Genomic DNA, 226870 nt, shown 5'->3' with positions numbered 1-226870 from the left:
CACCACATCGCTCCAGCGGGCCATTTCCTGGGCGAGGTAATAGGGGCAGACCTGATGGGCGAGGGCGATTTCCCGCAGGGCGTCCCGGTCCAGCCAGCGCTGTGCGGCCGCTGCCTGGCGCGCGGCGGGGAGGCGATCGTAGAACCCCCTGGCCAGCGGGCAGGACTCCCCGTGGCAGGCGTTCTCCGGGTGTTCGCAGGCCTTGTCCCGCGCAACCAGCTCCAGCACCCGCAGGGGGGCGGCGTGCAACTGCGCCAGGGCATCCAGGGCCAGTTGCCGGCCGGGGGTCTTGGCGGCCAGGAAGAACACCTTGTCCAGCGCCCGGCGCGGCATGGCCTTGAGCAGCGGGAACAGGGTGCCGAGGGTCTTGCCGATGCCGGTGGGGGCCTGTGCCATCAGGCAGCAGCCGGTGCTGGCGGCCTTGTAGACGGCCTCGGCCAGTTGTCGCTGCCCCTGGCGGAAACCGGCGTGGGGAAAGCCCAGGTTCTCCAGCATCCGATCACGGCTGGTGCCGTGGACCAGTTCCTGCTCGGCCCAGTGTATGAAGCGTCGGCACTGTTCTTCGAAGAATGCCTTCAGTACCTCGGCGTGGGCCCGCTCGGTGATCAGGGTTTCGCGTTGGCTGCCGATGTCCAGGTAGACCAGCGCCAGTTCGATGTCCTCCAGGTTCCGGGCCTGGCAGAGCAGCCAGCCGTAGACCTTCACCTGGGCCCAGTGCAGCTGGCGGTGGTTGTCGGGCATGCGCTGCAGGTCGCCGCGATAGGTTTTCACCTCTTCCAGGCGATTGAGCGCCGGGTCGTAGCCGTCGGCGCGGCCACGGACCTTCAGCGGGCCGAACTCGCCCTCCAGCGCCACTTCCGTCTCGTAGCCCTCGGGGCGCCGGCTGGCGACCAGGGCGTGGCCGGCAATGCCTTCCTGGGCGGTGGGCGCTGGCGTGAAGCGCAGGTCGAGATCGCCGCCCTTGGCGGTGAATTCGCAGAGCGCACGGACGGCGACTCGGTACATGCTCAGGCGTCCGCCCATTGCACGTAACAGACTTCCACGGGAATTCCTTGCTGGGCGCAGAACTCCAGCCAGCGCAGTTGGTTGTCCTGCAGGCGGTCGCCAGGGCCTTTCACTTCGATGAGGCGATAGCGGCCCTGGTCCGGCCAGAACTGGATCAGGTCCGGCAGGCCGGCGCGGTTGGCCTTGATGTCGGCGAGCAGGCGCTGGAAACAGGCTTTCAACTGTGCGGCCGGCAGGCACGCCAGCGCCTGTTCCAGGAGGGTTTCATCCAGGTTGCCCCAGTAGACGAAGGGAGACTGCAGGCCCTGCTTGGCGGCATGGGTGCTGCGGATGCGGGTGCGGTATTCGCCGCTGTCCAGCTGCGCCAGGCAGGCCTCGAAGCGTTCGGCGCGGCGGGCATGGAAGTCCGGGCTGAGGAGGTCCGCAGGGCCGTTGTGGAAGGGGTGGAAGAAGGCACCCGGCAGCGGGGCGAAGATGGCGTCCCAGCAGAGCAGCCCGAACAGGGAGTTGAGCAGGGTGTTCTCCACGTAGTGCACGGGGGCCGCGTCCTGGTGGAAATGCAGCAGCACGGCGTGTTCCACCGAGAGGGGCTCGGGCGGCCTGGGCAGCACCAGGTCGATGCGCTGGACCGGCGCCCGGGGTGTCGGCGGCGCCTTGGGCAGACCCAGCTTTCGTCGCAGTCGCGGCAGGATGCGCGCGAGGTGTTGCGCTTCCTCCTCGTTAACGGGCGCCGCAGTGGCCTCCTGCGCCAGGGCGAAGGCGCCCTCTGGGTCGTCCCGTTTCTCCAGCACCCGGATGCGCCGGACCCGCGCACCGGGGTAGTTGCAGAGCGCATAGAGGTCGAGCGCCGCCTCGGACAGGTCGCAGCGCTCGCAGTGCTGGCCCACCTGGAACAGCAGCTTGCGTCGGCGAGCGTCCAGCCAGGGGTTGGGATGGGCTTCGAGGGGGAGTTCCGGGAGGAGGGCATCGAGGCTGTCGCCCGCCTCGAAGCGCTCGCGCCAGCGGTGCAGGCGCAGGTAGTACTCGAGGTCGGCGCGCTCCCGGAAGCCCCGCGCGGCGGCGTCGATCTCCACGCGTTCGTACTGGTAGATACCCAGGTCCGCCAAGACGAATTCCGACCAGTCCTGGTAGAGATTGCCGAAGAACATCAGCCGCAGCCGATCGCAGGTGTCCATCAGGTTGAGGGCATAGACGCAGTCGGTGCTGGCCGGGTACCAGTCCGCGAAACGTCTCGCCGGATGTTGCTGCTGGAGCAGGGCTTCCAGGCGTTCGGCCTTGCGACCGGGGACCTTGCCGAAACAGGCGTCGATCTCGCCCAGGGTGAGCAGGCCGAAGAGCTGCGTGAGTTCCAGAACGGGCTCGGCGTCGATCCAGCCCAGTTCGACCAGGGGAGCCGCCGCTTGCCGGGTCTCGCCGATCTCCACGTAGTTCAGTTTGCTGGCGCGGAACAGCTCACCCTTGCGCATGACCATTCGCACCAGCAGTGCCTGGGAAGGGCGGGGCAAGGCGCGAAAGCAGGCGATGAAGGTCGATTCATCGGCGTTCAGCAGGTCGCTGTAGCGATCGCTGATCCAGTCCAGCACCGTGTGGAAGTTGTTCAGGTAGTAGAAGGGGTCTTCGAGGGCGGCGGGCATGTCGGCGCGGAGGGGCGGTGGATTACTGTGTATTCATACAGATATCAGGAGAGACGGGCAGCCGACAATGGCCAGGCGATCGGTGGAGGTCGGGCTGGGATGAACCGGGGCTGCGCGCGCCACCCAGGCCGGAGTGGGGCAAGGAGCCATCTTATTTGTCGTGCCAGAGACTAAAAAAACTATGGGGGAGGCCTTGTGCGGCGCGGCCTGTGGGCGTTTCACACCATCCAGCTTTTTCCTAGCCAGCGACTACAAAAATCATAATTTCGCGAACTCCTCGCTCTGAACAGAATGCGGCCAACCCCAACAGACAGCCGCAACTGCAGAACAAGAACGATCAGTATCCGAGGAGGCAAGCGATGACCGATCTGAATCAGACCGCCCTGAATAACCTCACAGGCGTAGCCGTAGAGAAAACCGAGATCGATACGCTTGTGGTGGGCGCCGGTCAGGCCGGCGTGGCCATGAGCGAACACCTGACCAAGCTCGGCGTGCCTCACCTGGTCCTGGAGCGCAACCGTATCGCGGAAGCCTGGCGTACCGGGCGCTGGGATTCCCTGGTGGCCAATGGCCCGGCCTGGCACGACCGCTTCCCCGGCCTGGAATTCGAGGGGCTGGATCCCGATGCCTTCGCTTCCAAGGACCAGGTCGCCGACTACTTCGAGGCCTATGCCCGACTGTTCGACGCGCCCATTCGCACGGGCGTCGAGGTGAAGTCGGTGGTGCGCAATGCCGATCGCCCGGGATTCACCATCCAGACGTCCGAGGGCGTGATCGAGGCCAACCGCGTGGTATCCGCCACCGGCCCCTTCCAACGCCCGGTCATTCCGGCCATCGCGCCCAAGGACGAGCGGATCATGCAGATTCACTCTGCGGCCTACTACAACCCGCAGCAGTTGCCCGAGGGGGCTGTGCTGGTGGTGGGGGCGGGCTCGTCGGGTGTGCAGATCGCCGATGAGCTGAACCGCGCCGGGCGCCAGGTGTACCTGTCGGTCGGCCCCCACGACCGCCCTCCGCGCGCCTACCGCAATCGCGATTTCTGCTGGTGGCTGGGCGTGCTCGGCGAGTGGGACGCTCCGGCGAGCAAACCGGGCAAGGAACACGTGACCATCGCGGTGAGCGGTGCACGCGGCGGCCACACCGTGGACTTCCGCGCGCTGGCCCAGCAGGGCATTACCCTGGTTGGCCTGACCAAGGCCTTCAACGATGGCGTTGTGAGCTTCCAGCAGGATCTGGCGGACAACCTCGCCCGTGGCGATGAGAACTACCTGTCGTTGCTGGACGCTGCGGATGCCTATGTCGCCCGTAACGGCCTGGATCTGCCGGAAGAGCCCGAGGCCCGCGATTTCCTGCCGTTGCCCGAGTGCGTGCGCAATCCGGTGCTGGAACTCGATCTGGCCGGGGCGGGCGTGACGTCCATCATCTGGGCGACCGGGTACTCGGTGGATTTCAGCTGGTTGAAGGTCAATGCCTTCGATGCCAGTGGCAAGCCGCTGCACCAGCGCGGGGTGTCCTGCGAGCCGGGCGTCTATTTCGTCGGGCTGCCTTGGCTGTCGCGCCGGGGCTCCACCTTCATCTGGGGCGTATGGCACGACGCCAAGCATATCGCCGACCACATCGCCACCCAGCGCAAGTACCTCGCCTACCGCGACGCCAAGCAGCGCCAGGCGGCGGAATAACCCCTTGTCCGGAGCCGCCGGCCCAGCTGCCGGCGCTCCCTTGAATCCATAGGAACAGAGGAATACGAACGATGCCGACCCATACCCGCATCCGCATGTTCAACACCAAGGACACCTACCCGAACCAGTCGCTGGACAATGACCTGTGCCAGGCCGTGCGCGCCGGCAATACCGTGTACGTGCGTGGCCAGGTAGGCACTGATTTCGAGGGGCGCCTGGTGGGCTTGGGCGATCCCCGTGCCCAGACCGAGCAGGCGATGAGAAACGTCAAGCAGCTGCTGGAAGAGGCGGGCAGCGACCTGTCGCACATCGTCAAGACCACCACCTACCTGATCGATCCGCGCTACCGCGAGCCGGTCTACCAGGAAGTCGGCAAGTGGCTGAAGGGCGTCTTCCCGATTTCCACCGGGCTGGTGGTTTCCGCGCTGGGCCAGCCCCAGTGGCTGATGGAAATCGACGTGATCGCGGTGATTCCGGATAACTGGCAGCCGGCCAAGGCCTGAGGAGCAGGACATGACGTTCTCCATTATCGGACGCTGCCCTGAAACCGGGCAGCTCGGCATCGCCATCAGCTCCTCCAGCATCGCCGTGGGAGCCCGTTGTCCCTGGGTGCGAGCCGGCGTTGGCGCGGTGGCGACCCAGAACGTCACCCTGCCGGCGCTTGGCCCGCAGATCCTCGATCTGCTGGACGCCCAGCAGTGCGAGCCGGCGGTGGCGCTCGACCGGGCACTCAGCACCAACGGCTGGAGCCAGTACCGTCAGGTGACGGTCATCGATGCCCAGGGTCGGACCGCGTTGTTCAGCGGCAGCGAGGCCCTGGGGGTGCACAACGCGGTGGCAGGGGAGCAGTGCGTCGCCGCCGGGAACCTGCTGGCCGATATCCGGGTGATCGAGGCGATGGTGCAGGCGTTCGAGGCGACGCCGGGCCTTCTGGCGGAGCGGTTGCTGGCGGCCATGCACGGGGCGATGGCCGCCGGGGGTGAGGCCGGGCCGGTCCATTCGGCGGCGCTCAAGGTGGTGGGCGACCTGACCTGGCCCATCGTCGATCTGCGCGTGGACTGGGCTGACGAAGACCCCATCGGTTGCCTGGATGCGCTCTGGCAGGCCTATCGCCCCCAGATGCAGGATTATGTAACCCGGGCGCTGGACCCGACGGCAGCGCCCAGCTACGGGGTGCCGGGCGATGAATGAGCCGTCCAGTCGTGACCTGCTGGAGCGGCTGATCGGATTCGCCACCGTCAGCCGTGACTCCAACCTGGAGCTGATCGCCTTCATCCGTGATTACCTGGCGGGTTTCGGTGTGGACAGCGAGCTCTTCCACAATGCCGAGGGCACCAAGGCCAACCTCTTCGCCACCCTGGGTCCACGCGACCGAGGTGGCGTCGTGCTGTCGGGGCACACGGATGTGGTGCCGGTGGACGGCCAGGCCTGGACCCTGGAGCCCTTTCGCCTGACCGAGCGCGATGGCCGCCTCTATGGCCGGGGTACGGCGGACATGAAGGGGTTCATCGCCTCGGTGCTGGCCGCGGTGCCGGCATTCCTCGAGCGCCCCCTCAAGACACCGGTCCACCTCGCTTTCTCCTATGACGAGGAGGTGGGTTGCCTGGGGGTGCGACCCATGTTGGCGGAGCTGGAGCGGCGGCCACACAAGCCGCTCATCTGTCTGATCGGCGAGCCCACTGAGCTGAAGCCGGTGCTCGGGCACAAGGGCAAGCTGGCCATGCGCTGCCAGGTCAAGGGGGCGGCGTGCCATTCCGCCTATGCGCCCTATGGCGTGAACGCCATCGAGTACGCGGCTCGGCTGATCGGTCGGCTGGGCGAGATTGGCGGCGAACTGGCGCGGCCGGAGCGGCATGACCGGCGATTCGACCCACCGTTCTCCACCGTCCAGACCGGGGTCATCAAGGGGGGCAGGGCGCTGAACATCGTGCCGGCCGAGTGCGAGTTCGATTTCGAGGTGCGTGCCTTGCCGGACTTCGATGCACAGGACGTCGCCGTTCAGTTGCAGTGCTATGCCGAAACGGAGCTGGAGCCACGGATGCGCGCGGTGCAGGCGGATACCGGCATTCGGTTCAGCGCGCTGAGCGCCTATCCCGGGCTGGCTACGCCCGTCGAGAGTGCCGCCGCTCGTCTGCTGGCCATGCTCAGTGGTTCCAGCGAGTTCGGCACCGTGGCCTTTGGTACGGAAGGCGGGCTGTTCGACCAGGCAGGCATTCCCACCGTGGTGTGCGGGCCCGGGAGCATGGATCAGGGGCACAAGCCGGATGAGTTCGTCAGCCTCGAGCAGTTGTCCGGCTGCGACGCCATGCTGCGCCGCCTGGCGCATCATCTGCAGTCGACGGACGAGCTGCTGTAGACTGTCGCACCCCTTGACCGGCCTGGGGTGCGCAATTGACGGCGTCCCTTCCCATTGCTAACATTCCAGACCTTATGTTGGCTCGATTCCTTCGTCCGAAGGTCAAAAGAGTCAATGTCAATCCCGAGTTTTTGCGTCTCATCCGGCTTTGTCGGTTGAGGCGCCGCCGGGGCGGCGTGGAATACCAGCTTCGATTCCCGTTGCCTCTTATTGCTGATCAGACCGCATTGGCTGGAGTGCGGAATAAGGCCTTGAACGGCCTTTGACTACAGGTATTAACATGAGCGAAAGCTTTGCAGAACTTTTTGAAGAAAGCCTGAAATCCCTCGATATGCAGCCCGGTGCGATCATCACCGGTATCGTGGTCGACATCGACGGTGACTGGGTTACCGTTCACGCCGGCCTGAAATCCGAGGGCGTCATCCCGGTCGAGCAGTTCTACAACGAACAGGGCGAGCTGACCATCAAGGTGGGTGACGAGGTCCACGTAGCGCTTGACGCGGTGGAAGATGGCTTCGGTGAAACCAAGCTGTCCCGCGAAAAAGCCAAGCGTGCCGAATCCTGGCTGGTTCTGGAAGCTGCCTTCAACGCCGAAGAAGTGGTCAAGGGCGTTATCAACGGCAAGGTCAAGGGCGGTTTCACCGTCGACGTCAGCGGCATCCGCGCGTTCCTGCCGGGCTCCCTGGTGGATGTGCGCCCTGTGCGCGACACCACTCACCTGGAAGGCAAGGAACTCGAGTTCAAGGTCATCAAGCTGGATCAGAAGCGCAACAACGTTGTCGTTTCCCGTCGCAGCGTCCTGGAAGCCGAGAACAGCGCCGAGCGCGAAGCTCTGCTGGAATCCCTGCAGGAAGGCCAGCAAGTCAAGGGTATCGTCAAGAACCTCACCGACTACGGTGCGTTCGTTGACCTGGGCGGCGTGGATGGTCTGCTGCACATCACCGATATGGCCTGGAAGCGCATCAAGCACCCGTCCGAGATCGTCAACGTTGGCGACGAGATCGACGTGAAGGTCCTGAAGTTCGACCGCGAGCGCAATCGCGTATCCCTCGGTCTGAAGCAGCTGGGCGAAGATCCTTGGGTGGCCATCAAGGCTCGTTACCCGGAAGGCACCCGTGTGGTTGCCCGCGTCACCAACCTCACCGACTACGGCTGCTTCGCCGAGCTGGAAGAGGGTGTGGAAGGCCTGGTGCACGTGTCCGAAATGGACTGGACCAACAAGAACATCCATCCGTCCAAAGTCGTCCAGGTTGGCGACGAAGTGGAAGTTCAGGTTCTGGACATCGACGAAGAGCGTCGTCGTATCTCCCTGGGTATCAAGCAGTGCAAATCCAACCCGTGGGAAGATTTCTCCAGCCGCTTCAACAAGGGCGACAAGATCTCCGGCACCATCAAGTCCATCACTGATTTCGGTATCTTCATCGGTCTGGAAGGTGGTATCGACGGTCTGGTTCACCTGTCCGACATCTCCTGGAACGAAGTTGGCGAGGAAGCCGTACGTCGCTTCAAGAAGGGCGACGAGCTGGAAACCGTCATCCTCTCCGTTGATCCGGAGCGTGAGCGCATCTCCCTGGGCATCAAGCAACTGGAAGACGATCCGTTCTCCAGCTACGCCTCCATGCACGAGAAGGGCAGTATCGTTCGCGGTTTCGTGAAGGAAGTTGACGCCAAGGGCGCTGTAATCAGCCTCGGCGGCGAGATCGAAGGCGTTCTGAAGGCTTCCGAAATCAGCCGTGACCGCGTTGAAGACGCGCGCAATGTGCTCAAGGAAGGCGACGAAGTCGAAGCCAAGATCATCAGCATCGACCGTAAGAGCCGTGTAATCAGCCTCTCCGTCAAGTCCAAGGACGTTGACGATGAGAAGGACGCCATGAAGGAACTGCGCAAGCAGGAAGTCGAGTCCACGGGCCCGACCACCATTGGTGACCTGATCCGTGCTCAGATGGAGAACCAGGGCTAATCACCCTGCACCATCAGCAAGAAGGGCGGCCTAGGCCGCCCTTTTTGTTGCCTGCGTTTTACCTTCCGGCCTTTGGACTGTTCAAAGGTGGCTCGGCGTGCTAAAAACTCATTGAGCTGATCTAGCCGCTTGAATTAGAAGGGAAAACCATGACCAAGTCGGAGTTGATCGAACGAATTGTTACCCATCAGGGCCAGCTATCGTCCAAGGACGTAGAGCTGGCTATCAAGACCATGCTCGAGCAGATGTCTCAGGCCTTGGCCACGGGGGACCGTATCGAGATTCGTGGCTTTGGCAGTTTTTCTCTTCACTTTCGTGCACCCAGGGTTGGGCGGAACCCCAAGACTGGTGAGTCGGTAAGGCTGGACGGGAAGTTCGTTCCACACTTTAAACCGGGGAAGGAGTTGAGAGATAGAGTGAACGAGCCTTGAATATTTGGCTTGAGTTTTTTAATCGCCTTACCGTCTGTTTCTGCCTATCTGGCGCGCGTAATTACTTGTGCTAATCATGAAAGCGCTAATCTTTTGGTTGTTTCAGTTGTATAGCATTTTTGTTTAGATTTTGCAGTTGGTTTTATTGTCTCTTTGGGTGGTATTTCAGGCTTCTATGTTGGGGCGGAAAATCCAATAAGTTGGGTTTGCTGGGGCTGGTTTTTATTTGGTTGATTGCTGTTGAGTTGTAAGACTTTTAATTTTTATTGAAGTGATGTGTATTCTTTAGTGGTTCTGGTGGTCAAAAATATGAGTGGCGAGTGATTTTTGACCTGCTGTGGTTGGAGTGTTGGTCGTGATTGAAGTGATCGGGGGTTAAGTTGCGAAAGCTTATTTTTAGGGTTATGGATTGTTGTTTGCTTGTTTGATGGCGGGTTACGGCAGTGGATGCGATGTTTTTAGTGTTGATGGGGTTTGAGGTGAGAAAGGGATGACCATTGATTTGCGTAAGTGGCTATTGAGTTTGCCGAGACGATATAAAAGGCTGATTCAGGTCCAGGCGGATATCGCTCTTGTTTTGTTGGCCTTGTGGTTGGCTTTTTTGGTTCGCCTCGGTGTTGAAGCGCCGCTAGCCCCGGTCTTTTCCCACGCTTGGCTCTTTGCTGTCGCGCCTGTAGTTGCGGTGCCTATTTTTGTTCGCTTTGGTATGTATAGAGCGGTTATGCGTTATTTTGGCAATGATGCATTGATCGCTATTTTCAAGGCGGTGACATTGTCTGCATTGCTGCTGGCGCTTGTCGTGTACTGGCATCGCGAGCCAATGGTAAACGTGCCTCGTTCAGTCGTTTTCAACTACTGGTGGTTAAGCTTGGTGCTGATCGGCGGTCTACGCCTTGCAATGCGTCAGTACTTCCTAGGCGACTGGTATGTTGCCAGTCATGCGATACCGTTCTCGATGAGGGATGACGGATTACCGCGAGTCGCTATCTATGGTGCTGGGGCTGCAGGGAACCAGTTGGTCGCTGCTCTGCGTATGGGGCGTGCGATGCGTCCGGTCGCATTCATTGATGATGACAGCAGTATCGCCACTCGCACTATCGCTGGTCTGCAGGTCTACAAGCCCAAGCATATTCAGCAGATGATTGATCAGACAGGGGCCCAGGAAGTTCTTTTGGCAATTCCTTCCGCATCCCGAGGGCGTCGGCGAGAAATCCTTTCCACCCTTGAGGGCTATCCGCTTCATGTGCGCAGCATTCCCGGGTTTATGGATCTGGCCAGTGGGCGAGTCAAGGTTGATGATATTCAAGAGGTAGATATCGCTGATCTACTAGGTCGAGATGCTGTGCCTCCTCGAAAGGAGTTGTTTGAACGCTGCATTCGCGACAAGGTTGTGATGGTAACTGGTGCGGGCGGTTCGATTGGGTCTGAGCTATGCAGGCAGATCTTGAGTTGTGGGCCGCGAACCTTGTTATTGTTCGAGCACAGTGAGTTCAATCTTTACAACATTCAGATAGAGTTGGAGCAGCGCGTAAGGAGAGAGTCGTATAACGTCCGGTTGGTGCCCATACTCGGCTCCGTTCGAAATGTAAGCAGGTTGCTTGATGTGATGCGTACTTGGAGCGTTGATACGGTGTATCACGCTGCCGCCTATAAGCATGTGCCAATTGTCGAGCACAATATCGCTGAGGGCGTACTGAATAACGTAATGGGGACGCTTTTCACGGCGCAGGCAGCTATGCAGGCGGGTGTGGAGAATTTTGTACTCATCTCCACGGATAAAGCTGTGCGTCCTACCAATGTGATGGGGAGCACCAAGCGCTTGTCCGAAATGGTCCTGCAAGCGTTGAGTTGCGAGTCCGCTCCGGTGCTCTTCGGCGAAAGCGAAGCTGTGCATCGTGTTAACAAGACCCGCTTCACCATGGTCCGCTTCGGCAACGTGCTGGGCTCCTCCGGCTCTGTCATCCCGTTGTTCCGCGAGCAGATCAAGCGTGGTGGGCCGGTCACGGTCACTCATCCCAACATTACCCGCTACTTCATGACTATTCCTGAGGCTGCGCAACTGGTTATCCAGGCTGGCTCGATGGGGCAGGGTGGCGATGTGTTCGTGCTGGATATGGGGCAGCCCGTGAAGATCGCCGAGCTGGCGGAGAAGATGGTTCATCTCTCTGGTCTGACTGTGCGCTCGGACAAGAACCTCAATGGCGATATCGCCATCGAGTTCACTGGGTTGCGTCCGGGTGAAAAGCTTTACGAGGAGCTGCTGATTGGCGACAACGTCAGTCCGACTGAGCACCCGATGATTATGAGGGCGAGTGAAGAGCATCTTCCTTGGGATGCGTTCAAGCGGGTGCTCGCGGAGCTATTTGCGGCGGTAGAGGCGGATGATTATGTCCGTGTGCGTCAACTCCTACGCGAGACGGTAAATGGATACACCCCTGAAGAGGAAATCGTGGACTGGATCCATCAGCAGCGTCGCATTGAGCCCACAAGCTCCAGGCACTAGTTTGAAGGGGCGGTCGAGGATGTACCGCCCCTTTTCCAGTGATGACAAGGAGTCTTCGTGATGCTTCGTAATCTGTTTTCCCCCCTGTTTTTCGTACTGTGCTCCCTCTGTTTGGGGGTCTCCCAGCCCGTTGTTGCCGCCAAGGCGGAGCCTGTAGCGCCTGCAGCTACGGCACCTGCATCAGATAGGCTGAATATCAACTCAGCCGATGCTGCAGCGTTTCAGCATGGGATGGTAGGTATCGGAGAGGCCAAGGCCAGGGCGATCGTCCAGTACCGTGAGGAGAATGGCCCGTTCTCATCGGTGGACGATCTGCTGGAGGTCAAGGGTATCGGGGTCAAGACCCTGGAGAAGAACCGCGATAGGCTGAGCATCGAGTGATGCGTTAGGAGCCCAATCAAGCCGACCTCGCGAGGTCGGCTTTTTCGTTGCGCTGAATCGTAGAGCGCGCTTCAGTGCGACCCCAAAGGGGGGGATGAAGTCCCGAATAACCTGGGTCGCAGTCTCTGGTGAGAGTCCAGTGCGCAAAGAAAAAGCCCCCGGCATGTGCCGAGGGCTTTCTGTTTGGCTCCGCGACCTGGACTCGAACCAGGGACCCAATGATTAACAGTCATTTGCTCTACCGACTGAGCTATCGCGGATCGGATGTCGCGTATCTTACTGATTAGAAAGGAGAAGTCAAGCATCTGCCTGAGCTTCTCCTTATCTTTTTTCAGAGCACCTGGGCGATGGCGCGGGTCACGCTTTCCAGGTTGCCGCTGTTCAGTGCGGCGACGCAGATACGGCCCGTGCTGACGGCGTAGATACCGAACTCGTTCTTCAGGCGTTCAACCTGCTCAGCGGTGAGGCCGGAGTAGGAGAACATGCCACGCTGGCGGGCTACGAAGCTGAAGTCGCGCTTGGCGCCCTGGGCAGCCAGTTGCTCGACCATGGCCAGGCGCATGGCGTGGATGCGCGTGCGCATTTCGCCCAGTTCGGCTTCCCACATGGCACGCAGTTCCGGGCTGTTGAGCACGCTGGCGACTACCGTTGCGCCGTGGGTCGGCGGGTTGGAGTAGTTGGTGCGGATCACGCGCTTGACCTGGGAGAGGACGCGGCCGGCTTCTTCCTTCGAACTGGTCACCACGGACAGGGCGCCTACGCGCTCGCCGTAGAGGGAGAAGGATTTGGAGAAAGAGCTGGAGACGAAGAACTGCAGGCCGGATTCTGCGAAGAGGCGGACAGCGAAGGCGTCTTCATCGATGCCGGCGCCGAATCCCTGGTAGGCAATATCGAGGAAGGGTACGTGCTCGCGCTCGCGCAGGACTTCCAGGACGGCTTTCCAGTCCTCGAGTTCAAGGTCCACGCCGGTGGGGTTGTGGCAGCACGCATGCAGGACGACGATGGAGCGGGCCGGCAGGGCCTTGAGGTCTTCCAGCAGGCCGGCACGGTTCACGCCATTGGTGGCGGCATCGTAGTAGCGGTAGTTCTGTACCGGGAAACCGGCGGACTCGAACAGGGCGCGGTGGTTCTCCCAGCTCGGGTCGCTGATGGCGACGACGGCATTCGGCAGCAGGCGCTTGAGGAAGTCGGCGCCGGTCTTCAGGGCACCGGTACCGCCGACGGCCTGGGTGGTCACAACGCGACCTTCGGCCAGCAGGGCGGAATCGGCACCGAACAGCAGTTTCTGTACGGCCTGGTCATAGGCGGCAATGCCTTCGATCGGCAGGTAGCCACGGGGTGCATGGGCTTCGATGCGGGCCTTTTCCGCTTCCGCTACAGCGCGCAGGAGCGGGATACGGCCTTGCTCGTTGTAGTAGACGCCCACGCCCAGGTTGACCTTGTTGGCACGGGTGTCGGCGTTGAACGCTTCGTTGAGACCCAGGATAGGATCACGCGGAGCCATTTCGACGGCAGAAAACAGACTCATGATGCGGCAGCTCGGAGAAGGAGGGTGAGGATGGGATGCAACCCCGAACGATGTGCGCTAGGGGTTGCGCAATCGGGCCGGTATTATAGCGGCCCAGGCGGCCTGCGGCGACAACGCGCGCAGGCTTTCCTCCAGGTATGACGCCCGCCCCGCCGAGGTGTCACATCCAAGACGTCGAGGTCAGCATGTCGGAGTTCCAGCTCGTCACCCGCTTCAAGCCCGCCGGCGACCAGCCGGAGGCCATTCGCCAGATGGTGGAGGGGCTGGAGGCGGGTCTTTCGCACCAGACGCTGCTGGGAGTGACCGGCTCCGGCAAGACGTTCAGTATTGCCAATGTCATCGCCCAGGTGCAGCGTCCGACCTTGGTCCTGGCTCCCAACAAGACACTTGCCGCACAGCTTTACGGTGAGTTCCGGGCCTTCTTTCCGAACAATGCGGTCGAGTATTTCGTTTCCTACTACGACTACTACCAGCCGGAAGCCTACGTTCCGTCCTCCGATACCTATATCGAGAAGGACGCGTCTATCAATGACCACATCGAGCAGATGCGCCTGTCCGCGACCAAGGCGCTGATGGAGCGGTCCGACGCCATCATCGTCGCCACGGTCTCCTCGATCTACGGCCTTGGTGATCCGGCGTCCTACCTGAAAATGGTGCTGCACATCGACCGGGGCGACCGCCTGGACCAGCGGACGCTGTTGCGCCGTCTGGCGGAACTGCAATACACCCGCAACGACATGGACTTCGCGCGCGCCACCTTCCGGGTCCGCGGAGACGTGATCGATATCTTTCCGGCGGAATCCGACCTGGAGGCGATCCGCGTCGAACTGTTCGATGATGAAGTGGAAAGCCTTGCTGCATTCGATCCCCTGACGGGAGAGGTCATTCGCAAGCTGCCGCGCTTCACCTTCTATCCCAAGAGCCACTACGTGACCCCCCGCGAGGTGCTGCTGGAGGCGGTCGACCAGATCAAGGAAGAGCTCAAGGAACGCCTGGAGCAACTGCGAGCCGCCAACAAACTGGTAGAGGCCCAGCGCCTGGAGCAACGTACCCGCTTCGACCTGGAGATGATCCTCGAACTGGGTTATTGCAATGGCATCGAGAACTATTCCCGCTACCTCTCCGGCCGTGCGTCTGGTGAGGCGCCGCCGACGCTCTACGATTATCTGCCAGCCAACTCGCTGCTGGTGATCGACGAATCCCATGTCACCGTTCCCCAGGTTGGCGCGATGTTCAAGGGTGACCGCTCACGCAAGGAAACCCTGGTGGAGTACGGCTTCCGTCTGCCTTCGGCGCTGGACAACCGTCCTTTGCGTTTTGACGAGTGGGAGGCAATCAGTCCCCAGACCATCTTCGTCTCGGCCACGCCCGGTCCCTACGAGGGCGAACACGCTGGCCGGGTGGTCGAGCAGGTGGTGCGTCCCACCGGGCTGGTGGACCCGGAAGTGGAAGTGCGTCCAGCGACTACCCAGGTGGACGACCTGCTTTCGGAGATTCGCAAGCGCGTTGCCGTCGAGGAACGGGTGCTGGTGACGACGCTCACCAAGCGCATGGCGGAGGACCTCACCGACTACCTGGCCGACCACGATGTGAAGGTGCGCTACCTGCACTCGGACATCGACACGGTGGAGCGGGTGGAAATCATTCGGGACCTGCGCACCGGCGCCTTCGATGTCCTGGTTGGGATCAACCTGCTGCGCGAAGGCCTTGATATGCCCGAGGTTTCCCTGGTGGCCATCCTCGACGCCGATAAGGAGGGTTTCCTGCGTTCCGAGCGGTCCCTGATCCAGACCATCGGTCGTGCCGCGCGCAACTTGAATGGCAAGGCGATCCTCTACGCGGACAACATGACCGGCTCGATGCAGCGTGCGATCGGCGAGACCGAGCGTCGCCGCGCCAAGCAGGTGGCCTTCAACGAAGCCCATGGAATTGTGCCGAAAGGCGTCAAGAAGGACATTCAGGATATTCTCGAGGGGGCCACGGTGCCGGGCTCCCGGAGCAACAAGCGCAAGGCGATGGCCAAGGTGGCTGAAGAAAGCGCTCGCTACGAGGCGGAGCTCAAGTCGCCGAACGAGATCACCAAGCGTATCCGTCAGATGGAAGAGAAGATGTTCCAGCTGGCCCGCGATCTCGAGTTCGAGGCGGCTGCGCAGATGCGCGACGAGATCCAGAAGTTGCGCGAGCGACTGCTCAAGGTGTGACGGCAGCCCTTTTGCGCGAAGGTTTCAGCGCCGGCCGCGTCGCGCTCCTTCATCCCGGCGTTGGGTTCAGTGGGCGGCGGCAGTGTTGCCGGCAGTGCCGACGGGCAGGGCACGGGTGAGCAGTACGGCGAGCATGCTGACGCCCAAGGCGATGCCGATGAAATGGAACGCGTCGTTGTAGGCCATGATGCTGGCCTGCTGGTGGGCGATCTCGCTGAGCTTGGCGAGGGCCGCCTGTTCGCTACCCAGCTTCTCGGTGAGCAATGCCAGGCGTTCAGCTACCTGGGGATTGCCGGGCACCAGGGATTCACGCAGGTAGTCGAAATACACCTTGGCTCTCGCATCCAGCAGGGTGGCCAGTAAGGCGATACCGATGGCCCCGCCCAGGTTGCGCAGGATGTTGAACAGGCTTGAAGCCGATCCGGCGTCCTGAGGCTGGATGTAGGCGGTGGCGATCAATGACACCGTCACCATTACCAGCGGCTGGCCGAGGGCGCGAATGATCTGGATCTGGTTGAACTGCGGGCCGGCAAAATCGGGGTTGAGCACCCCCGACGCGAAGCTGGCGTAGCCGAACAGGCCAAAGCCCAGGGCGCAGAGGAGCTTGGGTGGGACCACCTTCATCAGCTTGGGTACCAGCGGAATGAGAAACAGCTGGGGAACGCCCATCCACATGATCACCTCGCCGATCTGCAGTGCGTTGTAACCCTGGATCTGGGCCAGGTACAGCGGCAGCACATAGATCGAGCCGTAGAGGCCCATCCCCAGGCCCACGCTGGAAATGCTGGAAAGGCCGAAGTTGCGGTTCTTCAGGATGCCCAGGTTGATCAGCGGGTTTGGGCGCGAAACCTGGAGGATGACGAACAGGATCAGGCTCACCAGCGCCACGCTGCCCAGACCGACGATCAGCTGCGACTCCAGCCAGTCCTTTCGATGGCCTTCCTCCAGGAACACCTGCAGGCAGCCGAGGCCCAGGCCCAGGGTCACTATGCCGGCGTAGTCGGTGCGCTTCAGCAGCTCCCAGTGAGGGGGTTTTTTCTCCAGGCCGTACATCAGGCCGGCGATCATCAGCAGGCCGGGGGGCACGTTGATATAGAAGATGTACTCCCAGCCGAAGTTCTCCGTCAGCCAGCCACCCAGGGTCGGGCCGATGGAGGGGGCGAAAGTGGCAGTGATGGCGAACAGGGCCATGCCCTTGGCGCGATGATGTTCGGGCAGCTTGATCAGTGTCAGGGTGAAGGCCAGCGGGATAAGCGCGCCCCCGGTGAAGCCCTGCATGGCCCGGAACAGGATCATGCTCTCAAGGCTCCAGGCCAGGGAGCAGAGCAGGGAGGAGAGCAGGAAACCAATGGACACCCAGACGGCCAGGCGACGTGCGGACAGCAACTGCACCAGCCAGGCGGTGAGGGGGATCATGATGATCTCCGCCACGAGATAGGAGGTGGAGATCCAGGAGCCTTCCTCCAGGGTGGCGGAAAGCGCGCCCTGGATATCCTTCAGGGAGGAGTTGGTGATCTGGATGTCCAGCACTGCCATGAAGGCGCCCAGCATGGCGCTCATCACCGCGATCCAGTCTCTTCGGGACGGTTCCCCGCTGGGTCGGAGGAGGTCGTCAGCCGCCATGGCTCTCCGCCTTGAGGTGCACCTTGACGAGGACGGACATGCCTGGGCGGATGCGGCCGGCGAGTGGGTTGTCGGCGGAGAACGTCAGCTTCACCGGGATGCGTTGCACGACCTTGGTGAAGTTGCCGGTGGCGTTGTCCGGCGGCAGCAGGCTGAACTGGGCTCCTGAAGCGGCGAACAGGCTATCGATGCGGCCCTGGATCGGGGTGTCGGGAAAACTGTCGAACACCAACTCCGCGGCCTGGCCGGGTTCCATGTGTTCGATCTGGGTTTCCTTGAAGTTGGCCTGGACCCAGATGTCGGCGTCGGGAACCAGCGACAGCAGGTGTGCGCCCACCTGGACATACTGGCCATTCCGGGCGGCGCGCTGCCCCACCCGGCCATCCACCGGTGAGCGTACTTCGGTGCGGCCAAGGTTGATCTCGGCCTGGGCCACGTCGGCCCGGGCGTTGGCGATCAGGGCATCCAGCCGCTTGATCTCGGCATTCAGCGCATCCACCTGTTGGCGCTGGGCCTTCAGGTCGGCTTGGGCCTTGGCGACCTGGGAGCGGGCCACGCGGGAGTCGGCGGACAGGGTGGTGACGCGTTCCTCTGAAACGTACCCCGGTTTGCGCAGTGTCTGCGCGCGGGACAGGTCGATCTGCGCGCGGCCCAGGGTGGCCTGGCTGGCGGCGACTTCCGCCTGGCTGGCGGCGATCAGGCTGGATTGCTGAGTGAGCTTGCTGCGCGCCTGGGACAGTTCCGCCTCGCGAGTCGCCAACTGGGCGCGAGCACGTTCCAGGGCCAGTTTGAAGTCATCGGCCTCCAGTCGCACCAGTAGATCGCCCTTCTTGACGTGCTGGTTGTCGCTGACCAGCACTTCGTCGATGCGTGCGCCCAGTTGGCTGGAGATGCGGGTGATTTCGCCCTGGACGTAGGCGTTGTCTGTGGCCTCGACGAAGCGCCCGATGAGCAACCAGTGAGTGAAGAGGCCGGCAGCCACCAGGGCGACGAGGGCCGTGAAGATGAAGAGGCGGCGTTGCACTTTTACAGGCATGGCTTGGTGGGCTCGAATTTTTTGCAGAATGTTGCGAGCCTATCAGTGTTCCCTGTTCCCAAGTAGTCGCTAGAATTCGGAAACTTTGTTGCTGATGGGGAACAATAATGGGGCTGGATGATGCGCTGATCTTCACCCGGGTGGTGGAGTGCCACAGCTTTACCCAGGCGGCTCAGAGCCTGGGTATGCAGAAGTCCACCGTGAGCCGGCGCATCGCCCTGCTGGAGGAGCGCCTGGGCGTGCGTCTCCTCAATCGCACCACCCGCAAGTTGCGCCTGACCGAAGTGGGCCAGGCCTATTACGAGCGCTGCCGGCAGATCATGCTGGACTTCGCCGAGGCGGAGCAGGCGGTGATGCAGTTGCAGCAGGAGCCTTCAGGGCTGCTGCGGGTGACGGCGCCCATCGAGTTCAGCCAGCTGTTCCTCGGGCGGGTCCTGGGTAGTTTCATGAGTCAGTACCCGCAGATCACCGCTGAAGTGGAGATCACCTCGCGTAACGTGGATCCGTTGGAGGAGGGGGTCGACATCGCCATCCTGGTGGGCCAGCCACAGGATTCCACCCTGATCGCTCGCAAGCTCTTCGAAAACGGTCGCAGGCTCTGTGCCAGCCCGGCTTACCTGGCGGCCCATGGCACCCCGCGGGCGGTGGCTGACCTGGTACGCCACCGGGCGGTGCTGCTACCCCAGGACTCCCCGAGGCACTGGCCGATCCTGGGTGAGAGCGTGCCCTGTCAGTGGGTGCTGCAATGCAACAACATCACTTTCGCCCGCGAGGCGGTGATCGGTGGCGCCGGCATCGCCTCGCTGCCGCTGATGATCACCGAGGATGCCGTCCACTCCGGCGAGCTGGTGGAGCTATTGCCACAAGCGCGATTACCGGTCGGGGAAATCTATGCCGTCTACCCGTCACGACGATTCCAGGCGATGAAGGTCAAGGCTTTCCTGGACTTCCTGATGCGCAGCCTGCCGCTGCAGGACGGCCATCTGCTGGAGCCGGGCGCGGCCACCCTGATAAGATCGCGCCTTTGATCGACCTAGAGTTTCGAGACCACCATGACCACCGTCCGTACCCGTATCGCGCCGTCGCCCACCGGTGACCCGCACGTGGGCACCGCCTACATCGCCCTGTTCAACCTGTGTTTCGCGCGCCAGCACGGCGGTCAGTTCATCCTGCGCATCGAAGATACCGATCAGTTGCGCTCGACCCGTGAGTCCGAACAGCAGATATTCGACGCCCTGCGCTGGCTCGGTATCGAGTGGGACGAAGGCCCGGACGTCGGAGGCCCCCATGGCCCCTATCGCCAGAGCGAACGTGGCGAGATCTACAAGCAGTATTCTCGTGAGCTGGTGGACAAGGGCCATGCCTTCCCCTGCTTCTGCACCGCCGAGCGCCTCGACAAGCTGCGCGCCGAGCAGACCGAGCGCAAGGAAACCCCGCGCTACGACGGTCACTGCATGCACCTCGACCGGGAAGAGGCCGAGAAGCGTATCGCCGCTGGCGAGCCGCACGTGGTGCGCATGAAGGTGCCGAGCGAAGGCGTCTGCGTGGTGCCCGATATGCTCCGTGGCGATGTCGAGATCCCGTGGGATCGCATGGACATGCAGGTCCTGATGAAGACCGACGGTTTGCCCACCTACTTCCTTGCCAACGTGGTGGATGACCACCTGATGGGCATCACCCACGTCCTGCGCGGAGAGGAGTGGCTGCCGTCGGCGCCGAAGCTGATCAAGTTGTACGAGTACTTCGGCTGGGAGCAGCCCAAGCTCTGCTACATGCCGCTGCTGCGCAACCCCGACAAGAGCAAGCTCTCCAAGCGCAAGAATCCCACGTCCATCACCTTCTACGAGCGCATGGGCTTTCTCCCGGAAGCGATGCTCAATTACCTGGGGCGCATGGGCTGGTCCATGCCGGACGAGCGGGAGAAGTTCTCCCTGGCGGAGATGATCGAACACTTCGACCTGTCCCGTGTTTCCCTGGGTGGCCCCATCTTCGACCTGGAGAAGCTGTCCTGGCTGAACGGCCAGTGGATCCGCGAACTGCCGGTGGAGCGCTTCGCCTCCGAGGTGCAGAAATGGGCGCTTAATCCTGAGTACCTGATGCGAATCGCCCCCCACGTGCAGGGACGGGTGGAAACCTTCAGCCAGATCGCCCCGCTGGCCGGCTTCTTCTTCTCCGGCGGCGTGCCGCTGGACGCGAAGCTGTTCGAGCACAAGAAGCTCAGCCCGGATCAGGTCCGCCAGGTCATGCAGCTGGTGCTCTGGAAGCTCGAGTCGCTGCGCCAGTGGGAGAAGGAGCGCATCACCGGGTGCATCCAGGCGGTCGCCGAGCACCTGGGGCTCAAGCTGCGTGACGTCATGCCGCTGATGTTCCCGGCCATCACCGGCCATGCCAGTTCGGTCTCGGTGCTGGATGCCATGGAAATCCTTGGGGCGGACCTCAGTCGTTTCCGCCTGCGCCAGGCTATCGAGTTGCTCGGTGGCGTGTCGAAGAAGGAAACCAAGGAGTGGGAGAAGCTCCTCGGCGCCATCGCCTGATGTCGCCGGCCCGCGCCGCATTCCGGCTGCGCGGGCATGTGGCGGGTAAGTGATTGTTCTTCCAGATAAAAAACTTCGAACCGCAGAAAAAATTGTGTTGACAGCGGGGTGGGGCGCCCCTAATATGCGCCCCGTCCTCGCGACGGGGCTATAGCTCAGCTGGGAGAGCGCTTGCATGGCATGCAAGAGGTCGACGGTTCGATCCCGTCTAGCTCCACCACTCCTTCAAGAGTGGGTCGCGTCAAGGTTTGAAGGTTTCGTCCCCTTCGTCTAGTGGCCTAGGACACCGCCCTTTCACGGCGGTAACAGGGGTTCGAGTCCCCTAGGGGACGCCATATTCCAGCCGCATCGGTTTCTCGGTGCAGCCGAAAGCAGTTTCGGGGCTATAGCTCAGCTGGGAGAGCGCTTGCATGGCATGCAAGAGGTCGACGGTTCGATCCCGTCTAGCTCCACCAAATACGATGCCTCGTGCATCAACCAGGGCCAGCCATGTGCTGGCCCTGCTGTTCGAAGGTTCTGTCCCCTTCGTCTAGTGGCCTAGGACACCGCCCTTTCACGGCGGTAACAGGGGTTCGAGTCCCCTAGGGGACGCCATATTCCAGCCGCATCGGTTTCTCGGTGCAGCCGAAAGCAGTTTCGGGGCTATAGCTCAGCTGGGAGAGCGCTTGCATGGCATGCAAGAGGTCGACGGTTCGATCCCGTCTAGCTCCACCAATCAAGGTGCGCCACGCACCGAGCGGATACGCCGGCGGCGATCAGCTCACAGAAGGTCTTGTCCCCTTCGTCTAGTGGCCTAGGACACCGCCCTTTCACGGCGGTAACAGGGGTTCGAGTCCCCTAGGGGACGCCATATTCCAGCGCATCGGTTACTCGGTGCAGCCGAAAGCGGTTTCGGGGCTATAGCTCAGCTGGGAGAGCGCTTGCATGGCATGCAAGAGGTCGACGGTTCGATCCCGTCTAGCTCCACCAATCAAGGTGCGCCACGCACCGAGCGGGTACGCCAGCGGCGATCAGCTCACAGAAGGTCTTGTCCCCTTCGTCTAGTGGCCTAGGACACCGCCCTTTCACGGCGGTAACAGGGGTTCGAGTCCCCTAGGGGACGCCACATTCAAGTTTCCCGCCATGCGGGTTTTTCAAGGGTCATTCCTCTCTGGAATGGCCCTTTTGTTTTTCCATCTTCCAACCATCCCTTCGGCTGACGAGCGGACTCGAAAAAGTCTTGCGCTTTTGTATTATGCAAATAATATTATGCATGTAATTCAACTGGAGCCAGTCATGAGCGAGAAGAAGGTCCAGACCCGCGAGCGAATCCTGGAAGCTGCGGCGGCGGCGATGCTGCAGCGCGGTCCGCAAGAGCCGGGCCTGGCCGATGTCATGGCGGCGGCGGGTCTGACTGTGGGTGGCTTCTATGCCCACTTCGGCAGCAAGGATGCGCTGATGTTGGAAGTCTTCGAGCAGCTGCTGCGGCAGCGCAGGGACATGATGGCCCTGATCGATCCAGGTCTTCCCGGTCTCGAGCGGCGAGCCCTGGCGGCTGGATTCTACCTGTCACGAAAACATCGCGATGCGACCCGGTCTGGCTGTCCTCTGCCTGCATCCCTGGCGGCCATGCCGCAACTACCGCAGGTTTACCGCGACCTGCTGGCCGAGCATCTGGAAGTGCTGGGTGCTCTCATGTGCGAGCGCCCCGAGGAACTCGATCAGGCATTGGCCGACATCGCCCTGATGGTGGGTGGCCTGGCCCTTTCCCGTGCGCTGGGGAAAGGGGATCTGTCCGATCGTGTACTGCGCGCCGCCAAAGCAGCCGTTATCTGAGGAGTGGGACCATGAACAATCTGAGCCTGATTCGCGGCATCCACGCCACCTTGGGGCGCCTCGCGCCCTACACCGTGGCTCGTCGCATGCGTCGACAGTTCATGACGCCGCGCAACCTGCCTCCCCGTGAGTGGGAGCTCCCTCTGCTGGCAAGCGCCGAGCGCATCACCCTGCGTTTCGGGCTCTCCGCCCTGCGCTGGGGGAGTGGACCCACGGTGCTGCTGATGCATGGTTGGGAAGGGCGTCCAACCCAGTTCGCCCACCTGATCGAATCCCTGGTCAAGGCGGGTTATGGCGTGGTGGCGCTGGAGGGGCCGGCTCATGGCCGATCACCCGGGCATGAGGCCAGTGTGGTGCTGTTTGCCAGGGCCTTGCTGGAGGCGGCCGGGGAGCTGCCCCCCTTGGAGGCGGTCATTGGTCATTCCATGGGCGGCGCCAGTGCGCTGCTGGCCAGCCAGATGGGGTTGCGTGCCCGCGCCCTGGTAAGCATTTCGGCGCCTAGCCGGATTCTCGGGCCGCTTCGCAGTTTCGCGCGCTTCATGGGGCTGCCTCCCAAGGCACAGGCGCATTTCGTCAGGCTGGTGGAGCAGCATGCGGGCATTCCGGCCGCCCATCTCGACGTCAAGCGCTACCAGTTGGACATGCCGGGATTGGTGGTGCATGCCGTCGATGATCCGGTGGTGCCCCCAGACGAGGCGCGGGTGATTCACGAGGCCTGGTTCGACAGCCAGTTGCTTTGCCTGGATCGAGGCGGCCATCAGCGCCTGCTGGCCGACCCCGGGCTTATCGGGGCCGTTCTCGAATTGCTGTCCCAGGTCGGCGAGCCCCGTACCGCCATGGCGACTATCGCTCGCTGATGATCGGCTGTCCCGCCGAGGGGCTGGCAGGTGACTTGTCGACGGTGCTCTACTTCCAAGGTTGATTGGCTGCGCATGCGAATAGAGGCGGGCGTGGCCCGATGGCTTGGTAATGGGGAGAGCTGACATGAGCCTGACAATGGATGTGGTGCTGCAGCGGGCGCGACCGGTTCTGCCTGTGCTGGTGATCGAGGACACCGGTCTGGCGGTGGACCTTGCGGGGGCGCTTCAGGCGGGGGGCGTCGAGGTTCTCGAAGTGACCCTGCGAACGCCCCGTGCCCTGGAGGCGCTGTCGGCGATCCGCAAGGCCTTTCCGGCGTTGCTGGTCGGCGCCGGCACCCTGATTCACACAGAACAGTTCCTGGAGGCGCGTGACGCCGGCGCTCACTTCGCGGTGAGCCCGGGTTGTACCGAGCGCCTCGCCGCAGCGGCGGAGGATTCCGGGCTGCCTTACCTGCCCGGTGTGATGACCCCCTCGGAAGTGCTGCTGGCGCTGGAATACGGTTATCGCTCGCTGAAGCTGTTCCCGGCCAACGGCAACGGCAGCGTGAAAATGCTGAAAAGCCTCAAGGGCCCCTTCACCGGCATCCGGTTCTGCCCGACGGGCGGCGTGACGCCGGACAACCTGCTGAGTTTCCTGCGCCTGCCCAATGTGGCCTGCGTGGGGGGCACCTGGATCGCCCCGTCCAGCCTGATCCGGGCCCGCGCCTGGGACCAGATCACCCAACTGGCCAGCGAGGCCCGTGAGTTGGCCGCAAGCCTGGAGGTGCATCCATGAGCTGGGACCTGCCCGACCCCTTCGTCATCGACATCAGCGTCGCCGCCGAGGATATCGACGGCCTCGGCCATGCCAACAATGCCGTCTACGTCAGCTGGCTGGAGCGCTGCGCCTGGCGCCATTCCCAGAGTCTCGGGCTGGATCTGGTCGAGTACCGCCGCCTCGATCGCGCCATGGCGGTGCTGCGTCACGAGATCGACTACCTGGCGGCCGCCTACGAAGGGCAGGCGCTGCAGATGGCCACCTGGATCGTCGAGTCGGACCAGCGCCTGAAGATGGATCGCCGCTTCCAGTTGGTGCGTCCGGAGGATGGCGCCACGCTCTTGCGGGCGAAGACCACCTTCGTCTGCATCGAACTGTCCAGCGGCCGGCCCAAGCGGATGCCGGTGGAGTTCGTGGAAGGCTACGGCCGTGCGCTTCAGCCGCCGTTTCCGCTGGAGCTCTGAGCGTTACTCCGCGGCTGGCGCCAGGAACACCTCGTGCTCGTTCTGAACGACACGCAGGTGGTGAACCTCGCCGGATGCTCCCCGGGATACACGCCGTCCGTCATGCTGCGTAAACTACGCGCCTTTTTCCTGTGAGCCTGTCCCATGCAAATCGCCCTGGCCCCGATGGAAGGGCTGGTCGACGAAATCCTTCGCGACGTGCTGACCCGGGTGGGCGGCATCGACTGGTGCGTGACCGAATTCATCCGCGTCTGCGATCGGCTGCTGGCCGCCAGTACGTTCGAGAAGCTGGCGCCCGAGCTGGCCGATGGCGCGCGCACGCGCGCCGGAACCCCGATGCGGGTCCAGTTGCTGGGCTCCGATCCGGTGTGCCTGGCGGAGAACGCCGCCTTCGCCTGCGAGCTGGGGGCGCCGGTGATCGACCTCAACTTTGGCTGCCCGGCCAAGACGGTGAACAAGTCCCGAGGCGGCGCGGTGCTGCTCAAGGAGCCGGAGTTGCTCCATGCCATCCTCCGCGAGGTCCGTCGAGCGGTGCCGGCGAGCATTCCGGTGACGGCGAAGATGCGCCTCGGGTTCGACAGCCCCGACGGCGCCCTGGACTGCGCGCGGGCCCTGGCCGAAGGTGGCGCGCAGCAGATCGTGGTGCACGCCAGGACCAAGGCGGAAGGGTACAAGCCGCCGGCCCATTGGGAATGGGTCGCCCGGGTTCAGGATGTGGTCAAGGTCCCGGTGTTCGCCAACGGCGAGGTCTGGACGCTGGATGACTGGCATCGCTGCCGCCAGGTCAGTGGCGTGGAGGACATCATGCTCGGGCGCGGCCTGGTTTCCCGCCCGGACCTGGCCCGGCAGATCGCCGCCGCCCGCCGGGGGGAGACGGTCACGGAAATGACCTGGGATGAACTCCTGCCGCTGCTCCGGGACTTCTGGCTCCAGGCCCGTCGAAAGCTGGCGCCGCGCTATGCGCCCGGGCGGCTCAAGCAATGGCTCGGCATGCTCACGCGCAGCTACCCCGAGTCCGTGGCCTTGTTCGCGGAGATCCGTCGCGAGCAGGATTGCGCCCGTATCGACGCCTGGCTGGGCCTGTCCGAGCGCCAGCGGGATTTCGCCGAGGCGGTCTGATCGCGCCCCCTGAGTGATCGGCAGGGACTTGAAATGCGTTTCGGCGTCCCTATCTGGAATATGGCGGGATGCCGAAGTCGGGTCCCGCATCCAGAACACTTGCTGATTATTCAGGAGATCATCATGAGCAACGCTTTCTCCCTCGCCCCCCTGTTCCGTCATTCCGTGGGTTTCGACCGCTTCAACGATCTGTTCGAGTCGGCCCTGCGCAATGAGACCGGCAGCGGCTACCCGCCCTACAACGTCGAGAAGCACGGTGACGACCAGTACCGTATCGTCATCGCCGCGGCCGGCTTCCAGGAAGAAGACCTGGAACTGCAGGTCGAGCGGGGCGTTCTGACCGTGGCTGGCGGCAAGCGCGAGCGTACCGACGAGTCGGTCACCTACCTGCACCAGGGCATCGCCCAGCGCGCCTTCAAGCTGTCCTTCCGCCTGGCGGACCACATCGAGGTCCGGGCTGCCGGTCTGCAGAACGGATTGCTGAACATCGACCTGGTCCGCGTGGTTCCGGAGGAGGCCAAGGCCAAGCGCATCCCGATCAATGGGCAGCGTCCGGTACTGGAGAGCTGATGGTTCCCGGCTGAGACCAGAGGGCGCCTGCGGGCGCCCTCTTCATTTGGGCCTGATTCAGAGTCACGGGCCCTGTCCGTGACGATCCGGGTGCCCGAGCGGGCTGGATGAGAACGGCTCTGTAAGCCGCGCTGCGCCCTAGGGGCCAGGGGGCAACGCCTGGCCGGGTGAGCTGGCGCATGGGGCTTCCTCGCCCTGGCGACTGAGGGTCAGCAGCGCCCTGAATTCCGCCAGGGGCACCGGCTTGCTGAACAGGTAGCCCTGGTAGAGGTGGCAGCCCTGCTGCTCGAGGAAGGCCAGTTGCTCCGGTCGCTCCACGCCCTCGGCGACCATTTCCAGGTCCAGGCTGCGGGCCATGGCGACGATGGCACGGATGATCTCGGCGTCGTTCGGGTCCAGTGTGGAGTCCCGGACGAAGGACTGGTCGATCTTCAGCGCATCCACCGGCAGGCGCTTGAGGTAGGTCAGCGAGGAGTAGCCGGTACCGAAGTCGTCCATGGCGAAGCTGACACCCAGTCGCTTCAGTCGGCGCATCTTGCCGATGGTGTCGTCCAGGTTCTGGATCACGATGCCTTCGGTGATCTCCAGCGTCAGCGCATGGGCCGGCAGGCCGCTACTGGCCAGGCTCCGCTCCACGCGCTCGACGAAATCGCTCTGGCGGAACTGCCGCGGGCTGATGTTGACGCTCAAGTCGAAGTGGTCGGCGTCGACCAGGCCATCGGCCAGCAGTCGCTGGCCGGTGCGACAGGCTTCATCCAGTACCCAGGCGCCCACGTCGAGGACCAGGCCGCTCTCTTCCAGCACCCGGATGAACGACCCGGGCGATTGCGGGCCGAGGTTGGGGTGTTGCCAGCGCAGCAGGGCCTCGGCGCCGATGATGCGGTTGTCCCGGGCATCCACCTGCGGCTGGTAGTGCAATTCGAACTCGCCTCGCACCAGGGCCTGGCGCAGGTCGTTCTCCAGCCTCAGGCGTTCGCTGGCGGCTTCCTGCATGGTGCTGCGGAACAGCTGGATCGCGTTGCGGCCGGAATCCTTGGCTCGGTACAGGGCGATATCGGCGCGCTTCAGCAGGTCAGCCGGGCTGGTGCCATGGTCCGGGATCAAGGCGATGCCGATACTCGGGGTCACCTGCAGGCGGTGGCCGTCCAGCAGCATGGGTTGGGCCAGCAGCTGCCTGAGCTCATCGGCGATCGAGCGGACCTGGCGAGTGACCTCCGAGCGCTTGCCTTCCAGGCCGGTCAGCAGCACCACGAACTCGTCGCCACCCAGCCGGGCGACGGTGTCCTCCAGCCTCACGCTGGCTTCCAGACGGGCGGTGACCATCTTCAGGACGGCGTCGCCCAGCGGGTGGCCCAGGGAATCGTTGATGTGCTTGAAATGGTCCAGGTCGAGGAAGAGCAGGGCGCCGCGCATGTGGTGGCGCTGCAGCAGCGCCACTTGCTGGGTGAGGCGGTCGGTCAGCAGGGCGCGATTGGGCAGGTTGGTCAGTGGGTCGTGGTAGGCCAGGTGCTGGATCTGCGCCTGGGCATCCTTGAGGGCGCTGATATCCCGGGCGGTGAGTAGCAGGCAGGGCGTGCCGTCCAGTTCGATCTGCTCGACCGACACCTCGACCATCTTGCGGCTGCCGTCGCGGTGCTGGCCGAGCATTTCCAGGTGGTGCACGCGACCGTTGCGCTTGATCAGGTCCACCATCTGGTCCCGTTGCTCGGGATGCGCCCAGATCTGCATCTCGCCGGCGGTGCGTCCCAGCACCTCGTCCGGGTGATAGCCGGTGAGCCGCGTAAATCCCTCGTTGACCTCGATGTAGCGGCCGGTTTCCCGCTCGGTGATGGTGATGGCGTCCGGGCTGGAGTGGAACGCCTTGGCGAACTTCTCCTGGCTGGCCTTCAGCGCCGCTTCGGCTAGCTGGCGATCGGTGATGTCGCGGAATGTGGTGGTAATGCAGAGCTGGCGCTCGACGCGGATGAAGCGGCTGGACACCACGCAGGTGAGCTGTCGGCCGTCGCGGGTGGTGAAGCGTGCCTCCACGTTGTCCAGGCCCTGGTCCCGCAGCAGTTGCTGGAACAGCCGCGTGCGCTGTTCGGTGTCGGCCCAGAACCCTATATCCGGAGCGCTGCGACCGACGATGTCCCCCGCTTGCCATCCAAAGATGTCGCTGAAGCTGGGATTGATCTCGATGAACAGGCCATCGCGGATGCGAGAGACGCAGATGGGGTCGGGGCTGGCCTGGAAGAGCGTGGCGAACTTTTGCTCCGAGGCTGCCAGGCGCTGCTCGCGGCGGACCCGCTCGGTGATGTCCATGAGGATGCCGGTCATGCGCAGGGGCTGGCCGTCGGCGTCGCGGTAGAGCTTGGCGGTGCTCTCCAGGTAACGCACCTTGCCGCTGCCGAGGCGTGTGCGGTAGGTGGACTGGTATTCGTCGCGGTGACCGTCCAGAAGGTTCTGGTAGGTGCGGCGCATGGCCCGGCGATCTTCGGCCGGCACGCAATCGAAGAACCGCCGGATGTCGCCTTCGAAGGGGGCCCGGGGCAGGCCGTGAAGCATGGCGGCGCGGGCCGAGCCGTACAGGGTGCCCTGGGGAATGTGCCAATCCCAGGTGCCGAGGTCGGCGGACTCCAGTGCCAGGTCGAGGCGCTCCTGGCTGTCCTTCAGCGCCTGTTCCTGGGCTCGCTGGACGGTGACGTCGCGGATCACCCCGACCATCCGCCGCCGGCCCTCGCTTCCGGGTTGCAGGCTGCCGTTTATTTCCAGCCAGTGCAGGCTGCCGTCCGGCCAGCGGATGCGGTGGCGCAGGGCGCGCTCCGTCGGGCGACCGGCGAGCACATCGTGAAACAGCCGCAACACCTCCTCGCGATCTTCCTCGGGGATCAGGTCGAGGTAGGTCAGGGGCTGCTCCAGGGGTTGTCGCGGGTCCAGTCCGAACAGCGCCTGGGCGCCGCGTGACCAGCTGACCTGGCCGGAGTCGATGTCCCAGGACCAGGCGCCCAGTCGGGCGCCGTTCAGTGCGGCCAGCAGGCTTGTGGCGTCCTGCCAGGAACGCTCGAACGCGACGGGGTCCAGGGCGGGAATGTGGGGGATCGGGGGATTCGAGTCACTGGGTCTGCGCATGCGCGCCCCTTAAGGTGTCAGGGCAGGGGTCCGGGGAGGGGGTCGCTGGATTCCTCGCGCCGTCCCGACCTCTTGTTCATCTCCTGCGGCTCACGTTAGCTGCTGGAATCACAGGTACGCAAGATCGTCCCGCTGTGCGTCCAGCAGCGCCATGAAGGCCTTGGCGGCGTTGGACAGGGTGCGCTCGGTATGCAGGATGTAGCCCAGCTGGCGAGAGAGCTGGATATCCTGCAGCGGCAGGCGCACCACAGAATCGTCCAGCATCGTGCGTGGCAGCACGCTCCAGGCGATGCCGATGGAGACCATCATCTTGATGGTCTCCATATAGTTGGTGCTCATGGCGATGTTGGGCGTCAGCCCCTCGGCCTCGAACATGCGGCGCACGATGTGATGGGTGAAGGTGTTGCCGCCGGGGAAAACCGCCGGGTGTCGGGCCACGTCAGGCAGGAAGATGGTCTTGTCCCGGGCCAGCGGATGCTCCGGCGCGGCGACGAAGTCCAGCGGGTCGTTCCACACCGGCACGGCCTGCACCGGCAGGGCGGTTTCCGGCGCCAGGGTGATCACCGCCAGCTCCACGCGACCATGAAGGATCTCTTCATAGGCCACTTCCGAATCGAGGAACTGGATGTCCAGGGCTACCTGCGGGTAGGCCTTGGTGAAGGCGCGCAGCAGGGGGGGCAGGCGATGCAGGCCGATGTGGTGGCTGGTGGCCAGGGTCAGGCGGCCGCTGATGTCGCCTGACAGGTTGCTGAGGGCGCGGCGTGTGTCGTCCAGCACGTTGAGGATCTGGTAGGCCCGTGGGAGCAGGGCGCGGCCGGCTTCGGTCAGGCTCACTTCCCGGCCCAGGCGGTCGAACAGGCGAACGCTCAGTTGCTGCTCCAGGGAGGCGATGCGCTTGCTCACCGCCGGCTGCGTCAGGTGCAGGCGCTCGCCGGCTTCGGAGAAGCTGCCGGTCTCTGCGATGGCGATGAAGGCGTTGAGGCTGGCCAGATCCATGTCGATGAACTCCAGGCGACGGGCTGAGGAAGGGAATCGCGAACTCAGGCTTATAGCCAAACGAATTCCTCTTTGGAATCCTTTGGATAAAAAATATGAATTTGAGTTATTCGATGCAACCCCCTAGCATCGACCCCACACGTGAAGGGGGCATTCGATCCCCACGCACCGAAACACCCTGATGAGGACCCGACCATGGCCGGCAAGACGCTCTACGACAAGCTCTGGGATGCACATGAGGTGAAGCGACGCGACGATGGCTCGTCGCTGATCTACATCGATCGTCACATCCTCCACGAAGTGACCTCGCCGCAGGCCTTCGAAGGGCTGCGTCTGGCGGGTCGCAAGCCGTGGCGCATCGACGCCAACATCGCCACCCCGGACCACAACGTACCCACCACCCGGGCCGAGCGTCAGGGTGGCCTCGAAGCCATCGCCGACGAAGTGTCGCGCATCCAGGTCAAGACCCTGGACGAGAACTGCGATGACTTCGGCATCCTCGAGTTCAAGATGAACGACGTCCGCCAGGGCATCGTCCACGTGGTCGGCCCGGAGCAGGGCGCCACCCTGCCGGGTATGACCGTGGTCTGCGGTGATTCCCACACCTCGACCCACGGTGCCTTCGGCGCCCTGGCCCACGGCATCGGCACCTCCGAAGTGGAGCATGTGCTGGCGACCCAGTGCCTGGTGGCGAAGAAGATGAAGAACATGCAGGTGCGCGTCGAGGGCCAGTTGCCCGCCGGTGTCACCGCGAAGGACATCGTGCTGGCGATCATCGGCCGCATCGGCACCGCCGGCGGTAACGGGCACGCCCTGGAGTTCGCCGGCAGCGCCATTCGTGACCTGTCCGTGGAAGGCCGCATGACCCTCTGCAACATGGCAATCGAGGCCGGCGCCCGCGTGGGCCTCGTGGCCGTGGACGAGAAGACCATCGCCTACGTCGAAGGCCGCCCCTTCGCGCCCAAGGGCGCCGATTGGGACAAGGCCGTGGCTGCCTGGCGCGGTCTGGTGTCCGATGCCGACGCCCACTTCGACACCGTGGTGGAGATGCGGGCCGAGGACATCAAGCCGCAAGTGAGCTGGGGCACTTCCCCGGAGATGGTGCTGCCGGTGGACCAGCGTGTGCCGGACCCGGCCGCCGAGGCCGACCCGGTCAAGCGGGGCTCCATCGAACGCGCCCTGAAGTACATGGGCCTCGCTGCCAACCAGGCGATCACCGATATCCAGCTGGATCGCGTATTCATCGGCTCCTGCACCAACTCCCGCATCGAGGACCTGCGTGCAGCCGCTGAAGTGGCCAAGGGTCGCAAGGTCGCCGGAACCATCAAGCAGGCGCTGGTGGTGCCGGGTTCGGGCCTGGTCAAGCGGCAGGCCGAGCAGGAGGGCCTGGACAAGATCTTCATCGAGGCGGGCTTCGAATGGCGTGAGCCGGGCTGCTCCATGTGCCTGGCCATGAACCCGGATCGCCTGGAAAGTGGCGAGCACTGCGCGTCCACCTCCAACCGCAACTTCGAGGGGCGTCAGGGCGCCGGTGGTCGTACTCACCTGGTGAGCCCGGCCATGGCCGCCGCCGCCGCAGTGACCGGCCGTTTCGTCGATGTTCGCGAGTTGCTGAAGTAAGGAAGGAGAGTCGAGATGAAAGCCTTTACCCAACACACCGGTCTCGTCGCTCCGCTGGATCGCGCCAACGTCGATACCGACCAGATCATCCCCAAGCAATTCCTCAAGTCGATCAAGCGCACCGGCTTCGGCCCGAACCTGTTCGACGAGTGGCGCTACCTGGATGTGGGGCAACCCAACCAGGACAACTCCAAGCGTCCGGTGAACCCGGAGTTCGTCCTGAACTTCCCGCGCTACCAGGGTGCCAGCGTGCTCCTGGCCCGTGAGAACTTCGGCTGCGGCTCGTCCCGCGAGCACGCGCCCTGGGCGCTGGAGGAATATGGCTTCCGCGCCATCATCGCGCCGAGCTATGCCGACATCTTCTTCAACAACAGCTTCAAGAACGGCCTGCTGCCGATCATCCTCAAGGATGAAGAAGTGGATGAGCTGTTCCAGCAATGCGAAGCCACCGAAGGCTACCAGTTGACCGTCGACCTCGCGGCCCAGACCGTGACCCGGCCGGATGGCAAGCAGTACGGCTTCGACGTGGATGCCTTCCGCAAGCATTGCCTGCTCAACGGGCTGGACGACATCGGCCTGACCCTGCAGGACGCCGACGCCATCAAGGCGTTCGAAACGAAGCACCGTGCCGACAGCCCCTGGCTGTTCCGCGACGCCTGAGCAGCGGGGAGTCCGATGTGAGCGACAAGGCCCATGAGCAGGTGGTGCAGCGCCAATTCGGTGAGCGGGCGAACGCCTACCTGAGCAGCGCCGTGCATGCCCAGGGCGCGGAATTCGCGCAATTGCAGGCAGCCGTGGACGGTCGGTGTGATGCCCGGGTGCTCGATCTCGGTTGTGGCGCCGGGCATGTCGGCTTCCATGTCGCACCACTGGTCGGCGAAGTGGTGGCGTATGACCTCTCCGGGCAGATGCTCGAAGTGGTCGCCGCTGCGGCCGCCGAGCGGGGCCTGGACAATCTGCGTACCGAGCGCGGGGCGGCCGAACGTCTTCCCTTCGCCGACGGCAGCTTCGATTTCGTCTTCAGCCGCTATTCGGCGCACCACTGGAGCGACCTGGGCCTGGCCCTGCGCGAGGTGCGTCGCGTGCTGAAGCCGGGCGGCACGGCAGCCTTCATCGATGTGGCGTCGCCGGGCAGTCCGCTGTTCGACACCCATTTGCAGGCAGTGGAAGTGCTGCGTGACACCAGTCATGTGCGCGATTATTCCGTCGCCGAATGGCTTCGGCAGGTCAGCGAGGCGGGCCTGTTCGTCGACCGCCATGCCCGTCAGCGCCTGCGCCTGGAGTTCGACTCCTGGATTGCGCGGATGCGGACGCCGGATGTGTTTCGCGATGCGATCCTCGCCCTGCAGAAAGCGGTGGGCGAGGAAGTGCGCGAGTATTTCGAGATCACCGAAGACGGCTCCTTCAGCACCGACGTCCTGGTGCTGTGGGCCACGAGATAACCGGGCCATCAGGTGCGGGCCACAACGCCGGCCGCCTGGGTTCGACGCATGCATATAAGGAAAGACTCATGAGCAAACAGATTCTGATTCTCCCGGGCGATGGCATTGGTCCGGAGATCATGGCCGAGGCGGTCAAGGTGCTGGAGGTCGCGAACGACAAGTTCCAGCTGGGCTTCGAACTGACCGAGGACGTCATCGGTGGCGCCGCCATCGACAAGCACGGCGTGCCGCTGGCCGACGAGACCCTGGAGCGCGCCCGCAAGGCCGACGCGGTACTGCTGGGCGCCGTGGGCGGCCCGAAGTGGGACAAGATCGAGCGTGACATCCGGCCGGAACGCGGCCTGCTGAAGATCCGCTCGCAACTGGGACTCTTCGCCAACCTGCGCCCCGCCATTCTCTACCCGCAACTGGCCGAGGCCTCCAGCCTCAAGCCGGAAGTGGTCTCCGGCCTGGATATCCTCATCGTCCGTGAACTGACCGGCGGCATCTACTTCGGCCAGCCCCGCGAGCAGCGCGTGCTGGAGAACGGCGAGCGCCAGGCCTACGACACCCTGCCGTACAGCGAGAGCGAGATCCGCCGCATCGCCCGCGTCGGTTTCGACATGGCCCGCGTGCGCGGCAAGAAACTCTGTTCGGTGGACAAGGCCAACGTTCTCGCTTCCAGCCAGCTGTGGCGCGAAGTGGTGGAGGAAGTGGCCAAGGACTACCCGGACGTCGAGCTCAGCCATATGTACGTCGACAACGCCGCCATGCAGCTGGTGCGCGCGCCCAAGCAGTTCGACGTGATGGTGACCGACAACATGTTCGGTGACATCCTGTCGGATGAGGCTTCCATGCTCACCGGTTCCATCGGCATGCTGCCTTCTGCTTCGCTGGATTCGAACAACAAGGGCATGTACGAACCCTGCCATGGCTCGGCGCCGGATATCGCCGGCCAGGGTATCGCCAACCCCTTGGCGACCATTCTCTCGGTCTCGATGATGCTGCGTTACAGCTTCAACCAGACAGTGGCCGCCGATGCCATCGAGAAGGCTGTCAGCCTGGTCCTCGACCAGGGGCTGCGCACGGGCGACATCTACTCGCCGGGTGCGACCAGGGTCGGTACTCGCGAGATGGGCGATGCAGTGGTCGCGGCCCTGCGTAATCTGTAATCTGTCGGGCTCGCTGGATTTCCAGCGGCCCACTTTTTCAAGAAAGGTGTAGTTGTCATGAAGCGTGTAGGTCTGATCGGTTGGCGCGGCATGGTGGGTTCCGTTCTCATGCAGCGCATGCTGGAAGAGCGGGATTTCGACCTGATCGAGCCGGTGTTCTTCACCACTTCCAATGTCGGTGGCCAGGGCCCCGCGGTCGGCAAGGACATTGCCCCGCTGAAGGATGCCTACAGCATTGACGAGCTGAAGACCCTCGATGTGATCCTCACCTGCCAGGGCGGCGACTACACCAACGAGGTGTTTCCCAAGCTGCGCGAGGCCGGCTGGAACGGCTACTGGATCGACGCGGCCTCCAGCCTGCGCATGCAGGACGACGCCGTGATCGTGCTGGACCCGGTCAACCGCCGTGTCATCGACCAGCAACTGGACGCCGGCACCAAGAACTACATTGGTGGCAACTGCACCGTCAGCCTGATGTTGATGGCCCTGGGCGGCCTTTTCGAAGCGGGTCTGGTGGAGTGGATGAGCGCCATGACCTATCAGGCCGCCTCCGGCGCCGGTGCGCAGAACATGCGCGAGCTGATCAAGCAGATGGGCGCGACCCATGCGGCGGTCGCCGATGACCTGGCCAACCCGGCCAGCGCCATCCTCGACATCGACCGCAAGGTCGCCGAAGCCATGCGCGGTGAAGACTTCCCCACCGAGAACTTCGGCGTGCCCCTGGCCGGCAGCCTGATCCCCTGGATCGACAAGGAACTGCCCAACGGCCAGAGCCGCGAAGAGTGGAAGGGCCAGGCCGAGACCAACAAGATCCTCGGTCGTTTCAAGAGCCCGATCCCGGTGGACGGCATCTGCGTGCGCATCGGCGCCATGCGCTGCCACAGCCAGGCGCTGACTATCAAGCTGAACAAGGATGTGCCCATCGCGGATATCGAGGGCATGATCAGCCAGCACAATCCCTGGGTGAAGCTGGTGCCGAACCAGCGCGAGATCAGCATGCGCGAGCTGACCCCCACCGCCGTGACCGGCACCCTGACCGTTCCGGTCGGACGTCTGCGCAAGCTCAACATGGGCTCCCAGTACCTCGGTGCCTTCACCGTGGGTGACCAGCTGCTGTGGGGTGCCGCCGAGCCCCTGCGCCGCATGCTGCGCATCCTGCTGGAGCGCTGAGTACGGGTCGGGCGCCGATGAGGCTCGTCGGCGCCCCCTGAACCTCGATTGCCTGGCTGCGGGAACGGCGGTTAAAGTGCCGCTCCTCGCATCGCCAGAAGTCCTTTCCCCATGAGCCAATCCCTCGATATCGCCGTGATCGGCGCCACCGGCACCGTCGGTGAGACCCTTGTCCAGCTCCTCGATGAGCGGGAATTTCCAGTCGGCAATCTCCATCTCCTGGCCAGTGGCGAATCCGCCGGTGCCTCCGTGCCGTTCAAGGGGCGCAACCTGCGTGTCCGGGATGTGGCCGAGTTCGACTTCTCCCAGGTGAAGCTGGCCTTCTTCGCGGCCGGCGAGTCGGTCACCCGCAGTTTCGCGGCGCGCGCCAGCGCGGCAGGCTGTTCGCTGATCGACCTGTCCGGCGCCCTGGACCCGATGCAGGCGCCCAGCCTGGTGCCTGAAGCCAATCCGGAACTTCTCCAAAGGCTGGATGCGCCTTACCAGCTCACCAGTCCCAGCGCGTCCGCCGTTGCCCTGGCCTGCGTGCTGGCGCCCCTGCGCGACCTGGTCAGGCCCCGGCGCGTCAGCGTGCTGGCGAGCCTGGCGGTGTCCAGTCGTGGGCGTGAGGGCGTGAACGAGCTGGCGCGCCAGACGGCCGAACTGCTCAATGCCCGACCGCTGGAACCACGTTTCTTCGATCGCCAGATCGCCTTCAACATCCTGGCGCAGGCGGGTGTGCCGGATGCCGAGGGGCATATCGCCCTGGAGCGTCGCCTGGCGGGCGAACTCCGCCAGTTGCTGGCTGAGCCGGACCTTCGCGTGGCGGCCACCTGCGCCCTGGCACCGGTGTTCTTCGGCGACAGCCTGGCACTGTCCCTGGTGTCCGAGCGCGAGGTGGATATCGATGCGGTACGCCAGCGCCTGGCGCAGGCGCCAGGGGTGGAATTCGTGGAGGAGGAGGGCGACTATCCGACCGCCGTCGGCGACGCGGTGGGCCAGGATGCCGTTTACGTCGGGCGGGTTCGCGGCGGCCTCGATGACCCCTGCGAACTCAATTTGTGGATTGCTTCAGATAATGCAAGAAAAGGCGCGGCGCTCAATGCTGTGCAGTCGGCCGAGTTGTTGATAAAACACTATCTGTCAAAGATACTTACCTGAAAATCGGTAGAAATATTCTAGCTTGATACTACTGGCTCGGCCTTATCGTTGACGGGGAGCCGCCGCACAGGCGCGCATGGCAGCGACTCAAGACCCTCCTCTCGCTCCGCGGGAAAAAAGATAAAACAAGGGAATTACTCTATGGTTCGGCTTCGCAAACTTGTGCTGGCAATCGCGGCCGCGTCCGCGCTGACCTCGGGTATGGCCCACGCCCTCGGGCTGGGGGAAGTTACCCTGCGTTCCTCGCTGAACCAGCCCCTGGATGCGGAGATCGAGTTGCTGGAGGTGCGCGATCTGGCTTCGGCCGAGCTCAAGCCGAGCCTGGCCGCCCCGGAGGACTTCGCCAAGGCCGGCGTGGATCGCCAGTACTTCCTCCAGGACCTCAAGTTCACGCCGGTGATCAAACCCAATGGCCGCAGCGTCATCCGGGTAACGTCCACCAGGCCGGTACGAGAGCCCTACCTCAACTTCCTGGTGGAAGTGCTCTGGCCCAATGGGCGCCTGTTGCGGGAGTACACGCTGCTGCTGGACCCGCCGCTCTATTCCCCCCAGGCCGCAGCCGCTTCCGCTCCGCAGATTCCGGTCTCCGCCCCGGCGCCCGCGCCGCGCCCGGCCGTCGCGCCCGCCGCGGTACGACCCACCGCCCCGGCACCCGTGGCCGCCCCGCGCCCGAGCGCGCCCGCCGCGGCACCGGTGCCCCGGGCCCCGACCGACCAGTACCGCACCACATCCCGCGATACCCTCTGGGAGATCGCTGAGCGAACCCGTGCCAGCGGTTCCGTTCACCAGGCCATGCTGGCCATCCAGGACCTGAACCCCGACGCCTTTATCGATGGCAATATCAATCGCCTGAAAAGCGGCCAGGTGCTGCGCCTGCCTGATGAGAAGCAGATCGCCAGTCGCAGCCAGGCCGAGGCCCTGGCCCAGGTCCAGGCGCAGAACAGCGCCTGGCGCGACGGACGCACCCTGGCCAGCCAGGGGCAGCGCCAGCTCGATGCGACCAAGCGTGCCAGCGCAGGCGCTGCGCCCGAGAGGGTGGAGGCGCAGGACAGTCTGCGCCTGGTGTCGGCTGCCAGCGGCAAGGCCGCGAGTGGCAGCGACAAGGGGGCCAACGGCGAAAGCAAGGCCCTCAGCGACAAGCTGGCGGTGACCCAGGAGAGCCTGGACTCCACCCGTCGCGAGAACGACGAATTGAAGAGCCGCATGAGCGACCTGCAGAGCCAGATGGACAAGCTGCAGCGCCTCATCCAGCTCAAGGACGATCAACTCGCCAAGCTGCAGTCCGAGCTGGGCGCCCAGACCAAGCAGGCACCAGCTGCTGCCGCGTCGGCCGAGCCGGCCCCGGCGCCTGTTGCGCCTGCAGCGCCCGCCCAGCCGGCCGCCCCGGCAACCGCTGCTGAACCCGTCAAGCCCGCCGAGCCCGTTGCAGTGGAGCCTGCCAAGCCGGCCGAGCCGATTGCGGCGGCGCCCGCGCCGGCCAAGCCTGCGGAACCGGTTGCGGCCGCGCCTGTCGCACCCGCCAAGCCAGCCGCGCCCGCCAAACCGACGGAACCGGCCAAGCCTGTGCAGTCCGCTCCAGCGGCGCCCGCAGCCGAGCCTCCGAAGTCCAGCATCATCGATGACGTGCTGGCCAATCCGATGTTGCTGCTGATTGCCGGTGGCAGTGCGCTGGTGGCGCTTCTGGTGCTGCTGATGATCCTGTCCCGTCGCAATGCGATGAAGGAATCCGAGCTGCAGAAGAGCCTGGCCGCCGAGGACGAGACGAGCCCGTTCGACGGCGATCTCGACCTGAAGGACGACAGCTTCTCTTCCCTCGATGACCGCGATCTGGATTTGGGTGATGAATCGCCCGCCGTCGCCTCCACGAAGGCGGACGAGCGCGTCGCTGCGCAGACCAGCGATGTCCTCAGCGAGGCCGACATCTATATCGCCTACGGACGCTTCAATCAGGCCGCCGAGTTGCTGCAGAACGCCATCAACGACGAGCCTCATCGCAGTGACCTGCGCCTGAAGCTGATGGAAGTCCATGCGGAGCAGGGCGATCGTGAAGGGTTCGGACGCCAGGAGCGCGAGCTTCGCGAGATCGGCGGTGCCAACGCCGAGATCGAGCAGTTGAACAATCGCTACCCGGCCATGGCCGTCGCCGCGGTCACCGCTACCGCTGTCGGCCTGGCTGCCGCCGACGACCTGGACAGCTTCAGTCTGGACGATCTCACCCTGGACGATGAACCGGCGGCACCCCTTGCGCCGGGTGCCGACCCGGATGACGCCTTTGACCTGAGCCTGGACGATCTCGGCGATGACCTGGAACTGGATCTCGAACTGGCGGGCGATAAGCCGGCTGCCATCGAGCCTGTCGCCGCGCCGGTCAGCGAACTCAACTTCGACGACCTGGCCCTGGACGTTCCGTCGGAGCCGGCCAAGGCCGGTGATGACCTGGACTTCGATCTTGATATCGGCGCCAGCGACCTGTTGTCGAGCGGTAATGAAAGCCTGGAGCTCAATGACGATCTCGCCGACTTCAGTCTGGATCTCGAGCCCGCGTCCGCACCGGCAGCTGCCGACGAGGACGATTTCCTGCTCAGCCTCGACAGCGAGCCGGATGTCCCGCAGTCCGCTCCGTCCTCGGTTCGAGACGTGGAGGTGGGCGGCTCTGGCCTGCTCGACCTACCGGCGGATTTCGATCTGTCGCTGCCGGATGAGCCGGTTGCCGAATCGCTGCCCGACAACGACAGTTTCGCGGCGCAGCTGGACGAAGTGACCGCCGAGCTCGACCAGCTCTCCGACAGCCTGCAGCAACCCAGCCTTGAGCCCGAGCCGGTCGCCTCCCTGGATGGCGATGACTCGGACCTCGATCTTGGTCTGGGCGGGGAAGACGATTTCGATTTCCTGTCCGGTACCGACGAAACCGCGACCAAACTGGACTTGGCTCGTGCCTACATCGACATGGGTGACACCGAAGGTGCTCGCGACATCCTCGACGAGGTCATGTCCGAGGGGAGCGACACCCAGCAACAGGAAGCGCGCGAGCTCATCGCACGACTCAGCTGATAGATAGATGACACATGTAGTACCCGACGCGGCAGCCCAGGAGGCTGCCGCCGGCATTTACAGAATCGCCCTCGGCGTGGAGTACAAGGGGTCGCGCTACCGCGGCTTCCAGCGCCAGATCAAGGGCGTCCCGTCCATCCAGGAGGCGCTCGAGAAGGCGCTGGGTCGTGTGGCCGGCGGAGCGCCCGTGGTGCTCAGTTGCGCAGGGCGTACCGATGCCATGGTCCATGCGAGTGGCCAGGTGGTGCATTTCGACACGCCGGTGGCGCGCTCCGAGCACACCTGGATCATGGGTGCGAACGCCAATCTCCCCAATGACATCAGCGTGACCTGGGCGAAAGCCATGCCCAGGCATTTCGACGCACGCTTCAGCGCCATGGCGCGTCGCTACCGCTACGTGATCTACAACGACCCGATCCGCCCGGCGCACCTGGCTGAAGAGGTCACCTGGAACCACCGGCCGCTGGACATCCAGCGCATGCGCGAAGCCGCCCGCTGCCTGGTGGGCACCCATGACTTCAGCGCCTTCCGGGCCCGCCAGTGCCAGGCCAAGTCCCCCGTCAAGACGGTCCACCACCTGGAACTGATCGAGCATGGCCGGATGATAGTGTTGGATATCCGCGCCAACGCCTTCCTTCACCACATGGTGCGCAATATCTCCGGCGTGCTGATGACCATCGGCGCCGGCGAGCGGCCCGAGGAATGGGCGCAGCAGGTCCTGGAGGGGCGCATCCGGCGCGAAGGGGGGGTCACCGCGCATCCTTATGGCCTCTATCTGGTGCGCGTGGAATACCCGGAGGAGTTCGAGCTTCCGCAGCGCTACCTCGGGCCACATTTTCTATCAGGATTGCCCGATTCCATGGGCTGACGCTGCGTTGGCCCTTTGCTAACATCCCTGACCTTTCCCCTTAAGGTGCCCGCATCTTGCCAGCCGTTCGCATCAAAATCTGTGGCATTACCCGTCTTGAGGACGCCCTGGCGGCGGTCGCCGCTGGCGCCGATGCCCTGGGTTTCGTGTTCTACGCCCAGAGTCCGCGAGCGGTTACCGCGGCGAAGGCGCGGGCGATCATCGAGGCGCTGCCGCCTTTCGTGACCACCGTCGGCCTGTTCGTCGACATGCCTCGGGAGGCGCTCGAACAGGTCCTGGCTGAAGTGCCCCTGGACCTGTTGCAGTTCCACGGCGATGAGTCCCCCGAAGAATGCGGGCGCTACGGTCGGCCCTATATCAAGGCGTTGCGGGTCAAGCCGGGCGACGATATCGCCGCTGCCATCGCCCGTTACCCGGGCGCACGGGGCGTTCTGCTCGATACCTACGTTCCGGGCACTCCGGGTGGCACCGGAGAGGCCTTTGACTGGGGCCTTGTGCCCCGGAATGCGGCAAAGCCCGTGGTGCTGGCCGGTGGACTGACCCCGGAGAACGTCGGCGAAGCGGTGCGCCAGGTGCAACCCTTCGCCGTCGACGTCAGCGGCGGCGTGGAAGCGGCCAAGGGCATCAAGGATGCCGCCCGGATCGAGGCTTTCATCCGGATGGCACGTGGCTGACATCTCGATGTCGGAAGATTTCAAGGCCACCTTCGCTGGCGCGTGTTCTGCATATGTGACGGACGGCGTTTCGCTGCCGTCCATAACCCAGTTGCCCGGGCAGGCGAAGCCTGTCGCGTCGCGTGGCAAGGCTGCGACGATCGGGCCTGTTTTTTACGAAGGCGATGGCAAGGCCATTTCCAGGGTGGTTCCCGGGTACCTGACCACGGGAATCGGAACCATGAATTCGCTCAAGGACATGCGCGGGGCTGTGAACCGCTAGCGCGTGTTCGGGCTTCAAAGCTGTGGAGAACTAGAGCATGAGCAACTGGCTGGTAGACAAGCTGATCCCTTCGATCATGCGTTCCGAGGTGAAGAAGAGCTCGGTGCCGGAAGGCCTCTGGCACAAGTGCCCGTCCTGCGACGCGGTGCTTTACAAGCCCGAGCTGGAGAAGTCGCTGGGTGTGTGCCCCAAGTGCAACCACCACATGCGCATCGATGCCCGTACCCGACTGGACATCTTCCTCGACGCGGAGGGGCGCGAGGAAATCGGCGCCGACCTCGAGCCGGTGGATCGCCTCAAGTTCCGTGACAGCAAGAAGTACAAGGACCGCCTGGCTGCGGCCCAGAAAGACACCGGCGAGAAGGATGCCCTGATCGCCATGCGCGGTACCCTGCACAAGATGCCGATCGTGGCCTGCGCCTTCGAATTCTCCTTCATGGGCGGCTCCATGGGCGCCATCGTCGGCGAGCGCTTCGTTCGCGCCGCCAACGTCGCCCTGGAACAGCGCTGTCCGCTGGTGTGCTTCTCCGCCTCCGGCGGTGCGCGCATGCAGGAAGCCCTGATCTCGCTGATGCAGATGGCCAAGACCTCCGCCGCCCTGGCGCGCCTGCGCGAAGAAGGCATCCCCTTCATTTCCGTGCTGACCGACCCTGTCTACGGCGGGGTTTCCGCCAGCCTGGCCATGCTCGGCGATGTGATCGTCGGCGAGCCGCGTGCCCTGATCGGCTTCGCCGGCCCCCGCGTCATCGAGCAGACCGTTCGCGAGAAGCTGCCCGAAGGCTTCCAGCGCAGCGAGTTCCTCCTGGAGCACGGCGCCATCGACATGATCATTCCCCGCGAGGAACTGCGTGAGCGCCTTGGTCGGCTGCTGGCGCAGATGCAGCGCCTTCCGTCCCCGGCCATCGCATGACCCAGAGAACCCTTGCCGACTGGCTCTCCTACCTTGAGCAGCTCCATCCCACGGCGATCGACATGGGCCTGGAGCGCAGTCGAGAAGTGGCCCGGCGCCTTGGCCTTGGGCGTCCTGCGCCACGGGTGATCACGGTTACCGGCACCAATGGCAAGGGTTCCACCTGTGCCTTCCTGGCCGCCTTGCTGCGGGCCCAGGGGCTCAAGGTGGGCGTCTACAGCTCGCCGCACCTGCTGCGTTACAACGAGCGTGTGCAAGTCGAGGGTGTCGAGGCCAGCGACCAGGCACTGTGCGAGGCCTTCGCCGCCGTCGAGGCCGCCCGTGGCGAGATTTCCCTGACCTATTTCGAGATGGGTACCCTGGCGGCCTTCTGGTTGTTCCAGCGGTCCGCTCTGGATGCCGTGGTGCTGGAAGTGGGCCTCGGCGGCCGGCTGGATGCGGTCAACCTCGTGGATGCAGACCTGGCGCTGGTCACCAGCATCGGCCTGGATCACGCCGACTGGCTGGGCGACACCCGTGAAAGCGTCGCCTTCGAGAAGGCAGGCATATTCCGCGCCGGAAAGCCCGCCCTCTGCGGTGACCTGGATCCGCCCCGGCCTTTGCTGGAACAGTCGGAAGCCCTGTCGGCACCGCTGTTCCTCCGTGGGCGTGACTTCGACCTGGCGCAAGGGCAGGAAAGCTGGCATTGGCGCGGGACCTGCCGCTCCGGCCAGGTGCTGGAACTGCATGACCTGCCCTTGCTGGACCTGCCCATGGAGAATGCCGCCCTGGCGCTGCAGGGGTACGCGCTTCTGGGCCTGCCGTGGCAGCCGGAAGTCCTGGCGGCGGCCCTGCTGGGCACCCGTGTCACCGGACGCCTGGACCGGCGCCCTGTCGTCTGGCGCGGCAAGTCCCTGTCCCTGCTGCTGGATGTCGGCCACAACCCCCACGCCGCCGAGTACCTGGCGTCCCGACTGGAGTCCCGTCCCGTAGCCGGCCGCCGGCTGGCGGTCTTCGGTTTGCTGGCCGACAAGGATCTTCCCGGCGTGCTGGCGCCTCTCGTGGGTCAGATGGACCGTTGGGCTGTGGCGCCCCTGCCCACGCCCCGAAGCCGTCCCGCAGGCGAGCTGCAGGCGGCATTGACGAACCTTCACGCAGACGTCAGTGTCCACGAAACTATCGCCGCCGCGCTGGAGGCCCAGTGCGAGCAGGCGACACCGGACGACGAGATTCTCGTGTTCGGATCGTTCTACAGCGTCGCTGAAGCGCTGGCTTGGCTGGAAGGCCGCATAAACGGGGAGTAGGGGACATGGCGGTAATGGACAAGGGACTCAAGCAACGTATCGTCGGCGCCCTGGTGCTGGTGGCGCTGGCGGTGATCTTCCTGCCCATGTTGTTCAGTCGTGAGGACGAGCTGCGCCAGGTGGTCGTCGAGGCACCGCCGATGCCCAAGGCGCCGGAGATTCCAGTGACCGAGCTGGAGCAGGTGCAGGTCCCGGAACCCCAGGCACTGCCTCAGGAGCCCGTGCCGTCCCTCGATGACGAAGCTGGTGCCCTGGCCTCAGTGCCCTCGTCCGAACCCGCGCCGGCTGCCCCGGCCCAGGCCGCTCCGGTTCCTCCGCCCGCCGCACCGGCCCAGACTCAGCCCCAGCAGGTGCCGGCCCAGGCGCCAGCCGCTCCGGTGGCAGCGGTCAAGCCCGAAGAGAAGCGGCTGGATGCCAATGGCCTGCCGGTCAGCTGGTCCATCCAGCTGGCCAGCCTGTCCAACCGGGCCAGTGCCGAGAATCTGCAGAAGACCCTGCGCGGCCAGGGCTACAACGCCTATATCCGCAGCGTCGAAGGCATGAACCGGGTGTTCGTCGGGCCGGTGATCGAACGCGCCGAAGCCAATCGCCTGCGTGACCAGCTCAGTCGTCAGCAGAAGCTGAATGGCTTCGTCGTACGATTCCAGCCCGAGAAAGGCTGATAGAGCAGGTTAATTCAGACCTTTCAGCTTCGCGGGTTACCGGAGCTGAAGGGCTCTGCTAAAATGCAGCGCCTTTTCCGTTCGTGGGCTGCATTGTGGCATTCACCTGGGTTGATTGGACGATCATCGCCATCATCGCCGTTTCCAGTCTGGTCAGTCTGAGACGTGGCTTCGTCAAGGAAGCCCTCTCGCTGCTGACCTGGATAGTCGCAGGTGTAGTCGCCTGGACCTTCGGCGGCGCCCTCTCGCTGCACCTCGCGGAATTCATCGAAATGCCTTCGGCGCGCATCATCGCGGCGTGCGCCATTCTCTTCGTCGCCACCCTGCTGGTGGGGGCACTGATCAATTTCCTGATCGGCGAGCTGGTCAGGGTTACCGGTATGGACGGCACCGACCGCGTGCTGGGCATGGCCTTCGGGGCCGCCCGTGGCGCCTTGCTGGTGGTGCTGCTGGTCGGGCTGTTGAGCCTGGCGCCGGTGCAACAGGATCCCTGGTGGCAGCAATCCACGCTGCTACCGCATTTTCTAATGGTCGCTGACTGGTCGAAGAACCTCATTCTGGGCCTCACCAGCCAGTGGCTCGCGAGCGGCATCGCTGCACCCGGTTGATGCGCCGCATCCGGAAGAATGCCCACTCGGCCCATCCGGCCGATGGGGTGCTTGTTTAGCCTGAACTACTAGCAGGGGTTGCGTCACATGTGTGGCATCGTCGGTATCGTCGGTAAGTCGAACGTCAATCAGGCGCTGTATGACGCGCTTACCGTACTTCAGCATCGCGGCCAGGACGCTGCCGGTATTGTGACCAGCCATGATGGCCGGCTCTTCCTGCGCAAGGACAACGGCTTGGTCCGTGACGTCTTCCAGCAGCGCCATATGCAGCGCCTGGTGGGCCACATGGGCATCGGCCACGTGCGCTATCCCACTGCGGGCTCCTCCAGCTCCGCCGAGGCCCAGCCGTTCTACGTCAACTCGCCCTACGGCATCACCCTGGCCCACAACGGCAACCTGACCAACGTCGAGCAGCTGGCCAAGGAAATCTACGAGTCCGACCTGCGGCATGTGAACACCAACTCCGACTCGGAAGTGCTGCTGAACGTGTTCGCCCACGAGCTGGCCCACCGCGGCAAGCTGCAGCCCACGGAGGAGGACGTGTTCGCCGCCGTTTCCGGCGTGCACGAGCGCTGCCGTGGCGGCTACGCCGTGGTGGCCATGATCACCGGATACGGCATCGTCGGCTTCCGCGATCCCCATGCCATCCGCCCGATCGTGTTCGGCCAGCGCCACACCGACGAAGGCGTGGAATACATGATCGCCTCCGAGAGCGTCTCCCTCGACGTGCTCGGCTTCACCCTGATCCGCGACCTGGCGCCGGGCGAAGCGGTCTACATCACCGAAGACGGCAAGCTCTACACCCGCCAGTGCGCCAAGGATCCGCAGCTCTCCCCCTGCATCTTCGAGCACGTCTACCTGGCCCGTCCGGACTCCATCATGGACGGCGTTTCCGTCTACAAGGCGCGCCTGCGCATGGGCGAGAAGCTGGCCGAGAAGATCCAGCGCGAGCGTCCCGATCACGACATCGACGTGGTCATCCCGATTCCGGATACCAGCCGCACCGCCGCCCTGGAACTGGCCAACCACCTGGGCGTGAAATTCCGCGAAGGCTTCGTGAAGAACCGCTACATCGGCCGTACCTTCATCATGCCGGGCCAGGCTGCGCGCAAGAAATCCGTGCGCCAGAAGCTCAACGCCATCGAACTGGAGTTCCGTGGCAAGAACGTGATGCTGGTGGACGACTCCATCGTGCGCGGCACCACCTGCAAGCAGATCATCCAGATGGCCCGCGAGGCCGGCGCCAAGAAGGTCTACTTCTGCTCCGCCGCGCCGGCGGTGCGCTACCCCAACGTCTACGGCATCGACATGCCCAGCGCCCACGAACTGATCGCCCACAACCGCTCCACCGAAGAGGTGGCGGAGCTGATCGGTGCCGACTGGCTGGTGTACCAGGACCTGCCGGACCTGATCGAGGCAGTCGGCGGCGGCAAGGTGAAGATCGACCACTTTGACTGCGCGGTGTTCGATGGCCAGTACATCACCGGTGACGTGGACGAGCATTACCTGAACAAGATCGAGCAGGCCCGTAACGACGCCTCCAAGGCCAAGGCCCACGCGGTCAGCGCCATCATTGATCTGTACAACAACTAGCGCTCGGCCCAGCGCTGCGAGTCGCAGGTTCCGCAGCCCGGACAGCCTCCGGGCTTCGTTCACGAAGAGGTTGGGATATGACACAGGAATGGGAAGCCGGAAGGCTGGACAGTGACCTGGAAGGCGCGTCCTTCGACACCCTGGCCGTACGCGCCGGGCAACGCCGTTCGCCGGAGGGCGAGCACGGCGAAGCCATGTTCCTCACCTCCAGCTATGTGTTCCGCACCGCCGCCGACGCCGCCGCGCGCTTCGCCGGCGAGGTGCCGGGCAACGTCTACTCGCGCTACACCAACCCCACGGTGCGTACCTTCGAGGAGCGCATTGCCGCCCTTGAAGGCGCCGAGCAGGCGGTCGCCACCGCATCCGGCATGTCCGCCATCCTCGCCATCGCCATGAGCCTGTGCAGCGCCGGTGACCACGTGCTGGTGTCGCGCAGCGTGTTCGGCTCCACCATCAGCCTGTTCGAGAAGTACCTGAAGCGCTTCGGCCTGACGGTCGACTATCCGGCGCTGTCCGACCTGGCAGGCTGGGAAGCGGCGATCAAGCCCAACACCCGGCTGCTCTTCGTCGAGTCGCCGTCCAACCCGCTGGCCGAACTGGTGGATATCAAGGCCCTGGCCGAGATCGCCCATGCCAAGGGCGCGCTGCTGGTGGTGGACAACTGCTTCTGCACCCCGGCACTGCAGCAGCCCCTGAAGCTGGGTGCGGATATCGTCATGCATTCGGCGACCAAGTACATCGACGGCCAGGGCCGTGCCATGGGTGGCGTCGTCGCCGGCCGTGCCGAGCACATGAAGGAAGTGGTGGGGTTCCTGCGCACCGCCGGTCCGACCCTCAGCCCCTTCAATGCCTGGTTGATGCTCAAGGGGCTGGAAACCCTGCGTGTGCGCATGCAGGCCCACTGCGCCAGCGCCTTCGAGATCGCCCAGTGGCTGGAGCGGCAGCCGGGCGTCGAGCATGTCTACTACGCCGGGTTGCCGAGTCATCCGCAACATGAGCTGGCCACGCGTCAGCAGAAGGGCTTCGGTGCGGTCGTCAGCTTCGAGGTCAAGGGCGGCAGGGAAGCGGCCTGGCGTTTCATCGACGCCACCCGGATGATCTCCATCACCACCAACCTGGGCGATACCAAGACCACCATCGCGCACCCGGCCACCACCTCCCACGGGCGCCTGTCGCCTCAGGAACGCGCCAATGCCGGAATCGGCGACAACCTGATCCGCCTGGCCATCGGCCTGGAGGATGTCGCCGACCTCAAGGCGGATCTGGAGCGCGGTCTCGCCGCCCTGTGACCGACTGTCCCCCCGCAGACGCGCAGCTCGACCGATGGTAAGGTCGCGCTGATCATCGGCGCGTCGCGGGGATATGAAAGGTGTGTCCGACCAAAGCCTGTCCGGTCGTCCTCAGGTATGCCGACGAAATCGAAATTCTCGTCTTCGAGCATCCCCTTGTAGGTATCCAACTGGTCAAAGGCACCATAGAACCCGGCGAATCACCCGGGCGTGCGGCGTTGCGCGAGCTGGCTGAAGAGTCAGGGCTTGTTGCGACCGACAAGCTTCAGGCGCTCGGGGTCTGGGAGAGCGGATTCAACGGACAGGTCTGGTCGTTCCACCTCTGTGAGGTGGTCGCTCCCCCATCCGATTCCTGGGTTTTCAGGACCGGCGACGACGGTGGGCTGGACTTTCGCTTCTTCTGGCATCCGTTGGCTTCGGAGCCTTCGTCTGACTGACACTGGGTGTACCGCAGCGCCCTGGCGTTCATTCGGCACCGAGTTCAAGGCTAGCGCGTTGACTGGAATCCGCCTCGCAGATTCCCCCATGGTCAGCCCCTATCCCTGTGTGAGCGCATTCATTCGCGAAGGGCCGCCTCGCGCGGCCCCAGGGTGTCACGGCTTGCGCAGATCCACCGCCGGTCCCGGGGCACCGTCGAACAGCTCCACCGGCTGGCGCGGCAGGATGGCCGGACGACCCTCCTCGTTGTGCTCGCCGACGATGCGGATGTCGTTGTACTTCTTGCCGGACAGCGCGGCGATCCCGGCGCGATCGCGGACCACCGTGGGCCGCAGGAACACCATCAGGTTGCGCTTCACATGGGAGTCCCGGGTGGAGCGGAACAGGCGGCCGAGGATGGGGATGTCCCCCAGCAGCGGCACCTTGGAGTCGGTCTGGGTGATGTCGTCCTGGATCAGCCCGCCCAGCACGATGACCTGGCCGTCCTCGGCGAGGATGGTGCTCTTGATGGAGCGCTTGTTGGTGATCAGGTCCACCGCCTGGGCGGTCAGGGTGGCGGAGGGGGCGATGGAGGAGATTTCCTGCTCGACCTCCAGGCGCAGGGTGGCGCCTTCGTTGATGTGCGGGGTCACCTTCAGCGTCACGCCGATGTCCTGGCGCTCGATGGTGGTGAAGGGGTTGTTGGCGCCCGAGGCGTCGGTGGTGAAGGTGCCGGTCTGGAAGGGCACGTTCTGGCCCACCAGGATCTCCGCCTTCTGGTTGTCGAGGGTCAGCAGGCTCGGGGTGGACAGCAGGTTGCTCCTGCTGTTGGCCGAGAGCGCGGTGATCAGCGCGCCGAAGCTGTCGGTACCGATGCCGATGATGGCGCCGTCCGGCAGCGACTCGGGAATCTCGTCGTCGCGGATGGCGTTGAGCACCGTGCCGATCGACAGCCCGGTATTGCCGAAGTTGACCCCGCCCGCGCCGCCGGTGTTGCCGCGCGCGTCCACCGCCCACTGGACCCCGAGCGCCTCGGTGATGTCGCCGGAAATCTCCACGATGGCCGCTTCCACCATCACCTGGGCGCGAGGCACATCCAGTTGGCGGACGATGTCTTCCATGGCGTTGACGACATCGGGCTCGGCCAGCATCACCAGGGCGTTCAGGCTCTCGTCGGCGCGGATCAGGATGTTCTGCGGCTTGCCGCCGGTCGCCGTCTCGCCCCCTTCGCCGTTCTTCAGGCCCTCGGAGATCTCCCCGAGGGTTTCCGCCAGGCTCTTGGCGTCGTTGTGGCGCAGGCGGATGACCCGGGTGTTGGCCGAGCGCGAGGTGGGGGTGTCGAGGGACTGGGCCAGGGCCGCCAGCTTGGCGCGTGCCGAGGGTGGGCCCAGGAGGATCAGGCGGTTGGTGCGGGCGTCGGCGATCACCTGGGTGCCGGAACCGCCCTTGGACTGGCCGCGGTTCAGTGCGGCATTGAGCACTTCGGCGGCGTCCATCACCCAGGCGTGCTTCAGGTTGAGCACGGTGTAGTCGCGGTCGCCCTTCTGGTCGAGCTGGCGCATCAGGTCCTCGATGCGGGCGATGTTGGCGGCGCGGTCGCTGATGATCAGGGCGTTGGCGGACGGGACGGCGGCGAGATGGCCGTACTGCGGGACCAGGGGGCGAATCAGCGGGATGAGTTCCGTCACCGGGGAGTGCTGGACCTGGATCACCCGGGTTTCCAGGCGCTCGGCGCCGCCCCGGGTGCTGCTGGCCTCGGCCTTGGCCTCGGCATTGGGCAGGATGCGCGCCTGCTCGCCCTGGGTCACCACGGTGAAGCCATGGGTGGCCATCACCGAGAGGAACAGCTGGTACACCTCGTTGAGCCCCAGGGGCGCCTTGGAGACCACGCTGACCTGGCCTTTGACCCGGGGGTCGACGATGAAGGTCTCGCCCGTGATGTCGGCGATCTGGTCGATGAACTCGCGGATATCCGCGTCCTTGAGGTTGATGGTCCAGCCATCCTGCTGTTGCTGCTGGGCCGCGCCCGACGGCTGGGCGGCGAGGAGGGGCAGGGGAGCGGCCAGCATCCCGGCGGCGATCAGGGCCAGCGTGAGGCGCGAGAAAGTCATGGTCATCGTGTCATTCGCTTTCCTGGGGCTGTTCGACGGCAGGCTCGGAGGCGGTGTTCTCCGGGTCTTCCATTTGTTGGCGCAATTTTTCCATGCGCTCGCGCAGTTGGTCGGCATTCTCTTCCTGAAGCTCGTTGAGCTGGTCGATCACCTCGGTATCGGGCGCCGCGCCGGTCACGGCTCCCGCCTGGGCGAAACGGGAACGCGGCGCGGGGAAGCTGAGACTCTCCAGGCGGCCGTTGCGTTCGATCTCCACCCGGTCGCGGTAGACACGGTGGACCTTCACGCCTTGGGTGATCTCGTCTCCCGGGCGATAGCGGCTGGGCTTGCCGCCTTCATGCTGGATCAGGGCGATGGAGGCTTCGGGACCGCCGTGGACGAAGCTGCCCAGGAGTGTCAGTCGCAGGTTGGTGCTGGGGGGCGGGCCGCCGGGCTGGACGAGCGGGGCCGGTCCGAAGAGCGGTTCGAGGTTCTGCAGGGGCGCCCTCGCGGCCTGGGGGGCGCCACTGGCCTGGGTAGGCTGCGCCGGCGCCTCTACCAGTCGCAGCCAGTCACGGGTCTGCCAGGCGAAGCTGATCCCCATGGCCAGGACCAATAGCGCACCCACGAATGCAGGCGCATGGCGCCTGGGCCACTGTGCGTTAACCGGAGCTTGCAAGCGCGTCCAACTCCCAAGGCTGTATCGTTCTTCTGATTGTGTGTTCTGGCAGAACTGCTCTGATCATAGCAGCGCCCTCGAGTGCCGTTGTCGGCCATCCGGAGGATGTTCGGGTCAAAGCGCTGTGCTAAAGATAGTTGTGAATTTTTACGGCTTTAGGTGGTTTAGTTCATATCCATCATAAGAAATGGGAAGCCGCCGCGCACAATCGTCAGAAGGCGCTGCAATACTTCTCCTTGACCCACCTGAAACAGGCACGCACGGATGAATCCTCCCCTCGTTGAAGCTCCCCTGCGACGGCTGCCCTTCGGCTTCGCCAAGCGTCATGGCGTCATCCTGCAGGATGGGGTCGAGCCTTGCCTCGCGCACCGTCCGGGTGTCGAGCTGGTGGCCCTGGCCGAGGCGCGACGTTTCGCCGGACGCCGCCTTCCGCTCAAGCCCCTCAGCGTCGAAGCCTTCGACCAGGCCCTGGCGCAGGCCTACCAGCACGACTCCTCGGCCGCCATGCAACTGGCGGAGGACCTGGGTGGCAGCCTCGATCTCGCCGCCCTGGCCGAGCAGATCCCGGAAACCGAGGACCTGCTGGAGCAGGAGGACGACGCGCCGATCATCCGCCTGATCAACGCCATCCTCGGCGAGGCGATCAAGGAGAACGCCTCGGATATCCACCTGGAAACCTTCGAAAAGCGCCTGGTGGTCCGGTTTCGCGTCGACGGCATCCTTCGCGAGGTGCTGGAGCCCAAGCGCGAACTGGCGGCCTTGCTGGTGTCGCGGATCAAGGTGATGGCGCGCCTGGACATCGCCGAGAAGCGCGTTCCCCAGGACGGCCGCATCTCCCTGCGGGTCGCCGGACGCGAAGTCGACATCCGCGTCTCCACGCTGCCGTCGGCCAACGGCGAGCGGGTGGTGATGCGCCTGTTGGACAAGCAGGCCGGCCGCCTCACCCTGCAGCACCTGGGGATGAGCGACCACGACCGCCTGCTGCTGGAGGAAACGGTGCGCCGTCCCCACGGCATCCTGCTGGTCACCGGCCCGACCGGCTCCGGCAAGACCACCACGCTCTACGCCAGCCTGGTGACCCTGAACGATCGCACCCGCAACATCCTCACGGTGGAGGACCCCATCGAGTACCACATCGAGGGCATCGGCCAGACCCAGGTCAATCCCAAGGTGGACATGACCTTCGCCCGGGGGTTGCGGGCCATCCTGCGCCAGGACCCTGACGTGGTGATGGTGGGGGAGATCCGCGACCAGGAAACCGCCGAGATCGCGGTACAGGCCTCGCTGACCGGTCACCTGGTGCTGTCCACCCTGCACACCAACAGCGCCATCGGCGCCATCACCCGGCTGGTGGACATGGGGGTGGAGCCCTTCCTCCTGTCCTCGTCCCTGCTCGGGGTGCTGGCCCAGCGGCTGGTCCGGGTGCTCTGCCCGAGCTGCAAGGAGGCTTATCCGGCGGACGCCGCCGAGTGCCGGCTGCTGGGTGTCGACCCCGACAGCGCACCCACGTTGTTCCGTGCCCGGGGTTGCCCGGAGTGCCACCAGCAGGGTTATCGCGGGCGTACCGGGATCTATGAGCTGGTGGTGTTCGACGACCACATGCGCAGCCTGATCCACAGCGTCGCCTCGGAGCAGGAAATGATCCGCCATGCCCGGCTGACCCGTCCGAGCATCCGTGAAGATGGCCGGCGCAAGGTGCTGGCGGGGATCACCACGGTGGAAGAAGTGCTGCGCGTGACCCAGGAAGAATAAATGGCCGCATTCGAATACCTCGCCCTCGACAGCAAGGGCCGGCAGCGGAAGGGCGTGCTGGAGGCCGACAGCGCCCGCCAGGTCCGCCAGCTGTTGCGGGAGCGCCAGCTGGCGCCGCTGGAAGTGCGGGCAACCCGCGTTCGCGAGCAGGCCGAACGGGGTCGCTTCACCCTGGCCCGGGGCCTGTCCGCACGGGATCTGGCCCTGGTGACCCGGCAACTGGCGACCCTGGTGCAGGCGGCGCTGCCCATCGAGGAAGCGCTGCGGGCGGCGGCGGCCCAGTCCACCCATGGGCGCATCCAGTCCATGCTGCTGGCGGTTCGCGCGCGGGTCCTGGAAGGCCACAGCCTGGCCAGCAGCCTGCGTGAGTTCCCCTCGGCCTTTCCCGAGCTCTACCGCGCCACCGTGGCCGCCGGCGAGCATGCCGGGCACCTGGGGCCGGTGCTGGAGCAACTGGCCGACTACACCGAGCAGCGGCAGCAGTCGCGGCAGAAGATCCAGCTGGCGCTGCTCTATCCGGTGATCCTGATGTGCGCGTCGCTGGCCATAGTCGCCTTCCTGCTGGGCTATGTGGTGCCGGACGTGGTCAAGGTGTTCATCGACTCCGGGCAGACCCTGCCGCTGCTCACCCGCGGGCTGATCGCCCTGAGCGACCTGGTCAAGCACTGGGGCTGGCTGATGCTGCTGGGGCTGCTGGCAGCGGCGCTGGCGGCCCGCTGGGTCCTGCGCAAGCCGGCGGCCCGCCTGCGCTGGCATGGCCTGGTACTGCGCATGCCCCTGGTGGGGCGTCTGGTGCGGGCCACCGACACGGCGCGCTTCGCGTCCACCCTCGCCATCCTCACCCGCAGTGGCGTGCCCCTGGTGGAGGCCCTGGGCATCGGCGCCGAGGTGGTGGCCAACCGGGTCATCCGCGCCCAGGTGGTGGTGGCCGCACAGAAGGTCCGCGAAGGCGGCAGCCTGACCCGCGCCCTGGAAGCCAGCGGCCAGTTCCCGCCGATGATGCTGCACATGATCGCCAGCGGCGAGCGTTCCGGCGAACTGGACCAGATGCTCGCTCGCACGGCGCGCAACCAGGAGAACGACCTGGGCGCGCAGATCGCCCTGCTGGTCGGGCTTTTCGAGCCGCTCATGCTGGTGGTCATGGGCGCGGTGGTGCTGATGATCGTGCTGGCCATCCTGCTGCCTATCCTTTCTCTCAACCAACTCGTGGGGTAATCGCGTGAAACTGCGCCGTAGTCAGTCGGGCTTTACGCTCATCGAAATCATGGTGGTGGTGGTCATCCTGGGCATCCTCGCCGCGCTGGTGGTGCCCCAGGTGATGAACCGTCCCGACCAGGCCAAGGTCACGGTGGCCAAGGGCGACATCAAGGCCATCGGTGCCGCGCTGGACATGTACAAGCTGGACAACTTCGCCTATCCCAGCACCCAGCAGGGCCTGGATGCGCTGGTGAGTCGTCCCTCCGGGAACCCGCCGGCGAAGAACTGGAACAAGGACGGCTACCTGAAGAAGCTGCCGATCGACCCCTGGGGCAACCCCTACCAGTACCTCTCTCCGGGCAGCAAGGGCGGCGCCTACGACCTCTACTCCCTCGGGGCGGACGGCAAGGACGGCGGCAGCGACAACGACGCCGATATCACCAACTGGGAAAACTGATGAGCCACGGGCGGCGGGGCGGCGTCCTCCGGGCTCCCTGTGCCCGGGTGGCGGGCTTCACCCTGATCGAGGTGCTGGTGGTGATGGTGGTCATCGGTTGCCTCGCCGGCCTCGCGGTCATCAGCTCCGGCGTCGCCGGCCCCGCCCGCCAGCTCAACCATGAGGCCGAGCGTCTCGCCGGCCTGATCGGCATGCTGGCCGACGAGGCGGTGCTGGACAACCGCGAATACGGCCTGCGCCTGGAGCGGGATGGCTACCAGGTGTTCTTCCATGACGAAGCCTCCGGGCGCTGGCAGGCCCTCTCCGATGGCACCCGGCAATTGCCGGACTGGGCCGAGCTGACCTTCGAGCTGGACGGCGAGCCGCTGGTGCTTCCGGCACCCGCCAGCGGACAGGAGAAGAAGGCCAGGGACGCGCCGCCGGTGCCTCAGCTGGTCATCCTCTCCAGTGGCGAGCTCAGCCCCTTCCGCCTGCAACTGGGCGAACGCCGCAAGGACGGCCTGCGCCTGCAACTGTCCAGTGACGGCTTCCGCCTGCCCCGGGTGGAGAGGACCGATGGCAAGGGGCGCGCCGGATGAGCCGCCAGCGCGCCTTCACCCTGATCGAGGTGCTGGTGGCCCTGGCCATCTTCGCCGTGGTGGCCGCCAGCGTCCTCACCGCCAGCGCCCGCAGCCTGCAGATCGCCGCTCGCCTGGAAGACAAGACGCTGGCCATGTGGATCGCCGACAACCGGCTGACGGAGCTCCAGCTGCGCGATGCACCGCCGGGGAACGGCCGCGATCAGGGTGAGCTGGAGTACGGCGGGCGCCGCTGGGAATGGCTGAGCCAGGTGGAAGGCACCCGCGATCCGGCCCTGCGCCGCGTCACCCTCTGGGTCGCGGTCAAGCCCTCTCGGGGCGCCGGGACCCGGCTGGAGGAGCGCGCCACGGTCCGCCTGGTGGGCTTCGTGGAGAGCTCGCCATGAAGCGCGCCGCCGGTTTCACCCTGCTGGAGCTGTTGATCGCCATCGCCATTTTCGCGCTCTTGGCGCTCGGCACCTGGCGCATGCTTGGCGCGGTGCTGGACAGCGACGAAGCCACCCGCGAGCAGGAGCGGCAACTGCGGGAGCTGGTGCGTGCGATGTCCGCCTTCGAGCGGGATGTCCGCCAGCTGTCGGCGCGTCCGGTCCGCGATGCCTATGGCGAGGCTCGACCTGCCCTGCTCGGGGAGCGGCTGGGCGACAACGACAGCCTGGAGTTCACCCGCAGCGGCTGGCGCAATCCCACGGGCGCCCAACGGTCGCGCCTGCAGCGGGTGCGCTGGCAGCTCAGCGGGGAACGCCTGGAGCGGCGCTACTGGACGGTGCTGGACCAGGCCCAGGACAGCCAGCCCCGGATTCAGGCCGCCCTGGATGGGGTCACCGGGCTCCGGCTGCGCTACCTGGACGACAGTGGCGAATGGCGGGATGCCTGGCCGCCGGCGGCGCTGGAGGAGAACGAACGACTGGATCGCCTGCCCCGTGCCCTGGAGCTGACGCTGGCGCACCGGCGCTACGGCGATTTGCGCCGCGTCCTGCGGCTGGTGGAAACGCCGCCGCCCGAGCAGGTCGAGGCGGGCAACGGCCAGCAGGACGCGGAACAGGACACCCGTGACGGCGACGAGGAGCCTGTCCGATGAAGCGGCAGGCGGGCGTGGCCCTGCTGACCGTGATGCTGGTGGTGGCGGTGGTCACCCTGGTCAGCGCCGGCCTGATCGCCCGCACCCAGTTGGCGATCCGCTCCAGCGGCAACGAGTTGCAGGCGCGCCAGGCGGCCCAGTACGCCCTCGGTGGCGAAGCACTGGCCAAGGCCATCCTCCTGCGCGACCTGCGCCAGGGCGATCCACGGACGCCGGTGGACCATCTGGGAGAGGCCTGGGCGCGCCCGATCACCACCTTTGCGCTGGACGACGGCGGCTCCCTCAGCGTACGCATCGAAGACCCCAGCGGACGCTTCAACCTCAATGGACTGGTGCGCAACGGCCAGTTCAATGAGCAGGGCATTCGTCAGTTCCGCCGCCTGCTGCTGCGCCTGGGCATCGAAGCGCCCTACGCCGAGCGGCTGGTGGACTGGCTCGACGCCGACCAGGAGCCTTACGGCCCCAACGGCGCCGAGGACAACCAGTACCTGCTGCTGCAGCCGCCCTACCGCGCGGCCAATCACGCCATGAGCGACGTCTCCGAACTGCGCCTGCTGGCCGGCATGACGGAGCTGGACTACCGCAAGCTGTTGCCCTACATCACGGCGCTGCCGGGCGATGCCACCCTCAATGTCAACACCGCGAGCGCCCTGGTCCTGTCCAGCCTGGCCGACAACCTGGATGCCGGGGCGGGCGGTCTGTTGGCGGCGGCCCGGGGCGCCACCGGCTTTGCCAGTCTCGACGCCTTCCTTGGCCAGCCGGCCCTGGCGGGCATGGGGCTGGAAGCCCAGGGACTGGCCGTGGGCAGCCGCTATTTCCAGGTGATCACCGAGGTGCGTCTCGGCGGTCGCCGCCAGGTTCTGGTGAGTACCCTGCAGCGCGGCCGCGACGGCAAGGTACGGGTTCTCTCTCGTGATCTCGGGCAGGGCGGCTTGCCGCCTGCGCCCATCAAGGAGCCACAGTCATGACACAGGCTTGCATCTTCCTGCCGGCATCCGCCGGTGGCGAGCTGGACGCCGAGCTGGAGGTGATGCTCTGGCAGGCGGGCAGCGGGCGACGATTGCCCTTCGCCCGGGCGCTGGATGAGGTGACGCCTCCCTGGCGGCTGATCCTGCCGGTGGAGGCGGTGACCTGCTGCGCGGTTCGCCTGCCCACCCAGAAGGGGCGCTGGCTGCGCCAGGCCTTGCCCTTTGCGGTGGAGGAACTGCTGGCGGAGGAGGTGGAAAGCTACCACCTCGGCCTGGGCGGCGCCCTGCCGGACGGACGTCACCGGGTCTTCGCGGTCCGCCGCAGCTGGCTCGCCGGCTGGCTCGACCTGGCGCGTCAGCTGGGGCCGGCGCCATCGGTCATTCAGGTCGACGCCGATCTGTTGCCGGAGACGGGCACGCAGTTGCTCTGGCTCGATCAGCGTTGGCTGCTGGGCGGCGAGGGCGGTGCCCGCCTGGCCTTCGAGGACGCGGACTGGCCGCACCTGCGGGATGCCTGTCCGATGCCGCGCAACGGCCATGCACCGGTCGAGCGACAGACCCTGGATGGGGTGGAGAACTGGAGCGCGGAAGGCGATCTCCATGGCTGGCTGGCCGCGCAGGCGGGCGCCGACCTCGCCCAGGGCGAGTTCAGCCTGGTGGAAGCGCGGCAGGACTGGTCGCGCTGGAAGCCACTGCTGGGGCTGGTGGGGCTCTGGCTGGTGCTGCAATGGGGCTTCAACCTGGTCCAGGCCTGGCAGCTCGAACGCCAGGGCGACACCTACGCCGACGCCAACGAAGCCCTCTACCGCGAACTCTTCCCCCAGGACAGCCGCCTGGTGAACCTGCGGGCGCAGTTCGACCAGCACCTGGCCGAAGGCGCCGGGGCGGGGCAGGGGCGGCTGCTGGCGCTGCTGGGGCAGGCCGCCCAGGCATTGATTGCGGAAGGTGCCCAGGTGCGGGTGCAGCAACTGGACTTCAGCGAGGTGCGCGGTGACCTGGCGCTGCAGGTGCAGGCGCCGGGCTTCGATGCCCTGGAGCGCCTGCGGGAACGACTGATCGGTACCGGGCTTTCCGTGCAGATGGGGTCCGCCAGCCGCGACGAAAGCGGCGTCAGCGCGCGCCTGGTGATAGGAGGTTGATCATGCTCGACACCCTGAAAGCCCCTTTGCGGGCGCAATGGCAAACCTCCTCACTGGGCCAGCGCTGGCGCGCCTTGCCGGCGCGGGATCGGCTGGCGCTTTCCGGCCTGCTCCTGTTCCTCGGCCTGGTGCTGCTCTACCTGCTGCTCTGGCTCCCCGCCGAGCGCAGGCTGGCCGCCGCGCGGGAGTACTTCGAGATCCAGCGCGGGCTGCACGCCTATCTGCAACTCCACGCGCCGCAGGCCCGTGCAACCCAGGGCCGGCCCCAGGCGCAGGTGGAGCCGGAGCGCCTGCAGGGCCTGGTGACCGCCACGGCCCAGCAGCAGGGGCTGGCGGTCGAACGCATCGACAGCGACGGCCCGGGCGCCGTCCAGGTGAGCCTGCAGCCGACCGCCTTTCCCAACCTGTTGCGCTGGTTCGGCGTACTGGAGGGGCAGGGCGTGAGGATCGAAGAGGCTGGCCTGACCCGCAACGAGGATGGCCGGGTCACGGCTCGCCTGTCCCTCAAGGTGGGCGGCTGAGTGTGCCTGTGATTGGTGCGTGCGCACCGGATGGGGGCGTGGCCCGTACTGGAGAAGGAAAGGGTCGGTCCGGGCCCAAGAAAAATTCCATACGGGGTGTTGACTTAGCGGAGGCCACTGCGTAAATTGCGCGCCTCGCAAGGCCGATGGGTGGTTAGCTCAGCCGGGAGAGCATCTGCCTTACAAGCAGAGGGTCGGCGGTTCGATCCCGTCACCACCCACCAATCTTGCGAGATACGGACGAAAGTCCGGCCGACGCGCAGCGGTAGTTCAGTCGGTTAGAATACCGGCCTGTCACGCCGGGGGTCGCGGGTTCGAGTCCCGTCCGCTGCGCCATTATTTCCCATGCGGGGGTTCGCTCCGGCATGAGGCGGCAGAAGCCATCAGGCTGCTGCGCCAGACATCAGTTCGTTGTACCGGACGCAAGTCCAAGCCGACACGCAGCGGTAGTTCAGTCGGTTAGAATACCGGCCTGTCACGCCGGGGGTCGCGGGTTCGAGTCCCGTCCGCTGCGCCATACAGAGAAGCCCTCAGGTAGCGATACCTGGGGGCTTTTTCTTTTCCACGCCTGCGTTAATTTCCCCGTCACCTGATTTCGCTACCGTTCTGGCACGGTCTTTGTTTCCGTCAATCGGTGTCCCCGCCAGGAGGAATCAGCAATGGACGACTACCAGGAAGAAATTCTCGATTTCCACGCCACCGAGCAGGACCCTGTCGAGCCTGCCGACGACGCCACAGAGATGTGATCAGACCGCCTGGCGCTGGGCGCGGCGGAACTCTCCGGGGGTGCTGCCGCTCCAGCGCTTGAAGGCCCGCTGGAAGGCTTCCGCCGAGGCGAAGCCCAGCAGGTAGGCGATCTCGCCGAAGGCCAGTTCGGTGTCGCGGATGTAGGCCATGGCCAGGTCGCGGCGGGTGTCGTTGAGGATGGCGCGGAACTGGGTGCCTTCCTCCGCCAGCTTGCGCCGCAGCGTCCAGCTGGGCATCTGCAGGCGGGTCGCCACTTCCTCGAGGTCCGGTTCGCGACCGTGGAGCAGCGGGCCCAGCAACTGGGTGATGCGTTCCCGCAGGCTGCGGGTACGGGTCAGCTGTTGCAGTTCCCGTTCGCAGAGGTCCAGCAGTTGTCGCCAGGTGCTCGGGCAATGGTCGCTATTGCGCAGCGCCAGGCTGTCCAGGGACAGGCGCAGCTGGTTGGCGTCGGCTTCGAATTCCACCGGGCAGCCGAAGAAGTCGGCATAGCGTTCCGCATAGTCCGGCGCGGCGAACTCGATCTGCACCTTGTCCACGCTCATGCCGCCCCCCGCCAGGTGGCCGAGGTAGGTGCGCCAGCCCGCCAGCACCGAGTCCACCACGAAGCGGTTGTAGGCGTTGTAGGGGCTGATGGAGTAGAAGCGCAGCCAGGCGCCCTTGCTGTCTTCGTGGAAGCTCGACTGGCCACGGTAGTTGCTGGCGTAGAGCCGCTCGAAGCGGGTCAGGACGCGGGCGGCCTCCCGCAGGTTCGGCGCCTGGGCGGCGCAGACGCCTGCCAGGCCCAGGTGGCCCAGTCGGCTCAGGCGGCCCATCGACAGTCCCAGGGCGGGGTCGCCACAGAGCTGGATGGCGGCATGGCCGAGGCGCATGAAGCGGGGAATCGACAGGCGTCCCTGGGGCTCCGCCAGTCGCGAGGCGTCGAGGCCGAAACGCTCCAGCAGCTCATCGGCGGGATGTCCGCGTTCCTCCAGCGCCGCCGCCAGCCCGTGGATGAAGCCCACCGAGAGATCGCCGAGCTTGACCCGCTGGTTTTTCATGGCGCCTCCAGCCAGGCGTTCAGCAGGTGACTGCCGGGCGCCTCATCCGCACGCAACGGTGGGGTCAGGCCGGCGGCGGGGGCGTTGTACAGGGGCCAGAGGCGTCCCCGGAGAAAGAGCGTTTCCTGGGCGCTGGCGTTGTCGCCGCTCAGGGTTACCTGGTTCAGGGGGTAGCCGGCTTTCCAGCTGCGCAGGATGGAAACCCGGCCGGCCGGGGTATCCAGCTCCTGGCGGGACTCCTCGCGGCTGCCCTCCGGCCAGGGCTGGCTGAAGGGTGCGCCGATCACCGAACCGTCCGGGGCGAAGGCGAGGGAGAGGTTGACCAGGTCGCCGTGGCCGGCGCGGAGCTTGCCGTCCCTGAAGCTGGGTGAGGGCAGCAGGATCGAGCCGGCCAGGATCGTCACCCGGTACTGGCCGGCCAGCCGCTCGAAGAGTTTCTGGTAGTCCCGCGCCATGCGCCGGGCCTTGGCCCGCAGCAGGGCTTCTTCCAGGTCCTGTCCCTGGAGGAAGCGGCGACCCAGCAGGCTCGGGTGGCTGAGGGTGAGCAGGCGATCCACTTCGGTGAAGGCGCGCGCCTGGTAGAGGCTGTGCTTTTCATCCTGGAGCAGCAGCCAGGTGCCGATGTGATCGGGAAGCGCGACCACCGTGCGTGCGTTGAGCAGCCCCCTGGCCTTGGCCAGGTCCAGGGCGGCGGCGATTTTCATGCGCAGCAACTCCGGGTCTCGGTAGTCGCTGGGGTAGAGGAGGGGGCGTATCGCCAGCAGGTTGCCCTGTTCGCCGGCGCTGCCGCTGTCCTGGGTCAGGCTCGCGCGCAGGTCGGAGAGGTAGTGGATGTGGGGGCGCTCGCCGGTCCAGACCCCGTAGGCGGTCAGGCAGCCCACCAGCAAGGTGGCGATCAGGGGCGTGAGCAGTTTGCGCATGGCGAATCCGTGGTCCGGTAATGAGCGTCAGGGTAGGGGAGGTGCTGGCGGATGCCAAGTGGGGCTGTCATTTTCGATCAGTAACTTGTCACTTCCGATCATTGAGCGGTGGGTGCCCGCTCTTTATCGTCTGGCCCATAACCGACCCCGGTCCCCTGAGGAACGGGGCACTTCGTGAATAGCCACGCCCGTTGTGGAGGAACCATGACCGCCGCCCGTTACCCGCACCTGCTCGCGCCCCTCGACCTGGGCTTCACCACCCTGAAGAACCGCACCCTGATGGGCTCGATGCACACCGGCCTGGAGGAGAAGCCCAACGGATTCGAGCGCATGGCGGCCTATTTCGCCGAGCGAGCCCGAGGGGGCGTCGGCCTGATGGTCACCGGGGGCATCGCGCCGAACGCCGAAGGGGGCGTGTATGCCGGCGCCGCCAAGCTGACCACCCCGGAAGAGGCCGACAAGCACCGAATCGTCACCCGCGCGGTACACGAAGCGGACGGCAAGATCTGCATGCAGATCCTCCACGCCGGCCGCTACGCCTACAACCCGAAGCAGGTGGCGCCTTCCGCCATCCAGGCGCCGATCAACCCCTTCAAGCCCAACGAGCTGGACGAAGCGGGCATCGAGAAGCAGATCCAGGACTTCGTCACCTGCGCCAGCCTGGCGCAGCAGGCCGAGTACGACGGCGTCGAGATCATGGGTTCCGAGGGCTACTTCATCAACCAGTTCCTCGCCGCCCACACCAACCACCGCACCGACCGCTGGGGCGGTAGCTACGAGAACCGCATGCGCCTGCCGGTGGAGATCGTGCGCCGCGTCCGCGAGGCGGTGGGGCCGAACTTCATCATCATCTTCCGCCTGTCCATGCTGGACCTGGTGGAAGGTGGCAGCACCTGGGACGAGATCGTCACCCTGGCCAAGGCCATCGAGGCCGCCGGCGCGACCCTGATCAACACCGGCATCGGCTGGCACGAGGCGCGCATCCCCACCATCGCCACCAAGGTGCCCCGCGCGGCCTTCACCAAGGTCACCGCCAAGCTCAAGGGCGAGGTGAAGATCCCGCTGATCACCACCAACCGCATCAATACCCCGGAAGTGGCCGAACAGGTGCTGGCCGAAGGCGACGCCGACATGGTGTCCATGGCCCGTCCCTTCCTCGCCGACCCGGACTTCGTCAACAAGGCCGCCGCAGGCCGTAGCGATGAGATCAACACCTGCATCGGCTGCAACCAGGCCTGCCTGGACCACACCTTCGGCGGCAAGCTGACCAGCTGCCTGGTGAACCCCCGTGCCTGCCACGAGACCGAGCTGAACTACATCCCCACCACCCAGGTGAAGAAGATCGCCGTGGTGGGGGCCGGTCCGGCGGGACTCGCCGCCGCCACCGTCGCGGCCGAGCGTGGTCACCAGGTGACCCTGTTCGACGCAGGCTCTGAGATCGGTGGCCAGTTCAACGTGGCCAAGCGCGTGCCGGGCAAGGAGGAGTTCTTCGAGACCCTGCGCTACTTCAAGCGCAAGCTGGAGATCACCGGCGTCGACCTGCGCCTGAACACCCGCGTCTCGGCGGATGACCTGGCTCGGGGCGGCTTCGACGACATCATCCTCGCCACCGGCATCAGCCCGCGAACCCCGGACATTCCCGGCATCGGGCATCCCAAGGTGATCGGCTACCTGGACGCCATCCTCGAACGCAAGCCGGTGGGCCAGAAGGTCGCGGTCATCGGTGCGGGCGGTATCGGCTTCGACGTCTCCGAGTACATCACCCACCAGGGCCGGGCCACCAGCCTGGACCGCGACGCCTTCTGGAAGGAGTGGGGCATCGACGGCGCCCTGGAGGCCCGTGGCGGCATCGCCGGCATTCAGGCGCAGCCCCACCCGGCGGCGCGCCAGGTGTTCCTGCTGCAGCGCAAGAAATCCAAGGTGGGCGACGGCCTCGGCAAGACCACGGGCTGGATCCACCGCACCGGCCTGAAGAACAAGCAGGTGCAGATGCTCAATGCCGTGGAATACCTGAAGGTGGACGACGAGGGCCTGCACATCCGCGTCGCCGAGGGCGAGCCCCAGGTGCTGCCGGTGGACACCGTGATCCTCTGCGCCGGCCAGGAACCGCTGCGCGAACTGCATGACGGCCTGCTGGCCGCCGGCCAGAGCGTGCACCTGATCGGCGGCGCCGATGTGGCCGCCGAACTGGATGCCAAGCGCGCCATCAACCAGGGATCGCGCCTCGCGGCCGAACTCTGACCCTCCGCGCCGCCCGGATATCGCCGGGCGGCGCCCCGCCGCTCCAACCCCGTCACAGTTTCGCCTTGCCGTTGGTCCGCTGGTCCGTCGCGGCCGGCGTCTGCCAACCCAATCACATTGCGCGGCAACTGATTTCCCCTAGACTTTTCTAAAGTCCGGATCAGTGTGTGTGGAGCGAATCCGCACGATCTCCAGTCCCCACAACGCCCGCCGTGATTGACCGCGCAGAGCCAGAGGTAGAGCGATGAGCATGCTGAAGAAGCCACAACTGGTGGAAGCCGTCGTGTTCTTCAACGACCGTGGCATCTGCAAGCAGATGCTCTATCCGGAGTTCGAAGCCGTGCTCGATGGCGTCGTGGGCCTGCCGGAGTACGCCGATCGCCAGATGCGTTCGGCCTATCTGCTGGTGAACCTGCGCTTGCAGGTGCGCTCCGTGGTCTTCTTCTACCTCGATTTCGACGAGGAAGGACGCGCCGATACCGGCTGGAACCTGCCGCTGCGGCAGCTGGCCGAGCGGGCCGGCCGCGGGCCCGACCTGGGTGCCGGGCCCATTCGCCTGGCCTGTGCCAGCCAGTGTCCGGTGGCCTGGCAGCAGATGCACCTCTGGGACCCGAGCCTGACCCCCGAACGCAATGACCTGGTGCTGCTGCGCGATGCCATCAAGGCCAACAACCTGGGGGTGCTGGTGGAGGAAGAGGCGCCCCAGGCGCTGGACGCCGAACGCCTGCAGGTCGCCCAGGAGGACAGTTGGTACGCCCCCCCGGAGATCACCCGGGAGATGGCCGAGCAACTGGCGGACAAGATGGAGAAGGAGCACCGGCTGAAGACCGCGCAACTTGTGCGCCAGCAGCGCCTGCGACTCACGTCCCTGAGCCAGCAGAACGAGGAAGCCCTGGCGCGCATGCGCCATGCCGCCGACCAGAGCACTGCGGAGCTGCAGCAGCAGATCCGGGCCTTGCAGCATGCCCTGCGCGAGCAGCAGGAAATCAATGCCACCCTGGAGGCGCAACTGGCCGGTGAAGCCGAGCGCTACCAGGCCAGCCGCGAGGAAATGAACCTGCAGCTGCGCGCCCTGGAGCGCCACGGCCGCACCGAGACGGACATCCTGCGGGCCCAGTTCGAGGGGGAATTGCAGGCCCGGGTCGAGGCGGCCATCGCCGAGTACCGCGAGCTGATCGCCGTGCGTGACGTGGAGCTGGCCTACCGCGATCAACTGGACGCCCAGCTGCAGGACGAGGTCAATCGCCTGCGCGAGGTGTGCGAAGCCCTGGAGCGGCAGAGCGGTCAGCGGGTCCTCGAGCAGCTGTCGGACCTGGGTGTGGTCTTCGTCGTCTATCACCCGGGGGCCGGGCACCTGACCATTCCCCTGGCGGACGTGCCGCGCTACCAGGACAACCCCCTGGCCTACGCCGCGGCCAAGTGCTTCGTGTCCGAGGGCCAGTACCGCCAGTGGCTCGCCCATTACCAGCAACCCAGCTGCGAGGCCAGCCTGGCCAATGGCGATCGCTGCGGAATGCCGGTCGATCGCGTCGACGCGCCGAGCCGCTTCGTCGTGGGTGAATCCAACTGCTGCCCCCGTCACCGCGCGGGAGGGCGTTTGCGCACCGCTGGCTGAGCCGCGCCGCCATCCCCCGATGACCTCTTCTTGCGCCCCCCGTACGGACGCCCACGGAACCGACCTTGCCTCTGACCCTGCCTGACTGGGCGCCGCGAGCGCCCCTGGAACCCCTTCGGCTGTCCTGGCTCGACGAGGCCGGCGTGGCGCTGGCGGTGCTGCGCCTGGACCTCGTGGACCCGCTGGTGTCCGGCAACAAATGGTTCAAGCTGGCCCCCTGGCTGTCTCGCGCCGCCGAGGCTGGCGCCGAGGGCGTGATGAGCCTGGGGGGCGCCCATTCCAATCACCTCCATGCGCTGGCCGCCGCCGGGCGTCGCTTCGGTTTCGCCACTCTCGGCCTGCTGCGCGGCGATCCCCAGGACACGCCGACGGTGCGGGACCTGCAAGCGCTGGGCATGGAGCTCCAGTGGCTCGGCTACGGGGGCTATCGTCGGCGACACGAGCCGGATTTCTGGGTGTCCTGGCAGCGCCGCTATCCCCGCTTCCAGCCGGTACCCGAAGGGGGCGGCGGACTGCCCGGCGCCCAGGGTTGCAGGCAATTGGTGGGGTGGGTCCGGGAGCAGTTGCCGGCCCTGGGCTGGGACGATTACCACGGGCTCTGGGTCGCCGCCGGCACCGGCACCACCCTGGCCGGCCTGGTGCTGGGAGAGGGCGGGCGGCACCCGGTGCTGGGCGCCTTGGCGGTGCCCCGCGACCATGGCGTGCAGGAGCAGGTGCGCGCCCTGCTGGCCGAGGCCGGGGTGGCCGATGCCGGTTACTCGCTGCTGGATGCCTGCCGGGGCGGTTTTGCCAGGATCGACGCCGAACTGGCGGGGTTCCTGCTGCAGGCCGAACGCGAAGGCGGAGTGCCCCTGGAGCCGGTGTATACCGCCAAGGCGCTGATGGCCCTGCGCGACGAGGTCCGTGCCGGGCGTATCGCCGCTGGCAGCCGCCTGGTACTGCTGCACACCGGCGGCCTGCAGGGGCGGCGGGCGCTTCAAGCGGAGCTTGAGCGACTGACGAACTACACTGACCGGGCAGTGGATGTACAAGGATGACAACACCATGAGCGCCCCCCTGAACCCCCCGCAACTGCGTGGCCTGGTGCCCCTCAATGCCCTGACCGAGCGGCAGTGGCGCGAACTGCGCCCGCAGCTGGTGCCCCAGCCGCTGCTGGCGGGGCAGATGCTGTTTCGTCGTGGCGACCACGCCCGCCTCGCCTATTACCTGCTGTCCGGAGCGCTGGAACTGCGTGATGCCTCCGGAGGCGCGACCTTGCTGGAGGCTGGCAGCGAAGCCAGCTGCCATCCGTTGTCGCCCAGCCTGCCGCGCCTGCATGACGCCCTGGCGGTGCGGGACTCGTCGCTGCTGGCCATCGACAGTGCCACCCTGGAACGCCAGCTCACCTGGGGCTCGACGCACCAGGACCTGTTGCTCGAACTCGGTCGCGAGGGCGACAGCGACTGGCTCGAAGCCCTGCTGGCCAGTCCGCTGCTGGTGCGGGTCCCGCCAGCCAATGTCCGCTCCATGCTGCAGCGCCTGCATCGGGTGGCGCTGCCCGCCGGCAGCCAGGTGCTGAGGGAGGGGGAGACGGGGGATTGCTGCTATTTCCTCCAGTCCGGTCGCGCCGAGGTGATCCGTGGCGCCGGCAGCCAGCAGCAGTTGCTGGCGGAGCTGGAGGTGGGCGCCTGCTTCGGCGAGGAGGCGTTGCTGGGGGACTGTCCGCGCAACGCCACGGTCACCCTGCTGGAGGACAGCGTCCTCCAGCGGCTGGATCGCGAGGATTTCATCGACCTGCTCAAGGCGCCGGTGGTGGACCAGGTCAGCCTGGGCGAGGCGGCGCGCCTGCTGGGCGGGGGCGGCCAATGGCTGGATGTGCGCCTGCAGGACGAGTACGAGCGGGCCCATGCGCCCCAGGCACTGAACATGCCGCTGCACCTGCTGCGTCTCAAGGCCCGCCTGCTGGATGGCGAAGGGACCTACCTCTGCTACTGCGACAGCGGCAAGCGCAGTGCCAGCGCCGTGTTCATGCTGTCCCAACTGGGCTATCGCGCCTACGCCCTGCGAGATGGCCTGGATGCCTTGCCGGCCCTGCAGCGGGACGCCCTGATCAGTGAAACCGGCGCCGGTTACCTGGCCCGCTCCGGCGGACGCATCGAGCGCAGCCGCTGATCCGCGCGGGGGCCGCCGGCTTCACAGGGGGGCCAGCGGCCAGCGATCCCCCACCACGAAGACCCGTTCGACTTCCTGCCGGCGGCCCGTGCCGTCGTCGTCCAGGCGCACCAGGAGTTGCGCCGGACTGTCCGGCTGCAGTTGTCCTTGCCAGTGCTCGACGGCCTCGGTTGTCCAGCATTCGTCGGGCGCGCAGGCGGCGGGCGCCAGCCAGGCGCGTCGGGGCAGTACCTGCCAGTGGCCGGAGTCGGCGGCCTGGAGGAAGTCCCCGAGGTCCTGCAGGCGTACCCAGCGGCCCTTGAGATGCCGTGGGTTCACGCCACGCGGTGCGGTGCAGTCCCCCGGCCAGGGATAGAAGAGGTAGCCGCCGAGCCAGAGTTCGGCGCTGGCGTTCCCGGCATCCAGCAGGGCCAGGGCCGCGCGACTCTCCGGGCCGGCCGAGAGTGGCAGCTGGTGCTGGCTCAGGTGGTCCAGCTTGAGGTCGAGCCGGTCGTGGCTGCCCGGGCCGATCCAGTCCGCCGGGTCCTGGCCGTCGCCATGGCGGGGGCCCAGGTAGAGCTTGATGGCCAGCTCCAGGTGGTGCACGCCTTCGGCGTCCCGCAGCAGCAGGTCCAGCTCGCCGAGGGTCTGGCCGCCGATGCGGATCGGCAGGTTGGCCGCCAGCAGCTCGACGCCCGGAGACTGGCGCAGGGCGAACTGCCAGAGTCGCTCGTAGTAGAGGCCCAGGCGCCGGTTGGGCGCCTGGGCCAGCCAGGACTCCAGGGGAGCCGGTTGCCGGTCCAGGCGCAGCAGCCAATCCGCCAGGTCGCCCGGACGACGTGCCCAGTCGCTGGCCGTCAGGGGGTGGCGCTGGCGCCAGGGCGACTGGCTCAGCAGGGGCGGGGAGAGCAGGGCCCAGGCCAGGTCGCGCACGACGGGGCGGTGCAACTGGCGGGGCAGGTCGGTGAGGCTGTCGAAAGGGTGCATGCTGCGAGCATAGCTGACGGCGGTTTGCCGCTCTCAGTCGCCTTACTCCATAATTCCGCCATTCACCCACCCCGCACTACCGCCCTGGAGCCCCATGGAGCAATTCCGCAATATCGGCATCATCGGTCGCCTGGGCAGCCCCCACGTACTGGATACCATTCGCCGACTCAAGCGATTCCTGCTGGATCGCCACCTGCACGTGATCCTCGAGGACACCATTGCCGAAGTGCTGCCGGGCCATGGCCTGCAGACCTCGTCGCGGAAGATCCTCGGCGAGGTGTGCGACCTGGTGATCGTGGTGGGCGGCGACGGCAGCATGCTGGGTGCGGCCCGCGCGCTGGCGCGGCACAACGTCCCGGTGCTGGGCGTCAACCGTGGCAGCCTGGGCTTCCTCACCGACATCCGCCCCGACGAGCTGGAAGTGAAGGTGGCCGAGGTGCTGGACGGCCGCTTCAGCGTCGAGAACCGTTTCCTGCTGGAGGCCGAGGTGCGTCGACACGGGGAAGCCATCGGCCAGGGCGATGCCCTGAACGACGTGGTGCTGCACCCCGGCAAATCGACCCGGATGATCGAGTTCGAGCTGCACATCGACGGCCAGTTCGTCTGCAGCCAGAAGGCCGACGGCCTGATCATCGCCACCCCCACCGGGTCCACCGCCTATGCGCTGTCCGCGGGCGGTCCGATCATGCACCCCAAGCTCGACGCCATCGTCGTCGTGCCCATGTACCCGCACACCCTCTCCAGCCGTCCCATCGTGGTGGACAGCACCAGCGAGCTGAAGATCGTGGTCTCGCCGAACCTGCAGATCTATCCGCTGGTGTCCTGCGACGGCCAGAACCACTTCACCTGCGCCCCCGGCGACACCATCACGGTGCGCAAGAAGCCGCAGAAGCTGCGCCTTATCCACCCCCTGGACCATAACTACTACGAGGTCTGCCGGACCAAGCTGGGTTGGGGTAGCCGTCTCGGCGGAGGCGACTGATGAGCCTCGATCCCGGCCGTGGCTATGACCTGATCGGCGATGTCCACGGGTGCGCCAGGACCCTGGAACACCTGCTGGAGCGCCTGGGTTACCGCAAGCATGGCGACGTCTGGCGTCACCCACAGCGGATGGCGCTGTTCCTCGGCGATATCATCGACCGGGGCCCGCGCATCCGCGAGGCGCTGCACCTGGTACACGCCATGGTGGAGGCGGGCGAGGCACGCTGCATCATGGGCAACCACGAGTTCTACGCCCTGGGCTGGAGCACGCCGGCGCCTCCGGGCAGCGGTCGCCAGTTCGTCCGCGAGCACACGCCGCGCCATGCCCGGCTGATCCGCGAGACCCTGGATCAGTTCGAGGGGCACCCGGCGGACTGGCGGGACTTCCTCGGCTGGTTCCGCGAGCTGCCGCTGTTCATCGACGGCGGTCACTTCCGCATGGTCCACGCCTGCTGGGACACCGCGATGATCGCCGCCCTTCGAGAGATGCACGCCGATGGCCGGGTCGACGAGGCCTTCATCAAGGCCGCCGCCGATCCTTCCAGCTTCGCATCGCGGGTCTTCGATCGCCTGCTGCGGGGCACCGACTTGCCGTTGCCGGAGGGCATGACGCTCACCAGCAGCGATGGTTTCACCCGCTCGGCGTTCCGCACCAAGTTCTGGGCGGAGGACCCGAAGACCTACGGCGACGTGGTGTTCCAGCCCGACGCCCTGCCGGAGGAGGTCGCCAGCCGGCCACTGTCCAAGGCCCATCGCGCTCGCCTGCTCAGCTACGGCGCCCACGAACCCATCCTGTTCGTCGGGCACTACTGGCGACGCGGGCGGCCGGCGCCGATCCGCGGCAACCTGGCCTGCCTGGACTACAGCGCGGTGATGTACGGAAAACTGGTGGCCTACCGGCTGGACCAGGAACACCGGCTGGACCCCGACAAGTTCGTCTGGGTCAATGTGGAACGCCCCGAGGAGCCCCATCTGCCATGAGTGCGGTTGAAGTACTACGCCTGCCACTGACCGTGGACCTGTCCGGTTTCATCGCCCTGCTGCAGCGCCTGGACGTCCCCTACCGGGTCAGCGAGGAATCCGGCGAGCAGGTGCTCTGGGTGCCCGGCCCGCAGCTGGCGGACCAGGTGCGCGGGCTTTACCAGCGCTTCCCCGAGGGCGATCCGCATTTCCAGCTGGCCGACGAGACGCCCCGGCCGTCGCCTCGGGGCAGCGTCCTGGACCAGCTCAAGGCCAGCCGCCTGACCGCCCTGGTGCTGCTGCTGACCCTGGCGGTCGCGGCGCTCACCGGCCTGGGTGACAACTTCGCGACCATCCGCTGGCTGAGCTTCCAGGACTTCCAGATCGAGGGCGAATACCTCTATTTCACGCCGCTGGCCGAGTCCCTGGCCGCAGGGCAGTGGTGGCGACTGGTGACGCCGATGCTGATCCACTTCGGCATCCTCCACCTGGCCATGAACGCCTTGTGGTACTGGGAGCTGGGGCGGCGCATCGAGTCCCGCCAGGGCGGCCTGATGCTCCTGGCGCTGACCCTGGGGTTCAGCCTGGTGTCCAACGGCGTGCAGTACTTCAACAGCGGCCCCTCGTTGTTCGGCGGCTTGTCCGGTGTGCTCTACGGACTGCTCGGCCACTGCTGGGTCTTCCAGCGCCTGGCACCGTGCCCGGCCTACCGCCTGCCGCCCGGGGTGATGGCGATGATGCTGATCTGGCTGCTGGTCTGCCTGTCCGGCCTGATCACCGCGCTCGGCTTCGGCGCCATCGCCAACGGCGCCCACATCGGCGGGCTGGTGGCGGGCTGCGCCACCGGGCTGCTTGGCGGTGCAATAGCGAAAATGCGCCGGTAGAATGCCCGGTCTGTCCCAACTTCCGGTGAGTGGCCCATGTCCTCCTTTGCCCAACTGATCAGCAACATCACCCAGGATGTCTACGAGAGCCTCAAGCTCGCCGTGGAGATCGGCAAATGGCCGGACGGCCGAGTGCTCACCCAGGAGCAGAAGGAGCTGTCGCTGCAGGCCATGATCGCCTGGGAGGCGAAGAACCTGCCGGAGGAGGAGCGCACGGGTTACATGGGCCCGCAGGAATGCAGCTCCAAGTCCGAGCCCATCCCGAACATCCTCTTCAAGTCGAATTCGGTCCACTGATGCGGGAACTAGGACGTGGCGCGCTCACCAAGATGGCGGTGCGCCTTGAGGAACCCGTTCAGTACGCCTTCCGTCTCGACGACGCGGAGATCCCCGCCAATCCGCTGATCGGCCAGGCGCTGCGCCTGGAGTACCTGGGCGCCATCCACTGCATCCATTGCGGGCGAAAGACCAAAACGAGCTTCAGCCAGGGCTACTGCTACCCCTGTTTCACCAAGCTGGCCCAGTGCGACAGCTGCATCATCAGTCCCGAGAAGTGCCATTTCGAGGCGGGCACCTGCCGCGAGCCGGAGTGGGGCGAGCGCTTCTGCATGACCGACCATGTGGTCTACCTGGCCAATTCGACCGGCATCAAGGTGGGCATCACCCGCGCCAGCCAGGTGCCGACCCGCTGGATCGACCAGGGCGCCAGCCAGGCGCTGCCCATCATGCGCGTGGCGACCCGCCAGCAGTCGGGTTTCGTCGAAGACCTGCTGCGGACGCGGGTGGCCGATCGCACCAACTGGCGCGCCATGCTCAAGGGCGAGGTGCCGGCGCTGGACCTGCCGGCGATCCGCGACGAGCTGTTCGAGCACTGCGCGGAGGGCCTGCGCGCACTGCAGGACCGCTTCGGCCTGCAGGCCATCCAGCCGGTCACCGATCTTGCGCCCATCGAGATCAAGTACCCCGTGGATGCCTATCCGACCAAGGTCGTCAGCTTCGACCTGGACAAGACGTCCGTGGTGGAAGGTACGCTGCGGGGTATCAAGGGGCAGTACCTGATCCTCGACACCGGCGTGATCAACCTGCGGAAGTACACCGCCTACCAGTTGGCCATCAGCGCCGCCTGAAGGCTGTCATCAGGGCGTCAGGTCGGTGGGGGAATAGTCCATACTCCGATCTTGACCCATCCATTCCAGCGGCCCGGGGTTCCGTGGCCGCTCCGTACGCGAAGAGACGACCATGCGCACCGAGCAACCGAAAGTCATCTACCTCAAGGACTATCAGGTACCCGACTACCTGATCGACGAGACCAACCTGACCTTCGAGCTGTACGAGGACCACACGCTGGTCCACGCCCAGCTGGTGATGCGCCGCAACCCCGAGGCCGGCGCCGGCCTGCCGCCCCTGGTGCTGGATGGCCAGCAACTGGAGCTGCTGTCGCTGTCCATGGATGACCGTGAGCTGGGGGCCGCCGATTACCAGGTGGACGACAGCCACCTCAGCCTGCAGCCGGTCGCGCCGACCTTCACCCTGGACAGCACGGTGCGCATCCACCCGGAGACCAACACCGCGCTGGAGGGCCTGTACAAGTCCGGCAAGATGTTCTGCACCCAGTGCGAGGCCGAAGGCTTCCGCAAGATCACCTATTACCTCGACCGCCCCGACGTGATGAGCGCCTTCACCACCACGGTGAGTGCGGAGCAGCATCGCTACCCGGTGCTGCTGTCCAACGGCAACCCGGTGGCCAGCGGGTCGGAGGAGGGCGGCCGCCACTGGGCCACCTGGGAAGATCCCTTCAAGAAACCGGCCTACCTCTTCGCCCTGGTGGCCGGCGACCTCTGGTGCGTCGAAGACAGCTTCACCACCATGAGCCAGCGCGAGGTGGCCCTGCGCATCTACGTCGAGCCGGAGAACATCGACAAGGTCCAGCACGCCATGGACAGCCTGAAGAAGTCCATGCGCTGGGACGAGGAGGTCTATGGTCGCGAATATGACCTAGACATCTTCATGATCGTCGCCGTGAACGATTTCAACATGGGCGCCATGGAGAACAAGGGCCTCAACATCTTCAACTCCAGCTGCGTGCTGGCGAAGGCCGAAACCGCCACCGACGCCGCCCACCAGCGGGTGGAGGCGGTGGTCGCCCACGAGTACTTCCATAACTGGTCCGGCAATCGCGTGACCTGCCGTGACTGGTTCCAGCTGTCCCTTAAGGAAGGCTTCACGGTGTTCCGCGACGCGGAGTTCTCCGCCGACATGAACTCGCGCACCGTCAAGCGCATCGAGGACGTGGCCTTCCTGCGGACCAACCAGTTCGCCGAGGACGCCGGTCCGATGGCCCACCCGGTGCGCCCGGATTCCTTCATCGAGATCTCCAACTTCTACACCCTGACCGTCTACGAGAAGGGCTCGGAAGTGGTGCGCATGATCCACACCCTGCTGGGCGCCGAGGGCTTCCGCAAGGGCACCGACCTGTACTTCGAGCGCCATGACGGCCAGGCCGTGACCTGCGACGACTTCGTCAAGGCCATGGAAGACGCCAACGGCATCGACCTCAGCCAGTTCAAGCGCTGGTACAGCCAGGCCGGCACCCCGCGCCTGAGCGTCGAGGAAGCCTTCGACGCCGCCGCCCAGACCTACAGCCTGACTTTCCGCCAGAGCTGTCCGGCCACCCCGGGGCAGGCCGAGAAGCAGCCCTTCGTCATCCCGGTCGAGCTGGGCCTGCTGGACGCCGCCGGCCGTGACCTCCCACTGCGCCTGGCTGGCGAGGCCGAGGCCCAGGGCGGTAATCGGGTGCTCTCGGTCACCGAGGCCGAGCAGACCTTCACCTTCGTCGGCATCGCCGAAAAACCGCTGCCGTCGCTGCTGCGCGGCTTCTCCGCGCCGGTGAAGCTGAACTTCCCCTACAGCCGCGACCAGCTGATGTTCCTGATGCAGCACGATTCCGACGGATTCAACCGCTGGGAAGCGGGCCAGCAGCTCTCCGTGCAGGTGCTGCAGGAGCTGGTCGGCCAGTACCAGCGTGGCGAAGCCCTGGTGCTCGACCAGCGCCTGGTGGATGCCTTCCGCACCCTGCTGGAGGACGCCACCCTGGATCAGGCCATGGTGGCGGAAATGCTCTCGCTGCCCAGCGAGGCCTACCTCACCGAGATCAGCGACGTGGCTGATGTGGACGCCATCCACGCCGCTCGCGAATTCGCTCGCCAGTCCATCGGCCAGGCCCTGTTCCAGCCGCTGCTGGCGCGCTACCAGGCCAACCGGGCGATTTCCCGTGACACGGCCTACAAGGCCGAAGCGGACCATATCGCCCGGCGTACCCTGCAGAACATCGCCCTGTCCTACCTGATGCAGAGCGGTCGCGGGGAAGTGCTGGACGCCTGCCTGGAGCAGTTCGACGCGTGCGACAACATGACCGAGCGCCTGTCCGCCCTGGCCGTCCTCGTGAATTCCGGCTTCGAGCGGGAGAAGGCCGATGCCCTGGCGCGCTTCGCCGAGTACTTCAAGGACGATCCCCTGGTCATGGACCAGTGGTTCAGCGTGCAGGCCGGCTGCGGGCTGCCGGGTGGGCTGGAGCGGGTCAAGGCGCTGATGGAGCATCCGGCGTTCACCCTGAAGAATCCCAACAAGGTCCGCGCCCTGATCGGCGCCTTCGCCAACCAGAACCTGGTGAACTTCCACCGGGCCGATGGCGAGGGCTATCGCTTCCTGGCCGACCATGTGATCACCCTCAACGCCTTCAACCCGCAGATCGCCTCCCGCCAGTTGGCGCCGCTCACCCGCTGGCGCAAGTACGACGCGGGTCGCCAGCAACTGATGAAGGCCGAGCTGGAGCGCATCCTCGCCTCGGGCGAGCTGTCCAGTGACGTGTTCGAGGTCGTCAGCAAGAGCCTCGCCTGACCCTGCCGACGGCCCGTCCAGGCGGGTCGTCCACCCCTCCGCACCGCCTTTCCCCGAAGTGTTACCGGTCAGCGCCGGTAACACTTTTTTGTTACTCAAGGAAATAACCCTTGGCGTGCTTATGCGCGGAGGGACTGAAAACACTGCATTTCACTTGACCAGGCAGCTTTCGGTAGGGACGTACATGCCCTGCAAGTGTGATCTTGAGTGACAAATCGAGCCAGATCGTCCGACAAGATCGGACAGAAAATCGGTTATTGGTCAGTGGATGATCAGTCACTTGTTTGACAATTTTTCGTCGCCGGAACCGGGGTTGTTTTTTGACGACTGCGAGTGACTTGGCACCATGGTTGCAACGCCGCTGCCGATCTAGCCCCGTTTCGGTGCATCGGGAACGGGGAGTGCTCTGCGCTGGGGATTTCCTGCCGAAGCAGACCAGGCCGCCCGGAGCGGCTGGACAAACAAGCCCGCCTGACGGGCAGCCAATAACAAAGTGATCAGTCCACGGAGTAAGACTCGATGGAACTCAAGTCCCGTAAGCCCCTATTGCGTTTTGCGCCGGCCAAGGCAGGCTTCGCCTTCGCCGGCATCCTCCCCCTGCTGGTGGCGGCTCAGGCCCAGGCGGTGGAGTTCAGCTTCGCCAACGACGAAATTTCCGGTTCCCTCGATACCACCGTCTCCTACGGCCAGCTGTGGCGCGTCCAGGGCCGGGACAAGTCCAACGACGACATCAATACCAACGACGGCAACCGCAACTTCGACACCGGGCTGGTTTCCGAGGTGTACAAGATCACCTCCGACCTGGAAGCCACCTACAAGAACTACGGCCTGTTCGTGCGCGGTACCGCTTTCTATGACACCCAGATCATGGACAAGCGCAACGACTACTACGACAACAACAACCCGGGCCAGCCGAGCCAGAACTTCCCCAAGGATGACAGCTTCACCTACGAGACCCGCCACAAGGCCGGTCGCGATGCGCAGATCCTCGACGCCTACCTCTATGGCAACTGGGACGTGGCCGACATGCCGGTCACCGGCCGTATCGGCAAGCAGGTGTTCAACTGGGGCGAGGGCGTCTTCTACCGGGGCGGCGTGAACACCACCAACCCGGTGGACGCCGCCAAGTTCCGCCTGCCGGGCTCGGAGCTGAAGGAAGTGCTGGTGCCGGTGGAGGCCCTGAGCTTCAACCTCGGCCTGACCGAGAACCTGTCCATGGAGACCTTCTACCAGTGGAACTGGAAGGAGTCGGCCATCGACCCGGTGGGCACCTACTACTCGGAAACCGACCTGTTCGCCGATGGCGGCAACACCGCTTACTCGACCCAGCCGCGCCTGCAGCCGCTGGCCGGCCTCTACAGCGGCTTCAGCGCCCTGGGCGTGGGCGGCCTGCAAGGCGGCCGCACCGTGGACGCCAATGGCGTGATCAAGGTGGCTTCCGTCGGTCCTGATATCAACGCGAAGAACGATGGCCAGTTCGGCGTCGCCTTCCGCTATATCGCGGAAGAATTGAACTCCACCGAGTTCGGCTTCTATTTCGTGAACTACCACGCCAAGGAGCCGACCATCTCGGCCAACCTGGGTGACTACGCCGGTCTCGACCTGGCCCAGATCGCCGGCCAGGCCGCTACCGTCCTCGCACCCCAGGTGCAGCAGGCCGTCGCTGCCGGGGCAGGAATCAGCGTTCCCCAGCTGCAGGCCGTGCTGGCCAACCCGGCCCTCAACCCGGCGCTGGCCCAGGCGTACTCCAACGCGCTCACCGCCGCCGCCACCACCGCTGCCGGCGGCCTGGCGACCATCGACGTGGCGAATGCCGTCCAGGCCCAGCGCGAGTACGTCGAAGACATCCGCATGTACGGCCTCAGCTTCAACACCACCGTGGGCAACGCCTCGGTGTTCGGCGAACTGGCCTACCGTCCGAACCTGCCCATCGGCGTCGCCACCACCAACGACCTGCTGGGTGACCTGCTGCTCCAGGCGCCGCAACTGTCGGCTGGCGGCGTGGTGAACATCGGCGGGCAGAATGTCCAGCTGGGCGATTCGATCCATAACTACGAGCGCGTGGAGGCCTTCAACACCTCCCTGGGCACCATCTATAACTTCGGCCCGTCCCTGTCCTTCGACTCCCTGTTCGGCGTGGCCGAGCTGGCGTCCGAGCACCTGCGCGGCAGCGACCTGCAGTACACCGCCTTCAACGGGCAGAAGCGCTACTACTCCGGTCGTGGCAACAACTCCTACGTGTCCGGCGGCGATCGTGACGACCAGGTCAACAAGAACGCCTACGGCTACACCCTGCTGCTGTCCGGTACCTGGAACGACGTCTACGCGGGCGTGAACATCTCCCCCTACGTCGTCTACAAGGACGACTTCGAGGGCAACTCCTACCAGACCGGCAACTTCATCGAAGGTCGCAAGGCCTACACCCTGGGCGTCAAGGCCAGCTACCTGAACAGCCTGGAAGCCGAGCTGCAGTACACCGAGTTCTTCGGCGGCGGCCAGAACAACTCGGTTCGTGACCGCGACAACATCGGCTTCAACGTCAAGTACTCCTTCTAAGCACAAGAACAATACGGGCGCCTGAAGGCGCCCGATACAGACTCATCACGGAGACTCCTCATGCTGAAAAAGCTTTCGCTGATTAGCGCCGCAGTAGCCCTGGCGCTTACCGCCAGCAACGCCCTGGCCCTGGTTTCTGCCCAGGACGCGGCCAAGCTGGGCGCCAGCCTGACCCCCTTCGGCGCCGAGAAGGCCGGCAACGCCGCAGGCACCATTCCCGAGTGGAACGGTGGCATCACCCAGGCCCCCGCTGGCTACAAGTCCGGCAAGCACCACGTCGATCCGTTCCCGGAAGACAAGCCGCTGTTCACCATCACCAAGGCCAACCTGGACCAGTACAAGGCCAACCTGACCCCCGGCCAGATCGCCCTGTTCAACGCCTATCCCGACAGCTTCCAGATGCCGGTCTACCAGACCCGCCGCTCCGGTTCCGCGCCGCAGTGGGTCTATGACAACACCGTCAAGAACGCCACCACCGCCAAGCTGCTCGACGGCGGCAACGGTTTCGCCGACGCCTACGGCGGCATCCCGTTCCCGATTCCGCAGAGCGGCGTGGAAGCCCTGTGGAACCACGTCACCCGCTATCGCGGCACCTACATCGTGCGTCGCGCCTCCGAAGTGGCCGTGCAGCGCAACGGTGACTACTCCCTGGTGACCTCGCAGCAGGAAGCCCTGTTCAAGTACTACAACCCGCAGGGTTCGTACGCCGACCTGAACAACATCCTCTTCTACTACCTGTCCTTCACCAAGAGCCCGGCGCGTCTGGCCGGTGGCGCGACCCTGGTTCACGAGACCCTGGACCAGGTGAAGGAACCCCGCCAGGCCTGGGGCTACAACGCCGGCCAGCGCCGCGTGCGCCGTGCGCCGAACCTGGCCTACGACACCCCGATCGCCGCCGCCGACGGCCTGCGTACCGCCGACGACACCGACATGTTCAACGGTGCCCCGGACCGCTACGACTGGAAGCTGGTGGGCAAGAAGGAAATCTACATCCCGTACAACAACTACAAGGTCTCCAGCCCTGAGGTTAAGTACGAGGAACTGCTGCAGCCTGGCCACCTGAATCCGGCTGTCACCCGTAACGAACTGCACCGCGTGTGGGTCGTGGAAGGCACCCTGAAGTCGGGCGCTCGCCACATCTACTCCAAGCGCACCCTGTTCCTCGACGAGGACAGCTGGCAAGCCGCGGTGGTGGACCAGTACGACGGTCGTGGCGAGCTGTGGCGCGTCTCGGTGGCCTACCTGAAGAACTACTACGATCTGCCGACCACCTGGTCCGCGCTGGACGTGTTCCACGACCTGCAGGCCCGTCGCTACCACGTGCAGAACCTGGATAACGAAGAGCCGAGCACCATCGACTTCACCCAGGCCGTGTCGGACGATGGCTACTTCAAGCCGTCCGCCCTGCGTCGCCGCGGCACCCGCTGATCGATACCCCGCCCAAGGAAAAGAAGGCCGCTACCCTGTAGCGGCCTTCTTATTTGGAGCCGGGGCATCTGCGGCCCGACCCCCTTGCATCCGGATCAGGGGTCGGCTGCCGGCTCCGAGGCGCCTTGCCGCTCGCGGAGCCTGTTACAGAGCGCCACCTGCGCTTAACAAAACATAACGTCCCGCTGATTGTGCAGCGTTTTCAAAGCTGGCTAGGATTAGCTCGCTGCCTGCCTGGGCAGCTCCACCTATAACAATAAGGGGAAAGGTGTATGAGTGAGCCCGTCATGCGGCGCACCCGGTCCGGCCTCACCGTGGAGGCTCTCCACACGCCGGCGTTCCGCTTCCACTCGCCGCTGGCCAAAGCGCTCTCGCTGTTCAGTGTGCTCTCCATCCTTGCCGCAGCCGTCGCGCCTGTTTCCGTGTCCGCCGCGTCGCCCGATGCGCCGGTCTTCGCCATCGAATCACCCAAGGCGGTGAGCAGCCTTCTGCTCGACGTCGCCCACGCCGGCAAGCGCCTGGTGGCCGTCGGTGATCGTGGCCACATCCTCTACTCCGATGACGACGGCAAGTCCTGGACCCAGGCCAAGGTGCCCAGTCGCCAGATGCTGACCGCCGTCTTTTTCCTCGATGACAAGAAAGGCTGGGCCGTCGGCCATGACGCGCAGATCCTCGCCAGCGAGGATGGCGGTGCCACCTGGGCCCTGCAGTTCCAGGACCTGGAGCGCGAAGCGCCGCTGCTGGACATCTGGTTCAAGGACGCCGACACCGGCTTTGCCGTCGGTGCCTACGGCGCCCTGCTGAGCACCCGAGACGGCGGCCGGAACTGGGAAGACGTCAGCGACCGCCTGGACAACGAAGATCAGTACCACCTCAATGCCATCGCCACCGTGAAGGATTCCGGCCTGTTCGTGGTCGGCGAGATGGGCAGCATGTTCCGCTCCGCCGACTGGGGCGAAACCTGGGAGCGCCTCGAAGGCCCCTACGAGGGTTCGCTGTTCGGCGTGCTCGGCACCGGCGAGACCGGTGGCGTGATCGCCTATGGCCTGCGTGGCCATCTGTTCCGCTCCGCCGACTTCGGCGCCACCTGGGAGACCATTCCCCTGAGCGCCGGCAACGGCGAGCTGGAGTTCGGACTGTCCGGTGGCACCCTGCTGCCCGACGGCAGCCTGGTGGTGGTCGGCCACGGTGGCAGCGTGCTGAAGAGCACCGATGGCGGCCGGAGCTTCAAGGTGGTGAACCGCAGCGATCGACTGTCGCTGGCCGCTGTCACCGCTGACGACAAGGGCAACCTGATCCTGGTGGGACAGGGCGGTGTACGCGTAGCGTCGCCGACCGGCGCCGAGCTGGGCCAACTATAAGAACAAGGCGGAGAGTTTCGATGAGTACCCATCACCAGGACAAGGCGACCTTCCTGGAACGCCTGATCTTCAACAACCGGCCGACCGTGATCATTCTCTGTCTGCTGACGACCCTCTTCCTGGCCTGGCAGGCGCTGCAGGTCCGGCCGTCCACCAGCTTCGAGAAGATGATCCCGCTCCATCATCCCTACATCCAGAAGATGATCGAGCACCGCAACGACCTGGCCAACCTGGGCAACACCGTGCGCATCTCGGTGGAAGCCAAGGACGGCGACATCTTCAACAAGGACTACATGGAGACCCTGCGTCAGATCCACGACGAGGTCTTCTACATTCCGGGTGTCGATCGCTCCGGCCTGAAGTCCCTGTGGAGCCCCAGCGTGCGCTGGACCGAGGTGACCGAGGAAGGCTTCGCCGGTGGCGAAGTGATCCCGCAGACCTACGACGGTTCCGAGGCGAGCCTGGAAGAGCTGCGCAACAACGTGCTCAAGTCCGGCCAGATCGGTCGCCTGGTGGCCAACAACTTCAAGTCCAGCATCATCGACGTGCCGCTGCTGGAGTCCTACCCGGACCCCAGCGACCAGGGCAAGCTGATGAAGCTGGACTATCGCCAGTTCTCCCATGAGCTGGAAGAGAAGATCCGCGACAAGTACCAGCTTCAGAACGCCAACGTGAAGATCCACATCGTCGGCTTCGCGAAGAAGGTGGGCGACCTGATCGATGGCCTGATGATGGTGGTGGCCTTCTTCGGCATCGCCTTCCTGATCACCCTGGTGCTGCTCTACTGGTTCAGCTGGTGCATCCGCAGCACCATCTCCGTGCTGTCCACCACCCTGATCGCGGTGATCTGGCAACTGGGCCTGATGCATCTGGCGGGGTTCGGCCTGGACCCCTATTCCATGCTGGTGCCCTTCCTGATCTTCGCCATCGGCATCTCCCATGGCGTGCAGAAGATCAACGGTATCGCCCTGCAATCCAGTGATTCCGACAATGCCCTGACGGCGGCGCGACGCACCTTCCGCCAGCTGTTCCTGCCCGGCATGATCGCCATCCTGGTGGACGCCGTGGGCTTCATCACCCTGCTGGTCATCGATATCGGCGTGATCCGCGAGCTGGCCATCGGCGCCTCCATCGGCGTGGGTGTCATCGTCTTCACCAACCTGATCCTGCTGCCGGTTGCCATCTCCTACATCGGCATCAGCAAGAAGGCCATCGAGCGCAGCAAGCGCGACGCCCAGCGCGATCATCGCTTCTGGCGCCTGCTGTCCAATTTCGCCCATCCGGTGGTGGCGCCCATTTCCGTGGTGATCGCCCTGATCGCCTTCGGTGGCGGCCTCTGGTACAGCCAGAACCTGAAGATCGGCGACCTCGACCAGGGGGCTCCGGAACTGCGCCCGGACTCGCGCTACAACCAGGACAACAACTTCATCATCAACAACTACTCCACCAGCTCCGACGTCCTGGTGGTCATGGTCAAGACCGGCCCCGAAGGCTGCTCCACCCATGACACCCTGGCGCCGGTGGACGAGCTGATGTGGAAGATGGAGAACACGCCGGGCGTGCAATCCGCCATCTCCATGGTCACCGTCTCCAAGCAGGTGATCAAAGGGATGAACGAAGGCAACCTGAAGTGGGAAACCCTGTCCCGCAACCAGGACGTGCTGAACAACTCCATCAGCCGCGCCGAAGGCCTGTACAACTCCGACTGCTCCCTGGCGCCGGTGCTGGTGTTCCTCAACGACCACAAGGCCGAGACCCTGAGCCGCGCGGTGGATGCCGTCGAGGCGTTCGCCAAGGAGCACAACAAGGAAGGGCTGGAGTTCATGCTGGCGGCGGGTAACGCCGGTATCGAGGCGGCCACCAACGAGGTGATCGCCCAGGCCGAACTGACCATCCTGATCCTGGTGTACATCTGCGTCGCCGTGATGTGCCTGCTGACCTTCCGCTCCGTGGCGGCCACCCTGTGCATCGTGTTGCCCTTGATCCTCACCTCGGTGCTGGGCAACGCGCTGATGGCCTTCCTCGGCATCGGCGTGAAAGTGGCCACCCTGCCGGTGATCGCGCTCGGCGTGGGCATCGGCGTGGACTACGGCATCTACATCTACAGCCGCCTGGAAAGCTTCCTGCGTGCCGGGCTGCCGCTGCAGGAGGCCTACTACCAGACCCTGAAGTCCACCGGCAAGGCCGTGCTCTTCACCGGCCTGTGCCTGGCCATCGGCGTGGTCACCTGGATCTTCTCCGCCATCAAGTTCCAGGCGGACATGGGCCTGATGCTGACCTTCATGCTCCTCTGGAACATGTTCGGCGCCCTCTGGCTGCTGCCGGCCCTGGCGCGCTTCCTGATCAAGCCCGAGAAGCTGGCGGGCAAGGTCGGCGGTTCGCTGCTGGCCCACTGATCCATCGAGGCAATGAAAGAACCGCGGCCCTGGCCGCGGTTTTTTTATGGGCGGTGAGTCCCGCTGCGTTGCCCTGCGGGTAACGACACCCTGCGGTGGTGCAGATGATTCGCCGGGTGCGCTGCGTGGCGCTTCGAGTTTTCCCGCTGCGCACGGCGCACCCTGGGGCGGCGAAGGCGGTTGTCAGCGTGGATACAAGGGCGGCAGCTGGCTCGGTTCGCCCGCTACCTGTTCGCCGGCCTGGGGGGCGGGCAGGGCGCGGATGGCTTTCCACAGCTCCTCGCCCTGCCAGTGCTGGCCGGCCTCGCTGTAGAGCGCCCCGTTGAGCCCGTCCATGGCGTCGGACAGCGGCACGAAGCGCGCCGCCATGTCCGCCAGGGTCTCCGGCTGCTGCCGGGCCCAGTTGTCCAGCGCCTGGCGGGTGGCGTGGGGGTCGTTGGACTGACAGGCGCGGCGCAGGTCGTCCAGCAGCGTGCGCGGACTCGGACCGGTGGCTGCGGTGGGGAGGATCGCCGGCTGGCGGCGTGCGCGCCACCAGAGGCCGAAACCCAGCAGCGTGGTGCCCGCCAGCAGCGCGCAGGCCAGCTGCCAGGGCCAGAGCAGGCCCCGGTGGCCGGCGCGTTCGACCGTTTCCTGCACCGGCGCGGCGGCGGCGGGCTCCAGTTCGGGATTGATGGCGACCTCCAGGGTGCGGGCGGCAATCACGCTGCGCTCCAGGCGATCGTCACGGGTGTTCCACCAGGTCAGGGTGACGGCGGGCAGCTCCAGCCGGCCGCTGGTGGTGGGCACCAGGGCTTCGCGCTCCTCGCGGCTGGCGATGAGGCCGCGTTCACCGACCCTGTTGCTCAGCTGGGGCTGGTCGGGATAGCGCCGCAGCCCGGTGGCCTCGGTGGCTGGCAGGGGCGGGATCTGCGCGCTGGAAAGCCCCTCCACCTGCAGCTGCAGGCTGCGGGTCAGCGAGTCGCCGGCCCTGACGGCGTTGGGGTCCGGGCTCCAGGATTCGGTCAGGGTCAGGTTGCGGGCCGGCAGCCAGGGAGCGTCGGCCGGGTAGTCGGCAGGCTTGGGCTTCACCGTCAGGGGAATGCGTGGCGAGTTCACCCGGCTCAGCTTGCCGGGGCGCGGCCCGAAGGGCTGGTAGCCATCCTGGGTGCCGGCATCCACGAGGGTCGCGCTGAACACCTGGGGCGGAATCTGCAGCACGCCGCTCTTTTGCGGGAACACGGCGTAGCGCACCTCGATCACGCCGTGGCGAACGCCATTGATCTCCTTCTCGTAGGTGCGCGGCTCACCCAGTTGCTCCACCCGGGCGTCGTCCATCTGCAGCGGGCTGAGGCTGCTGTCGTCATAGAGGGAGACGGAGTGGTAGATGCGCAGGGTGAGGATCGCCTGGGCCTGGACGTAGACGCTGTCGGTATCGAGGCTGGCATCGATGAACACCGGCGCCAGCGCACCCTTGGCCGGCCCTTCGCGCTTCTCCGCCTTCGCCACGTGCAGGGTGATGGGGGCGCTGTGGACGTCGCCGAGTTTCAGGGCGGGGATGGTGACGAAGCCGGTCTGCTTCGGTTGCAGGGTGATGATCCAGCGCGTGGCGCGGTCGTTGCGGCCGTTGAAGGTGCCGAGCTGGTTGATCTGGCGGGTGCCGAGCACCTCGAACTGGCCGTCCAGGGGGGCGAGGTCCGGCTTGCCGAAGAGGGTCGGGTCGGAGGACTCCAGGGTCAGTTCGACGGTCTCGCCTTCGCTGAGGCGCGTGCGGTCCACGCTGGCGGTGAATCCGGCGGCCTGCAGGGTACAGGCCAGCAGGCTGAGAAGGAGGGTGCAGAGCAGGCGCGTCATCACGGGTCTTCCTGGCGCTGTTGCTGTTCGTACCAGAATTTTCGGCGCAGCAATTCGGCGGGATCATCCGGAATCTGCCGCAGCCACTGTTCCAGGGCCTGGCGACGTTCGTCCCCCTGGGGTTCGGTGCGGGCGGACTGGAGCGGCTCGCTGGGCGAGGCCTCCTCCGTGCCGCCCGGGTCGTTGCCGCCGCTGTCGCCCTGGCCGCTCTCGGTCAGGCCCTGCTGCGGGCTGGCGTCATTCGATTCGCGGTCTTCGGCCTGTGGTCCGCCGTCCTGGCGTTGCTCGCCTTGCCCGGCCTGTTGTTGTCGGGCGTCCTGCGTTTCCCGGGCGCTGTTCGCGGCTGCGGCCTCGGCTTCCCGCTGGCGCAGCAAGGCTTCCAGCAGGGCCTTGTTCTTCTGCGCCGCGACCAGGTCAGGCTGGCGCTCCAGGGCCGAATCATAGGCGTCGATCGCAGCCTCCAGCTCGCCGGAGCGGGCCAGGGCGTTGCCCCGGTTGTAATGATCCGCCGCGCCATCGCCCTGGGCGAAGCGCGCGGCGGCCTCGGCGTAGTCGCCGGCCTGGTAGAGGGCCAGCCCCTGCCAGCGCGGGTCGCTGAATCGGGTCGCCGCCTCGGCCGGCCGCTGGGCGTCCAGGAGACGCTGGCCCTGTTGGTCCGGGCGCAACCAGAGGTCGGCGAAGTCGAAGGCGTGGCTGGGGTTGGGCAGGGCCAGGAGCAGCGGCAGGCAGAACAGCCAGCCGCGACGGCCGGCGCAGGCGGCGAGCAGTAAAAGGGGCAGCAGCAGCCAGTGGCCCTGGTCGGCCCAGGCGGCCAGGCGCGCGACCTCGCCGCTGTCCCGCAGGCTGCTGGCCCCTTCCAGCAAGCCGAGTCGGCGCAGGTCGCTGTCGTCCAGCTGGCCGCTGCTGTAGCGGCCGTCCAGGTCGGCGGCGAAGCGGCGCAGCTGCGGGCTGTCCAGCTTGGGCAGGAGGATGGCGCCCTGGTCGTCCTTGAGGAAGCCACCGTCTTCCTGGGCGATGGGGGCGCCGGCGGCGGTGCCGATGCCGAGGATGGCCAGGCGCTCGCCCCGGGAGCCCAGCGCCTGGCGAATCCCCGCCTGCTCCTGCTGGTCCAGGCCGCTGGTGATCAGCAGCAGGCGACCGCGCCCGAGGGCGCCCTGGTCCAGCAGGCGCATGGCCTGTCCCACGGCCAGGTCGGCGCGCCTGCCAGGCAGGGGCATGATCGAGGGTTTGAGGGAGTCGATCAGGTTGAGGCTGGTCATCAGGTCGTCGGACAGGGGAACCAGGCTGTGGGCGCTGCCGGCATAGACGATGATGGCGGTCTGGGCATCGCGCCGCGCATCCAGCAGGTCACGCAGCTTGCGCTTGGCCTGCTCCAGGCGGCTTGGCGCGATATCGGTGGCGAGCATGGCCGGCGTCAGTTCCAGCATCACCACCAGGGGATCCGCGCGCTTCTGGGTGCTCTGTTCCACCTGCTGCCAACTGGGGCCGAGCAGGGCCAGCAGGCAGAGCAGCCAGGCCAGGCCCAGCGCGAGCCAGGGCAGGCGGGTGCCGCGCTGGCGCCCGCCCGCCAGGAGCCAGGGCTGGAAGGCACGGGGCAGCAGCTGTTCCCAGCGGCCGCTGCGCCGCTCACGGTGCCAGAGTTGCCACAGCAGCCAGCCCAGCGGAGGCAGCAGGAGGAGCCAGGCGGGGCGCAGCCAGTGGGGCCAGAGCTCCATCATGTGCGCCTCCGGAGCCAGCCCGGGCGGTGCTGCCAAGGGTGGGGCCAGAGCACGCGAACGACCAGGCCGACGCTCAGCAGCAGGGCCGCGGCCAGCGGCCAGCTGTAGAGGGCGAGGGCGGGTCGCGCCTGGCTGGCGCGCTGGGTCACCGGCTCCAGGTCATCGAGGTTTTCCTCGATCTCCATCAGTTCCTGGCTGTTGCGTGCGCGGAAGTAGCGGCCACCGGTCTGCTCGGCGATGGCGGTGAGGGTGGGCTCGTCCAGGTCCATGCTCGGGTTGAGGCCGAGGATGCCCAGTACGTCGCTTTGCTCCGGGTCGGCGCCGATGCCGATGGTGTAGATCTTCACCTGCTCTTCGGCGGCCAGGCGGGCGGCGGTGAGCGGGTCGATCTCGCCGCCGGTGTTGGCGCCGTCGGTGACCAGCACCAGTACGCGGCTCTCGGCCGGGCGCTGGCGCAGGCGTTTCACGGCGAGGCCGATGGCGTCGCCGATGGCGGTGTTCTTGCCGGCGATGCCGATGCGCGCCTCGTCGAGCCAGGTGTGCACGGTGTCGCGGTCGAAGGTCAGCGGTGACTGCACGTAGGCCTGGCTGCCGAAGAGGATCAGGCCGATGCGATCGCCACGGCGTCCCTCGATGAACTCGCCCATGAGGTGCTTGACCAGGGTGAGGCGGCTGACGTCCTCGTCTTCCCAGCGCATGTCGGCGTAGTCCATGGAACCGGACACATCCACCGCCAGCAGCAGGTCGCGGCCGCTGGTGGCCAGTGGCTGGGGCTCGCCCACCCACTCCGGGCGCGCCGCGGCGCCGAGCAGCAGCAGCCAGAGCGCGACGAAGGGGGCCTGCTGGCGCCAGGCCGGCAGGTTGGCGCGGGCGCGGCGGCCCACCAGGCCTTCGAGGTCGGCGAGGAAGCTCACCTTGAGGGCGGCCTCGCCGCTGTCCGCCGGGGGCAGCAGTTGCCGCAGCACCCAGGGCAGGGGAGCCAGGAGGAAGATCCAGGGCCAGGTGAACTCAAACATGCTTGCGGATCCAGGTCTCGACGGACTGGTTGAGGCCCTGGATCGCCTTGTCGTCCAGTTTGCACTGGGGGCGATAGGCGCCTTCCACCAGGATCATCCAGCGGGTCAGGCCGGCGGCCGGGCAGCGGTTGTCCAGGTAGGCCAGCCAGGCCCGGCCGCTCAGGGTATGGCTCTGGTCGCCGGGGTAGTGGATGCGGCAGAGGCGCTTGAGCAGGCCATTCAGTTCCTGCAGCCAGGGGCCCGCCGGGGCACCGTCGTAGGGCTTGGGCAGGCGCGCCAGCTCTTCCAGGGCGGCCTGGCGAGAGGGATCGAGCGTGGGCTCCTGTTCCTCGGGGCGCTCCGGGGTTCTTCGTTTCCAGGCGTACCACAGCGCGCCGGCCAGCAGGGCCAGCAGCGGTGGCAGGGCCCACCAGCCCGGGGCGGGCGGCCACCAGGGAATGGGTGGCGGCGCGATCAGGGGCTCGAGGCCCTCCAGCGGATTCATCGCGCCCTCCGGTGCTGCAGGTAATCCTGCAGCTGGTCGATCATGCCTTCCTGGGTGGTCAGGGGCAGCAGCAGCACGCCCAGGCGCTGGGCCAGGCGTTCCCAGCGCGCCGTGCGGGCTTCCGCCTGTTCGCGGTAGGCCTGGCGGAGGTCGCTGGCATGGGTGTCCAGTTCCAGCTGGGCGCCCTGTTCGGCGAAACGCAGCAGGCCGGCGGCGGGCAGGGCGTGGTCGAGGGGATCGGACACCGGCAGGAGGATCATGTCGGTGTGGCGGGCCAGCAGGGAGAGTTGCTTCTCGGCGGTATCGGACAGGGTGCGTTCATCGCAGAGGATCACCACGAGGCTGCCGGGGCGCAGCACTTCGCGGGCCCTGCGCAAGGCCAGGCTGAAACTGTCGCGCGGGCTGCTGGCGGGGCTGCCGAGGCTCTGGTTGGCGCGGGCCAGGCGATTGAGCAGTTGCAGCAGGCTCTGCTTGCTGCGGCGCGGCTTGATCTCGTGGTGCTCCTGGTCGTTGAACACCAGCCCGCCGACCCGGTCGTTGTGGGCGAGGGCGGCCCAGCCGATCAGGCTGGCCGCCTGGGCGGCGAGCACGGACTTGAACACCAGGCCGGTGCCGAAGAACAGCCGCTGGGTCTGTTCCACCATGATGAACACGGGGCGCTCGCGCTCTTCGTGGAACAGCTTGGTGTGGGGCTCCTGGGTGCGGGCGGTGACGCGCCAGTCGATGGTGCGCACGTCGTCGCCGGCCTGGTAGATACGCACCTGGTCGAAGTCGACGCCGCGTCCGCGCAGCTTGGAGTGGTGCAGGCCGATCAGCGGGCTGCGCCGCGCCGGGCTGGAGAAGATCTGCACTTCGCGCACCCGGTGGCGCATGTCGATCAGCTCGGCCAGGCCGACGTGGACGCCTTCGGCACTGGTGGCGGGCGGGGCGAAGGCGGGCGTCGCCGGGCGGCGCTTGCGGAGTCGGAAATTCCAGGCCGCCGTCTTCAGGCGCATCAGGCCACCGCTACCACATCCAGGATGCGCTGGATGACCCGGTCCTGGTCGATGCCGGCGGCTTCCGCCTCGAAGGAGAGGATCAGGCGATGGCGCAGGACGTCGAAGAGCACCGCCTGGATGTCCTCCGGACTGACGAAGTCGCGGCCGGCCATCCAGGCGTGGGCGCGGGCGCAGCGGTCCAGGGCGATGGACCCGCGCGGGCTGGCGCCCCAGGCCAGCCACTCGGCCAGTTCGGTGTCGAACTTGGCCGGGGTGCGGGTGGCCATGATCAGGTGGACCAGGTACTCCTCCACGGCGTCGGCCATGTAGAGGCCGAGGATTTCCTTGCGCGCGGCGAAGATGGCCTGCTGGCTCACCTGGTGCTCGGCACGGGTCTCGCCGTGCAGGGCTTCGCCACGGGCCTGCTGGAGGATCTTGCGTTCCACCGAGGCGTCGGGGAATCCGATGCGCACGTGCATGAGGAAACGGTCCAGCTGGGCCTCGGGCAGCGGGTAGGTGCCTTCCTGCTCGATGGGGTTCTGGGTGGCCATGACCAGGAACAGCGGCGGCAGGTCGTAGGTGGAGCGGCCGATGGACACCTGGCGCTCGGCCATGGCCTCCAGCAGCGCCGACTGCACCTTGGCCGGCGCGCGGTTGATCTCGTCCGCCAGGACCAGGTTGTGGAAGATCGGGCCCTGCTGGAAGACGAAGCTGCCGTTCTCCGGGCGGTAGATCTCGGTGCCGGTGATGTCCGCCGGCAGCAGGTCGGGGGTGAACTGGATGCGATGGAACTCGGCTTCCACACCGTCCGCGAGGTCCTTGATGGCCTTGGTCTTGGCCAGGCCGGGCGCCCCTTCCACCAGCAGGTGGCCGTCGGCGAGCAGGGCCACCAGCAGGCGATCGATCAGTTTTTCCTGGCCGAGGATCTGGGTGGAGAGGTAGGTCTTCAGGGCGACTAGCGCTTCACGGTGTTCCATCGATGGACTCGTTCGAGGAGAGGACGTGGACAGCAGGCGCCGGGAATTATGAGGCATCGGGTGAAAGCACGCACGGGGAGACGGCCTAGAGAACCGGGCGTTGGGAAATGGTTCCGCATTTGCCGGGATATTTGTTCGGCAGGGTCTCCTGTAGGCCTTCTTCTCGATGGATGTAGGTAAAGTCCGAAGCGAATGGGCGCTGCATGAACGAATATGTCGCAGCGCCGTAAGTCGCCCCTCGTGCTCCCTCGTTAAGCTTTCGCGGCAATGGTGACCGCCGGGTCGCAGTTGTCTCCCGGCGTTCTCCCGGGGGAGGGTCCCACTGCCCGTTCGACCTGTGGCCCTGCCTCCGCCTGTAGGCGTTCTACGCTTATTCCCACCGAAACGAGCCTAGCGGAGCACAACCATGGCGTTCTTCACGGCGGCCAGCAAAGCCGACTTCCAGCACCAACTGCAAGCGGCCCTGGCGCAGCACGTCAGCGAACAGGCATTGCCACAAGTTGCCCTGTTCGCCGAGCAATTCTTCGGCATCATCGCCCTCGAGGAGCTGACCCAGCGTCGCCTGTCCGACCTGGCGGGCTGCACCCTGTCCTCCTGGCGGCTGCTGGAGCGCTTCGACGCCGCCAGCCCGGAGGTGCGGGTGTTCAACCCCGACTACGAGAAGCACGGCTGGCAGTCCACCCATACCGCGGTGGAAGTGCTGCACCCGGACATCCCCTTCCTGGTGGATTCGGTGCGCATGGAGCTGAACCGTCGCGGCTACAGCATCCATACCCTGCAGAACAACGTCATCAGTGTGCGCCGCAACGCCAAGGGCGACCTGCAGGAGATCCTGCCCAAGGGGACCCAGGGCAAGGGTGTGCAGCAGGAATCCCTGATTTTCATGGAGATCGACCGCTGCGCCAACAACGGTGCGATGAAGACCCTGGAGAAGGCGCTGCTGGAAGTGCTGGGCGAGGTCCGCGTGGCCGTGGCCGACTTCAAGCCGATGAAGGCCAAGGCCGAGGAGCTGCGTGCCTGGCTGGACAAGGCCAAGCTCAAGGTGGACAAGGACGAGCTGGCGGAGGTGAAGGTGTTCATGGAGTGGTTGCTGGACGACCACTTCACCTTCCTCGGCTATGAGGAGTTCACCGTGGCCGATGGCGCGGAAGGTGGCCACCTGGTCTATGACGAGCAGTCGCTCCTCGGGGTTTCCCGTCTCCGCCGCGCAGGCCTGAAGAAGGACGAGCTGCACATCGAGTCCGAGGCCGTCGCCTACCTGCGCGAGCCCATGCTGCTGTCCTTCGCCAAGGCCGCCGAGCCGAGCCGCGTGCATCGCCCGGCCTACCCGGACTTCGTTTCCATCCGCGAGCTGGATGCCAAGGGCAAGGTGATCCGCGAGTGCCGTTTCATGGGCCTCTACACCTCGGCCGTCTATGCCGAGAGCGTGGAGCACATCCCCTACATCCGTCGCAAGGTGGCGGAGATCCGGCGTCGCTCCGGCTTCGACGCCAAGGCGCACCTGGGCAAGGAGCTGTCCCAGGTCCTGGAGGTGCTGCCCCGCGACGACCTGTTCCAGACCCCGGTGGACGATCTCTTCAGCACCGCCATGTCCATCGTGCAGATGCAGGAACGCAACAAGATCCGCCTGTTCCTGCGTCGTGATCCCTATGGCCGCTTCGCCTACGCGCTGGCCTATGTGCCCCGTGACGTCTATTCCACCGAGACCCGGCTGAAGATCCAGCAGATCCTGATGGATCGCCTGCAGGCCAGCGATTGCGAGTTCTGGACCTTCTTCTCCGAGTCCGTGCTGGCCCGCGTGCAGTTCATCCTGCGCCTGAACCCCAGGAACAAGGTCAACGTCGACCTCGTCCTGCTGGAGAAGGAGGTCATCCAGGCCTGCCGTTCCTGGAAGGACGACTACGCCAGCCTGGTCAACGAGAGCTTCGGCGAAGGGCAGGGCACCCGCATCCTGGCCGACTTCCCGAAAGGCTTCCCGGCCGGTTACCGCGAGCGTTTCGCCCCGCACTCGGCGGTGGTGGACATGCAGCACCTGCACAGCCTGTCCGATGAGCGCCCGCTGGTGATGAGCTTCTACCAGCCCCTGGCCCAGGGCGAGCAGCAGCTGCACTGCAAGCTCTACCATGCCGATACGCCGCTGGCGCTGTCGGATGTGCTGCCGATCCTGGAGAACCTCGGCCTGCGCGTACTGGGCGAGTTTCCCTACCGCCTGGTGCGCCAGGACGGCCGCCAGTTCTGGATCCATGACTTCGCCTTCACCGCCGGCACCGGCGTGGAAGTGGACATCCAGGAGCTCAACGACGTGCTCCAGGACGCCTTCGTCCACATCGTCGGCGGCCATGCCGAGAACGATGCGTTCAACCGCCTCGTACTCACCGCGTCCATGCCCTGGCGCGATGTGGCGCTGTTGCGCGCCTACGCCCGCTACCTGAAACAGATCCGCCTGGGCTTCGACCTGTCCTATATCGCCAGCACCCTGCTGAACCACACCAACATCGCCAAGGAGCTGGTGCGGCTGTTCAAGACCCGCTTCTACCTGGCGCGCAAGCTCTCCGCAGAAGACCTGGACGACAAGCAACAGAAGCTGGAGCAGGCCATCCTCGGCGAGCTGGACAATGTCGCGGTGCTCAACGAAGACCGCATCCTGCGTCGCTACCTGGACCTGATCAAGGCGACGCTGCGCACCAACTTCTACCAGCCGGACGCCAGCGGCCAGAACAAGTCGTACTTCAGCTTCAAGCTGAGCCCACGCCTGATTCCCGACATCCCGCGCCCGGTGCCCAAGTTCGAGATCTTCGTCTACTGCCCGCGCGTGGAGGGCGTGCACCTGCGCTTCGGCGACGTGGCGCGGGGCGGCCTGCGCTGGTCGGACCGTGAAGAGGACTTCCGCACCGAGGTGCTGGGCCTGGTGAAGGCGCAGCAGGTGAAGAACGCGGTGATCGTGCCCATGGGCGCCAAGGGCGGCTTCATCCCGCGCCGCCTGCCGGTGGGCGGTACGCGCGATGACATCCAGGCCGAGGCCATCGCCTGCTACCGCATCTTCATCAGCGGCCTGCTGGACGTCACCGACAACCTGAAGGAAGGCCAGGTGGTGCCGCCGGCCAACGTGGTCCGTCATGACCACGACGACCCCTACCTGGTGGTGGCGGCCGACAAGGGCACCGCGACCTTCTCCGACATCGCCAACGGCATTGCCCAGGAATACGGCTTCTGGCTCGGCGACGCCTTCGCCTCCGGCGGCTCCGCCGGCTACGACCACAAGGGCATGGGCATCACCGCCAAGGGCGGCTGGGTGTCGGTGCAGCGTCACTTCCGCGAGCGCGGCATCGATGTGCAGAAGGATCACGTCACCGTGATCGGCATCGGTGACATGGCCGGCGACGTGTTCGGCAACGGCATGCTGCTGTCGGACAAGCTGCAGTTGGTGGCCGCCTTCAACCACATGCACATCTTCATCGATCCGAATCCGGACGCCGCCTCCAGCTTCAAGGAGCGCCAGCGCCTGTTCGACCTGCCCCGGTCCTCCTGGGCGGACTACGACGCCAAGCTGATCTCCGAGGGCGGCGGCATCTTCCTGCGCAGCGCCAAGAGCATCGCCATCAGCCCGCAGATGAAGGCCCGTTTCGAGATCGAGGCGGACAAGCTGACCCCCACCGAACTGCTCAACGCGTTGCTCAAGGCACCGGTGGACCTGATCTGGAACGGCGGCATCGGCACCTACGTCAAGGCCAGCAGCGAGAGCCATGCCGACGTGGGCGACAAGGCCAACGACGCCCTGCGCGTGGATGGCCGCGACCTGCGGGCCAAGGTGGTGGGCGAGGGCGGCAACCTCGGCATGACCCAGCTGGGTCGTGTGGAGTTCGGCCTGAACGGCGGGGCCAGCAACACCGACTTCATCGACAACGCCGGCGGCGTGGACTGCTCGGACCATGAGGTCAACATCAAGATCCTGCTCAACGAGATCGTCGGCAACGGCGACATGACCGGCAAGCAGCGCAACAAGCTGCTGGCGGAAATGACCGATGACGTGGGCAACCTGGTGCTGGGCAACAACTACAAGCAGACCCAGGCGCTGTCCCTGGCGGAGCGTCGCGCACGGGAGAAGATCGGCGAGTACAAGCGCCTGATCGCCGCCCTGGAAGCGGCCGGCAAGCTGGACCGTGGCCTGGAGTTCCTGCCCACCGACGAGGAACTCAACGAGCGTATCGCCAGTGGCCATGGCCTGACCCGTCCGGAGCTGTCGGTGCTGATTTCCTACAGCAAGATCGACCTCAAGGAATCGCTGCTCAAATCCCTGGTCCCGGACGACGATTACCTGGCCCAGGAGATGGAGACCGCCTTCCCGGCGCGGCTGGCGGAAACCTTCGGCGAGGCCATGCGCCGTCACCGCCTGAAGCGCGAGATCATCAGCACCCAGATCGCCAACGACCTGGTGAACCACATGGGCATCACCTTCGTGCAGCGCCTGAAGGAGTCCACCGGCATGAGCGCGGCCAATGTCGCCGGCGCCTACGTGGTGGTGCGCGACGTGTTCCGCCTGCCGCACTGGTGGCAGCAGATCGAGGCGCTCGACTACAAGGTCCCGGCGGAGCTGCAGCTGACCCTGATGGATGAGCTGATGCGTCTCGGTCGCCGCGCTACCCGCTGGTTCCTGCGCAGCCGTCGCGACGACCAGAACGCCGCCCGTGACGTGAACCACTTCGCGCCGCGCGTGGCCGCCCTGGCCGGTCGTCTGGACGAGTTGCTGGAGGGGCCGTCCCGCGAGCAGTGGCTGGCGCGCTACCAGTCCTACGTCGAGGCCGGCGCCCCCGAGGAACTGGCCCGCGTGGTCGCGGGCACCAGCCACCTCTACACCCTGTTGCCGATCATCGAGGCCTCGGACGTCACCGGCAAGGACACGGCCGAAGTGGCTGCCGCCTACTTCGCCGTGGGGGGCGCACTGGACCTGTCCTGGTACCTGCAGCAGATCACCAGCCTGCCGGTGGAGAACAACTGGCAGGCCCTGGCCCGGGAAGCCTTCCGCGACGACCTGGACTGGCAGCAGCGCGCCATCACCATCTCGGTGTTGCAGATGAACGAGGGGCCGGCGGATATCGAGGAGCGAGTCGCCCTCTGGCTGGAACAGCAGCGCCCGCTGGTGGAGCGCTGGAAGGCGATGCTGGCGGAGCTGCGTGCCGCGACCGGTACCGACTACGCCATGTACGCCGTGGCCAACCGCGAACTGATGGACCTGGCCCAGAGCGGCCAGCATGGCGTGTGCATCCCCTGATGCCCGCCTGCGTCCGACACTAGCTTGTGCTCTCAGCCCCGCCTTGTGCGGGGCTCTTTTTTAGTGTCGGGGAAACCGTGCCGTTGGGCGCCGCTTTCGAGACGGCGGGCGGGGGTCAGCCCAGGGCCTGCAGGTACTTCACCACGTCCGGTGCTCCCGCCAGCCGAAGCCCTTCGCCCAGGGCCGTGGCGTCGGCGTGCTTCTTTGGCAGCAGGATGAACTCCGGGGCGCCGGGGTGGCGCAGCAGGGTCAGTCGGGAGTAGGGGATGCGGCTGTCCAGCAGGAGCCCCATGAAGGCCGGGTCGCTCCAGGCCTGGACGGGCAGGGCGAGCGCGTGGAAGCGCTCGTGGAGTCTGTCCAGGCCATCGCTGTCGAGGTGGTAGTCCGTCAGTTCGGCGGGCAGGGTGGCTTCCAGTTCCCGCAAGCGGGCGTAGGCGATGGAGGCGGCGAAGGCCTCCGGGTGCTGGTCGCCGTTCCAGAACACGCGCTTGTGGCGCCAGCTCGCACGGGAAAGGCTGATGGCCGCGCCAGCGAGGAAGCGCGGTAGTGGCAGGCTGATGGCCTTGATGAAGTCCTTGTAGCTGATGATCCGTACCTGCCGGCTGGGAAGCCCGGCCAGGTACTCCTCGAAGTTCGGGAAAGGGGTGGGGGCGAGGTCGTTGCCACAGAGGCCGTCCACCTGGCGCAGGTCGAAACGCTCGAGCGAATGCTCGTGGCGCCGGACCACCCCCACGAGCACTTCATGGGCTTCGGCCTTGTCTTCCTGCACGGGACCGGAGAGTGCGCCACGCGGCAGTTCCACCAGACGCTCCAGGGGTGGGCCCGCCTGCCACCAGATGCTGTCCTGGGGGCAGGGCAGCGGCTGGAAAGGCAAGTGCAACTGGCTGGCACGCTCGAGTATCCGGCGTGGCGACTTGCCAATGCCGAAGCGCTGGGCGATGGCTGCCAGGCGGGCGCTCAAGGGGGGGGACTGCAGCTGGGTCATGGCCTGAATACTCCCGGGTCACGGACGGCAGTGTGGCAGAGGCCCGTCCGCCTCGCACCCCGCGCGGCACAGATTTCCTCCCGGAGGGGGCGGAGTGGGCATGGGCGGTATGGCAGAATTCGAGCTTTCATTGTCGAGGTGATGGTCATGCCCAGCCTGGTGCTGGATGTTTCCCTGACGTCCGAGGAGTTCCTGGCCGTCTACCAGGGGCGGGCCAATCGCGTGCTGCTGCGCAGCCGCGACGGTCGCAGGGTGAGCCTGCCGGCCCATCATCTGCGTCCCTACCTCGGCCATGGTGGCATTCGTGGCACCTTCGAGCTCGAATTCTCCAGCGAAGGGGCACTGCTCAGCCTGCGTCGCCTCGCCTGAGCGGGGCCGCGCGGCTATAATCGCCGGCCCATCCCGCCGATCGATGCCCGACCGACCATGTACAAACTGGCCCGCGAGCTGCTTTTCTCCCTGTCCCCGGAAACGTCCCACGAACTCTCCATCGACCTGATCGGAGCGGGTGGCCGCCTCGGCCTGAACCGAATCCTGACCAAGTCCCCGGCCAGTCTGCCGGTGAAGGTGATGGGCCTGGAGTTCCCCAACCCGGTCGGCCTGGCCGCCGGCCTGGACAAGAACGGCGATGCCATCGATGGCTTCGCCCAGCTGGGATTCGGCTTCATCGAGATCGGCACCGTCACCCCGCGTCCGCAGCCGGGCAATCCCAAGCCGCGCCTGTTCCGCCTGCCGGAAGCCGAGGCCATCATCAATCGCATGGGCTTCAACAATCGCGGCGTCGACCACCTGCTGGAGCGGGTCCGCGCGGCGAAGTATGACGGCGTGCTGGGTATCAATATCGGCAAGAACTTCGATACGCCGGTGGAGCGGGCGGTGGATGACTACCTGATCTGCCTGGAGAAGGTCTACGCCCACGCCAGCTACATCACCGTGAACGTCAGTTCGCCCAACACCCCCGGCCTGCGCAGCCTGCAGTTCGGCGACTCGCTCAAGCAGCTGCTCGAAGCCCTGCGCCAGCGCCAGCAGGCCCTGGCCGCCGAGCAGGGTCGCTATGTGCCCCTGGCCATCAAGATCGCCCCGGACATGAGCGACGAGGAGACCGTGATGGTGGCCCGGGCACTGCTGGAGTCCGGCATGGATGCGGTGATCGCCACCAACACCACCCTGGGGCGCGAAGGCGTCGAGGGCCTGCCCCATGGCGACGAGGCGGGCGGCCTGTCCGGTGCCCCCGTTCGGGACAAGAGCACCCACACCGTCAAGGTGCTGGCTGGCGAGCTCGGCGGTCGGTTGCCGATCATCGCGGTGGGGGGGGTGACCGAGGGGCGCCATGCGGCGGAGAAGATCGAGGCGGGTGCGAGCCTGGTGCAGGTCTATTCCGGCTTCATCTACAGGGGCCCGGCGCTGATTCGCGAAGCGGTGGATGCCATCGCCGCATTGCCGAAGTACTGAGCCCCAATAAAAAGGGCTCCCTTCAAGGGAGCCCCTGGGCTTGCGCCCGCCGCCCGGATGGGGCGTGCATGGTGAAGTCGGTGTGATCCGTGGTCAGCCGACGGCGTGGAGTTCGTTCAGGCGGTGAATACCGGCGGCGCCGGTAAGGCCATCCCAGTTGTCGCCACGGCCCTCGCGCCAACCGTTGATCCAGGCTTGCCGTGTGGTGGGATGGGTGAAAGGACACATGTCGCGGGATTTGCCGTTGATGCCGTGCTGATAGCCGCGCAAGAATGCTCGTTCCATCGGATCACGCTTAAGTCTTCTCATAGGGTGTAGCCCTCATTTGTTGACTGTTATGTCCATTGGCCCCTAGTCGGGACCGGGCAGAAATGCTCTGCCTTGAAAGGCCCGTTGCCGGCGTGACGGGCCTTGATCCGCCACCATTGCGGTGACGGGTTAAGCTGAGTTCTAACCAATGCCCCCGGGCATGTGAATGATCGTTTTGTCATAAGCACGTAACTTGATGGTGGCAATGGCCATAAGCTGTAGGAAACGATTTTTGCCACTTTTCGGTCTAAGCCCCGTGGTTTAAGGGCTGGCCGGAGTCTTGATGTCGCAGTGCTAGTTGTCTTTGTGCATGCGAGCACGATGTTTCAATTCCGACGAAGGGCCGTTTCGCGACCTTACGTCACACATTCTGTTACCGCACAGCCTGTTGTCTGTGCCGCTGATCGCCTCAGAAAGGCCCTGGATCTCCCATGTCGGACCGCTACGAACTTTTTCTCACCTGCCCCAAGAGCCTGGAGGGCCTGCTGGCCGAGGAGGCCACGCAACTTGGCCTGGAGGAGGTCCGCGAGCAGGTGGCTGCGGTGCGCGGCCAGGGTGACCTGGAGACGGCCTACCGGCTCTGCCTCTGGTCGAGGCTGGCCAACCGCGTGCTGCTGGTACTCAAGCGCTTTCCCGTGCGTAACGCCGAGGAGCTCTACCAGGGGGTTCTGGCGGTGGACTGGCACGACCACCTGATGCCCAACGGCAGCCTGGCGGTGGAATTCAGCGGTCACGGTTCGGGCATCGACAATACCCACTTCGGTGCGCTCAAGGTGAAGGACGCCATTGTCGACAAGCTCCGAACCGCCAGCGGCGAGCGTCCGTCGATCGACAAGGTCAATCCGGACCTGCGAATTCACCTGCGCCTGGAGAAGGGGGAGGCGATCCTCTCCCTGGACCTGGCCGGCCACAGCCTGCACCAGCGCGGCTATCGCCTGCAGCAGGGTGCCGCACCGCTGAAGGAGAACCTCGCCGCCGCCATCCTGATCCGCGCCGGCTGGCCGCGCATCGCCGCCGAGGGGGGCGCCCTGGCGGACCCCATGTGTGGCGTCGGGACCTTCCTGGTGGAGGCCGCGATGATGGCTGCCGATATCGCCCCCAACCTCAAGCGCGAACGCTGGGGTTTCTCCAACTGGCTCGGCCACGTGCCGGCGTTGTGGAAGAAACTCCACGAGGAGGCCCGGGCACGCGCGGAAGCCGGCCTGGCCCGTCCGGCGCTTTGGATCCGGGGTTATGAGGCCGACCCGCGCCTCATCCAGCCTGGTCGCAACAACATCGAGCGAGCCGGTCTCGGCGACTGGGTGAAGATCTACCAGGGTGAACTGGCGACCTTCGAGCCGCGACCGGACCAGAACCAGAAAGGCCTGGTGATCAGCAACCCGCCCTACGGCGAGCGCCTGGGCGATGAAGCCAGCCTGCTGTACCTCTACCAGCACCTGGGCGAGCGCTTGCGCCAGTCCTGCCTCGGTTGGGAAGCGGCGGTGTTCACCGGCGCGCCGGAGCTGGGCAAGCGGATGGGCATTCGCAGCCACAAGCAGTACGCCTTCTGGAACGGCGCCCTGGCGTGCAAACTCCTGCTGCTGAAGGTGTTGCCGGAGCAGTTCGTCACCGGCGAGCGTCGTCCGTCCGGCGACGCCGACCCTGCGGCGCCCCGAAGCGAGCCGGCGCGTCTGTCCGAGGGGGGGCAGATGTTCGCCAACCGCCTGCAGAAGAACCTCAAGCAACTGGGCAAGTGGGCGCGCAAGGAAGGCGTGCAGTGCTACCGCCTGTATGACGCCGACATGCCGGAGTACGCCCTGGCGGTGGACCTCTACGGCGACTGGGTGCATGTGCAGGAGTACGCGCCCCCGCGCTCCATCGACCCGGAAAAGGCCCAGGCCCGTCTGCTGGACGCCCTGGCGGCGATTCCCCAGGCGTTGCAGCTCGACCCCTCCCGCGTGGTGGTCAAGCGCCGTGAGCGCCAGAGTGGGACCCGCCAGTACGAGCGCCAGGGCGCCGAAGGCCGCTTCATGGAGGTCAGCGAGGGCGGCGTGAAGCTGCTGGTGAACCTCACCGACTACCTGGACACCGGCCTGTTCCTCGACCATCGCCCCATGCGCCTGCGCATCCAGCGCGAGGCGGCCGGCAAGCGCTTCCTCAACCTGTTCTGCTACACCGCCACCGCCAGCGTGCATGCGGCCAAGGGCGGCGTTCGCAGCACCACCAGCGTCGACCTGTCGAAGACCTACCTGGACTGGGCGCGACGCAACCTGTCGCTGAACGGCTTCTCCGACAAGCACCGGTTGCAGCAGGGCGACGTACTGGCCTGGCTCGAAGAGGATCGCGGCGAGTACGACCTGATCTTCATCGACCCCCCCACCTTCTCCAATTCCAAGCGGATGGAAGGGGTCTTCGACGTGCAGCGTGACCATGGCCGCCTGCTGGACCTGGCCATGGCGCGACTGGCGCCGGGCGGAGTGCTGTACTTCTCCAACAACTTCCGCAAGTTCCAGCTGGATGAGGACCTGGCCGCCCGCTACGCGGTCACCGAGATCAGCGCCGAGACCCTGGACCCGGACTTCGCCCGCAACACGAAGATCCACCGCGCCTGGCGTTTCACCACCCGCTGAGTCTCCCCGGTGAGGTGACTGCTCGCCCCGGCCGTCCGGCATTTGCTCAGGACGGTCGGCGACTTGCGATACCTGCTAGGCAAAGTGCCACTATTCTGGCTATGTTGACGCTCTCAGGGACGGACTTTCCTATCCTCCATTCGAGACGTGAGCATGCAGTCGCTTGCCAACGAAAAATCCGCCCTGTCAGCCTTGCTGTCCGGCCGCCCGCTGGTGTGGCTGGTGTGTGGCCTGGTCCTGTTCGGTGGTGGCGGGCTCACGCTCCTGCTCAGCGAAGCGGTGCGCAGCGCCGAGGAAGAGCAGTTGCGCGAACGCTTCAACCTGGCGGCTGGCGAGCGCATCAGCCGTATCCAGGAGCGCCTGGACGGACAACTTCGAGAGCTGGACGCCGTCCGGCGCTTCTTCAGCAATTCCCGCGTGGTGACGTCAAGCGAGTTCCAGGGCTTCGTCGAGCCTCTGCTGGGCGACACCCTGGTCTACTCCTGGGTGCCGCGTGTCGCCGGGGCCGAGCGTGAAGCCTTCGAGGCACGCGCCCGCAGCGAGGGGCTGAAGGGGTTCGGCATTCGTGATCTCAAGGATGGGGCCCTGGTGCCGAGCCCCCGTCGCGACGAGTATTTTCCCATTTACTACAGCGTCGCCTCGCGCCTCGACCAGGTACCCGTGGGCATGGACATGGCTTCCAGCCCCGAGCGCCGCGCGGCCCTCTCGAAGGCGCAGCGCATCCAGGGTGTCGCCGTGACCGAACGGCTCAGGCTGATCGGCGTGGTGGAGCGCGAAGCCAGCGGCGTGGTACTGGCGGCACCGGTCCATTGGAGCAGCCCGCCGGGCGATACCGACCTGCGGGGATTCGTGGTCTCGGTGATGAGCCTCAATCTCGAAATGGAGGCCGCCATCGCCCCCCGCAGCCTGGAAAGCCTGGTGATGCGGGTCAGCGATGTCAGCGACGAGGGCCATGAGCAGCTCATCTACCAGAGCGGGGAGGCCGTCGACAGCGATCTGCTGCAGCGGCGTGTGGTGCCCTTCGCCGATCGCCAGTACCTGCTGGAGGTGCTGCCCAGTGCCGCCTTCCTGGCCGGCTCGCCGTTCTCCACCGCCGACCTGGTGGGCATCAGCGGGCTGGCCTTCACCCTGTTGCTGGCCGGCTACTTGCTGCTCCTGCTCAACCAGCGCCAGCACGCCCTGACCCTGGTGGCCGAACGGACCCTGGAGCTGCGCCAGCGGGAGCACGAACTGCAGCAGAGCGAGGAACGCTGGAGCTTCGCCCTGGACGGTGCGGGGCATGGCGTCTGGGATTGGGAGCCGCAGTCCGGCCGGATTTTCCTTTCGCGGGGCTGGAAGACCATGCTGGGCTACGCCGAGGAGGACGTGGCGGACAGCACGGAGTCGCGCTACCGCCTGATTCATCCCCAGGACCAACCCCTGGCCCGCGCGGAGCTGGAGCGCCACCTGCGAGGCGCCAGCGCGGTCTACCAGAGCCAGCACCGCATGCTGCACAAGGATGGTCGCTGGATCTGGGTGCTGGATCGGGGGCGGGTGGTGGAGCGCAACAAGGAGGGCCTGCCGCTGCGGATGATCGGCACCCAGACCGACATCAGTTCCAGCAAGGCCGTGGAGCTGCAGCTGGCCATTGCTCATGGCCAACTGCGCGGGCTGCTCAATGCGGCCACCCAGGTGGCGATCATCGGTACCGACCTGAGGGGCGCCATCCTGCAATTCAATGTCGGCGCCGAGCGCATGTTCGGTTACCGCGCCCTGGAAATGATCGGTCGCCACCCGGTGGTGCTGCACCTGGAGAACGAGGTCCGCGAGCGCTGCCGGGAGCTGGGGCAGCGACTGGGCAGGGCGGTGCCCGATTTCCAGGCCTACATGGAGGAGGTGACCGCCGACGGTCACTACGATGAGCGCGAGTGGACCTTCCTACGTCGCGATGGCAGTCGCCTGACCTGCAGCCTGATCCTCACCGGGGTACGGGACGAGCGTGACGTGCCGGTGGGCTACCTCGGCGTGGCCCTCGACGTGACCGAGCGCAAACAGGTGCAGCAGGCCCTGGAGGCCCGCGACCGCCTGCTGGAGAAGCTCAGTGCCCGTGTGCCGGGGATGATCTACCAGTTCCGCATGGGCCCGGATGGCCGCTTCAGCTTCCCCTACACCAGTGCCGGTATCCACCAGGTGTTCGAGGTGGACGCGGAAAGGGTCCGCGAGGACGCCAACGGCTTGCTGGCGCGTGTGCACCCGGAGGATCTCGAACGGGTGCAGTCGTCCATTCGCCGATCCGCCGAGCAGCTTGCCCAGTGGCGGGAGGACTTCCGCGTGCTGCTGCCTCGCCAGGGCCTGCGTTGGCTGCGGGGCGAGTCGGTGCCGGAACGCAGCGAGGATGGCGGGACGCTCTGGCACGGCTACATCTCCGACATCACCGGGCTGAAGCTGGTGGAGCAGGAGCTGCGGGCGCTGTCGGTCACCGATGCCCTCACCGGCGTCTATAACCGGCGTTATTTCCAGGAGCGGCTCGAACTCGAGATCGCCCGGGCGGAGCGGCGGGAAGGGCCCCTGGCGCTGGTGATGCTGGATGTCGACCACTTCAAGCAGATCAACGATTGCCATGGTCACGAGGCCGGGGATCGGGTGCTCAAGAGCCTGTGCGAGCGCGTAGGCGAGCGGTTGCGGCGTATCGACGTGCTCTGCCGGCTGGGCGGGGAGGAGTTCGTGGTGCTTTGCCCGGACACCAATGTCGAGCAGGCCGCCGCCCTGGCCCAGGCGCTCTGGCAGGCGATGGGGCGTGATCCGGTGGCGGGGGTGGGGCAGGTCACCGCCAGCTTCGGTTGTGCCGGCTGGCGCGAGGGGGAAACGGCGGATGACCTGTTGCGGCGGGTGGATGCGGCCGTCTATGCGGCCAAGCAGGGCGGCCGCAACCAGATCCGCATCGCCGACTGACGCAGGGGCCGTGCTGGACGGCCCCCGGATCGGGCTCAGTCGCTGTTGGCCACGCTCTTGGGCTGGCGATACAGATCCACCAGCAACTGGTCGAGGATGGCCGAGGCGCCCCAGGGGCGCGGGTCATTGAGGATGGCCACCACGGCCCAGGTATTGCCGTTCTTGTCGCGGCTGTAGCCGGCGATGGCGCGGACGTTGTTCAGGGTGCCGGTCTTGATATGGGCCTCGCCCTCCAGGGCGGTGCGGCGCAGGCGCTTGCGCATGGTGCCGTCCATCGCCACCAGCGGCATGGAGGCGATGAACTCGGCGGCGTAGGGGCTGTGCCAGGCGGCCTGGAGGATGGTGGCCATTTCCCGTGCGCTGACGCGTTCCGCGCGGGACAGGCCCGAACCGTTCTCCATCACCAGATGGGGCGCGGTGATGCCTTTCTTCGCCAGCCAGTTGCGGATCACCCGCTGCGCGGCCTTGGCGTCGTCGCCGTCGGCCTCGGTGCGGTAGCGCGCGCCGATGCTGAGGAACAGCTGCTGGGCCATGGTGTTGTTGCTGTACTTGTTGATGTCGCGGATGACTTCCACCAGGTCCGGCGAGAAGGAACGGGCCAGCAGCTTGGCGCCTTTCGGCACGTCGCCCAGGCGGTCCTGCCCGTTGATGCTGCCACCCAGCTCCTTCCAGAAGGCGCGCACGGCCCCTGCGGCGTATCCCGCATGGTCAAGCAGGGACATGTAGGTCTGGGCGCTGCAACCTTCCGGCAGGCTGCCGCTGGCGATCAGGGTGGTGCCGTCGAACTGGCTCACCGGGTTGTAGCGCACATTGGGCCAGGCCGGGCATTTGGCGGCTTTGGTCACCTTGATCTTGTTGTCGATGCGGATGCTCTCGATGGGCGGTTCCATGGCCAGGTTGGACTTGCCCCCCTCGGCGCGGGCGATCAGGCGCACCGCCTTGAGATTCACCAGCAGCGAGTCGGGGCCGACGAGGAAGGGCTTGTTGTCGTCGCCGCCGTCGTCATTGAAGGAGGGCAGTTGCGGGGGGACGAAATAGCTGCGGTCCAGCACCAGGTCACCGGTGACCTGGCGCACGCCGTTGGCGCGCAAGTCGCGCATCATCAGCCAGAGCTTTTCCATGTTGAGCTTCGGATCGCCGCCACCCTTGAGGTAGAGGTTGCCGTTGAGCACGCCGTCCTTGAGTACGCCGTCGCTGTAGAACTCGGTCTTCCACTGATAGGTCGGGCCCAGCAGCTCCAGGGCGGCGTAGGTGGTGATCAGCTTCATGGTGGATGCCGGATTCACCGACAGGTCGGCGTTGACCAGGGTCTGGGCGCCGGGGCCGGTGAGCGGCACGGTCACCAGGGACAGCGAGTTGGCGGAAATCTTGTTGGCGGCCAGGGCCTTCTGCACCTTGGCGGGCAGGGCGGTGTTCACCTGGGCGGCGGAAAGCGGCAGCGCGCAGGGCAGGATCAGGGCGGCGAGGGCCAGGGTACGGATGGACTTGAACATCAGCGATTGCCCTCCAGGCGAGGGCGGGTGAAGAAAATGCATGACATGGCAGGTGTTCCCACGGCAGTTCGGGAAATCGCAACATTATGCCGCAAGCCTGCGGCGACTGAACCTGTCGGCCGATCATTTCGTCTGCCGGTGCAACCCAGGCGCGCTCGCGAGCGGGCAAGTTGCGCCGGAAGCTGCTAGAGTGCCGCCCGTCAAAACTGCCGAGGAAACGCCACATGGCCACCAATCGCTCCCGTCGCCTGCGCAAGAAGCTGTGCGTCGATGAATTCCAGGAACTGGGTTTCGAGATCACCCTGAGCTACAAGGAGGGCCTGGACGCGGAAGCGGTATCGGTGTTCTTCGAGCGCTTCATCGAGCAGGCCATCGAAGGCAATGGCCTCGGTTTCATCGGCTCCGAGGACTATGGTTTCGTCTGCCTCGGCAAGCGTGGCTCGGTGACCGCTGAGCAGCGTGCGCAGGTCGAGGCCTGGCTGGGCCAGGGCCAGGCCGAGCTGGCCGGTTACACCGTGAGCCCGCTGATCGACGTGTGGTATCCGGAGAATCCCGTCAACGCCTGACAGGCGTCGACGTGAAGAGAGGCGCCCCAAGGGGCGCCTTTCTTGTTTCAGGCGCAAGGAATCCGCCCGAGTGGCCGAGGCGGGCATGGTCGCGCCATCAGCTTTCAGCGGTCAGCCCCGCTTTCTCCAGGATGGCCGCCTCATCCACTGCATCGATCTGCTCCGGCTTCAGGAAGCGCCGGGCGTATTCCTGGTAGACGCCGGCGCGGATGAACAGGCCGAACAGGTCGGGGTCCACGTGGGCGCCCCGGCACATTCCGCACATGATGCCCAGGGCTTCGGACAGGGTCTTGCCTTTCTTGTAGGGCCGGTCGACCGCCGTCAGCGCCTCGAAGATATCGGCGATGGCCATCATGCGCGCCGGCAGGCTCATCTCGTCGCGGCTGAGGCGCTTCGGATAGCCCGTTCCGTCCATTTTCTCGTGGTGCCCACCGGCGATCTCCGCCACGTTCGCGAGGTGGGGCGGGAAGGGCAGGTGGTTGAGCATCAGGATGGTTTGCACGATGTGGTGGTTGATGATGTAACGCTCCTCCTCGGTGAGCGTCCCACGGCCGATCGAGAGGTTGTACAGCTCGCCGCGGTTGAACTTGTAGGCCGGCACCTGGAGCCTGAAGCCCCAGGGATTGTCCGGTGCGATCACCTCGCTGGCCGCCCGCTCGAAGAGGTGGTCGGGACGGTCCGCCAGCAGCGGCTCGGTCACCGGGAGCGGCTGCGGCGGCGTGCGGGCGAAGCGCTGGGCTTCTTCCCAGGAGATGCCCAGGCGGTTGTCCAGGGTTCGGGTCCAGGTTCGCGACGCGATGGACTTCAGGCGCTCCAGGTCGGCTTCGGCCATGGCCTCGCCACCCAGGTTGCAGCGGGCGATAAAGGCGAACTCCTCGTCCAGGGCACGCAGTTTCTCGTCCCGCACTTGTGCCTGGGCGGCCTCGTCCGCGCCTTCCGCCCGTGCCTTCCAGTAATCCACCCAGGTATCGCGCTTGAGCACCTCGAAGCGGGTGCGGATTTCGTGGATGCGGTCGTACAGGGTTTCCAGCTTGGTGGCCTTGTCCACCACGTACTCCGGCGTGGTGATCTTGCCGCAATCATGGAGCCAGGCGGCGATGTGCAGCGCCTCCCAGTCCTCGTCGGAGGGATTGAAGCTGCGGAATGGAGGCGCCTCGCTGCCGGCGGCGGCCTGGGCCAGCATCAGGGTGAGCTCGGGCACCCGCTGGCAGTGGCCGCCGGTGTAGGGGCTCTTGGCGTCGATGGCGCCGGCCAGCAACTGGATGAAGGCGTCCAGCAGGTGCTTCTGCCTCTCCAGCAGGCGCTGGCTTTCGATGCACAGGGCCGCGACGCCGGAAATGGCCTCGACGAAGGCGATGCGCTCCGGCTTCAGCAGCGCGGGGCGTGACTCCATCCCGATGTCGCTGTGCAGGAGCACCAGCACGCCGATGGTGATGCCCTGGCGGTTGTGCAGGCCGACGCTGACCAGATGCGCCCTGGGGCTCTCGAGGGACTGGAGGATGTCGCGGTAGGGCCCGGCCTGGTCGAAGCCGAAGGAGTGCGACTGGCTGGGGCCGCCGTGGGCTGGAAGGTCGAGCCAGTGTGGCAGGGTCGTGCTGTCCAGGCCGACGCCGTGGAGGCCGTGCTCGGCCAGGTCAAGCACTTCGCCCTTGAGGATCAGGCCCTGGGGTTCGAGGCGCTGCTTCTGGCTGTCGATCAGGTAGAGCAGGCCGCCGGAGGCTTCGCTGATGTCGATGGTTTCCGCCAGTACCCGATGCAGCAGATGGTCGAAACGGGTCTCCGCCGAGAGGCTGGCGGCGATGTCGAGGAAGCTGCTCAGGGTTTCTTTCATCCGCGCCATGGCCACCGCCAACTGGTCCACTTCCAGCACCGGCGAGCGGCCCATGGCCGGCAGGTCGAAGTTGAAGCTGCGGATGGCTTCTGCCTGGGTCACCAGGGCCCGCAACGGCTTGACCAGGATGCGTGACATCAGGATGCCCAGGGGGATGCACAGGAGCAGGATCGCCAGGGTCAGCACGCCCCCTTGCCAGCGGATCCGGTAGGCATCTTCCAGCAGTTCGTCTTCGGGCACGAGGATGCTCAACTGGAGTCCCTGGGGGCCGCCTTCCCGCAGGTGCTGCCGGGCCAGGACCCAGCGACGGCCGTCGATCTCGAGGCTGCTGCGCAGGTCGCCATCGAGGGGCAACGCCATCAGGGCTTCCAGGGGGCGGTTGAAGGTCTTCACCTCGCCCAGTTTCGGGGTGCCGTTGGTTCCCTGCACCAGCTTGCTGGCGTCGGGGTATGCCACGGCGCGGCCGTCGGGTTGGTAAAGCACCACTTCGGTGGAGGCGGTCACCCGGTGCTTGGCAAGGGTGGACGACAGGTCGTCCAGGGTCAGGTCGGCGCCCAGTACGGCGTCGTCACCGGCCGAGCGGGCCAGGGTGGTCCCCACCGCCCTGCTGGAGAAGAACACATAGGGCGCGGTGGTGATGACGCCGCCGTCCTCCAGGGCACCGTGGTACCAGGGTCGCCCGCGGGGGTCGTAGCGCTCGCTGAGTTCCTGGCGACGGCTGATCTCGTTGAGATCGGCGTCCAGGTAGAAGGACTGGGACTGCGCCCTGGCGAGGTTGTCGCGCTCGATGCTCCAGATCTGGTAGGCGGCCCCTTCCGGCGCGTCGAAGAGGGTTTTCAGGGCCTCGGTACGAAGCGGCCGCACCATGAAGAAGTCGCCGTCGTCATAGCCGAAGTAGAGCGAGGCCAGCTTGGGGTTGTCCCGTAGCGCCTGGGCCATGGGCCTGAGCAGGGCCTTCATGCGCGCCGCGCTGTCCTGGTTCTGGTCGGTATCGGACAGCGCCAGCAGGTTCAGCAGGTGGTGGATGGGCTGGTAGGTATGGCGCAGGTCGGTTTCCATCTCCTCGCTGATGCGGCCGAAGAGTTCGTCGCTGCTGGAAAGAATGATCTGGCTGGTCTGGCGGTAGTTGAACAGGCCCAGCACAACGCCGGTAATCAGCAGAAGCAGGGTGAAGAGAAAGCTGATGTGGACATGCAGGGGGAATCGGCGCCCGGCGAACGATTGCGGCATTGTGGCTGCTCCTTTGGCCCCTGGTCCCTGGGGGCTACAGGAGCATAGATGAGGCAGGTGACGGCGTCGTGCAATTTGCCATGTCCGGGTCGCGAGGGCGTCTGGCGAGCCGTGCGGAGAGTCCTGGGAAGGCGGGAATCCTCCCTGGAGAAAAGGGTAGCGGAGGCGTGGGTCTTTGGTGTTCCGGGTGGTTATTTGGCGACTATTACCCTGGATGCAAAGGATCGTTCCCGTTGAAAAAAGCCCGGTCACGTAGGACACAGCCCAAGCTGGGGTAGGTGCCTTCCTTAACGCTGGTCCCGGGGTTCGACAGCGTGATGGCGTTCTCTATCTTGGCAGCCTCCAATGGCGCCAAGGGAGAGCAGCCGTGAGCAAACTGGTCAATCTGGATGATTTTCTCGAGGCCGGGAACGAATCCGCCTACCGCGTCATGGTGGTCGACGACCACCCGGTGATACGTCTCGCCGTGCGCCTCCTGCTGGACCGGGAGGGCTACGAGATAGTGGCCGAGACCGACAATGGGGTCGACGCCATCGCGCTGGCCCGTGAGCATCAGCCCGACCTGGTGGTGCTGGATATCGGCATTCCCAAACTGGGCGGGCTGGACGTGATCGCCCGCCTCAACGCCCTGGACCTGCCCATGCGGGTACTGGTCCTCACCGGACAGAATCCCAACCACTATGCCACTCGCTGCATGCAGGCCGGTGCCGCAGGGTTCGTCTGCAAGGAAGGCGACCTGGCCGAGGTGACCGCCGCCGTGCGGGCGGTGCTCTCGGGCTACAGCTACTTCCCCAGCGATGTGATCCGGTCTGGAAAGCGGCATATCGGCCTGCCCGACGAGGCGGATCTGATCGGGCGCTTGTCGGACCGTGAACTGGTGGTGCTGAAGTTCCTCGCCAATGGCTACAGCAACAAGGAAATCGCCGAGGAGATGTTCATCAGCAACAAGACCGTCAGCACCTACAAGACCCGACTGTTGCTCAAGCTCAACGCCCGCTCCCTGATCGAACTGGTGGAGTTCGCCAACCGTAACGCCCTGATCTGACCACGCCTCGCCGGCCCGCTGCGATGCAGTTCCGAGTTGGCGGGGCGCGCTGGGCCGCTCCCGCTACCACTCACTCGCCCAGGCGCGCATCGTCCGGTTGGCGGGCCGGGTCTTTCCAGCGCAAGCGCGCACGGTGCGCCAGATAGGCCACCGCCACGGCCAGCACCGTGCCCAGCAGGGTGTTGTAGAGGCGCAATTCCGGCAGGTGCCAGTCGCGCGAGAGGCTTTCCGCCAGCAGCACGAAGCAGAGGGTGGTCTGCATCACGAAGAGCCCGTAGTGCTGCGCGATGAAGGCCCGGCTCAGGACGATCAACGGCAGCATGCAGGCCACCAGCAGCGCCGGGTCCTGCAGCCAGTTGCCCACGCCGATGAGGATCAGCGCACCCGCCAGGCTGCCGAGGCAGCGCTGGATGCCACGCTCAAGGCTGCTGTCCAGGTCCATCTGGAGGCTGGTCATCACCGTCAGGGTCAGCCAGTAGCCCCGGGGCAGGCCGGAGAGGTTGACGGCCACGCCCGCGAGGGCGCCAGCCAGGGTGCAGGCCGCCGCGTGAATCAGCCAGAGCCGCTGGGGAAGGCGCTGGGCGTGGCGGCGAAGCACCCGCGAGAAGCCGTCGAGTCGGGGCATCAGCGGCCACAGCCGCAGCCCGCGCGCACCGCGAAGGGCGAACGCCAGCAGCATGACCCAGAGCCCGCCTATGGCGAACAGCGCGCCCACCGCCAGCCCGTTGTGCAGGTTGCCGAGGCCCGCCTGGCCCTGGCCGAGGCAGAGGCAGGCGGCCAGTCCCACCCCCAGCTTGCCCAGTTCGACGCCATGACGTTGCAGCAGCGCCAGCAGCAGGCCCATCAGGGCGAAGCAGGACAGGCTGAGCATCGGGTGGCTGGCCGCCCAGAATCCGATGCCGGCGCAGAGGGCGCCGAGCCCGGTGAGCAAGGTCATGCGCAGCATGCCCAGGCGGTGGAAGGGGTTGGCCAGGGCGGCCTGGAAGGCGCCGGTCGCCGCCCAGAGAAATCCGCTGTGGCTGGTGAACAGGCCGAGCATCAACGGCAGTCCGCAGCCCATGCCCGCCATCAGGGCCGGGCCCCAGGCCGGTGGTCCCGCGTGCCAGCGCAGGCTTCGTCTGAACAGGGTTCGCATCCGCGAGGTTCCTTGGTGGGGCTCAGGTCGGGCTGGAGCGGCCGGTCATTTCCCGGGCCATCTCGGTTGCGTAGCTGTCGGTCATGCCGGCGATGAAATCCAGCACCCGGACGAAGGAGCGATAGAGCGGCCAGTCCGGATGCGGCGCATTGTTGCCAAGGAGGTCGAGGATACGCCGGTGCTTGAAGGAGGGCGTGCGTCCTCCGTGCTGTTCCAGGGCGGCGCCGCAGAAGGCGTTGAGGAGAATCTCCAGGGTGGTGTAGGCGCCGATCTCGTGGAGGGTCTTGCGCTTGTCCTGAAAGATCTTCTCCCGTGCGATGGCCTTGGCGTGGAGCACGCAGCGTTTGGCCGGGCCGTGCATATGCTCCACCAGATCACCCTGCAGGGTGCCCGCCAGCAGGGCGTCCTGCTGCTCGACGAAGGCGCGGGCGGCGGCGTTGGTGAGGTGCTCGATGGCCTTGCCTCGCAGGATGGCCAGCTTGCGTCGGCGCGAATCCCGGGGCCCCAGTTGGCGGTAGGTTTCCGGGAGGTCGTCACCCACCAGGCCCAGCAGCAGCGCTTCCACCTCCGCGTAGTTCAGCAGCTCCATCTCCAGGCCGTCTTCCAGGTCGATCAGGCCATAGCAGATGTCGTCCGCGGCCTCCATCAGGTAAACCAGCGGATGGCGTGCCCAGCGGTGTTCATCGAGGCGCGGCAACTCCAGCTTGGTGGCGATCTGCTCCAGCAGGGGCAGCTCGCTTTGGTAGCAGCCGAACTTGTGCTTCTTGTAGCCCAGGGCTTCGGCATGCCGGGACGTCCAGGGGTACTTGAGGTAAGTGCCGAGCGTCGCGTAGGTCAGGCGCATGCCGCCGTCGAACTGGTGGTACTCCAGCTGCGTCAGGACCCGCAGCCCCTGGGCGTTGCCTTCGAAGCTCAGGAAGTCGGCCCGCTCGGCGTCGCTCATGCTGTCCAGCCAGCCGCGGTTGGCCGCCTGCTCGAACCAGTGTCGGATGGCGTCCTCGCCGGAATGGCCGAAGGGCGGGTTGCCGATGTCGTGGGCCAGGCAGGCGGACTGGACGATCACGCCGAGGTCCGAGGGATCGCACCAGGCGGGAAGGGCGTCCCTCAGGGTTTCGCCCACGCGCATGCCCAGGGAGCGTCCGACACAGCTCACTTCCAGGGAATGGGTGAGGCGGGTGTGGATGTGGTCGTTGCTGGAGACCGGATGCACCTGGGTCTTGCGTCCGAGACGACGGAAGGCCCCGGAGAAGATGATGCGGTCGTGATCCTTGTGGAAGGGGCTGCGGCCCAGTTCATCGGTGCTGTGCACCGGCTTGCCGAGGCGTTCGCGGGTGAGCAGGGTCTGCCAGTCCAAGGCCTGTCCTCGCCGTTCAGTGGCTGAAGGCCCTACTCTAACTCAGCCGTGATCTATCTGGAGACAGGCCGCATCGATGTCCAGCAGCAACAGGCGTCGGCCGTTGTCGATGAACTGTCCGGCGGTGAGGCAGTACTGGTTGGTGGTGGCGTCGCGGTAGGTGCTGGACAGCGTCAGGCGCCGCTCTTCCCAGCCTTCGGCCAGCAACTGGTAGAAGTACGGGCGCCAAGACCAGTTGTGTCCCCGGAAGCTCGCGTCTTCCTCCCAGGCGCCGTCGCGCCACTGCAGGTTCGGGGTGATCTGGGTGCCGTGGCGATCGCATTGGTAGACGCGCAGCAGCCAGGGACAGTCGTCGGGACTGAGCAGCTCGGACATCGGTGCCTCGCACTCGGCCCAGCCGCGCAGGCGTGACATCAACTGGTTGAGCTGGCGCCGCAGGGTCATCCACTGCGCGCGTTCGGCCAGCTTGCGTTGTACGTAACGGTCACGCAGTCGGGCGAAGCGCTCGACGAAGGCGTTGGAGGCGAAGAACTCCTGTTGGGGCGCGGCGAACAGGTAGCCCTGCACGTAGCGGGCGCCGCATTCGAGGGCAAAATCCAACTCGGCCTCGGTTTCCACGCCCTCGGCGATGATCCAGCAGCCGGTCTTCTCCGCCATCTGCGCCAGCGCCTTGACCACCTCGCCGCTGGGGCCGCCGCGCGCCGCCGCCTGGAACAGCCGCATGTCCAGCTTGAGGATGTCCGGCTGCAGGGCCAGTACCCGGTCGAGCTGCGAGTAGCCCGCCCCGAAATCGTCGATGGCGATGCGCGCACCGGCTTCGCGGTAGCGCGCCACCACGTCCGCCAGGCGCTGGCTGGCACCGCCCAGTTCGGTGATCTCGAAGACGATGCGCTCGGCAGGCACGCCGAAGCGTTGCAGTTGCTTGAGGCTCGGCAAGGTCTGGCCGGGCCGCAGCCGGCTGATCCAGCGGGGCGAGATGTTCAGGCTGAGGAACCAGTCCGTCGGCGCCTCGTGCAGGCGTTGCAGCGCGTGCTCCCGCAACTGCCGGTCGAGACGGCGGAGCAGCGAGGGTGATTGCCGGGAGTCGACGAACAGCGGGCCCACCGACTGCAGGCTGCCGTCGGGTTGGCGCAGGCGGCCGAGGGCTTCGACGCCGGCGATCAGCCCCGTGGCGGTATCGATGAAGGGCTGGAAGCAGGCGAGCGGTTGCCCATCGATCACGTTGACTCCTTAGTGGACGGCTGCTTGAGCGCACGAATGGCAGCGCGCTGCCCATCCCTGGTGCGACGGGCCGCTCACCAGAAGCAAGAATGTGGCCAGTTGCCGCTGGTTGGCGGGAATCAGTCCGGCCCTTTTTCGGGCGGTGGGTGCAACAGGGCCTGCAGCAAGGGGTAGAGCAGCGCACCCAGGCGCAGGCCTCGTCGCAGGGCGCCCTTGCGCGCCGCGAAGAAGCCCAGGGCCGCCACCGCCGCCACGCCCCAGAGTGGTGCGTGCGGCAGGTTCAACTGGCGACCGAGGTCCCGCGCCCTGCGCAGGGGCTGGGTCAGCTGCAGGGTTTCGTGTCGCAGTTCCTGGCGATGCATCTCCAGGCGCAGGCGCACCAGCGCCTTGCGCAGCTCGCGACGGCTGGCCTTTCGGGGCAGTTCGGGAAGGCTCATGGCAGCAGGCGCTCGCGATCCTTGGCCAGTTCTTCGAGGGTGGCGCTGAAGGGCGAATCCTCGTCGTTCACCGCGTGGTGCAGGCGGAACCCGCAGTACAGGGTGGCCGCGAGATAGAAGAGGCAGAGGCCGATCAGGGCCTCCAGTCGGGCGCTGTCCCAGAACAGCAGCAGGACCAGCGCGGACAACCCGATCAGCAGCAGCAGGGCGCAGATCAGGGTGAGGCCACCAAGCAGCAGCAGGCGCAGGCTGTCGGCTTTCTGCTCCTGCAGTTCGATGCCGAAGAGCTCCACGTGACCCTGCAGCAACCCAAGGAGCGAGGCGCCCAGGCGCTTGGCCGAGGAGCCCCGCTCCTCCGCCGGAGAGGCGGTGGCGTCGTCACTCATGGTCAGCGTCGCGCGGCCAGCAGGCCGAGCAGGAAGCCGATGCCGGCGGCCAGTCCGACGCTCTGCCAGGGGTGTTCCTGAACGTAGTCCTCCGTGGCCTGGACGGCAGCCTGGCTGCGTTCACGCAGGTTCTGCTCCGTGGTGCGCAGGGTGTCCCGCGCGCGCTTGAGGCTGTCCTGGATCTGCAGGCGCAGCTCATCGGCCTGGTCGCCTGCGAGGTTCGCGGTGTGCTGCAGGAGTTTCTCGGTATCGCTGACAAGGGCCTGGAAGTCGGCCAGCACGTCGTCCTGGGGGCGGGTCGTGTTCTTGCTGGGCATGGGGATTCTCCTTGTAGGGACTCAAGCGTTAAGAGTTTAGGAGCTCTCCTGAGGTTCACTCGGAAATTTCCCCTGCCTACTGGTATAGCGCTTGCATTCGGCTGCTGCGTCGGTGGAGCGGAATGCGCCGATTCGGGGCGTTCTTTCGTGCGTGCCCGTAATCGGGCGTTACGCCCAGGCTTATGAAACTCAAAGAAAAATGCCGTTCTAGAGATGTCCAGCAATGCCCCATCCGCACCAAATCGGAATCCGCTGCTGATCCGTGGTGGTGTCGAAAGGCTTCAGGATGGTGCGCAAAGGGCTTCTGGTGAACCGCTTTGGTGCTTTTTCCTCGCTGCGGGAGCTGCCTTCGCCAATGGAAAACCTCAATAGCGCCGTGGAAACCCTGATCCACGGTTCCAACACCCTGTTCATCCTCATGGGCGCCGTCATGGTGCTGGCCATGCACGCCGGATTCGCCTTCCTCGAAGTCGGGACGGTGCGGCAGAAGAACCAGGTCAACGCCTTGTCGAAGATCCTTTCCGACTTTGCGGTGTCGGCCCTGGCCTACTTCTTCGTCGGCTACTGGGTCGCCTATGGCGTGACCTTCCTCGAGCCGGCCGCCGTGCTGGCGGCCGATCATGGTTACGCCCTGGTGAAGTTCTTCTTCCTGCTCACCTTCGCCGCAGCCATCCCGGCGATCATCTCCGGCGGCATCGCCGAGCGCGCGCGTTTCTATCCGCAGCTCTGCGCCACCCTGCTGATAGTCGCCTTCGTCTATCCCTTCTTCGAGGGGCTGATCTGGAACGGCAATTTCGGTCTTCAGGACTGGCTGAAGGACAGCTTCGGCGCCAGCTTCCACGACTTCGCCGGTTCGGTGGTGGTCCATGCGGTGGGCGGTTGGCTGGCCTTCGGCGCCGTGGTGCTGCTGGGGCATCGTGACGGTCGCTACCGCGAAGGACGCCTGGTGGCCTTCGCACCGTCCAATATCCCCTTCCTGGCCCTGGGCTCCTGGATCCTGATCGTGGGCTGGTTCGGCTTCAACGTCATGAGCGCCCAGACCCTGCAGGGCGTCAGCGGCCTGGTGGCGGTCAACTCCCTGCTGGCCATGGTGGGCGGTACCGTCGCTGCGCTGCTGGTGGGCCGCAACGACCCCGGCTTCCTGCATAACGGCCCGCTGGCCGGCCTGGTGGCGGTCTGCGCCGGTTCCGACCTGATGCACCCGGTGGGCGCTTTGGCGACCGGCGCCGTGGCAGGCGCGCTGTTCGTCTGGGCCTTCACCGCGACCCAGGTGAAATGGAAAGTGGACGACGTCCTCGGCGTCTGGCCGCTGCACGGCCTGTGCGGCGTCTGGGGTGGCATCGCCTGCGGCATCTTCGGTCAGGAAGCCCTGGGCGGCCTGGGGGGCGTCAGCCTGGTGAGCCAGTTGATCGGCACGGGCCTCGGCGTGCTGGTGGCGCTGGTGGGCGGCTTCGTCGTCTACGGGCTGCTGAAGTCCAGCCTGGGTATCCGCCTGAGCCAGGAGGAGGAGTACTACGGCGCGGACCTGTCGATCCACAAGATCGGGGCGACTTCCCAGGACTGATAAGGTCCTCAGGGGACAGGTCGCCTGCGCCATGACGAAGAAACCCGCCGGAAGGCGGGTTTCTTCGTTGGAGCGGGGTTTACCAGAGTGGCAGCACGTAGCTGAGGATCAGGCGGTTCTCGTCGATGTCGCTGCCGAAGTTGGAGCGCACGGTGGCGTTGCGCCATTTGACGCCGAAGTTCTTCAGCGGGCCTTCCTGGAAAACGTAGGCGATGTCCGTGTTGCGTTCCCACTCCTTGCCCTCGGAAGCCGCCGCGCCGCGGTCGACGTTGTCGCCGGTGAGGTAGCGGGTCATGAAGGTCAGGCCGGGGATGCCGACGCTGGCGAAGTTGAAGTCGTAGCGGGCCTGCCAGGATTTCTCGTCCTTGTTGGCGAAGTCGCCGATCTGCACGTAGTTCACCAGGAAGGGGTCGGTGCCGTTGATGTAGGCGAAGCCAGTGTCGCCGCTCATGGCCTGGTAGCCGAGGCCGAAGGCGTGGCCGCCGAGGGCGTAGGTGAACAGGGCGCCGAAGGCCTTGTTGTCGACGTTGCTGGCGCCGTCGTCGGTGGAGCGGGCGTAGCGGATATCGCTCTTCAGGGACTGCTTGTCGCCCAGGGGCAGCAGATGCACGGCGCTGAGGACGTGCTGCTTGTAGAGGTCGTCCAGCTCGCCGTAGTGGTAGCCGGTGGTAAGGCTGTCGTTCCACTTGTAGCTGGCGCCGCCGAAGTTGAAGGCGTCGCTGGTGGTGCCGGACCTGACGGTGATGGCGCGGGCGGCGCCGGTGGTGAGGGTCATGTCCTCATAGTCGGAGGAGTCGCGCTGGTTGACCTGCTTGAGCTGGCCGCCGTCGAAGGTCAGGCCGTCGATCTCCATGGAGTTCAGGTGGCCGCCCTGGAAGGTCTGCGGCAGCAGGCGCGAGTCGTTGTACTGGACCACCGGCAGCTTGGGCAGCAGGGTGCCCACTTTCAGCACGCTCTTGGAGGCGCGGAGCTTGGCGGTGAGGCCGACTTCGCCGTATTCGTCCTGGGCCCGGCCGGTTTCGCGGTCGCGCTTGAGCAGGGCGGTGCCGGAGCGGTCGGGGCTGGAGTCCAGTTTCACGCCGAGCAGGCCGATGGCGTCCACACCCACGCCAACGGTGCCCTCGGTGTAGCCGGATTCATAGCGCAGGAGGAAGCCCTGGGCCCACTCCTCGGCCTTGGCCTGGGGGGCGTTGTCCTGGCGGAAGTCGCGGTTGAAGTAGAAGTTGCGCAGTTCCAGGCTGGCCTTGCTGTCCTTGATGAACTCGGCCTGGGCCACGCCCGGCAGGGTGATACTGGCGCCAAGCGTGGCGAGGGCCACGGCTTGGGCGAGCGAGGTCTTGCTCATTGTTATTGTCTCCTCGTTGGGTTTCAGGTCGGTCGGGTCGCCCTGTTACAACGAGTTGACTAAAGCATTTCATTTCAAATCCTGTCAGTTAGACGATGGTCGGCAGGTCACTGGATCCAGCGGGGGTAATAGCCGAGCCGATCCTGCACCTGGGCGTCGTGGGCGGGGATCAGGGTAAGGCCGGGCGTGGCTTTCAGCAGGTCGTGGACCTTGCGCAACTGGGCGTGCGTGCCGGCACGGTCGTTGTCCACCAGGCGGCTGCTGAGCCAGAACTTGTCCTTCGGTCCGGTGAAGCCTTCCAGGCGCCAACTGGCGTCGCCGGTGAAGAAGAAGCGGCGCCCATCCTCCAGGGTCAGGAACAGCCCCGTGGAGCCGGGGGTATGGCCGTCCAGCGGCACCAGCACCAGGCTGCGGTCACCGAAGAGGTCCAGGCTCCGGTCGAAGCCCATGAAAGGTTCTGGCTGGAACTCGAAGGGGTGCCAATTGACGCGATGGGCGAACTGGCTGGGAAGGATGGCCGGCGGCGTGGCGATTTCGCTGAACTCGATCTCCTCGTAGGGCGCCCAGACCGGTACCTCGGCGAAGTCCGCCAGGGCGGAGGCATGGTCCCAGTGAGCGTGGCTGAGGAGGATTCGGTCCACGCGGATACCCGCCCGGTCCAACTGGTCCCGGGCCGGCGTCACCGCGCCATATTGCATGAGGGGCTTTTCCCACCAGGGCATCTCCTCCTTGAACTGGCGGTCCACCTGGCGTCCGAGGCCGGTGTCGAAGAGCAGGGTGGCGGCGTGGTGCTGGATGAGCACGGCGGTGTGATTGGCCTTCACCTTCTCGGTCCACTTGCCACCGGCGACGGTGAAGGCATCCAGGGTTTCGGTCTCCGACGTCTTGACCAGGGCGAAGCGCACGCCCTCCGCCTGTGCGAACAGGCTGAAGCTGCTCAGAAGAATCAATGTGATGAGGGAGCGAAGCGCCATGGCATCTAGGTCCTTGTGATGAAAGGGGGAATGGCTGCGATCCAGCGGCGGGCAGCTTGACCTGTCCCGGCGGGTCCATCCCGGTGGCTGGAAGTTGCGCTGGATACTAGACAGACCTGTCTGTATATTTCAAGAGCTAGATCGTCCACCCGCATTCCAGGTCGCTGCTCGCGCGGTTTGAGCCGGTTGGAAGGGATGCGCATAATGCGGCGGTTCAGGAGGCTGCAATGGCATCGAGCAAACGCGATCAACTGGTCAACACCGCCCTCGCGCTTTTCTACCGCGAAGGCTTCCACGCCACCGGGATCGACCGCATCCTCGCGGAGTCCGGCGTGGCCAAGATGACCCTCTACAACCATTTCAAGTCCAAGGACGAGCTGATCGTCGCCGCCCTCGAGTCCCGCTTCGCGCCGGCCGCCCAGCGCATGGCCTGGGCGTTCGAGCACCTGCCCCCCCGGGAGGCCATCGGCAAGGTCTTCGAGGGGCTGGATGCCTTGATTCGCGGCGAGGATTTCTGTGGCTGCGCCTTCATCAACGCTGCGGCCGAGTTCCACGACCGCGACCACCCTGTGCGTCGCCTCTCGGCCTCCTACAAGGCGGCCACCCTGCGCTACTTTCGCGACGCACTGGAGCGGCTGGGAGCCCAGGACCCCGAGAAGCTCGCGCGGCAGTTGCAGTACCTGATGGAGGGGGCCATCAGCATGGCCCATATCCAGGGGCCGGCCGGACAGGCCCTCGAGGCCTGGGACGCCGCTGACCAGTTGATGCTCAGCCAGGGGCTCTGATCAGGTCTTGCCGGTCAGCAGCAGGGCTTCACCCGCCTCGATGGCCTGCAGGTCACCGCAGATCAGCACGGCGTCTCCATCCTCAAGCAGCAGGTCGTCGGACGATTGCAGGGGGACGCCCAGGCGACGCACGCCCTGGACCTCCAGCCCCAGGTTGGCGAGGTCCAGCTCGCGGAGGTTTCGCCCGCAGGCATAAGCGTCCTCGCTGAGATTGATCGCATGCAGCAACCGCCGGGGCTGTCCCCGGATGTCCAGGAGGTTGCCCTGGGCGCCGTGGTAGTAACCATGCAGCAACCGATAGCGATTGCGGCGTATCCGGTCCATCTGCGCTTCCACCCGCGCCTGCGGCAACCCCAGCAGCACCAGGGCGTGGGACGCCAGCAGCAGGCTGGACTCCAGCACCTCCGGCACCACCTCGGTGGCCCCGGCCGCCTGCAACTCCGAGAGCCGGCTGTCATCGCGGGTACGGACCAGGATGGGCAGCGTGGAGTGCAGGTGGCGGGCGGACTCCACAACGGCCCGGGCGACGTCGGTGTCGTTCACCGCCACCACCAGCAACCGTGCCCGCACTGTGCCCGCGGCTTCCAGCAGGTCAGCCCGACGGGAGTCGCCGAAGTGAACGTTGCGCTCGCCGGCCGCCGCCTCCTCGACCCGGACGGGATCGTCGTCCAGGGCAATGAAGGTGATCGCTTCCTGCTGCAGGATCCGTGCGATGGACTGGCCGACGCGGCCATAGCCGCAGATCACCACGTGCCCGGACAGGTCCTGGCTGCTGCTGGCGATGGTGCCGGCCAGGTCCGCTGTGTGGTTGCGACGGCGCAGCATCCGTGCCGCGCGCGGGGCGGCCCGCAGCATCAGCGGCGACACCGCCATCGAGCAGAAGATGGCGCTCAGCAGCAGGCTGGAGTGGGTGGCTTCCAGCAGGCCCCGCTGCTGCGCCTGGGCCACCAGCGCGAAGCAGAACTCGCCGCCCTGGGCCAGGGCCACGCCCGAGCGCCAGGCCGTCTCGATATCGTCGCCGCGCCAGCGCGCGATCAGCGTGATGAGGCTGCCTTTGAGCAGGAGCAGAAGCAGCGTCAGCCCGAGGATGTACCCGCCCTGTTCGGCGAACTGATGCCAGTCGATCAACATGCCCACGGTGACGAAGAACAGGCCCAGCAGAATGTCGCGGAACGGCCGTATGTCCGCTTCGATCTGGTGCCGGTAGTGGCTCTCGCCAAGCATCATCCCGGCGAGGAAGGCGCCCAGGGCCATCGACAGCCCCAGCAGGTGCGTGATCCAGGCCGTCAGCAGCACGATCACCAGGGCCAGCAGGACGAACAGCTCGGCGGATCGAACCTGTGCCACTTCGTGGAACAGGCGGGGCAGGAGCCATCGGCTTACCGCGAGCAGCCCGAAGAACAGCATCAGGGTCTTGGCCAGGGTGATGGCCACGGCCAGGTACCAGGCCTGGCTCGTCCCTCCTGCCAGGACGGGCAGCAGCGTCAGCAGGAGCACGGCGACCAGGTCCTGGAAGATCAGTACCCCGATCGCGTTCTGCCCATGGGGCGCGAAGACCTCGCCGAGGCTCACCAGCTCCTTGCCGACTATCGCCGTGGAGGACAGCGATAGCCCGATCCCCAGCAGCAGCGCCGGGGTGGTGGAAAGGCCGAACAGCATCAGCAAGGCCGCCAACGGCAGGCCGCAGGCCAGGACCTGCAGGGTGCCGAAGCCGAACACCACCCGCCGCAGCGCGACCATGCGCGGCAGCGAAAACTCCAGCCCCAGCGTGAACAGCAGGAAGACGATGCCCAGCTCCGCCAGTTGGGGCAGGCTGCGGTCGTAATCGACCCAGCTCAGGGCCGCCGGACCCAGCAGCAGCCCCACGCAGAGGTAGCCGAGTACGGGCGGCAGGCGCAGGCGATGGAAGAGGGCGATGATGACCAGCGACGCCGCCAGGATGATCAGCAGGTTGCCTGACAAGATGAGACTCCCGGTCAAAAGGGGCATGGTTCAGTTATAGCGTCCCTGGCCCAGCGGGCGCGCCGTCGCAGATCAATGCCGCTGGTCGAATGGCCCTCAAGTTCCTCGGCCTTCGGCCGCAACAGGGTGACACCGACGAACCCGGGTACCCCGTCATGAACGCTCTGGCCTCCCTCGCATCTCCCACTCCGCGCACCAGCGTCGCCGGATTCGCCAATGCCGTGGCCCGCAAGCAGGCGGATACCCAGGAGATTCTTTCCAACCGTCTGGCCGAGCGCCTGGGCCTGGAGCCGGGGGCGCTCAGCGGCAAGGCCTCGGATTACACCCCGGACAAGGTCGCTGAGCGCATCATCGGCTTCATCGATCAGCGCCTGCGCAGCGAGGCGGCCAATGGCGCCGCGCCGGAGAAGCTCCAGGGGCTGCTGGACCAGGCGCGTGCCGGCGTGCAGCAAGGCTTCGAGGAGGCCCGCAAGATTCTCGACGGCCTCGGCGTACTGGAAGGCAAGGTAGCCAGTGACGTCGACGACACCTTCTCGCGCATCCAGAGCGGTCTCGACCGGTTGCAGAAGACCTACTTCCCCAGCGAGCAAGGCAGTCAGCCGGCCAGTGCCGTGGCGATGGCCGGCTACAGCGAACGTTCATCGGCCCAGGCTGAAACCTTCGACCTCGACGTGAAGACCCGCGACGGCGACACGTTGCGCATATCCATCGCCCAGGCCTCGGCCAACTGGTCGCGCAGCAGTGTCGCGGCGGCCTCGGACGGCACGACCTCCATCGTTGCGGCCCGGAGCCAGTCCTCCAGCCTGCAGATCGGTGGCTGGCAGATCCAGGTGGAAGGCGAACTGGACGACGAAGAGAAGGCCGCCCTCAGCGACCTGCTGGGCCAGGTCCAGGACATCTCCAGCAGGTTCTACGCCGGCGACCTCGCCGGTGCCTTCGATCGCGCCATGGCCCTGGACATGGATGGGGAGCAGCTGGCCTCGATGTCCCTGCGCCTGACCCAGACCCGCGTCAGCCAGGCCACCGATGCATACGGCGCCGTCGCCCAGCAGGGCGGCCAGGCCGCCAGCGCCACCAACGGCAACCTCAGGGACTATGCCAGCGGCCTGCTGGATGCCCTGCGCAGCGCCGGCGAACTGATGGAGAACGGTCGCTCCACGCTGGAAGACCTGCTCAAGGGCACCTTCGCCCTGGATGAACGCCTGGACCCGGCCCGACTGGCCAGGGCCAACAGCCTCAACCAGCGCCTGCTGGATGGCCTGGAGCCCTTGCTGGGCAAGGGCGAGAGCCAATCCAAGGACGACTGAGCACGTGCTAGACTTCGCGCCTCGCTGATCTTCGAGGCGCGTCCCGATGCTTCCTGAATGCCAACTCTTCGGCACCCTCGGCTGCCACCTGTGCGAGGTGGCCGAAGGCGTGCTCATGCCTTTCGTCGAACACGGCCTGCTGGTGGAACTGGTGGATATCGCCGACCGCGAGGAGTGGGTCGAATCCTACGGCCTGCGCATACCCGTCCTGCGTCGCTGCGACACCGGCGGCGAACTGGGCTGGCCCTTCGATGCGAGCGCCGTGGCGTCCTTCCTCGCCAGCTGACGGCCCCATTCGCTGACCATCGTCCCGCTGCCGTCGGTCCCTGGTGCCGGCGTGCCTGCCCCTGCATTCAAGGCGCGCCTCGACTGGGGCGGTGGTGACCGGGTCCTGAGAAGGAAATCTCCGCGAGACCGGCGAGGGGGCGTGCCCTTGGGAAAATCGCAGGCAATAAAAAACCCGCCTGTTCAGGCGGGTTTTTCGGGGTTTGGTCGAGCGACTGGATTCGAATGTGTTTTATAAGTTACTGATATATAAGAACAAACTAGATAATTGATTTTCTAGGCATACAGGCTGGCATACACGCCACATCCTGGGGGGCCTTTTCTCATGCCCCCTCGCAGGGAATTGCAGGGAAGAAGCTTTCGTAAATCCATGGCCAACAGGCGTACCGAGGCCGGCTCAGGGGCTCTTGCAGGCATGCAGAAAAAACCACCTATCTAGCCCGCAGGCGTGGCGGGGGGACGACAGCGCGCCAGGAGATGGCCGAGGTGGCCGGGGGAGCCAACCCCACCAACCCCGCCAACCGCCACCAAGCCGCCCAGGACGCACAAGAAAGCCGCCCGGAGGCGGCTTGAAGGGGGCGGGGTAGGGACGGGTTACTCGGCGCTGACGGGCCGTTTCTGCGGCTTGCTGAGTGCCTCCAGCTCCTGACGGCGGCGCATCCGACTGAGGTGGGAGCCAATCTGCGCCTTGGGCAGCTCATGGCCGCTCGGCACGGGGGCTTCCAGACCCTGCCAGATCGGGTCGTCCTGGCGCTCCACCGGGTCGGCCGTGGCTTTCTGCAGCAAAGCGTTGAGTACCTGGCCCTGACGCTGTTCGAGTGCCACGCGGATCTGCTCCTGGGTCTGTGCGCGGCCGTCGGGCTCGTAGGCCGGGTGCTTGGCCAGTTCGCGGCGGAGGGTCTGCCGGTAGTCTGCGAGGGCGCTGATGAGGGCCTGGCCCTCAGGCAGGGCAAACAGCTCAGTGGCGGCGCTCTCCAGACAATGGCGTGCATACAGGTCGTGTGCGTCCTCGCGGCGCTGTTCGGCGTCCAGAAATGCCTCTGCCGTATCCAGCTGCAGCAGCCCGAACTCCGGCTCGAGGGCCTCCACCAGGCGGCCGTACTCTTCCGCCAGTTCGCGGGCGTCCAGCTCTTCCCGTTTGAGGTCGCGGATCTCCCTGTTCAACTCGCCATCAGCGGCGTGGAACTTGGCGCGCCAGGTGGTGCCGGCCAGATCGGATTGCACCGTGGCGGCTGCCTGGGTCTTGCGGTGTTTCTCCAAGCGCTGGCCAAGGCTCGCCAAACGCTCGCGCAGGGTCTGGTAGCTGGCCTTGGCCTCCTGGTGGTGAGCCAGGGCTTCGCGGATGGGTTCGGGCAGTGCCGAGGTGTGGTCGCTCATTTCATTTCTCCAGGGTGAATGGCCGAGATTGCCGGCCAAGGAAAGTGCTCGAGGACGCCGAAGCATCCCTCGAGCGAAAGCGCTGCAATGGGCTTCGTGGATCAAGTGTCAAGAGATCTGTCAACAAAAATCACTCACCCCCCCCTTGTTCACACGTCTGATTTCGAAATCGGTGGGAACGTGGCCCGGAGGGAACAACCCAGTAACCATGCGGGTTTCAGAGGTGCGTTCTGTTCCCAGTGTTTTTTTGGTGGGAACAGACAGGCTGGTTTGGCTAATAAATGAACAGAGTTGTGTTCCCACGTTCCCACTCCTCTCTAATAGGTGGGAACAGCTGTAAGCCCCGCCGTTGCTGGCTTGTTCCCTTGTTCCCACGTTCCCACCAAATTTGCGCACGCTGGGAAGTGGCTTCGCACAAAGTCATTGACTTTCTCCTTCTTTCTCCAACCGCTCGGGGTCGACCACGTAAAAGCGGGCACTGCCACCTCCTGGCAGGCGGTACTTTTTCGCGCGCCGGCCGACCTTGCTGTCGCCATCGGTTTTGGCCAGTGCGTCCGCCGTCACCAGGGCGCGCACGATTCGATCCGCACCGAACCCTGGCGCCGCCTGCGCCAGTGCTGGCGAGTTGAACAGGTAGAAGCGCCGGTCGAAGTCCACCTCGAAGTAGCCCGCCCGTTCGCGCACGGTGGTGTCCGCGACCTGGGCGTGGATGTTCGAGAAGCGGCTATCGCCGTGCAGGGCGATGAAGTCGGCGATACCGCGAAGGATCTGCCGATCCTCCGCGTTGCCGTCGCCCATCCTGGCGAGCCATTCGTTGAAGAGCTGACGGCAGGCGGAGGCGGCCGTCTCGATGGGCCAGTCCAGGAGCTTTAGCGAGATGGCCATCTCCCCGGCCAGCGCCATGATGGCGAAGCGGTCGGCCACCCGTCCGGCCTGCGAGCTCTCGGTGTGGAAGCGCTCCCTCAGCTGTTGGAAGGCCTCCAACAGGCGCCCCCGGTCCGGCTGCTCCACCAACTGCTCGACGAAGGCCGGCCCGAGGTGGCCATAGTGCTGGGCCACCGTATCGCTGAGCACGCGGTGGAACTCCTGGCCGGTCATGCCGTGGACCTCATCGAAGGCACGGAAGGGCCGGGTGCCGGCGTTCACGTCCACCAGGCGCAGCTCGGCGCCGGCGTGGGCGCTGTTGCCGCTAATGGCGGCGTGTTCCGAGAGCGAGCGCTCCCCGCTGGAGAGGGCCAGCACGCGCCAGGTGAGCTTGGCGCGACCCTCGCGCTCGCGGGTCATGGTGCCTTTGCCCATGCCGTTGGCGATGGCGTAGGCCATCTCCTGGACGCGCTTGGGGTCGGCGCGCTTGATCTCGTCCAGGATCAGCACCGTGTCGTTGCGCGACGCCGCCTCGATCTCCACGCCACCCTTGGAGACGTCCCAGGACGCCGCGAAGGTGCCCGGGTTGCCCCACACCGAAGCGGCTACCAGTTGCGCCAGCGACTTGCCGCTGGAGGAGTCGCCCACCAGATGCACGCCGCCGCCATGCACGCCCACCTTGGCCAGGAGTGGCCCAGCCAGGGCGCAGCAGACAGAGAGAATCAGCACCGGGTTGCCCAGGCAGTAGCGGCCCACCTCGACGCGCCAGCTCTCCAGCGTGCCGCGTGTGGTGAAGAGGTTCACCGCGCGGCCGGAGTCCTGGAAACGCACGTTGTCGCCGCCAATCACCCTCGAAGGCAGCACGAAAGCCCCCGATTCATGCCAACCCGGCCGGGTCGTGGTGGCAATCACCAGCTCGGGTGAGTGCTGGCTCGCCAGGTACGGCGCCACATAGCGCCGTTGCTGGTATTCGATGGTCAGCCCCTGGCGCATCAGCGCCTTGAGCACCTCATCCGCCTTGCCGGCCAGCGCCTCCATCGGCATCACCCACTCGATGCGCCGGCCCCGGTAGTGGAAGCTCAACAGGCGGCCGATGCTGCCGTCTTCGCTGTTCACCGTCTCGGCCTCGATGTGCAGCGGTGCGCAGATCCAGTGATCCACCGGAATGGCCTTCTCGTCCGGTCCGCTCTGCCGCACGCCGTGGTACCAGGTACCGGCACGGTAAAGCCGGCCCTCGAGGTGGCGCTCCTGGTCGTAGACGGCGAAACAGGGGCGGTCGATGCTTTCCGGCGTCGGCGCCTGGGGCTCGCCCACCAGGCTCAGGTGGGGCTTGTGGTCCTGGTCCTTCATGAGCGCTGCTCCTTGTACTTGTGCGCCCTCCAGAGGTGGAGGTCGTTGAAGTCGGAAAGCTCGAGCGGGGCATCGGCCGGCCACTCGGGGTAAACGACCAGCGCATCGGCTTTCAATGCCGCCCGATTGGCCGCGGCCCGGCCCGGGTTGCCCGGACTCTGGCGGTCGTCGTCGCCCGCGATCACCAGCTCCACGTCCTCGCCATGCCGTGCCCGCATGGACATGGCCACGGTGGCGAGGTTGCCCGCGTTCATTGCGCACACCACCGCGCAACCCGTGTGGGCGTGCAGCGTGGCGCCGGTGGCCCAGCCTTCGCAGACGAACAGCCGGCAGCGGCCTTCCACGCGGCCCAGGGGCGAATAGGTGCCTGTTACCCGGCCGCCCGCGAGAAAACGCTTGGCCCCCTGGCCGTCGATGAACTGCAGGTTGACCAGGCGGCCATCCAGGCAGAGCGGAACCAGCAGGCGCCCGCCGCGCAGTTGGCGGAGGTTGTACGGAGCCACGTCCTTGGCCTGCAGGTAGGGATGACGTGGATCGGCCGGCCGGCCCAACTCCCACAGCTGGGCGGCTTCGATGGCCACTGCCCGGTGGCGCTGCTCAAGGCGCTCCCGCTGTTCGTCTTGACGAATCTCGCGTGCCAGTCGTTCGGCTTCGCTTTCCTGGGGCAGGGCGATGGCCGAGCCGGACGCACCGATCACGCCCAGGGCGAGACGCCGGTCGATGGCCTGCGCCGCTTCCAGCTGGCCGCAGCCTTGCAGGTAGGCCAGCAGTGACACCAGATCGCCGCCGTGTGCGCTGTCGTCGGCGAAGTCGTTCCAGCGTCCGGTGTCCAGGGACACACCGAAGGAACCGGCACGCCGGTCCCCCCGTGCGATGTTGCGCGCCACCCATTCGCGCCCCTGGCGAGCGCCGTCCGGCAGCCACTCTGGCAAAAGCGTTTCTGCTGCTCGCAGGGCGTGCTCGGCGACCCGACGAATCTGCTCGGGAATACTTGACCTGGTCATGGCTCACCCCCGCCGCGCAGCGCGGCTTGGCGGGCGGCCAGGAACAGATCGCTGGCATCCTCCACCAACAGGTAGGCGGCATCGGCCAGCAGGCTCACGTCCTTGCCATCGGCATGGGTGATCACCATCGACGACAGGCTCCAGAGCAAGCCCCTGGCCGTGCTCAGGCGCTGCTCGGCGGCCTCCTGCAGCTCGAGGTAAGGGCGGCCGGCATCGAGGAGCAGCACGGGCGCATCGGTGGCGTTACTGGTGAGCGGAACGAGCTTAGTCATGGCGCACTTCCTCCATCAGCAGGCAGCGCAGGAAGAACAGAGGCACGCCGTCGATATGCAGCGCGCCCTGCTGAGCGGCTTCGGCCACGGCAGCGCGGAGCTCAGCCTTGGCCTTGGGGTTGTCATTGAGGATCTCGAGGGCGTCCATGACGCGCTCCAGGGCCACGTGGGGCGGACCTTCGGCGGGCGCACAAGCACGCAGGGCCTCGATCAACTGGGCGAGGGCAGGGATGAAGTCAGACATGGCTCACCTCCCTGGCCGGCAGGCGGCTTGTGGCGAAGTGGCGAGAGCGGGTAAGGCGGGGGAACCGGAGGCTAGACATGACGCACCTCCTCGGTGAACTGCTCGGCAGCAGCCAGGCGGGCGAGGTGCATGTGGTGGTTGTAGCGGGCGAGGCGGGTGGAAAGGCTGGAGTTTGCGCGGAGTGCAGAGAAGGCCATGGCCTTGTGTGCGATTGCGCGGATGGAACGTGAGGACGGATTGCGGGTGTGCATGGTGAAGCTCCTAGAGTTGAGGAGCTGCCACCGTTCGCGGCCAAGCGAAGGAGGGTGACAGCTGTACGCGGGTTGGCCGACCGGGACTCTAGGCACCCGGCACACCCGAAGGTGTCCCGCGCACAGCTGCCATAACACGACACTGCAGGTACAAAAAAAGCGCCTGCAATGGTGGTTGGGGCGCCTGTGCGCCTAGAGTTGTTCGACCGGCCAAGGTCGGCCACGGGATTGACCGTGGCGGGCGGACTATAGGTCTGCTCGCCCAGGCTTGGCAAGGCTTTGGCGGGCTGCGAGCGACTGTCAGACCTTTCTGATGCACACAAATGCGGTGTGCTGAATGCCGCCGGAGCATGGGACGTCGTGCTAGGTTGCGGCGCGTGAGTTCTGCGGTAATCGGCCCTGGCAGCGTTGGCGCGCTTGCCGGGGCTTTGTCTTTTCTGAGGCATGAGAATCCCCTGGCCGCCCGGCGCGGGGCCGGGCAGCGGTTAGGCAGTGAGAGGGCGGGTCAGCAGTCGGTGAGGATCTGGCCTTGATGGCTCAGGTACTGGCGGCCGGCAGGCGGCGTCGGTGATTTCAGGCGGCCGGGCGTGGCGCCCGGTTCCAGAGTGGCCGAGATGCGCCCTGCACTGGAGTCGCGGAAGGCTTCTTTCCCCGGCTTGCGAGTGGCCTCGAGCATGACGGCCTCCAGGGCGGCGAAGTCGTCCAGCGTGAAGCGAATCGACTGGCCGTTGATGTTGAGGGTGTAGTGGTTCATGGCTGGATCTCCTGAATGAGTCGAGAAGTGCGAGCCCCCCGCATCGCGCTTGCCCGGTTGCGCTCGGCCAGGCGGTCGGAGATCCACTGATCGACCTCCGCTTCCAGCCAGGCCACGCTGTTGCGCCCAATGGGCACCGGCTCCGGGAAGGTACCGGCGCGGATCTCCGCATAGATCGCCGCCCGACTCTTGCCCGTCTTCAACTCCACCTCGCGTCGACGCAGCAGGCGGTTGCCTAGGTGCAGGCCCTGGTGGTGCTGAAAGGTTGCCGCGCCGCTGCGGTTCATAGGCTCTGCCCCCGCGCCTCGATGCGTCCCTGTATCCACGCCTGCACTTCGCTCAGTACGAAAGCCACAGGAGCATTGCGTGCGGTGCTGTCGCTGAGCTTTACGGGCTTGGGGAACGTCGGGTCGTTCTTCATCAGCCGATGCGCCGTGCTGCGTGAGAGACCGGTCAGGCCCAGCAACTCCGGCATGCGCACCAGACGAATTTCGGCCGCGCCACTTGGCTGGCCAATGCTGAGGTCAGTCATGGCTGCGCTCCTGCTGTGTGGGCAGGCCGAGCGCCTGGAGCACGCCCTTGCGAACGACACGGGGCGCATAGGGAAGGTCGATCTCGGGATTGGGAAAGCTCGGCGGGCTGAGCCGGTGAGTGATCTCGTCCACCCCCGCAAAGGTCGCACCGCACACCACGTTGCGGCACACCAGGTAGGTGGTCGACAGCAGCACGTGCTTGCACTCAGAGCTCCGCTTGACCAGCGGCGACCCGCAGTCCGGGCAGCAACGCCGGATATTGCTCCTGGTCGTCTCGGGTGGAAGGGGTGTTGCGCTCATGTCGGACGGGCCTCCTTGTCAGGACGGCCCAAGCATGCTGAGGACTGGGGAAGAAGGTATCCGCTCCATAAACCCCGTCTTCCTTTGACGAGTTGCCGTGATCAGGATGCGTTTGTCGGTGGGCAGTTCCACGGCAGCAGGGCTTCGAAGTCTTCGATGCTATTGGCCAACGGCAGGCGTTCGAGGATGTAGCGCAGCCAGGCATAGGGCTCCTGCCCGTTGGCCTTGGCGGTTTCGATCAGGCTGTAGATCTGCGCGCTGGCCGTAGCGCCTTTGGGCGTGTCGCTGAACAGCCAGTTCTTGCGCCCGATGACGAACGGGCGGATGGCGTTCTCCGCGCGGTTGTTGTCGATGGGCAGATGTCCGCCTTCGACATAGCGCACGAGCCGGCTCCAGTTGCTGGCCAGGTAGTTCACCGCCTTGCCCAGGGCGTTCTGCGCGGCGACCTGCGGCTGAGTCTTGTCCAGCCAGGCCTTGAGTTGATCGAGCAGTGGCTGACTACGTTGCTGACGAGCTACGAGGCGTTCGCTGTCGTTAGCCTCCTTCAGGTCGCGCTCGATGCCGTAGAGCTTGTTGATCAGGTTCAAGGCCATGTCGGCACGCCCGATCTTGCCCTTGGGCTGCACCTTCTGCGCGTCGATGAACTTGCGCCGGGCATGGGCCCAGCAGGCCAGACGCTCGATCCCCGTTTGCGCGGCCACGGCGTTGTAGCCGGCATAGTCGTCGGTCATCAGGTAGCCGCTGAAGCCTTCGAGCAGGTGCAACGGCACGTCCTGCGCACGGCTGGTGCTGTAGTCGAACAGGACGACAGGTTTCTCCGGCGGGCCGCCGCTCTGCACCCACATCCAGGACTGCGCCGTGGGATCGCGCCCGGGCTCATGCAGTACCTGGAGCCGGGTTTCGTCGCAGTGCAGCACCGGGTAGCCCAGCAACTGGTCGCGCATCAGGTTGAGCAAGGGTTGTAGCTGTTCGCCGGACTGGATCACCCAGCGCGCCAGGGTCTGGCGGGGGATGTCGATGCCGTGGCGGCTGAGCATCTTCTCGAAACGATACAGCGGGATGCCATCGGCGTACTTGGTGGTCAGCAGCATGGCCAGCACGCTGGGACTGGCCAGGCTTTTCTCAATCAGTTGCGCCGGTTTGTCAGCGGTGACCGGGGCGGTTTCGCAGGCCTTGCAGGCATAGGTCTTGCGGATATGGCGAATGACCCGCACCTGCATCGGGATGATTTCCAGCTGCTCGCTGGTTTCCTCGCCGATCACCTGTTTGCAGGCGCCGCAGGTACAGGTGCGCTCGTACTCAGGCAGCTCGTGGATGACATCCACGCGCGGCAAGTTAGCCGGAAGAGGCTTGCGCTTGCCACGTCGCTTCACGGGGGCGACGACTTCTTCGGCCTCGGCTTCACTCGATCCGCCAGCAGGCTCTTCGAGCAACTCCTCAGCCTCGTTGAACATGGCCAGCTGCGGGGAGTCGGCATCCTCGGGACTGCGCTCGGACTTTGGCGAGAACAGTTTGTGGCGCAGCAGAGCAACCTGCTCTTGGAGTTGCGCCACCTTTCCGTGCGCCAACAGCAGCATCTGCTTGAGCAGAACGGGGTCGTCGGGAAGGGAGTCAGCGCCGGATTTCATGGCGCCGGATTATACCGGCTCAGCTTACAAAACGTGGGGTCAGCACTTTGTGTGGCTGGTTCCCCCAGAGGTCGAAACCTGCCAACAACTGATTCAGTTCCCGCACCGTCAACACGATGGGTTCCTCCGCATCGGGCTTGGTCTTGAAGCGCTCAGCCTGCAAACGCTTGAGCCACAGGCAGAAACCGTTGCGTTCCCAGTAGAGGATCTTCACCCGATTGCGCGTCTTGTTGAGGAAGACGAACAACACCGGATCGAACACGGCCACCTTGATATCCAACTCCACCAAGGCCGCCAGACCATCAATGGATTTCCGGAAGTCGACCGGCTTTGGATAGAGGTAGACGGCTTTGACCTTGGCGTCCGGACGCATCATGACGGGGCTCCACTGGAAAAACGGGAGCCCAGCATCCGCAAGCGGTCAGTTCAAATGAAGGTGGGGTTTGTGGAGCGCTTACGGAAGAAGGGTATGAGGGGGACTTGTAAGAGCGAGAGCTACAAGAAAAGGAGGAGTGAGCATTCGGATAGCAGCCAATCCAAAACGTAAATGCGGGAACTGACAGTTTTTGCCTACGATCGGCCTTGGGGCTTTATTGGGAACTTCAGGGCCGGATGTCGTGTAAATAGATGACCAGCCCGGAATTGCCGCTCAATATTTTTGCACCATGCTTTCGCTTTTATTGGGCGGCTTAAGTTCAAGGATTTATATAAATAAAGTTCTATTGATTGGTTTCTCTTTCTATGATTGCAGCGACCGCGTTTCCATCCAAGGCATTTCTTTCAAGGAAGTTTGCGGTTAGCTGGCGTGATTTTAGTAAGTGCTCAATGTTGTCAGTTGCGTGATAGGCTATCTGTTCAGTTAGCATGAGCTCAGCAGAGTCGTTATCTATATGGAACGAGTTTTTGAGTGCGTCTAACGCATCCTGCCTTCCGCAGATCATTCCTACAACATCGAGCGCAAGTTGAGATAATGCGCTGTTCAGGTTTGTTGCTTGGCTAATTCGCACTTCGGCACGCTCCGTAAATCTTGTTGTAAGGGTTTCGGCTTGATCGAGCTTGCAGACTCTGATTACCGTATCACCTTTGTCGGTAATGCCAGTAAATAAATGCTCCTGGCTTATTTCAATATGGGCGTCATAGTTTTCCCCATGCGGGTGATACCAAAGTATTTCACTGTAATCTGGATAGTCCATTCCCGGTCTGTGTGGGTTACGGTTTCGAAGGGGATCGAATGTGCCTTTGTTCGAGTTGCAAGCTTTGCAGGCGACCGCAAAATTCAAGGGTGTGTGTGTGAATTGAGGGTAGCCAAAAGTATGGCACCGTTCGTCGAACTTATTGCTAATGCCATTTTCCGCTGTGCAATGTTGAGATCTTGACTTTGGGAGTATGTGGTCAAGTTCTCTATATCCTACTTCGTCCTTCTCGATTAGAGTCTGGCAGTAGGCGCAGCGATAGTTCTGAAGCTTCCATAATAGGGTTCTTATTTTGTCGATTGACGAATGGCTGCCGTTCCAGTTTTGTCCATCTCGAGAGCTGACTTGCTTTAGTAGCGGATTATCGATGGGGCGATACTTAAGTCTATTAAAGTGCGCCATTATTTGTGTTTCGTTCTTTGTCGTTAAGCAGCTTTTTGATGATTCCGTCAAATACGCTTCGCATTGGGTCTGAAATCAATAGTAGGTTGCGATCCATCTTTAGTCCTTCAATAAGAAGTTCCATTTCTTGATCTTGGATTGAGCGCCCCTTTCTGATTTCAGCCAATGCAATGTCAGCCGTGGTGGTAAAACCTTTTGCTCTTGTGGACTTGACGCCGAAAGTTTGCTCGTATACGTCCGATGCCGTCCAGCCGAAGGTGTTTTCTATTGGTATGCTACTCAGTTTCTCTTTCTGGTCGCCAGTCATTGTTTTAGATAAGGCGATTACGTTTCCCCACTCCGGATTAACTCCTGAGGCAATTAACGGGGCGTGTGTTGCGACTACGGCGTGAGAGCCTGGACATTCCCGCATAATTTTATAAAGCATGGGTATGTAGTCACGTTGCCATATCGGGTGCAGACTATTCTCTGGTTCATCAACAAGTATTAGGCTGCCCGGCCTAATTTCGGCACAGAGGCCTGCGAAGCTCGCCAGCCAGCTCCATTGGCCTGAGCTAAGCTCTTCGCCGTCTACAGCCTCAAGTGGAAGTTTCTCTAAATAGAAATCTGCTGCATCTAGCGGGGGGCGCTCAGTCTTGAATTTGAAGAAGATACTTTTATCAATTTCCAGGATGCCGGCGCGTATTAATAATTCAACGCAAGCGGTAGGCATTTCATTGGGGTCGTCAAACGATGAGCCGTTGAATATAAGTGTCGGTAATTCAGAGGAGCCTTTTAGGATTTTTTTATAAAGGTACTCAAGTCGATTATGTTTTGAGAAATACTCTATCGCCCCTGTCATTCGAAGCTTGTATTCGGGGGATGTCGGATTTTCCTCGAGGTTTCCGCGGACCTCATCAATCAACCCCGTTAAGATTTTAAATGCGAGCTGTTTCTCGGTGAATCCTCCTTTGTCTAGTTTTGCATTTTTGGAGGCGTCTGCCATTTTCTTGCTTAATTTTAGTTTTACAAAAATTGTTGGCTTGAAGTTTAAGTAGAGAAGTATTTCTCTGAATATGTGAGGGCCAACTCCCATGCATTTGTTGTTTTCGAAAAGTGCGGTAAGTAACCCTCTTTCGCTTTGGGCGACACCAGCCATTCCATTTGATGCGCGCTGGCCAAAATATACAAAATTTTCTCCGTTGTTTCGACTTGGGCCGTAGCTTCGCAGGGCGGAGGTTCCTGTTCTTGGGAATCTATCTAATGGCGTTCCGGATATTGCTATTGGCTTGGCGTTAGAGTATTCGTGCCAGTTATTTTTTGTCTTTATTGATATCTTTTGTTTTTTTGCTTGGCTATATATCTTGTTTCCAAGTGCTGACTCTAAAATTAGTCTCAAAATAAAACTTTTCTTGGTGCCATTCTCGCCGACAAGCACCGTAATCCAAGGGGTGCTAGGATCGGTTTGGGTGGAGACGGAGATTTCTCCGCTAAATCTAGATGAGTTGATAGTTATTGAGTTGAGCATTTGGTTGTTCTTCTTAAAGGGTGTTTTGTGTCAAGTTGGTCGAGGAGCTTTATATTGGGGGTTGGGGCTGATTTGTTGCTGGTTGACTATGAAGATGAAGCCCAGTTTTTATGAGGGAATTGGCAAGGAGCGGGCAGATCTATTTTTTCCTATTCTAGTGTTTACTTCCGACCGGCAGCCGCCGTTTCCTACCGACTGCTTCCCTCTAGGGTGCGGACCTTCAAGTCTGGATTATCATACGGGCAACTCGTCCTCGCCGAGGCGCGTTTCGTGGATACGGACAGTGCTGCTTGCGTTGCCACGTCACTGACATGGCCGCACCTCAAAAACTCTGGAGAGAATCAAGACGCTTTTGACGAGCAAGCCTTTAGGTTAATCAAGCTCCTAGTTTAGCCATAAGGTGGGCGTGTCTATTCTGCTGCACTTCAGCTAAACGACCTCTGAGCCAGACCAATGCATCCCAGAGCTGCATCTGCCCAATTGACCACACTAACAGTCCAAGGCGCTCATCTGTTTCGTACCTTGTGATGAGAGCTTGCGCCTGTTCAATCGAAAGTGAGCGCCCAAGCTTGGCCAGTACGTAGCTATAAGCGATTCCGTCTACTGCGTTGAGCTCTTCAATTGCAAATGGATCTACCTCAGCTATTCGGAGGTACAAACGCGAAATCTGCCAACCTTCCGACAGAAGTGGCAGGACCTCCTCTTTCATGACTACGAGATCCTGGGGGGATAGAAGCTTGACCAGCAACCACGCACACTCAGCATCCTGAAACGTGGCCCATGCCTCCCTCAGGAAATCCATTTGTGGTGCTAGGTCGGCAGCAACAGCCTTGTAGCCGCGTCGACGTAGGCCAACAAAGCGAGAGCGAAGGAAGGCAAGCTGTGCCCTACGTTGAATTTCCGCCGGTAAATCCGGCAGCAATGTGGATAGGCAGTAGCCGATCCCCTGCCTGCCACGAGCATCTGCTTTTCCCAGCCGTGCAATCAGGCGCTCCGCCAATTCGTAGTGATCCAAGGAAGGCGACGCTCGAACATCTTGCGCAACCTTTTTGAGGAGGCCATTACGAAGCCTGGAGGCGCTCTCGGCCTCTTGACTCAGCAAGGAAGCCGCTTCCCCAGGCTGCAAGCATTGCACGCAGGCGTTAAGCAGCCCGAAGTCGTCGGTTGGTCCCGCACCGTTCTCCATATCGCGCAACAGTTCGACGCGATCATCGAGCCCATAGCCCATAGCACGTTCCACCCTCAGAAGCACTCCATTCCCGACACCAATCCACGACTAGGAACGCCAACGTTTCACACATGGGGGGGCCTAGCTCAGCTCAATGCAAGGGCCTTCAAGAAGATGCCTTGAAGCTCCTCCAACTTCTGCTCTGGGATCTGCTTGCTCTCCAACGCCTTGAGAATCTCAACTGGTTTCTTGTCCTCTCGACCGGGAAGATTGGTGCCGAGGAAATTCTCCATGCAACCAGGCAGGAGCACTGGGTCAGCCAAGCACCTTCCTACCGCTCGACTCATCAACATTTCGTTGATGGCTTTGTGGTGGTTCTTGTCGCCGTCGTCATCGAGCATCAGGCCGTAGGGCACCGAGAAACCATCCAGCAGCGCCATGTAGCGATGGAAGTTGTATTTGCCCAAAACGTCGACAATCGCAATGCGATGGTGGGCAAGGTGGTTCCAGTCCCTCGCCAGAAGATACGTAAATAGAGCTTTTTCGGTTGCCCCCTCCACCAGCAAGATGCGCTCAGCGAAAAACATTGACGCTCGCTCAGAGTCCAACCAGAGCTGATACCGGAATCGCTCTTCCTGAGCGGCTATCTCTTGGTCATCGGGGGCGCTTTGTAGCAGCCTTCTTGCCTCCGTTTTTTGTCCTTCACCGACTGAGCCATCTGCTACGAATGCATCAAGCGCATTGACTAAGTTGGCTCCTTCGCCCAAGACATTCGCCAACTGACCTCGCGGAATTTGAGCTGCGGCCGAAACCCCACTCTTGCGCTGTACACGAACTATCTGGCAGAGATCGTCTGCGGCCTTTCCAACGAAAGTCGATGAATGAGTGGTAATCAAGACTTGCTGCCCAGCCCCTTCACCGAGACGACGCAGGTTGTACCCCATACTCTCCTGCTGACAGGGATGGAGAAACGCCTCAGGCTCCTCGAATAGGATCAGAGTGAAATCAGGGTCGAAGTCTTTCTTGGCACCCGCCTTCGTTTCGACAAAGGTCGGCGCAAGCTTGATCAGCTCATACAAGAATGAGCGTTGAAAGCCGTGTCCATAACGTTCAAGCGCGAAGACCGTATCGCCGAGCATCGCGTCTACGAACCCATGCTTTACAAGATTCTTGGTGATTTCCTCAGGGGAAATGGGGTTTACACCCATGTCGAATCTCACTCCCCAATGAGAGATCGCTTCGTTTATGGGGTCTGAGATTTTCGAGAGAAACCCATCGTCTCCTCGAGCTTCGGCGTCCAACGCCCCAAAAGCGCTCTCTAATGCTTTGTAAGCACCACTACCGGCCACAAGCTGCTTGAACATGAAATTGAGCATATCCCTGAGGGGGGATGGCCCAGAGGTCTTCATCTGCTCGTTGGGCGTTGTTAGAGCAGGAATGTAGATCAGCCTACCAACCTTCGCCGTACCGATGTTTTTGGCCCCGTAGAAGAGCTCCTTCTCAGGGAGACCACCCACAATCGCATGGATGTTGCTCTGGCTGCTCTTGACCTCTCGAGAGCCAGAAGCAAAGTACCGACGTACTGAAAGTCTTCGGTCATCCGCCCCCACTTTGTACTTCTCTGCGAGCCCAGCCCACTCCTGCTCGTCCAACAGGAAGGTGAGCTCAACCCAAGACTCATCATCTGTTGCTCCTACTTTGGGGAAGTCATCAGTTGACCACTTGACGTCCTCATAGAAGGCTCTGAGCGCCCCGAAGAGGTTGCTTTTACCGGCATTGTTAGCTCCGACAACCATCGTGTAGTCGTGGGCCTCAATCTCTGCATCAATGATTGACCGAAAATTATGAATGCGTAGGTGACGCAGTTTCATACCATCGCTTCCTTGTAGTGGTAATTGTGCTGTCAGTGCCGTGCTTCAACGATGTTAATCGTTAATGATTGCCAATGATCAGAGGGTTCATGGTGGACAATTCGGTTTCCTTCCGCAGGTACCTCTGCTGACGGGCAAAAACGATCCGCTTAAGCGCGGTTACCTGGAACGCCAAGCAAACAGGACAACGTTAAGGGCATCGCTCCAGAATCGCTCACGGTCGGTAAAGCTTGCTCCGCACTCTGCCGCCATACTGAAGAATCCCTCACCAGGCATCAGATCCCCCCGCTTATGGACGACAAGGACAGTCAAGAACCCTCGCCCCTCGGCGTATTCCATTCTCGAAATTTCATCCAGTAAAGCACTCAATCTTGGATCGTTGGGCTCAATCGCGATCGGAAGCCGAGCAACCAGATCGCTGTAGGTGATCGTCTGCGCTGCAGGTCGTCGAGCGCGCTCGACTAGCACATCACGCGCAATATTTCGTGCTCGAACCCAATCGGATGCTGGGAACCCCTGAATCATGCCTGTCATGTGAGCGCCTCCGTTCAAAGAGGCAGAATGCTATCACGCCAAGAATTCTGACTACGGTTGTCCTGTACTGAGAGCGCATCAATGCCACACGGCCCTATGCTCCGGCGCGCCGGCCCCAGCGAATGGTCAAATTCGAGTAAGACGATTTGCTCACTTCGAACCGCCACGCTTTATTGCTTCCTCTTGAAGTCCACCTGAACAACATTGCCGTGCTCCAGCAGCTCCAGGTGATCCGCATACCACTGCATCATCTCCCGCCGTTGCTCCAGGTAGATCGCCTTGTTGTAGACCCCTGAAACGCCTTCCTCCACATGTGCCAACTGCGCCTCGACGTGCTCCCGGGGAAAGCCGTTCTCGCGCAGCAGGGTGGAGGCGATGTGCCGGAACCCGTGGCCGGTTTGCCGGCCTTCGTAGCCCATGCGCCGCAGGGCCATGTTGAAGGCCATGTTGCTGCGGGGTTTGGTGCGGTCGTTACGGCCGGGGAAGAGCAGGGGATAGCGCCCATTCAGCTCCTGGAGCTTGCGAAGAATCTCCAGGGCCTGCTTTGAAAGTGGCACCACATGATCGCGGCGCTTCTTCATTCGTGCGGCGGGGATGTTCCAGAGTGCTTTCTTGAGGTCGAACTCCGACCAGGGCGCCTCGCGTAGCTCGCTGGGGCGCACGGCGGTGAGCATCAGCAGGCGCAGGCCGAGTCGAATGTCGTTGGCGTGGGGATAGGCGCTGATGGCGCGCAGGAGGGCCGGGAGTTCTTCGTGCGAGACGTGGGCGTAGTTCTCGGCCGCCCTGGTCTGGAGAAACCTGTGTAGGCCTTCCAGGGGGTTGTAGAGCGCTCGGCCGGTCACGCGGGCCAGGTCGTAGATCTCTTTGCAGAAACGCCGCACGTTGCCGGTCTGGTCGATGATGCCCTTGCGTTCCATGTCCCGCAGGAACTCCATCCATTCCATGGGCGGGATCTCGGTGAAGGGGCGCGGGCCGAATACAGGGAATACGTGGAGCTCGAGGGCGCCGATGATGCGTCGGGCGGTGCCTTCTTCCCAGCCCGGGCGGCGAGCCTCATACCACTCGCGGGCGAGCTTCTCGAAGGTGTTGTTGGCGGCAGCGACGGCGGCCGCCTTGCGGGCGTGTTTGGTGACGAGGGGATTGTTGCCGTTGGCGGCTTCGGCTCGCAGCTCGGCGGCCTTCTTGCGAGCGAGGGCGCCGCTTACCTCGGGGTAGCCACCGAGGCCAAGCCAGGACCATTTGCCGTCTGGCTTCTTGTAGCGGAGTTCCCAGGATTTTTGCCCGTTGGGCTTCACGCGGAAGTAGAGGCCGTTGCCGTCGTGTTCGCGGTAGACGGTGGCTTCCGGTTCGAGGGTGGAGAGGGTCGTATCGGCCAGTGGGCGGCGCTTGATTTCCTGCCGTTTCATCCTTGTATGCCTCCGGTTCGAATTTTCCCGGGCATACACGTCTGGCATACACGGCGGGGTGAATTGACCTGAGACCACATGGTACAGCTAGAAACAAGAAAGCCCGCACTGGGCGGGCTTTTCAGGGTGTTTCTGGTACTACTTGGGACAACCAGAAACATCGTATTGGTCGGAGCGACTGGATTCGAACCAGCGACCTTCTCGTCCCGAACGAGACGCGCTACCAAGCTGCGCTACGCTCCGTTGTGTGGCGCGCATTCTACAGAAAAACTTTTGGGCTACAAGGGGTTAGCGAAAAAATTTTTGAGATTGCCTGGGCCGGGACGGGGGCGGTGGAACGCGGCGGGTGGCGCGGTATCGGGCGGGGAGGGTCGGGGCCCGCTCCGGGATCAGACGGGAGCGGGCCTGCGGGATCAAAGTTCCTTGATGGTGCGCACCTGGTCCTTGTTCACCTTGGCGCGCTTGCCGTCCAGTTGCTCGAACTCGTAGAAGCCCGAGTCTTCGTCGTAGTCGGGCTTGTCCACGGCCTGGATCTCGCGACCGTCGTTGAGCGTTATCACGGTCGGCGAGGAGCAACCGGCCAGGGTGAAAAGGCCCAGGGCGAGCACAAGGGCGGGGACTGTCCGCTGATTCATCGTCATCTCCTTGATGGGTAGGTAATTTGTACGAACGTTCTGACGGAATCAGCCCGGGCAAAGTTCCGGTCGATTTCGTCAGCCGTCGACGATTCCATTACCCAGCAGCAGGTCCGGGGTATTGAAGTTGGCCAGGCGCGGATCGCCCTCCGGTACGTCCACGGCCACCGGGGCGAGGTGGCGGAGGATGCGTTGCGGGCTGCGTTCCCCGGCTTGCCAGCCGGCTTCCAGCGCCGGCAGCACGGCGCGGGGCAGGACGCAGAAGAGGGGTTCCCAGTAGCGGCCCATGCGCACCATCACCGGGTGCTCGCCGGCGGCTTCCAGCAATTGGGTGATCAGGGTGTCATCGACCCGGGGCGCGTCGCAGGGCAGGATCAGCACCTGCTCGTGGCGCGCGGCGGCGAGCCCGGCACGGATGCCGGCGAGGGGGCCCTGGTAGTCGGTGCTGTCGTCCTGAACCAACTGGTCGGCCCAGGGACGGTAGCGGTCCAGGTTGCGGTTGCAGGAGATGATCAGGTCGTCGGTCCAGGGGCGGACGCGTGCGTGGAGCCAGGCGATCAGGGGGCGACCGCGCCACTCCAGCAACCCCTTGTCGCGACCGCCCATGCGCTGGCCCCGGCCACCGGAGAGCAGCAGGACAGAGCAGGCGGGAAGGGGATTGTCGGACATGGCGCGGTCTCCTGTTCGGCGCTGTGATATAACACCCGGCATCCACTCCTACAACCTTGGAAGCCTGCCATGAGTCACAAGGCCGAGGCGGTATTCGTGCCGCTCAACATTGCCGTTCTTACCGTCAGTGATACCCGCAGCCTGGAGACCGACACCTCAGGCCAGCTCTTCGTCGATCGCCTGACCGCCGCGGGTCACAGCCTGTCGGCGCGGGTGCTGCTGAAGGATGACCTGTACAAGATCCGCGCCCAGGTAGCCGCCTGGATCGCCGACGACGTCACCCAGGTGGTGCTGATCACCGGTGGTACCGGCTTCACCGGCCGCGACAGCACTCCCGAGGCGGTGGCCTGCCTGCTGGACAAGCAGGTGGAAGGCTTCGGCGAGTACTTCCGGCAGATTTCCGTGGCCGATATCGGCACCTCCACCATGCAGTCCCGCGCCCTGGCCGGGCTGGCCAACAACACGCTGGTGTGCTGCCTGCCGGGTTCCACCAACGCCTGCCGCACCGCCTGGGACGGCATCCTCTCCGAGCAACTGGACAACCGCCATCGTCCCTGCAATTTCGTCCCGCACCTGAAGGCGGTGGCGGCTTGCGAGAGCCGGGGATGAGCGGCTGCGACCATCCGGGCCTGATGCCGGTCGAGGATGCCCTGGCGCGCCTGTTGGCACTGGCCGAGGCGGCTTCGATCACGGCGAGCGAAAGCGTCGACCTGGCGGAGGCGGATGGCCGTGTGCTGGCCGAGCCCCTGGTTTCGGGCATCGACCTGCCGCCCTGGGACAACAGCGCCATGGACGGGTACGCCTTGCGCCTGGCGGACTGGCAGGGCGAGCCCCTGGTGGTCAGCCAGCGGATCCTCGCGGGCAACGCGCCGGAGCCGCTTGAGCCCGGCACCTGCGCGCGCATCTTCACCGGTGCGCCGCTGCCGGAGGGCGCCGACCTGGTGGAAATGCAGGAGAACGTCGAGGTCCTGCCCGATGGCCGGGTGCGCTTCCTGCAGCCCCTGCGGGCCGGCCAGAACGTCCGCGTCCGTGGCCAGGAAACCCGTACCGGCGAAACCGTGCTGACTGCCGGAACCCGGCTCGGCCCCATCGAAACGGGCCTGTGCGCCTCCCTCGGCGCCGCCCGTCTGACGGTGCGCCGCCGCCCGGTGGTGGCGGTGGTGTCCACCGGCGACGAACTGGTACCGCCGGGCCAGCCCCTGGGGCCCGGGCAGATCTACAACAGCAACCGCAGCCTGCTGATCGCCTGGTTGCGGCGCCTGGGTTGCGCGGTGGTGGATGCGGGCATCCTCGCCGATGACCTGGCGCTGACCCGTGAGGCGCTGGCGCAGTTGCACGGGGTCGACCTGATCCTGTCCACGGGCGGCGTGTCGGTGGGCGAGGCGGACTTCCTCGGTGCGGCACTGCGGGAAGAGGGCGAGCTGGCCCTGTGGAAGCTGGCCATCAAACCGGGCAAGCCGCTGACCTTCGGGCATTTCCGTGGTGTGCCGGTGATCGGCCTGCCGGGCAACCCCGCCTCCACCCTGGTCACCTTCGGCCTGCTGGCGCGCCCCTACCTGCTGCGCCGCCTGGGTGTGCAGGAGGTGACGCCGCTCGGCTTCGACGTGCCGGCCGGGTTCGTCTGGAAGAAACCGGGCAACCGCCGCGAATACCTGCGTGCGCGCCTGGAGAACGGCCGCGCGGTGATTTACCCGAACCAGAGCTCCGGCGTGCTGCGCAGCGCGGCCTGGGCCGAGGGGCTGGTGGAGGTGCTGGAGGGCACCACGCTGGCGGAAGGCGACCGCCTGCGGTTCATTCCGTTGAGCGAATTGCTGGGCTGATCCGCTGCATTCTCTAGCGGAAGGGGCGAATGGGTTCGCCCCTTCCGGCGTCTTCAGCCATGACGTCTCGCCTCGCGGAATTCCCCCGGCGTCTGGCCGGTCCAGGCCTTGAAGCTGCGGTGGAATGAGCGGGATTCGGTGAAACCCAGGTAGAAGGCGATGTCCTGGATCGGCAGGTCGCTGCGCAGCAGGTAGTGCTCGGCCAGCTCCTGGCGCAGTTCGTCGAGGATCTGCTGGTAGCTGGTGCCGGCGTTCTGCAGGTGCCGCTGCAGGGTGCGCACCGTCATGCTGAACTTCTCCGCGACCCTTTCCTTGCGCGGCAGGCCGTCCTTGAGCAGCAGGCGCAGGGCGTTCTTCACCCGTTGCGGCAGCGGTTCGTCATCGTCCAGGCCCGCCATCAGCGCCAGGGCGTGTTCTTCCAGGGTACGCAGCAGGTTGGCGTCGGCCTGCCGCAGGGGCAGGACGAGGTAGTCCAGGGGCACCAGCAGGGCGCTGCAGGGCTGCTCGAAACGCACCGGACAGCCGAACACCTCCTCGTACGCGTCGATCTCCGTCTCTGCCGGCAGGGCATGCTCGAACCAGACTTCCCGGGGGGAGCGTTGCATGTCGGCGATCCAGCGCGCGTAGAGCAGCCAGGACGCCAGCACGTTCTCCACCATGTGGCGGCGGATCAGCGGGTCCTGATGACGACAGGACCAGACCATTCGCACCAGGTCGGCATCGGCCTCGATACGGCTCACGCCCATGTCGCCCACCAGCTTCTCGTAGGGGGCGATGCGGCTCATCGCCTCGCCCAGGGTGGCGCAGTTCATGGTGATGTAGCCCAGCACGCTCCAGGACCCGGGTTGGACGTAGCGGGCGGCGTGGAGGCCGAAGAGGGGGTCGCCGGACGTGCGGGCCAGATGACCCAGCAGCCGCTCGTGGACCTCGCTGGGCAGGCGCTTGCCGTTGTCCGCCAGGTCTTCCGGGCGGATACCGGCGGCGGCCAGGGTCGCGGCCGGGTCCAGGCCGAGGTGTTCGGCATGGCGCAGGTACTTGATCAGGGCGGGAACCGAGGTATAGCCGAGGGGTTGCATGGTTGCTTGTCATGTCCTGATTGGCGAGGGCCGCTGTCCCGATCCGACAGTGACGCCCGGAAGCGGCTGGCTAGTATAGGCAGCCAGCAGAGGCCTTCGAAATAACCCGTACAAGGAGATCGGCATGCGACGCTGGAACGGCTGGGGCGATGAATCGACTGTGGTGGAGTTGCCCGCCAATGGCGCGAGATTTCTCGCCGAGCGCATCGGCGCCGGGCAGGCGCTGGCCGATGCCGGCCTGGAACAGGTGCTGGCGCGGGTTCCGGCCTCGCGCCTGGCGCCCCATCCGCTGATCAGCCTGGATGCCGAGACCCGCGTGCGCCACGCCCGGGGCCAGAGCCTGCCGGATTGGCTGGCCATGCGCGAGGGCGAGTTCGGCCAGTTCCCGGATGGCGTGGCCTTTCCGGAAACCCAGGAAGAGGTCCGCCAGCTGATGGCCCTGGCCGCCGAGCGCGACTGGGTGCTGATTCCCTACGGCGGCGGCACCTCGGTGGCGGGCCATATCAATCCCCAGGCGAGCGGGCGGCCGGTGCTGACCCTGTCCCTGGAGCGCATGAACCGGCTGCTGGAGCTGGACGAGGAAAGCCAGGTCGCCGTGTTCGGTCCGGGTGCCAACGGCCCGCAGGTGGAAAGCCAGTTGCGGGCGCGGGGCTACACCCTGGGGCATTTCCCGCAATCCTGGGAGCTGTCCACCCTGGGCGGCTGGGTCGCCAGTCGCTCCAGTGGCCAGCAGTCCCTGCGCTACGGGCGCATCGAGCAATTGTTCGCCGGTGGCACCCTGGAGACCTTCGCCGGGCCCATGGCGCTGCCGACCTTCCCGGCGTCGGCGGCGGGGCCGGACCTGCGGGAGCTGGTGCTGGGCTCCGAAGGGCGCTTCGGGGTGATCTCCGAGGTGCGCGTGCGGGTCACGCCGCTGGCGCGACAGGAGGCTTTCTATGCGGTCTTCCTGCCCAATTGGGCACAGGCGCTGCAGGGTATCCGCAGCCTCGTCCAGGCGCGGCTGCCGCTGTCGATGTTGCGGCTGTCCAATGCCATCGAGACCGAGACCCAACTGGCCCTCGCCGGTCATCCGGGGCAGATCGCCCTGCTGGAGAAGTACCTGGCCCTGCGCGGGGCGGGCGCCGGCAAGTGCATGCTGACCTTCGGCGTCACCGGCAGCCCCGCGCTGAATGCCGCCTCGCTGAAACAGGCCAGACGCCTGCTGAAGGGGTTCGGCGGCGTCTTCACCGGTACCCTGCTGGGGCGCAAATGGGCAGAGAACCGCTTCCGCTTCCCGTACCTGCGTCACGCCTTGTGGGAGGCCGGCTACGTGGTGGACACCCTGGAAACCGCCACCGACTGGGCCAACGTCGGCCATCTGCTGGACAAGGTGGAGGCCAGCCTGCGTGATGGCCTGGCCGCGCAAGGCGAGCGGGTCCATGTGTTCACCCACCTGTCTCACGTCTACGGCGAGGGGTCGAGCCTCTACACCACCTATGTCTATCGGCCCGGCGGCAGTTACGCCGAGGCCCTGGCTCGTTGGCGCACGCTCAAGACCGCCGCCAGCGAGGTCATCGCCCACAACCGCGGCACCATCAGTCACCAGCACGGCGTCGGCCGCGACCACGCGCCCTGGCTGCCGGTGGAGAAAGGTCCCCTCGGCATGGCCACCTTGCGCACCCTGGCACGGCATTTCGATCCCGACGGGCGCCTGGTGCCCGGCGTGCTGCTCGAGGACTGAACCATGGCCGACTGGAATGCCCGCTGGCGCGCCGAAGCGCTGCCGACGCTGGCGAACCGCGACTGGGACCTGATCGTGGTGGGCGGTGGCATCTGCGGCGCCGGCATCCTGCGGGAGGCGGCGCGTCGGGGCTGGAGTTGCCTGCTGCTGGAGCAGCGGGACTTCGCCTGGGGCACTTCCAGTCGCTCGTCGAAGATGGTCCACGGCGGGCTGCGTTACATCGCCAAGGGCCAGTTCGGCCTGACCCGGGCCTCGGTGCGGGAGCGTCAGCGCCTGCTGGCGGAGGCGCCGGGCCTGGTGGACCCCCTGAGTTTCGTCATGCCGCACCGGGGTGGCTTTCCCGGGCCGCGGGTGTTCGGCGGCCTGCTGGCGGTCTACGACGCGCTGGCGGGAAAGCGCAACCACCTGTTCTACCCCCTGCAAGAGCTGCACTTCCTGGTGCCGGGGTTGGACGAGTCCGGACTGGAGGGGGGGACACGCTTCTTCGACGCGGTCACCGACGACGCGCGGCTCGTCATGCGGGTGCTCGGGGAGGCGCGCGCCGAGGGTGGCGAGGCGCTCAACGGCATGCGGGTGCTGGGCCTCCAGCGGGAAGGTGCGCGGGTGACAGGCCTGGAGGCCGAGGATGCGGAAAGTGGCCGGCGCTTCCGATTTCGCGCCCGTGCCGTGGCCCTGGCCACCGGTGCCTGGGCTGACCGCCTGCGCCGTCCGGAGGGCAGGGCCCACGTCCGCCCGCTGCGGGGCAGTCACCTGCTGTTGCCGGGCTGGCGCCTGCCACTGGCCCATGCCATCAGCTTCATGCACCCGGCGGATGGCCGGCCGGTGTTCGTCTTCCCCTGGGAGGGCGCCACCGTGGTCGGCACCACCGACCTGGACCACGAGGGGCCGCTGGATGAGGACGCGCAAATCAGCTCGGCGGAGGTGGATTACCTCCTGGCGGCCTGCGCGCAGGAGTTCCCCGCAGCCCGGATCGGTCGGGCGGATGTGCTCTCCACCTGGGCCGGCGTGCGGCCGGTGGTGAGCGAGGGCGACGCGCGGCTCAAGCCCTCCGATGAGAAGCGCGAGCACGCGCTCTGGGTGGAACCCGGTTGCGTGACCCTGGCGGGGGGCAAGCTGACCACCTTCCGGCTGCTGGCCCTGGAGGTGCTGCGGGCCTGCACCGGGTTCGTCGGGCGTCGCTGGACGGAGGCGTCAGGTCCGGTGTTCGCGCCGACTCCGACGGTGAAGCTGCCGACCTTGTCGCCGGCACAAGGCCTGCGCCTGGCGGGGCGCCTGGGTCGCGCCTTGCCCTCGCTGGTGCCCTGGGTCGCCGCCCTGGGCGCTGAGCGGGTCGGCGCCACCGATACCCTCTGGGCCGAGCTGGCCTGGGCGGCCCAGGGCGAACTGGTGCTGCACCTGGACGACCTGTTGCTGCGGCGCACCCGTATCGGCCTGCTCCTGGCTGAAGGCGGCCGTGTCGAGTTGCCGCGTATCCGTGCCCTCTGCCAGCCCCTGCTGGGGTGGGACGACGCCCGCTGGGCGGATGAGGAAGATCACTACCTGACTCTCTGGCGGCGTTGCTACAGCCTGCCGGACAAGGATGCATCGTGAGCGAGAAGAGCTACCTGCTGGCCATCGACAACGGCACCCAGAGCGTACGGGCGCTGCTTTTCGACCTGGACGGCAACCTGGTGGGCAAGGGCAAGGTGCCGCTGGAGGCCTATTACTCGAAGCAGCCCGGCTGGGCCGAGCAGGACCCGGAGTATTACTGGGCGAGCCTGGGGGAAGCCTGTCGCCGGCTCTGGGCCTCGGTGGATATCGACCGCCGGCAGGTTCGCGGCGTGTCCCTCACCACCCAGCGCGGCACCCTGATCAACGTGGACGAGCAGGGCCAGCCGCTACGTCCGGCGATCCTCTGGCTGGATCAGCGCCAGGCCGAGGTACGGGGGCGGATCAAGGGACCCTGGGGATGGCTGTTCCGGGTGGCGCGGCTGGAGCCCACGGTGGATCACTTCCGCGCCCAGGCCGAGGTGAACTGGGTCGCACAGCACCAGCCGGAACTCTGGGCCAGGACCCACAAGGTGCTGCTGCTCTCGGGGTTTCTCAGTCATCGGCTCTGCGGCCGCTTCGTGGATTCGGTGGCCTGCCAGGTGGCCTACCTGCCGTTCGACTACAAAGGTCTGCGCTGGGCCGCGCCCCGCGACTGGAAGTGGCAGGCCATGCCGGTCCGGCCGCAGCAGTTGCCGGAGCTGTACAAACCGGGCGCGGAACTGGGGCGGATCACGGCAGAAGCCAGCCGCCACACGGGCATTCCCGAGGGGCTGCCACTGATCGCTGCGGGCGCGGACAAGGCCTGCGAGGTGCTCGGCGCGGGGGGCGTGGAGCCCAGCGTGGCCTGCCTGTCCTACGGCACCACGGCGACCATCAACACCACCCGGCGCCAGTACCTGGAGACCATCCCGCTGATTCCGCCTTATCCGGCGGCGATTCCCGATCACTTCAACACCGAGGTGATGATCTACCGGGGCTTCTGGATGGTGAGCTGGTTCAAGCAGGAGTTCGGCCTGCGGGAAATGCAGCGGGCCCAGGAACTGGGCGTCGAGCCGGAGGCCCTGTTCGACGAGTTGGTCAACAGCGTGCCGCCGGGCTCCATGGGGCTGATGCTGCAGCCCTACTGGTCACCCGGTATCCGCGAGCCGGGCCTGGAAGCCAAGGGTTCCATCATCGGATTCGGCGACGTGCACACCCGCGCGCACCTTTACCGCGCCATCCTCGAAGGGCTGGCCTATGCGCTGCGCCAGGGCAAGGAACAGATCGAGCGGCGTTCGGGTACCGCCATCACCCGCTTGCGGGTGTCAGGGGGCGGTTCCCAGAGCGATGCGGCGATGCAACTGACCGCCGATATCTTCGGCCTGCCGGCGGAGCGGCCCCATGTCTACGAGACGTCGGGACTGGGCGCGGCCATCGATTGCGCAGTGGGGCTGGGGCTGCATCCGGATTTCACCACGGCGATAGGCGCCATGACCCGGGTCGGCCGGGTGTTCGAGCCTGATCCCCAGGCGCGGAGGACCTATGAGCGGCTGTACCGGGAGGTTTACCTGGGCATGTACCGGCAGTTGCGTCCGTTGTACCGGAAGATTCGCGAGATCACTGGCTATCCGGCCTGAGGGCGACGGGGAAGCGCTGGGCGCCTCCCGTCGTTCCAGGCTTTGCGAATGATCAGGCCACGTCCACCAGGACGATCTCGCTGTCCTCGCTCGCGGTGAAGCGCAGCACCTCTTCGTCCCGCACTGCAACGCCGTCACGGGCTTCGGCGGCGACGCCATTCACCTCGTAGCGTCCCTTGGCGGCGACGATGTAGGCCTTGCGGCCCGGCTCCAGGCGGTATTCGGCGCTCTGGCCGGCCTGGAGCGTGGCGGCTGCGAGCCTGGCATCGGCGCGGATGGGCAGGGCGTCGCTGCCTTCATCGATGCCGCTGGCCAGGGTCACGAAGCTGCCGGAGCGCTCGCCCTTCGGAAACGGACGGGTGCCCCAGGACGGCGCCGAGCCATGGGCGGTGGGCAGTATCCAGATCTGGAAGATCCTGGTGGTTTCGTTCTCCAGGTTGTACTCGCTGTGGGCGATACCGGTTCCCGCGCTCATGACCTGGACGTCGCCGGCCACGGTGCGGCCCTTGTTGCCCAGGTTGTCCTGGTGGGTGATGGCGCCTTCACGGACATAGGTGATGATCTCCATGTCCTGGTGAGGGTGCGGCGGGAAGCCGGAATGGGGGGCGATCTCGTCGTCGTTCCAGACCCGCAGCTGGCCCCAGTTCATCCGCTGGCTGTCGTAGTAGCTGGCGAAGGAAAAATGGTGGCGGGCATTGAGCCAGCCGTGGTGGGCACCACCCAGTTCAGCGAAGGGGCGTACGTCGATCATGTCGGGTCTCCTGTCTGCTCGCGGAGGGAGTTCTCCGGGAGGAATGGCGGCATGATCGAATAGGATTGATAGATAAAAAAGAGCATTTTTTACCTTAAAATAATCTATTTTATAGATGTGTTTGGGCGTCACGCCCTTCGTTCCGCCTGCCACGGGCGTGGTCCTATACTGCCGCGATCGAGTACGACGGAGACCATCATGGGTGAGCGCAAGGCCTTGTTGATCCTGCATGGCAAGCAGGCGGCCAACGAAGAGGTGAGGGCGGCGGTACACGCCCGTCGTGCGGCGGGTTGGGAGCTGGCGGTGCGGGTCACCTGGGAAGGCGGCGATGCGGCGCGCCTGGTGAAGGAGGCCTTGGCGGCGGGGTACCGGACCCTGGTCGCCGGCGGGGGCGACGGTACCCTGAAGGAAGTGGCCGAGGCGATGGCGAAGGCCAATACCGATGCCAGCCTGGTGCTCCTGCCCCTCGGCACCGCCAATGACTTCGCCCGGGCCGCCGGCGTTCCCCTGGAACCCGGTGCGGCCCTGGCCCTGCTGGATGCGCCGCCCAGCCCCATCGACCTCGGCGATGCCGAAGGGCATCTGTTCCTCAATATGGTCACTGGCGGATTCGGTTCGCGCATCACCGCCAGCACCTCTGAAGATCTCAAGAAGGTGCTGGGTGGTGCGGCCTACTTCCTCACCGGACTCACGCATTTCGCCGAGGTGCATTCGGCCTTCGGGCGTTTCCGGGGGCCGGGTTTCGCCTGGGAAGGGGAGTTTCTCGCCCTCGGCATCGGCAACGGTCGCCAGGCGGGCGGCGGCCACCCCCTCTGTCCCCAGGCGCTGGCCGACGACGGCCTGCTGGACCTCTGCATCATCCCCGCGCCCCAGGACGTGGTGGGCACCCTGGGTACCCTGCTGTCCGGCGGCATCCTCGGGCTGGAGACTGTGTCGGTCAGCGCCCGGTTGCCCTGGGTGGAGGTGGAGGCGCCGGAGGGACTGGACCTCAACCTGGATGGCGAGCCGCTGGAAAGCCGACGGTTGCGCATCAGTGCCCGGGCGGCGGCACTGTCCGTGCATCTGCCTTCCGATTCGCCCCTGATCGGTTCCCGCTGACCGGCGACGTGCTGGCGTCATCGGATTGGCTACGGCATGATGGCGCCGTGCCACAACTTCAGTTTCGCCGCCTGAGGCCGACACGCTGACCAGGCAATCCTGCCCATCGCAACCGCAGCAGAGGACGTTCCATGGCCGGTATTCTCGACACCGTCGATCAGCGCACCCAGTTGGTGGGTGAAAACCGCCTGGAAATCCTGATGTTCCGGCTGAGTGGCCGGCAACTCTTCGCCATCAATGTATTCAAGGTCCAGGAAGTGCTGCAGATGCCGAAGTTGACGCTGATTCCCCAGCGGCATCCGGTGGTCTGCGGTGTGGTCAACCTGCGCGGGCAGACCCTGCCGGTGATCGACCTGTCCCAGGCCATCGGCATGCGCCCGTTGGTGCCGGACGAGCGCAGCACCATCATCGTCACCGAGTACAACCGTTCGGTGCAGGCTTTCCTGGTCGGCGGCGTCGATCGCATCCTCAACCTCAACTGGGAGTCCATCCTGCCGCCGCCGGGCGGCGCCGGACGCCAGCATTATCTGACCGCCATCACCAAGGTGGACGACCAGATCGTCGAGGTGATCGACGTGGAGAAGGTGCTGGCGGAAATCGTCCCCATGAGTACCCGGGTCTCCGCGGATCGCCTGGACAATCCGCTGCTGCAGATGGCGGTCGGCCGCGAGGTGCTGCTGGTGGATGATTCCAGCGTGGCCCTGACCCAGTTGCGCGAGACGCTGTCCCAGCTCGGCATGCGCATGCACATGGCCAGCGACGGCCTCAAGGCCTTGAAGATGCTCAAGGCCTGGGCCGACAGTGGCATAGACATGAGCGAGAAGTTGCTGATGATCTTCACCGATGCGGAGATGCCGGAAATGGATGGCTATCGCCTGACCACCGAGATCCGCAACGACCCCCGCCTGCGGGACCTCTATGTGGTGATGCACACCTCGCTTTCCGGCAGCTTCAACGACGCCATGGTGAAGAAGGTGGGCTGCGACAATTTCCTCTCCAAGTTCCAGCCGGACAGGCTGGTGGACGTGGTGCTGGACCGCCTCAAGCGGGACCACTGATCTTGAGCTGATGGGGCGGAGCTGCGTATAAGGGAGGCTTTCCCAGATCGCCCAAGGAAGCCGGCCATGCGTCTCTCGTCCCTTTATCGCTTTCCCATGAAGTCCGCCATCGGTGAGCCCTTGCTGCGGGCCGAGCTCGATGGTCTGGGCCTGGTCGGAGATCGTCGCTGGATGCTGGTGGATGCCGAGAATGGCCGCTTCCTGACTCAGCGCGCCTTTTCGCGCATGTCCCAGCTGTCGGCCCGCTGGAACCCGGCCGGCGGCCTGACCCTGGCCAGCCAGGGCCTGCCCGCCCTCGATGTACCGCTACCGGAGCCCGACGCCAATCTGCGGGGCGTGTTCGTCTGGGGCTCCTCCATGGTGGTGCCGGACGCCGGCGATGAGGCGGCGGAGTGGCTCAGCGATTTCCTCGGCAAGGCCTGCCGCCTGGTGCATGTGCCTGATCATCGGGCCCGCGACATTCCCGGGAGCCTGTTGCCGGAGGAGAAGGTGGGGTTTGCCGATGGTTTTCCGCTGCTGCTGATCGGCCAGGCCTCGCTGGACGACTTGAGCCGGCGGGTCGGTCGCTCCCTGGAGATGCTGCGCTTTCGTCCGAACCTGGTGGTGGAGGGCAGCGAACCCTATGCGGAGGACGGCTGGAAGCGCATTCGCATCGGCGGTATCGAGTTCAGTGTGGCCAAGGGGTGCAGCCGTTGCATCCTCACCACCATCGATCCGGCCACCGGCGAGCGCAGCGCCGATCGGGAACCCCTGACCACCCTCAAGACCTACCGCGAGCGCGAGGGTGAGGTGTACTTCGGCCAGAACCTGATCAACCGCTCCGGTGGCGTGCTGGAGGTGGGCATGGAGGTCGAGGTGCTGGAGTGACGCGTGCGTCACCCGGCAATCGAAACGAAACGGGCGCCTGAGGGCGCCCGTTGCGTTTTCAAGGTGTTCACTGATCGTCGAAGTAGCGCTCGTGCCAGTCCACCAGGGGCTGCGGCGCATTGAGCTTGTGGCCGTAGATCACCGAGTAGGACAGCACGTTCTGCACGTACTGGCGGGTTTCGTCGAAGGGAATGGTTTCCACCCAGACATCGAAGGAGAGGTGGTTGGCGCCCCGCAGCCATTGGCGTACGCGACCGGGCCCGGCGTTGTAGGCGGCCGACGCGAGCACGCGGTTGCCGTTGAACTGGCCGTGGACCTGGCTCAGGTAGGCGGCGCCCAACTGGATGTTCACGCCGGGGTTGAACGCCTGCTGCGGTGACGCCAGGGGAATGCCGAACTTGCGTGCGGTCTCCTTGGCGGTGGCCGGCATCAGTTGCATCAGGCCCATGGCGCCCACGCCGGAGCGGGCGTCGGCCATGAAGGCGCTTTCCTGGCGGGTAATGGCGAAGACCCAGCTGGAGTGCAGTCCGCGGACCTTGGCCTGCTGGGTGAGGGCATTGCGGTGCGCCATGGGGAAGCGGATATCCAGGTCGTCCCAGTACTGCGCCTGGCTGATGGTGCGGATGGCCGGGAAGTACCACTGCAGGTCGTAGGCGATCTTCGCCTGGGCCACCATCTCGTCACGGCTGAACAGGCGGCTGACGTGGTACCACTCGCGGCGGCCGTTGACGATCTCTCCGCGGTCGTGGAATTCCAGGGCACGGCGAATGCCGGCGGTGTTGCGCACCTTCTGCATCACCTTCGGATCGAGGGCCAGCGGACGGTGGTTCAGCTGGTAGGGCGCCTGCAGGCGGTCGGCGGCCAGGAAACCGTAGAAGTCACGCTCCCGTGCGACCGGCTGGTAGAGCGGGATCGGCTGCTGGCTCTGGGGTTGGGCCAGTTGCAGGCTGCGGGCCTGCCAGTAACGCCAGCGGTTGGTGCTGGCGAGGCTGTCGGGCATCTGCCGGGTCAACTGGTAGGCATCGTCCCAGCGACCGAGGCGCAGCAGCAGGCGGGCGCGCCACTCGCTGACGGTGTTGTCACGCAGTTCGGGGTCGTACTGGGTCATGACCTGCAGGGCGCGGGAGTCGAAGCGCTTGGCCAGCGTCAGGCCGATCTCCCGGGCGATGGCGACCTTCTCCTCCTTGGTGAAGGGCAGACGGTCCGCATAGGTATCCAGCAGGGCCAGGGCCTTCTCCGGGCTCTGGCGGGCCAGGCGGCGCAGGCCGAGGCCGGCGGCGTCGGCGGTGTAGTGATCCACGGGGACGAAGCGTCCGGTCTGGCTCAGCAGCTGCGGCTTCTGCGCCACCTCCGCCATCAGCTTGGCCTGGTTGCCCAGGCGTGGCATGGATTTGGCCAGGTGGCTGGCCAGCCCGTAGTTGCGGGCTTCGGCCGCCAGCTTGGCGCGCTGCCAGCGCAGGTCCTCGGTCAGCTGACCGTCGGCGCTCCACATGGTGAACAGGGTGTCGCACGCTTCGGGCTGGGACTTGCCTACCAGCCAGAGTTTCTTCGCCGTGGCATAACCTTCCTGCTTCATGCCGTGACGCAGCTGATACTGGCCGAACAGGCAGTCCAGTTCGGTGAAGTTCAGCTTCGGGTCGTAATAGTTGGCGAAGGTCTGCCATTCGCCACGCTCGGTCAGCCAGCGCAACCAGCGCAGCTTCATCCAGCCGGCCTGGGGCAGGTCGCCATGTTCGGCAAGGAACTTCTCGATCTCGTCGTTACTGGCCCATTTGAGTCGGGCGGTGAGCTCGTCGTAGGCGAGGTAAGGCTCCAGCGGATAGTCCCGCAGGGCATTGGCATAGCGCTTGTAGGGGCCGGAGTCGCCCTTGGCCAGGGCGCGCTTGGCTTCGTCGTACATCAGGCGCTGCTGGGCCAGCGGGACAGTGGACGCCTGGGTGGCCTGGGCGCCGACCGTGGACAGTAACAAACAGGAAAACAGGCTCAGCAGACGACCGCGCATGACACTTCCGGGGCAGATGGCTCAGGGTGGTTACCCCTTTCGAGGCACCGAACAACGCTTAGCTTAGCTGTTAGGCGAGGGCGGTTAAAGCATTGGGCCAGCAGGTGAAACCGGCGGTAAAAAATGCCCGGAGCCGGGGTGGCAAGTCGGGTAGAATGCGCGCCCTGATTCAGGAGGCTCCCCATGACACTGCTCAAGTTCACCGATGTATCCCTCGCCTACGGCGCCATGCCGCTGCTGGATAAGGTGTCCTGGCAGATCGCCCGCGGCGAGCGCGTGTGCATCATCGGCCGCAACGGCACTGGCAAGTCCAGCCTGCTGCGCCTGGTCAAGGGCGACCAGTCCGCCGACGATGGCGAGATCTGGCGCGCACCGGCGCTGAAGATCGGCGAACTGCCCCAGGAATTGCCCCGCGCGGACGAGCGCACCGTATTCGACGTGGTGGCCGAAGGCTTGGCGGAGGTGGGCGCGCTGCTGGCTGAATACCATCACCTTAGCCAGCACATCCAGTCCGATTCCGACCTGACCAAACTCACCCATGTCCAGCAGGAACTGGAGGCCCGCGACGGCTGGCGCCTGCAGCAGTTGGTGGACAGCACCCTCAGCCGCCTGCAGCTGCCGGCGGACAAGACCCTGGCCGAACTTTCCGGTGGCTGGCGCCGCCGCGTGCTGCTGGCCCAGGCCCTGGTGGCCGAGCCCGACCTGCTGCTGCTGGACGAGCCCACCAACCACCTGGACATCGGCGCCATCGCCTGGCTGGAAGAGGCGCTGATGGGCTACAACGGCGCCGTGCTGTTCATCACCCACGACCGTTCCTTCCTGCAGAACCTGGCCACCCGCATCCTCGAACTGGATCGGGGTCATCTGATCGATTGGAACGGTGACTACGCCAGCTTCCTGGTGCACAAGGAGCAGCAACTGGCGGCGGAAGAGGCCGCCAATGCGCTGTTCGACAAGCGCCTGGCCCAGGAAGAGGTCTGGATTCGCCAGGGCATCAAGGCTCGCCGTACCCGCAACGAGGGGCGTGTGCGTGCGCTCAAGGCCATGCGTGCCGAGCGCAGCGAGCGTCGCGAGCGCCAGGGCAAGGCCAGCTTCCAGTTGGAAGCTGCGGAGAAGTCCGGCAAGCAGGTGATCGTGGTGGAGAACGTCAGTTTCGCCCATCCCGGCAGCGAGCCACTGATCCGCGACTTCAGCCTGGTGCTCCAGCGTTCCGACCGCATCGGCCTGCTGGGTGCCAACGGTACCGGCAAGACCACCCTGTTGAAGCTGTTGCTGGGCGATCTGGAGCCCACCAGCGGCAGCATCGAGGTGGGCACCAAGCTGGAAGTGGCGTATTTCGACCAATTGCGTCACCAGCTCGATCTGGAAAAGACCGTGATCGACAACCTCGCCGAAGGCCGCGAGTTCATCACCATCGATGGCCAGAACCGCCATGTGCTGAGCTACCTGGGCGATTTCCTGTTCAGCCCCCAGCGCGCGCGTACCCCGGTGAAAGCGCTCTCCGGTGGCGAGCGGGCACGCCTGTTGCTGGCGAAGCTGTTCAGCAAGCCGGCCAACCTGCTGGTGCTGGACGAACCGACCAACGATCTGGACGTGGAAACCCTGGAGCTGCTGGAAGAGGTGCTGCTGGGTTTCCAGGGCACTGTGCTGATGGTGAGCCACGATCGGGCCTTCCTCGACAACGTGGTGACCAGCACGCTGGTGTTCGAGGGACAAGGCCGGGTGCGCGAGTACGTCGGCGGTTACCAGGACTGGCTGCGCCAGGGTGGTTCCCCGCGCCTGCTGGGTGTCGGTGAGAGTCGTGAAGCCAAGGCCGAAGCGCCGAAGGTGGCCGAATCCGCTCCTGCGGCCGTGGCCATGGCCGCCGAGGTGCCGAGGAAGAAGCTCAGCTACAAGCTGCAGCGGGAGCTGGAAGCCATTCCGGGCCAGATCGAGTCCCTGGAAAAGGAGCAGGCGTCGCTTCAGGCCGAAGTGTCCGATCCTGCCTTCTTCCAGCGCCCGGCCGAGCAGACCCGCGTGACCCTGGAGCGCCTGGAAGTCCTGCAGGCCGAACTGGACCGCCTGATCGAGCGCTGGGCGGAGCTGGAAGACAGTTGAGGAAGTGAGCCGGAGAGCCCATGGCCATCGAATACCGCATCCATCTGGATGACCTGCATGAGTTCAGCTACCGCATCGAGCTGGATCGGGAGTACGACCCGGAGCGTGCCGCTGCGGCGCCCAGGTGGACGCGGCTGGAGCACCAGCAGTGCAGCAACTGCCCGCTGGCCCGGGACCGCTACAGCCACTGTCCGGCGGCCGTGGACCTGCACCGGGTGATCGAGGATTTCCAGGGCTTGCCGGCGTTCAGGAAAGTGCTGGTGGCGGTGCGCACGCCGGAGCGTGAGTACGCCAAGCGGGTGGGATTGGAGGAGGGGCTGCGGGCCTTGCTGGGTGTGATCATGGCCACCAGTGCCTGTCCGGTGCTGGGCAAGCTCAAGCCCATGGCGCACCAGCACCTGCCGTTCGCCAGCAACCAGGAGTTCATTCTGCGGGCGGTGTCGCTCTACCTGGCGCGGCAGTACTTCAATTTCCGCGAGGGGCGCCATGCGGACTGGGAGCTCAAGGGGTTGGTGCGACTGTTCCAGCAGTTGCAACTGGTCAACCAGGCGTTCTGGCAGCGCATCCACGATGTCTGCGAAGGGGACTCGAACCTCAAGGCCTTCCTGACCTTCTTTTCCATGGCATCCAGCATGACGTATTCGCTGGAAACCCAGTTGCAGAAGGTCCGGCCGCTGGTGATGAGCGCGGGCGAAAGCTTCGACTGAAGTCCGCCCGCGCATTGCCTTCTATTTATTCCGGCTTCTTCAGGCGGACCGCCAGCACGTCGCAGGGGGCGCCGTGGAGGACGTCGTTGGCCGTGGATCCGAGCAGCAGGGCCAGGCCGTGACGACCATGGCTGCCGACCACGATCAGGTCGCAGCCCTGTTCTTCGGCGAGGCGGTGGATTTCCTGGCGCGGCTGTCCGTAGGCGAGGTGGCGCTGGTCGGCGGTGATCTCCGCGTAGCCGCCGGCAAAGGTGGCCAGGCGTTCACGGGCTTGCTCGAACTGCTGTTGCTGGAGCATCGACAGGTCCATGGGAACATCGCCCCCGAAGGCCATGGCCATGGGCTCGACGATATGCACCAGCGACAGCCTGGCCTTGCTGGCCTGGGCCAGCGCCTGGGCTCGGCGTACCACCGGATGGCATTCATCGGTCAGGTCGACGGCGACCAGAATGTGCTGGTAGGGCATGGGAGGTTCCTCCTCAAGGATGTACATGATCACAAGTATGGCTTTCCGAGACGTTTAACACAGGCTTTTGCGCAGGGATAACCCTTATGACCTTCTGGCTCGTCGCATTTCTCCTCCTGGCGGTCCTCAGCCCTCTGGTCTGGCTGCTGCCCTCCAAGGGGCAGCGAGGACGCATGGATCTGCGCCTGCAGGCCCGGCGCATGGGGTTGGCCATGCAGCTGTCGCGCCAGGACTGGCCGCACTGGCTGCCCCAGGAACCGCCGGGTTCCTGTGCCCAGTACCATCGTCCCCGCCTGCGCGGCCGCGATGCCTGGTGCTACTGGCAGAGCGAGCCCGGTGTGTGGCTGAACCAGTGGCGCGAGCCATGCGAGGACGCCGCGTTGCTGGCGCATCTGCAGGCGTTGCCGAAGGATGTCTACAAAATCGAGGCGAGTTCCCAGATGGTCGCCCTCTACTGGGGGGAGAGGGGAAGCGCTGAGGACCTCGCGCGTATTGCCGGGGTCCTCGAGGCGTTGGCCTGAGCGGGGGGCGGGGTTGACGGTACGCGCCCGTCGCGACCGCTTCAGCTGTGGGCCTCCGAGTAGCGGGCGGAAACATCCTCCAGCCCGTCGATGATGCGGTCGGAATATTTGTTGATGAGGAATGGCACGCTCTTCTCGTTGTAGTTCTTCAGCGATTTCTCGATGTAGCGCCATTTGGTGCTGATGCCGTCGAGTGCCTCGCGGATCTCCGGCGTATTCTGCGGCGCCTGCTCCAGGCTCGTCAGTCGCTGGGCGAACTCCCCCGCCAGTTCGTCGATGGCCTTGCCGCCGTTGCCGCCGAAGAAGCTCCCGCCGATGGAGGCGCTGCGCGATGCGTAGTCCACGGCGATGGTCTGCATCAGCAGGCTCTGCTCGCGGCTTCGCTCGGTCAGCGGCGGCACGCGGATGGCACCTTCCTCCTGGATTTTTCCGTACAGCCCATTGGCCAGGTCCAGCAGGCGCTTGTTGCGCGCGGCGAGGTCGGCGACCGGCTGCAGGTCGGTTACGCCATCTTCCCGCAGGGCGACCACCAGGCCATGCAACTGGCCGGAGTAGGTTCGCCATTCCTCTGTCAGTTGCGTGTGCAGGGCCTTGGAGACTTGGCCCGGCATGGTGCCCATTTCCTCGAGGCGCGCGTCGGCCCGCCGGACGGATTCGTCGATCATCCGGGCATAGCGCTGATCGCCTTCCATGCTGTTGTACATGTAGAAATCGCCCAGGCTGCGCTGGATGGCGAGACGCATCTGATGGAGCTTGAGCAGGTTGTCCGTCGCGGGGGATGGGGCGGTGCTGGCAAAGGCGGGCAGGGTGAGCAGGAAGCCCAGCAGCATGGCAAGCAGACGGCTCGTCATCGGTGTTTCTCCGTGGGCCAGTGGCCTCGATTGTTGTTGTTATCGGCGCTCGGATCCTGGCGGTCCGAGTGGCACGAATGTACTAATGGCCGGGGCAATTTGCCAGTGCCCCTCCGCCACCATTTCCAGTGCCCCGTGATTCTCGTGATGTCGCCCGATTGCCGCAGTGAATCGGCCGGCGAAGGCGCGCCGGCTGTGCCTGAGCGGCGTCTGGCGGCTCTGGAGCGTGGCCGGGCGGTCACGTTGCGCGATTGACAAGTACGGACTTTTCCGTGAATCTCGGCTCACCCAAATCAAACGGGCGTATGAATCGAGCGTTTGTCTCGTATGACGTTTCCAGTCGTACAGTCCGAATATCGTGTCGGCGGGTGTGCCCAACCGATCGGGACTATGCTCCGGCAGCGCCGGGAGCGGGTCCGCAGGTTGGCTCCGATGCGTAAAGTCCAGTTTCCCAAACCGTGGAGATCAGTTGATGATTTACGAAGGTAAAGCCATCACGGTTAAGGCTCTTGAGGGCGGTATCGTCGAACTGAAATTCGACCTCAAGGGTGAGTCCGTCAACAAGTTCAACCGTCTCACCCTCAACGAACTGCAGGAAGCAGTCGCCGCCATCAAGGCCGACGCATCGGTCAAGGGCGTCATCGTCAGCAGCGGCAAGGACGTATTCATCGTTGGCGCTGATATCACCGAGTTCGTCGATAACTTCCAGATGCCCGATGCCGAGCTGATGGCTGGCAACCTCGAAGCCAACAAGATCTTCAGTGCATTCGAAGACCTCGACGTTCCCACCGTTGCCGCCATCAACGGGATCGCTCTGGGCGGCGGCCTGGAAATGTGCCTGGCGGCTGACTATCGCGTCATGAGCGCCACCGCCAAGGTCGGCCTGCCGGAAGTCAAGCTGGGCATCTACCCGGGCTTTGGCGGCACCGTTCGCCTGCCGCGCCTGATCGGCGTGGACAACGCCATCGAGTGGATCGCGTCCGGCAAGGAGAACCGTGCCGAAGATGCGTTGAAAGTGGGCGCCGTCGACGCCGTCGTCGCTCCCGACCTGCTGCAGGCCGGCGCGCTGGACCTGGTCAAGCGTGCCATCTCCGGCGAACTGGACTTCAAGGCCAAGCGCCAACCCAAGCTGGAGAAGATCAAGCTCAATGCCATCGAGCAGATGATGGCCTTCGAGACCGCCAAGGGCTTCGTCGCCGGCCAGGCCGGTCCGAACTACCCGGCTCCGGTCGAAGCCATCAAGACCATCCAGAAAGCCGCCAACTTCGGTCGCGAGAAGGCCCTGGAAGTCGAAGCCGCCGGCTTCGTCAAGCTGGCCAAGACCTCGGTTGCCACCAGTCTGATCGGCCTGTTCCTGAACGATCAGGAGCTGAAGAAGAAGGCCAAGCAGCACGACGAGATCGCCCGTGACGTGAAGCTGGCCGCCGTACTGGGCGCCGGCATCATGGGTGGCGGCATCGCCTACCAGTCCGCCTCCAAGGGCACCCCGATCCTGATGAAGGATATCCGTGAAGAGGGTATCCAGACCGGTCTCAAGGAAGCCGCGAAACTGCTGGGCAAGCGCGTCGAGAAAGGCCGCATGAAGCCCGAGAAGATGGCTGAGGCGCTCAATGCCATTCGTCCGACCATGTCCTACGGCGATTTCGGCAACGTCGACATCGTGGTGGAAGCGGTCGTCGAGAACCCGAAGGTCAAGCACGCCGTGCTGGCCGAGGTGGAAGGGCATGTGCGTGAAGACGCCATCATCGCTTCCAACACCTCCACCATCTCCATCAGCTACCTGGCCCAGGCCCTGAAGCGCCCGGAGAACTTCGTCGGCATGCACTTCTTCAACCCGGTGCACATGATGCCCCTGGTCGAGGTCATCCGTGGCGAGAAGTCCAGCGAAGTGGCCGTGGCCACCACCGTTGCCTATGCCAAGAAAATGGGCAAGAACCCCATCGTGGTGAACGATTGCCCCGGCTTCCTGGTGAACCGCGTGCTGTTCCCCTATTTCGGTGGTTTCGCCAAGCTGCTGGAGTTCGGCGTCGACTTCGTCCGCATCGACAAGGTGATGGAGAAGTTCGGCTGGCCCATGGGCCCGGCCTACCTGTCCGACGTGGTGGGTATCGACACCGGCCACCACGGCCGCGACGTGATGGCCGAAGGTTTCCCGGACCGCATGGCCGTGGAAGGCAAGACCGCCGTTGACGTGATGTACGAGGCCAACCGCCTGGGTCAGAAGAACGGCAAGGGTTTCTATGCCTACGAGACCGACAAGCGCGGCAAGCCGAAGAAGGTCTCCGACCCGGTCGCCTACGAGATTCTCAAGCCGATCATCAAGGAGCAGCGCGAGCTGACCGATGAGGACATCATCAACTTCATGATGATCCCGCTGTGCATGGAAACCGTCCGCTGCCTGGAAGACGGCATCGTCTCCACTGCCGCCGAGGCCGACATGGGCCTGATCTACGGCATCGGCTTCCCGCCCTTCCGTGGTGGTGCGCTGCGCTACATCGACAGCATCGGCGTGGCCGAGTTCGTGGCCCTGGCCGACCAGTACGCCGATCTGGGCGCGCTGTACCACCCGACCGCCAAGCTTCGCGAAATGGCCAAGAACGGCCAGAAGTTTTTCGGCTAATTGAGCGAGAGTGAAGAATATGAGCCTGAATCCGAGAGATGCAGTCATTGTCGACTTCGGCCGCACCCCGATGGGCCGCTCCAAGGGTGGCATGCACCGCAACACCCGTGCCGAAGACATGTCGGCACACCTGATCAGCAAGCTGCTGGAGCGCAACACCAAAGTCGATCCGGCTGAAGTGGAAGACGTGATCTGGGGTTGCGTCAACCAGACCCTGGAACAGGGTTGGAACATCGCGCGCATGGCGTCGCTGATGACCCAGATCCCCCACACCAGCGCCGGCCAGACCGTCAGCCGTCTGTGCGGTTCCTCCATGAGCGCCCTGCACACCGCCGTGCAGGCGATCCAGACCGGGAACGGCGATGTGTTCGTGGTCGGTGGCGTGGAGCACATGGGGCACGTCGGCATGATGCACGGTGTCGATCCGAACCCGCATCTGTCCCTGTACGCTGCCAAGGCGTCCGGCATGATGGGGCTGACCGCCGAGATGCTGGGCAAGATGCACGGCATCACCCGTGAAGCCCAGGACCAGTTCGGCGTGCGCTCGCACCAGTTGGCCCACAAGGCTACCGTCGAAGGCAAGTTCAAGGATGAAATCATCCCGATGCAGGGCTACGACGAGAACGGCTTCCTGAAGGTGTTCGACTTCGACGAAACCATTCGTCCCGAAACCACCCTGGAAGGTCTGGCCTCCCTGAAGCCTGCGTTCAACCCGAAAGGCGGCACCGTGACGGCGGGTACCTCCTCGCAGATCACCGACGGCGCATCCTGCATGATCGTGATGAGCGCCCAGCGCGCCCAGGACCTGGGCATCCAGCCCATGGCCGTGGTGCGCGCCATGGCGGTCGCCGGCGTCGATCCCGCCATCATGGGTTATGGCCCGGTGCCTTCCACCCAGAAGGCCCTGAAGCGCGCCGGCCTGACCATCGACGACATCGACTTCGTCGAGTTGAACGAAGCCTTCGCCGCACAGGCCCTGCCGGTGCTGAAGGACCTCAAGCTGCTGGACAAGATGGAGCAGAAGGTCAACCTGCATGGCGGCGCCATTGCCCTGGGCCATCCGTTCGGCTGCTCCGGTGCTCGTATCTCCGGCACGCTGCTGAACGTGATGAGGCAGAACGGCGGCACCCTGGGTGTGTCCACCATGTGCGTGGGCCTGGGCCAGGGGATCACCACCATCTTCGAGCGCGTGTAAACGCGAACGAGATGAGAAAACCGGGGCCCAGCGCCCCGGTTTTTGCTTTCATGTGGAGGAACTTCGCAGGAAATTTCATGCAAGGGCTGGCTTCGGGTCGCCGCACGCGGCACCATGCGCAACCTTTGCGGGGTAGCCTGCATTCGTCACTGTGAGGCAATCATGAGCCTGCAACCGGGTCTTTACCGTCACTACAAGGGGCAGCAGTACCGGGTCATCGGTACTGCCCGGCATTCCGAAACCGAAGAGGAACTGGTGGTGTATCAGGCCCTCTATGGTGAATACGGCCTCTGGGTGCGTCCGCTCAATATGTTCACCGAGACGGTTCTGGTGGATGGTGAACAGATCGCGCGTTTCGCCCTGGTCAGCGTCGAGCCCGACCTCTTCCCGAAGCCCTGAGGGGCACGAAACCTGCCAGAGGCGCGCTTGACCGCGTCGCGCTGGCCACTATATATAGCGGTGCCGCGACGGGCGGCTCCCGCCTTTTACTTCTTCAATCAGGAACAAACCGATCAATGGGCAAATCGCTGGTCATCGTGGAATCCCCGGCCAAGGCCAAGACCATCAACAAGTACCTGGGCAACCAGTACGTGGTGAAGTCGAGCATCGGCCATATCCGTGACCTTCCCACCAGCGGTTCGGCGAGTGCCGCCAAGGAACCGGCCAAGCGCGGCAAGGTCGCCGCCGAGGCGCCCGCTCTGTCCGCCAAGGACAAGGCCCGTCGCCAGCTGGTTGCGCGCATGGGTGTGGACCCCGAGAACGGTTGGAAGGCGCAGTACGAGATACTGCCGGGCAAGGAAAAGGTCATCGAGGAGCTTCGCCGTCTGGCCAAGGACTCCGACACCATCTATCTCGCGACCGACTTGGACCGCGAAGGGGAGGCCATTGCCTGGCACCTGCGGGAGTCCATCGGTGGCGATGACAGTCGCTACAAGCGCGTGGTGTTCAACGAGATCACCAAGAAGGCCATCCAGGAGGCCTTCTCCCAACCCGGCGAACTGGACATCAACCGCGTCAACGCCCAGCAGGCTCGTCGCTTCCTTGACCGTGTCGTGGGCTACATGGTGTCGCCGCTGCTCTGGTCGAAGATCGCCCGTGGCCTGTCCGCCGGTCGCGTACAGTCGGTGGCGGTGAAGCTGGTGGTTGAACGCGAGCGCGAGATCCGTGCCTTCGTGCCCGAAGAGTACTGGGAAATCCATGCCGACCTGGCGACTGGCAAGGGCGCCAACGTACGCTTCGAGGTGGCCAAGGAGAACGGTGCGGCCTTCAAGCCGCTGAACGAGTCCCAGGCCATGGCGGCCCTGGAGAAGCTGAGGTCGTCGTCCTATAGCGTGGCCAAGCGCGAGGACAAGCCGACCTCCAGCCGGCCCTCCGCGCCCTTCATCACCTCCACCCTGCAGCAAGCCGCAAGCAACCGCCTGGGCTTCGGGGTGAAAAAGACCATGATGATGGCCCAGCGTCTCTACGAGGCCGGCTACATCACCTACATGCGTACCGACTCCACCAACCTCTCGGCCGACGCCATTTCCATGGTTCGGGGCTTTATCGAGGGCGAGTTCGGTCAGAAGTACCTGCCGTCCAAGCCGAACATCTATTCCAGCAAGGAAGGCGCCCAGGAGGCCCACGAGGCGATTCGACCGTCCGACGTCAACCTGCGCCCGAACCAGCTGTCGGGCATGGAGCGCGACGCTGAGCGCCTGTATGACCTGATCTGGCGTCAGTTCGTGGCCTGCCAGATGCCCCCGGCCGAATACCTGTCCACCAGTGTCAGTGTGAGTGCCGGTAGCTTCGAGCTGCGCGCCAAGGGCCGCATCCTGAAGTTCGACGGTTACACCCGTGTGTTGCCCCAGCAGAGCAAGCCGGGCGAGGACGACGTGCTGCCCGAGATGAACGAAGGCGAGTTGCTCAAGCTGCTGAAGCTGGACCCCAGCCAGCACTTCACCAAGCCGCCGGCGCGTTACTCCGAGGCCAGTCTGGTCAAGGAGCTCGAAAAGCGTGGTATCGGTCGCCCGTCCACCTATGCGGCGATCATCTCCACCATTCAGGAACGTGGCTACGTCACCGTCCATAACCGCCGTTTCTATGCTGAGAAGATGGGCGATATCGTCACCGAGCGCCTCAATGAAAGCTTCGCCAACCTGATGGACTACGGCTTCACTGCCGGCATGGAAGAGCACCTGGACGATGTGGCCCAGGGCGAGCGCAACTGGAAGCACCTGCTGGACGAGTTCTATGGTGACTTCAAGAAGAAGCTGGAGCTGGCCGAAGGCAGCGAGAATGGCATGCGTGCCAACCAGCCGACCTTGACTGACATCGCCTGCCGCGAGTGCGGCCGTCCCATGATGATCCGCACCGCGTCCACCGGCGTTTTCCTGGGCTGCTCCGGCTATAGCCTGCCGCCCAAGGAGCGCTGCAAGGCCACCATCAATCTGGTGCCGGGTGACGAAATTGCAGCCGACGACGAGGGTGAGTCCGAGTCCCGCGTGCTGCGTGGCAAGCACCGTTGCCCGATCTGCGCCACCGCCATGGATGCCTATCTGCTGGACGAGACCCGCAAATTGCACATCTGCGGCAATAACCCGGATTGCGCAGGCTATGAGATCGAGCAGGGGCAATACCGCATCAAGGGTTACGAAGGGCCAAGCCTGGAGTGCGACAAGTGCGGCAGTGAGATGCAGCTCAAGACCGGCCGTTTTGGCAAGTTCTTCGGTTGCACCAACGCCAGTTGCAAGAACACCCGCAAGCTGCTGAAGAGTGGTGAAGCCGCGCCGCCTAAGATCGACCCTATCCGCATGCCCGAACTGAAATGCGAGAAGGTGGACGATATTTACGTTCTGCGCGATGGCGCATCCGGCCTGTTCCTCGCGGCCAGCCAGTTCCCGAAGAACCGTGAGACCCGTGCCCCGCTGGTCAAGGAACTGATTCCGCACAAGGATGAGTTGGACGCCAAGTATCACTACCTCCTCGACGCTCCCGCCAAGGATCCGGACGGCCGTCCCGCCGTGATCCGCTTCAGCCGCAAGACCAAGGAGCAGTACGTGCAGACCGAGGTGGATGGCAAGCCTACTGGATGGCGCGCCTTCTTCGACGGCGGCAAGTGGAAGGTCGAAGACAAGCGCTGACCGACTGCTGCGCGCCCGGCTACGGGCGCGCATATACTGCTCCAGTCATCCGTGGAGGGCGCCGTCATGGCCCATGAGCTTTATACCCGCACCAATCAGAAGATTTTCTTCGCTGGCCTGTCGCTGGAGTCCTGGCGCAAGGCTGAAGAGGGCAGGGCAATGAACGCCCAGGCGCTGGTGCAGTCCGAGCGCGAGGCAGCTCTCTTTCATCTTTACGGCGCCTTGTTGGGGCTTTGCCATGAGATTGCCGGTTACTACCGGCTCCCGGAGGCTGGCGCTCCTCGGGTGGAGCAACTGCTGACACCGCAGGTGCTGGCGGCGGCGCCCAGTCCCGAACTGGCAGAGTTGGTGGAGTTGGCGCAGCAGGGCGAGACCTGGCTGGCGGAGCTTCTGGCGGCCTACCAGGCACTGTTCCAGCCGCCCCAGGCCCCCAGGCAGGCCAAGGTGGACCCGACCTTGCCATTGATCACGGCAGTCAGTGTGGACGAGGGAGAGGCGCCGCTAGGTCGTGACGTCCTCGAAAGCTGGCGGCAGAACCTTAAATCCCTGGCGTTGCGCTTCCGGGAAACCCTCAGCGAATGCTGATTTGATCGGCGGGCTAGGGCGTGCTGGCGGCTCGCTGTTACAATGGTCGCCTTTCGTGGAGAGATAAACCTATGCCTACGTCCTTTCTGGAAATAGTCGAGCTGCCTGACGGGCGCATTATCTTGCGCCGGGCCGAGGACGAGGAGGCGCTGGTGACACTGGACTTTTCCTCCGACGCCAAAGCTTTTCTTCAGGGGCATCACCTGGAAGTCGCCAAGGCCATGCTGAACGTCGGCGTCCAGATGGCTGGCCGTCTGGCCGAAGGTGACATGGACCATCAAGACGGTCCGCGCGTCCTGCACTGAGCCTTGAAGTCGGATCCTACGGCGATCCGGTTACCGTCTGAAGTCAGGGGTTCGGATTTTTCCGGTGCCCTGAATACTTTCAACCCAGCAGAATGTTCAGGCTCTGCGCGCTTCCTTCGCGCGCAGCCTGGGCCAGTTGGCGTTTGGCTCGCTGCCCCAGTTGAAGCCAGCTGACAACGGTGTGGCTGCGTCCCAGGCGCAGCGCTTCGCATGCCAGCTCCAGTGCGCTTTGCTGGCCGCGAGGTTGCAGGATGAGGATGCGCTCGCGGTTTAGGCCGGAGTCTCGCAGCCAGTCACGGCTCAGGCCTGCAGGTGCACCGACCAGTGTCAGCCAGCGGGCATCCGGCTCGTCGCTCAGCTCCCGAAGTACCGAGGCCAGCATATGCCTGCAGTGCCCGCTTGCGCCGCGCAATGCGAGTTCACTGAAGACTTCCGGTTCTTCCTGGTGGGGCTCTTCCACCACATCGGTCAGCAGCGGGGCCACGGGATTTGCCAGGATGGCATCGTGGAACAGGGGGAGCTGGGACCGAGCAAGGGACTGCGGGAACTGCATGAGGCCTCCTTTAGCGGCGAATCACGCCGACACTCAAACCTTCGATCACCAGGTCCTGTTCATCGAGGTTCACCTCGATGGGGGCGAATTCCGAGTTTTCGGCTATCAGCCAAACCCTGTCACCGTCGCGCTTGAAGCGCTTAACTGTGACTTCGTCCCCCAGGCGGGCGACTACGATCTGGCCGTTGCGAGCCTCCCGTGTGCTATGAACGGCAAGCAGGTCACCGTCGTAGATGCCGATGTCCTTCATCGACATGCCGCGCACGCGAAGCAGGTAGTCGGCGCGGGGATGGAAGAAGTCAGGGTTGATGCGGCAGGATTCCTCAATGTTCTGCTGGGCGAGGATGGGGGCGCCGGCAGCCACTCGGCCGATGACGGGCAGTCCGTCATCGTCGTTGGCGCCGGGCTCGAACCCGGGGACGCGGATGCCGCGAGAGGCGCCGGGGGTCATCTCGATGGCGCCCTTGCGGGCGAGGGCCTTGAGATGCTCTTCGGCGGCATTGGGTGACTTGAATCCGAGTTCCTGGGCGATCTCCGCGCGAGTGGGCGGAAAGCCATTGTCTTCAAGGCAGCGCTTGATGAATGCGAGAATCTCGGCTTGGCGGGGCGTCAGTTTCAGCATGGCGGCGCTCTGTCTTTTTATACAGTGACTGGGATTATATACAGTGATCCGCCCTTGGCAATTCTTCTTTTTCCGGGATGCGAGGCGGCTTCGCGGAGAGCCGATTCGTGCGGTGCTCGGAGGGGGCGAGGGGAGGCGATGACTGACCCGTCAGATAGTGGTGTGCGCGGCTTGACAAGCGGATAGGCTGAAACGTATGTTTCAAACAAGTGTTTGTCAGGCGGAGGAGCCATGGCCCAGTCGGAAACCGTTGAACGCATTCTGGATGCAGCGGAACAGCTGTTCGCGGAAAAGGGCTTCGCCGAAACGTCACTGCGCCTGATCACCAGCAAGGCCGGGGTCAACCTGGCTGCAGTGAACTATCACTTCGGCTCGAAAAAAGCGCTTATCCAGGCGGTCTTCTCGCGTTTCCTCGGACCGTTCTGCCAGAGTCTGGAGCGCGAGCTGGACCGGCGCCAGTCCAAGTCCGAGAGCAAGGCTACGCTCGAAGAACTGCTGGAGATGCTCGTCGAACAAGCACTGGCGGTAAAGCCTCGCAGCGGCAATGACCTGTCCATCTTCATGCGCCTGCTCGGGCTTGCATTCAGTCAGAGCCAGGGCCACCTGCGCAAGTACCTCGAAGAGGTTTATGGCAAGGTGTTTCGTCGCTACATGCTGCTGGTGAACGAGTCCGCTCCAAGGGTTCCGCCGCTGGAGCTGTTCTGGCGGGTGCACTTCATGCTGGGTGCCGCGGCTTTCAGCATGTCCGGCATCAAGGCCCTGCGCGCCATGGCAGAGAATGACTTCGGCGTGAACACCTCCATCGAGCAGGTCATGCGGCTGATGGTGCCCTTCCTCGCGGCGGGCATGCGTGCCGAGACCGGGGTAACCGACGAATCGCTGGCCAGCGCCGTGCTCAAGCCGCGCACCAAGGCGCCGACGGCTCCCGCCAAGGCGTAAAACGATGGGCGCAGGCGGGCTGATCGGCTAAGCTTGGCGCCCATGCAAATCCTCGATCTTCTGCATGTCTCCATTGCCGACCAGCAGCTCTATGGCTTCGCCTCAGGGCAGTTGGTGCTGCGCGTTCCCGTCTCCACGGCGTTGAATGGCCCGGGAGAGGCCAGTGGCTCCAATTGCACCCCGCGGGGGCTTCATCAGGTGCGTGCGAGGATCGGCGAAGGGCTGCCCATCGGTGCCGTGCTTCGCGGGCGGCGCTGGACAGGCGAGGTTTGGGATGCCGAACTCCATGCGCGCTTTCCCGGGCGTGACTGGATCCTGACTCGGATACTCTGGCTGAGTGGTTGCGAGCCTGGCCGCAACCGCCTGGGGCAGGTGGACAGTTTTCGCCGCTATATCTACCTCCATGGGACGCCCGACAGCGAACCCATGGGCGTGCCCCGTTCCCACGGGTGCGTTCGTCTGCGCAACACCGACATGCTGGAACTCTTCCAGCGCGTGCCCGTCCACTGTGCGGTACGTATCGACGAAGCGCCGTGCCCGGCCTGGGCCACAGCAGAACTCTCCTAAGGAATACACATGCAAGGTTCCCTGATGCTGGATATCGGTGGTACCTGGCTGACCGCCGAGGATCGGCAGATCCTCCGTCAGCCGGAAGTCGCCGGCCTGATCATCTTTGCCCGTAACATCGAGAGCCCGCGCCAGGTGCGTGAGCTTTGCGCCTCCATTCGCGCCATTCGTCCTGACCTGATCCTTGCCGTGGATCAGGAGGGCGGCCGTGTACAGCGCTTGCGCCAAGGCTTCCTGCGCCTGCCGGCCATGCGCGCGCTGGCTGACAATGACAACGCCGAGCAACTGTCCGAGCAATGCGGTTGGCTGATGGCTACCGAGGTGCTTGCGGCTGGCCTGGATATCAGCTTCGCGCCGGTCCTCGACCTGGACCATCAGCGCAGCGCAGTGGTCGGCAGTCGGGCCTTCGAGGGCGATCCGGAGCGCGCCGCGCGTCTTGCCGGTGCCTTTATCCGGGGCCTGCGCGGCGCCGGCATGGCTGCCACCGGCAAGCACTTCCCTGGTCATGGCTGGGCGGAAGCCGATTCCCACGTGGCGATTCCCGTCGATGAGCGCGAGCTGGACGAGATCCGCCGTAGCGACCTCGTGCCTTTCGCTCGCCTGGCCGCCGAGCTGGACGGTGTGATGCCCGCCCACGTCGTCTATCCGAAGGTGGACGACCAGCCGGCCGGCTTCTCCCGTCGCTGGCTGCAGGACATCCTGCGAGCCGAATTGAAGTTTTCCGGGGTCATCTTCAGCGATGACCTGTCCATGGCCGGCGCCCATGTGGTGGGTGACGCCGCCGAGCGTATCGAAGCCGCACTGACGGCCGGTTGCGACATGGGGCTGGTATGCAATGACCGCGCCTCCGCCGAGCTGGCCCTGGAGCGCCTGCAGCGCCTGGGTGCGAAGCCGCCGGCCAGCCTGGCACGGATGCGTCGCCGCGCCTTTCCGGGTACCGAATACCGTCAGGACCCCCGCTGGCTTCGCGCCGTGGCCGCCCTGCGCGAAGCCCAGTTGATCGATTGAGGAACCGACATGACCGTCTACGCCATCATTGGGGGCACCGGCCTGACCCAGCTCGAAGGCCTGCACATGAAAGCGCTGCTGCATCCGGAGACGCCCTACGGCGCCCCGTCTGCGGGCATCGTTCAGGGCGAGTACGCGGGGCGCGAGGTACTTTTCCTGGCGCGCCACGGTCACCCGCATCGCATTCCGCCGCATCAGGTGAACTACCGGGCCAATCTCTGGGCGCTGAAGCATGCCGGCGCCCAGGCGGTGATCGCGGTGAATGCGGTGGGGGGAATCCATCCCGCCATGGGCAGTGGCCATCTCGTGGTGCCGCACCAGGTGATCGACTACACCCACGGTCGCATCGGCACCTACTTCGAGGGTGACATCGATCACGTCACCCATATCGACTTCAGCCACCCCTACGACGAAGGCCTGCGTGGCAAGTTGCTCGAAGGGCTCAATGCCTGCGATTACGCCCATAGCGACTTCGGCGTCTACGGTTGCACCCAGGGGCCGCGCCTCGAGACCGTGGCCGAGATCGTTCGCCTTGAGCGCGACGGCTGCGACATCGTCGGCATGACCGGCATGCCCGAGGCCGCACTGGCGCGCGAACTGGACCTGCCTTATGCCTGCCTGTCACTGGTGGTGAATCCGGCCGCCGGCAAGTCCGAAGGCATCATCACCATGGATGAGATCGAGGCGGCGCTGGCCGAGGGTATCGGCAAGGTGCGCAATGTGCTTGCCCATGTCCTGAAGGGCTGAGTCGGCTCGGCCCGGTGTCCCGAGACGTCCGGGACACCCGTCAGGCCCTGCGGGGCAGGGGGGCGAAGAGGGCGTCGATGTCTTCTTCCCGCAGGCGCCAGTCGCCGTCCTCCCGCCCATCGAGGATGCCGCGCGCAAGCGTGGCCTTCTGGGCCTGCAGCTGCTGGATCTTCTCCTCCACCGTTCCCCGCGAGATCAGCCGATAGACGAACACCGGCTTGTCCTGGCCGATGCGATAGGCGCGGTCGGTGGCCTGGCGTTCCACGGCCGGATTCCACCAGGGGTCGTAATGGATCACGGTGTCGGCCGCGGTAAGGTTGAGGCCCGTCCCACCGGCTTTCAGGCTGATCAGGAACAGCGGCACCTCGCCGGCCTGGAAGCGTTGAACCGGGGTGCGGCGATCGCGGGTTTCGCCGGTGATCTGCACGTAGTCGATGGCGCGCTTGCGCAGTTCATCCTCGATGAGCGCCAGCATGCTGGTGAACTGGGAGAACAACAGCACCTTGCGGCCTTCGGCGATCAACTCCTCGAGCATTTCCATGAGGCTGTCCAGCTTGCCCGACGTGCTGCCCCGTGCCGGGCGAGGTCCCCGTTCCTCGATCAGGCGGGTGTCGCAACACACCTGGCGCAGCTTCAGCAAGGCCTCGAGGATCACGATCTGGCTCCGAGCCAGGCCCTTGCGGTCGATTTCGTCGCGCACCTTGCTGTCCATGGCCAGGCGCACTGTCTCGTAGAGGTCGCGCTGGCGGTCGCTCAGCTCCACCCACTGGGTGATCTCACTCTTGGCCGGCAGTTCGGTGGCCACAGCCTCCTTGCTACGCCGCAGCAGGAAGGGCTTGAGGCGGGCGTTGAGATGGGCCAGTCGGGTGGCGTCGCCGTGTCGCTCGATGGGCGTGCGGTAGTTGCGCAGGAAGCTCTGGCTGTCCCCCAGCCATCCAGGCATGAGGAAATGGAAGAGCGACCAGAGTTCACCGAGGTGATTTTCCAGGGGCGTGCCGGTGAGGCAGAGGCGCTGCCGTGCCTCCAGTTGCCGAACCGCCTGGGCGGCCTTGCTTCCGGGGTTCTTGATGTACTGCGCTTCGTCGAGGATCAGCAGGTGCAAGGGCAGCGCGCTGAAGTGCTCCAGGTCCCTTGGCAGCAGGGCATAGGTGGTGAGCAGCAGGTCGTGTTCGGCCATGTGCTCGAACGCCTTCTTGCGACTGGCGCCGTGCAGCGCCAGCACGCGCAGGTTCGGGGCGAAGCGCGCCGCTTCGTCCATCCAGTTGGGAATCAGGCTGGTGGGCATCACCACCAGCGCCGGCCGGTCCAGTCGTCCGGCTTCCTTCTCCAGCAGCAGGTGGGTCAGGGTCTGCAGTGTCTTGCCCAGGCCCATGTCGTCGCCCAGGATGCCGCCGGCACCGACGTCGCGGAGGGTCTGCAGCCAGGCGACGCCTTCCAGCTGGTAGTGGCGCAGCTCGGCGTTCAGCCCCTTGGGCGGACGGATCCGCGTCTGCGCTGCATCTCGCAGCTTGCGCGCGAGGTCGCGCAGGTCGTCGCCGCCTTGCCAGCTCAGGTCCAGCTCGTCCAGTTGGCTGAGTCGGGCGGCGTCGGGCCTGGCCAGTCGCAGCGTCTGGGCGGGCGCCTCGTCGTGGTGATAGAGGTCGCCCAGGGTGGCCAGTACCGGCTTGAGCCGGGCGAAGGGCAGCATGACGTGCAGCGGGCGGCCGTCACTGGCGCGGGTGGCGTCCAGTTGCAGGCGCAGTTGCTCGTCGTCCTTGCGGCGCTGCAGGTTCTGCGGGTCGAGCAGCTCCGGATTGCGCTGGATCAGCCGTAGCAGGACCGGCAGCAGGCTGATCCGCCGGCCTTCGACGACGATGCCCAGCTCCAGGTCGAACCATTCGCGGTTGGGGGCCTCCGTCACATCCGCGTACCAGCCGTCCACCTGGGACAGGTCGAACTGGAAGCCCGGACGGATATCGATCTGCCAACCCTGTTCGCGCAGACGTGGCAGATGTTCCCGCATGAACTGCAGCCAGTGCTCGTCGCTCGGTAGCTCGAACATCTCGGCGCTGTTGGCCGGCAGCGCCAGGCTTTGCCTCAGGGCCTCCTTGAAACCGAGTTGGCGAAGGGCGTCACGCCAGACCTGTTCGGCCTTGGGCTGGCGGGCGATGGCGAGACGTTCGCCATCATGGCGATGGTGCAGGCGTTCGGGGCGCAGGGGCTTGCCGTGGGCGCGGGCACCGTCGTAGTCGAAGAGCAGGCCGGCACGATGCTGCTGGCTGCCCACCATGCGGCCGCTGCGCAGGTCGTACTGGCTCTGGGCATGGCTGCCGAGAATCAGGTGCGGTTGCGGCAGCAGGTCGTCCACCAGTCGCTCTCTCGGTGGCTCGGGTACCTGCCAGCCCTCGGCGGGGAGGTCCAGCAGGTGGAGGATGGCGGCCACGCAGTGCTTGCAGTTGAAGCCCACCGGGCAACTGCAGCGGCCGACCACGCCGAGCCCCTTGGGGGCCAGGCGGACCAGTTGGGTGTAGACGTGGTCACCGGAGCCCTCGCAACGGGTCTCGATGCCCTTGTCGCTGAGGCTGAGCAGGCGGACCCGGTCTTCGCGGGAGTACCTCTCGCCTCGGGACAGGGCGCCTGCATCGAAATCCAGGCGCCAATCCAGCTCCCTCAGTTGGTCAAGCAGAGCACTCATGGTGCCTTAGAGTGGGCTGACGCGGATCAGGATGCCCAGGTTGCCGTGGTCGAGGTAGGTGAGCTCGCCGTTCTTCAGGCGCGCACCCTGGCGCAGGCGCTCGCTGCTGGTGATCAGGCCGCTGCCGTCGAAGCGGTTGATCCAGAAGTCGGCCTGGGCGTCGATGCTGCGGTCCAGGGTCAGGGCGAGGGTGCCTTCCACCGGGAAATGGCCGAGTTGCTGATCGCCGGAGGACACCGCCACGGTGCTGGGGGTGGTCGACAGGCTCTGGGACCAGGCCTTGTGCAGCAGTACCTCATAGCCGGCGTTGGGGTTCAGCTTGGCGACTTCGCCATCGAGGGCGGTGGCGCGCTCGCTGCCGTCGATGGACTGGCCGCCGGCGGCCCAGTCGTCCGGCGCGGGCTGGCTGGCGGGGATGGGCTCGCCGGCCTGGCGGAAGAGGATCATCTCCACCGAATAAAGGCCGTCGGCGAACGCGGCCGGGGCCAGCAGGGCGAGCAGGAGGGCGAAGTTACGGATGGCACGCATGGGTCATTCCTTATTGGGCATCGCTCCGCAGACTACTGCGGAGCCAGGCGCTCGAACAGCGCCTCGAGGGTGTTGAAGCGTTCTTCCGGGCGCTCCATGGGCACCTGGAACTTGAACAGTGTGGCGCCTTCGAACTTGTAGCGCTTGGGCTGGCCCTGGATCAGCTTGATCAGGACCAGGGGGTCGACACAGGTGTCCTGGGCGAACTCGATGCGCCCGCCCTGGGGGCCGGCGTCCACCTTGCGGATGCCGAGCTTCTCCGCCTGCAGCTTCAGCAGGGTCAGGCGAACCAGGTGCTTGGTGGGCTCGGGCAGCAGGCCGAAGCGGTCGATCATCTCCACCTGGAGTTCCTTCAGGCCGTCCTCGTCGGCGGCTGAGGCGATGCGCTTGTACAGGATCAGGCGTGCATGGACGTCGGGCAGGTAGTCCTCGGGAATCAGCGCCGGGACCCGCAGGTTGATCTCCGGCCCGCCGCCCAGGGGCTGCTCCAGATTGGGCTGTTCGCCCTTCTGGATGGCCTTGACCGCGCGCTCCAGCATTTCCATGTAGAGGGTGAAGCCCACCGCCTGGATCTGGCCGCTCTGTCCCTCGCCCAGGAGTTCGCCGGCGCCGCGGATTTCCAGGTCGTGGGTGGCCAGCACGAAGCCGGCGCCCAGGTCCTGGGCGTTGGCGATGGCTTCCAGGCGCTTCTCGGCGTCCGGCGTCATCTGCTTGCGGGGTGGCGTCAGCAGGTAGGCATAGGCCTGGTGGTGGCTGCGTCCGACGCGGCCGCGCAACTGGTGCAGCTGGGCCAGGCCGAACTTGTCGGCACGCTCGATGACGATGGTATTGGCGCTCGGCACGTCGATGCCGGTCTCGATGATGGTCGAGGCCACCAGCACGTTGAAGCGCTTGTGGTAGAAGTCGCTCATCACCTGTTCCAGGTCGCGTTCGCGCATCTGTCCGTGGCCAACGGCGATGCGGGCCTCCGGCACCAGTTCGGCCAGCTCGGCGGCACACTTCTCGATGGTGGCCACCTCGTTGTGCAGGTAGTAGACCTGGCCGCCCCGCAGCAGCTCGCGGAGCAGCGCCTCCTTGATCGCGGTGTTCTGCCGTTCCATGACGAAGGTGCGCACCGACAGGCGGCGCGCCGGCGGCGTGGCGATGATGGAGAGGTCGCGCATGCCGGCCACGGCCATGTTCAGAGTGCGCGGGATCGGCGTGGCGGTCAGGGTGAGGATGTCCACCTCGCTGCGCAGGGACTTCAGTTGCTCCTTCTGGCGAACGCCGAAGCGATGCTCCTCGTCGATGATGGCCAGGCCCAGGTTCTTGAAGCGGACATCATCCTGCAGCAGCTTGTGGGTGCCGATGATGATGTCGATCTTGCCCTCGGCCAGTTGCTGCACCGCGCCTTCCACCTCCTTGGCGGACTTGAAGCGGCTCATGACCTCCACTTTCACCGGCCAGTCGGCGAAGCGGTCGCGGAAGCTGTTGTAGTGCTGCTGGGCCAGCAGGGTGGTGGGCACCAGCACCGCCACCTGCTTGCCGCTGTGGACGGCGACGAAGGCGGCGCGCATGGCCACTTCGGTCTTGCCGAAGCCCACGTCGCCGCAGACCAGGCGGTCCATGGGCTTGGGGGCGAGCATGTCCGCCAGTACCGCTTCGATGGCGGCCTGCTGGTCCGGCGTCTCCTCGAAGGGGAAGCCGGCGGCGAAGGTGGCGTAGTCGACCTTGGGGTCGAGGAAGGCATAGCCCTTGCGAGCGGCGCGGCGTGCGTAGATGTCCAGCAATTCGGCGGCCACGTCGCGGACCTGCTCGGCGGCCTTGCGCTTGGCCTTCTGCCAGGCCTCGGAACCCAGTCGGTGAAGCGGGGCGAGGGCGTCGTCGCTGCCGGTGTAGCGGGCGATCAGGTGCAGGCTGGCTACCGGCACGTAGAGCTTGGCCTCCTCGGCGTACTGCAGGGCGAGGAATTCCGCGGCCTGGCCGTCGATCTCCAGGGTGATCAGGCCCAGGTAGCGGCCGACCCCGTGGTCGATATGGACCACCGGTGCGCCCTCGCGCAGTTCGGCCAGGTTCTTGATGACGTTGTCGTTGGCGTCGCCCCGGCGCTCGCGGCGGCGGCGCTGCATCACCCGCTGGCCGAACAGCGGGCTCTCGGCGATCAGGGCAAGGCCCGGATCATCCAGCAGCAGGCCTTCGTCCAGCGGCGCGATGGTGATGGCCATGCGCTGGTCGCTGGCGATGAAGGCTGACCATCCATCCACTTCAAGGGGACGCAGCTTGAGACGTGCGAGCATTTCCAGCAGCACTTCGCGGCGGCCGGCGGACTCGGCGCTGAACAGCACGCGGCCGGGGAACTCGTCGAGGAACCGGCGCAGGGCGGCCAGGGGCTCGCTGGCCTTGGCCTGGATCGCCAGGTCGGGCAGGGCCCGGGCGGAAAAACGCTCACGGCCGATGCCGGGCTCGACATCCTCCTGGCTCAGGACCAGGCGCGGGGACCCTTTCAGGCGGGCAAAGCAATCCTCCACCGGCAGGAAGAGTTCGGCGGGCGGCACCAGCGGCCGTTCCGGATCGACGCGGCGTTCTTCGTAGCGGTTGCGCACGTCGCCCCAGAACTGCTCGGCGGCCTGCTCGATCCCCGGCAGGGAGAACACCTGGGTGTCCGTCGGCAGGTAGTCGAAGAGGGTGGCGGACTCTTCGAAGAACAGCGGCAGGTAGTACTCGATCCCCGAAGGCGTGATGCCGCTGGCCAGGTCCTGATAGATGGGGCAGCGGCGGAAGTCCACGTCGAAACGCTCGCGGAAACGTCCGCGGAAATCGGTGACGGCCTTCTTGTCCAGTGGGAACTCCCGGGCCGGCAGCAGGCGGATCGACTCCACCTTCTCGATGGAACGCTGGGTCTCCGGGTCGAAGGTCCGCAGGGTCTCGATCTCGTCGTCGAACAGGTCGATGCGGTAGGGCAGGTCGCTGCCCATGGGGAAGAGGTCGATCAGGGCGCCACGCACGGCGAACTCGCCATGCTCGTACACCGTGTCCACGCAGCGGTAGCCGGCAGCCTCCAGGCGCAGGCGCATCTGCTCCACATCCAGTTTCTGGCCCACGTCCAGCACCAGGCTCGAGCCCAGCAGGAAGCGGGTCGGCGCCAGGCGGTGCAACGCGGTGGTGATGGGCACCACCAGTACGCCGTGCTTGACCCCGGGCAACCGGTACAGGGTGTCGACCCGCTGGGAAATGATGTCCTGGTGGGGCGAGAACAGGTCGTAGGGCAGGGTTTCCCAATCGGGAAAATGCAGCACGTCCAGGTCGGGTGCGAAGAAGCCGAGTTCCTGCTCCAGGCGCTCGGCGCTCTGGCTGTCGGCGGTCAGTAGCAGGGTGAAGCGCTTGGCGGCGCTGGCGGCTTCGGCGATCGCCAGGCTGAGGGCGGCACCGGGCAGGTTGCCCCAATGCTGTTTGCCGGCAGCGGCGGGCAGGGGCGGGAGACGCAGTACGGACAGGGGCAAGTGGGGCTCCGGTCGAAAAGGGATCGGCGGATTGTAACTATCCCGACTAGCGGATGTCAGTGTCAGGGCTGCTGCTGATTGCCGGCGACTGCGTGCGCCGTCATAATGTAGCCCCTTTTTTCATCCCCTACATGTGGAAGGTACTGCCCGTGACTCAGAAGCCCGACCAGTGTCTCGGTGAATGGATCGATCGTGAAGCCCTCGCGGAAGCCATGATTCCGATGATTGGCCAGCTGTATCGCAACAACAACGTTGTGACTTCGATCTATGGCCGTGGCCTGATCAACCGCTCCGTGATCGCCATCCTCAAGGCTCACCGTTTCGCTCGCCATCGTCTGGTGGACGAAGCCGAGCTGTCGGTTCACGAAACCTTCCCCATCCTCAAGGCCATGAGCGAGCTCAAACTGGGCGCCGCCTCCGTGGACCTGGGCAAGATGGTCGCCAAGTTCAAGGCCGAAGGTAACGGTCGCAGCGTCGAGCAGTTCACCCGGGACGAGCTGGCCGATGTAGTCGGCAAGCAGAATGGCGCAGCCCGTGAAGGCACCGACGTGGTCCTCTACGGCTTCGGTCGCATCGGCCGTCTGCTGGCCCGCATCCTCATCGAGAAGACCGGTGGCGGCGACGGCCTGCGCCTGCGTGCCATCGTCGTGCGCAAGGGCGCCGAGAACGACCTGGTCAAGCGCGCCAGCCTGCTGCGTCGCGATTCCGTGCACGGTCCGTTCGACGGCACCATCGTCATCGACGAGGCCAACAACACCCTGATCGCCAACGGCAACCTGATCCAGGTGATCTACTCCAACGATCCGTCCTCGATCGATTACACCGCCTACGGCATCAAGAACGCCCTGCTGGTGGACAACACCGGCAAGTGGCGTGACGCCGAAGGCCTGAGCCAGCACCTGAAGTGCCCGGGCATCGATCGCGTGGTGCTGACCGCTCCGGGCAAGGGTGCCCTGAAGAACATCGTTCACGGCATCAACCACGGCGACATCAGCGCCGACGACAAGATCATCTCCGCCGCTTCCTGCACCACCAACGCCATCGTGCCGGTGCTGAAAGCCGTGAATGACCAGTACGGCATCGTCAACGGCCACGTCGAGACCGTTCACTCGTACACCAACGACCAGAACCTGATCGACAACTTCCACAAGGGCAGCCGTCGCGGCCGCAGCGCTCCGCTGAACATGGTGATCACCGAGACCGGTGCCGCCACCGCCGCCGCCAAGGCCCTCCCGGTGCTGAAGGGCAGGCTAACCGGCAACGCCATCCGCGTTCCGACGCCGAACGTCTCCATGGCCATCCTCAACCTCAACCTGGAGAAGGCCACCAGCCGCGAGGAGATCAACGAATACCTGCGCCAGATGGCCATGCATTCGGACCTGCACAAGCAGATCGACTACGTGTCCTCCCAGGAAGTGGTGTCCACCGACTTCGTCGGCTCCCGCCACGCCGGTGTCGTCGACGCCGAGGCCACCATCTGCAACGACAACCGTGTCGTCCTCTACGTCTGGTATGACAACGAGTTCGGTTACAGCTGCCAGGTGGTCCGCGTGATGGAAGACATGGCCGGTGTGAACCCGCCTGCGTTCCCGCACTAAGTCGTGACCTGCGGAAAACGGGAGCTCTCGGGCTCCCGTTTTTCATTTTTGCGTCTGTAATCGGATAACAAGAATCGCTTGGGGAATTCCCAGATGGAAGGACATCACCTTCACCAGGGGCCGCTCAAAAGGGGCCTGAAGAACCGCCACATCCAGCTAATCGCGCTGGGCGGCGCCATCGGTACCGGCCTGTTCCTGGGCTCGGCCGGGGTGCTCAAGTCGGCCGGTCCGTCGATGATTCTCGGCTATGCCATTGCCGGTTTCTTCGCTTTCCTGATCATGCGCCAATTGGGCGAGATGATCGTCGAGGAGCCGGTCGCCGGCTCCTTCAGTCACTTCGCCCACAAGTACTGGGGCGGCTATGCGGGCTTCCTGGCCGGCTGGAACTACTGGGTGCTCTATGTGCTGGTGGGCATGGCCGAGCTCACCGCCGTGGGCAAGTACATCCAGTTCTGGTGGCCCGAGGTGCCGACCTGGGCGACGGCAGCCGTATTCTTCGTGCTGATCAACCTGATCAACCTGGCCAACGTGAAGGTCTTCGGCGAGGCCGAGTTCTGGTTCGCCCTGATCAAGGTGGTGGCCATCGTCGGCATGATCATCCTCGGCCTGTACCTGCTGATCTCCGGTGAGGGGGGCGAGCAGGCGGCGGTGAGCAACCTCTGGAGCCACGGCGGCTTCTTCCCCAATGGCCTGGAGGGCCTGGTGATGGTCCTGGCGATCATCATGTTCTCCTTCGGTGGCCTGGAGTTGGTGGGCATCACCGCCGCGGAAGCCACCGAGCCGAAGAAGGTCATTCCCAAGGCGATCAACCAGGTGATCTACCGGATCCTGATCTTCTACATCGGCGCCCTCAGCGTGCTGCTGATGCTCTATCCCTGGGACAGGCTGCTGGAAACCCTCGGCGCCGCCGGCGATCCCTACAGCGGCAGCCCCTTCGTGCAGATCTTCTCCCTGATCGGCAGCGACACCGCCGCCCACATCCTCAACTTCGTGGTGCTCACCGCCGCCCTGTCCGTCTACAACAGTGGCGTGTACTGCAACAGCCGGATGCTCTACGGCCTGGCAGAGCAGGGCGATGCGCCCAAGGCGCTGATGAAGGTGGATGACCGTGGCGTGCCGGTGCTGGCCATCGGTGTGTCGGCCCTGATCACCTTCCTCTGCGTGGTGGTCAACTACCTCGCGCCGCAGAAGGCCCTGGAGCTGCTGATGGCACTGGTGGTGGCGGCCCTGGTGATCAACTGGGCGATGATCAGCCTGTCGCACCTGATGTTCCGCAAGAGCCTGGACGCGCGCGGCCAGCAGCCCTTCTTCAAGGCCCTCTGGTATCCGGTGGGCAACTACCTGTGCCTGGCCTTCGTGGCGCTGATCCTCGGCGTCATGCTCATGATTCCGGGCATCAACATCTCGGTGTACGCCATCCCGTTCTGGCTGGCGCTGATCGCGGTGTTCTACGTCCTCAGGAAGCGGCGGCGCGGCGAGGTCGCGGAGCTGTAATCTGTTGCGCGATATGACAAGCGGGAGCCCCGAGGGCTCCCGTTTGCTTTTTCGCCCATTGCACATCGTCGCCAGCAGCCGGCGATAGCGGCCGCGAGGGCGGATCCTGACTTGCGGGTTCAGCTCCGGACCCGGAGTTCCCGATGATTTTCTAAGCCGCTGAAATGCAAGGACTTGGTTGGCGGATGGGGGAAGGCCTCTCTATAATTCGCCGCTTAACCGTTCGGAACTCAGTACAGTCGTGCCTGCTCACGCAGGGACGATGTGGTGCTTTTGGCCTGTTGGGGCAGGCTATTCCGGGCAGACATCCTGATTCAGGCGAAACCTATGATCAGAATAAAACGAGGGCTGGACCTGCCGGTGGCAGGTGAGCCAGTCCAACGGATCGAGGCCGCGCGCCCGGTTCGGAGCGTTGCCGTCATCGGCTTCGACTATCACGGCATGAAGCCGACCATGGACGTGCAGGTGGGGGACCGGGTCAAGCTCGGCCAGCCGCTGTTCTCCGACAAGCGGACGCCGGGAGTGGTCTTCACCGCGCCGGGTGCCGGCGTGGTCAGCGCCATCCATCGGGGCGAGCAGCGTGTGCTGCAGTCCGTGGTGATCGACCTGGAAGGCGATGAGTCCGTCGCCTTCGACCAGTACCCTGCGGCCGCGCTGGAGGGGCTCGATCCCCAGCAGGTGCGGGACAACCTGGTGCGTTCCGGGCTCTGGACCGCGCTGCGCAGCCGGCCCTTCAGCCGTGTGCCGGCCATCGACGCCACGCCCAGCTCCATTTTCGTCACCGCCGTGGATACCCATCCGCTGGCCGCCGATCCCGCCCAGGTGATCGCCGAGCATGCGGCTGATTTCGAGCATGGCCTCAAGGTCCTGGCGCGCCTTGCCCGGGTCTTCCTCTGCAAGGCCCAGGGCGCGAGCCTGCCCGGTGAGAACCTGGCCCAGGTCCGTACCGAGGCCTTCGCCGGTCCGCACCCGGCAGGGCTGCCCGGTACCCACATTCATTTCCTCGATCCGGTCAGCGCGACCAAGAGCGTCTGGCAGATCGGCTATCAGGACGTGATCGCCATCGGCAAGCTGTTCACCACCGGCCGGCTCTGGGTCGAGCGTGTGGTGGCGCTGGCCGGCCCCGTCGTGGAGCGGCCGCGCCTGGTGCGTACCCGCCTCGGCGCCAGCCTGGACGAGCTGACCGCCGGTGAGCTCAAGCCCGGCGCCAATCGCGTGGTATCCGGTTCCCTGCTGGGTGGTCGCACGTCCCGGGGCGCCTGCGCCTTCCTCGGCCGCTACCACGTGCAGGTGTCCTGCCTGGCCGAAGGTCATGATCGGGAGCTGATGCATTACCTGCGCGCCGGCGTGAACAAGCATTCGGTGCTGAACATCTTCGTCTCCAAGCTGATGGGCGACCGCAAGCTCCCCTTCAGCACCACCACCAACGGCAGCCCCCGCGCCATGGTCCCGGTGGGCAACTACGAGGCCGTGATGCCCCTGGACATCCTGCCCACCCAGTTGCTGCGCTACCTCATCGTCGGCGACACCGAAATGGCGCAGAAACTGGGCTGCCTGGAGCTGGACGAAGAAGACCTGGCGCTGTGCACCTATGTCTGCGCCGGCAAGTACGAGTACGGCCCCATCCTGCGGGACAACCTCAGCCGTATCGAGAAGGAGGGCTGACATGGGCCTGCGCAAATTCCTCGACAAGATCGAGCACAACTTCGAGCAGGGCGGTCGCTACGAGAAGTGGTACGCACTCTACGAGGCGATCGATACCTTCTTCTATCGCCCCGGCAGCGTGACCCGTACCACTGCCCACGTGCGCGACGGCATCGACCTCAAGCGCATGATGATCACCGTCTGGCTCTGCACCTTCCCGGCCATGTTCTTCGGCATGTGGAACGTCGGTTACCAGGCCAACCTGGTGTTCGCCCAGAGCCCGGACCTGCTGGCGGCCCAGGATGGCTGGCGCTTCGCGTTGATCAGCGGCCTGGCGGGCTTCGACCCCAACAGCCTCTGGGACAACTTCATCCAGGGTGCCGCCTGGTTCCTGCCGATCTACGCCGTGACCTTCATCGTCGGCGGTTTCTGGGAGGTCCTCTTCGCCGCCATCCGTCGCCATGAAGTGAACGAAGGCTTCTTCGTCACCTCCGTGCTCTTCGCCCTGACCCTGCCGCCGAGCATCCCGCTCTGGCAGGTCGCGCTGGGCATCAGCTTCGGCGTGGTGCTGGGCAAGGAGGTCTTCGGCGGTACCGGCAAGAACTTCCTGAACCCCGCCCTGGTGGGTCGCGCCTTCCTGTTCTTCGCCTACCCGGCACAGATTTCCGGTGACGGCGTCTGGACCGCGGTGGACGGCTTCGCCGGCGCTACCTCCCTGAGCCTGGGTGCAGCCGGTGGCGTGGAAAACATCATCGGCCACGGCATCACCTGGATGGATGCCTTTATCGGCACCATTCACGGCTCCATCGGCGAGACCAGCACCCTGGCCATCCTGATCGGCGGCGGCGTGCTGCTGATCACCCGTATCGCGGCCTGGCGCATCGTCGCCGGCGTGATGCTGGGCATGATCGCCACCAGCGCGCTGTTCAATGCCATCGGCTCCGAGACCAATCCCATGTTCGCCATGCCCTGGTACTGGCACCTGGTCCTCGGCGGATTCGCCTTCGGCATGATGTTCATGGCCACCGACCCGGTGTCCGCGTCCATGACCAACACCGGCAAATGGCTGTTCGGCGCGCTGATCGGCCTGATGGTGGTGTTGATCCGCGTGGTCAACCCGGCCTTCCCGGAGGGCATGATGCTGGCGATCCTGTTCGCCAACCTGGTGGCTCCGCTGATCGACCATTTCGTCGTCCAGGCCAATATCAAACGGAGGCTGGCACGCAATGGCTAACCAGAAAGAATCCACTGTCCGCACCCTGTTGGTGGCCCTGGTGGTCTGCCTGGTGTGTTCCGTATTCGTCGCCGGTGGCGCCGTGGCGCTCAAACCGGTTCAGGTGGAGAACCGCGAGCTGGACAAGCAGCGCAGCATCCTCTCCATCGCCGGCCTGGGCGGCGCGGACATGTCCGCCACCGAAGTGAAGGCGCTCTACGCCGAGCGCATCACCGCCAAGGTGGTGGACCTCTCCAGTGGCGACTTCACCGACGCCATCCAGGCGGCCGGTTTCGACCCGCTGAAGGCCGCCAAGGACCCGAAGCTCTCCGACGCCCTCCCGGGTGACCAGGACATCGCGTCCATCAAGCGCCGCGAGCGCTTCACCACGGTTTACCTGGTGGAGAAGGACGGCCAGTTGGACACCCTGATCCTGCCGGTGCGTGGCTACGGCCTCTGGTCCACCCTCTACGGCTTCCTGGCCCTCAAGGGTGACCTCAATACCGTGGTCGGCCTCGGCTTCTACCAGCACGGCGAGACCCCTGGCCTCGGCGGCGAGGTGGACAATCCGAAGTGGAAGGCGCTGTGGAACGGCAAGAGCCTGTTCGATGAGCAGGGCCAGCTGGCCATCGAGATCATCAAGGGCAGCGTCGAGGCCGGTTCGCCCGGGGCCGTTCACCAGGTCGATGGCCTGGCCGGCGCCACGCTGACCAGCAAGGGCGTCAACAACCTGCTGCATTTCTGGCTTGGCAAGAACGGCTTCGGTCCCTTCCTGGCCAAGCTGAACAACGGGGAGGCATGAACATGGCGCAACCCACTATCCGGTCGGTCCTGCTGGACCCGATCCTGCACAACAACCCCATCGGCCTGCAGATCCTCGGCATCTGCTCGGCCCTGGCGGTCACCTCCAACCTGAAGACCGCGCTGGTGATGTCCATCGCGCTCACCCTGGTGACGGGCTTCTCCAACCTGTTCATCTCGATGATCCGCAGCCAGATCCCCAGCTCGATCCGCATGATCGTGCAGATGGTGATCATCGCGTCCCTGGTGATAGTCGTGGACCAGGTGCTCAAGGCCTACGCCTTCAGCCTGTCCAAGCAGCTCTCGGTGTTCGTCGGCCTGATCATCACCAACTGCATCGTGATGGGCCGCGCGGAAGCCTTCGCCATGGCCAACCCGCCGCTGTTGTCGTTCTTCGATGGCATCGGCAACGGCCTGGGCTACAGCGCCATGCTGATCGTGCTCGGCGTCATCCGCGAGCTGTTCGGCTCCGGCAAGCTGCTGGGCTACGAAATCCTCCCGGTCATCAACGACGGTGGCTGGTATCAGCCCAATGGCCTGCTGCTGCTGCCGCCCTCGGCCTTCTTCCTCATCGGCCTGATCATCTGGGCCCTGCGAAGCTGGAAGACCGAGCAGAAGGAGGCCCCGGCCTACAAGATCGCGCCCCAGGTATCCAACAAGGAGGCCTACTGATGGAGCACTACATCAGCCTGTTCGTGAAGGCGGTGTTCGTCGAGAACATGGCCCTGGCCTTCTTCCTCGGCATGTGCACCTTCATCGCCATTTCCAAGAAGGTGGAAACCGCCATCGGCCTCGGCATCGCCGTGATCGTGGTGCAGGCCATCACAGTGCCGGCCAACAACCTGCTCTATACGCTGCTGCTCAAGGACGGCGCCCTGGCCTGGGCCGGCCTGCCGGAGGTGGATCTGTCCTTCCTCGGCCTGCTCAGCTACATCGGGGTGATCGCCGCCATCGTGCAGATCCTCGAGATGCTGCTCGACAAGTACGTGCCCTCCCTCTACAACGCCCTCGGCGTCTTCCTGCCGCTGATCACGGTGAACTGCGCCATCATGGCCGGCTCGCTGTTCATGGTGGAACGCGACTACAACCTGGGCGAGAGCGTGGTCTACGGCGTCGGTTCCGGCTTCTCCTGGGCCCTGGCGATCGCGCTGCTGGCGGGTATCCGCGAGAAGCTCAAGTACAGCGATGTCCCCGAGGGCCTGCAGGGCCTGGGCATCACCTTCATCACCATCGGCCTGATGTCGCTGGGCTTCATGTCCTTTTCGGGCGTCCAGCTGTAAGGAGACGACATGCCGAGTTTCGAAATTTTCCTGGCCATTGGCATGTTCACCGCCATCGTCCTCGCGCTGGTAGTGATCATCCTCGCCGCCCGCGCCAAGCTGGTGTCCAGCGGTGACGTGAACATCCTGATCAACGGCGAACGCACCATCACGGTTCCGGCAGGCGGCAAGCTGCTGCAAACCCTGGCGGCGCAGAACATCTTCCTCTCATCGGCCTGTGGCGGTGGTGGCACCTGCGCCCAGTGCAAGTGCGTGGTGGAGAGTGGCGGCGGCGAGATGCTGCCTACGGAGGAATCCCATTTCACCCGCCGCCAGGCGAAGGAAGGCTGGCGCCTGTCCTGCCAGACCCCGGTGAAGCAGGACATGCACATCGAGGTGCCCGAGGAAGTCTTCGGGGTGAAGAAGTGGGAATGCACGGTGGAGTCCAACCCCAACGTGGCCACCTTCATCAAGGAGCTGACCCTGCGCCTGCCGGAAGGCGAGAGCGTGGATTTCCGCGCTGGCGGCTATGTGCAGTTGGAGTGTCCGCCCCACGTGGTCAGCTACAAGGACTTCGACATCCAGCCCGAGTACCGCGCCGACTGGGACAGGTTCAACTTCTGGAAGTACGTATCCAAGGTGGACGAGACCGTCATTCGCGCCTACTCCATGGCCAACTACCCGGACGAGAAGGGCATCGTGAAGTTCAACATCCGCGTGGCTTCGCCGCCGCCGGGCAAGGACGAGATCCCGCCGGGCAAGATGTCTTCCTGGGTGTTCAACCTCAAGCCGGGGGACAAGGTCACGGTCTACGGCCCCTTCGGCGAATTCTTCGCCAAGGACACCGACGCCGAGATGGTCTTCATCGGCGGCGGCGCGGGCATGGCGCCCATGCGTTCGCACATCTTCGACCAGCTCAAGCGCCTGGGTTCCAAGCGCAAGATCAGCTTCTGGTACGGCGCGCGCTCCCTGCGTGAGGCCTTCTATACCGAGGAATACGACCAGCTGGCCGCCGAGAACCCGAACTTCCAGTGGCACCTGGCCCTGTCCGATCCGCAGCCCGAGGACAACTGGACCGGCTACACCGGCTTCATCCACAACGTGCTGTTCGAGAACTACCTCAAGGACCACCCGGCTCCCGAGGACTGCGAGTTCTACATGTGCGGCCCGCCGATGATGAACGCCGCGGTGATCAAGATGCTGCTGGACCTGGGCGTCGAGCGCGAGAACATCCTGCTGGATGATTTCGGTGGTTAGAGCGATTGGGCTCCTGCTCTCGGCCAGCTTGCTGCTGGCCGGGTGCGGCGAGCGCCTGGAGCAGTTCGGCGGCCCCACCATGGGCAGCAGCTACTCTGTGAAGTACGTCCGCGGCGCCTCCGGGCCGTCCGTGGAGCGGGCACGAGGCGAAGTGGAGGGCATCCTGGCCGAAATCGACCGGCAGATGTCCACCTACCGCGCGGATTCCGATGTCGAGCGTTTCAATGCGCTGCCGTCGGGTAGCTGCGTGGCCTTGCCGGCGCCCATGCTGGAGCTGGTGGCCTTCGCCGGCGAACTGTCGAAGGACAGCGACGGCGCATTCGACATGACCCTGGAGCCCTTGCTCAACCTCTGGGGGTTCGGCCCGCAATCGCGGGGCGACCAGGTGCCCAGCGCCGAGGCCATCGCCGAGGTGCGGGCCCGGGTCGGCCAGCATCATCTGCGCATCGAGGGCGGCGAGCTGTGCAAGGACGCGGCGGTGCAGCTGGACTTCAATGCCATCGCCGCCGGCTACGCCGTGGACCGCGTGGTGGCGCGACTGGGTGAGCTGGGGGTATCCAGCGCGCTGGTGGAAATCACCGGCGAGCTCAAGGCGGTGGGCCACAAGCCCGACGGCTCCCCCTGGCACATCGCCATCGAGGCGCCCCGTGACGATCGCCAGGTGGCGCAGAAGATCATTCGTCTGGAGGGGCTGGGTGTTTCCACCTCCGGCGACTATCGCAACTATTTTGAAAGGAGCGGGCAGCGCTATTCCCATACCCTGGACCCGAAGACCGGCTCGCCGATCCGTCACAACCTGGCAGCGGTGACCGTCGTGGATGAATCGGCGCTGCGGGCCGATGGCCTGTCCACCCTGCTGATGGCCCTGGGGCCCGAGGCGGGAGAAGCCTTCGCGGAGCGACACGGCATCGCCGCGTTCTTCGTGATCCGGGAAGGGCAGGGCTTCGTCAGCCATGGCAGCGAGCGTTTCCGCGAGCTGTTCGAGCAAGAGGAGAAGTGAAGATGACGTTCGTACTGGTGTTCCTGGTCATGGTCCTGGTGGTGCTGGGCATGGCCGTCGGCGTGATCATGGGGCGCAAGCCCATCGCCGGTTCCTGTGGCGGCATCGCCAACCTGGGGATCGAGAAGGAGTGCTCGATCTGTGGCGGAAATCGCGAGAAATGCGAGGAGGTCAAGCGCGAGGGCGATGTAGTGGATTCCACGCTCGCCTACGACGCGACCAAGCGCTAATGTGCAGCGCCAAGCCGCTCGGCTAAGCTGCACGCCGGTTCCAGGTCCCCGCGCGGGATCGCCGAAACAGGTTCCGAATTCCGCGGTGTCGATTGCCGCGGACCTTGCCGGGGGCGCCAGAGGGCGCCCCGGCCCGTTATGAGGAGTAAGCATGGCTGTCTACAACTACGACGTAGTGGTGCTGGGTTCCGGCCCGGCGGGAGAGGGCGCGGCGATGAACGCCGCCAAGGCCGGGCGCAAGGTGGCCGTGGTGGACAATCGTCCGCTGGTCGGCGGCAACTGCACCCACCTCGGCACCATCCCGTCCAAGGCCCTGCGTCACTCCGTGCGGCAGATCATGCAGTACAACACCAACCCGCTGTTCCGCCAGATCGGCGAGCCGCGTTGGTTCTCCTTCCCCGATGTGCTCAAAAGCGCCGAGAAAGTCATCTCCAAGCAGGTCGCCTCCCGTACCGGCTACTACGCCCGCAACCGCGTCGATGTGTTCTTCGGCACCGCCAGCTTCCACGACGAGCAGACCGTGGAAGTGGTCTGCGCCAGTGGCGTGGTGGAGAAGCTGGTGGCCAAGCAGGTGGTGGTCGCGACCGGCTCGCGTCCCTACCGTCCGGCGGACGTGGACTTCCACCACCCGCGCATCTATGACAGCGACACCATCCTCAGCCTGACCCACACCCCGCGCCGCATCATCATCTACGGAGCGGGCGTGATCGGCAGCGAATACGCCTCCATCTTCAGTGGACTGGGCGTGCTGGTGGACCTGATCGACAACCGCGACCAGCTTCTGAGCTTCCTCGACGACGAGATCTCCGACGCCCTCAGCTACCACCTGCGCAACAACAACGTGCTGATCCGCCACAACGAGGAGTACGAACGCATCGAGGGCCTGGACAACGGCGTGATCCTGCACCTGAAGTCCGGCAAGAAGATCAAGGCCGACTGCCTGCTCTGGTGCAACGGCCGGACCGGCAACACCGACAAGCTTGGGCTGGAGAACATCGGCATCAAGGTCAACAGCCGTGGCCAGATCGCCGTCGACCAGTACTACCGCACCGAGGTGAGCAACATCTTCGCCGCCGGTGACGTGATCGGCTGGCCCAGCCTGGCCAGCGCCGCCGCCGACCAGGGCCGCTCCGCCGCCGGCAGCGCCGTGGAGAACGACACCTGGCGCTTCGTCGACGACGTGCCCACCGGCATCTACACCATTCCGGAGATCAGCTCCATCGGCAAGACCGAGAAGGAACTGACCCAGGCGAAGGTGCCCTACGAAGTGGGCAAGGCCTTCTTCAAGGGCATGGCGCGCGCACAGATCTCCCACGAGCCGGTCGGCATGCTGAAGATCCTCTTCCACCGCGACACCCTGGAAATCCTCGGCGTCCACTGCTTCGGCTACCAGGCCTCGGAAATCGTCCATATCGGCCAGGCGATCATGAACCAGCAGGGTGAGGCGAACAGCATCAAGTACTTCGTCAACACCACCTTCAACTACCCGACCATGGCGGAAGCCTATCGGGTGGCGGCGTTCGACGGTCTCAATCGGCTTTTTTGAGCGGCACCGGCCGGGTGCCTGAGCCGGCCGGGGAGAACCCTCTCGGCGACACGCGCAACTGGCGCTGGCCGAATCGGGAGAGCTTCTGATCAGGCGACACCCATGAAAAAACCGGCCCTTGCGGCCGGTTTTTTCATGGGAGGCAATGCGCGACCGGGGGCGATTTCAATCGCGCATCAGTTCGCTCCCGGAGCGTCGAGCCGTTCCGGAGGGGCTTCAGCGGGTCCCGAGCGTCGTACTGGCCAGGCCGGGGAAGTCGGTGATGATGCTGTCGACGCCGAAGTCGGCCAGGCGCCGCATCAGCGCCGGTTCGTTGACCGTCCACACCGACACCTGCAACCCGGCCTTCTGGGCCTTGAGCAGCCGCTCCGGAGTGCAGAGGGTCCAGTTCAGGGCCAGCAGTTCGCAGCCGTGGTGCCTGGCCACCTTGAGCGGGTCCAGCCAGGCGTACTCCGCCACCAGTCCGCGGGAAAGCCTGGGCGTCAGCCGGTTCAGGGCCCGCAGCACCTCCCGCGAACTGGAGGTGACGGTGATCCTGTCTAGCAGTCCGTGGCGCTCCGCCAGTTCCTGGATGGCGAGCACGGTGCGTGCCGCACGGACGCGCGAGGCGCTTTTCACTTCCAGTTGCCAGTGTTCGAAGTCGCACTGTTCGAACAGCTCCTCCAGGCGCGGGATGGGGCAGGGGCGGTTCCAGCCCGGCCCGCCCTGGCGCGCGTCATAGGTCACCAGTTCGGCGGCGTCGTGTTCCACGACCTTGCCGCGCCGCCCCGTGGTGCGTTTCAGGGTCGGGTCGTGGATGACCATCAGTTCCCCGTCGCGGGACAGGTGCAGGTCCAGTTCGCAACGTTTCACGCCATGTGACAGGCACCGCTGGAAGCTGGCCAGGGTATTTTCCGGGCATTCGCCCTTGGCGCCTCTATGTCCGTAGATCAGGGTCACGTCTATTCCCTTGGTGTTCTGGGTTGGTGGTGGCGGACGCTGTCGATGACGCGGCCGCTTTCGAAGTAGACCGAGAATTCCCGGTAGTCCCAGCGGACGATGGGCGGTTGGCCCACGGCTGGATGCTCCTGGTCCGGCAGGCCCAGGCGCTCCAGTACGGCGCGCTGGCTTTCGCCGCGGATGGGCAGGGTGAGGCCCGCCTCGCCTTGCTGGCCAAGGGGGATGCTGAGGGTTTCAGCGCAAACGGGCAGCGTGGGCAGGATGAGGGCGAGCAGGAGTCCGTGTCGCGTCATGGGTGGGTCTCAGGGCGCGGGTGATGAGCGTTCGCGGGCCAGGCGGCGCTGCTGGGCCTGTTTCTGCAGGATGTGCCGGGCCAGCAGTTGCCGCTGGGCGTCGGTGAGCTCCTCGAACTCGGTGCCGATGTCGAACTGGCCGTCCTCGCGGGGCCGGCTGTGAACCACCACGGCCCGCAGCAGCAGGCCCAGGGCCTGGGGCATCAGGACCATCCTGATCGCCAGGTGGCTGCCCGTGTCGAGGGGCTGCGGGTTGCTGAAGCCGACGCCGCCCTCTGACAGCACCACCTGGCGTGCCGGGCCGATGTCCCGGAGCAGGCTCTGGGCCAGGGCCTGGCCCAGCAGGTCGATGCGCTTGTTGACCACCTTGAGGTAATTGGCCAGGGGCCGGTCGCGCTCGTGGATATGCCGCAGCAGATGCTGGGACTCGAAGTCCATCAGGTGCAGTTCACTGAGCAGGTCGAATAGCTCGGGAGCACCGTCCGCACTGCCTCCGGCAGCTGTTTCGCCCTGTTTCAACGGGCGAAATTCCAGTGCGATCGTATCTTCTATGCGGTAGTATTCGCGGCGGTCATCCGCGTCTCGTGTCGACATGGCGAACCCATGGCAGCGGTGGTGGTCGAAGCGCTGTCCCGTCGCCCTCGAGGCCGTTTGCAACGACCCTGGCGGCGCAGCCCATCGTGAACTGGAACTGAGTGTAAACATAGCTCCACAGGCCCCGCCACAAGGACGTCCCTTCTTTCGCCAGCGAACTCCACTTTCATGTTCAGACCGCTGTCCCTCTACATCGGCGCCCGCTACACCCGCGCCAAGCGTCGCAACTACTTCGTCTCCTTCATTTCCCTCACCTCGATGATCGGTCTCGCCCTGGGCGTGCTGGTGATGATCCTGGTGCTGTCGGTCATGAATGGCTTCGACCACGAGATGCGCACCCGCGTCCTCGGCATGGTGCCCCATGCCACGGTGGAGTCCGCTGTGCCCATCAGCGACTGGCGCAAGCTGGCCGCCGGCGTCGCGCGCCATTCCGAAGTGCAGGCGGTGGCGCCCTACACCCAGGTCCAGGGCCTGCTCACCGCGGACGGCAAGGTGCAGAAGGTGCTGGTGAATGCCGTCGACCCGCAGGAAGAGGCCAAGGTTTCCATCATTGGCGACTTCTTCCGCCAGGGCAGCCTGGCGGACCTGCGGCCCGGCGAGTTCGGCATGGTCATCGGCGATCGCGCGGCCGCCAAGCTGGGTGTCGGTATCGGCGACAAGGTCACCTTCGTGCTTCCCGAAGTGGCGGTGACCCCGGCCGGGGTCTTCCCGCGCATGAAGCGCTTCACCGTGGTGGGCATCTTCCATGTGGGCGCCGGCGAGCTGGATGGCTTCCTGGCCATGGCCAACCTGTCAGACGTGGCGCGCCTGAAGCGCTGGCAGCCGGATCAGGTGCAGGGCCTGCGCCTCAAGCTGAACGACCTGTTCCAGGCGCCCCAGGTGGCCTGGCAGGTCGCCGGCGAGCTCAAGGGCGAGGACTTCTATGCCCGCGACTGGACCCGTACACACGGCAACCTCTACCAGGCGATCAAGATGGAGAAGGCCATGATCGGCCTGCTCCTGCTGCTGATCGTCGCGGTGGCTGCCTTCAACATCATTTCCACCCTGGTGATGGTGGTGACCGACAAGCGAGGCGATATCGCCATTCTTCGCACGCTGGGGGCGACGCCCCGCCAGATCATGGGCATCTTCATGGTCCAGGGCACGGTGATCGGCGTGGTGGGCACCCTGATCGGCGGCGTGCTGGGCATCCTTGCGGCCCTCAATGTGAGCGACGCCATCGCCTTGCTGGAGCGGGGCCTGGGGCACAAGTTCCTCAGCGCCGATGTCTACTTCATCGACTACCTGCCCTCCCAACTGATGACCGAGGACGTGGTGCTGGTCTGCTCGGCCGCGCTGGTCCTCAGCTTCCTCGCCACCCTTTACCCCGCCTGGCGTGCCTCGCGCACCCAGCCAGCAGAGGCTTTGCGTTATGAGTAACAAGGCAGTCCTGAGTTGCCGCAACCTGGGCAAGAGCTACGACGAGGGCCCGCAATCGGTCGACGTGCTCGCGGGCGTCGAGCTGGAACTGCACCCGGGCGAGCGGGTGGCCATCGTCGGCAGTTCAGGTTCCGGCAAGAGCACGCTGCTGAACATGCTGGGCGGCCTGGACACACCCACCCGCGGCAGTGTCTGGCTGGCGGGCGAGGAGCTTTCCGCCCTCAGCGAGACCGCGCGTGGACTGCTGCGCAATCGTGCGCTGGGCTTCGTCTACCAGTTCCACCACTTGTTACCCGAGTTCACTGCCCTGGAGAACGTTTGCATGCCGCTGCTGATCGGCCGCACGCCGATCCCCGAAGCCCGCCAGCGGGCCACGGCGCTGCTGGAGCGGGTCGGCCTCGGCCACCGTCTGGGGCACAAGCCGGCCGAGCTGTCCGGTGGCGAACGCCAGCGCGTGGCCATTGCCCGCGCGCTGGTGAACAACCCGGCGCTGGTACTGCTGGACGAACCCACCGGCAACCTTGACCAGCACACCGCCCACGGCATCCAGGAGCTGATGCTGGAGCTCAGCGGATCGCTGCGGACCGCGTTCCTGGTGGTGACCCACGATCTCCAGCTGGCGCGCCAGATGGACCGGGTGCTGCGGCTGGAAGACGGCCGGCTGGTGGTGGCCTGAGATGTTCAGACCGCTCGCCGTCTTCGTCGGCGCGCGCTACGTGCGCGCCAAGCGACGCAACCACTTCATTTCCTTCATTTCCCTGACCTCGATGATCGGCCTCGCCCTGGGCGTACTGGCCATGATCGTGGTGCTTTCGGTGATGAACGGCTTCCAGAAGGAAATGCGCTCGCGCATTCTCGGCATGGTGTCCCACGCCACCCTCAGCGCCCAGCAGCCGCTGGACGATTGGCGGCGCGTGGCCGACGCGGCCCTTGAGCACCCGGAAGTGGTGGGGGCTGTGCCCTTCGCCGAACTGGAGGGCATGCTCTCCTACAAGGGCATGATGCAGCCGGTGCAGATCAATGGCGTCGATCCGCAGGAGGAGACCAAGGTTTCCATCATCGGCCAGCACATGGTGCAGGGGCGCCTGGATGATCTGCGTCCCGGCGAGTCGGGCATCGTGATCGGCGAGATCACCGCACGGCGCTTTCGCCTCAATGTCGGTGACAAGCTGACCCTGATCGTGCCCGAGCTGAGCAGCGCGCCCGGGGGCATCACCCCGCGCATGCAGCGCTTCAACGTGGTGGGCGTGTTCAAGGTGGGCGCCGAGCTGGACAGCTCGCTCGCGCTGATCAACATCGCCGACGCCTCCGCCGTGCTGCGTCTGCCGGAGGGCCAGGTGCAGAGCGTGCGCATTGCCCTGAAGGACCTCTTCCTCGCGCCCGAAGTGTCGGCGCAGATCGCCGCCGAGCTGGGGCAGGGCTACCGCGCCGAGGACTGGACCCACACCCAGGGCAGCCTGTTCAGCGCCATGAAGATGGAAAAGACCATGATCGGCCTGCTGTTGCTGCTGATCGTGGCGGTAGCCGCCTTCAACATCATCGCGACCCTGATCATGGTGGTGGCCGACAAGCGCGCGGACATCGCCATCCTCCGCACCTTGGGGGCGACGCCCCGGCAGATCATGGCGATGTTCATGGTGCAGGGCAGCGTGATCGGCGTGATCGGCACCTTGATCGGCACCGTGCTGGGCGTCGTCACCGCCCTCAACGTCAGCCAGTGGATCGCGGCCCTCGAACGCGCCAGCGGCCGGCAGATCTTCAGCTCCGACGTCTACTTCGTCAGCTACCTGCCGTCGGAGCTGCAACTGGGGGATGTGGCGCTGATCTGCACGGCCGCGCTGGTGCTCAGTTTCCTGGCAACCCTCTATCCCGCCTGGCGGGCTGCGCAGACCCAGCCGGCCGAGGCATTGCGCTACGAGTGAGGACTGGGCCAATGAACAACGCCGCATTCGATGCGGCGTTTTCATTTCAGTCGTTGGCTTCCCGGCGCGCCTTCTGGCGCTTGCGCCAGCTGTGGCCGACCCACCAGCGCCAGTAGAGCATGGTGAGCATGTATCCCAGTGCCCCCACCAGTACGCCACAGAGCAGGGAGCCTAGGAGAAAGGGCTGCCACATGGAGGAAAGCTCCTGGGTGATCCAGGAGAAGGTCAGTTCATCCGGCAGCGGGCGCGGAGCGATCTGCATGATCCAGGCCCCCACCTTGTAGGTGCAGTAGAACACCGGTGGCATGGTGATGGGGTTGGTCAGCCAGACGAGGCCCACCGAGATGGGCAGGTTGGCTCTGACCATGACCGCCAGGCCGGCGGCCAGCAGCATCTGCATGGGGATGGGGACGAAGGCGGCGAACAGGCCCATGGCCATGGCCCGCGCCACCGAGTGGCGGTTCAGGTGCCAGAGGTTGGGGTCGTGCATGAGGGTGCCGAGAAACCGCAGGGACTTGTGGTCCCGGATGGTGTCCGGATTCGGCATGTAGCGTTTGAAGATGCGACGCGGCATGGACGGTCTCTGGCGGGCAAAAGCGCCGGTATTATGCACAGCGAAAAATGACATCGCCGATTGAGTTTGTGTCGGCAAATTAACGGGGTGCTCGGCGGCTGTACAGGCCTGCCCGCCCGGTCCGCTGGATGCGGCATCGGCACCCCGACCAGGGAAGGAAATGGCGATGCCCGTTTCATGGGGACTGCTGGCGCTGGCCAGCGGCATGCTCGCGTTGCGCTGGATGCCGGCGCTGCCCGCGGCCGGGACCCTGTTGTTGCAAGCCCTCCTGGGCCTGATTCTGCTGCGCGGCCGTCTGTGGCCATTGGGCCTGTTCCTGCTGGGGCTGGCCTGGGCCTGCATCGGCGCCCGGATTGCGCTGGACGATCGCCTCGATCCGGCCCTGGACGGCGAGATCCGCTGGCTGGAGGGGCAGGTCGCAGGGCTTCCGGCCGTCGCCGAGGGGGTGACCCGATTCGAGCTGGAGGACGTACGCTCGCCGCGCGCGGAGCTGCCCACACGGCTGCGCCTGTCCTGGCACGGTGCGCCAATGGTGCGCGCGGGGGAGCGCTGGCGCCTGGCGGTCAAACTCAAGCGCCCCCATGGCCTGGTGAATCCAGGCACCTTCGACCATGAGGCGTGGTTGCTGGCGCGGCGCATCGGGGCGACCGGCGCGGTGAAGGCCGGCGAGCGCCTGCGGGTCGCCGCCGGCCCCTCGGCCTGGCGCGATGGCCTGCGTCTTCGGCTGTTAGCCGAGGACGCCGGTGGGCGAGCCGGCGGTCTCGCCGCGCTGGTGCTGGGTGACGGAAGCGGTTTGTCGGTCGCGGATTGGCGGCTGCTGCAAGACACCGGCACCACTCACTTGATGGTCATTTCGGGACAGCACATCAGTCTGTTCGCCGGGGTGCTTTATGGCCTGGTGGCGCTGTTGGCCCGGTTGGGGCTCTGGCCGGGCCGCCTGCCCTGGTTGCCCTGGGCCTGCGGGCTGGCCTTTGCCGGAGGGCTGGGTTACGGGTTGTTGGCGGGGTTCGATGTACCGGTACAGCGGGCCTGCCTGATGCTCGCCGTGGTGCTGGTCTGGCGACTTCGCTTCCGCCACCTGGGCCTGTTCGTTCCGCTGTTGGGGGCGCTCTGCACGGTGCTGCTGGCGGAGCCGCTGGTGGTGCTGCAGCCGGGCTTCTGGTTGTCCTTCGGCTCTGTTGCCCTGCTGGTGCTGGCGTTCGCCGGCCGCCTCGGCGCCTGGCGCTGGTGGGTTACCTGGTGGCGTGCGCAATGGGTGATGGGGCTTGGCCTGGCGCCACTGATGCTGGCGCTGGCGTTGCCCATCAGTTTGAGCGGTCCCCTGGCGAACCTGCTGGCGGTGCCTTGGGTGAGCCTGGTAGTGCTGCCGCCGGCCCTGCTAGGCACCCTGCTGTTGCCGGTCCCGGGGCTGGGCGAAGGCCTGCTCTGGCTGGCGGGGTACGCATTGGAGCTGCTGTTCCAGGTGCTCGACTGCCTGTCGCGACAAGTGCCGGCATGGGTTGCACCCCAGCCGCCCCCGTGGGCCTGGCTGCTGGGTGCCCTGGGGGCGCTGTTGCTGATCGCGCCCGCCGGGTTGCCGTTCCGCGGGCTGGGGTTGGCGCTGATGCTGCCGGTGCTGCTGCCGCCCCTGGAGCGCCCGCCGACGGGGCAGGCGGATATCCTGATGCTCGACGTGGGGCAGGGGCTTTCAGTGCTGGTCCGTACCCGTCATCACGCGCTGCTCTACGATGCCGGCGCCCGTCGCGGTGACTTCGACCTGGGTGAGCGGGTCGTGGTGCCGACGCTGCGCAGCCTCGGCCTGGACCGCCTGGACCTGTTGCTGGTCAGCCATGCCGATAACGATCACGCCGGCGGCGCACCCGCCGTCATGCGCGGCCTGAAGGTCGATCGGCTGGTCAGCGGCGAACCGGGCAGGCTGGACGTCGGGCGGCTCGCCGAACCCTGTCAGGCGGGAGAGCAGTGGCGTTGGGATGGCGTGAGCTTTCGCACCTGGCACTGGGCGCACGCCGACGACAGCAATGACAGATCCTGCGTCCTGACGGTGGAGGCCGGCGGCGAACGCCTGCTGCTCACCGGTGACCTGGGCGCTCGCGGCGAAGCGGCGTGGATCGCCAGTGGACAGCCCCTTTCCTCGCGCTGGCTGGTGGCCGGGCACCACGGTAGCCGCACTTCGTCGACCGGGTTCTTCCTGCGTCGGGTGGCGCCGGAAGGGGTGCTAATCTCCCGCGGGCATCTCAATCCTTATGGCCATCCGCATCCGCGGGTCCTATCGCGGATCCGGGGGCTGCCTGCCCGAATCCACGATACGGCGGAGGAGGGCGCCGTGGGGCTGCGCCTGGGTGGTTTCGGCCCGGCCCGGGGCGCGCGTGAAGTGCCGGTGTTCTGGAGGGAAAAATGAGAACCGCGACGGTCGGCGAGGGCCCGACCCTATGCTAGAGTGGCGCCACTTTTCCGAAGGGGATTTCCTACCGTGTGGGAGTTGGTCAAAGCCGGTGGCTGGATGATGCTGCCGATCATTCTCTGTTCCGTCGCCGCCACCGCGATCATCGCTGAACGCCTGTGGACCCTGCGCATCAGCCGGGTTTCTCCGCCCCATCTGCTGGGTCAGGTCTGGCGACAGATCAAGGACAAGCAGCTCAATGCCCAGAAGCTCAAGGAGCTGCGAGCGTCCTCGCCCCTGGGTGAGGTGCTCGCCGCCGGACTGGCCAACTCCAAGCACGGTCGCGAGATCATGAAAGAGTGCATCGAGGAGGCTGCAGGCCGCGTGATCCATGAGCTGGAGCGCTACCTCAATGCCCTTGGCACCATCGCTGCCATGGCGCCGCTGCTGGGGCTCCTGGGAACGGTGTTCGGCATGATCGAGATCTTCAGTGGCTTCATGGAAAATGGCATGGCCAACGCGCCGATCCTCGCCGGTGGCATCGCGAAGGCGCTGGTGACGACGGCTGCGGGCCTGATCGTCGCCATTCCGGCCGTGTTCTTCCATCGCTACCTGCTGCGTCGCGTGGACGAACTGGTGGTGGCCATGGAGCAGGAGGCGATCAAGCTGGTGGAGGTGGTGCAGGGCGATCGCGAGGTGGACTTCGCGGAGGTAGCCAAAGCGTGAAGTTTCGCCGTCGGGCGGGCAACGTCGCCCGCGAGGAAGTCTTCCTCAACCTCACGTCCCTGATCGACGTGATCTTCGTGCTGCTGCTGTTCTTCGTGGTCACTACCACCTTCACCAAACCCAGCCAGCTGAAGATCGAACTGCCCGAGGCCGTCAGCGGCACGCCGCCGGAAGAGACGCAGCTCAAGACCCTGGAGCTTTCCATCGGCGCCGACGGCCAGTACGCCCTCAATGGCCAGGACCTGGTGAAGAATGACCTGGCGACCCTGATCGCCGCCCTGGGGCGGGAATCCGAGGGTGACAACAGCCTGCCCCTGGTCATTACCGCCGACGCCCGCACCTCCCACCAGTCGGTGGTCACCGCCATGGACGCGGCCGGCAAGCTGGGCTTCAGCCATCTGCGCATGACCACGGTAGACGCCGACGCGGCCAAGCAACCCTGATGGCGTTCTCCGACCGCCTGCTGGACGCCTGGTACCGGGGGCACCCGGCGCTGGGCCTGCTCGCTCCCCTGGAGTGGATCTACCGGCGTGTGGCTCGCGGCAAGCGCGAGGCCTACCTTTCCGGGCGCAGTGCCAGCTATCGGCCGCCGGTGCCGCTGATAGTCGTTGGCAACATCACCGTGGGTGGCACTGGCAAGACGCCCATGATCCTCTGGCTCATCGAGCATTGCCGTGCGCGTGGGTTGCGCGTCGGCGTGGTCAGTCGCGGCTACGGCGCCAAGCCGCCCCGTCTGCCCTGGCGAGTCCGGGCCGACCAGGACGCGGCGCAGGCGGGGGATGAGCCTCTGCTGATCGTCCAGCGCAGCGGCGTGCCGCTGGTGATCGATCCCGATCGCTCCCGTGCCGTGCGTGCCTTGCTGGAGCAGGAGCAACTGGATCTGATCCTCAGTGACGATGGCCTGCAACATTACCGCCTGGGGCGCGATCTGGAACTGGTACTGATCGATGCCGCCCGTGGGCTGGGCAATCGTCGCTGCCTGCCGGCCGGCCCGCTACGCGAGCCGCCGGAGCGGCTGGAGTCGGTTGGGGCGGTCCTGCGCAACGGCGCCGAAGCGGATGGCGCCGAGGGGTTCGCCTTCCGTCTGGTGCCGGGCGCCCTGGTGAATATCCAGACCGGGCAGCGTGCCGCCCTGACGCATTTCCCGCCGGGCCAGAGCGTCCACGCGGTGGCCGGCATCGGCAACCCCCAGCGTTTCTTCAGGACCCTGGAGGCGCTACACTGGCGCCCGATTCCGCACCCCTTCGCCGACCACGCGGTCTACAGTCGCGAGGCCCTGGACTTCCAGCCCTCGCTGCCCTTGCTGATGACCGAGAAGGATGCGGTGAAGTGCCGGACCTTTGCGGCGACCGACTGGTGGTACCTGACGGTGGACGCCCAGCCGTCCCGGGCGTTCGTCGCCTGGTTCGACGAGCAATTGGCCCGTCTGCTGCCGAATCGCCCTTAATCTCATGCGGCCCCTGGCTGCACTCAAGGATTTCCCCATGGACCCGAAACTCCTCGACATCCTCGCCTGCCCCCTGTGCAAGGGGCCGTTGAAACTGGCCGACGACAAGAGCGAACTGATTTGCAAGGCCGACGCCCTGGCCTTTCCGGTGCGCGATGGCATTCCGGTGATGCTGGAGGGCGAGGCCCGCACCCTGACGGTCGATGAGCGGCTGGACAAATGAGCCAGGCCTTCACCGTCGTCATTCCCGCCCGCTACGCGTCCACCCGCCTGCCCGGCAAGCCGCTGCAGGATATCGCCGGCAAGCCGATGGTCCAGCGCGTCTGGGAGCAGGCGCGCCGCAGTGCCGCCCAGCGTGTGGTGGTGGCCACCGATGATCCGCGGATCGTCGAGGCCTGCCAGGGGTTCGGCGCCGAGGTGCTGCTGACCCGTGCCGACCACAACTCCGGCACCGACCGTCTGGCCGAAGTGGCCAGCCAACTGGGCCTCGCCAGCGACGCCATCGTGGTCAATGTGCAGGGCGATGAGCCGCTGGTCCCGCCGTCCATCATCGATCAGGTGGCGGCCAACCTGGCGGCGCACCCGGAAGCCGGCATCGCCACCCTGTCCGAACCCATCGAGGACGTCCAGGCCCTGTTCAATCCCAACGTGGTGAAGGTGGTGGCCGACCTCAACGGCCTGGCCCTGACCTTCAGCCGCGCCACCTTGCCCTGGGCCCGGGACGCCTTCGCCGCGTCGCCCGACCGGTTGCCCGAGGGCGTTCCCTATCGCCGCCACATCGGCATCTATGCCTACCGCGCCGGCTTCCTCCACGATTTCGTCGCCTGGGGTCCCTGCTGGCTGGAGAACACCGAAAGCCTGGAGCAGCTCCGGGCGCTCTGGCATGGCGTGCGCATCCATGTGGCCGATGCCGTCGAAGCACCGCCCGCCGGTGTCGACACCCCGGAAGACCTGGAGCGCGTGCGGCGCCTGCTGGGGGCCTGATGCGCATCCTTTTCGTCTGTCTCGGCAACATCTGCCGTTCGCCCACCGCCGAGGGGGTGATGCGGCACAAGCTCCGTGAGGCGGGGTTGGAGCACCAGGTACAAGTGGACTCCGCCGGTACTGGTGACTGGCATGTGGGCAAGGCCCCGGATGCGCGCACCCGCGTCGCCGCCCAGAGACGGGGTTACGACCTGTCGATGCTACGCGCCCGCCAGGTGGCGACCGATGACTTTGCCCGCTTCGACCTGATCCTGGCTATGGACGAGAGCAACCTGGCCAACCTGCGGGGCTTGCAGTCGGGCAAGGGTGGGGCGGAGCTGGACCTGTTCCTGCGTCGCTATGCGCTGGCCCTGGATGAGGTACCTGATCCCTATTACGGCGGTGAGGATGGCTTCGAGCAGGTACTCGACCTGGTGGAGCAGGCCTGCGATGCGCTGATCCTCGAGATCAAGGGGCGCCTGTGAGCCTGGTCGTTCGGGAGAACCTGTCCCTCAAGCCCTTCAACACCTTCGGCGTCGATGTGCGTGCGCGCTGGTTCGTGGAGGCCCACGACGATGGCGAGGTCCGCGAGGGCATCGCCCAGGCGGAACGGCTGAACCATCCACTCCTGGTCATCGGCGGCGGTAGCAACCTGCTGCTGACCGCTGACGTGGAGGCCCTGGTATTGCGCATGGCCAGTCGGGGCATTCGTGTCCTGGCCGACGACGGCGTCGATGTCCTGGTGGAGGCCGAGGCCGGCGAGCCCTGGCACCCCTTCGTGCTCTGGACCCTGGAGCAGGGCTTCGGTGGCCTGGAGAACCTCAGCCTGATCCCCGGCACTGTTGGCGCCGCGCCGATGCAGAACATCGGGGCCTACGGCGTCGAGATCAAGGACGTGTTCGCCGGCCTGACGGCACTGGATCGCCGCACCGGCGAACTGCGGGAATTCGACCTGGCGGCCTGTCGCTTCGCCTATCGCGACAGCCTGTTCAAGCAGGAGCCCGGTCGCTGGGTGATCCTGCGTGTGCGTTTCAAACTGGGCCGCCGGACCCGGCTGCACCTGGACTACGGTCCTGTGCGCCAGCGCTTGCAGGCCGAGGGCATCGAGGTGCCGACTCCCCGGGATGTCAGTCGCGCCATCTGTGCCATCCGCAGCGAAAAGCTGCCCGATCCGGCGCAGCTGGGCAATGCCGGCAGTTTCTTCAAGAACCCGGTGGTCAGTGCCGAATTGGCCGGGAGGCTACGTGCCGAGCATTCGGACCTGGTGGGCTATCCCCAGGCCGATGGCCAGGTGAAGCTGGCCGCCGGCTGGCTGATCGAGCGCGCCGGCTGGAAAGGCTTCCGCGAGGGCGATGCCGGGGTGCATCGGCATCAGGCGCTGGTGCTGGTGAACTATGGCAATGCCAGCGGCCTGGAGCTCCAGGGGCTGGCTCGACGCATCCAGGCGGACATCGCGGCGAAGTTCGGGGTGACGCTGGAGATGGAACCGAACCTGATCTGAGCCCCAGAAACAGAAAACCGGCCAAGGGCCGGTTTTCTGTGTGGATCGCGACCGTGCGGGACCTCAGCGGTACTCGCAGAGGTAGGCGGTGTCCTGGGCGACCTTGAGCTGGAACTTGCTGTTGGCCGGTACGGTGAACTGGCTGCCGGCGGCGAAGGTCTCCCAGCTGTCGCTGCCCGGCAGCTTGACGGTCAGGGCGCCGGCGACCACGTGCATGATCTCCAGCTGGCTGGTGCCGAACTCGTAGTCGCCAGGTGCCATCACGCCGATGGTGGCCGGGCCGTCGGTCATGCCGAAGGCGATGGATTTGACGGTGCCGTCGAAGTACTCGTTGACCTTGAACATGCTGGGCTCCTGGATGGGGTCTGAAAGGGGCGACAGTATGCCCAAGGGCGGTTGCAGCGTCACTAGTCGCCGTACATTCAGGCGGGCAGCACCAATGGCAACAGGCGCGCGGTATTGCGGGCATCTTCCAGCGCCCGATGTTGCTGGCCCTGGAAGCTCAGGCCCGCCAGTTGCAGTGCCGCATGCAGGCCCACGGCGCGGCCGAGCTGGCGCGCTTCGGCGAAGCGCTGCTTCAGGTTCAGGTGCGGGGTGGCGGCCAGCAAGCTGTCCAGTTGGTGAAGCCGCCATTCCTGTTCCAGCTGGCGACGGTCGTAGTCCCCCCAACTGGCCCAGCCCACCAGGCGCGGGCGGTGGTGGCCGAGCCAGCGTTCGAATGCCTGCCAGACCTGTGGAAGGCTGGCGGCGCCGTCCACGTCGGCCTGGCTGATATGGGTGAGCTGGCGGCAGAAGCCGGTGAGGCACGGACGCCTGAGCGGGCGAACGAAGCGCTGGAAATGATCCACTTCATGGCCGTCCGCTCGGACCAGGGAAGCGCCGATCTCGATGATCTCCATTTCTTCCAGTGGCCAGCCACCTTCCTCGGTGGTGGCTTCCAGGTCGATGACCAGCCAGTGCGGCATGTTGTTCTCCTTGGCGAGGGCGGCGAGTCCGGCCTGGGTGCGAGTATGGTGGTGCTTTCGCCGGCCGGCAAACGGCGTGTTAGGCTTTTCTGCAGGTCGACGAAGGAGAAGAACAATGGCTGAAGTAGCGTTCCTCGGTCTGGGGGTCATGGGTTTCAACATGGCCGGGCACCTGGCCTGTGAAGGGCATTCGGTGCGCGTCTACAACCGCAGCAAGGGCCGATTGAAGCTCTGGTGCGACGAGTTTGCCGGTGAGGCCTGCGACACCCCGAGAGAGGCGGCGGCGGGGGCGGAGTTCGTCATGGTCTGCGTGGTCGATGACGACGACCTGCGAGCGGTCTTGCTGGGCGAGGACGGCGCCCTGGCCGGCATGGCGCCCGGTTCGGTGCTGGTGGACCACACCACGGCGTCGGCCGATGCCGCGCGTGAGCTGGCTGCGTTGGCCGCCGAGCGCGAGGTGGGCTTCCTCGATGCGCCGGTGTCCGGTGGTCAGGCCGGCGCGGAGGCCGGGATGCTCTCGGTGATGGTGGGCGGCGACCCGGCGTTCTACGACAGGGCCGCGCCGGTGATGGAGGCCTACGCCAAGCTGACCCGGCTCATGGGGCCGGTGGGCAGTGGTCAATTGACCAAGATGGTGAACCAGATCTGCGTCGGCGGCCTGCTCCAGGGGCTGGCCGAGGCCCTGCATTTCGCCCAGTGTGCCGGGCTCGATGCCAAGGCTGCGATGGAGGTGATCAGCAAGGGTGCCGCCCAGTCCTGGCAGTTGGAGCACCGCCACCAGACCATGCTGGAGGGGGCGTTCAACTTCGGTTTCGCCGTGGACTGGATGCGCAAGGACCTCGGCATCGTGCTGGAGGAGGCCCAGCGCAACGGCGCACAGTTGCCCGTCACCGCGCTGGTGGATCAGTTCTACGCCGAGGTCCAGGCCATGGGCGGCGGCCGTTGGGACACCTCCAGCCTGATCGCCCGCCTGAAAAAACCGGCGTAGCGGGAGAGATATCGGGCCTTAGGCCGCAGAGCAAGAGTCAGGCTAGGAAGAAATCGGCGAAGACGCGGAGTTGACGATGGTTAATGAGCAGTCTGAGCCGATTTCTGACAACGCACGGCCGAAGCGCAGGCGAGCCTAGCTGCGGAAAATGAAGTAGACGGCGCCCAGCATGCATAACCCCGCCCACAGGTAGTCCAGCTTCAGGGGCTGTTGCAGGTAGAGGACGCTGAACGGAACGAAGACCGCCAGGGTGATGACCTCCTGCATGATCTTCAGCTGGCCGACCGACAGTTCCGTGTAGCCGATCCGGTTGGCCGGCACCATCAGCAGGTACTCGAAGAGGGCGATGCCCCAGCTGACGAGGGCGGCGATTATCCAGGGCTTGGTGTTGAGGCTCTTGAGGTGTCCGTACCAGGCGAAGGTCATGAAGACATTGGACAGGGTGAGCAGGGCGGCGGTCTGCATCCATACCGGCATGATCGAAGGCTCTTGTGAGGGGGATGCGCAAGCCTAATGGGTGCTGAATTGCAAGGAAAGAGAGGCTCCGCCGGCACCCTGCGTACCGCCGGTTTCTCGTTGCTGGTGTTGCTCGCTGTGACCCTCGCCGTGCTCCGGGGCGTTGACGCCTGGCAGAAGGCGCCGGTAATCGCCGAGCTCCACCGGCCACCGGCGTTCGCGGTGCCCCGTGACTTCGATTTCGGGCGCTATCGGTTGTCCTGGCTCGGCAGTGGATTCGAGGTCCATCCGGTTGCGCAGCCGGATCGGGTGCTCTGGCGCGTCGAGGGCGGCTTCCTGGCTGCCGGGATCGGGCGAGGGGAGGGCGGTGCCTGGGAGCGCCGCGAGCTCTTGTGTCGCGAGCAGAGCCTGGAGTCTTTCGAGCGGCAGGGGACGAGGTTGCGGCTGAAGGGGCATGTGCGCTGCGACGACGGGCACACGGCCCCTTATGAGCTCGTCCTGGAGGACGACGGTACGCGCGGGATAGCGCTGACCGTTGCCTTGGAGGCGCCCGAGCTCAATCGACTCTACTTGGGTTGGGTGCGCGATCCGGGGGAAGCGGTCTTCGGCGTCGACGCCTCGGGTATCTCCCGCAGCCTGTCCGGTCAGCGCCTGGTCGTGGCCGGGCGCGGCGGGGAGGAGGGCGCGCCCGGTGCCTTCTACCTGACGTCGCGGCTGCGGGGCTTCCACAGTCTGTCGGCGGCCAGCCAGGTGTTGGACCTGCGTGATCCGCGACGCGTCGGTCTGGAGGTCCGCGAGGGTCGGCTGGTGGCGTATTTCCTCATCGGTGACAGCCCGGCCGAACTGCTGGGCCATCGGGATGCGGTGGAGAGGGCACTGCCAAGGCGGCCCGCTCCCGATTAAAATATCCCGTCCCGCCGTTCACACCGTCGCCCGAGGTTCCCACCATGAAGTGCCGTCCAGGCTGTGGTGCCTGCTGCATCGCGCCGTCCATCAGTTCTCCGATTCCTGGCATGCCCGCAGGCAAGCCGGCGGGTGAGCGTTGTCTGCACCTGTCCGTCGAGCATCTCTGTCAGTTGTTCGGCGATCCCCGTCGCCCCCAGGTCTGTGGAGATTTCGATGCCGATCCCGAAGTCTGTGGCGACAGTCGGGAGGACGCCATCCGTCTGTTAGGCTGGCTGGAGCAGGCGACTTCGGCGGCATGAATGCCTTGGGTCGGCGAAGCGCCGGTCGCGATGATCAAGGAGAGAGCATGAGAAACAGCCTGGTGGCAATGTCGATGCTGGGGGTGTTGGTGGCTCCCGCTGCCCATGCCGAGGACTGGAAGCTGGCCAAGGATGAAGATGGCATCAGGGTCTATCTCGCCGAGGTACCGGGATCCAGGTACAAGGCTTACCGTGGCGTCGCGATCATGAAGACCGATATCGCCACCCTGCGTGCGTTGCAGGAGGATGTAAGCGGTTCCTGCGCGTGGATCCATGAGTGCAAGGACCAGAAGCTCCTGAAGGCCGAGGGCGACCAGAGCTGGACCTATACCCGCTTCAACACGCCCTGGCCGGTGACGCCGAGGGATTCGGTGATCCATGTCGTTTCGCAGCTCGGGGCGGATGGCAGTGTCACCCGTGTCCTCGAAGGGGTTCCCGCCTACCTGCCCGAGGCGGCGGGCTATGTGCGGGTGGCGGAGGTCAGCGGCTTCTGGAAGCTGGAACCCAAGGGGGTGGGAGAGGTAGAGGTGACCTATCAGCTCCATACCGAGCCGGGTGGAAGCGTGCCTTCCTGGCTGGCCAACAGCTTCGTGGTGGATGCACCTTTCAACACCCTGAAGGCGATGCGCGAGCGTGCCGAGCGCCGTTAGGCGAAGAGAAAATAAAAAAGGCTGCCCTTCGGCAGCCTTTTTCATATGCAGCGTCAGGCCTGTTTGCGGGCGTCGAGTTCGACGAAGTCGCGGGCCTGGTGGCCGGTGTACAGCTGGCGCGGGCGGCCGATCTTGTACGGGCCGGAGAGCATTTCCTTCCAGTGGGAGATCCAGCCCACGGTGCGTGCCAGGGCGAAGATCACGGTGAACATGCTGGTCGGAATGCCGATGGCCTTCAGGATGATGCCCGAGTAGAAGTCGACGTTCGGATACAGGTTGCGCTCCTTGAAATAAGGATCGTTGCGCGCGATCTCGTCGAGCTTCATCGCCAGTTCCAGCTGCGGGTCGTTGATGCCCAGTTCGGCCAGGACTTCGTCGCAGGTCTGCTTCATGACCTTGGCGCGCGGGTCGAAGTTCTTGTAGACGCGGTGGCCGAAGCCCATCAGCTTGAACGGATCGTTCTTGTCCTTCGCCTTGGCGATGAACTTGTCGATGTTGGACACGTCGCCGATTTCGTCGAGCATGCTCAGTACGGCTTCGTTCGCACCGCCGTGAGCCGGGCCCCAGAGGGCCGCGATGCCGGCCGCGATGCAGGCGAAGGGGTTGGCGCCGGACGAGCCCGCCAGGCGTACGGTGGAGGTCGAAGCGTTCTGCTCGTGGTCGGCGTGGAGGATGAAGATGCGGTCCATCGCCTTGGCCAGCACCGGGCTGATCGGTTTGATCTCGGCCGGGGTGTTGAACATCATGTGCAGGAAGTTTTCCGCGTAGTTCAGGTCGTTACGCGGGTACATCATGGGCTGGCCCATGGAGTACTTGTAGGCCATTGCCGCGATGGTCGGCATCTTGGCGACCAGGCGCATCGCCGAGACTTCGCGGTGCTGCGGGTTATTGATGTCGAGGGAGTCGTGGTAGAAGGCGGACAGAGCGCCCACTACGCCGCACATGATCGCCATCGGATGGGCGTCGCGGCGGAAGCCGTTGAAGAAGCTCTTCAGCTGCTCGTGAACCATGGTGTGGTTCTTGATGGTGCTGACGAACTTGGCTTTCTCCTCTGCGTTGGGCAGTTCGCCGTTCAGCAGCAGGTAGCAGGTTTCCAGGTAATCGGACTTTTCCGCCAGTTGCTCGATCGGATAGCCACGGTGCAGCAGAACGCCCTTGTCGCCGTCGATGTAGGTGATCTTCGACTCGCAAGAGGCGGTCGACATAAAGCCAGGATCAAAGGTGAAGCAGCCCGTGGAGGTCAGGCCCCGCACATCGACTACATCGGGTCCCATGGTTCCGGACAGAACGGGCAGCTCTACGGGGGCAGCGCCCTCGATGATCAACTGCGCTTTTTTGTCAGCCATAGCGGCCTCCTAGTTATGCTTGAAATCATCAGACAGCCCCCCACGCAGGGCCCGGGACACTATAGAGCGATAAATTCGAATGTCAATTTGAAGAAACCCATGTGGCAGCAGGGTTTGCGTGGGGTTTTCGACGAAAAAAAGGGGGCTATTTACGCCTTTTATATAGGCAGTGCAATCCGCTTTTGGGGGCAGGCCTTCGCATTGTCATTAGTCAGCTAACTGTCTATACTCAGCGCCCGATCGCCAGGGGCCTCGGGCCCATATTCTGGAGGTCGGCACTCCCTTTGGTGAGGGGTACCTGATCAGTGCACTTCCCGACAACTTGCCCTGTTTGTTAGGGGCCTCAGTGTGAAAAAAAAGCCGTGAATAGCCAACGACCTGTAAACCTAGATCTCAGGACCATCAAACTCCCCATCACTGCTTACACGTCCATCCTGCATCGTATCTCTGGCGTCATCCTCTTCTTCGGCATTGCCGTGCTGCTCTTTGCACTCGACAAGTCGCTGAGCTCCGAGGAAGGCTTCGAGCAGGTCAAGGCGTGCCTGACCAGTCCGCTGGCCAAGTTTGTGATTTGGGGCCTCCTGTCCGCTCTGCTTTACCACCTGGTCGCCGGCGTGCGCCACCTGGTAATGGATGCGGGCGTCGGCGAGACGCTCGAGGGCGGCAAGCTGGGCTCGAAAATCGTCATCGTAGTATCTGCGGTGCTGATCGTGCTGCTGGGGGTGTGGGTATGGTAACCAACGTCACGAACTTCTCGCGTTCGGGCCTCTACGACTGGATGGCCCAGCGTGTCTCTGCGGTCGTTCTCGCGGCTTATTTCCTCTTTCTGCTTGGCTACCTCGTGGCCAATCCGGGGCTGACCTACGCCGAATGGCATGGTCTGTTCTCCCACACCGCGATGCGTATCTTCAGTCTGCTGGCCCTGGTCGCCCTGAGCGTCCACGCCTGGGTCGGCATGTGGACCATCTCCACCGACTACCTGACGCCCATGGCGCTGGGCAAGGCGGCGACTGTCGTGCGTTTCCTGTTCCAGGCGGTATGCGGCATGGCGATGTTCGCATTCTTCGTTTGGGGCGTGCAGATTCTCTGGGGTGTGTGATTCATGGCTAGCATTCGTACTCTTTCTTTCGACGCCATCATCGTAGGTGGCGGCGGCGCCGGCATGCGTGCCGCGCTGCAACTGGCCCAGGGTGGCCACAAGACTGCCGTGGTGACCAAGGTCTTCCCGACCCGCTCCCACACTGTGTCCGCCCAGGGCGGTATCACCTGCGCCATCGCTTCGGCCGACCCGAACGACGACTGGCGCTGGCACATGTACGACACCGTCAAGGGTTCCGACTACATCGGTGACCAGGACGCCATCGAATACATGTGCTCCGTAGGCCCGGAAGCCGTGTTCGAGCTCGAGCACATGGGTCTGCCGTTCTCCCGTACCGAGCAGGGTCGCATCTATCAGCGTCCGTTCGGTGGCCAGTCCAAGGACTTCGGCAAGGGTGGCCAGGCGGCCCGTACCTGCGCCGCGGCCGACCGTACCGGTCACGCCCTGCTGCACACCCTGTACCAGGCCAACCTGAAGAACGGCACCTCGTTCCTCAACGAGTGGTACGCCGTTGACCTGGTGAAGAACCAGGATGGTGCGGTCGTCGGTATCATCGCCATCTGCATCGAGACCGGCGAAACCGTCTACATCCGCTCCAAGGCCGTGGTTCTGGCCACTGGCGGCGCCGGTCGCATCTATGCCTCCACCACCAATGCCCTGATCAATACGGGTGATGGCGTGGGCATGGCCCTGCGTGCTGGTGTGCCGGTTCAGGACATCGAAATGTGGCAATTCCACCCGACCGGCATCGCCGGCGCCGGCGTGCTGGTGACCGAAGGTTGCCGTGGCGAGGGTGGCTACCTGATCAACGCCCACGGTGAACGCTTCATGGAGCGTTACGCTCCGAACGCCAAGGACCTGGCCGGTCGCGACGTGGTCGCCCGCTCCATGGTGAAGGAAGTGATCGCCGGCAACGGCGTGGGCCCGAACAAGGACCACGTGCTGCTGAAGCTCGACCACCTCGGCGAGGAAGTCCTGCACAGCCGCCTGCCCGGCATCTGCGAACTGTCCAAGACCTTCGCCCACGTCGACCCTGTGGTGGCCCCGATCCCGGTTATCCCGACCTGCCACTACATGATGGGTGGCGTCGCCACCAACATCCACGGCCAGGCCATCACTCAGGACGCCAACGGCAACGACACCATCGTCGAAGGCCTGTTCGCGGTGGGTGAGGTGGCGTGCGTATCCGTGCACGGTGCCAACCGTCTGGGCGGCAACTCGCTGCTGGACCTGGTCGTCTTCGGTCGTGCCGCCGGTCTGCACCTGGAGAAGGCGCTCAAGGAAGGTATCGAAGCGCGCGGCGCCAGCGAGACCGACATCGAGCTGTCCCTCAAGCGTCTGGCCGGTGTCAACGAGCGCTCCAGTGGCGAGGAAGTCGCCCCGCTGAAGCGCGAGCTGCAACAGTGCATGCAGAACTACTTCGGTGTATTCCGTACCGGCGAATACATGCAGAAGGGTATCGCCCAGCTCGCCGAGCTGCGCGACCGCATCGCCAACGTCAAGATCAACGACAAGTCTCAGGCTTTCAACACTGCGCGTATCGAAGCGCTGGAGTTGCAGAACCTGCTGGAAGTCGCCGAGGCCACTGCCATCGCCGCCGAAGTTCGCAAGGAGTCCCGTGGTGCCCATGCCCGCGAAGACTTCGAAGATCGCGACGACGAGAACTGGCTGTGCCACACCCTGTACTTCCCGGGTGAGAAGCGCGTCGCCAAGCGCGCCGTCAACTTCGCGCCGAAGACCGTTCCGGCCTTCGAACCCAAAGTACGTACCTATTAAGGGTGGCAGACATGTCCAAGACTCTCACCGTTAGCGTCTACCGCTACAACCCGGAGCGCGACAGCGCTCCGACCATGCAGGACTTCCAGATCGACACCGACGGCAAGGACGTGATGGTTCTTGACGTACTGGCCCTGATCAAGGAACAGGACGAGGGTTTCTCCTACCGTCGTTCCTGCCGCGAGGGCGTGTGCGGCTCCGATGGCATGAACATCAACGGCAAGAACGGCCTGGCGTGCATCACTCCGCTGTCCGCGGCCGGCCTCAAGGGCGGCAAGCTGGTCATCCGTCCGCTGCCCGGTCTGCCGGTCATTCGTGACCTGGTCGTCGATATGAGCATCTTCTACAAGCAGTACGAGAAGGTGCAGCCCTACCTGCAGAACACCTCGCCGGCCCCGGCCATCGAGCGCCTGCAGTCTCCGGAAGATCGCGAGAAGCTGGACGGCCTGTACGAGTGCATCCTGTGCGCTTGCTGCTCGACCTCCTGCCCGTCCTTCTGGTGGAACCCCGACAAGTTCCTCGGTCCCGCTGCGCTGCTGCAGGCCTATCGCTTCCTGGCCGACAGCCGCGACACCAAGACCGAAGAGCGACTGGCCGCGCTGGATGACCCGTTCAGCGTGTTCCGTTGCCGCGGCATCATGAACTGCGTGAACGTTTGCCCCAAGGGTCTGAACCCCACCAAGGCCATCGGTCACGTACGTAACATGCTGCTGCAGAGCGGTACCTGATTCGACTGCTGTACCCGCAACACCTGTGGCGCCGGTTCAGGCCGGCGTCGCAGTAAAACCAGGAATGCAGCCCACAAAGCCGCGCTCCTTATCGAAAAAATATACAGATGACCAGCAGGGGCAACCGGGCTGGTGCCCGGACTATCTGCGCGGGATCCTTGGTGACTTCAGTCGCTGTGCCAGGACTGGTGAACCTGCGGGTGTCCACGCCGATGGCGTCCCCTTATCGAGGGTGACAAAGCATGCAAGAAAGCGAAATGCAGCGCATGTGGAACAGCGCCCACCTATCCGGTGGTAACGCTGCCTATGTGGAAGAGCTCTATGAGCTTTACCTGCACGATCCCAACGCTGTGCCAGAAGAGTGGCGCACCTACTTCCAGAAACTGCCCACCGACGGCAGCGTTGCCACCGACGTTTCGCACTCCACCGTTCGTGATCATTTCGTACTGCTCGCCAAGAACCAGCGCCGCGCCCAGCCGGTTTCCGCTGGCGCCGTCAGCAGCGAACACGAGAAGAAGCAGGTAGAAGTCCTGCGCCTGATCCAGGCTTTCCGCATGCGCGGTCATCAGGCCTCCAAGCTCGATCCGCTTGGCCTGTGGCAGCGTCCGGCTCCTGCCGATCTGTCGATTCGCCATTACGGCCTGACCGACGCCGACCTCGATACCACCTTCCGTACCGGTGAGCTCTACATCGGCAAGGAGGAGGCGACTCTGCGTGAAATTCAGCAAACGCTCAACGAGACGTATTGCCGCACCATCGGCGCTGAGTTCACCCACATCGTCGATTCCGATCAGCGCAAGTGGTTCCAGCAGCGTCTGGAAAGCGTGCGCGGCCGTCCTGCCTTCTCGCCGGAAGTCCAGAGCCACCTGCTGGAGCGTCTGACCGCAGCCGAAGGCCTGGAAAAGTACCTGGGCACCAAGTACCCGGGCACCAAGCGTTTCGGCCTGGAGGGTGGCGAGAGCCTGATCCCGCTGCTGGACGAGATCATCCAGCGCTCTGGCTCCTACGGCCTGAAGGAAATCGTCATCGGCATGGCCCACCGCGGCCGCCTGAACGTCCTGGTCAACACCTTCGGCAAGAACCCGCGCGACCTGTTCGACGAGTTCGAAGGCAAGAAGACCGAGGGCCTGTCCTCCGGTGACGTGAAATACCACCAGGGCTTCTCCTCCAACGTCATGACCCCGGGCGGCGAAGTCCACCTGGCCCTGGCGTTCAACCCGTCCCACCTGGAAATCGTTTCCCCGGTGGTGGAAGGCTCCGTGCGCGCCCGCCAGGACCGCCGCCAGGACAAGACCGGCGACAAGGTTCTGCCGATCTCCATCCACGGTGACGCGGCCTTCGCCGGCCAGGGCGTGGTGATGGAAACCTTCCAGATGTCGCAGACCCGCGGCTATCGGACCGGCGGCACCATCCACATCGTCATCAACAACCAGGTCGGCTTCACCACCAGCCGTCCGGAAGACTCCCGCTCCACCGAGTACTGCACCGACGTCGCCAAGATGATCCAGGCGCCGATCCTGCACGTGAACGGTGACGATCCGGAAGCCGTGCTGTTCGTGACCCAGTTGGCCGTCGACTACCGCATGCAGTTCAAGCGCGACGTGGTCATCGACCTGGTCTGCTACCGCCGCCGCGGCCACAACGAGGCCGACGAGCCGTCCGGCACCCAGCCGCTGATGTACCAGCAGATCGGCAAGCAGCGCACCACGCGCGAGCAGTATGCCGATGCCCTGAGCAGCTCCGGCGTGCTCGATGCCGCTGCTATCCAGGCCAAGGTGGACGAGTACCGCGCTGCCCTGGACAACGGCCAGCACGTGGTCAAGAGCCTGGTGAAGGAGCCCAACAAGGAGCTCTTCGTCGACTGGCGCCCCTACCTGGGCCATGCCTGGACCGCGCGTCACGACACCCGCTTCGAGCTGAAGACCCTGCAGGAGCTCTCCGCCAAGCTGCAGGAGATTCCGGAAGGCTTCGTGGTCCAGCGCCAGGTCGCCAAGATCCTCGAAGACCGCCAGAAGATGGGCGCCGGTGCCATGCCGATCAACTGGGGCTACGCCGAAACCATGGCGTACGCCACCCTGTTGTTCGAAGGCCACCCGGTGCGCATCACCGGCCAGGACGTGGGCCGCGGTACCTTCTCGCACCGCCATGCGGCGCTGCACAGCCAGAAGGACGCCAGCACCTACCTGCCGCTGCAGAACCTGTTCGCCGACCAGCCCAAGTTCGAACTGTACGACTCCTACCTGTCGGAAGAAGCCGTACTGGCGTTCGAATACGGTTACTCCACCACCACGCCCAACGCGCTGGTGATCTGGGAAGCCCAGTTCGGTGACTTCGCCAACGGCGCCCAGGTGGTGATCGACCAGTTCATCACCAGCGGCGAGCACAAGTGGGGTCGTCTGTGCGGCCTGACCATGCTGCTGCCCCACGGCTACGAAGGCCAGGGTCCGGAGCACTCCTCCGCGCGCCTGGAGCGCTACCTGCAGCTGTGCGCCGAGCACAACATCCAGGTCTGCGTACCGACCACCCCGGCACAGATCTACCATCTGCTGCGTCGTCAGGTGATCCGCCCGCTGCGCAAGCCGCTGGTCGTGCTCACGCCGAAGTCGCTGCTGCGCCACAAGCTGGCCATCTCGACCCTGGAAGATCTGGCGGAAGGCTCCTTCCAGACCGTCATCGGCGAGATCGATACCCTCGATCCGAAGAAGGTGGATCGTCTGGTCCTGTGCAGCGGCAAGGTCTACTACGACCTGCTGGAGAAGCGCCGTGCCGAGGGTCGCGAAGACATCGCCATCGTGCGCCTGGAACAGCTGTATCCGTTCCCCGAGGACGACCTGGCCGAGGTCCTGGCTCCGTACAAGAACCTCAAGCACATCGTCTGGTGCCAGGAAGAGCCGATGAACCAGGGTGCCTGGTACTGCAGCCAGCACCACATGCGTCGCGTGGCGACCGCCCACAAGAAAGGGCTGTTCCTCGAGTACGCCGGCCGCGAGGCCTCGGCGGCGCCCGCCTGCGGTTACGCCTCGATGCACGCTGAGCAGCAGGAAAAACTGCTGCAAGATGCCTTTACTGTTTAACGCCTTCGCGCAGAAGAAACCGAATTTAGATAGGAACCCTGAACAATGGCTATCGAGATCAAAGCCCCCACCTTCCCGGAATCGGTTGCCGACGGCACCGTGGCCACCTGGCACAAGAAGCCGGGTGACGCAGTCAAGCGCGATGAGCTGATCGTCGACATCGAGACCGACAAGGTGGTCATGGAAGTCCTGGCCGAGGCCGACGGCGTCCTGGCTGAAATCGTCAAGAACGAGGGCGACACCGTCCTCAGCGGCGAACTGCTCGGCAAGCTGAACGCCGGCGCTGCCGCAGCCGCTGCCGCTCCTGCCGCCGCCCCGGCTGCCGCACCTGCTGCCCAGGCCGCCGCCCCGGCCGCCGCCGCTGACGACGCCATCCTGTCCCCGGCCGCCCGCAAGCTGGCCGAGGAGAACGGCATCGATCCGAACAGCATCGCCGGCACCGGCAAGGGCGGTCGCGTGACCAAGGAAGACGTGGTCGCCGCCGTCGAGGCCAAGAAGAACGCCCCGGCCGCTCCGGCCGCCAAGCCCGCCGCCCCGGCTGCCGAGGCTCCGGTGTTCGCCGCTGGCGACCGCGTCGAGAAGCGCGTACCCATGACCCGCCTGCGTGCCAAGGTTGCCGAGCGTCTGGTCGAAGCCCAGTCCACCATGGCCATGCTGACCACCTTCAACGAAGTCGACATGACCGAAGTCATGGCCCTGCGTTCGAAGTACAAGGACCTGTTCGAGAAGACCCACAATGGCGTTCGCCTGGGCTTCATGTCCTTCTTCGTCAAGGCCTCCGTCGAGGCGCTGAAGCGCTTCCCGGCGGTCAACGCCTCCATCGACGGCAACGACATCGTGTACCACGGCTACCAGGACATCGGCGTCGCCGTGTCCAGCGATCGTGGCCTGGTGGTTCCGGTCCTGCGCAATGCCGAACTGATGAGCCTGGCTGAAGTGGAAAGCGGCATCGCCACCTTTGGCAAGAAGGCACGTGAGGGCAAGCTGTCCATCGACGAGATGACCGGCGGCACCTTCACCATCACCAATGGCGGTACTTTCGGTTCGATGATGTCGACCCCGATCGTCAACCCGCCGCAGGCCGCGATCCTCGGCATGCACAACATCATCCAACGCCCCATGGCGATCAACGGTCAGGTGGTTATCCGCCCGATGATGTACCTGGCTCTGTCCTACGATCACCGTCTGATCGACGGCAAGGAGGCGGTGAGCTTCCTGGTGACCATCAAGAACCTGCTGGAAGACCCGGCTCGTCTGCTGCTGGACATCTGATCGCCAGCCTCTCCCACGGCGACCCCTTGAAAGAGGGGTCGTCCGGTTTCATCCGAGAAGGAATGAGTTATGACCCAGAAATTCGACGTGGTAGTGATTGGTGCGGGCCCTGGTGGCTACGTAGCGGCCATCAAGGCGGCCCAACTGGGCCTGAAAACCGCCTGCATCGAGAAGTACCAGGGCAAGGATGGCAAGACCGCGCTGGGCGGTACCTGCCTGAACGTCGGCTGCATCCCCTCGAAGGCGCTGCTGGACAGTTCCTACAAGTACCACGAGGCCCATGACGGCTTCAAAATCCACGGCATCGAGACCAAGGGCGTCAGCATCGACGTACCGGCCATGGTTGCCCGCAAGGACACCATCGTCAAAAACCTGACCGGCGGCGTGAGCACCCTGTTCAAGGCCAACGGCGTGACCCTGCTGGAAGGCCACGGCAAGCTGCTGGCCAACAAGCAGGTCGAAGTCACCGGTTCCGACGGCAAGGTGCAGGTCATCGAAGCCGAGAACGTGATCCTCGCCTCCGGCTCCAAGCCCGTGGACATCCCGCCGGCCCCGGTTGACCAGGACGTGATCGTCGACTCCACCGGCGCCCTGGAGTTCCAGGCCGTACCGAAGAAGCTGGGCGTGATCGGCGCCGGCGTCATCGGCCTCGAACTGGGCTCCGTCTGGGCCCGCCTGGGTGCCGAAGTGACCGTGCTGGAAGCCCTGGACAAGTTCCTCCCGGCCGCCGACGAGCAGGTGTCCAAGGAAGCCCTGAAGATCCTCACCAAGCAGGGTCTGAAAGTGCGTCTGGGCGCCCGCGTCACCGGTTCCGAAGTGAAGAAGAAGCAGGTCACCGTCAACTTCACCGACGCCGAAGGCGAGCAGAAGATGACCTTCGACAAGCTGATCGTGGCCGTGGGCCGCCGCCCGGTGACCACCGATCTGCTGGCCACCGACAGCGGCGTGACCCTGGACGAGCGTGGTTTCATCTTCGTCGATGACTACTGCGCCACCAGCGTTCCGGGCGTCTACGCCATCGGCGACGTCGTCCGTGGCGCCATGCTGGCCCACAAGGCCTCGGAAGAGGGCATCATGGTTGCCGAGCGCATCGCCGGCCACAAGGCCCAGATGAACTACGACCTGATCCCGTCGGTCATCTACACCCATCCGGAAATCGCATGGGTCGGCAAGACCGAGCAGTCCCTGAAGGCCGAAGGCGTTGAGATCAACGTCGGCACCTTCCCGTTCGCGGCCAGCGGCCGTGCCATGGCCGCCAACGACACCGCCGGTTTCGTCAAGGTCATCGCCGACGCCAAGACCGACCGCGTTCTGGGTGTGCACGTGATCGGCCCGAGCGCCGCCGAACTGGTCCAGCAAGGTGCCATCGGCATGGAATTCGGCACCAGCGCCGAAGACCTGGGCATGATGGTCTTCTCGCACCCGACCCTCTCCGAAGCCCTGCATGAAGCAGCGCTTGCCGTGAATGGCCACGCCATCCACATCGCCAACCGCAAGAAGCGCTGAGCAACATCCCCGCACAGGTCGCGCGCGTGGCCTGTGCGGGAGTCGGAACCACGGTGGGATGCCCGTCTTGAGCAGTGACCGAAGCGTCGCCGTTCGACGCGGAAGACCCGCCGGACTGCCCTCACCGGCAGTCACAGGTGGCGCGGCACCACGAATGCAGCGCCGAATGCGCAATACCTAAACGAAGACGGTAGACAAGCATGAATCTCCACGAGTATCAGGGTAAGCAGCTGTTCGCTGAATACGGCCTGCCCGTATCCAAGGGCTTCGCCGTAGACACCCCGGAAGAAGCCGCAGAAGCCTGCGAAAAAATCGGTGGCAGCGAATGGGTCGTCAAGGCCCAGGTCCACGCTGGCGGCCGCGGTAAAGCGGGCGGCGTGAAGCTGGTCAAGAGCAAGGAAGACGCCAAGGCCTTCGCCGCCAACTGGCTGGGCAAGCGCCTGGTGACTTACCAGACTGACGCCAACGGTCAGCCGGTCAGCAAGATCCTGGTCGAGTCCTGCACCGACATCGCCAAGGAACTGTACCTGGGCGCCGTGGTAGATCGTTCCAGCCGCCGCATCGTGTTCATGGCCTCCACCGAAGGTGGCGTGGACATCGAGAAAGTAGCTCACGACACCCCCGAGAAGATCCTCAAGGCCACCATCGACCCGCTGGTCGGCGCTCAGCCCTACCAGGGCCGCGAGCTGGCATTCCAGCTGGGCCTGGAAGGTGACCAGATCAAGCAGTTCACCCACATCTTCGTGAACCTGGCCAAGCTGTTCCAGGACTACGACCTGGCCCTGCTGGAAGTGAACCCGCTGGTGATCAAGGCCGACGGCAACCTGCACTGCCTGGACGCCAAGATCAACATCGACAGCAACGCCATGTACCGTCAGCCCAAGCTGCGCGCCATGCACGACCCGTCCCAGGACGACGCTCGTGAAGCCCATGCGCAGAAATGGGAACTGAACTACGTGGCCCTGGAAGGCAACATCGGCTGCATGGTGAACGGCGCTGGCCTGGCCATGGGCACCATGGACATCGTCAACCTGCACGGTGGCAAGCCGGCCAACTTCCTCGACGTGGGCGGTGGCGCTACCAAGGAGCGCGTGACCGAGGCGTTCAAGATCATCCTGTCCGACTCCAACGTCCAGGCTGTTCTGGTGAACATCTTCGGCGGCATCGTTCGCTGCGACATGATCGCCGAAGGCATCATCGGCGCCGTGAAGGAAGTGGGCGTGAAGGTTCCGGTGGTTGTCCGTCTGGAAGGCAACAATGCTGACCTCGGCGCCAAAGTACTGGCCGAGAGCGGTCTGAACATCATCGCGGCGACCAGCCTCACCGACGCTGCACAGCAAGTCGTCAAGGCCGCGGAGGGCAAGTAATGAGCGTCCTGATCAACAAAGACACCAAAGTCATCTGCCAGGGTTTCACCGGTAGCCAGGGTACCTTCCACTCCGAACAAGCCATCGCCTACGGCACCAAGATGGTTGGCGGCGTGACCCCCGGCAAGGGCGGCACCACCCACCTGGGCCTGCCGGTGTTCAACACCGTCAAGGAAGCCGTTGAAGCCACCGGCGCCGAAGCTTCGGTGATCTACGTACCGGCTCCCTTCTGCAAGGATTCCATCCTGGAAGCGGCCAATGGCGGCATCAAGCTGATCGTCTGCATCACCGAGGGCATCCCCACCCTCGACATGCTGGACGCCAAGGTCAAGTGCGACGAGCTGGGCGTACGCCTGATCGGCCCGAACTGCCCGGGCGTGATCACTCCCGGCGAGTGCAAGATCGGCATCATGCCCGGCCACATCCACCTGCCGGGCAAGGTAGGCATCGTGTCCCGTTCGGGCACCCTGACCTATGAAGCCGTGAAGCAGACCACCGACGCCGGCTTCGGCCAGTCCACCTGCGTGGGCATCGGCGGTGACCCGATCCCGGGCTCCAACTTCATCGACATCCTGAAGCTGTTCCAGGAAGACCCGCAGACCGAAGCCATCGTGATGATCGGCGAAATCGGCGGTTCCGCTGAAGAAGAAGCCGCTGCCTTCATCAAGGCCAACGTGACCAAGCCGGTGGTGTCCTACATCGCTGGCGTGACCGCTCCGCCCGGCAAGCGCATGGGCCACGCGGGCGCCATCATCTCCGGTGGCAAGGGCACTGCGGACGAGAAGTTCGCCGCCCTGCAGGACGCCGGTGTGAAGACCGTGCGCTCCCTGGCCGACATCGGCAAGGCCCTGGCCGAGCTGACCGGCTGGGAAGTCAAGAAAGCCTAAGGCGTCTTGATTCCCCCACAAAGGCCACCCCTCGGGGTGGCCTTTGTCGTTCAGCGCATCTCGCCGAAGCGGCATGGGTGCAACCATTTGTCGGGCAGACGACATTATCGGTTGCAGCTCCGACAGGCTGGCTCACGGCAGCCGCAACCCGCAGTAGAATCCCCGGGTTGCACTCTCGCACTCGCCAAGCTCCAAAAGAGCAGAGGCGGCGCACCAGAGATCGATCCCAAACGGATGGATAACGTTTCCCCCGACCCAATGGGAAACCCTTCGGAACAATGAATTTCTTTCTGTGGTACTTCCCCTCATGACTCGATTGAAAGGCTCGGACCTCCTGGCCCTTGGCTTTATGACCTTCGCGCTGTTCCTGGGCGCGGGCAATATCATCTTCCCGCCCAGCGCCGGCCTGGCCGCAGGCGAGCACGTCTGGCGCGCCGCCCTGGGTTTCCTCCTGACCGGCGTCGGCCTGCCTTTGCTCACCGTTGTGGCGCTGGCCCGCGTCGGCGGTGGCATGGACCGTCTGACGGCGCCCCTGGGCAAGCGCGCCGGCGCGATGCTGGCGGTGGCCGTCTACCTGGCCATCGGCCCGTTGTTCGCTACCCCGCGTACCGCCGTGGTGTCCTTTGAAATGGGCGTCGCCCCGTTCACCGGTGAAAGTGGCATCGCCCTGTTCGTCTACAGCGCGGCCTACTTCGCCGCCGTACTCTTCCTCGCCCTCAATCCGGGCAGGCTGGTGGACAGCATCGGCAAGTTCATCACCCCGGTGCTGCTCTCGGCCCTGCTGGTGCTGGGGGGCGCGGCGATCCTTGCGCCTGCCGGCGAAATCGGCAGCGCCACCCAGGCCTACCAGGCGGCACCGCTGGTGGAAGGCTTCCTCCAGGGATACCTCACCATGGACACCCTGGGTGCGTTGGTCTTCGGCATCGTGATCGCCACCGCCATCCGCGATCGCGGCGTGAAGGACGCGGCCCTGGTGACCCGTTACTCCATGATCGCCGGCTCCATCGCAGCCCTCGGCCTGTCCCTGGTCTACCTCGCGCTCTTCTACCTGGGGGCCACCAGCCAGGGCATCGCCGGCGAGGCACAGAACGGTGTGCAGATCCTCACCGCCTATGTGCAGCACACCTTCGGCACTGCCGGCAGCCTGTTGCTGGCGGTGGTCATCACCCTGGCCTGCCTGACCACCGCAGTCGGCCTGCTGACCGCCTGCGGCGAGTTCTTCAGCAAGCTGCTGCCGGTCTCCTACCGCACCGTGGTGCTGGTGTTCGGCGCCTTCAGCCTGTTGGTGGCCAACCAGGGCCTGACCCAGCTGATCAGCCTCTCGGTTCCGGTGCTGGTGGGGCTCTATCCTCTGGCCATCGTGCTGATCGCCCTCAGCCTGGCCGACCGCCTCTGGGTCGATCCGCGCCGCGTCTTCGTGCCGACCATGGCGGTCGCGCTGGTCTTCGGTGTGGCCGACGGCCTCGCAGCCGCAGGTTTCAATGGCCTGGTTCCGGCGGCCTTCGCCAAGCTTCCCCTGGCTCACCAGAGCCTCGGTTGGCTGCTGCCGGTGCTCGCGGTGCTGGTGATTTCCGCGCTCGTCGACCGCCTGATGGGCAAGTCGGTGGAAGCGGTCGCCTGACGCCTCGATACCTTGCTCAAGGCCGCCTCCGGGCGGCCTTTTTCGTGGCGGCGCCGGAGCCAGCCCTAGCGCCAATCGCTATAATTCGCGGCATCTTCGAAAGGAATCTCCATGTCGATCCTCTACCGCAACTGGCCCCACTTGCTGGCCATCCTCTGGTTCATCGGTTGCTGGGTGGGCTACACCCGCTATGCCATCTGGAAGGGTCGGGACACCGCCTGCCTGGCGTCGGTCCTGCACCTCTATCGCGAGGACTGGATGCGCCGCCTGCTGATGCGCGACAACCGTATCGCCGACGCCAGCGTCATCGGCAACCTGGAGCGCAACGCCTCCTTCTTCGCTTCCAGCACCCTGATCATCCTGGCGGGTATTCTCACCGTGCTCGGTTCGACCGATCGCGCCGTCTCGATCCTCGCGGACCTGCCTTTCGTGCAGCCGGCCAGCCGGGGCATGTCCGAGCTCAAACTGCTGGGACTGGCGGTGGTCTTCGTCTACGCCTTCTTCACCTTCAGCTGGTGCATGCGCCAGTACAACTTCGCCGCCGTGCTGGTGGGCTCGGCGCCGATGATGGGGGAGCGGCATGTCACCGAGCAGGAGCGCAAGGCCTTCGCCGAGCGGGCGGCGCGCGTGGTGTCGCTGGCGGCCAACCAGTTCAACTTCGGCCTGCGCAGCTACTATTTCGGGCTGGCGATGCTGGCCTGGTTCATCAACCCCTGGTTCTTCATGCTGGTCACTGGCGGCGTGGTTCTGGTGCTCTACCGCCGCGAGTTCCACTCCGATGTGCTCGATGTGATGGTCTACACCCCGACCCAGGCGCTGGAAGCGCCGAAGGAGAGAGTCGAATGAGTATTCCGTTCTGGTGCCTGTTCGCCGTCGCGCTGCTGATCTACATCGCCAAGATTCCCGTTGCCAAGGCGATGAAGGAGGAGGGCAGGGGCTACGACAACCACCATCCCCGCGCGCAGCAGGCCCGCTTGACCGGCTTCGGTGCCCGGGCGCTGGCGGCGCACCAGAACACCATCGAAGCCTTCCCGCTGTTCGCCGCCGGCGTGCTGGTGGCCCACGTCACCCAGACCCAGGGCTGGTTCGTCGAGACCCTGGCGCTGCTGTTCGTGGTCACCCGCGTGCTGTACCTCTTCCTCTACTGGAACGACAAGGCCACCCTGCGCAGCCTGGTGTGGGGCGTCGGCCTCCTCTGTTGCCTGCTGTTGATGCTGAGCCCGGCGCTCTGACCCCGGAAACGACAAGGCCCGCAGATGCGGGCCTTGTGTTTCGGTGAGCCGGTGATTACTGGCTCTGCTCCTCGGTCGGAGCCGTTTCCGGTGCGGCCGGAGCTGGCTCGGTCGGGGCCGGAGCGGCTTCCGGTGCGGGAGCCGGAGTCGGCGCGGGAGCCGGAGCGCTCGGCTGGGATTCGGTGGCCGGCGCCGCCGGAGCCTGCGCCTCTTCCTTCTTGTCGCAGGCAGCGAGGCCAAGGCTGGCGGCCAGCAGCAGGGCGAGAGACAGGGTTTTCTTCATTTTTAAGCCTCCATGTATGGCTTTTTCATCGATAGCCGTTGGAGTTGCCGGGGCGCCTGCGAGTTCCAACTCATTTCGCAATTTTGCATGGACTGCGCCGAGTGCCGCGTCCTTTTCGGATACACCCAGGTATCATTCGCCTCCTTGCCAGACTTCCGCCAAGGTTGCAGTCATGACGGACCACCCCCTGATCGAACGCGCGCAGCGCTTCCTCTCGGCCCTGCGCCATTGCCAGGTGCTCGGCCTCAGCGTCCACGACGCCACTCCCGCAGGCCTGACCCTGCGCCTGCCCTACAGCGACCAGATCGTCGGCAACCCGGAGACCGGGGTGATCCACGGCGGCGCCATCACCACCCTGATGGACACCACCTGCGGCATCTCCACCGTCTGCGTGCTGCCGGAGTTCGAGATCTGCCCCACCCTGGACCTGCGCATCGACTACATGCATCCGGCCGAACCCCACAAGGATGTCTTCGGCTTCGCCGAGTGCTACCGCGTCACGCCCAACGTGATCTTCACCCGGGGTTACGCCTATCAGGACGATCCGTCCCAGCCCATCGCCCATGTCGTGGGAGCCTTCATGCGCATGGGCAAGCCCGGCCAGCTGAAGCAGGGAGGTGCGGCATGAGCCTCGACCTCAACGCACTGGTCCGCGAAGCCCACGAGAAGAATGACTACGACCCGCTGGTGAGCCTGATCCCCTATGCACGGCTGATCGGCATGGAGTGCCTGCGACTGGGGGACGACGTGGTGTTCCGCCTGCCGGCGAACAAGGACAACATCGGCAATCCCACACTGCCGGCCATCCACGGCGGGGTGATCGCCGGCTTCATGGAGCACGCGGCGATGCTCCACCTGCTGATGTTCATGGGCTCGCCCCATATGCCCAAAATCATCGACTTCTCCATAGATTACCTGCGCGCCGGGCACTATCGTGACACCTTCGTCCAGTGCCAGGTCTGGCGCCAGGGGCGGCGAGTCGCCAACGTCGCCATCACCGCCTGGCAGACCACCCAGACCGAGCCCATCGCCACCGCCCGCGCCCACTTCAAGGTGGACGAGCCCTGAGGCAGGGCCGGTTCCCGCAGTTCCCATAGGAAAGCCCGATGGTTGCGTTACTCATACTCGGAGGCCTGCTGCTGATCCTCGCCGGCCTCGCCTGGCTGCTGGTGCTCGCCTTCGGCACCAGCCTGCTCTGGGGCTTCGGCAGCCTGTTCCCTCCGGTGACCCTGGCCTACGTGCTCTACCACTGGCGCACCGCGCGCAAGGCCGTGGCGCTGGGGGCGATGGGCTTCATCCCCCTGATCGTGGGCGTGACCATGATGGCGGCCCAGCAGCCGGAACGCCTGCAGGCCATTCTCAGCCTCAAGTGGCTGGACGAAGGGAGGGGCGGCGCCTCCGAACTGGACATCCGCCTGGCCGGCGAGCTCAATGGCCAGCGCTTCCGTCCCGTGGAGGCGGAGTTGGTGGACGGCATCCTCAGCCTCAGGGAAGGCCAGGACTTCTATGCCCGCCGCGAACTGGTCATTCGTCTCGGCCGGCAGCCCCAGGGCGCGCTCGAACTGGACGTGCTGCCCCAGGACCCGGGGCCGCAGCCGGAGGTAGAGATCAGTTGGCTGCAACCCGAGCAGGAGCTGCCGGAAGCCCGTCGCATTCCCCGTGGCTACACGCTGCACCTCAAGCTCCAGCCCGTGGGCCCCAACCGGCTGGCCGGGGATTTCCACCTGGTGCTGCCGCCGAAGTTCGCCACCAGCCTTTCCGGGCGCCTCGAGCTCTATACCGACCGTCTGCGCTACCGCGACGGGCGGGTGGACACGCGCTTCGACTCCCGGGACACCCTCGCCCATGTCATCCGCGACTACCTGCAGCGGCGCTTCGCGACCCCGGAGGTGGAGCTGCTGCCCTTGCCTCCGGTCAGCCTGCCGGCCGCGCACCTGGAGCTGACGGTGGAGGCGCGGGTCAGGGGCGAGCTGCAGCGCATCCCGGTGCAGTTGGAGCGCGGGCAAGTGAAAGGCTGGCATGTGCGGGGTGACCGTTTTCCACCCTTGCCGAAGGCCACTGCCGCCGCCGAAGCGCAGGCCGACGCGGTGCCCGTTGCGGTCGAGCCGTCGCGTCCGGTGGACCGTCGCCTGGACTTCTCCCTGCCGCGCCTGCTGAACGATCCCGCTCCGTACCAGTCCCTCAGCATGCGCCTTTACACCGTGCGTGGAAGCACCGCCGAAGGTCGTTTCGCCGGACTGGATTCTGAGGGACGCGTGCTGCTCCAGCGCAGCCTCGGGGGCGCCGGCGCCGCCAGTTTCAGTTTCGATGTGGAGGACATCGCCCATATCGAACTGCTGGAGCCCTGAGTCCGGGAACCGTGGTGGCTTCGGGCGGGTTTCGCCTAAGCACTTGAAATCCTTGTCGAAGCCCCCATCTGGATGTCATCCGCCGCCTTGAGCGGTTCAAACCATCCACGTGGAGTTAGACGACCATGAGTGTGGAAACTCAAAAAGAAACCCTGGGCTTCCAGACCGAGGTGAAGCAGCTGCTTCACCTGATGATCCATTCCCTGTATTCCAACAAGGAAATCTTCCTCCGCGAGTTGATTTCCAACGCCTCCGACGCCGCCGACAAGCTGCGCTTCGAAGCGCTGGCCAAGCCGGAACTGCTGGAGGGCGGTGCCGATCTGAAGATCCGCGTCAGCTTCGACAAGGACGCCAGGACCGTCACCCTCGAAGACAACGGCATCGGCATGAGCCGCGATGAAGTCATCGCCCACCTGGGCACCATTGCCAAGTCCGGCACCGCCGACTTCCTGAAGAACCTGTCGGGCGACCAGAAGAAGGACTCGCACCTGATCGGCCAGTTCGGCGTGGGCTTCTATTCCGCCTTCATCGTCGCCGACAAGGTGGACGTGTTCACCCGTCGTGCCGGGCTCTCCGCCGCTGAAGGCGTGCACTGGTCCTCCAAGGGCGAGGGCGAGTTCGACATCGCCACCATCGACAAGGCCGAGCGGGGCACCCGGATCGTCCTGCACCTGAAGTCCGGTGAGGAAGAGTTCGCCGACGGCTGGCGCCTGCGCAACGTCATCAAGAAGTACTCCGACCATATCGCCCTGCCCATCGAACTGCCGAAGGAGCACTACGGCGAGGAGAAGGACAAGCCGGCCGAGCCCGAGTGGGAAACCGTCAACCGCGCCAGTGCCCTCTGGACCCGTCCGCGCACCGAAGTGAAGGACGAGGAGTACCAGGAGTTCTACAAGCACGTCGCCCACGACTTCGAGAATCCGTTGTCCTGGAGCCACAACAAGGTCGAGGGCAAGCTTGAGTACACCTCGCTGCTGTACGTACCGGGTCGTGCGCCGTTCGACCTCTACCACCGCGAAGCGCCGAAGGGCCTCAAGCTCTACGTGCAGCGCGTGTTCATCATGGACCAGGCCGAGCAGTTCCTG

The 226870-nt window shown here is 65.1% G+C and carries 201 protein-coding genes, 13 tRNA genes and 1 pseudogene (2 of these 215 only partly in view); 142 read left to right on the top strand and 73 right to left on the bottom strand.

What is annotated here, in order from left to right; all coding sequences use genetic code 11:
• Both KF707C_RS18165 and KF707C_RS18160 read right to left on the bottom strand, forming a co-directional pair.
• Positions 1–1005 carry the 5' end (the start) of an ATP-dependent DNA helicase gene (locus KF707C_RS18165; RefSeq protein ID WP_231992279.1) on the bottom strand. 1239 nt of this gene lie to the left of the window's left edge, so only the first 1005 of its 2244 coding nucleotides appear in the window; the start codon lies at positions 1003–1005; the stop codon falls past the left edge of the window.
• Between the two features lie 2 nt (positions 1006–1007).
• Positions 1008–2639, bottom strand: coding sequence for a VRR-NUC domain-containing protein (locus KF707C_RS18160; RefSeq protein WP_003449127.1), 1632 nt, complete (start codon positions 2637–2639; stop codon positions 1008–1010).
• A 359-nt stretch (positions 2640–2998) separates the two neighbouring features.
• Here KF707C_RS18160 and KF707C_RS18155 point away from each other — a divergent pair, with 359 nt between their 5' ends.
• The 8 genes from KF707C_RS18155 to KF707C_RS18120 all read left to right on the top strand — a co-directional run bounded on the left by KF707C_RS18155 (position 2999) and on the right by KF707C_RS18120 (position 11949).
• Positions 2999–4318: a flavin-containing monooxygenase gene (locus KF707C_RS18155; RefSeq protein ID WP_003449119.1), complete on the top strand. Its 1320-nt coding sequence runs from the start codon at positions 2999–3001 to the stop codon at positions 4316–4318.
• Positions 4319–4389: 71 nt separating this feature from the next.
• Positions 4390–4821 carry a RidA family protein gene (locus KF707C_RS18150; RefSeq protein WP_003449117.1) on the top strand — a complete coding sequence of 144 codons (432 nt, stop codon included), beginning with the start codon at positions 4390–4392 and terminating at the stop codon, positions 4819–4821.
• A 10-nt stretch (positions 4822–4831) separates the two neighbouring features.
• The gene (locus tag KF707C_RS18145) at positions 4832–5509 is read left to right on the top strand and encodes a DUF1028 domain-containing protein (RefSeq protein WP_003449115.1); all 678 of its coding nucleotides are present in this window, start codon (positions 4832–4834) and stop codon (positions 5507–5509) included.
• Positions 5502–6674: an acetylornithine deacetylase gene (gene argE / locus KF707C_RS18140; RefSeq protein ID WP_003449114.1), complete on the top strand. Its 1173-nt coding sequence runs from the start codon at positions 5502–5504 to the stop codon at positions 6672–6674. Before KF707C_RS18145 ends, argE begins: the two co-directional genes overlap by 8 nt.
• Positions 6675–6954: 280 nt before the next feature.
• Positions 6955–8634: a 30S ribosomal protein S1 gene (rpsA, locus tag KF707C_RS18135; RefSeq protein ID WP_003449112.1), complete on the top strand. Its 1680-nt coding sequence runs from the start codon at positions 6955–6957 to the stop codon at positions 8632–8634.
• Positions 8635–8783: 149 nt separating this feature from the next.
• Positions 8784–9065 (top strand): integration host factor subunit beta, encoded by a 282-nt coding sequence (ihfB, locus tag KF707C_RS18130; RefSeq protein WP_036991518.1) that lies wholly within the window; start codon positions 8784–8786, stop codon positions 9063–9065.
• Between the two features lie 490 nt (positions 9066–9555).
• Positions 9556–11568 (top strand): polysaccharide biosynthesis protein, encoded by a 2013-nt coding sequence (locus KF707C_RS18125; protein WP_003449109.1) that lies wholly within the window; start codon positions 9556–9558, stop codon positions 11566–11568.
• A 60-nt stretch (positions 11569–11628) separates the two neighbouring features.
• Positions 11629–11949: a ComEA family DNA-binding protein gene (locus tag KF707C_RS18120; protein WP_036991516.1), complete on the top strand. Its 321-nt coding sequence runs from the start codon at positions 11629–11631 to the stop codon at positions 11947–11949.
• 184 nt (positions 11950–12133) lie between these two features.
• On the opposite strand, the gene KF707C_RS18115 is transcribed toward KF707C_RS18120, so the two are convergent.
• Together KF707C_RS18115 and KF707C_RS18110 are read right to left on the bottom strand one after the other, a co-directional pair.
• Positions 12134–12209 (bottom strand) — tRNA-Asn (locus tag KF707C_RS18115).
• A 71-nt stretch (positions 12210–12280) separates the two neighbouring features.
• The gene (locus KF707C_RS18110; RefSeq protein WP_003449104.1) at positions 12281–13477 is read right to left on the bottom strand and encodes an amino acid aminotransferase; all 1197 of its coding nucleotides are present in this window, start codon (positions 13475–13477) and stop codon (positions 12281–12283) included.
• A 185-nt stretch (positions 13478–13662) separates the two neighbouring features.
• Between KF707C_RS18110 and uvrB the strand changes: the two genes are divergently transcribed.
• Positions 13663–15678, top strand: a complete 2016-nt coding sequence (gene uvrB / locus KF707C_RS18105) for an excinuclease ABC subunit UvrB (RefSeq protein WP_003449099.1) — start codon at positions 13663–13665, stop codon at positions 15676–15678.
• A gap of 66 nt (positions 15679–15744) precedes the next feature.
• Here the strand turns inward: uvrB and KF707C_RS18100 are convergent, their stop codons facing one another.
• Together KF707C_RS18100 and KF707C_RS18095 are read right to left on the bottom strand one after the other, a co-directional pair.
• Positions 15745–17301 carry an MDR family MFS transporter gene (locus tag KF707C_RS18100; protein ID WP_036991514.1) on the bottom strand — a complete coding sequence of 519 codons (1557 nt, stop codon included), beginning with the start codon at positions 17299–17301 and terminating at the stop codon, positions 15745–15747.
• Positions 17291–18337: an HlyD family secretion protein gene (locus KF707C_RS18095; protein WP_003449094.1), complete on the bottom strand. Its 1047-nt coding sequence runs from the start codon at positions 18335–18337 to the stop codon at positions 17291–17293. Before KF707C_RS18095 ends, KF707C_RS18100 begins: the two co-directional genes overlap by 11 nt.
• A gap of 107 nt (positions 18338–18444) precedes the next feature.
• On the opposite strand from KF707C_RS18095, the gene KF707C_RS18090 reads away from it, so the two are divergent.
• The 16 genes from KF707C_RS18090 to KF707C_RS18015 all read left to right on the top strand — a co-directional run bounded on the left by KF707C_RS18090 (position 18445) and on the right by KF707C_RS18015 (position 26456).
• Positions 18445–19365, top strand: coding sequence for a LysR family transcriptional regulator (locus KF707C_RS18090; protein WP_003449093.1), 921 nt, complete (start codon positions 18445–18447; stop codon positions 19363–19365).
• Positions 19366–19389: 24 nt separating this feature from the next.
• Positions 19390–20871 (top strand): glutamate--tRNA ligase, encoded by a 1482-nt coding sequence (gene gltX, locus KF707C_RS18085; RefSeq protein ID WP_003449092.1) that lies wholly within the window; start codon positions 19390–19392, stop codon positions 20869–20871.
• A gap of 144 nt (positions 20872–21015) precedes the next feature.
• Positions 21016–21091, top strand: a tRNA-Ala gene (locus tag KF707C_RS18080).
• Between the two features lie 39 nt (positions 21092–21130).
• Positions 21131–21206: transfer RNA gene (locus KF707C_RS18075), tRNA-Glu, on the top strand.
• Positions 21207–21250: 44 nt separating this feature from the next.
• Positions 21251–21326, top strand: a tRNA-Ala gene (locus KF707C_RS18070).
• A 63-nt stretch (positions 21327–21389) separates the two neighbouring features.
• Positions 21390–21465: transfer RNA gene (locus KF707C_RS18065), tRNA-Glu, on the top strand.
• A gap of 44 nt (positions 21466–21509) precedes the next feature.
• Positions 21510–21585, top strand: a tRNA-Ala gene (locus tag KF707C_RS18060).
• Between the two features lie 60 nt (positions 21586–21645).
• Positions 21646–21721 (top strand) — tRNA-Glu (locus KF707C_RS18055).
• Between the two features lie 43 nt (positions 21722–21764).
• Positions 21765–21840, top strand: a tRNA-Ala gene (locus tag KF707C_RS18050).
• Positions 21841–21900: 60 nt separating this feature from the next.
• Positions 21901–21976: transfer RNA gene (locus KF707C_RS18045), tRNA-Glu, on the top strand.
• 170 nt (positions 21977–22146) lie between these two features.
• Positions 22147–22686, top strand: coding sequence for a TetR/AcrR family transcriptional regulator (locus tag KF707C_RS18040; RefSeq protein ID WP_003448588.1), 540 nt, complete (start codon positions 22147–22149; stop codon positions 22684–22686).
• An 11-nt stretch (positions 22687–22697) separates the two neighbouring features.
• On the top strand, positions 22698–23543 hold the full coding sequence (locus KF707C_RS18035) for an alpha/beta hydrolase (RefSeq protein ID WP_003448586.1): 846 nt from the start codon (positions 22698–22700) through the stop codon (positions 23541–23543).
• A 127-nt stretch (positions 23544–23670) separates the two neighbouring features.
• Positions 23671–24321 carry a bifunctional 4-hydroxy-2-oxoglutarate aldolase/2-dehydro-3-deoxy-phosphogluconate aldolase gene (locus KF707C_RS18030; protein WP_003448582.1) on the top strand — a complete coding sequence of 217 codons (651 nt, stop codon included), beginning with the start codon at positions 23671–23673 and terminating at the stop codon, positions 24319–24321.
• A complete protein-coding gene (locus tag KF707C_RS18025; RefSeq protein WP_003448580.1) occupies positions 24318–24767 on the top strand; it encodes an acyl-CoA thioesterase in 450 nt (149 codons plus the stop codon). Before KF707C_RS18030 ends, KF707C_RS18025 begins: the two co-directional genes overlap by 4 nt.
• Before the next feature lie 144 nt (positions 24768–24911).
• Positions 24912–25886: a tRNA dihydrouridine synthase gene (locus KF707C_RS18020; protein WP_003448578.1), complete on the top strand. Its 975-nt coding sequence runs from the start codon at positions 24912–24914 to the stop codon at positions 25884–25886.
• 123 nt (positions 25887–26009) lie between these two features.
• The gene (locus KF707C_RS18015) at positions 26010–26456 is read left to right on the top strand and encodes an Hsp20 family protein (protein ID WP_003448576.1); all 447 of its coding nucleotides are present in this window, start codon (positions 26010–26012) and stop codon (positions 26454–26456) included.
• Between the two features lie 138 nt (positions 26457–26594).
• Here KF707C_RS18015 and KF707C_RS18010 read toward each other — a convergent pair whose 3' ends face one another.
• On the bottom strand, positions 26595–29564 hold the full coding sequence (locus KF707C_RS18010) for an EAL domain-containing protein (protein ID WP_003448575.1): 2970 nt from the start codon (positions 29562–29564) through the stop codon (positions 26595–26597).
• Between the two features lie 108 nt (positions 29565–29672).
• Positions 29673–30560 (bottom strand): LysR family transcriptional regulator, encoded by an 888-nt coding sequence (locus KF707C_RS18005; protein ID WP_003448573.1) that lies wholly within the window; start codon positions 30558–30560, stop codon positions 29673–29675.
• Positions 30561–30755: 195 nt separating this feature from the next.
• Here KF707C_RS18005 and leuC point away from each other — a divergent pair, with 195 nt between their 5' ends.
• The 17 genes from leuC (at position 30756) to KF707C_RS17920 (ending at position 48720) form a co-directional block, all read left to right on the top strand.
• The gene (gene leuC / locus KF707C_RS18000) at positions 30756–32180 is read left to right on the top strand and encodes a 3-isopropylmalate dehydratase large subunit (RefSeq protein ID WP_003448572.1); all 1425 of its coding nucleotides are present in this window, start codon (positions 30756–30758) and stop codon (positions 32178–32180) included.
• Between the two features lie 15 nt (positions 32181–32195).
• Entirely contained in the window at positions 32196–32840 is a 645-nt protein-coding gene (gene leuD / locus KF707C_RS17995) for a 3-isopropylmalate dehydratase small subunit (protein ID WP_003448569.1), read from the top strand.
• A 17-nt stretch (positions 32841–32857) separates the two neighbouring features.
• Positions 32858–33622, top strand: coding sequence for a class I SAM-dependent methyltransferase (locus tag KF707C_RS17990; protein ID WP_003448567.1), 765 nt, complete (start codon positions 32858–32860; stop codon positions 33620–33622).
• A gap of 68 nt (positions 33623–33690) precedes the next feature.
• Complete coding sequence (leuB, locus tag KF707C_RS17985) at positions 33691–34773, top strand: 3-isopropylmalate dehydrogenase (RefSeq protein ID WP_003448565.1); 1083 nt, start codon at positions 33691–33693, stop codon at positions 34771–34773.
• 57 nt (positions 34774–34830) lie between these two features.
• Positions 34831–35943 (top strand): aspartate-semialdehyde dehydrogenase, encoded by a 1113-nt coding sequence (asd, locus tag KF707C_RS17980; protein WP_003448564.1) that lies wholly within the window; start codon positions 34831–34833, stop codon positions 35941–35943.
• Positions 35944–36054: 111 nt separating this feature from the next.
• Positions 36055–37083, top strand: coding sequence for an aspartate-semialdehyde dehydrogenase (locus KF707C_RS17975; protein WP_003448540.1), 1029 nt, complete (start codon positions 36055–36057; stop codon positions 37081–37083).
• Positions 37084–37224: 141 nt separating this feature from the next.
• Positions 37225–40134, top strand: a complete 2910-nt coding sequence (locus tag KF707C_RS17970) for a FimV/HubP family polar landmark protein (protein WP_096368045.1) — start codon at positions 37225–37227, stop codon at positions 40132–40134.
• A gap of 7 nt (positions 40135–40141) precedes the next feature.
• The gene (gene truA / locus KF707C_RS17965; protein ID WP_003456459.1) at positions 40142–41002 is read left to right on the top strand and encodes a tRNA pseudouridine(38-40) synthase TruA; all 861 of its coding nucleotides are present in this window, start codon (positions 40142–40144) and stop codon (positions 41000–41002) included.
• 56 nt (positions 41003–41058) lie between these two features.
• Entirely contained in the window at positions 41059–41676 is a 618-nt protein-coding gene (locus KF707C_RS17960; protein WP_003456458.1) for a phosphoribosylanthranilate isomerase, read from the top strand.
• Positions 41669–41938, top strand: a complete 270-nt coding sequence (locus KF707C_RS17955) for a hypothetical protein (RefSeq protein WP_036994013.1) — start codon at positions 41669–41671, stop codon at positions 41936–41938. The genes KF707C_RS17960 and KF707C_RS17955 overlap by 8 nt, the downstream gene beginning before the upstream one ends.
• A gap of 37 nt (positions 41939–41975) precedes the next feature.
• Entirely contained in the window at positions 41976–42848 is an 873-nt protein-coding gene (accD, locus tag KF707C_RS17950; RefSeq protein ID WP_003456457.1) for an acetyl-CoA carboxylase, carboxyltransferase subunit beta, read from the top strand.
• Positions 42845–44131: a bifunctional tetrahydrofolate synthase/dihydrofolate synthase gene (folC, locus tag KF707C_RS17945; RefSeq protein WP_003456456.1), complete on the top strand. Its 1287-nt coding sequence runs from the start codon at positions 42845–42847 to the stop codon at positions 44129–44131. The genes accD and folC overlap by 4 nt, the downstream gene beginning before the upstream one ends.
• A gap of 5 nt (positions 44132–44136) precedes the next feature.
• Complete coding sequence (locus tag KF707C_RS17940) at positions 44137–44793, top strand: SPOR domain-containing protein (protein WP_003456455.1); 657 nt, start codon at positions 44137–44139, stop codon at positions 44791–44793.
• Positions 44794–44888: 95 nt separating this feature from the next.
• Entirely contained in the window at positions 44889–45401 is a 513-nt protein-coding gene (locus KF707C_RS17935) for a CvpA family protein (protein WP_003456454.1), read from the top strand.
• A gap of 87 nt (positions 45402–45488) precedes the next feature.
• The gene (purF, locus tag KF707C_RS17930; protein ID WP_003456453.1) at positions 45489–46994 is read left to right on the top strand and encodes an amidophosphoribosyltransferase; all 1506 of its coding nucleotides are present in this window, start codon (positions 45489–45491) and stop codon (positions 46992–46994) included.
• Positions 46995–47071: 77 nt separating this feature from the next.
• On the top strand, positions 47072–48283 hold the full coding sequence (locus KF707C_RS17925) for an O-succinylhomoserine sulfhydrylase (RefSeq protein WP_003456452.1): 1212 nt from the start codon (positions 47072–47074) through the stop codon (positions 48281–48283).
• 80 nt (positions 48284–48363) lie between these two features.
• Positions 48364–48720, top strand: a complete 357-nt coding sequence (locus KF707C_RS17920; protein ID WP_051050785.1) for an NUDIX hydrolase — start codon at positions 48364–48366, stop codon at positions 48718–48720.
• Between the two features lie 156 nt (positions 48721–48876).
• On the opposite strand, the gene gspD is transcribed toward KF707C_RS17920, so the two are convergent.
• Both gspD and KF707C_RS17910 read right to left on the bottom strand, forming a co-directional pair.
• Positions 48877–50817 (bottom strand): type II secretion system secretin GspD, encoded by a 1941-nt coding sequence (gspD, locus tag KF707C_RS17915; protein WP_003456448.1) that lies wholly within the window; start codon positions 50815–50817, stop codon positions 48877–48879.
• Positions 50818–50821: 4 nt separating this feature from the next.
• Complete coding sequence (locus KF707C_RS17910; RefSeq protein WP_081608137.1) at positions 50822–51394, bottom strand: type II secretion system protein N; 573 nt, start codon at positions 51392–51394, stop codon at positions 50822–50824.
• A 339-nt stretch (positions 51395–51733) separates the two neighbouring features.
• Here KF707C_RS17910 and gspE point away from each other — a divergent pair, with 339 nt between their 5' ends.
• The 12 genes from gspE (at position 51734) to KF707C_RS17850 (ending at position 59676) form a co-directional block, all read left to right on the top strand.
• Positions 51734–53221, top strand: a complete 1488-nt coding sequence (gspE, locus tag KF707C_RS17905) for a type II secretion system ATPase GspE (protein ID WP_036994007.1) — start codon at positions 51734–51736, stop codon at positions 53219–53221.
• Positions 53222–54436 (top strand): GspF family T2SS innner membrane protein variant XcpS, encoded by a 1215-nt coding sequence (gene xcpS / locus KF707C_RS17900; RefSeq protein WP_003456436.1) that lies wholly within the window; start codon positions 53222–53224, stop codon positions 54434–54436.
• Positions 54437–54485: 49 nt separating this feature from the next.
• Positions 54486–54875: a type II secretion system major pseudopilin GspG gene (gene gspG / locus KF707C_RS17895; RefSeq protein ID WP_003456434.1), complete on the top strand. Its 390-nt coding sequence runs from the start codon at positions 54486–54488 to the stop codon at positions 54873–54875.
• Positions 54875–55453, top strand: a complete 579-nt coding sequence (gene gspH / locus KF707C_RS17890; RefSeq protein WP_051050784.1) for a type II secretion system minor pseudopilin GspH — start codon at positions 54875–54877, stop codon at positions 55451–55453. The genes gspG and gspH overlap by 1 nt, the downstream gene beginning before the upstream one ends.
• On the top strand, positions 55450–55839 hold the full coding sequence (gene gspI / locus KF707C_RS17885; protein WP_003456430.1) for a type II secretion system minor pseudopilin GspI: 390 nt from the start codon (positions 55450–55452) through the stop codon (positions 55837–55839). The genes gspH and gspI overlap by 4 nt, the downstream gene beginning before the upstream one ends.
• Positions 55836–56531, top strand: a complete 696-nt coding sequence (gene gspJ / locus KF707C_RS17880) for a type II secretion system minor pseudopilin GspJ (RefSeq protein ID WP_003456428.1) — start codon at positions 55836–55838, stop codon at positions 56529–56531. Before gspI ends, gspJ begins: the two co-directional genes overlap by 4 nt.
• Entirely contained in the window at positions 56528–57499 is a 972-nt protein-coding gene (gene gspK / locus KF707C_RS17875; protein ID WP_003456425.1) for a type II secretion system minor pseudopilin GspK, read from the top strand. Before gspJ ends, gspK begins: the two co-directional genes overlap by 4 nt.
• Positions 57496–58638, top strand: a complete 1143-nt coding sequence (gspL, locus tag KF707C_RS17870) for a type II secretion system protein GspL (RefSeq protein ID WP_003456424.1) — start codon at positions 57496–57498, stop codon at positions 58636–58638. The genes gspK and gspL overlap by 4 nt, the downstream gene beginning before the upstream one ends.
• A 2-nt stretch (positions 58639–58640) precedes the next feature.
• Positions 58641–59159 carry a type II secretion system protein M gene (locus tag KF707C_RS17865; protein WP_003456422.1) on the top strand — a complete coding sequence of 173 codons (519 nt, stop codon included), beginning with the start codon at positions 58641–58643 and terminating at the stop codon, positions 59157–59159.
• Positions 59160–59307: 148 nt separating this feature from the next.
• A tRNA-Val gene (locus KF707C_RS17860) sits at positions 59308–59383 on the top strand.
• Between the two features lie 35 nt (positions 59384–59418).
• A tRNA-Asp gene (locus KF707C_RS17855) sits at positions 59419–59495 on the top strand.
• A gap of 104 nt (positions 59496–59599) precedes the next feature.
• A tRNA-Asp gene (locus tag KF707C_RS17850) sits at positions 59600–59676 on the top strand.
• A gap of 229 nt (positions 59677–59905) precedes the next feature.
• Here KF707C_RS17850 and KF707C_RS17845 read toward each other — a convergent pair.
• Together KF707C_RS17845 and KF707C_RS17840 are read right to left on the bottom strand one after the other, a co-directional pair.
• On the bottom strand, positions 59906–60943 hold the full coding sequence (locus tag KF707C_RS17845) for an AraC family transcriptional regulator (protein ID WP_003456420.1): 1038 nt from the start codon (positions 60941–60943) through the stop codon (positions 59906–59908).
• Positions 60940–61863, bottom strand: a complete 924-nt coding sequence (locus KF707C_RS17840; RefSeq protein WP_003456418.1) for a carbon-nitrogen hydrolase family protein — start codon at positions 61861–61863, stop codon at positions 60940–60942. Before KF707C_RS17840 ends, KF707C_RS17845 begins: the two co-directional genes overlap by 4 nt.
• A 204-nt stretch (positions 61864–62067) precedes the next feature.
• Here KF707C_RS17840 and KF707C_RS17835 point away from each other — a divergent pair, with 204 nt between their 5' ends.
• The 4 genes from KF707C_RS17835 (at position 62068) to KF707C_RS17820 (ending at position 67870) form a co-directional block, all read left to right on the top strand.
• Complete coding sequence (locus KF707C_RS17835) at positions 62068–64104, top strand: NADPH-dependent 2,4-dienoyl-CoA reductase (RefSeq protein WP_003456417.1); 2037 nt, start codon at positions 62068–62070, stop codon at positions 64102–64104.
• A 244-nt stretch (positions 64105–64348) separates the two neighbouring features.
• Entirely contained in the window at positions 64349–65719 is a 1371-nt protein-coding gene (locus tag KF707C_RS17830; RefSeq protein WP_003456416.1) for a coiled-coil domain-containing protein, read from the top strand.
• A 65-nt stretch (positions 65720–65784) separates the two neighbouring features.
• Positions 65785–66756 (top strand): 1-aminocyclopropane-1-carboxylate deaminase/D-cysteine desulfhydrase, encoded by a 972-nt coding sequence (locus KF707C_RS17825; protein WP_003456414.1) that lies wholly within the window; start codon positions 65785–65787, stop codon positions 66754–66756.
• Positions 66757–66763: 7 nt separating this feature from the next.
• Entirely contained in the window at positions 66764–67870 is a 1107-nt protein-coding gene (locus KF707C_RS17820) for a cyclic nucleotide-binding domain-containing protein (RefSeq protein WP_003456413.1), read from the top strand.
• A 21-nt stretch (positions 67871–67891) separates the two neighbouring features.
• On the opposite strand, the gene KF707C_RS17815 is transcribed toward KF707C_RS17820, so the two are convergent.
• Entirely contained in the window at positions 67892–68836 is a 945-nt protein-coding gene (locus KF707C_RS17815) for a DUF1853 family protein (protein WP_003456411.1), read from the bottom strand.
• Positions 68837–68930: 94 nt separating this feature from the next.
• On the opposite strand from KF707C_RS17815, the gene KF707C_RS17810 reads away from it, so the two are divergent.
• From KF707C_RS17810 to KF707C_RS17765, 10 genes are all read left to right on the top strand, one after another.
• Positions 68931–69818 carry an NAD(+) kinase gene (locus KF707C_RS17810; RefSeq protein WP_003456409.1) on the top strand — a complete coding sequence of 296 codons (888 nt, stop codon included), beginning with the start codon at positions 68931–68933 and terminating at the stop codon, positions 69816–69818.
• The gene (locus KF707C_RS17805) at positions 69818–70798 is read left to right on the top strand and encodes a metallophosphoesterase (protein WP_003456408.1); all 981 of its coding nucleotides are present in this window, start codon (positions 69818–69820) and stop codon (positions 70796–70798) included. The genes KF707C_RS17810 and KF707C_RS17805 overlap by 1 nt, the downstream gene beginning before the upstream one ends.
• Entirely contained in the window at positions 70795–71661 is an 867-nt protein-coding gene (locus tag KF707C_RS17800) for a rhomboid family intramembrane serine protease (protein ID WP_003456406.1), read from the top strand. The genes KF707C_RS17805 and KF707C_RS17800 overlap by 4 nt, the downstream gene beginning before the upstream one ends.
• 36 nt (positions 71662–71697) lie before the next feature.
• Entirely contained in the window at positions 71698–71958 is a 261-nt protein-coding gene (locus KF707C_RS17795) for a YeaC family protein (RefSeq protein ID WP_003456404.1), read from the top strand.
• Positions 71958–72788, top strand: a complete 831-nt coding sequence (locus KF707C_RS17790) for a DUF2797 domain-containing protein (protein ID WP_036993996.1) — start codon at positions 71958–71960, stop codon at positions 72786–72788. The genes KF707C_RS17795 and KF707C_RS17790 overlap by 1 nt, the downstream gene beginning before the upstream one ends.
• Before the next feature lie 112 nt (positions 72789–72900).
• Complete coding sequence (gene pepN / locus KF707C_RS17785; protein WP_003456401.1) at positions 72901–75558, top strand: aminopeptidase N; 2658 nt, start codon at positions 72901–72903, stop codon at positions 75556–75558.
• Positions 75559–76077: 519 nt separating this feature from the next.
• Positions 76078–78114, top strand: coding sequence for a DUF1302 domain-containing protein (locus KF707C_RS17780; RefSeq protein WP_003456399.1), 2037 nt, complete (start codon positions 76078–76080; stop codon positions 78112–78114).
• 60 nt (positions 78115–78174) lie between these two features.
• Positions 78175–79542 (top strand): DUF1329 domain-containing protein, encoded by a 1368-nt coding sequence (locus KF707C_RS17775; RefSeq protein ID WP_003456398.1) that lies wholly within the window; start codon positions 78175–78177, stop codon positions 79540–79542.
• Between the two features lie 272 nt (positions 79543–79814).
• The gene (locus KF707C_RS17770; RefSeq protein WP_036993995.1) at positions 79815–80903 is read left to right on the top strand and encodes a WD40/YVTN/BNR-like repeat-containing protein; all 1089 of its coding nucleotides are present in this window, start codon (positions 79815–79817) and stop codon (positions 80901–80903) included.
• 20 nt (positions 80904–80923) lie between these two features.
• Positions 80924–83299, top strand: a complete 2376-nt coding sequence (locus KF707C_RS17765; RefSeq protein ID WP_003456395.1) for an efflux RND transporter permease subunit — start codon at positions 80924–80926, stop codon at positions 83297–83299.
• A 183-nt stretch (positions 83300–83482) separates the two neighbouring features.
• Here the strand turns inward: KF707C_RS17765 and KF707C_RS17760 are convergent, their stop codons facing one another.
• From KF707C_RS17760 to KF707C_RS17735, 6 genes are all read right to left on the bottom strand, one after another.
• Positions 83483–85132, bottom strand: coding sequence for a BatD family protein (locus KF707C_RS17760; RefSeq protein WP_003456393.1), 1650 nt, complete (start codon positions 85130–85132; stop codon positions 83483–83485).
• On the bottom strand, positions 85132–86850 hold the full coding sequence (locus KF707C_RS17755) for a VWA domain-containing protein (RefSeq protein ID WP_003456392.1): 1719 nt from the start codon (positions 86848–86850) through the stop codon (positions 85132–85134). The genes KF707C_RS17760 and KF707C_RS17755 overlap by 1 nt, the downstream gene beginning before the upstream one ends.
• A complete protein-coding gene (locus tag KF707C_RS17750; RefSeq protein WP_003456390.1) occupies positions 86847–87866 on the bottom strand; it encodes a vWA domain-containing protein in 1020 nt (339 codons plus the stop codon). The genes KF707C_RS17755 and KF707C_RS17750 overlap by 4 nt, the downstream gene beginning before the upstream one ends.
• Entirely contained in the window at positions 87859–88350 is a 492-nt protein-coding gene (locus KF707C_RS17745) for a DUF4381 domain-containing protein (RefSeq protein ID WP_003456387.1), read from the bottom strand. The genes KF707C_RS17750 and KF707C_RS17745 overlap by 8 nt, the downstream gene beginning before the upstream one ends.
• Entirely contained in the window at positions 88347–89222 is an 876-nt protein-coding gene (locus KF707C_RS17740; RefSeq protein ID WP_051050788.1) for a DUF58 domain-containing protein, read from the bottom strand. Before KF707C_RS17740 ends, KF707C_RS17745 begins: the two co-directional genes overlap by 4 nt.
• A gap of 122 nt (positions 89223–89344) precedes the next feature.
• Complete coding sequence (locus KF707C_RS17735) at positions 89345–90304, bottom strand: AAA family ATPase (RefSeq protein ID WP_003456382.1); 960 nt, start codon at positions 90302–90304, stop codon at positions 89345–89347.
• A gap of 406 nt (positions 90305–90710) precedes the next feature.
• Between KF707C_RS17735 and KF707C_RS17730 the strand changes: the two genes are divergently transcribed.
• The gene (locus KF707C_RS17730) at positions 90711–95573 is read left to right on the top strand and encodes an NAD-glutamate dehydrogenase (RefSeq protein ID WP_003456379.1); all 4863 of its coding nucleotides are present in this window, start codon (positions 90711–90713) and stop codon (positions 95571–95573) included.
• 115 nt (positions 95574–95688) lie between these two features.
• Here KF707C_RS17730 and KF707C_RS17725 read toward each other — a convergent pair whose 3' ends face one another.
• Positions 95689–96558 (bottom strand): DUF6685 family protein, encoded by an 870-nt coding sequence (locus KF707C_RS17725; protein ID WP_003456378.1) that lies wholly within the window; start codon positions 96556–96558, stop codon positions 95689–95691.
• 147 nt (positions 96559–96705) lie between these two features.
• Here KF707C_RS17725 and KF707C_RS17720 point away from each other — a divergent pair, with 147 nt between their 5' ends.
• Positions 96706–96927 carry a DUF2835 domain-containing protein gene (locus KF707C_RS17720; RefSeq protein WP_003456377.1) on the top strand — a complete coding sequence of 74 codons (222 nt, stop codon included), beginning with the start codon at positions 96706–96708 and terminating at the stop codon, positions 96925–96927.
• 57 nt (positions 96928–96984) lie between these two features.
• Positions 96985–98010 carry a quinone-dependent dihydroorotate dehydrogenase gene (locus tag KF707C_RS17715; protein ID WP_003456376.1) on the top strand — a complete coding sequence of 342 codons (1026 nt, stop codon included), beginning with the start codon at positions 96985–96987 and terminating at the stop codon, positions 98008–98010.
• Positions 98011–98103: 93 nt separating this feature from the next.
• Here the strand turns inward: KF707C_RS17715 and rmf are convergent, their stop codons facing one another.
• Positions 98104–98319, bottom strand: a complete 216-nt coding sequence (gene rmf, locus KF707C_RS17710; protein WP_036993992.1) for a ribosome modulation factor — start codon at positions 98317–98319, stop codon at positions 98104–98106.
• A gap of 431 nt (positions 98320–98750) precedes the next feature.
• On the opposite strand from rmf, the gene rlmKL reads away from it, so the two are divergent.
• Entirely contained in the window at positions 98751–100928 is a 2178-nt protein-coding gene (gene rlmKL / locus KF707C_RS17705) for a bifunctional 23S rRNA (guanine(2069)-N(7))-methyltransferase RlmK/23S rRNA (guanine(2445)-N(2))-methyltransferase RlmL (protein ID WP_003456374.1), read from the top strand.
• 153 nt (positions 100929–101081) lie between these two features.
• A complete protein-coding gene (locus KF707C_RS17700; RefSeq protein WP_003456373.1) occupies positions 101082–103859 on the top strand; it encodes a sensor domain-containing diguanylate cyclase in 2778 nt (925 codons plus the stop codon).
• A 35-nt stretch (positions 103860–103894) separates the two neighbouring features.
• On the opposite strand, the gene dacB is transcribed toward KF707C_RS17700, so the two are convergent.
• Complete coding sequence (gene dacB / locus KF707C_RS17695) at positions 103895–105352, bottom strand: D-alanyl-D-alanine carboxypeptidase/D-alanyl-D-alanine endopeptidase (RefSeq protein ID WP_003456370.1); 1458 nt, start codon at positions 105350–105352, stop codon at positions 103895–103897.
• A 224-nt stretch (positions 105353–105576) separates the two neighbouring features.
• Between dacB and KF707C_RS17690 the strand changes: the two genes are divergently transcribed.
• The gene (locus tag KF707C_RS17690; protein WP_003456365.1) at positions 105577–105918 is read left to right on the top strand and encodes a YggL 50S ribosome-binding family protein; all 342 of its coding nucleotides are present in this window, start codon (positions 105577–105579) and stop codon (positions 105916–105918) included.
• 97 nt (positions 105919–106015) lie between these two features.
• Here KF707C_RS17690 and KF707C_RS17685 read toward each other — a convergent pair whose 3' ends face one another.
• Positions 106016–108979: an HD domain-containing phosphohydrolase gene (locus KF707C_RS17685; RefSeq protein ID WP_003456363.1), complete on the bottom strand. Its 2964-nt coding sequence runs from the start codon at positions 108977–108979 to the stop codon at positions 106016–106018.
• Positions 108980–109409: 430 nt separating this feature from the next.
• On the opposite strand from KF707C_RS17685, the gene KF707C_RS17680 reads away from it, so the two are divergent.
• A complete protein-coding gene (locus tag KF707C_RS17680; RefSeq protein WP_036994050.1) occupies positions 109410–110024 on the top strand; it encodes a response regulator transcription factor in 615 nt (204 codons plus the stop codon).
• 70 nt (positions 110025–110094) lie between these two features.
• Here the strand turns inward: KF707C_RS17680 and KF707C_RS17675 are convergent, their stop codons facing one another.
• The 6 genes from KF707C_RS17675 to KF707C_RS17650 form a co-directional block, all read right to left on the bottom strand.
• Entirely contained in the window at positions 110095–111159 is a 1065-nt protein-coding gene (locus KF707C_RS17675) for an FUSC family protein (RefSeq protein ID WP_003456351.1), read from the bottom strand.
• Between the two features lie 22 nt (positions 111160–111181).
• Positions 111182–112513, bottom strand: coding sequence for a deoxyguanosinetriphosphate triphosphohydrolase (locus KF707C_RS17670; protein WP_003456350.1), 1332 nt, complete (start codon positions 112511–112513; stop codon positions 111182–111184).
• Positions 112514–112555: 42 nt separating this feature from the next.
• Positions 112556–113734, bottom strand: coding sequence for an EAL domain-containing protein (locus tag KF707C_RS17665; protein WP_003456348.1), 1179 nt, complete (start codon positions 113732–113734; stop codon positions 112556–112558).
• 119 nt (positions 113735–113853) lie between these two features.
• Positions 113854–114171 (bottom strand): hypothetical protein, encoded by a 318-nt coding sequence (locus KF707C_RS17660; RefSeq protein WP_003456347.1) that lies wholly within the window; start codon positions 114169–114171, stop codon positions 113854–113856.
• A complete protein-coding gene (locus KF707C_RS17655) occupies positions 114168–114557 on the bottom strand; it encodes a phage holin family protein (protein WP_003456345.1) in 390 nt (129 codons plus the stop codon). Before KF707C_RS17655 ends, KF707C_RS17660 begins: the two co-directional genes overlap by 4 nt.
• Before the next feature lie 2 nt (positions 114558–114559).
• The gene (locus KF707C_RS17650; RefSeq protein WP_003456344.1) at positions 114560–114874 is read right to left on the bottom strand and encodes a DUF883 family protein; all 315 of its coding nucleotides are present in this window, start codon (positions 114872–114874) and stop codon (positions 114560–114562) included.
• 355 nt (positions 114875–115229) lie between these two features.
• Between KF707C_RS17650 and KF707C_RS17645 the strand changes: the two genes are divergently transcribed.
• Positions 115230–116438, top strand: a complete 1209-nt coding sequence (locus tag KF707C_RS17645) for an ammonium transporter (RefSeq protein WP_036993990.1) — start codon at positions 115230–115232, stop codon at positions 116436–116438.
• 79 nt (positions 116439–116517) lie between these two features.
• On the opposite strand, the gene KF707C_RS17640 is transcribed toward KF707C_RS17645, so the two are convergent.
• Together KF707C_RS17640 and KF707C_RS17635 are read right to left on the bottom strand one after the other, a co-directional pair.
• On the bottom strand, positions 116518–117783 hold the full coding sequence (locus KF707C_RS17640) for an OprD family porin (protein ID WP_096368044.1): 1266 nt from the start codon (positions 117781–117783) through the stop codon (positions 116518–116520).
• Between the two features lie 107 nt (positions 117784–117890).
• The gene (locus tag KF707C_RS17635) at positions 117891–118757 is read right to left on the bottom strand and encodes an MBL fold metallo-hydrolase (protein WP_003456328.1); all 867 of its coding nucleotides are present in this window, start codon (positions 118755–118757) and stop codon (positions 117891–117893) included.
• 227 nt (positions 118758–118984) lie between these two features.
• On the opposite strand from KF707C_RS17635, the gene KF707C_RS17630 reads away from it, so the two are divergent.
• Complete coding sequence (locus KF707C_RS17630) at positions 118985–119542, top strand: TetR/AcrR family transcriptional regulator (RefSeq protein ID WP_003456326.1); 558 nt, start codon at positions 118985–118987, stop codon at positions 119540–119542.
• On the opposite strand, the gene KF707C_RS17625 is transcribed toward KF707C_RS17630, so the two are convergent.
• Positions 119543–121504, bottom strand: coding sequence for a monovalent cation:proton antiporter family protein (locus tag KF707C_RS17625; RefSeq protein WP_003456324.1), 1962 nt, complete (start codon positions 121502–121504; stop codon positions 119543–119545).
• A gap of 155 nt (positions 121505–121659) precedes the next feature.
• Here KF707C_RS17625 and KF707C_RS17620 point away from each other — a divergent pair, with 155 nt between their 5' ends.
• Together KF707C_RS17620 and KF707C_RS17615 are read left to right on the top strand one after the other, a co-directional pair.
• The gene (locus KF707C_RS17620) at positions 121660–122811 is read left to right on the top strand and encodes a DUF5610 domain-containing protein (protein ID WP_036994045.1); all 1152 of its coding nucleotides are present in this window, start codon (positions 121660–121662) and stop codon (positions 122809–122811) included.
• Between the two features lie 46 nt (positions 122812–122857).
• Positions 122858–123097, top strand: a complete 240-nt coding sequence (locus KF707C_RS17615; RefSeq protein WP_003456320.1) for a glutaredoxin family protein — start codon at positions 122858–122860, stop codon at positions 123095–123097.
• Between the two features lie 593 nt (positions 123098–123690).
• Here KF707C_RS17615 and KF707C_RS17610 read toward each other — a convergent pair.
• The 22 genes and pseudogenes from KF707C_RS17610 to mobA form a co-directional block, all read right to left on the bottom strand.
• A complete protein-coding gene (locus KF707C_RS17610) occupies positions 123691–124473 on the bottom strand; it encodes a hypothetical protein (protein ID WP_003456319.1) in 783 nt (260 codons plus the stop codon).
• Positions 124474–124893: 420 nt separating this feature from the next.
• Complete coding sequence (locus KF707C_RS17605; protein WP_003456314.1) at positions 124894–126687, bottom strand: DUF927 domain-containing protein; 1794 nt, start codon at positions 126685–126687, stop codon at positions 124894–124896.
• Positions 126684–127691, bottom strand: coding sequence for a toprim domain-containing protein (locus KF707C_RS17600; protein ID WP_003456310.1), 1008 nt, complete (start codon positions 127689–127691; stop codon positions 126684–126686). Before KF707C_RS17600 ends, KF707C_RS17605 begins: the two co-directional genes overlap by 4 nt.
• Positions 127688–127963: a hypothetical protein gene (locus KF707C_RS17595; RefSeq protein WP_003456308.1), complete on the bottom strand. Its 276-nt coding sequence runs from the start codon at positions 127961–127963 to the stop codon at positions 127688–127690. The genes KF707C_RS17600 and KF707C_RS17595 overlap by 4 nt, the downstream gene beginning before the upstream one ends.
• The gene (locus tag KF707C_RS17590) at positions 127956–128207 is read right to left on the bottom strand and encodes a hypothetical protein (protein ID WP_003456306.1); all 252 of its coding nucleotides are present in this window, start codon (positions 128205–128207) and stop codon (positions 127956–127958) included. Before KF707C_RS17590 ends, KF707C_RS17595 begins: the two co-directional genes overlap by 8 nt.
• Before the next feature lie 71 nt (positions 128208–128278).
• The gene (locus KF707C_RS17585) at positions 128279–128458 is read right to left on the bottom strand and encodes a hypothetical protein (protein ID WP_003456305.1); all 180 of its coding nucleotides are present in this window, start codon (positions 128456–128458) and stop codon (positions 128279–128281) included.
• Between the two features lie 505 nt (positions 128459–128963).
• Positions 128964–129212: a hypothetical protein gene (locus tag KF707C_RS17580; RefSeq protein WP_003456304.1), complete on the bottom strand. Its 249-nt coding sequence runs from the start codon at positions 129210–129212 to the stop codon at positions 128964–128966.
• A complete protein-coding gene (locus KF707C_RS17575) occupies positions 129209–129499 on the bottom strand; it encodes a helix-turn-helix transcriptional regulator (RefSeq protein WP_003456303.1) in 291 nt (96 codons plus the stop codon). Before KF707C_RS17575 ends, KF707C_RS17580 begins: the two co-directional genes overlap by 4 nt.
• A complete protein-coding gene (locus KF707C_RS17570) occupies positions 129496–129744 on the bottom strand; it encodes a helix-turn-helix transcriptional regulator (RefSeq protein ID WP_003456302.1) in 249 nt (82 codons plus the stop codon). Before KF707C_RS17570 ends, KF707C_RS17575 begins: the two co-directional genes overlap by 4 nt.
• Positions 129737–130045, bottom strand: a complete 309-nt coding sequence (locus KF707C_RS17565; protein WP_081608134.1) for an ogr/Delta-like zinc finger family protein — start codon at positions 130043–130045, stop codon at positions 129737–129739. Before KF707C_RS17565 ends, KF707C_RS17570 begins: the two co-directional genes overlap by 8 nt.
• Positions 130046–130146: 101 nt before the next feature.
• Positions 130147–131673, bottom strand: coding sequence for an IS66 family transposase (gene tnpC, locus KF707C_RS17560; protein ID WP_003449169.1), 1527 nt, complete (start codon positions 131671–131673; stop codon positions 130147–130149).
• 19 nt (positions 131674–131692) lie between these two features.
• Positions 131693–132049: an IS66 family insertion sequence element accessory protein TnpB gene (gene tnpB, locus KF707C_RS17555; protein ID WP_003449170.1), complete on the bottom strand. Its 357-nt coding sequence runs from the start codon at positions 132047–132049 to the stop codon at positions 131693–131695.
• Positions 132050–132392: 343 nt separating this feature from the next.
• Positions 132393–132866 carry a hypothetical protein gene (locus tag KF707C_RS29800; protein WP_231992278.1) on the bottom strand — a complete coding sequence of 158 codons (474 nt, stop codon included), beginning with the start codon at positions 132864–132866 and terminating at the stop codon, positions 132393–132395.
• A 180-nt stretch (positions 132867–133046) separates the two neighbouring features.
• A pseudogene (locus KF707C_RS30160) lies at positions 133047–133268 on the bottom strand (hypothetical protein); the annotation flags it as partial.
• A complete protein-coding gene (locus KF707C_RS17550) occupies positions 133255–134775 on the bottom strand; it encodes an AAA family ATPase (RefSeq protein WP_003456297.1) in 1521 nt (506 codons plus the stop codon). The pseudogene KF707C_RS30160 and the gene KF707C_RS17550, both read right to left, overlap by 14 nt.
• A 376-nt stretch (positions 134776–135151) precedes the next feature.
• Complete coding sequence (locus KF707C_RS17545; protein WP_036993987.1) at positions 135152–136003, bottom strand: hypothetical protein; 852 nt, start codon at positions 136001–136003, stop codon at positions 135152–135154.
• An 86-nt stretch (positions 136004–136089) separates the two neighbouring features.
• The gene (locus KF707C_RS17540; RefSeq protein WP_003456296.1) at positions 136090–137814 is read right to left on the bottom strand and encodes an ATP-dependent nuclease; all 1725 of its coding nucleotides are present in this window, start codon (positions 137812–137814) and stop codon (positions 136090–136092) included.
• A gap of 159 nt (positions 137815–137973) precedes the next feature.
• Entirely contained in the window at positions 137974–138348 is a 375-nt protein-coding gene (locus KF707C_RS29140; protein ID WP_131679698.1) for a hypothetical protein, read from the bottom strand.
• A 170-nt stretch (positions 138349–138518) separates the two neighbouring features.
• Positions 138519–139754 (bottom strand): tyrosine-type recombinase/integrase, encoded by a 1236-nt coding sequence (locus KF707C_RS17530; RefSeq protein WP_003456295.1) that lies wholly within the window; start codon positions 139752–139754, stop codon positions 138519–138521.
• Between the two features lie 166 nt (positions 139755–139920).
• Positions 139921–139997 (bottom strand) — tRNA-Pro (locus KF707C_RS17525).
• Between the two features lie 170 nt (positions 139998–140167).
• The gene (locus KF707C_RS17520) at positions 140168–140389 is read right to left on the bottom strand and encodes a YgdI/YgdR family lipoprotein (protein ID WP_036993983.1); all 222 of its coding nucleotides are present in this window, start codon (positions 140387–140389) and stop codon (positions 140168–140170) included.
• A 78-nt stretch (positions 140390–140467) separates the two neighbouring features.
• Positions 140468–141058: a molybdenum cofactor guanylyltransferase MobA gene (gene mobA, locus KF707C_RS17515; protein WP_003456293.1), complete on the bottom strand. Its 591-nt coding sequence runs from the start codon at positions 141056–141058 to the stop codon at positions 140468–140470.
• Positions 141059–141127: 69 nt separating this feature from the next.
• On the opposite strand from mobA, the gene moaB reads away from it, so the two are divergent.
• Both moaB and KF707C_RS17505 read left to right on the top strand, forming a co-directional pair.
• Positions 141128–141667, top strand: a complete 540-nt coding sequence (gene moaB, locus KF707C_RS17510) for a molybdenum cofactor biosynthesis protein B (protein ID WP_003456292.1) — start codon at positions 141128–141130, stop codon at positions 141665–141667.
• On the top strand, positions 141664–142878 hold the full coding sequence (locus KF707C_RS17505; protein WP_003456290.1) for a molybdopterin molybdotransferase MoeA: 1215 nt from the start codon (positions 141664–141666) through the stop codon (positions 142876–142878). The genes moaB and KF707C_RS17505 overlap by 4 nt, the downstream gene beginning before the upstream one ends.
• Positions 142879–142931: 53 nt before the next feature.
• On the opposite strand, the gene gliR is transcribed toward KF707C_RS17505, so the two are convergent.
• A complete protein-coding gene (gene gliR, locus KF707C_RS17500; protein ID WP_003456289.1) occupies positions 142932–143954 on the bottom strand; it encodes an AraC family transcriptional regulator GliR in 1023 nt (340 codons plus the stop codon).
• Between the two features lie 124 nt (positions 143955–144078).
• On the opposite strand from gliR, the gene KF707C_RS17495 reads away from it, so the two are divergent.
• The 3 genes from KF707C_RS17495 to KF707C_RS17485 are packed head-to-tail and all read left to right on the top strand — an operon-like array spanning position 144079 to position 148820.
• Positions 144079–145674: an FAD-binding oxidoreductase gene (locus KF707C_RS17495; RefSeq protein WP_003456287.1), complete on the top strand. Its 1596-nt coding sequence runs from the start codon at positions 144079–144081 to the stop codon at positions 145672–145674.
• A gap of 3 nt (positions 145675–145677) precedes the next feature.
• The gene (locus KF707C_RS17490) at positions 145678–147264 is read left to right on the top strand and encodes a glycerol-3-phosphate dehydrogenase/oxidase (RefSeq protein WP_003456286.1); all 1587 of its coding nucleotides are present in this window, start codon (positions 145678–145680) and stop codon (positions 147262–147264) included.
• Complete coding sequence (locus KF707C_RS17485) at positions 147261–148820, top strand: FGGY-family carbohydrate kinase (protein ID WP_003456284.1); 1560 nt, start codon at positions 147261–147263, stop codon at positions 148818–148820. The genes KF707C_RS17490 and KF707C_RS17485 overlap by 4 nt, the downstream gene beginning before the upstream one ends.
• A gap of 52 nt (positions 148821–148872) precedes the next feature.
• On the opposite strand, the gene KF707C_RS17480 is transcribed toward KF707C_RS17485, so the two are convergent.
• Entirely contained in the window at positions 148873–149571 is a 699-nt protein-coding gene (locus KF707C_RS17480; RefSeq protein ID WP_003456283.1) for a pirin family protein, read from the bottom strand.
• 198 nt (positions 149572–149769) lie between these two features.
• Here KF707C_RS17480 and yegS point away from each other — a divergent pair, with 198 nt between their 5' ends.
• The 3 genes from yegS to KF707C_RS17465 all read left to right on the top strand — a co-directional run bounded on the left by yegS (position 149770) and on the right by KF707C_RS17465 (position 152594).
• Positions 149770–150669, top strand: a complete 900-nt coding sequence (gene yegS, locus KF707C_RS17475) for a lipid kinase YegS (RefSeq protein ID WP_003456281.1) — start codon at positions 149770–149772, stop codon at positions 150667–150669.
• Between the two features lie 131 nt (positions 150670–150800).
• Complete coding sequence (locus KF707C_RS17470) at positions 150801–151727, top strand: chemotaxis protein CheV (protein WP_003456280.1); 927 nt, start codon at positions 150801–150803, stop codon at positions 151725–151727.
• Positions 151728–151793: 66 nt separating this feature from the next.
• On the top strand, positions 151794–152594 hold the full coding sequence (locus tag KF707C_RS17465; RefSeq protein WP_003456278.1) for an MOSC domain-containing protein: 801 nt from the start codon (positions 151794–151796) through the stop codon (positions 152592–152594).
• 67 nt (positions 152595–152661) lie between these two features.
• Here KF707C_RS17465 and KF707C_RS17460 read toward each other — a convergent pair whose 3' ends face one another.
• Positions 152662–154596: a transglycosylase SLT domain-containing protein gene (locus KF707C_RS17460; RefSeq protein WP_003456276.1), complete on the bottom strand. Its 1935-nt coding sequence runs from the start codon at positions 154594–154596 to the stop codon at positions 152662–152664.
• 183 nt (positions 154597–154779) lie between these two features.
• Here KF707C_RS17460 and KF707C_RS17455 point away from each other — a divergent pair, with 183 nt between their 5' ends.
• A complete protein-coding gene (locus KF707C_RS17455; protein ID WP_003456275.1) occupies positions 154780–156693 on the top strand; it encodes an ATP-binding cassette domain-containing protein in 1914 nt (637 codons plus the stop codon).
• A gap of 20 nt (positions 156694–156713) precedes the next feature.
• Complete coding sequence (locus KF707C_RS17450) at positions 156714–157400, top strand: DUF6901 family protein (RefSeq protein ID WP_003456273.1); 687 nt, start codon at positions 156714–156716, stop codon at positions 157398–157400.
• Positions 157401–157425: 25 nt separating this feature from the next.
• Here KF707C_RS17450 and KF707C_RS17445 read toward each other — a convergent pair whose 3' ends face one another.
• Positions 157426–157866, bottom strand: a complete 441-nt coding sequence (locus KF707C_RS17445) for a universal stress protein (protein WP_003456271.1) — start codon at positions 157864–157866, stop codon at positions 157426–157428.
• A gap of 86 nt (positions 157867–157952) precedes the next feature.
• On the opposite strand from KF707C_RS17445, the gene KF707C_RS17440 reads away from it, so the two are divergent.
• Positions 157953–158387, top strand: a complete 435-nt coding sequence (locus tag KF707C_RS17440) for a hypothetical protein (protein ID WP_003456269.1) — start codon at positions 157953–157955, stop codon at positions 158385–158387.
• Between the two features lie 41 nt (positions 158388–158428).
• Here KF707C_RS17440 and KF707C_RS17435 read toward each other — a convergent pair whose 3' ends face one another.
• Positions 158429–159238 (bottom strand): hypothetical protein, encoded by an 810-nt coding sequence (locus KF707C_RS17435; protein ID WP_003456265.1) that lies wholly within the window; start codon positions 159236–159238, stop codon positions 158429–158431.
• A gap of 472 nt (positions 159239–159710) precedes the next feature.
• Here KF707C_RS17435 and fadB point away from each other — a divergent pair, with 472 nt between their 5' ends.
• From fadB to KF707C_RS17405, 6 genes are all read left to right on the top strand, one after another.
• Positions 159711–161858 (top strand): fatty acid oxidation complex subunit alpha FadB, encoded by a 2148-nt coding sequence (gene fadB, locus KF707C_RS17430; RefSeq protein ID WP_003456263.1) that lies wholly within the window; start codon positions 159711–159713, stop codon positions 161856–161858.
• 19 nt (positions 161859–161877) lie between these two features.
• On the top strand, positions 161878–163053 hold the full coding sequence (gene fadA, locus KF707C_RS17425) for an acetyl-CoA C-acyltransferase FadA (protein ID WP_036993979.1): 1176 nt from the start codon (positions 161878–161880) through the stop codon (positions 163051–163053).
• 162 nt (positions 163054–163215) lie between these two features.
• Complete coding sequence (locus KF707C_RS17420; RefSeq protein WP_003456257.1) at positions 163216–163452, top strand: DUF1653 domain-containing protein; 237 nt, start codon at positions 163216–163218, stop codon at positions 163450–163452.
• A gap of 116 nt (positions 163453–163568) precedes the next feature.
• Entirely contained in the window at positions 163569–166175 is a 2607-nt protein-coding gene (gene topA, locus KF707C_RS17415; RefSeq protein ID WP_003456255.1) for a type I DNA topoisomerase, read from the top strand.
• Between the two features lie 66 nt (positions 166176–166241).
• Positions 166242–166760: a DUF6586 family protein gene (locus tag KF707C_RS17410; protein WP_003456253.1), complete on the top strand. Its 519-nt coding sequence runs from the start codon at positions 166242–166244 to the stop codon at positions 166758–166760.
• Between the two features lie 71 nt (positions 166761–166831).
• The gene (locus KF707C_RS17405; RefSeq protein ID WP_003456251.1) at positions 166832–167065 is read left to right on the top strand and encodes a hypothetical protein; all 234 of its coding nucleotides are present in this window, start codon (positions 166832–166834) and stop codon (positions 167063–167065) included.
• 79 nt (positions 167066–167144) lie between these two features.
• On the opposite strand, the gene sulA is transcribed toward KF707C_RS17405, so the two are convergent.
• Positions 167145–167618: an SOS-induced cell division inhibitor SulA gene (gene sulA, locus KF707C_RS17400; RefSeq protein WP_003456249.1), complete on the bottom strand. Its 474-nt coding sequence runs from the start codon at positions 167616–167618 to the stop codon at positions 167145–167147.
• Positions 167619–167628: 10 nt separating this feature from the next.
• Complete coding sequence (gene lexA, locus KF707C_RS17395) at positions 167629–168240, bottom strand: transcriptional repressor LexA (RefSeq protein ID WP_003456247.1); 612 nt, start codon at positions 168238–168240, stop codon at positions 167629–167631.
• A 231-nt stretch (positions 168241–168471) separates the two neighbouring features.
• Here lexA and KF707C_RS17390 point away from each other — a divergent pair, with 231 nt between their 5' ends.
• From KF707C_RS17390 to KF707C_RS17375, 4 genes are read left to right on the top strand one after another with little or no spacing between them, the layout of a single operon-like run.
• Positions 168472–169179: a TetR/AcrR family transcriptional regulator gene (locus tag KF707C_RS17390; RefSeq protein WP_003456244.1), complete on the top strand. Its 708-nt coding sequence runs from the start codon at positions 168472–168474 to the stop codon at positions 169177–169179.
• A gap of 42 nt (positions 169180–169221) precedes the next feature.
• A complete protein-coding gene (locus KF707C_RS17385; RefSeq protein WP_036993977.1) occupies positions 169222–169746 on the top strand; it encodes a L,D-transpeptidase in 525 nt (174 codons plus the stop codon).
• A gap of 9 nt (positions 169747–169755) precedes the next feature.
• Positions 169756–170754, top strand: coding sequence for a beta-N-acetylhexosaminidase (nagZ, locus tag KF707C_RS17380; protein ID WP_003456240.1), 999 nt, complete (start codon positions 169756–169758; stop codon positions 170752–170754).
• Between the two features lie 9 nt (positions 170755–170763).
• A complete protein-coding gene (locus KF707C_RS17375; RefSeq protein WP_003456238.1) occupies positions 170764–171501 on the top strand; it encodes an S-methyl-5'-thioinosine phosphorylase in 738 nt (245 codons plus the stop codon).
• A gap of 40 nt (positions 171502–171541) precedes the next feature.
• Here the strand turns inward: KF707C_RS17375 and KF707C_RS17370 are convergent, their stop codons facing one another.
• Genes KF707C_RS17370 through mfd form a run of 3 tightly spaced genes read right to left on the bottom strand, consistent with a single transcriptional unit; the run spans position 171542 to position 178176 of the window.
• Positions 171542–174175, bottom strand: coding sequence for a DEAD/DEAH box helicase (locus KF707C_RS17370; RefSeq protein WP_003456237.1), 2634 nt, complete (start codon positions 174173–174175; stop codon positions 171542–171544).
• A gap of 6 nt (positions 174176–174181) precedes the next feature.
• Positions 174182–174703 (bottom strand): CsiV family protein, encoded by a 522-nt coding sequence (locus tag KF707C_RS17365; RefSeq protein WP_003456236.1) that lies wholly within the window; start codon positions 174701–174703, stop codon positions 174182–174184.
• Positions 174704–174735: 32 nt separating this feature from the next.
• Positions 174736–178176, bottom strand: a complete 3441-nt coding sequence (mfd, locus tag KF707C_RS17360) for a transcription-repair coupling factor (protein WP_036994030.1) — start codon at positions 178174–178176, stop codon at positions 174736–174738.
• A 137-nt stretch (positions 178177–178313) separates the two neighbouring features.
• On the opposite strand from mfd, the gene KF707C_RS17355 reads away from it, so the two are divergent.
• From KF707C_RS17355 to sthA, 11 genes are all read left to right on the top strand, one after another.
• Complete coding sequence (locus KF707C_RS17355) at positions 178314–179780, top strand: glyceraldehyde-3-phosphate dehydrogenase (protein WP_036993975.1); 1467 nt, start codon at positions 178314–178316, stop codon at positions 179778–179780.
• Between the two features lie 93 nt (positions 179781–179873).
• A complete protein-coding gene (locus KF707C_RS17350; RefSeq protein WP_003456233.1) occupies positions 179874–181274 on the top strand; it encodes an amino acid permease in 1401 nt (466 codons plus the stop codon).
• Positions 181275–181601: 327 nt separating this feature from the next.
• On the top strand, positions 181602–182939 hold the full coding sequence (locus tag KF707C_RS17345; protein WP_003456229.1) for a Na(+)-translocating NADH-quinone reductase subunit A: 1338 nt from the start codon (positions 181602–181604) through the stop codon (positions 182937–182939).
• A gap of 1 nt (position 182940) precedes the next feature.
• Complete coding sequence (locus tag KF707C_RS17340; RefSeq protein WP_003456227.1) at positions 182941–184152, top strand: NADH:ubiquinone reductase (Na(+)-transporting) subunit B; 1212 nt, start codon at positions 182941–182943, stop codon at positions 184150–184152.
• Positions 184145–184933 carry a Na(+)-translocating NADH-quinone reductase subunit C gene (locus KF707C_RS17335; protein ID WP_003456225.1) on the top strand — a complete coding sequence of 263 codons (789 nt, stop codon included), beginning with the start codon at positions 184145–184147 and terminating at the stop codon, positions 184931–184933. Before KF707C_RS17340 ends, KF707C_RS17335 begins: the two co-directional genes overlap by 8 nt.
• On the top strand, positions 184930–185604 hold the full coding sequence (locus KF707C_RS17330) for an NADH:ubiquinone reductase (Na(+)-transporting) subunit D (protein ID WP_172424848.1): 675 nt from the start codon (positions 184930–184932) through the stop codon (positions 185602–185604). Before KF707C_RS17335 ends, KF707C_RS17330 begins: the two co-directional genes overlap by 4 nt.
• Complete coding sequence (nqrE, locus tag KF707C_RS17325) at positions 185604–186212, top strand: NADH:ubiquinone reductase (Na(+)-transporting) subunit E (protein WP_003456221.1); 609 nt, start codon at positions 185604–185606, stop codon at positions 186210–186212. The genes KF707C_RS17330 and nqrE overlap by 1 nt, the downstream gene beginning before the upstream one ends.
• A 9-nt stretch (positions 186213–186221) precedes the next feature.
• Entirely contained in the window at positions 186222–187448 is a 1227-nt protein-coding gene (gene nqrF / locus KF707C_RS17320) for an NADH:ubiquinone reductase (Na(+)-transporting) subunit F (protein ID WP_003456220.1), read from the top strand.
• Positions 187432–188448: an FAD:protein FMN transferase gene (locus KF707C_RS17315; RefSeq protein WP_036993974.1), complete on the top strand. Its 1017-nt coding sequence runs from the start codon at positions 187432–187434 to the stop codon at positions 188446–188448. Before nqrF ends, KF707C_RS17315 begins: the two co-directional genes overlap by 17 nt.
• A 2-nt stretch (positions 188449–188450) precedes the next feature.
• Positions 188451–188678, top strand: coding sequence for a (Na+)-NQR maturation NqrM (gene nqrM, locus KF707C_RS17310; protein ID WP_003456216.1), 228 nt, complete (start codon positions 188451–188453; stop codon positions 188676–188678).
• A gap of 151 nt (positions 188679–188829) precedes the next feature.
• Positions 188830–190224 carry a Si-specific NAD(P)(+) transhydrogenase gene (sthA, locus tag KF707C_RS17305; protein WP_003456215.1) on the top strand — a complete coding sequence of 465 codons (1395 nt, stop codon included), beginning with the start codon at positions 188830–188832 and terminating at the stop codon, positions 190222–190224.
• Between the two features lie 216 nt (positions 190225–190440).
• Here the strand turns inward: sthA and KF707C_RS17300 are convergent, their stop codons facing one another.
• From KF707C_RS17300 to KF707C_RS17290, 3 genes are read right to left on the bottom strand one after another with little or no spacing between them, the layout of a single operon-like run.
• Positions 190441–191163: a glycerophosphodiester phosphodiesterase gene (locus KF707C_RS17300; protein WP_003456214.1), complete on the bottom strand. Its 723-nt coding sequence runs from the start codon at positions 191161–191163 to the stop codon at positions 190441–190443.
• Between the two features lie 2 nt (positions 191164–191165).
• Positions 191166–191456, bottom strand: coding sequence for a hypothetical protein (locus KF707C_RS17295; RefSeq protein ID WP_003456213.1), 291 nt, complete (start codon positions 191454–191456; stop codon positions 191166–191168).
• A 9-nt stretch (positions 191457–191465) separates the two neighbouring features.
• A complete protein-coding gene (locus tag KF707C_RS17290; protein WP_036993972.1) occupies positions 191466–192050 on the bottom strand; it encodes a PilZ domain-containing protein in 585 nt (194 codons plus the stop codon).
• Positions 192051–192218: 168 nt separating this feature from the next.
• Here KF707C_RS17290 and KF707C_RS17285 point away from each other — a divergent pair, with 168 nt between their 5' ends.
• Genes KF707C_RS17285 through KF707C_RS17275 form a run of 3 tightly spaced genes read left to right on the top strand, consistent with a single transcriptional unit; the run spans position 192219 to position 195391 of the window.
• Entirely contained in the window at positions 192219–193469 is a 1251-nt protein-coding gene (locus KF707C_RS17285; protein WP_003456211.1) for a lipoprotein-releasing ABC transporter permease subunit, read from the top strand.
• Positions 193462–194145 (top strand): lipoprotein-releasing ABC transporter ATP-binding protein LolD, encoded by a 684-nt coding sequence (gene lolD, locus KF707C_RS17280; protein WP_003456210.1) that lies wholly within the window; start codon positions 193462–193464, stop codon positions 194143–194145. The genes KF707C_RS17285 and lolD overlap by 8 nt, the downstream gene beginning before the upstream one ends.
• A gap of 1 nt (position 194146) precedes the next feature.
• Positions 194147–195391 carry a lipoprotein-releasing ABC transporter permease subunit gene (locus tag KF707C_RS17275; protein WP_003456209.1) on the top strand — a complete coding sequence of 415 codons (1245 nt, stop codon included), beginning with the start codon at positions 194147–194149 and terminating at the stop codon, positions 195389–195391.
• Between the two features lie 46 nt (positions 195392–195437).
• Here the strand turns inward: KF707C_RS17275 and KF707C_RS17270 are convergent, their stop codons facing one another.
• Entirely contained in the window at positions 195438–195965 is a 528-nt protein-coding gene (locus KF707C_RS17270) for a DUF2062 domain-containing protein (protein ID WP_003456208.1), read from the bottom strand.
• Positions 195966–196131: 166 nt separating this feature from the next.
• On the opposite strand from KF707C_RS17270, the gene KF707C_RS17265 reads away from it, so the two are divergent.
• The 8 genes from KF707C_RS17265 to murB all read left to right on the top strand — a co-directional run bounded on the left by KF707C_RS17265 (position 196132) and on the right by murB (position 202982).
• On the top strand, positions 196132–198363 hold the full coding sequence (locus tag KF707C_RS17265) for a DNA internalization-related competence protein ComEC/Rec2 (RefSeq protein ID WP_003456206.1): 2232 nt from the start codon (positions 196132–196134) through the stop codon (positions 198361–198363).
• Positions 198364–198435: 72 nt separating this feature from the next.
• On the top strand, positions 198436–199071 hold the full coding sequence (locus KF707C_RS17260; RefSeq protein ID WP_003456205.1) for a MotA/TolQ/ExbB proton channel family protein: 636 nt from the start codon (positions 198436–198438) through the stop codon (positions 199069–199071).
• Entirely contained in the window at positions 199068–199514 is a 447-nt protein-coding gene (locus tag KF707C_RS17255; RefSeq protein ID WP_003456204.1) for an ExbD/TolR family protein, read from the top strand. The genes KF707C_RS17260 and KF707C_RS17255 overlap by 4 nt, the downstream gene beginning before the upstream one ends.
• Complete coding sequence (lpxK, locus tag KF707C_RS17250) at positions 199514–200518, top strand: tetraacyldisaccharide 4'-kinase (RefSeq protein ID WP_003456203.1); 1005 nt, start codon at positions 199514–199516, stop codon at positions 200516–200518. Before KF707C_RS17255 ends, lpxK begins: the two co-directional genes overlap by 1 nt.
• Positions 200519–200555: 37 nt before the next feature.
• Positions 200556–200741: a Trm112 family protein gene (locus KF707C_RS17245; RefSeq protein ID WP_003456202.1), complete on the top strand. Its 186-nt coding sequence runs from the start codon at positions 200556–200558 to the stop codon at positions 200739–200741.
• Positions 200738–201502 carry a 3-deoxy-manno-octulosonate cytidylyltransferase gene (gene kdsB, locus KF707C_RS17240; RefSeq protein WP_003456201.1) on the top strand — a complete coding sequence of 255 codons (765 nt, stop codon included), beginning with the start codon at positions 200738–200740 and terminating at the stop codon, positions 201500–201502. Before KF707C_RS17245 ends, kdsB begins: the two co-directional genes overlap by 4 nt.
• Entirely contained in the window at positions 201502–201966 is a 465-nt protein-coding gene (locus tag KF707C_RS17235; RefSeq protein WP_003456200.1) for a low molecular weight protein-tyrosine-phosphatase, read from the top strand. Before kdsB ends, KF707C_RS17235 begins: the two co-directional genes overlap by 1 nt.
• Positions 201963–202982 carry a UDP-N-acetylmuramate dehydrogenase gene (gene murB, locus KF707C_RS17230; protein WP_003456198.1) on the top strand — a complete coding sequence of 340 codons (1020 nt, stop codon included), beginning with the start codon at positions 201963–201965 and terminating at the stop codon, positions 202980–202982. Before KF707C_RS17235 ends, murB begins: the two co-directional genes overlap by 4 nt.
• A gap of 63 nt (positions 202983–203045) precedes the next feature.
• Here the strand turns inward: murB and ppnP are convergent, their stop codons facing one another.
• Positions 203046–203327 (bottom strand): pyrimidine/purine nucleoside phosphorylase, encoded by a 282-nt coding sequence (gene ppnP, locus KF707C_RS17225; RefSeq protein ID WP_003456197.1) that lies wholly within the window; start codon positions 203325–203327, stop codon positions 203046–203048.
• A gap of 77 nt (positions 203328–203404) precedes the next feature.
• Positions 203405–203947 carry an exonuclease domain-containing protein gene (locus KF707C_RS17220; protein ID WP_003456196.1) on the bottom strand — a complete coding sequence of 181 codons (543 nt, stop codon included), beginning with the start codon at positions 203945–203947 and terminating at the stop codon, positions 203405–203407.
• Positions 203948–204062: 115 nt separating this feature from the next.
• Between KF707C_RS17220 and KF707C_RS17215 the strand changes: the two genes are divergently transcribed.
• Entirely contained in the window at positions 204063–204935 is an 873-nt protein-coding gene (locus KF707C_RS17215; protein ID WP_003456195.1) for an NAD(P)-dependent oxidoreductase, read from the top strand.
• Positions 204936–205070: 135 nt separating this feature from the next.
• Here KF707C_RS17215 and KF707C_RS17210 read toward each other — a convergent pair whose 3' ends face one another.
• Positions 205071–205412 (bottom strand): DMT family protein, encoded by a 342-nt coding sequence (locus tag KF707C_RS17210; protein ID WP_003456194.1) that lies wholly within the window; start codon positions 205410–205412, stop codon positions 205071–205073.
• Between the two features lie 36 nt (positions 205413–205448).
• On the opposite strand from KF707C_RS17210, the gene KF707C_RS17205 reads away from it, so the two are divergent.
• The 3 genes from KF707C_RS17205 to KF707C_RS17195 are packed head-to-tail and all read left to right on the top strand — an operon-like array spanning position 205449 to position 207246.
• Positions 205449–206294: a hypothetical protein gene (locus tag KF707C_RS17205; protein WP_003456193.1), complete on the top strand. Its 846-nt coding sequence runs from the start codon at positions 205449–205451 to the stop codon at positions 206292–206294.
• Between the two features lie 44 nt (positions 206295–206338).
• Complete coding sequence (locus KF707C_RS17200; RefSeq protein ID WP_081608133.1) at positions 206339–206596, top strand: YkgJ family cysteine cluster protein; 258 nt, start codon at positions 206339–206341, stop codon at positions 206594–206596.
• Positions 206597–206643: 47 nt separating this feature from the next.
• Complete coding sequence (locus tag KF707C_RS17195) at positions 206644–207246, top strand: START domain-containing protein (protein WP_003456190.1); 603 nt, start codon at positions 206644–206646, stop codon at positions 207244–207246.
• A 53-nt stretch (positions 207247–207299) separates the two neighbouring features.
• On the opposite strand, the gene gltA is transcribed toward KF707C_RS17195, so the two are convergent.
• A complete protein-coding gene (gltA, locus tag KF707C_RS17190) occupies positions 207300–208592 on the bottom strand; it encodes a citrate synthase (protein WP_003456189.1) in 1293 nt (430 codons plus the stop codon).
• Between the two features lie 362 nt (positions 208593–208954).
• Here gltA and sdhC point away from each other — a divergent pair, with 362 nt between their 5' ends.
• The 12 genes from sdhC to KF707C_RS17130 all read left to right on the top strand — a co-directional run bounded on the left by sdhC (position 208955) and on the right by KF707C_RS17130 (position 223154).
• Complete coding sequence (sdhC, locus tag KF707C_RS17185) at positions 208955–209329, top strand: succinate dehydrogenase, cytochrome b556 subunit (RefSeq protein WP_003456186.1); 375 nt, start codon at positions 208955–208957, stop codon at positions 209327–209329.
• A complete protein-coding gene (gene sdhD / locus KF707C_RS17180) occupies positions 209323–209691 on the top strand; it encodes a succinate dehydrogenase, hydrophobic membrane anchor protein (RefSeq protein ID WP_003456184.1) in 369 nt (122 codons plus the stop codon). The genes sdhC and sdhD overlap by 7 nt, the downstream gene beginning before the upstream one ends.
• Before the next feature lie 3 nt (positions 209692–209694).
• Entirely contained in the window at positions 209695–211467 is a 1773-nt protein-coding gene (gene sdhA, locus KF707C_RS17175) for a succinate dehydrogenase flavoprotein subunit (protein WP_003456182.1), read from the top strand.
• 11 nt (positions 211468–211478) lie between these two features.
• Positions 211479–212195, top strand: a complete 717-nt coding sequence (locus KF707C_RS17170) for a succinate dehydrogenase iron-sulfur subunit (protein WP_003456179.1) — start codon at positions 211479–211481, stop codon at positions 212193–212195.
• Between the two features lie 242 nt (positions 212196–212437).
• Positions 212438–215269, top strand: a complete 2832-nt coding sequence (locus KF707C_RS17165) for a 2-oxoglutarate dehydrogenase E1 component (RefSeq protein ID WP_003456178.1) — start codon at positions 212438–212440, stop codon at positions 215267–215269.
• Positions 215270–215314: 45 nt separating this feature from the next.
• Positions 215315–216541: a 2-oxoglutarate dehydrogenase complex dihydrolipoyllysine-residue succinyltransferase gene (gene odhB, locus KF707C_RS17160; protein ID WP_003456173.1), complete on the top strand. Its 1227-nt coding sequence runs from the start codon at positions 215315–215317 to the stop codon at positions 216539–216541.
• Positions 216542–216610: 69 nt separating this feature from the next.
• The gene (gene lpdA / locus KF707C_RS17155; protein WP_003456168.1) at positions 216611–218047 is read left to right on the top strand and encodes a dihydrolipoyl dehydrogenase; all 1437 of its coding nucleotides are present in this window, start codon (positions 216611–216613) and stop codon (positions 218045–218047) included.
• Between the two features lie 200 nt (positions 218048–218247).
• Positions 218248–219414 carry an ADP-forming succinate--CoA ligase subunit beta gene (gene sucC, locus KF707C_RS17150; protein ID WP_003456167.1) on the top strand — a complete coding sequence of 389 codons (1167 nt, stop codon included), beginning with the start codon at positions 218248–218250 and terminating at the stop codon, positions 219412–219414.
• A complete protein-coding gene (gene sucD, locus KF707C_RS17145) occupies positions 219414–220301 on the top strand; it encodes a succinate--CoA ligase subunit alpha (RefSeq protein ID WP_003456166.1) in 888 nt (295 codons plus the stop codon). Before sucC ends, sucD begins: the two co-directional genes overlap by 1 nt.
• Before the next feature lie 307 nt (positions 220302–220608).
• Positions 220609–221922 carry a branched-chain amino acid transport system II carrier protein gene (gene brnQ, locus KF707C_RS17140; protein ID WP_036993967.1) on the top strand — a complete coding sequence of 438 codons (1314 nt, stop codon included), beginning with the start codon at positions 220609–220611 and terminating at the stop codon, positions 221920–221922.
• 111 nt (positions 221923–222033) lie between these two features.
• Positions 222034–222768 (top strand): DUF599 domain-containing protein, encoded by a 735-nt coding sequence (locus tag KF707C_RS17135; RefSeq protein WP_003456163.1) that lies wholly within the window; start codon positions 222034–222036, stop codon positions 222766–222768.
• Positions 222765–223154: an MAPEG family protein gene (locus KF707C_RS17130; protein ID WP_003456162.1), complete on the top strand. Its 390-nt coding sequence runs from the start codon at positions 222765–222767 to the stop codon at positions 223152–223154. The genes KF707C_RS17135 and KF707C_RS17130 overlap by 4 nt, the downstream gene beginning before the upstream one ends.
• A 55-nt stretch (positions 223155–223209) precedes the next feature.
• Here the strand turns inward: KF707C_RS17130 and KF707C_RS17125 are convergent, their stop codons facing one another.
• Positions 223210–223437, bottom strand: a complete 228-nt coding sequence (locus KF707C_RS17125) for a hypothetical protein (RefSeq protein WP_003456160.1) — start codon at positions 223435–223437, stop codon at positions 223210–223212.
• A 172-nt stretch (positions 223438–223609) separates the two neighbouring features.
• Here KF707C_RS17125 and KF707C_RS17120 point away from each other — a divergent pair, with 172 nt between their 5' ends.
• The 4 genes from KF707C_RS17120 to htpG all read left to right on the top strand — a co-directional run.
• On the top strand, positions 223610–224065 hold the full coding sequence (locus KF707C_RS17120; protein ID WP_003456158.1) for a PaaI family thioesterase: 456 nt from the start codon (positions 223610–223612) through the stop codon (positions 224063–224065).
• Positions 224062–224505 (top strand): PaaI family thioesterase, encoded by a 444-nt coding sequence (locus KF707C_RS17115; protein WP_003456156.1) that lies wholly within the window; start codon positions 224062–224064, stop codon positions 224503–224505. The genes KF707C_RS17120 and KF707C_RS17115 overlap by 4 nt, the downstream gene beginning before the upstream one ends.
• Positions 224506–224543: 38 nt before the next feature.
• On the top strand, positions 224544–225785 hold the full coding sequence (locus KF707C_RS17110; protein WP_003456154.1) for a hypothetical protein: 1242 nt from the start codon (positions 224544–224546) through the stop codon (positions 225783–225785).
• Between the two features lie 125 nt (positions 225786–225910).
• A protein-coding gene (gene htpG / locus KF707C_RS17105; RefSeq protein ID WP_003456152.1) for a molecular chaperone HtpG crosses the window boundary here: on the top strand, positions 225911–226870 show its 5' portion. Its footprint extends 945 nt past the window's final position; the window shows 960 of its 1905 coding nt (coding positions 1–960); its start codon is at positions 225911–225913; its stop codon lies beyond the right edge, outside the window.

The sequence above is a fragment of the Pseudomonas furukawaii genome (assembly GCF_002355475.1).
In the GTDB taxonomy this organism is placed as follows: Bacteria; Pseudomonadota; Gammaproteobacteria; order Pseudomonadales; family Pseudomonadaceae; genus Metapseudomonas; species Metapseudomonas furukawaii.
The sequence above is the reverse complement of the archived record's forward strand: the minus strand, read 5'-3'. Positions and strand labels throughout refer to the sequence as shown.

Bases quoted from the DNA above. Each gene is read 5' to 3' on its own strand.
- KF707C_RS18160 (WP_003449127.1), bottom strand. From the start codon at position 2,639: ATGCCCGCCGCCCTCGAAGACCCCTTCTACTACCTGAACAACTTCCAC.
- KF707C_RS18155 (WP_003449119.1), top strand. From the start codon at position 2,999: ATGACCGATCTGAATCAGACCGCCCTGAATAACCTCACAGGCGTAGCC.
- KF707C_RS18150 (WP_003449117.1), top strand. From the start codon at position 4,390: ATGCCGACCCATACCCGCATCCGCATGTTCAACACCAAGGACACCTAC.
- KF707C_RS18145 (WP_003449115.1), top strand. From the start codon at position 4,832: ATGACGTTCTCCATTATCGGACGCTGCCCTGAAACCGGGCAGCTCGGC.
- argE (WP_003449114.1), top strand. From the start codon at position 5,502: ATGAATGAGCCGTCCAGTCGTGACCTGCTGGAGCGGCTGATCGGATTC.
- rpsA (WP_003449112.1), top strand. From the start codon at position 6,955: ATGAGCGAAAGCTTTGCAGAACTTTTTGAAGAAAGCCTGAAATCCCTC.
- ihfB (WP_036991518.1), top strand. From the start codon at position 8,784: ATGACCAAGTCGGAGTTGATCGAACGAATTGTTACCCATCAGGGCCAG.
- KF707C_RS18125 (WP_003449109.1), top strand. From the start codon at position 9,556: ATGACCATTGATTTGCGTAAGTGGCTATTGAGTTTGCCGAGACGATAT.
- KF707C_RS18120 (WP_036991516.1), top strand. From the start codon at position 11,629: ATGCTTCGTAATCTGTTTTCCCCCCTGTTTTTCGTACTGTGCTCCCTC.
- KF707C_RS18110 (WP_003449104.1), bottom strand. From the start codon at position 13,477: ATGAGTCTGTTTTCTGCCGTCGAAATGGCTCCGCGTGATCCTATCCTG.
- uvrB (WP_003449099.1), top strand. From the start codon at position 13,663: ATGTCGGAGTTCCAGCTCGTCACCCGCTTCAAGCCCGCCGGCGACCAG.
- KF707C_RS18100 (WP_036991514.1), bottom strand. From the start codon at position 17,301: ATGGCGGCTGACGACCTCCTCCGACCCAGCGGGGAACCGTCCCGAAGA.
- KF707C_RS18095 (WP_003449094.1), bottom strand. From the start codon at position 18,337: ATGCCTGTAAAAGTGCAACGCCGCCTCTTCATCTTCACGGCCCTCGTC.
- KF707C_RS18090 (WP_003449093.1), top strand. From the start codon at position 18,445: ATGGGGCTGGATGATGCGCTGATCTTCACCCGGGTGGTGGAGTGCCAC.
- gltX (WP_003449092.1), top strand. From the start codon at position 19,390: ATGACCACCGTCCGTACCCGTATCGCGCCGTCGCCCACCGGTGACCCG.
- KF707C_RS18040 (WP_003448588.1), top strand. From the start codon at position 22,147: ATGAGCGAGAAGAAGGTCCAGACCCGCGAGCGAATCCTGGAAGCTGCG.
- KF707C_RS18035 (WP_003448586.1), top strand. From the start codon at position 22,698: ATGAACAATCTGAGCCTGATTCGCGGCATCCACGCCACCTTGGGGCGC.
- KF707C_RS18030 (WP_003448582.1), top strand. From the start codon at position 23,671: ATGAGCCTGACAATGGATGTGGTGCTGCAGCGGGCGCGACCGGTTCTG.
- KF707C_RS18025 (WP_003448580.1), top strand. From the start codon at position 24,318: ATGAGCTGGGACCTGCCCGACCCCTTCGTCATCGACATCAGCGTCGCC.
- KF707C_RS18020 (WP_003448578.1), top strand. From the start codon at position 24,912: ATGCAAATCGCCCTGGCCCCGATGGAAGGGCTGGTCGACGAAATCCTT.
- KF707C_RS18015 (WP_003448576.1), top strand. From the start codon at position 26,010: ATGAGCAACGCTTTCTCCCTCGCCCCCCTGTTCCGTCATTCCGTGGGT.
- KF707C_RS18010 (WP_003448575.1), bottom strand. From the start codon at position 29,564: ATGCGCAGACCCAGTGACTCGAATCCCCCGATCCCCCACATTCCCGCC.
- KF707C_RS18005 (WP_003448573.1), bottom strand. From the start codon at position 30,560: ATGGATCTGGCCAGCCTCAACGCCTTCATCGCCATCGCAGAGACCGGC.
- leuC (WP_003448572.1), top strand. From the start codon at position 30,756: ATGGCCGGCAAGACGCTCTACGACAAGCTCTGGGATGCACATGAGGTG.
- leuD (WP_003448569.1), top strand. From the start codon at position 32,196: ATGAAAGCCTTTACCCAACACACCGGTCTCGTCGCTCCGCTGGATCGC.
- leuB (WP_003448565.1), top strand. From the start codon at position 33,691: ATGAGCAAACAGATTCTGATTCTCCCGGGCGATGGCATTGGTCCGGAG.
- asd (WP_003448564.1), top strand. From the start codon at position 34,831: ATGAAGCGTGTAGGTCTGATCGGTTGGCGCGGCATGGTGGGTTCCGTT.
- KF707C_RS17975 (WP_003448540.1), top strand. From the start codon at position 36,055: ATGAGCCAATCCCTCGATATCGCCGTGATCGGCGCCACCGGCACCGTC.
- KF707C_RS17970 (WP_096368045.1), top strand. From the start codon at position 37,225: ATGGTTCGGCTTCGCAAACTTGTGCTGGCAATCGCGGCCGCGTCCGCG.
- truA (WP_003456459.1), top strand. From the start codon at position 40,142: ATGACACATGTAGTACCCGACGCGGCAGCCCAGGAGGCTGCCGCCGGC.
- accD (WP_003456457.1), top strand. From the start codon at position 41,976: ATGAGCAACTGGCTGGTAGACAAGCTGATCCCTTCGATCATGCGTTCC.
- folC (WP_003456456.1), top strand. From the start codon at position 42,845: ATGACCCAGAGAACCCTTGCCGACTGGCTCTCCTACCTTGAGCAGCTC.
- KF707C_RS17940 (WP_003456455.1), top strand. From the start codon at position 44,137: ATGGCGGTAATGGACAAGGGACTCAAGCAACGTATCGTCGGCGCCCTG.
- purF (WP_003456453.1), top strand. From the start codon at position 45,489: ATGTGTGGCATCGTCGGTATCGTCGGTAAGTCGAACGTCAATCAGGCG.
- KF707C_RS17925 (WP_003456452.1), top strand. From the start codon at position 47,072: ATGACACAGGAATGGGAAGCCGGAAGGCTGGACAGTGACCTGGAAGGC.
- gspD (WP_003456448.1), bottom strand. From the start codon at position 50,817: ATGACCATGACTTTCTCGCGCCTCACGCTGGCCCTGATCGCCGCCGGG.
- KF707C_RS17910 (WP_081608137.1), bottom strand. From the start codon at position 51,394: ATGGGGATCAGCTTCGCCTGGCAGACCCGTGACTGGCTGCGACTGGTA.
- gspE (WP_036994007.1), top strand. From the start codon at position 51,734: ATGAATCCTCCCCTCGTTGAAGCTCCCCTGCGACGGCTGCCCTTCGGC.
- xcpS (WP_003456436.1), top strand. From the start codon at position 53,222: ATGGCCGCATTCGAATACCTCGCCCTCGACAGCAAGGGCCGGCAGCGG.
- gspG (WP_003456434.1), top strand. From the start codon at position 54,486: ATGGTGGTGGTGGTCATCCTGGGCATCCTCGCCGCGCTGGTGGTGCCC.
- gspH (WP_051050784.1), top strand. From the start codon at position 54,875: ATGAGCCACGGGCGGCGGGGCGGCGTCCTCCGGGCTCCCTGTGCCCGG.
- gspI (WP_003456430.1), top strand. From the start codon at position 55,450: ATGAGCCGCCAGCGCGCCTTCACCCTGATCGAGGTGCTGGTGGCCCTG.
- gspJ (WP_003456428.1), top strand. From the start codon at position 55,836: ATGAAGCGCGCCGCCGGTTTCACCCTGCTGGAGCTGTTGATCGCCATC.
- gspK (WP_003456425.1), top strand. From the start codon at position 56,528: ATGAAGCGGCAGGCGGGCGTGGCCCTGCTGACCGTGATGCTGGTGGTG.
- gspL (WP_003456424.1), top strand. From the start codon at position 57,496: ATGACACAGGCTTGCATCTTCCTGCCGGCATCCGCCGGTGGCGAGCTG.
- KF707C_RS17865 (WP_003456422.1), top strand. From the start codon at position 58,641: ATGCTCGACACCCTGAAAGCCCCTTTGCGGGCGCAATGGCAAACCTCC.
- KF707C_RS17845 (WP_003456420.1), bottom strand. From the start codon at position 60,943: ATGAAAAACCAGCGGGTCAAGCTCGGCGATCTCTCGGTGGGCTTCATC.
- KF707C_RS17840 (WP_003456418.1), bottom strand. From the start codon at position 61,863: ATGCGCAAACTGCTCACGCCCCTGATCGCCACCTTGCTGGTGGGCTGC.
- KF707C_RS17835 (WP_003456417.1), top strand. From the start codon at position 62,068: ATGACCGCCGCCCGTTACCCGCACCTGCTCGCGCCCCTCGACCTGGGC.
- KF707C_RS17830 (WP_003456416.1), top strand. From the start codon at position 64,349: ATGAGCATGCTGAAGAAGCCACAACTGGTGGAAGCCGTCGTGTTCTTC.
- KF707C_RS17820 (WP_003456413.1), top strand. From the start codon at position 66,764: ATGAGCGCCCCCCTGAACCCCCCGCAACTGCGTGGCCTGGTGCCCCTC.
- KF707C_RS17815 (WP_003456411.1), bottom strand. From the start codon at position 68,836: ATGCACCCTTTCGACAGCCTCACCGACCTGCCCCGCCAGTTGCACCGC.
- KF707C_RS17810 (WP_003456409.1), top strand. From the start codon at position 68,931: ATGGAGCAATTCCGCAATATCGGCATCATCGGTCGCCTGGGCAGCCCC.
- KF707C_RS17805 (WP_003456408.1), top strand. From the start codon at position 69,818: ATGAGCCTCGATCCCGGCCGTGGCTATGACCTGATCGGCGATGTCCAC.
- KF707C_RS17800 (WP_003456406.1), top strand. From the start codon at position 70,795: ATGAGTGCGGTTGAAGTACTACGCCTGCCACTGACCGTGGACCTGTCC.
- KF707C_RS17795 (WP_003456404.1), top strand. From the start codon at position 71,698: ATGTCCTCCTTTGCCCAACTGATCAGCAACATCACCCAGGATGTCTAC.
- KF707C_RS17790 (WP_036993996.1), top strand. From the start codon at position 71,958: ATGCGGGAACTAGGACGTGGCGCGCTCACCAAGATGGCGGTGCGCCTT.
- pepN (WP_003456401.1), top strand. From the start codon at position 72,901: ATGCGCACCGAGCAACCGAAAGTCATCTACCTCAAGGACTATCAGGTA.
- KF707C_RS17780 (WP_003456399.1), top strand. From the start codon at position 76,078: ATGGAACTCAAGTCCCGTAAGCCCCTATTGCGTTTTGCGCCGGCCAAG.
- KF707C_RS17775 (WP_003456398.1), top strand. From the start codon at position 78,175: ATGCTGAAAAAGCTTTCGCTGATTAGCGCCGCAGTAGCCCTGGCGCTT.
- KF707C_RS17770 (WP_036993995.1), top strand. From the start codon at position 79,815: ATGAGTGAGCCCGTCATGCGGCGCACCCGGTCCGGCCTCACCGTGGAG.
- KF707C_RS17765 (WP_003456395.1), top strand. From the start codon at position 80,924: ATGAGTACCCATCACCAGGACAAGGCGACCTTCCTGGAACGCCTGATC.
- KF707C_RS17760 (WP_003456393.1), bottom strand. From the start codon at position 85,132: ATGACGCGCCTGCTCTGCACCCTCCTTCTCAGCCTGCTGGCCTGTACC.
- KF707C_RS17755 (WP_003456392.1), bottom strand. From the start codon at position 86,850: ATGATGGAGCTCTGGCCCCACTGGCTGCGCCCCGCCTGGCTCCTCCTG.
- KF707C_RS17750 (WP_003456390.1), bottom strand. From the start codon at position 87,866: ATGTTTGAGTTCACCTGGCCCTGGATCTTCCTCCTGGCTCCCCTGCCC.
- KF707C_RS17745 (WP_003456387.1), bottom strand. From the start codon at position 88,350: ATGAATCCGCTGGAGGGCCTCGAGCCCCTGATCGCGCCGCCACCCATT.
- KF707C_RS17740 (WP_051050788.1), bottom strand. From the start codon at position 89,222: ATGCGCCACCGGGTGCGCGAAGTGCAGATCTTCTCCAGCCCGGCGCGG.
- KF707C_RS17735 (WP_003456382.1), bottom strand. From the start codon at position 90,304: ATGGAACACCGTGAAGCGCTAGTCGCCCTGAAGACCTACCTCTCCACC.
- KF707C_RS17730 (WP_003456379.1), top strand. From the start codon at position 90,711: ATGGCGTTCTTCACGGCGGCCAGCAAAGCCGACTTCCAGCACCAACTG.
- KF707C_RS17725 (WP_003456378.1), bottom strand. From the start codon at position 96,558: ATGACCCAGCTGCAGTCCCCCCCCTTGAGCGCCCGCCTGGCAGCCATC.
- KF707C_RS17720 (WP_003456377.1), top strand. From the start codon at position 96,706: ATGCCCAGCCTGGTGCTGGATGTTTCCCTGACGTCCGAGGAGTTCCTG.
- KF707C_RS17715 (WP_003456376.1), top strand. From the start codon at position 96,985: ATGTACAAACTGGCCCGCGAGCTGCTTTTCTCCCTGTCCCCGGAAACG.
- rmf (WP_036993992.1), bottom strand. From the start codon at position 98,319: ATGAGAAGACTTAAGCGTGATCCGATGGAACGAGCATTCTTGCGCGGC.
- rlmKL (WP_003456374.1), top strand. From the start codon at position 98,751: ATGTCGGACCGCTACGAACTTTTTCTCACCTGCCCCAAGAGCCTGGAG.
- KF707C_RS17700 (WP_003456373.1), top strand. From the start codon at position 101,082: ATGCAGTCGCTTGCCAACGAAAAATCCGCCCTGTCAGCCTTGCTGTCC.
- dacB (WP_003456370.1), bottom strand. From the start codon at position 105,352: ATGTTCAAGTCCATCCGTACCCTGGCCCTCGCCGCCCTGATCCTGCCC.
- KF707C_RS17690 (WP_003456365.1), top strand. From the start codon at position 105,577: ATGGCCACCAATCGCTCCCGTCGCCTGCGCAAGAAGCTGTGCGTCGAT.
- KF707C_RS17685 (WP_003456363.1), bottom strand. From the start codon at position 108,979: ATGCCGCAATCGTTCGCCGGGCGCCGATTCCCCCTGCATGTCCACATC.
- KF707C_RS17680 (WP_036994050.1), top strand. From the start codon at position 109,410: ATGGTGGTCGACGACCACCCGGTGATACGTCTCGCCGTGCGCCTCCTG.
- KF707C_RS17675 (WP_003456351.1), bottom strand. From the start codon at position 111,159: ATGCGAACCCTGTTCAGACGAAGCCTGCGCTGGCACGCGGGACCACCG.
- KF707C_RS17660 (WP_003456347.1), bottom strand. From the start codon at position 114,171: ATGAGCCTTCCCGAACTGCCCCGAAAGGCCAGCCGTCGCGAGCTGCGC.
- KF707C_RS17655 (WP_003456345.1), bottom strand. From the start codon at position 114,557: ATGAGTGACGACGCCACCGCCTCTCCGGCGGAGGAGCGGGGCTCCTCG.
- KF707C_RS17650 (WP_003456344.1), bottom strand. From the start codon at position 114,874: ATGCCCAGCAAGAACACGACCCGCCCCCAGGACGACGTGCTGGCCGAC.
- KF707C_RS17645 (WP_036993990.1), top strand. From the start codon at position 115,230: ATGGAAAACCTCAATAGCGCCGTGGAAACCCTGATCCACGGTTCCAAC.
- KF707C_RS17640 (WP_096368044.1), bottom strand. From the start codon at position 117,783: ATGAGCAAGACCTCGCTCGCCCAAGCCGTGGCCCTCGCCACGCTTGGC.
- KF707C_RS17635 (WP_003456328.1), bottom strand. From the start codon at position 118,757: ATGGCGCTTCGCTCCCTCATCACATTGATTCTTCTGAGCAGCTTCAGC.
- KF707C_RS17630 (WP_003456326.1), top strand. From the start codon at position 118,985: ATGGCATCGAGCAAACGCGATCAACTGGTCAACACCGCCCTCGCGCTT.
- KF707C_RS17620 (WP_036994045.1), top strand. From the start codon at position 121,660: ATGAACGCTCTGGCCTCCCTCGCATCTCCCACTCCGCGCACCAGCGTC.
- KF707C_RS17615 (WP_003456320.1), top strand. From the start codon at position 122,858: ATGCTTCCTGAATGCCAACTCTTCGGCACCCTCGGCTGCCACCTGTGC.
- KF707C_RS17610 (WP_003456319.1), bottom strand. From the start codon at position 124,473: ATGAGCGACCACACCTCGGCACTGCCCGAACCCATCCGCGAAGCCCTG.
- KF707C_RS17605 (WP_003456314.1), bottom strand. From the start codon at position 126,687: ATGAAGGACCAGGACCACAAGCCCCACCTGAGCCTGGTGGGCGAGCCC.
- KF707C_RS17600 (WP_003456310.1), bottom strand. From the start codon at position 127,691: ATGACCAGGTCAAGTATTCCCGAGCAGATTCGTCGGGTCGCCGAGCAC.
- KF707C_RS17595 (WP_003456308.1), bottom strand. From the start codon at position 127,963: ATGACTAAGCTCGTTCCGCTCACCAGTAACGCCACCGATGCGCCCGTG.
- KF707C_RS17590 (WP_003456306.1), bottom strand. From the start codon at position 128,207: ATGTCTGACTTCATCCCTGCCCTCGCCCAGTTGATCGAGGCCCTGCGT.
- KF707C_RS17585 (WP_003456305.1), bottom strand. From the start codon at position 128,458: ATGCACACCCGCAATCCGTCCTCACGTTCCATCCGCGCAATCGCACAC.
- KF707C_RS17580 (WP_003456304.1), bottom strand. From the start codon at position 129,212: ATGAACCACTACACCCTCAACATCAACGGCCAGTCGATTCGCTTCACG.
- KF707C_RS17575 (WP_003456303.1), bottom strand. From the start codon at position 129,499: ATGAACCGCAGCGGCGCGGCAACCTTTCAGCACCACCAGGGCCTGCAC.
- KF707C_RS17570 (WP_003456302.1), bottom strand. From the start codon at position 129,744: ATGACTGACCTCAGCATTGGCCAGCCAAGTGGCGCGGCCGAAATTCGT.
- KF707C_RS17565 (WP_081608134.1), bottom strand. From the start codon at position 130,045: ATGAGCGCAACACCCCTTCCACCCGAGACGACCAGGAGCAATATCCGG.
- tnpC (WP_003449169.1), bottom strand. From the start codon at position 131,673: ATGAAATCCGGCGCTGACTCCCTTCCCGACGACCCCGTTCTGCTCAAG.
- tnpB (WP_003449170.1), bottom strand. From the start codon at position 132,049: ATGATGCGTCCGGACGCCAAGGTCAAAGCCGTCTACCTCTATCCAAAG.
- KF707C_RS29800 (WP_231992278.1), bottom strand. From the start codon at position 132,866: ATGGACTATCCAGATTACAGTGAAATACTTTGGTATCACCCGCATGGG.
- KF707C_RS17550 (WP_003456297.1), bottom strand. From the start codon at position 134,775: ATGCTCAACTCAATAACTATCAACTCATCTAGATTTAGCGGAGAAATC.
- KF707C_RS17545 (WP_036993987.1), bottom strand. From the start codon at position 136,003: ATGGGCTATGGGCTCGATGATCGCGTCGAACTGTTGCGCGATATGGAG.
- KF707C_RS17540 (WP_003456296.1), bottom strand. From the start codon at position 137,814: ATGAAACTGCGTCACCTACGCATTCATAATTTTCGGTCAATCATTGAT.
- KF707C_RS29140 (WP_131679698.1), bottom strand. From the start codon at position 138,348: ATGACAGGCATGATTCAGGGGTTCCCAGCATCCGATTGGGTTCGAGCA.
- KF707C_RS17530 (WP_003456295.1), bottom strand. From the start codon at position 139,754: ATGAAACGGCAGGAAATCAAGCGCCGCCCACTGGCCGATACGACCCTC.
- KF707C_RS17520 (WP_036993983.1), bottom strand. From the start codon at position 140,389: ATGAATCAGCGGACAGTCCCCGCCCTTGTGCTCGCCCTGGGCCTTTTC.
- mobA (WP_003456293.1), bottom strand. From the start codon at position 141,058: ATGTCCGACAATCCCCTTCCCGCCTGCTCTGTCCTGCTGCTCTCCGGT.
- moaB (WP_003456292.1), top strand. From the start codon at position 141,128: ATGAGTCACAAGGCCGAGGCGGTATTCGTGCCGCTCAACATTGCCGTT.
- KF707C_RS17505 (WP_003456290.1), top strand. From the start codon at position 141,664: ATGAGCGGCTGCGACCATCCGGGCCTGATGCCGGTCGAGGATGCCCTG.
- gliR (WP_003456289.1), bottom strand. From the start codon at position 143,954: ATGCAACCCCTCGGCTATACCTCGGTTCCCGCCCTGATCAAGTACCTG.
- KF707C_RS17495 (WP_003456287.1), top strand. From the start codon at position 144,079: ATGCGACGCTGGAACGGCTGGGGCGATGAATCGACTGTGGTGGAGTTG.
- KF707C_RS17490 (WP_003456286.1), top strand. From the start codon at position 145,678: ATGGCCGACTGGAATGCCCGCTGGCGCGCCGAAGCGCTGCCGACGCTG.
- KF707C_RS17480 (WP_003456283.1), bottom strand. From the start codon at position 149,571: ATGATCGACGTACGCCCCTTCGCTGAACTGGGTGGTGCCCACCACGGC.
- yegS (WP_003456281.1), top strand. From the start codon at position 149,770: ATGGGTGAGCGCAAGGCCTTGTTGATCCTGCATGGCAAGCAGGCGGCC.
- KF707C_RS17470 (WP_003456280.1), top strand. From the start codon at position 150,801: ATGGCCGGTATTCTCGACACCGTCGATCAGCGCACCCAGTTGGTGGGT.
- KF707C_RS17465 (WP_003456278.1), top strand. From the start codon at position 151,794: ATGCGTCTCTCGTCCCTTTATCGCTTTCCCATGAAGTCCGCCATCGGT.
- KF707C_RS17460 (WP_003456276.1), bottom strand. From the start codon at position 154,596: ATGCGCGGTCGTCTGCTGAGCCTGTTTTCCTGTTTGTTACTGTCCACG.
- KF707C_RS17455 (WP_003456275.1), top strand. From the start codon at position 154,780: ATGACACTGCTCAAGTTCACCGATGTATCCCTCGCCTACGGCGCCATG.
- KF707C_RS17450 (WP_003456273.1), top strand. From the start codon at position 156,714: ATGGCCATCGAATACCGCATCCATCTGGATGACCTGCATGAGTTCAGC.
- KF707C_RS17445 (WP_003456271.1), bottom strand. From the start codon at position 157,866: ATGCCCTACCAGCACATTCTGGTCGCCGTCGACCTGACCGATGAATGC.
- KF707C_RS17440 (WP_003456269.1), top strand. From the start codon at position 157,953: ATGACCTTCTGGCTCGTCGCATTTCTCCTCCTGGCGGTCCTCAGCCCT.
- KF707C_RS17435 (WP_003456265.1), bottom strand. From the start codon at position 159,238: ATGACGAGCCGTCTGCTTGCCATGCTGCTGGGCTTCCTGCTCACCCTG.
- fadB (WP_003456263.1), top strand. From the start codon at position 159,711: ATGATTTACGAAGGTAAAGCCATCACGGTTAAGGCTCTTGAGGGCGGT.
- fadA (WP_036993979.1), top strand. From the start codon at position 161,878: ATGAGCCTGAATCCGAGAGATGCAGTCATTGTCGACTTCGGCCGCACC.
- KF707C_RS17420 (WP_003456257.1), top strand. From the start codon at position 163,216: ATGAGCCTGCAACCGGGTCTTTACCGTCACTACAAGGGGCAGCAGTAC.
- topA (WP_003456255.1), top strand. From the start codon at position 163,569: ATGGGCAAATCGCTGGTCATCGTGGAATCCCCGGCCAAGGCCAAGACC.
- KF707C_RS17410 (WP_003456253.1), top strand. From the start codon at position 166,242: ATGGCCCATGAGCTTTATACCCGCACCAATCAGAAGATTTTCTTCGCT.
- KF707C_RS17405 (WP_003456251.1), top strand. From the start codon at position 166,832: ATGCCTACGTCCTTTCTGGAAATAGTCGAGCTGCCTGACGGGCGCATT.
- sulA (WP_003456249.1), bottom strand. From the start codon at position 167,618: ATGCAGTTCCCGCAGTCCCTTGCTCGGTCCCAGCTCCCCCTGTTCCAC.
- lexA (WP_003456247.1), bottom strand. From the start codon at position 168,240: ATGCTGAAACTGACGCCCCGCCAAGCCGAGATTCTCGCATTCATCAAG.
- KF707C_RS17390 (WP_003456244.1), top strand. From the start codon at position 168,472: ATGGCCCAGTCGGAAACCGTTGAACGCATTCTGGATGCAGCGGAACAG.
- KF707C_RS17385 (WP_036993977.1), top strand. From the start codon at position 169,222: ATGCAAATCCTCGATCTTCTGCATGTCTCCATTGCCGACCAGCAGCTC.
- nagZ (WP_003456240.1), top strand. From the start codon at position 169,756: ATGCAAGGTTCCCTGATGCTGGATATCGGTGGTACCTGGCTGACCGCC.
- KF707C_RS17375 (WP_003456238.1), top strand. From the start codon at position 170,764: ATGACCGTCTACGCCATCATTGGGGGCACCGGCCTGACCCAGCTCGAA.
- KF707C_RS17370 (WP_003456237.1), bottom strand. From the start codon at position 174,175: ATGAGTGCTCTGCTTGACCAACTGAGGGAGCTGGATTGGCGCCTGGAT.
- KF707C_RS17365 (WP_003456236.1), bottom strand. From the start codon at position 174,703: ATGCGTGCCATCCGTAACTTCGCCCTCCTGCTCGCCCTGCTGGCCCCG.
- KF707C_RS17355 (WP_036993975.1), top strand. From the start codon at position 178,314: ATGTGGAAGGTACTGCCCGTGACTCAGAAGCCCGACCAGTGTCTCGGT.
- KF707C_RS17350 (WP_003456233.1), top strand. From the start codon at position 179,874: ATGGAAGGACATCACCTTCACCAGGGGCCGCTCAAAAGGGGCCTGAAG.
- KF707C_RS17345 (WP_003456229.1), top strand. From the start codon at position 181,602: ATGATCAGAATAAAACGAGGGCTGGACCTGCCGGTGGCAGGTGAGCCA.
- KF707C_RS17340 (WP_003456227.1), top strand. From the start codon at position 182,941: ATGGGCCTGCGCAAATTCCTCGACAAGATCGAGCACAACTTCGAGCAG.
- KF707C_RS17335 (WP_003456225.1), top strand. From the start codon at position 184,145: ATGGCTAACCAGAAAGAATCCACTGTCCGCACCCTGTTGGTGGCCCTG.
- KF707C_RS17330 (WP_172424848.1), top strand. From the start codon at position 184,930: ATGAACATGGCGCAACCCACTATCCGGTCGGTCCTGCTGGACCCGATC.
- nqrE (WP_003456221.1), top strand. From the start codon at position 185,604: ATGGAGCACTACATCAGCCTGTTCGTGAAGGCGGTGTTCGTCGAGAAC.
- nqrF (WP_003456220.1), top strand. From the start codon at position 186,222: ATGCCGAGTTTCGAAATTTTCCTGGCCATTGGCATGTTCACCGCCATC.
- KF707C_RS17315 (WP_036993974.1), top strand. From the start codon at position 187,432: ATGATTTCGGTGGTTAGAGCGATTGGGCTCCTGCTCTCGGCCAGCTTG.
- nqrM (WP_003456216.1), top strand. From the start codon at position 188,451: ATGACGTTCGTACTGGTGTTCCTGGTCATGGTCCTGGTGGTGCTGGGC.
- sthA (WP_003456215.1), top strand. From the start codon at position 188,830: ATGGCTGTCTACAACTACGACGTAGTGGTGCTGGGTTCCGGCCCGGCG.
- KF707C_RS17295 (WP_003456213.1), bottom strand. From the start codon at position 191,456: ATGACGCGACACGGACTCCTGCTCGCCCTCATCCTGCCCACGCTGCCC.
- KF707C_RS17290 (WP_036993972.1), bottom strand. From the start codon at position 192,050: ATGTCGACACGAGACGCGGATGACCGCCGCGAATACTACCGCATAGAA.
- KF707C_RS17285 (WP_003456211.1), top strand. From the start codon at position 192,219: ATGTTCAGACCGCTGTCCCTCTACATCGGCGCCCGCTACACCCGCGCC.
- lolD (WP_003456210.1), top strand. From the start codon at position 193,462: ATGAGTAACAAGGCAGTCCTGAGTTGCCGCAACCTGGGCAAGAGCTAC.
- KF707C_RS17275 (WP_003456209.1), top strand. From the start codon at position 194,147: ATGTTCAGACCGCTCGCCGTCTTCGTCGGCGCGCGCTACGTGCGCGCC.
- KF707C_RS17270 (WP_003456208.1), bottom strand. From the start codon at position 195,965: ATGCCGCGTCGCATCTTCAAACGCTACATGCCGAATCCGGACACCATC.
- KF707C_RS17265 (WP_003456206.1), top strand. From the start codon at position 196,132: ATGCCCGTTTCATGGGGACTGCTGGCGCTGGCCAGCGGCATGCTCGCG.
- lpxK (WP_003456203.1), top strand. From the start codon at position 199,514: ATGGCGTTCTCCGACCGCCTGCTGGACGCCTGGTACCGGGGGCACCCG.
- KF707C_RS17245 (WP_003456202.1), top strand. From the start codon at position 200,556: ATGGACCCGAAACTCCTCGACATCCTCGCCTGCCCCCTGTGCAAGGGG.
- kdsB (WP_003456201.1), top strand. From the start codon at position 200,738: ATGAGCCAGGCCTTCACCGTCGTCATTCCCGCCCGCTACGCGTCCACC.
- KF707C_RS17235 (WP_003456200.1), top strand. From the start codon at position 201,502: ATGCGCATCCTTTTCGTCTGTCTCGGCAACATCTGCCGTTCGCCCACC.
- ppnP (WP_003456197.1), bottom strand. From the start codon at position 203,327: ATGTTCAAGGTCAACGAGTACTTCGACGGCACCGTCAAATCCATCGCC.
- KF707C_RS17220 (WP_003456196.1), bottom strand. From the start codon at position 203,947: ATGCCGCACTGGCTGGTCATCGACCTGGAAGCCACCACCGAGGAAGGT.
- KF707C_RS17215 (WP_003456195.1), top strand. From the start codon at position 204,063: ATGGCTGAAGTAGCGTTCCTCGGTCTGGGGGTCATGGGTTTCAACATG.
- KF707C_RS17210 (WP_003456194.1), bottom strand. From the start codon at position 205,412: ATGCCGGTATGGATGCAGACCGCCGCCCTGCTCACCCTGTCCAATGTC.
- KF707C_RS17205 (WP_003456193.1), top strand. From the start codon at position 205,449: ATGGGTGCTGAATTGCAAGGAAAGAGAGGCTCCGCCGGCACCCTGCGT.
- KF707C_RS17200 (WP_081608133.1), top strand. From the start codon at position 206,339: ATGAAGTGCCGTCCAGGCTGTGGTGCCTGCTGCATCGCGCCGTCCATC.
- KF707C_RS17195 (WP_003456190.1), top strand. From the start codon at position 206,644: ATGAGAAACAGCCTGGTGGCAATGTCGATGCTGGGGGTGTTGGTGGCT.
- gltA (WP_003456189.1), bottom strand. From the start codon at position 208,592: ATGGCTGACAAAAAAGCGCAGTTGATCATCGAGGGCGCTGCCCCCGTA.
- sdhD (WP_003456184.1), top strand. From the start codon at position 209,323: ATGGTAACCAACGTCACGAACTTCTCGCGTTCGGGCCTCTACGACTGG.
- sdhA (WP_003456182.1), top strand. From the start codon at position 209,695: ATGGCTAGCATTCGTACTCTTTCTTTCGACGCCATCATCGTAGGTGGC.
- KF707C_RS17170 (WP_003456179.1), top strand. From the start codon at position 211,479: ATGTCCAAGACTCTCACCGTTAGCGTCTACCGCTACAACCCGGAGCGC.
- KF707C_RS17165 (WP_003456178.1), top strand. From the start codon at position 212,438: ATGCAAGAAAGCGAAATGCAGCGCATGTGGAACAGCGCCCACCTATCC.
- odhB (WP_003456173.1), top strand. From the start codon at position 215,315: ATGGCTATCGAGATCAAAGCCCCCACCTTCCCGGAATCGGTTGCCGAC.
- lpdA (WP_003456168.1), top strand. From the start codon at position 216,611: ATGACCCAGAAATTCGACGTGGTAGTGATTGGTGCGGGCCCTGGTGGC.
- sucC (WP_003456167.1), top strand. From the start codon at position 218,248: ATGAATCTCCACGAGTATCAGGGTAAGCAGCTGTTCGCTGAATACGGC.
- sucD (WP_003456166.1), top strand. From the start codon at position 219,414: ATGAGCGTCCTGATCAACAAAGACACCAAAGTCATCTGCCAGGGTTTC.
- brnQ (WP_036993967.1), top strand. From the start codon at position 220,609: ATGACTCGATTGAAAGGCTCGGACCTCCTGGCCCTTGGCTTTATGACC.
- KF707C_RS17135 (WP_003456163.1), top strand. From the start codon at position 222,034: ATGTCGATCCTCTACCGCAACTGGCCCCACTTGCTGGCCATCCTCTGG.
- KF707C_RS17130 (WP_003456162.1), top strand. From the start codon at position 222,765: ATGAGTATTCCGTTCTGGTGCCTGTTCGCCGTCGCGCTGCTGATCTAC.
- KF707C_RS17125 (WP_003456160.1), bottom strand. From the start codon at position 223,437: ATGAAGAAAACCCTGTCTCTCGCCCTGCTGCTGGCCGCCAGCCTTGGC.
- KF707C_RS17120 (WP_003456158.1), top strand. From the start codon at position 223,610: ATGACGGACCACCCCCTGATCGAACGCGCGCAGCGCTTCCTCTCGGCC.
- KF707C_RS17115 (WP_003456156.1), top strand. From the start codon at position 224,062: ATGAGCCTCGACCTCAACGCACTGGTCCGCGAAGCCCACGAGAAGAAT.
- KF707C_RS17110 (WP_003456154.1), top strand. From the start codon at position 224,544: ATGGTTGCGTTACTCATACTCGGAGGCCTGCTGCTGATCCTCGCCGGC.